This is a genomic window from Pseudoalteromonas rhizosphaerae, assembly GCF_902498845.1.
Taxonomy (GTDB): Bacteria; Pseudomonadota; Gammaproteobacteria; order Enterobacterales; family Alteromonadaceae; genus Pseudoalteromonas; species Pseudoalteromonas rhizosphaerae.
On record NZ_CABVLM010000007.1, the window covers coordinates 1 to 230686 of the forward strand.

Genomic DNA, 230686 nt, shown 5'->3' on the forward strand with positions numbered 1-230686 from the left:
TGCGGGGCTGAGACACATCGCATTTAATCAGCTAAAAGCAGAAACAAGCTTTAATAAAGGCATGCCCGCAAAACAGAAAAAAGCTATGCGCAGTACAGATTACCTTGAAAAGGTATTGAAATCATAGGCTTTTTTCATGCTCTTGCCCTGATTCAACATCGGAATATGATATTTAATTACAATCTCTACTTTGTAAGATTTTAACCTTAGGTTGCTTAAGCTATAACTTCAATTTTGTATCAATCCCTTCGTTAGTTTTAGCTATTAAAAAGCGACAACAGAGTTGTTAACGAACAACCTCGATGTTACCCTATTCGAAACGGACTTGAATTTATTGATAAACGGAACTTAACCTATGGCTATTCAATTAGCAAATTACGAAATTAATATACGCTCATTTCATCCCGAAAAAGACTTTGGCTGGTCTGGTTTATGGTTTGAAGGTGATAATCGAGGGTTTTCGCTTAAACCTAGTGGTGTTGCACCTATAACCTCAAGAATTTGGCATAAATTAACGTTATCCACTAAAAAAACGATTATCACTACTCGGACTAAATCAGACCCATCAAAAGCGCCTTGGGGAGATACAAAAAAACATATGATGATTATTTAGCGCCAAAAGACAGTGCCCACCTTAAATACAAAAAACTTCTCAATGGTAATCAACAATATAAAATTACAGGGCAATATGGTGGCGTGAACCATGCCATGCCAGGGTCTTCTGAGATGCAAGAAAAATTAGGTTTATCTTACGTACCCACTTTAAATGTTAGATATAAAATTATTATAGATATAGATACTATTAACGCCCACATGGATATTGTAACTTATATCACGGGCGATGCGTTTCCAAACTGTGAAGCATTTATTGTCGGTCCTGGCGGGCAAGCTATTTCACTAGGTATACATGTTCGAAAAGGTGCGCCACCTGTTAGCCTCTCTCTGAATGCAGACTTCCCCATGATCGCAAGTGCACTGCGTTTACCGCTTAACAACAATGGCAGCTTTAAAGGTACCGTTGGTGATGAGTTATTTCGCCAAGCAAATAAATACCCTAAATTAAGTTATCATAAAATAGTCGATTGGAATTACCGCTTTACTTCTATTCCTGCAAATAGCGGCCATTGCATGTTGCTCGAAAAAGCAAGTTTAGAAAATTGCTTCAATGGCTTATTTAAATAAAGGCGACTCAATGAAATCTTCCTTTAATGTCCATTTTTTAAAAGTGTTGTTTATTAGTTTAACAATAGCGCTACTTTCTGCTTGTACTGAGATAAGAAAAAGTGAACCTGCAATTTACCTCATACCTGAAGGGTATGTTGGTTCTTTGTACATTATATTCAACGCGCCAAACGGGCAGCCGCCGAAGTACGAAGGCAACTCTCGGGTATATGATATACCGCCATCAGGTGTACTCGTGACGCAAATGGATGTGAACGAGGGCAGAATTGAAAGTAATAAATTGCGTTTTTATTATGTCGATAAGATAGGCGATAGAACACCTATAACTGAACGTATAACATCAACTATTCATGACACTCCTGAAAATAGAAAAGATAAGAAAATCATCATTTTTGGTGGTGGGTTAGGCGAAGTAGAGCCAATAAATAATTGTCAAATCAATGATCAGAGTTTTGTTATAGGTAGAAAATCAGATCTCCTCGATAGCAAGAATATGTTTGATATATTTGATGCTATCAAGCTTAAAAATAGCGATGGAAAATTTTTTGATAACATGTGCCCGGATAGAAAAAGAGCCTCTCCTGCGGTTTATCTTATACCTGAAAACTATAAAGGCACTTTTTACATTGTTTATAACGCACCAAAAGGCACGCCAGTTAAATATGAGAACGGCGTTCCCGTTTTTGCAATACCGCCATCAGGTATGCTAGTAACGCAGGCAAAAAGCAGTGCGGTTTGGGAAGAGAACCCGCCCAATTGGCATTTCTATTATGTAAATAACGAAGGTGACAGAACCCCTATTAAAGGTCGTTGGTCATCCGATAATGTAACAGAAGGATTAGTGACATTTCATACCTCAGTAGGTGCATTTGAACCAACTAAGGGGTGTAATGCTCGTTTCCAAGAGTTTGCTATCGGTACCTCTGAAGAGATAACTAAAAACACACTTTATTTTGATATATATGGTGAAAAAGGAATAAAAAATATGGATAAATCTATTTTTAAAGGCGCTTGCTTCTTATATTAAATTACATTAAATAAACGCTTCAGTTTGAAGTTTATCCAATGCATATTGAAAGTAGTGGCTTAAGTAAAGGCGACTCAATGAAATCTTCCTTTAATGTCCATTTTTTAAAAGTGTTGTTTATTAGTTTAACAATAGCGCTACTTTCTGCTTGTACTGAGATAAAAAAAAGTGAACCTGCAATTTACCTCATACCTGACGGGTATGTTGGTTCTTTGTACATTATATTCAACGCGCCAAACGGGCAGCCGCCGAAGTACGAAGGCAACTCTCGGGTATATGATATACCGCCATCTGGTGTGCTCGTGACGCAAATGGATGTGAACGAGGGCTGGATTGAAACTAGCAAAATACAGTACTTTTACGTAAGTAATACAAATGAAAGAACACCTATAAGTGAAGACTCTGCACTAAAAGAGCAAGATGCGACAAACAACGATATAGGAAAAACAAGAACGGTGTATGTGGGTGGCTTAGGTCAATCGGGTCCAATATATGGCTGCACTGTAATTAATCAAAACTTTACGGTTGGCACAAATGCTGAGCAGACCGACAGCAGGAACTTGCTCAATATATACGATGCTGTAAAGCTCAACAATATAGATGAAAAACTTTTTGATGGTATGTGTTCAAATTGAAAAAGAGCCTCTCCTGCTGTTTATCTTATACCTGAAAACTATAAAGGCACTTTTTACATTGTTTATAACGCACCTAAAGGAACACCCGCTAAATATGAGAACGGCGTTCCCGTTTTTGCAATACCGCCATCAGGTATGCTAGTAACGCAGGCAAAAAGCAGTGCGGTTTGGGAAGAGAACCCGCCCAATTGGCATTTCTATTATGTAAATAACAAAGGTGACAGAACGCCTATTAAAGGCCGTTGGCATGATGACATAGAAAATACTTCTGAATATAGGAGCAGTAAGCAGTTAACTACGTTTCATGCAAACGTGGGTGAAGTTGTGCTTGCAAAAAAATGCAGTGCCCACGCACAGCTATTTGCAGTAGGACAAGTCAGCGATATTTTTGACAGCCAATTCCAGTTTGATTTAAGAAAGCATCTTGCCGCAGTACTCTATGAAAAAGTATGCATAAAATAATAACTGATGAAATTCACTAAATTATAATGCTCTATCAAATACTGTACCTATTCCCAAGAGGTTCGCAGCGAGCAAAATGCGCTACAACAGATGGGCATTACCTCAGTGCCAACTTTTATCATTAACGAGCAATACGCCCTCACTGGCGGCCAACCAAGTGACGCATTTGTGCAAGCCTTTAAACAAATCGCCGAGCAAGAAGCACAGCAGTAAAATAAAAAGCCATGTAACAACTATTGGGGGTCACTTCAACTAAGTTACGTGGCTTTTTACCTTATGTGCCAATCTTAGGGTGCTGTTGAATCAGTGAGTTCTAAATCAAATACTGCACTGACTGATGCCGAAAAAACAATATTTTCCTTCAAGTACTTACCAGGGCTTGTAAATTGCTGAGTCCGATTACCGCTCACTACAATTCGATCAATAGCTTGATTTTCGCCATACCGATTAAAACTATTATTGGCAGCCGAGTTGATACTATAAATACTCCCAAGCTTAGTACCAAATGCCTTGGCTAATGAGCTGGCTTTCTCTTTTGCATCATTCACAGCCATCGCATTGACTTGTGCTTTTAAAGCCTTCGCTGCTGATGATTTTAGCTCTATACTTTTAATTGCATCAATTTTTACGCTCAGTGCAAAATCCAGGAGTGCATTCAAACGCTTAATATCCGTTAATGTTACTTTAATACTGCGGTTAGCTGTATAGCCTTCCAATTGCTGTTTATCGCTCTCGGTATACGAATAGCTCGGCTGCGTGTTAATGCTTGAAGCAGAAACATTTTTCTCATCAATATTAAACTTAGAGAGGCCAGCTAAAAAACTATTGATCCGATTATCAACATCCTTTTTCGCATCTAAACTAGAGACTTGTAAACTTTCCACCTCGAGGTTAATCACAGCAATATCAGGCTTTGCTTTTAACTGCGCCTCCCCGGTGACTACAATATGTCGGTTATCTGGCAAAGCCGTATTTGCATTGACAAATGAGGCAAAAGCTAAGAACGCAAAAAGACTAACGTAATTCATAATATCCCTTTCAAAAAAACCAGTAAATACGTAAGAGCATGGCAACCTTACATCGTTTCTTTATCAATTACTTTAATATTGTAAAACTCACTATCGCTTGGCTCTTCGAAATATTGAGTAACGTGATTAAACACAGCTTCAGTGTCAAATGCAGCTCTATTTGGTTGTTCAATGCATCGCCGGGCAATTTGCTGAAGGCATAACTCATTCGATACTTTTAAGTAAGTAAACTCAATATTAGCTTGTATTTCAGTAGCTAAACTTTTTAACCATGCTCGCTGTTTTTTTGTATTAGCAGGGAAGTCCATAACCACAGTCGCGCCAGCTTGCAGAATATTTTGAACATGAACTTTGAGTAAAGACCTCAATAAACCAGAGTAGTTAATATAATCTTCAAACGACTTGATTTGGTCAGGGTAAAGTGTAGCCAACCAGTCATCTTCACTGATAAGCACGGCATTACGTTCAAGAGCTATTTTTTTAGCTTCGGTTGATTTACCTGCCCCCATTTTGCCACAGAATAACAGTAAAGATCCCGCTACCACCATGAACCGTTCTCCTTGTTGTATTTTGGTTTCTATGCAAATAACTTAACACAAGCTGTAAAGATATAGCACTGTATTAAGTATCACATGAGTCTTAAAAATTAAGCTAATTTTAAGATGGGTGTCTGCGAAAATATTGTGTTATTGCACAACCCAATTTAAAGACACCCACTTTAAACTAATGACTGTTTTTTCTTGAACCTAGCTAATTATAAGCATGGCTCTTCCCTGTTACATTCCTTTACAGACTTGCGTGCCTATTTTTATTGTGATTTTACAAGTCGTGGTATTCTTCACAAAAAGTAGCGTCTATATTTTCGCTGCACTAATTATAAAAATGGAGAACGTATGAGTAATTCTTTTAAAGTGCCGCATACTTTAATTTTACTGCTGGGTATGATGGTCACTGCGTTAGTTGCTACGTGGCTAGTACCGCAGGGATTTTTTGATACTACATTATCTGATTCTGGCCGAGAAATGGTGATCGCAGGCACCTATCAAACTGTTGCGGAACGTCATTATTTGACCCCATGGGATTTATTAACCGCTATTCCGCGTGCTTTTGCCGCTGCGCAAGATGTGATCTTTTTTGTATTGATTGTTGGCGGCGTACTTGCCATTGCCCGTGCTACCGGCACGGTTGATGCGTTGATTGGTCGTTTACTTGAACGCCATGGTAAACAACCACAACGACTTATTTTTATGGTGGTATTTTGCTTTGCCTTAGCGTCGAGCAGCATTGGTACTGCGGGAGAATACATTCCGTTTGTGCTGATTTTAGTCGCTTTATGTAAAGCCATGCGCCTTGATGCAATGACTGCGGTCGGTATGATTGTGGCAGGTTACGGGATTGGTTATGGGGTATCGGCGTTTAACCCGTTTACGGTGTTAATTGCTCAGCAAATTGCTGAAATTCCAGTTTATTCTGGCTTATGGTTACGTTTGGCGATATTCGTGCCGTTTGTATTAATTGGCTTTCACCATGTGTGGCAATACACTAAAAAAGTCGCAAACGATCCAAGTAAATCCATGATGCTTGATGTACCTTGCCCTTTAAGCGATAAAGCAACACCGCAGTATCCTGTACTTGCGCTGCGCCATAAACTAATTTTAGGCAGTTTTATCATCACTCTTGCTGTCGCTGTGTGGGGTATTGCCACTAAAGGTTGGTACTTATACGAGCTAGGCGGTGTATTTATTGCCTGGGGTGCGATTGTTGCTGTACTGGGGCGCTTATCAGCAGATGAAACTGCCAACCGTTTTATTGAAGGGGTCTCAGATCTCGTGACTACCGCTATTTTAATTGGTGTGGCCCGTGGTATTGCCTTGATACTGGAAGATGGGCAAATTTTGCATAGTTTAGTGCATGGTATGTCGCTACCGCTTTCGTATGTGAGCGCCGAGCTCTCAGCCATTGGAATGTTAGTCATTCAAACAATACTCAATACCTTTATTCCATCAGGCTCTGGCCAAGCGTATGTGACTATGCCGCTGATGGCCCCGCTGGGCGATTTAGTCGGCGTGCCACGCCAAGTGGCTGTACTTGCATATCAATTTGGCGATGGCTTTTCAAATATGATCATCCCAACTAATGCAGTCTTAATGGGGATTTTAGGGATGGCGGGCGTACCTTACGGCCATTGGTTCCGCTTTTGCTTGCCATTGTTACTTAAGTTAATGTTAGCCGCATCAATTGTATTAGTGCTTGCAGTAATGTTTGGTTACGGCTTAGATGTACAACCAAGTGCCGTTGGCAGCTAAAGTTACTGGATGCTTAAACGTAAAAACCACCTTTGTAGGTGGTTTTTACGTTTAAATCAAAGTCACTCGTTTTTCTAGCTAACTTTACTCTCGCTAACTTTATTTACTCTTACGTTCTATACAGCACTTTGATAACATGCCAGCCAAATTTGGTTTTAACTAAATGTGGCTCTAAGATCTCAGCACTAAAAGCGACTTTATCAAACTGTGGAACCATTTGGCCGCGTTTAAACTCACCTAAATCACCGCCTTTTTTACCTGACGGGCAGGTTGAATGCTTTTTAGCAAGCACTTGAAACTTAGCGCCTTTTTTTAATTGCTTGATGATATCTTCAGCAAGTTCTTTATGCTTAACCAAAATATGTAATGCGTGTGCAGTGCTGACCATTATTTGTCTCTACTAAATTTAACTGCGGCGATTTTAACACAACATTTAATGCCTTATAAGTAATGCTGATCATAGTCACTGTTTGGTATACGACAGTAATCGTACTTGCCAAATAAGCGATATCGATTAAACGCAATGCGATCGTACGCCCAGTTACGCAGGCATTTGGGAATTATTCGCAATATTTTAGCTATCTGCCAAGGCCAACCAAGCTGCGTTACAATATTAATAAATGCATCACTTTGCGTAATACATTGATTATTTTCAACATAAATCATAGTTTTATAATTATCAGTTGCATAGTTAAAGTAGCTTAGGATCGCTTGGCCTTTTAAAGACTGCACACTGCATAGTTTAAAATGCAGCTGCTTGTCGTGTTTAATAATAAAATTGCACCACGCGCTGCATAGCTTACACTGCCCGTCGAATAAAATGATTTTATTGTGTTGCATCAATTGTTGCGCATTCAATGTTGGCATAAAATTATTTACTTGACACTGCAAGACCAACGCCAAATCCCACGAATACTCCACCACTGACCTTATTAAGGATCGTCCCCCCTTTTTGCGAGGATAGCTTTGATTTTGCATAAGTAGCACAGAATGCATAAATAGAATGAATTACAATGACTAAACAGCTAAAAGTAACTGCAAGCAAAATAAACTGCGGAACATACGCTTCGTTTAAGTTTATAAATTGCGGAAATATTGACATAAAAAAGATCACGGCTTTTGGGTTTGATATTGACACTAAAAAACCTTCTATAAAGCACCTAAACAAAGAGCTTTGTTGTTCTTCAACTTGAACATCCGTTTTGACCTTACTTCGAAACATTTTGACTCCGAGGTAAATCAGATAAACAGCACCTGCAATTTTGATCAAATTAAAAGCAAAAGCTGAAGTTGCCAATACAATGCCTAAGCTGGTTGCAGAAATAATCGCCACTAATAGAATAGCTAGAGCAACACCAAGTACTCCAGCTAACGTCTTGATTAATCCTCTTTGCATTGCATTATTTAAAGTCAGCATTACGGCAGGCCCAGGTAACAAAACAGTTGCTGCAGCGACACCAATATAAATTAGGTAATTTTCCACATTTCCTCCGAGCATAATAGACGCTGTATCAATTAACAACGGTGAGGTAAGAACCATATCCGAGTTACTATTTGGCTGCAATCGCTTAATAGCCTTTTTATAGATTATGACTTTTAAAATGTATTTATTTGTTACTTTTGAACACAAATCAATCAACTACGCTATACCGTCTGTTCGCTATAAATCACTACAGCCCATAAAACACAATAAAACACTTAAGAAACAAAGATAAAATGGGCATTTAAAGGTTGATTTAGGTATATTGCTTTTAGTCATCTTTATGGATATGATAATGGCTATCATTTACAATTACCTTTCGGATCCTCTATTATGAAAGCAGTATTTAAATCAGCTACCACCTTAGGTGTGAGCCTTCTTCTAGTATCAGCATTTGTTGCGCAACCTGCATTTGCTAATGGCCCTATTGGCGAACATGTAAATCACTTACAAGCAAATATCAAAGATTACTCAGAAGAAGTTGAATGGATGATCGGCAAAGTCGATACCATGGTAAGCAACTATGAAAGCAAAGGCGCAAAAGCAATAAAAAGCGATGACTTAATCGAATATTGGGAATCAGTGAAGTTTCACAGCGCAATTGAAACAAATTTTGTGCCGGTATATGCGTCAATCTGGCAAGGTATTTATGGCGTAAAAATGGCCATTGATAATAACAAGCCGGCGACTGAAGCTCGTAAAGAACAACAAGCTATGAATGCTGCCTTGTGGCAAGGTCTTGGCGCAGTTAAACTAGCGGCGCAATTTCAACAAAAAGGTTTGCTTGCAAACGTTAAAGCAACTGCAACCACAAGCATGACGCAAAGTGCTACAATCGATGAAATTAAACATAAACTTGACCGTGTCATTGCCAAATATGCAGAGCGTTTAAGTGATGAAGCAACCAGCATTGTGCACGATACTTACCTTCACCTATTTGAAGGTGTTGAAGGCACACTTATCGAACAAGATGCCAAACTTGTTGAAATATTAGAAAAAGATTTTAACGTGACACTGCCAAAAGCAATTTCAGATAACAAAAGTGTTGATGAAGTACGCGAAGTGGTGAGTAGCATGCACACTAAATTAGACCGCGCTAAGGTATTACTCGAAAAAGCCGAAAAAGCACGTAAGGATGTATTTTAAGTGAAGCGTAGGACCTTTATACAAGGCCTAGCTGCGTTTGGGGCAATCGGTGCATTACCATTGCCTCTTTCTCGCGCACTAGCTGCCAACATAGCAAACCCAGTTTCTGTTGATGACTTACCTAAACTTGAAGGTGAGCTGACCTTATACCTAGGTCGTGGTGAAGGTGGTTTGTATGAAAATGTGCTACAAGCAATTCAAGACAGAAACCCCAACTTTAAACTAGGCATTCGTCGTGGTCCTACAGCAGCTTTAGCCAATACCATTGTTGCTGAAGCAAAAGCAGGGGTGCGTAGAGCCGATTTGTTTTGGGCTGTTGATTCTGGCGCTATTGGCTTGGTTTCAGATGCCGGCCTTGCACAACCTATTCCGAGTGATTTATCAGCGCAGTTGCAACCACAGTTTCGCTATAAAGATTGGGCCCCTGTCACCGGTCGTGTGCGCACCATACCCTATAACACTTCGCGTTTGACCAAAGAGCAAATTCCAACCAGTATTATGGACATTGCTGATAGTGACTTAAGCATTGGCTGGGCACCTGCGTATGCATCGTTTCAATCATTTGTAACGGCAATGCGTATTCTCGAAGGTGACGATAAAACAGCGAAATGGCTGAAAAAGATTAAGAAGCGTGCTAAAACCTATGCCGGTGAGTTGGGTGTAGTAATGGCCGTTGAACGTGGTGAAGTGGATATTGGTTTTGCTAATCACTATTACACCTTACGTTTAAAATCAGGCAAACCAGATGCCAAACTTGATTTAGCATTTACCCAACAAGATGCTGGTTGTTTAGTCAATGCATCAGGTATTTTGGCATTGAACGACGACCCTCTTGCCACTCACTTTATGCGCTATTTATTAAGCATCGAAGTGCAAGGTTACTTGGCTCGTGAAGCCTATGAAATTCCGCTGGTAAATGGTGTCCCTCTACCTGAAGGGTTACCATCTTTAGCCAATATTTCACCACCCAAAGTGGACTTAACACAGTTAGCTGATCTTCGGCCAACCATAGCTTTGATGCGAAATAGCGGCGTACTGTAATGCGACTACCAGCTTCTTACCCAATGGCGCTGCTTGCAGCGCTTATTGTTTTATCTCCTATCTTTATTTTAATAACGCTGGCCACTGATGCCAGCTCTTTGTTTGATAATCATAATTTAAGTATTCTCGGCAATACTTTGTCCTTGATGGTATTAACGGTCATTGGTTCTATTTTAATCGGAGTACCGTTAGCATTTATCAGCGCTTATGTGCGCTTACCGTTTAAAAAAGTATGGTTGGTGTTTTTTGCCGCGCCTCTAGCCATTCCCAGTTACATTGGTGCATTTACGCTTTATGCGGCTTTTGGCTCCGGCGGAGAGATACATAATCTACTTGGTATTGAACTGCCATCGATGGATGGACTCAGCGGCGCAGCTATTGTCATGACTCTTTACACATTTCCATTTGTAATGATGACTACCCGCTCATCTTTACTTAGTCTTGATGCAAGCATGGTTAATGCGGCTCGCACCTTAGGTATGTCGATGACCGAAAGTGTATTTAAAGTCATTTTACCCCGTGTAGTAAATGGCATTGCCGCAGGTTCGTTATTGGTCGCACTGTATACTTTGTCTGACTTTGGCACACCTGCAATGATGCGCCTTGATACCTTTACCCGGGTTATTTATGTCGAGTACAATGCTTTTGAGTTAAGTCGTGCAGCAATGTTATCGTTACAGTTGTTGGTGATTGTGGGCTTTTTACTGTTGATTGAGTCACAAATTAAAACGGCTAGCGAACGCCATGGCCGGCCATTAATTTTGTTTCCTAGTAAGTTGCAACTAGCGGCTATGTTTGCCACTTTTGCGCCTATTCTATTATTAGCCATTGGCTTACCTCTGGCGATATTTTCGCTGTGGTTAGCACGTGATGGCTTTAGCTCATTTGATTTTAGCATCGCGTGGAATTCAGCGTATGCCTCAGCCATTGCTGCAGTGGTTGCGGTGATTGTAGCTATCCCTGTTGCCCATGCTGCACTTAGCGGTAAAGCGGGTCGTATCATGGAGCGTGTTACTTACTTTGGTTTTGGTATTCCAGGTATTGTAATGGGCACCGCGCTAGTTTATGGTGGTTTGCAATTGCCGTTTTTATATCAAACATTAGGGCTGTTGATCATTGCCTATATGCTGCGTTTTTTACCCTTAGCGGTAGGCTCTGTGCGCACTAGCACTGAGCACCTTGATCCAAGTTTAGTTAAATCTGCGCGGGTCTTAGGCGCCAGTCCGCGCGAAGCATTTACCCGCATAACTTTACCACTAACAATGCGTGGGATCATAGCCGGTGCCGCTTTAGTATTTTTAGAATCCATGCGTGAATTAGAAGCAACCTTATTACTTGGCCCAACTGGCTTTGAAACACTATCGACTTATTTATGGCGTGTTTATGAGGCGGGCTATTTTGGTCGTGCTGCTATTCCTGGGTTATTGTTAGTACTGATTTCTGCGTGCGGTTTAGCTATTATGATGTCTGGCGAAAAACGTAACCAACTCGAACATTGAGGATTTAAATACAAATGCTATCTGTAAGCCAGTTGTCTATAGATTATGGCAGTAACCGTGTAGTAAGCGACCTAAATTTGTTGCTTGGTGAAAGTGAAATTCTCATGCTAGTAGGCCCTACGGGCTGTGGTAAAAGCACAATTTTACAAGCGCTCGCCGGACTAATTCCTATTAGCGAAGGTGAAATTAACTTAGGTAAATGGCAGGCTACCCCAAAATTGACTGTGCCGCCTGAAAAACGCAGCGTAGGTATGGTATTTCAAGACTTTGCGTTATTCCCTCATTTAACCGTTGAGCAAAACATTGGCTTTCGTTTAAAAGATACCGCCGTTGCTGATCATTGGATAGCCCTTCTGGGTCTTGATGATTTTCGTCATAAAAAGCCAGCCACCCTTTCAGGCGGTCAAAAACAACGAGTTGCACTAGCACGTACCCTTGCCCACCAACCTGACTTTGTGTTACTTGATGAGCCGCTTTCAAACCTTGATGCGGCACTAAAAGATATGCTGCGCTGGGATATCCGAAATGCCCTGAAAAAAGCTGGCGTGCCTGCAATTTGGGTGACTCATGATCAAGAAGAAGCTTTATCAATAGGCGATCGTGTGGGTGTGCTCAAGGCCGGAAAAATCCAGCAACTTGATACTCCTGAGCGTTGTTTTAGTGTGCCCAACAATCGCTTTGTTGCACGTTTTTTAGGTGAAGCAAGTTTCATTAGCGGTTTTTTTGAGAATAATCAAGCAACTACAGCCATCGGCAATGTGCCCGCTCTAGCCGTAGATTGCCAACAAGGTGAGGTGGATGTCCTACTTCGCCCCGACGATGTAATGCTAGTACAAGGTGAGATCGGCAACAACGGTGTGGTCGTATGGGTACGCTTTGAAGGAGGGAGTCGTTTATGTGCAGTAGAGCTTGCCTGTAAAACAGTGGTTACTAGCCGCGTAAGCCACGAAGTCGTGGTATACCCTGGCGATAGCGTGCACGTATCGTTAAGTACTTCGCATCCACTCGCGGTGTATAAACGAGCAATCTAAACTCACTTTAACGCTTAAGTTACAACACTAAAAAAGCCCATCTAGATGGGCTTTGCTGTAGGTGCTTTACTTTTTGAATATGATAATTTTAACGACACCCTTGGCTATTAAAATCAACCACTAGACTTGCACCAGTACTATTGCCCGACACCTTTAAATAACCCCAATATTGGCTTTGATCACTAATATAAATACATTCGCTATTGCCGCTATTACTAGACTGAGCCTGTTCATTACTGCCATTTGGCCAGCTGCTGTTTGAATAACTTAGGCTGATGTCGCCACTGCCATTAGCGGTGGTTATCGCCACACCACTTTGACTTTGTACGTCAGCAATACTAAACCACATAGGATCGCTGTTACCCAAACAAATCACTTCACCGTCATTTAAACGGCCATTGCTACGACTACCTTGGGTAGCACATGCATCAGGTACATTACTGCTTGCTCCTGTGTATGAAGCGGTTAATTGCACATTATCAAACATGTTATAGCCACGAACCATTACTTGATAAACACCTGCTTGCGCAGGATTTATTACACATTGTTCACTATTACCACCGACATAAGGACGACAATCATAACTATCCATTGTTGGTGTAGCAGCATAACTCACATATAAATCAGCATCGCCCGTGCCACCACTTAAGCTAAACACTAAGTCGCTGGCACCTTGCGGTACATCAAAGCTGAAATACAACAGCTCATCTTGCTCGCCAGCAATAGTCATTGGTTGAGCGTTTATCAACTCGCCGTTACCAACGCTGCTATCCTCTTCAATACTAGCCAATGTTGATGCGGTTTGGCTGGCACCTTGGTTATCAACAACCGTTAACGATACGCTATATTGTCCTGATGTTGTATAAGTATGCACCGGGTTTGCTTGATTAGAACTACTGCCATCACCAAAGCTCCACTGATAACTAACAATTGAGCCGTCACTGTCAATACTGCCATTGCTCGTAAAATTGATCTCATTGTTTTGCATACCGGCATAAGGTCCATTGATGTATGCGATTGGTGGCGTATTAGTGGTTGTACCTGCAACTAAGTCATCACACCATTGTACAAACTCGTTTTCATAATTATTTGCCCACTGCACAGTTTTCGCTTTATAAGCACTCCAATTACCAATGCGTGTATCTGCAAGCATGGCATTAATTTCACTGTAATGGCGTTCGAACATAAAGCGCACAGCTAAGTAACCCCAGCGATAAATACGGTCTTGATCAAAACCGTCATAGTTAGTGGCAAATACTTGCGCTAAGGTATAACGCGAACCATCACTGATGGTATTTTTAGCGGCGTCATTGTTATCAAGATTAGCAACATATTCTGCAACGCCTTCTGACCACCACACGATATCTTCAGTTGGTGAATTAAAGTTTCCATATAAGTCAAAACGACCATCTAAGTAATGCACATATTCGTGCTCTAGATTCCACACGTAATGCTCAGCATTGGCGTAACTCGCCTCATAGGCAATAAAATTTGCTTGATTACCCACAACTGCGGGGTCACCTTCTAAATACATGCCGCCATTATTGGTGTTAATGCCAAAAATCGCACCTGCGTATTTACTATAATCATCGCTGCTATCAAATATATTTACTTGTAAAAAACTGTTGTTATCATCGGCAACTGGGGTGTTATTGGTGGCAAGTTTAGTGTGAAATAAACCTTCTTCTGCGCCCATTGCAGCACATGCAGCTGTATGTTGTGCTGCAGTCATATTTTGTGAGCGAATTTTAATAGTGCTACTACAGCTATAATTTTGCGAAAGCGCTTGCTGAGTAAGTTCATCAACAAATCCACAAATACCATAGTCATTACAATCAGCGTAATAACTGACAGAATCTGCCGCCGCAAGCCATACTGCATCACCATAGCCAAAGCTGTTATAAGTACTAAAAACCGCTTTTAAGCCAGTATCAACAGTAGCTTGAATAGCAGTGTCGGAATACTGCTTAAGGCGCGCAAGCTCACTGGCTGCATTAACAATTAAATATTGTGCGTCAGAGTCAATCATCCACTGCTTTTGGGTAAATGCATTCAGCTTAGTAACTAAATCAGTATCGCTAGCTACAGCTGTAACAAATGCATCATTCCACTGGCCGCGATAAAGTAAAGTAAAAATACCATTCACCGCACTGCGTATATTCCATTTTGCAGCATAGCTTTCGTTAAAACGCGTTAGCCACTGTTTCACCACATACAAGTAACGATGTTGCTGTTCAGCGCTGTCCATCGTAATGATCACTTCAGAAAGCGTTTTACCATGGCCGTCATTATCGTCATAAAAATGGCTGTTGTTTACAAAAGCATCTATCGCATCAATTACAGCAGGCGTAACCCAAGAGCTAAAGCTCACGTTGTCGTTGTAAAATTCCGCATAAAAACCAGCTCGTAAATATAGGAACAATGCCTCGAGTTCAATGTCACCACCGCCAGCATAAGTCTGTGAGAGTGACTTTGCATGATTAGCAACCGCATACATATTATCAGAACTAAATACTAGGCTCTGAGTTGATGCTGATGCACTAAATAGTTCATTAACACAGCCACTACCTTGATTTTTAAGCTCAGTAATAATGCTCGTTGAACTAGCATTAGCCAGTGCATTTAAATCGCAGCTGACTGTTGCAGCTTGGCTACGCATCATTAACATACTAAATTTTTGGGGTTGTGATTGCAGCTGTGCTATTGGTGCTTTTTCATTATGGCCGTGTTCAACGCCATGATGATGCACACGTTCAACAATCGCAGCTTGTGGCTTGAATACGCGCTGATGGGTCGTATTAGCAAGCGCCATAGAGCTTGCTCCTAGTAACGGTAACGCCAAAATCAATCTATTCATTTTCATAATTTACCTTTGATAAATTTTATTATTTCAATCCAGAACGGGTTATCGAGGACGTAATTTGCAACATATAATCGCCATTACATACAATATACTTTGCCTAAAACTAAAAAACTTTTAATTCATTAGTTGTAGCAAAATAGAAAACACCAGTACTTTATCATCAAAAAGGGTACATATGTAAAGATATAAATGATAAGGCGACTTTGTGAAAAATCACCCAAACAGTAACGTGTGAGTTAGTAAGCTAGCAGATATAAAAAAGCCAGTACTTTATTATTAATAACAACCACTTTCTAGTTCATTCTTGTTCCTAATACCTAATTACGTAACTTGCTATACACGCTACAATATAATTAACACTTTGATTTAGCGTGAAATATGGTAATTTATTAGTGAATCGCGTTCACTATCATGAGAAGTCGTATGACCCAAAAAAAACATTGGACATTAAAAAGCATCGCCAAAGAATTAGGCGTTTCTAACGCCACCGTTTCAAATGCATTTAATCGACCAGATCAACTATCAAAAAGTCGTCGCGAGTCTATTTTATTGGCGTGTAAAGAGCTTGGCTATTTTGGACCCAATAAAGCAGCGCAGTCATTACGCCGTGGTAAATTTAATATTGTTGCGCTGGTATTACCTGACAGTATTGAGTATATGGTGTCGGATCCTGTGGCCAGTAGTTTTATGCGTGGTGTGGCTTCTATCCTTGAAAAAAACAATATTAACTTATTATTATTTTCGGGAAATAGTCAAAACCTTAACAGCGTATTAGATTTTGTTGATGGCTTTATTTGTTATGGTCGTCCGCGCAATCAATCACTTGTAGATCAATTAAAAATTGTACCCAAACATGTGGTTACCGTTGATTTTGATATTGATCGTAATGCCTCAGTAAACATAGATAACGAACAAGCTAGTTATGAAGTGGCCAAACACGTATTAAAAAGCAGTGCTGATCAGGTCGCTATATTGGGACTGCGGTTATTAGATGAAAATGTATTGTGTCGTGTATATGAGCACCATGAATGCGAAGCCGGTCAATCAATTGCACATCAAAGATTACGAGGTTATCAAAAAGCATTAAGCGAAGTTAACATTACCTTAGGTGACGATAGAACTTGGAATATTCCAGAAAGTAGCGAACGTTATGCAAGCATCGCAGCAAAAGAAGCGCTCAACTGCATACCTAGACCCAATGTATTACTTTGTATGAGTGATCTTATTGCCCTCGCGGCAATTCGCGAAGCAGTTAAAATAGGTATAAAAATACCCCAAGAATTGCGAATTGTTGGATTTGATGGCATTGATGAAGCGCAGCGCTCTATGCCAACATTAACAACTATTCATCAAAATAGTGAAGAAAAAGGAGCATTAGCAGCTAATTTATTTATTAGCAAAAAAGAGCAAAAAGCACTTATCAACTACCAATTACAGTTAGGTCATAGTGGCTGATAAGTGACTGATTGTAAGGTTAACTTAGTTTAACAAATCATTTAGTGAGGTGAGTATTTGCTCATTCCCAGTGCGTTCAATTATTAACGCTTCGCGACGTGCAAAATTAACTTTTAGGACAATTTCACTGTCGTTTAATAGCCACTTTAAAGCACAACTATTGTCATCACCTTCAACACTAAACTCACCTGCAAAGGCACTGTGAGTATTACGTATCTCAATTAATTTTAGTAATCCCTGTACAACAGGCTTTGCAAGAGACTGCGCAATGATATCAGCATCTAAATATGGACGATTAATATCACGACCTACATTGGATTTTGCTAGTAACGCCATATCATTTTCAGCTGCGAATAAGCCACCGTAGTAAACTTGTGGTACGCCGGGTGCAAAAAATTGAATCGCGCGCGCAACTAAATAGTCAAAATCATTTGCGCCTAACGCATTGTAATAAGTGCAATTTACTTGGTACAAGTCGACATTACTGGCAGCAGCCCCAGTTGCTTGGCGGCTTTGGTTATTGCTATTTGCATGAATAGTTTCAACTAGATTATCAATTTGCGCTGCATTTAATAATCCTGGCTTATCACCCATTGGACCCGCATCTATAATGCCAATGCCATCGTGGGTATCGAGTACCGTTAGGCAGTTACGTGGTGAAATATTTAACCACTTTACAAGTGCATCACTATTATTGGTAAATAAGCTGTGCAAAATCAATGGTGGTAATGCGAAGTCATAAACCATATTGACCCGCTTTGCGACGTCAACTTGAGTTTGATAATGGCTGTGAATTTCAGCAATTGTTTCCATACCCAATGCATTAGCTTGCGCCGATAACTTATCTAAATAATCAAACGTTTCATCTAGCATAAAGCAGTTTGTGCCAGCTTGCTTAATCGCGTAACCCGCCGCATCTAAACGAATAATATTAACGTTATTAGCAGAGAACTTCGTTAATACATTATTTAAATACGCAACGCCCGCAGCAACTTTAACATTAATGTCAATTTGATTATCGGTAAACGTGGTCCAAAAATCATACGTTTGACCATCGCCACATGGCATTGGAGTAAAACAACTGCCAGGGCGCGGGCGATAAATCGCTTTTTGCTCGGCGTCACTCATACCATTTGGAAAGACATCTTCTTTAGTTAAAAATAAATCCCAAAACGATGATGCTTTACCTTTTGCTAGTACATCCTGAAACTGAAAAGATTGCGCCGATACGTGGTTCACAATCAAATCGGCCATCAGATCATAGTCTGTCCCTAACACTTGAATGTCTTGCCAAGTACCGATCCGTTCATCCACGGCACTATGATCAATAGGGTCAAAGCCTGCATCACTACCATCAATTGGATTATAGAATGGCAATAAGTGCACACCTCCAAACACGCCGTGTAATGGGCCATTTAAAAGTGTGGTCAATGCGTTAATATCTTGGCCAGTGATTCGATCAGCGTATGTGATCAATTGAACTTTATTCTTCATCATTGTGTGATTACCATGTTGAAACTTAATCGATTAAGATATATCTTTAACTAGCGAGTGAGAATTTACAAGTAATTTTTAATAATTTTACATACAAAAATCGTGGCTCACGTAATACTACAATAAGTAACTAACTGACTTACTGAGTGTTAACTGAGCATTTAACGAGGAAAAAAGTACATGACAAAATCACACACACACGTAAGCAGCGACCCGTTGCAACAAATACGCTGGCTTACATATATGATGTTTTTTATGTTTGCCATGACCTCTGATGCGGTAGGCATGATCATACCTGAACTTATTAAAGAGTTTGGTTTGAGCATGACTCAAGCAAGCGCGTTCCATTATGCACCTATGGCGCTAATTGCTTTTAGTGGATTGTTTTTAGGTTTTTTAGCAGACAGTTTAGGGCGTAAAACAACCATCATGCTAGGCCTTTTAATATTTTCGGCGAGCTGTTTTTTGTTTGCGTTTAGTACCAGCTTTACCTTCTTTTTATTGCTACTTTGCTGTATAGGCTTAGCCATTGGTTTATTTAAAACGGGTGCGCTTGCGTTACTTGGTGATATTTCACATAGTAACGAAGATCACACTAAAACGATGAATAAGGTAGAAGGCTTTTTTGGCATAGGCGCCATTGTAGGGCCAGCTCTAGTAGGCGTCTTACTAGTGCAAAATGTAAGCTGGACTTATCTGTACATTATTGCAGGTGTAATGTGTTTAATACTCGCTTTACTGGCGTGGCGTGCAGACTACCCGGCCGTTGTAAAAACCACAGCGAAGCCCACCTCGCTTGCCACCACCATGAAAATGATCAAAAATCCGTATGCGCTAGGTTTTTCTCTGGCAATTGCCCTTTACGTGGCCACGGAGGTTGCTATTTATGTATGGATGCCTACGCTGTTAAAAGATTACACTGGCTCTTGGCCACTACTTGCAACCTATGCATTGACAATATTTTTTGTACTGCGTGCCGCAGGGCGATTTATTGCCGTATGGTTACTAAACCGCTATAGCTGGCAAGGTGTTATGGCCTATTTAAGCTTAGGCATTGCGCTGTGTTATGTCGGTACATTATTCGGTGGCGTTGATTGGGCTGTGGGTTTATTGCCGCTTTCGGGGTTATTTATGTCGATGGTTTATCCGACTTTAAACTCTAAAGGTATATCCTGCTTTGCAGTGCAACAGCACGGTGCTGTGGCGGGCGTGATATTATTTTTTACCGCACTTTCGGCGGCTTTAGCACCCTTGTTCATGGGTATGATCAGCGATTACTTTGGCCATGTGCGTTACGGTTTTTATTTAGCTACGGGCTTTGCTGTCATTTTATTTTTAGCTATGCTGTTTAATTATTTTAAAGATCCATCAGCAACGGCTTTACAGCAAGATAACCCTGTAACTGAGTAAACCTATATTCTAAGACAATAAAAAATACTTTATAAATCAATGAATGAATAAAAAAAGAGCAAATTAAGCACAAAATAATTTGCTTCTTGTAAAATATTTGTTATTTTTACTTAATCGATTAAGTAAAAATACAAATCCAATTGGGTTCAACACAACGAGGCGTAACCATGACAACACACAACACACCTTTATATTTAATCAGTGCATTAGCACTTGCCGTAAGCCAAGGCGTACATGCGCAACAACAAGATCAAAATTCTCAAGTACAAGCTAACAAAGGTCTTGAAACAATCGTTGTAACTGGTGTACCACGTCGTACAACGATTATGGCATCAAGCGTATCAGTCAGTAGCTTGTCGCTTGAACAGGTTGAAGTGTCTACACCTCGCTCAACCGCTGAGGCGTTTAGAATCATTCCGGGTATTCGCGCAGAATCGACCGGTGGTGAAGGTAACGCAAACATTGCTGTGCGTGGTTTACCTGTGGCATCTGGCGGTGCGAAATTTTTACAATTACAAGAAGACGGTTTACCTGTACTGCAATACGGTGATATCGCTTTTGGTAACGCTGATATTTTTATGCGCTTAGATAATACCGTACAAACAATCGAATCAATTCGTGGCGGCTCAGCATCGACGGCTGCAAGTAATGCACCTGGTGGCATTATTAACTTTATTTCTAAAAATGGTGAAAACGAATCAGGCAGCGTATCAACTACTCTGGGCCTCGATTACGATAGCGTTCGTACAGACTTTGAATACGGTACTTACTTAAGCGATAGCGTACGTTTTCATGTCGGTGGCTTTGTTCGCCAAGGTGAAGGTCCACGCGAAACAGGTTACACATCAAATAAAGGCGGACAAATTAAAGCCAACCTAACCAAAGATTTTGAAAACGGCTATGTTCGAATTTATTACAAGCATTTAGATGATAAAAGCGTAGGTTACTTACCGATGCCAATGTATGCAAATGGTGATTCTATCCCAGGGTTTGACGCACAATCGGATACACCACACTCGGCATTATTTACAAAAACAGTGCGTCTAAACGGCGAAAACCAAATTAGCAGTGGCGATATTCGCGACGGTATGAACCCTAACGTTGACTCAATTGGCTTTGAAGCAGTATTTGACTTAGATAATGATTGGCGTATCGAGAACCGTTTTCGTAAATCAGCTGTAAGCGGTAACTTTAATTCATTAATTCCTGCACAAGTAGGCAGTGCAACGTCGATTGCAGAAAGTATTGGCGGCGCAGGTGCAACACTCAGCAATGCAAATACTGGGGCTGCATTTAATGACGATTTAGCAATGCGTATTCATACGTTTGACGTGACACTAAACGACTTTGACTCTATTGTTAACGACTTTAAACTGACTAAATCGCTCGATGACGACACCAGCATTACTTTTGGTTACTACGCATCAACGCAAAACATTGCCATGTCGTGGTTATGGAACTCTTATCTAATGGAGCTTAAGGGTGATAATGCTGCCTTACTAAATGTTACCGCTGCCGATGGCACTGCATTTTCTGATAACGGTTTGTACGCTTACGGCACTCCTTTTTGGGGAAGTGACTGTTGTCAGCGTGATTACGACACAGAATACGATACTCGCGCCCCGTACGTTGCATTTTCTACAAAACTTGGCGATGTAAGTATTGATGCAAGTGCCCGTTACGATAGTGGCGAAGCTCGCGGTAATTACGCAGGAGCAGTAACCTCTACAGTTGATATGAATCGTGATGGTGAAATATCCGTTCCTGAACAAAATGTTGCAGGCATTGATATTACTAATGCCAGCCCAGTTAACTACGACTGGAACTACACATCTTATTCAATAGGTGCTAACTATCAAATTGACCCAAGTCTGGCGACATTTGCTCGTATCAGTAAAGGCGGACGAGCGAATGCTGACCGACTTTTATTTGGTAAAGTACGTGCAGATGGCTCTGTTGCGAAAGAAGATGCTGTAGATGAAGTTAATCAATATGAGTTTGGGGTTAAAAAACGTTTTGATTCCTTCTCTGTATTTGCAACTGCTTTTTATGCAGAAACTGAAGAGCAAAATTTTGAAGCTACATCACAAACCTTTTTCGACCGTGAATACGAAGCCAAAGGGATTGAGATTGAATCAACGTACTTTATCGATGCGTGGGATTTTCGCGGTAACTTAACTTGGACCGATGCTGAAATCGTTAAAGATGCACTAACACCGGAAGTGGAAGGTAATACGCCTCGACGCCAAGCAGATTTAATTTACTCACTAATGGCGCGTTATAGCTACGAGAAAGGTGCAGCTGGTGTAAGCTTTATTGGTACTACCGATGCATACGCTCAAGACAACAACGACCTTAAATTTGATGGTTACACCCAAGTAAATGGCTTTGTAAGCTACGATTTATCTGAAAACCTTAGTATCGCGCTTAATGTAAATAACCTATTTGATACAGTCGGTATTACAGAAGCCGAAGAAGGTTCTATTCCAGATAATAATATTATTCGTGCCCGCACTATTAACGGCCGTACAACGTCACTAACACTTAAATACCTATTTAATTAACCGAGCTTTAGTATTTTTAAGCGCTGAATAATGTATTTTCAGCGCTTGATCTCCTAACATCTATTTATCTTGAAAGACTCTCCCACTACTTTTGACCTAGCCTCGGCTAGGTTTTTTAGGATTTACAACATGACCAAACTACTTAGCCTTGGCGAGCTGCTTATTGATATGCTGCCGCAAGATTCTCAAAACAGTGCTTATTTACCCATTGCTGGCGGCGCTCCTGCCAATGTAGCGGTAGGTTATGCCAAACTGGGCGGCAAAGCGGCGTTTTGTGGCGGTATGGGCGATGACTATTTTGCTAAACAATTAAGTAATGCGCTTGCACAATACAATGTCAGCACTGAGTACTTATTTACAATCAAAGATTCCCAAACGGCAATGGTTATTGTCAGCTTAGATGAAACCGGTGAGCGCAGTTTTAACTTTTATCGCCACAATACCGCTGACTTACTGTTAACTTGTGAGCACTTAGCACACATTAATTGGGAAGATTTAAGCACACTGCACTTTTGCTCAAATACGCTGACAGCTAAAGCCATTGCAAGCACCACGATCAATGCTTTAAAGCTGGCTAAAAATAACCATAAGCTAGTCAGCTTTGATGTGAACTTACGCTATAGCTTATGGCAAAATAGCAATGACATTGAGCAAAATGTACACGCGTGTTACGCCTATTGCGATATAGTTAAGCTATCGCGGGATGAGCTAAACTTTTTAGCTGAGCAAACACAGCAAACACCTGATGATTACTTGCAATCGATTCTAGATACGGATGTTAGTTTGGTGTTTTTAACTGATGGTCCCGCGCCTGCAACCGTTTACCATAACGCATTTGCATTTACTGAAGCTGCACCAACTATTACTGCGGTTGATACTACCAGTGCGGGTGATGCGTTTATTGCCGGGGTTTTGCATTACTTAAATCATAATGATGAAAATATATTGCTCACTGATAAACTCAACAATCAGCAAATAGTAAAACGCGCTTTAAATTTCGGCCTTCGCTGTGGTTCAAAAGCCTGTTTAGCCAAGGGGGCATTTCCCGCATTACCAATGTTAGTTGATGTAATTTAAAAGATTAAAGCCCATGTTAATGCCAGTTAATGAGACTGGCATTAAACGATAACAGCGCTTGGTATTTACAGTATTTTATAAATACCCTACTCTTCTAGCCACTCAATTGCAGCAGTCGCATTTTCAAAATAGGCCATTTCACCTGATACAACGCGGTTTCCTATTTTAGCAATATTGGACTGCCATTTTTTATTGCCATAAATAGCAACTTTTTTCAGCTCTTTATTGTGTTTTATACCTAACTTTAAATCATCCCATGCGGCTCTAAAGCTACCGCCCTGAAACTCGATACTATCAATGAGTACATTTATTATTGGCTGTTTTACTTGCGATAAGGCTGAATCAATCATCGGGGGGATGGTTTTATAATCTTCGTGAGTAAGCTTGCCAACCGCTTTTAAGGTTAAGAAAAACTCACGGCCTGCGCCTTCAATATCAATAGATAAACCATGGTTTAAATGTGTCATAACTTAGTCTCATTTATACGTTAAGGTTTGAGAATACGTTAAGTTAGATTAATAAATTATGAAGCAAATCAAAATACAGCAGGAAAAGTAAAAAATGAGCATTTGCTCACTTTTTTATATAAGCTTTAAGGGTTTTCCAAGCGATGAATTTGCTTACCTACATCCGTTAAATGAGCTGTTTTAAGCCAAACTTTTGCGCCTTCACTGCCTGCTTTTGCTTTGATTTCGCTGTTAGTCGGCACTCTTAACCAGCTGTGTTTTACAAGTGTATCGCCCTGCTCTTCAAGTGAACCTTCAAGTACTAAAAGCTCAGCCCCACCGGGTGCATTTATCGCTATCTCGGCGTTCGCTTTAAAATGCATTAAACTCACCTCTTCAAAGGCGTCTTTATAAAGAGGAGCTACATTTACATCACTAAACTCAGCGTGAGGAACACCTTGCATGGTATTAGTTTGTAAACGTACATGCTCTCTGTCCTCTGGCTGAAACTGCCATAATTTTACAAATATAACGCAGCCGCTTTCGGAGCCTGGAGTATGCTTTGATTCGGGCGGATTACGAATATAAGAACCCTTGGGGAAATCACCATGTTCATCTTGAAAAACACCTTCAAGCACAATAAATTCTTCACCGCCGGTATGTGTATGGGCAGAAAAATGGCTATTTGGCGCATAACGTACAATGCTGGTTGCACGTGCAACCTCATCGCCTACTCTATCAAGTGGACGCCTATCAACACCCGCCATCGGTGACGCTATCCACTCGAGTGATTCACTGTGCACGACAACACGTTTGCTAAAGTCTGCTGCAATTTTCATATTTGCCTCCAAATTATAAATCTATTTAGCAATACTTGGACGCTGCGCGACCTTTTGTTGCCATGCAATTAAATGTGATAGCTCACTTGGAATAACAATTTGTGCAAAGCCTGCAAACACCAGGCCGGCGTACAAAGTAATATCTGCTACAGTAAATTGCTCACCAGCAACATAAGCAGAGTTTGCTAATACCGTATTAAAATAAACAAAACCTTGGTGCGCTTTTTCACCTTGCTTTGCTCCCCAAGCAACATTTTGATAGGTTTCAAGCGCTGGGCCTAAACCATCCGTTGCGTGATGAAAGTAACTGGCTACCGCATCGAGTACCATTGACTCCGCACGTTTTTGCATCATATTAATAACCGCACGCTCTTTCGCCTCAATACCCGTTAATGACAGGCCAGCAAAAGCACTATCAATGTATTCAGTAATCGCGGTGCATTCTGCTATATATGTCCCGTCATCTAGCTCTAAAACAGGCACGCCTGCTAAGGGGTTTTTAGCTAAAAAGGCTTCAGTACGATGCTCACCGTTTAATAAATCAACAGCAACAAATTCTACTTTGTCAGTCGCATTTTTTTCAGCAAGTGCAATACGTACACGTAATGGATTAGGAAAGTTTTCTACGTCATAAATTTTCATAATTATCTCTTTATATTTTTAACCACAGTTTGAACTATTATTGGCAAGATCAAATAACCTACCTACTGATAGGTAATTTATATTAAGATCTCGATCTTTGCAAACTAAAAATATAAGAGCTTGAAAATAACTACCTACTGGTTGATAATTTTTTGCAACGATATGAAGGAAATTTTAAAATGACAAAAAAAGCAGCCCTGTTAAAAGCAGCAGAAAATAAGGTTAGACTTGGTGGCTATAGCAATTTTAGCTTTAGAGAGTTGGCGAATGAAATTGGTATTAAAAGTGCGAGTGTGCATTATCATTTTCCAACCAAAGCTGATTTAGGTGCTGAACTCGCGCATCAATATACGGATGCCTTTATCGCTGTGCTTGGCGAACCGGAGGCACACAAAGCAAACGGTAAAAACCCTATTGATATTTACACGCAATTATTTACAAACGCGTTAGTTATAGATAAAAAGATGTGTTTATGTGGCTTACTTGGCGCACAAAGTGACAGTCTTCCTAATAAAGTGCGCGATGAAGTAAAACGCTTTTTCATTAAAAACTTAGCCTGGTTAACTCAAGCACATAAAATAAATGGAGAGCTTAATCCTGAACGTGCCGCGATTAAAACAGTGAGTTTATTAGAGGGCGCGATGATGATCAGTAACACCCTTGACGATATTAGTTACTTTGAACAAGCCATTTTCTAACAGGCATTACGTCACTTTAGAACTATAAAAAAAGCGAGCTTTACAGCTCGCTTGTTACGTCATTAATACACTGCAGTGTATTAATTTACACGCACTTTATGTTTTGAATGTACTATAGCTAGTGCAATAAATCCTACCACAGCAACCACAACACCAATTGGTTTGCCCATATCACTTGATAAGTTAAGGCCAATTGCAGCGGTCATGATGTACGATAACGTAACGGCTGTAGCTATTACTGCAGGAATACTCGCAATCCAATGGAATGTTCCACGGTCAAATAAGTACTTAGTCGCAAGCCATAACACACTCGTAGAAAGCAGCATGTTTGAAAATGCGAAGTAGCGCCAAATAACAGAGAAATCGAGTTTTGTCATAAAGTATGCGATTGCTAAAATTGGCACCGCAAGCAATAAACGATTACGCAAACTTTGCGGAATATTAAACGCATCAACCACGGTTAAGCGCAGTGAACGAAACGCCGTATCACCTGAGGTAATTGGGAATACTGCTACTGCAATAATCGCCATAATTCCACCAAACACACCTAAATAACTGTTTGCTATATGATTAACCACTAAACCTGGGCCGCCTAAATCAAGCATTGCTTTTAAACCTGCATAGCCTTCTGGGAACGCAGCAATACCAGCCAGTGCCCATACACAGCCGACAATGCCTTCACACATCATTGCGCCGTAATAAACTGGACGAACGTATTTTTCGTTAGTTAAGCAACGTGCAATAATTGGTGCTTGCGTAGAGTGAAAACCACTAATCGCACCACAGGTTATGGTAATAAACAATAATGGCCAAGTAGGTAATCCATCTGGATTTGGAGTTAAAAAGTCGTGGGCATGATCAGCTTCAAAATACGCTAAAAAATCACCTGCTACTGGTAAATGCGGCGCATTAATTAACAGTGATACAGCAATTGCAACTGTCATCACAATCATTAATAAACCAAAAACAGGGTAAAATTTAGTAATGATTTTATCAATTGGCAGTAAAGTAGCTAAAAAATAATAGGCCAAAATTGCCAAAACCCAAAAGGTATTATTGGCAAATATAGTATCTTTAAATACGTCTAAGTTACTTAATAATCCAGCGGGGCTCATTATGAATACCACGCCGACAAAAAACAGTAACATCGCCGTAAATATTAACATAAAGCCTTTAAATACAACGTTATAATATTTACCTGCAATTTCTGGTAAGCTTTTGCCATCCTCTTTGATACTCATAACACCTGAGTAAAAGTCGTGTACAGCTCCACCTAATACATTACCGAGTACGATCCAGACCAAAGCAATTGGTCCATATAGAGCACCTAGAATAGGGCCAAATATTGGGCCTACCCCTGCAATATTTAAAAACTGAATTAAAAACGCACGAACAGGATGAATTGCAACATAGTCAACACCTTCGCTAAAGCGTTTTTGTGGTGTATCAATGGTGGCGTCCATACCAGCTTGTTTTTCTACAAAGGGACTGTAGAACTTGTAACCTAATATTAAAATAGTCAGGCAGATAAAAAAGATGATCATAAGCACGTTTCTCTTTTTGTATTTGTATTATAGAGCGCGTTGTCAGTCGCCCCGAATTTCAAAATATGGGTAATCGTTGAACGTTAGCAGAGCCTGTTAAAATCCACAATACGACTATCTGATAATATTATTAGATGTTTGAAGTGCCGAGTTTAACTATCAGGAACAATATAGTAGGCAATAAAAAAGCGGTTAATAAAACCGCTTTCTAAATAGCAGCTGGATCACACAGGATCCATAAACTCATTAATTTGTTGATGGCTTAAAATTGGCGTAGCCCCTTGGCTTTCTGCAACCATAGCCCCTACAGCACATGCAAAGTCAACGCTATGTTGAGGATCATTACTACTACACAGTTGATATATAAGCGCACCTAAAAATGAATCCCCAGCACCTACAGTATCAACCACATTGATTAAATAGCCAGAGTTGTAGTAATTGACCCCTTTAATCGTAAGTAAAGCACCGTGGCTGCCTTTTGTGACACACAAATAATCAGTGTTGGTGTGCTCAGCAATATACGCGAGATTTTGTTCAAGTGAGTGATACTTACAGCCCATAGCTTTTGCAATTTCATAAAGCTCATCATCATTGAGTTTTATGAAGTCAGCTTTATTCATCAATTCAATTAACGTATCGAGTTTATAGTACGGTGCCCGTAAATTAACATCAAAGACTTTGAAATTTGCCACTTCAAGCAATTGCTGCAAAGTAGCCAAAGAAGGTGCACTGCGACCAATTAAACTACCGAATACAAATACATCATCGGTAGACACTTTATTGACTAATGTATTAGTCAAAGCGATGTTATCCCATGCAGTATCAGCAATAATGGTATAACTTGCACTACCGCTATTATCGAGTGCCACTTCAACAGTACTTGTCGGTTTGCTGTTTGTTGCGATGTAGTTACAACTAACGCCCCTAGCGGCTATTTCACCGAGTAATTCACGGCCAAGCTCATCATTACCTACCGCGCTTATCATATCCGCTTTAATACCCAGTGCGTTTATGCGAACACACATGTTTAAAGGCGCACCACCTAATCGCTTACCTGAGTCAAAGCAATCCCATAAAACTTCACCAAAACAGCTAATAGTTAAATCGCTGGCTACTTTTTTATTTATTAATACACTCATTTTTATTTACCCTTTTTAGCTAAGGTTGCAGCCATTACATCTTTTATTTGGCTCTGGGGTGCATAAATTGCAGCTATTGCATGAGTATACTGGCTGATAAACTCTTCATTATCGGCTAAGTCACCAAAAAGACTTTCAAGTTCAATAAATGACGTCGGCTTTATTGTCGTTAACTTAGCCGCGGTGCTTAACTCTTGAGCCATATCATCATGAATTTCAAGTGTTTCACCTTGTTGATTTACACCCTTATCACTGTATAGGCACCAACTTGCAATTACCAATGTGGCCAATGCAATATCTCGTTCTTGAATAAGATTGTCACTGATAGTTGCGATTAAAAATTTAGGTAATTTTGCTGAACTTTGTGAGCAAATACGCGCAAGACTATCTTTAATATTTGGGTTAGCAAAACGCTCGATTAAAGTATCTTTGTAGCTATCAAGATCAATACCAGGAAGTTCATCCAACAGAGGTGTTACTTCTAAGTCCATAAATGAACGAAGATATTTAGCGAATAATGGATCGGATACCGTTTCATCAATAGTACTGTAGCCATGAAGTTCACCTAACAAGCCTAGCACTGAATGACCTGCATTTAATAAGCGAATTTTCATTTTTTCATAAGGTGTTACATCGCTAACAAACTGCGCACCAACTTTATCCCAATTAGGGCGACCATTACTAAACGAATCTTCAATAACCCATTGAGTAAAAGACTCACATGTAATTGGCCAGCCGTCAGTTACACCGTAAGCTTGGCTCACATAATCAATATCAGACTGTTTTGAAATAGGCGTAATACGGTCAACCATTCCATTAGGAAATGCAACATGTTGCTCAATCCAATGCGCTAATTCCGCATCTTGTTTAAAAGCAAAAGCTAATAACATTTTTCGCGTAACGTGTCCGTTATGTTGAATGTTATCGCACGATTGCACTGTAAATGCCGCAAGGCCTTGCTCTTTGCGTAGTTTAAGCGCCGCAGTTATATAACCAAAAGCAGTAATTGGTTCTGATGGATTAGCAATATCATGCATAATATCGGGGTTAGTATAATCAAACTCCCCAGTAGCGGGGTGAAAATTATAACCCCCTTCCGTAATGGTCAACGAGACAATTTTTGTATCTGGGTGAGCCATTTTATCAATAACCGCTTGTTTGCTTTCAGGTGCAAACAAGAACTCCACCATTGAACCTATAACCGTGTTTTCAACACGCCCATTTGGATGCCTAATAGTGAGTGTATAAAGGTTGTCCTGTTTGGCCAGAACATCTCGCAAACCACGGTTTGCTTCTAATAAGCCAATGCCACAAATTCCCCACTGTTCGTTCCCTGGAGTTTTAAGTAACTCATTTATATAAGCTGCTTGGTGCGCGCGGTGAAAGCCGCCCACACCTATGTGTACAATACCTGCTTTAACTTTGCTACGATCGTAAGTAGGAACATCAACAATACTCGATACTGAAGCAATATTGTGCTGATTTAGCTCAGTAGTATGAGCTTGTGTGTGTTTTAATTTGGTCATATCGTTGCCTTACTAAACAGATTTACGATGAGGTATTCAATGCTTTATGGCGCTTGAGCGACCAGTAAGCAGTTGCAAAATAAAGAAGCGTACAAATGAAGCACACTATTTCAAACAGTGATTTGTTATTTTTATAAATGCTCATAGTGTCGCTAAAAAACATCACTTGACTGGCAAAAATAAAAATAGTGATTAATGATAGTGTTGATATCGCATTTAATACTTTCGTAAACACTGATGAGTCAATAACAACAGGTGAAAGGTTTTTAGCCGCTTCTTGCTGATACGCCTTAATTGCTTTTAATTCTTGTTCATCTGCAATAATTGCATCGCTGTAATCTTCATCAGCACCATATTTTTTAGCTAAAGCGGTGTATATAACGATGGTAAAAAACCAAGTAGGAATAAATAAATAATAAAACGACATCACATCAAGTGCATTTAAACCAAAACCAAATACCAATGCCGCAGCCCAAGAAGCGATGGCAGGTACACTGCGGGTAATATTTTTATATTTAGCCCAGTAACGTGTTAAGCCAATTTTAGGAAATAACACATGCTCGGCAAATACAATGCCGCCCACTGGCACAACTAATAAACCAGCGTAGGTAAGTAGCGGTAGCATTTGTGAAAATACAAAAGGAAAACACGCGATGATCACGGTGACCACGCCTACAATCGCGGTTGTGCGTTCACGTGATTGATTAACAAATATAGATTGAGCAGCTAAACCAGCACGGTAAAGGTTTGCGTTAGCGGTTGTCCAACCAGCAATAATGACGATAACAAAACCAGTCCAACCTAATGCATGGTATGCAACATCGCCCGGATCCAGTGATGAAATCGTTGTTTTTAGTAATACCGCAACACCTGCGCCCATAATACCCGCAGAGATCCACGCTAAGTAATGACCAAAAAACATGCCCACGCCAGAGAACAAACCATAGCTTTTGCGTTTCGCAAATCTAAAAATAGCCATGTCGATTAAACCAAAGTGGGTAATTGAATTAGCAGCCCATGCAAAGCCAATAACTTCTAACAGACCAATACCTTTTTCACCAGCAGCATTTGTTCCTGTCCAAATTGAAGCGTCGCCTATCGCAATGAAGTCACTAAACCCTGATAATGTGGACGAGCCCAACACGTGGTTTGATAACTCGGGAAAAAGTACAAACGAGCCACCAACAAAAATAACAAATAACCACGGCGCACATAGTTTTGAAAAGTCAGCAACCGTAGAAAAACCATACATAGCAACAAATACAACAATCGAACCAACAGCTAAAACAATGGCTACAAACGACAAGCTATTTGGATACCAGTCAAGCTGTGCGGGTATATCAAACAAAAAACGCACCGCGGTGGAAGATACCGTGATCATCGCCGCTGATATCACACTAAAAATAACCACGTTAGCCCAGTTATAGAGCTTGGTCATTGAGTTACCAGCAATTTTGTTTAAGTAGTTATATAAACTCAAGCGAGTTTCTACTGCAATCGGTGCAGTGATCAACCACCAAGAACACATGGCAAGTAAATTACCAATTAGTAAACCGAGTAATATATCAATTGTTGAGGCACCCAGAGCCACAAAGGTTGCACCTATTACAAACTCAGTTGCTGCAACATGCTCACCGGCATATAGCCCGGCAAAATGCTTCCAGCCATGAAGCTTATGTTGAGCAACCGGTAGCTGCTCCTCATTTACCTCACTAAAATTAGGTGTGTTTTGATGTGTTGTCATTATCACTTCCTATACCCATACCATTGTTCGTACCCTTGTACGAATGACGATTTAAGGCGTGTTATTAATTTTTATGAAATACGTTTAAGAATTTGTTCAGCTGTATATTCATTAGTAATTAACGAATTAATCAGCTTACCTTTCAAAGCGCTTAGTAAAGCAGTCACTTTCTCCGGGCCAGCAGCAATACCAAAAACAGGTTTATCTGTATTAATTTGTAGTGGCGCACTCAATAAGCACTGAGTGAGCTCGTTACTAATAAGTTTACCGTTTTCGTCATAAAGCCAACTTACAACCTCACCTGCCACGCCAGTATCTTGAAATGATTGCAGTTGTTCAGGTTCAATAAAACCATCCATCAATAACGGTGAGTTTTTTGTCATATGACCTATTCCCACGAAAGTCGCATCGGCATTCGCAGCTAGCTGGAAGATATTTTTCACGGGAGCTAAATCGTGTAATAAGTGTTTTTGCGCTTGTGTTTGTGCAAATAAAGGCAGAGGTAACGGGAAATGCTTAGCATTAACACGGTTAGCCATACTCACTACAATATCAAATTTTGAAGCTGAGCCATCTTGCATCATATTGCCCACAATCGAGACTAATTTATGCTGTTCGCAATCCATGTTAGGCAGCTCTTCAATACACGCTTTTAATGAACGCCCTGTTCCAAAGGCAAGTGTTTTAGGCTGTTTTGACTTTAAGTAACGCTCTAATATTTTTGCACCACTTTGTGCAAGGCCGTAAGTAGAGTTAATATCAGTAGGATCACTTGGTGCAATCTCACATTCTAATAAATTAAATGCTGATTTGAGCTGCTCGGCAAGTTCCATACAATGAGTAATTGGGTGATCTAATCTAACTTTTATTAAGCCTTCGCTTACAGCGAGTGCAATCAGTCTTTGCGCAGATTGACGTGATACATCTAATTTTTGCGCTATCTCATCTTGCGTATTTTTTGCCACATAATAAAGCCACGCCGCACGTGCAGCATCTTCTAGTTTTTTTAGTTCGCTGTTTGATTTTTGTTTCATAATAACGACTTACTTTTAAGCTCTGGATGGGAAATAAAAAACGACTGCCAATGATCAAGCAATGCAACTTCAGGGAAGTTTATATGTACATGGTTAACGCCCTGCTCTAAATGCTGACCACCAAAATAGTACATGACTGGCATATTTGCGCTGATTGCAGCTTGAATACCTGCGCTACTATCCTCAATGACTAAACAGTTTTGCGGTAAAACCCCCATCTGATTTGCGGCATGTAGAAATAAATCTGGCGCTGGTTTACCTAAAGTAACTTCTTCACTGGTAAATATATTTGCAAATAATGAGTCAAATTTAACTGCATGTAATGCTTTTTGCGTTCTTTGTAAACTGCTACTAGTTGCAATACAAAATGGCACATTTAAGTTTAACAATATGTTCTTAATACCTGCCGTTGGCTGTAAGTGCTCTGCAAACATAGTAATCAGCGTGTGCCTGTAATCGCTCTCAAACTGATGTGGTAAATTAACCTCAAAAGCGGTTGCTATTTTCTCGCTAACTGATTTAAAGCTACAACCTAAAAAATGATGCTGAACATAGTGCATGTCTATATTGATATTAAAATCTCTCAACATGTCTATTAACACTCTGGCACTTAGTACCTCGCTATCAATCACAACACCGTCACAATCAAATATAACTAGCTCTATCTTGTTGGCCATTTGCCACCTTTTTGTGCAATTAAACCCATCACTCACCAATTTTGGGCATTAGCCCACAGATCGAGCATATTCTCTTCTATATAGATAAATGTCAATAAAAAGTGAATATGTAATGCACCAGAATGAATATCATCGGTGAAAAAAAGGAAGAAAACCTGTAGTTTCGAATGAGTTAGCGTCAAGCATAAGACTTAAGTCTAAGAGTGATTAAAAGGGCATTACAAGCACCCACTCCATACACTGGGTTCAGCTAAAAGGCTGAATGGCGCAAGTTTATAAATAGATAAAACCAAAGCAATAAAAGCCCTGCAGGGGATAGCAGAGCTTTGTAGATAATTAAGATTTATCTAGCTTATTCGAATGTAACCGTCACAATGTTCGAACATACATTTTCAGTAACACATAGTTGGTAGTCATATACAGGTAATGTGGCATTACGAGCAAAGTCACGATAGCGACCTGTGTCTGCGGTTGTACCAAGCAACTCGCCATTTCTATATACATTGAGTGCTTGCTCGCCAACTTGTGGCCAACTTAACTCTACACGCATAGTATTAAGGCGTGTTTTATTGGCACGTACCAAACTCAACTCTATCTCAACATCACTCACAACCACTGTTTGCATTGATGTACCAGTATTGCCTTCACTATCAGTAACCGTAAGGGTTACTTCATAATTGCCTGCTTGCGCATAAGCATGAACTGGATTTGCATCTGTTGAAGTTGCACCATCACCAAAGTCCCAGCTCCATTGTGTAATATCGTTATTTGCATCGCTGCTTGAATCCGTAAACGAGACTGTTAAAGCTTGTGCATCATAGTCAAAACCAGCTTGTGGTGGCTGCGGGGTTACCTCACCAATTGCACTAAATGTAAGTGACCAATTATTCAGTGTGCCAGTATCTGCCGCATAGGTATCTTCAACATGTAATACCCAATCACCCGTTGCCACTTCGCCATTAAAATCAGCTAAAGAGTAGCTTTGTACTATATCCTCTGCGCTACCGCCTGACTGACTATGCAATGTAGAACTTGTTCCTCTAGGCGAGGTTAACGTAACGATTAAATCACCAATGTAAGTATGTGAAATATCAATACTCGCTTGAGTTGCAAAAACAGTCAGTGGATCATTTACGGTGATCACAGAATCAACACCGTCAACATTGTTATCGGGGATTGCAACTGCGGTATCATTCGTATAGGTAAAATCATTTAAGCCAACAGGATCAACTAATAAGCTTACTGACTTCTGCTTAGCCAACTCGCCAGAAGATGCATTTACGCTAAAGTCATAGCGCCCCCATTGTGTTGACTCTTGAGTTGGCACACTAAGTATCACCACATCACCAGGCGTTGCAGTGTTTGCTGATAAACTAGCACCAGCTAGATCGCCAATTAATTCAAGATCTACAACCCCTTGCCACTGGGCAATTGAGCCAATTTCAAATGTATATGTTGCCGTTTCACCGGCAGTGATCTGCTGAGCTGTTGGTGTAACAGATAGCTTAAAGCTTGGTGTAGGGTCTGCCTGCTCAAGAGCTTGATTAGCGTTTAAGCGTTTGCCCGATACGGTCTTCCCTGCCAGTTGTGCATTATCATCGCCACTATCCATAAGCAGCTGTTTAAGCTCACTTGTTGATAAGTCAGGATTGAGTGATAGTACCAAAGCAGCGACACCCGCAACATGCGGTGTGGCCATTGATGTACCAGAGTAAGTTGCATAACCATTACCCGGTACGGTTGATAAAATAGCACTCCCTGGAGCACCTAAATCAACACTGGTTAAACCCCATTGTGAAAAGTCTGACATATTATCGTTACGATCAGTGCTGGCCACTGACAACACGCTTTCATGCTCATAATTGGATGGATAATGTGGATTTTGGTCATTATCAACGGCGTCATTACCTGCAGCGGCAACAAATAAAATGTCAGCTTGTTCGCTGGCGGTTATCGCATCAGCAAGCGCTTGGCTAAAGCCACCACCGCCCCAACTATTATTTAGTACGCGAACATTTACACCCGCATTTTTCAGACTCACCATATAGTCAATACACTTAATAGCGTCGGATGTAGAGCCACTGCCTGATGCATCTAAAAACTTACAACCAACAATCGCCGCTTCATGATTAACACCCACAACACCGTTATTGTTATTACCGGCTGCGCCGATTGTCCCTGATACATGCGTACCGTGACCTTGGTCATCCATTGGGTCGCCAACATTTGTAATGGCATTAATACCATGCACGTCATCAATGTAGCCATTACCATCATTATCGATGCCATCGCCTGCGATTTCATTCGGGTTTATCCACATATTTGCCGTTAAATCACTATGACTGTGATCTACACCAGTATCGATAACGCCCACAACGACATCTTTGCCACCTGTTGTAATTGACCATGCTTCGAGTGCATCTATATCCGCATCGGCCGTCCCACCAGATTGGCCTTCATTGTGTAACCCCCACAACTTTGAAAAATCAGGGTCATTGGGAGCCGTAGCAATACTCACGCGATAATCTGGCTCAACATATTCAACCGCTGCATGTGTTTGCAGTAATTTAATTGCTTGCTTGGTGCTCATGCCAGTTACTTCAAACTTAGCTAGACGACCAGATAAAATCGACGAATAGTTGTCATCAACACCATCTTTATTTAAATCACTTACTTTAGCTTTTACTAAACTGCGAGCTTGACTACGCATTGCCACAGAAGTGCCTTTTTTATACATAACGAGCAATGAGTCTTGAGAAGCTCGTGCTGAAGGCTCTGCAGCAATGGTTGTTACTTGTGCTGCAGCTAAACATGGCAAAATAGCCAAGCTTAAAATAGATAATTTAGTTTTCATATTTTGTATCCATAGTTAGAAATATTAACTTAGCTTTGTTACTAAGTTTCGCTAACTTCACTACTTTTGAAATATCACTGGCAAGCACCATAAATGACAGAGAAAACCTAAACCAGACAAGAAAAATTCAATAAATTACTAAAAAACCAGTCTTTAACACTGTTTTTAACGGTCAATTTATTAACAACACAATCGTTTTTATGAGTAATTAGCGCTCAGTAGATGCCTTACTCGCCTCATCTTTTATTACCAGATTATTCAACACTCCAAGCTGATTACGGCGCTAAAACAAGTAAGCAATTGAAAATAAAGCAGATTAAAAATCATAAAAAGAGATGATTTCGAATATTACGTTTACACAATAAAGTTAACCGTCAATTGGTAGCAGTGCGTAAGTAAAAAAGCATTAATTGCATAAAACACAACACTGCATATCAATATAATTCTTCACTCACTTTTGTATGAGTGAGCTTTTTGCTCTTGATATCACAAAACTTAAATCGGCAAGGCATGCCGAACAAACTATGCAGAACATTAAGGTATCCACAACCCATTAATGACTGCTCTAATAATTATAAGTTAAGGAAAAATCATGAAGTTAAATAAATCTTTATTGACATGTGCAATCGCAGTTGCATTAAGTTCAAGCTTTGTTGCACACGCAAATATCGACGATAAAAACCAATCAACCTCTGTATTAGCAAGTCAAGTGTCAACTACTGCGGTAGGCAATGTCCTCACTATTGAACAAACATCATTGCAAGGTATGGGTAACGATGTAATGGTCACGCAACAAGGTGATGGCCTTGAAGCAAACGTAACAAGTTTAGGCGATAACAACAGCATTAATGTTGATCAAAAACAAATTCAAAACTTGTCTTTAACGTACGCAACAGGCGATAACAACACCCTAAGTCACAGCCAAGATGGTGAAGTTAATGGCGCTCTATCAGACATAACAGGCGATGATAACTCAGTCAATGTTGCGCAGTTTGGCACGGGCTTTTTTGGTATTAATAACGAAGCGATTAACGTAGTTCAAGGTGATGCTAACGACATTGCAGTTACTCAGCAAGATGGCGGCCATTGGTTTTATAATTTGGATTTGCAAGGTAATAGCAACAAAATTAGCGCATCTCAAGCAGGCCTTTTAAATGAAGCAACGCTCGCAACTATTAGTGGTGACGAAAACACCATTGAAGTTACTCAAAACGGCTTGTTTAACGCTTTTACACTTACTGAACTCGTTGGTAATACGAATGAAGTAGTAATAGCACAAGAAGGTAATTTCAACGGCGTTACGGTTACTTCTGTTCGCGGCGATGAAAACAGCTTAGAAATCGAACAAGCGGGTGATTCAAATACTGCGACTTTTGCAAGTGTTGAAGGAAACGAAAACACCCTATCAATCGACCAAGAAGGTAATACCAATACCTTCACATCTGAGTTATTTGCCGGTAATGACAATCAAGTTTCGGTTGATCAACAACAAGATAATAATCAAGTTGGGGCTGATGTATTAGGTGATAACAATGAACTCACTGTTATGCAAAATGGCTCAATGAACGAGACCTACTTGGGCACAATTGGCGCTGACAATGAATTCTCAAGCGTTCAAATTGGTAACGAAAACAGCGCTCACATCGCTAATTTTAATGGTCAAGGCAACGACGTTGATTTAGCTCAAGCCGGTGACATGAATACCGCTTTAATTCAATCTTCGTACCCTGACACATCGCTTACTTCAAACGATAATGACATTAACATCAGTCAATTAGGCAGCACAAATGAAGCAACATTAACCTTTGCAAGTGTGCTAAATAGTAATAACAATAGCGTTGATTTTAGCCAAAGTGGCGACCTGAATGCGATTGATTTAGTTATGGAAGGCAGCAACCATTCTATTGATATTTCGCAGCAAGGCGATATGAATATGGTAGCAGGTATCGATACGGGTGCATTTATCGTTGGTGGTGACAACATCAACTTCACAGTCACACAAGTAGGCAATGGCAACTTAGTTGAAGGTGCTATTACCGCTTCTAACACTTCAGTCGTGATCACCCAAGTGGGCGATTACAACACAGCAACTGTGAGCCAAGAATAAGGATATTGGGGGGCACGTCCCCCCATATTAAACATGACATTAGTTAGAACGCTTATTACCGCGCTAAGCCTGCTTTTTTTAACTACCTTTAGCCACTTATCTCAAGGCGCTGACGAATTAGAAATAGATGGCCTAGTGCTCGATCGCAGCATTAGTCGCTTTGGTCACCAGTTTTATTTTGAATTTTCAAACCTTTGGCGCGACCTACCCTCAACCGCTGGTTTTAATATAGAAATAAAAGAGACCGTACTTCCTCGGGCTGGCACAAAACTGACCTTAGTAATGAATAATCAAATTGTATATGTAACCTATTTAGGGCGTCGCTTGGAGCCTATTGATGAGCGTGTAGAACACGCTTTATACAGTGTTATGGATGCGATGGCGCGCTCTAATTTACATAAAGCTTCGCCCGATATGGCAAAAAATGGATGGTAAAATGGCCCCCTACTCAAGAAAATATATAACAACAATTATAATGATATTACTCCCCTTATCTGTATCTGCAACAGAGCTTGTGTATACCCCCATTAATCCAAGTTTCGGAGGTAGTCCACTCAATGCCAGTATGCTATTAAATAAAGCGCAAGCGCAAAATAAACATAAAGCACCAATAATTGAACAAAGCTACGCTGAGAAATTTCAAGATTCTCTAGAACGTACCTACTTAAACCGCATGGTAAGAGAGATCACTGATATTGCCTTTGGTGAAGATATAGATGAAAGTATTTTTAACCAAGATTCAATTTTTTTAAGTGGTGATTACGAAATTCAAGTGATCACCAGTACCGTAGATTCAATTACAGTGCGAATAACCAACACCACTGACAACAGTGTCGTGGTCATTGAAGTACCGAGGTTTAGCTAAATGAAAGCGCTATTTATTGCAGTACTTACCCTGGCATTATCCGCATGCAGTAGCATGGGCAATTTGATCCCACCTTCGCAACAGTTGGCCGCAAGTTTAACCCCCACTGAAACCTTTAAAGCACTTCAACAGTTACCAACACCTGCTGGCAGTATCGCCGTATCGGTATATTCTTTTCGTGATCAAACGGGGCAATATAAACCGCAAGGCAATGTTAGTTCATTTTCAACCGCCGTCACTCAAGGGGCTAATTCCATCTTAATACAAGCGCTGCACGAATCTGATTGGTTTATTCCGGTTGAACGTGAAGGTTTGCAAAATATTCTGACTGAAAGAAAAATTATTCGTGCCGCCCAAGCCGAACAGCCAAATGCTGTTGAATTACCACCACTGACCACCGCTAAAATCATTTTAGAAGGCGGTATAATTAGCTACGACACCAATGTAAAAACCGGTGGTTTTGGCATGGAATATTTTGGCATCGGCGCGTCAGAACTCTACCGCGAAGATGCAATCTCGATTTATTTACGTGCCGTAGACGTGCGTACTGGGCAAGTATTATTGTCCGTAGCCACCAGCAAAAAAGTGCTCAGCCAAGAGATGCGCGCAGGGTTCTTCCGTTATGTTAGTTATAAACGTTTAGCCGAAGCCGAAGCGGGTTTTAGTGATAACGAACCGATGAGCATTTGCGTAACCCAAGCAATTGAAAAAGCCCTCAGTGATCTAGTCATCAAAGGCATAGATAAAGGCATATGGGCAACAAAGCGTAGTTAATTAAACACTTAACATGATTGCTTTGGTAAATAGTTAATTCATTTACTAAGGCCACATGCTAATCTCTAAAATTAATCTTGCTTGAAAAGGAAGCTGTATGTCATCAGTCCAAATTGCCCGATATATCATTAGTTTTTGCTGGTTATACCACGGCATATTTCCAAAACTTGTGCATATTGCCCCGCTTGAAAAACTAATAACTGCAAGCCTTGGCTTTTCAGAATCGATGTCTTATTTAGTCACTAAATCGGCGGGGGTCGGCGAGGTCGCCTTCGCTATACTGCTATTTATATATTATCAATCTAAAATAATCATTGTTTTAAATATCATTGCATTAGTTGGGTTACTATTCTTTGTTGCTGCGCTACAACCACAACTTTTAGTTGAAGCATTTAACCCCGTGACTACAAACTTGCCAATTATTGGCCTAAGCTTAGTGCTATTAAATAGCCTAAAAGCTCAGCCCAATAACTAAGTTGGGAAAATAATCCCAATGGTAATTACCGATTGAGTGCTATATAAAACAAAGGTTATACGTGCTCTGAGAGCTGTTTGGCTAAAGCTGCAAACTCACTGTCGTCGGCTCTTTCACAATCGTGAGATGATAAATTTCAAAAACATACCTGTTCGCCCCACTCCCTTAGCGCAGAGTCAAAAATGCCAAGGCACCTTGTCTTCCCAAACAGAATGATAAAGGTGCCTTACCTGAAACAATATTACAAAATATGCAGTTACTAATGGTCCAACCTACTGATTATAATTGGGCGTATATTATGTTTGATTTGTCAGTCATGCAACGGTAACCGTACCGCCATATAGCGCTGTGCCCAATTAGATAGCTCAATACGATTTCGTGAATTGGTTTTTTTAAATGCGCTATAAAGGTGTGTTTTTACGGTGTGATCACTGATATTTAACCGCTCTGCGATACTATGATTATTCGCCCCTTGTGCGAGTAAATGGATCACTGACTTTTCACGTTTGGTTAGATTTGATAGTGCTTCATGTTCACTATCAACATCGTAGTTAGAATGTGGCTCAAAACGACTTACCATGGCGAGCATTTCATTAAATGTAGAAGAAATAACCTTGCGACTGAACCAAAGTTCATCATTAATGATCCGCATTAATCCGGTAAATACGTCTTCAGGAAGATCATTGTTATAAAAAACTCCCTTAAAGTTATTAAGTAATAAGTTTTTTTCACAAATAGCGTCAGAATGCGCATTAAACACAATTACAGGTTTCACTTTGGCTAAGGCTAATAAGTCTGCTGGTATTAAATTTTGCCAATTGCAGCCGCTGCTATCAATTAAGAAAAGATCAAACTCATTACGGTTGTCATTATGGGGGAGACTGTCGTCCATTTTTACTTTACTAAAAAATGCATCTAGCGTTTTAATTAAGTATGGATAACACTGTGAACGAACTGGCATTTTAAATACGGTTTTGATAAATACAGAGGTTGGTTGAATCATTGCATCTCGTCCTTGAAACATTTCGTTCACAATACCTAAAACAACTCCAATGTTCAACCTATTTCACTCAAATCTATTGATTTATAAAGAGAATAAAAATTTTAGACGTCTAGATACTTGACTACCAAGTAGTTTAAAAGTCAACCCTTTTAACTATAAAATCTATTTAAATCAACCCTTTGTTACTAACTTGTTGCTTTATTAAATGATAAAATCGAGAAGTAACTCCATTGGTCCAACCAAAGCCTTGCTGCACTTTGTACTCGCCACCTCCAGCTCTATTTTCAGGCTCATAAACATTGTATTTTTCGAGTAGACAGTGGTCGGTTTTAAAACTGTTTTCTATCATCTGTAACCAATTGCTCATTATGATGTTTGCATCTGCAACAAAGCCATACTGGTGAAATCCGTGTACAGCAAACCACTGCAGTGGTGCCCAACCATTAGGGCTATCCCATTGCTGGGAAGTCTCATTGAGGGTTGTTACTAATCCGGCTGGTTTTAAAAAGTCACTCATAAGCTTATTTTTACTAAGCCAGCGACTACTAAAATCCCAACCAGACTCACACGCGGATCTAATATTTCTATAGTAACTAGCTCGTTAGTGCTCAGGGAGTGATGAGGCATACTGTAAATTTCACGCAGTGATTCTGCTGGCCACAGTGATCCTTTGCTTAGCTGGAAGCTTCGTTGATATGAATGTAAAAATGCTACATTACTAATTCTGTTAATTGCGCTCTTGTGAGTAATTTAACGCGAAAGTAAGAGCCACATGCCAACGGCCCTACAACAAGCCGTTTCAGTATCTGTTTATTAAATGTCGGTAGCCAAGGAGTAGATATTTACTTTATTTGCTTCAAATTGGGTGGTAATGTAAATGAAATGTGACCATCTGCAGTGCACCATCGTTTTCACGGTGTTGATAATGATGAAAATGTTCAACAAAAAGATTTAGACTTTAACGCATTGTTTTAAACTATTTCTAAAGGCGCTGCAGGTAATTGGAACACCGTATCAAATGATTTTAACAGCGATATAATTTTATCTTTGCTGTTGATTTGATGAGTACAAGTTTATGCATTGTTTATAATGAAGCGAAAAAACACCACATTGAGTTGCAAAATGACAACCATAACTGACGAGTTTTATAATAAATTAAATAAAGTGGCAAAAAAATAGAATACATCAAGCCAAATTTCACACTAAAAAAATAACTATTAACTATCGAGGGAATGATGAGAAAACACCTAATTGTTTATTCTGTAATATTGATGCTGTGCGCGTGTGGTGGTAGTTCAACTCCTGCATCAGAAGCCGCCATCCCTATTGAAAATGACGCTACTAGTGAGCCAATAAAATCAACAGATAATTTAGCAATTCCCAATAACAGAGAATCGGGTAATTATAATATTCTAATTCTAGGTAATAGTCATGTAGCCGGTATTGAATCTTTACTAACAGAAATATTTTCTCATGATGACGCCAATAAAACGGTAAGTATTGACACTCGCACTGGGATATTTCTCGACACGATCGTTAATAGCGAAAGCATTATTGAAACTATGCAAAATAAACAATGGACCCATGTTATTTTACAAGGACAAAAGTACTCTCAAAGCCAGTCTGTACTGTATCCTGTCGATGCCACTATAACTTGGATACAGCGAGCAAAGGAGATAGGTGCCACACCAATTCTTTTCCCTGAACACCCATTGGCAGGAGAGCCTCAAGACGCAGTTTACGTACACGGTATTCATGCAAATATTGCCAAAAAGCAACATAGTTGTGTGGCCCCTGTAGGGTTAGCATGGAATCAAGCATTAGAAATATCGCCTGAGTTAACCATTCATCAGGCTGACGGGAATCATGCAACAATATTAGGTAAGTTACTTTCCTCATTGGTGTTGTATGAAACCATAACCGGCAAGTCAGCCGATTTATTAACGTTTTCTGATACCTTACCAGGGGATGCAACAACGCAGGCATTATTTGGCCAAGTTGCATCACAAGCGATTATTAACAATACCCCCTGTAATTTTTAAAATCATAGGATTATTCATACTTTTATACTACATCAAAGTATAAATATAGCTGACCGTAACCTTGTATATACTCATGAAAGCTTATATTGCACGCTAAACAGATAGCAGAAACATCGCCAAATATATCTTTGCCTAATTGGCTGGTAACAATCACTCTTAGTTCTTTTGTAAAGGTCTATTAGCAAGGGAATTGACAGATAATGACACCATCTTCAATGCTAATAACAAAGATGGGGGTTATATTGCCTATGATTTATCAAAAAAATGAAGTTTTAGATGTCTAAATGCATAACGACTAACAATTTTAAAGCCAATCCTTGGCTATTACGTTATTTTATTAAATGATAAAATCGAGAAGTAACTCCATTGGTCCAACCAAAGCCTTGCTGCACTTTGTACTCGCCACCTCCAGCTCTATTTTCAGGCTCATAAACATTGTATTTTTCGAGTAGACAGTGGTCGGTTTTAAAACTGTTTTCTATCATCTGTAACCAATTGCTCATTATGATGTTTGCATCTACAACAAAGCCATACTGGTGAAATCCGTGTACAGCAAACCACTGCAGTGGTGCCCAGCCATTAGGGCTATCCCATTGCTGGGAAGTCTCATTGAGGGTTGTTACTAATCCGCCTGGTTTTAAAAAGTCACTCATAAGCTTATTTTTAACCAACACCGCCTGCTCCTCGCTGGCACAATTGACAAATAATGGGACGGTGGCGGCAAGCGAAAGCACTGTAGATTGTTGCTGGCTTTGATAATTAAAATCAACAAAAAACCCCATATCAGTACTGAATAAATACTGATTAATTGCCGCACGTCTTTGAGCTGCTTGTTGCTCAAAATACTGTTGCTTATTTGTATTGTTTAATACCGCAAAATAATGACCCAGCTGTTTTTCAAGGTAATAAAGTAAACTATTGAGGTCCACAGGAATGATATCCGTGGTTTGAATACTGGTAAGCTTATTATTACCCAGCCAGCGACTACTAAAATCCCAACCAGACTCGCACGCAGCTCTAATATTTCTATAGTAATTAGCTCTTTGCTGTTCAGGAAGTAATGAGGCATCATGTAAATCTTCACGCAGTGATTCTGGCCGTGGTGTTGCTTGATCATCCCAATAACGGTTAAGTAATGCACCATTTGCCATTTTTACTACACGCTTATGGCTTGATATTTGCTGATTCAGTAGCTCTGCCCCTTGCATCCAAAATGTATATTCTTGCTCAAGGGCAACAACGCAATCAGTTAACCATGCAAAGTCACTATTTTTACAGTATTTTGCTTGCCAAATTAAATCAACCATCAGCGCTAGAATAGGAGGCTGCGAGCGAGAACTATAATAACTGCGGTTGCCATTGGGAATACAACCATTACGATTTTGCAGATCAATAAAATTAGCAAGCATGGCTTCGATACTGTCTATATCGCCAATATCTTGCAAACCTAACGCAGTAAAATAACTATCCCAATAATATATTTCTTGAAAGCGCCCACCCGGTACTATGTAGCTGTGTTTAAGTGGTAATAAAGAGCTGGCTTTAGCTGTGTCTGCATTGCGATGCAAATACGGCCATAAATTGGCAATATAGCTTTGCACACTATCGCTGTTGCTTTGCTGAGTTGGGAGCTGTGTTGATTCAAACGTAAAATGCTGTGCTACAAATTCTGTTAACTGTGGTGTAGTAAGTGGTTTAACGCGTAAGTAAAGGTCGCATGCTAACTGCCAACTATCATTAGCAATCGCATCAGCAAAAGTTTTACTGTCACTAAATATAGCCGCCAGTTGCACATCTAAAAATAATTGGCTATTTACAAAGTTCATATCGTTCCTTTTTCTGGCACTGCGCCTAAGTTTACTGTCATTTTTTTAAATAAAGTTACACTGATCAACAACAAGCTAATTGGGATCAAGGTAAGATAAAAGGCATGTTGGCCACTAAATTTATCAAAGATGAAGCCGGTAATTACTGAACCAGTGGTGCCACCTAATGCTGAAAAAACCACGATAAGTCCGGTCATAGCTGCCTGCTGGTGAGCGGCTAACGCACTGAGCATCACAGAGTTAAGTAATGGGTAAAGAGGAGCCATAAAAAAGCCAATGAGCGGCAGCATGTATGCTGCAAAAGGCACATCAAATACACTCGTTACTTGGCTGCCATCAATTTCATGAGTCAGCGGCAAAACCAGTAGCACCAGCACGCCCATAGCAACCAAGCAACTTAACAACAAACTATACCAGCCAATAACGCGTAATATCTGCCCCGCCACTAGTCTACCTAGCGCCAGTGCTGCGGCAAACACACTGGCCAGTTGAATACTAATATCAACTGGCAGCTTAAGTACTTGATTATTAAAAGTAGGTAACCAAGTCCCTACCCCTTGCTCAATCAACACATATAAAAATGCACTGATAATAAATATAACCACTAGAGGTTTATAAGTGAGTGTTAGCATGTCAATAAAAGCAGCTAATTGACTGGTACGTAATGTTGCTTTTTGAGGTGCTTTTATTGGCGCTATAAGCACTGTAATAAAAGCCATACCCGCTAACAAAGCCAGCAAATAATACACGTTCAACCATGCTGTATTTTGCGCATTACTACTATCAATAAACCATGAGAACACCCAATAGCCAGATAACACCCCAAGCATAAAAATACCTTCAATGGTGTTAAGCAATGCTGAGTGCTGATTGGCGTTATCAGTGACTTGGCCAATAACCGAGTAAACGGATACTTTCATAATCGCAAAACTGCAACCGATCACAGCAAACAATACTTTGAACGCATAAAACTGTGCAATTGAGGGCATTAACAAGCACATTAAGGCAACCAACCCCAACGCTACAAGCATGGCCAGTTTATAGCCAAGTCGTGGAATAAATGATGCAACAATAAAAGAAACTATTGCTATGGTAAGGTCTTTATAGCCTTCTAAAACAGAAGCTTGCGTTTTTGTTATGTCAAAACTATTGATGGCTTGTAAAATTACGGTGCCAACACTATTGAGTAAAATAGCGAACACGAAATAGCTACACGCCAACGCTATGGTTATTCTTATTGGGTTCATGCACGTTAACCTGATGTTGATTTCTTTTAGCATAGTGTAGCGCAAAATAAAATGCAAACGTTTGCATTTTAAATTTCAAAATTGAGTTAACTCACCCTACAGATTATCCTTTGCTAGATTGACGATTAATTAATTCTATTTCAACAACTTGCGATTCAGCTGACTGGCCTTGTAACTGCGCTAATAATTTTTCAACCAGTAATACTGAGGCTCGCTGAGTGTTTTGTTTAATGCTCGAAAGTGATGGGTGACTCACATCTGCCATGGCAATATCATCAAAACCAACTAACGCAACATCGTTAGGAATACTGATATAGCGCTCTTTTAACGCTTTCATAGCGCCTAGTGCCACCATATCGCTGCACGCCATAATGCCGTCGAAACATAAACCTTTCGCGACTAGTAATTGGTTGATCCCGTGGTATGCTGCGCTACTAGTAATATCGATAGACACTACGTGTGCTATAGCGTTAGCCGTATTTAGAGCCGCTAAATAGCCACGGTAACGTTCGCCAATTTCAGCATGTCCTGGGTCTCCCAAAAATACAATATTTTTAGCGCCACCTGCTAATAAGTGTTCAGTAGCAAGACGACCCCCAACAAAGTTATCACTGCCTACAATGGGATAATTACTGGGAGTTTTTGGGTCACCCCAAACAACTAAGGGCACGCCTGCATTAGCGGCGGCTTCAATGTTTGCCGGATCTTTGCCTTGCCCAACCACAATAATGCCATCAGCCCGACGGCTATTGATAAAGTAATTAGCCCAGTCATCACCGGCCATAAATGAGTTTGAGAGTAGAAGTTCTAGCCCTTGTTTATTCAACGCGAGGTTTATCTCTCCGACTACCTTAAGCAAAAAAGGGTCGTTAATTGATTGCTCAGTGCCACTGTCGAAATTTATGATCACTGCTACAACATTGGTTTTTTGTGAGCGAAGGCGGCTCGCAGCCGTATTTAAACTGAAGTTATGTTGCTTTGCTAACTGCTTTAATTTATCTCTAGTTTCTTTTTTTATCAATGGGTTATCATTTAACGCACGAGAAACAGTCGAGGTTGATACTCCAGCAAGCTTGGCTAGATCCGCTAACTTTAGTTGTTTGTTATTCATTGCTAAGTACGAAGCCTTCCTTAAATCGTGAAGTTGCAATATACCATCATTATTAAAATTAGGCTGCGCCAAGGCCTAAATTTAGTCATAAACATAACCGTGTATAAAAATAATACAGAAAGTTAAAAAAATAATTGCAAACGTTTGCATAAAGTTCTAAGGTTTAAAAGAACACAGCATTAACATTTCATTAAATTAGTTAGTGCTTTGTTATTTATAGTTTTTTAAATAACGAACAAAAAATGGGAATACCAACATGACAACAACACACACACCAAGCAAACTTGCTTGCGCTATTATTTTAGCGCTATCCAGTCAAACCGTGCTTGCAGATCAACCAGCAACAAGCGCGCAAACAACCACAGATAAAAAAGTTGAACGCATTGTGGTTTCTGGCACACCTGCAGGTATGGGCGTTCGTAAAATTGATGCCAGCTATGCTGTGACAAATATTGATGCTGAGCAAATAATTAAACTATCACCAAAAAGTACTGCGGACTTATTTAAAGCAGTTCCCGGTGTGTGGGTAGAAAGCTCGGGTGGTGAATCTGGCGCTAATGTATTTGTTCGCGGTTTTCCTGGTGGTGGTGATGCACCATTTTTAACCCTAAGCCTTGAAGGTTCTCCTATTTACCCAGCACCAACATTATCGTTTTTAGAAAACTCATCATTATTTAGAATCGACGAAACCATTGAAACCATGGAAGCATTACGTGGTGGTCCAAACCCAGTGGTTTCTAACGGCCAACCGGGCTTAACAACCAACTTTAGATTAAAGCGTGGCAGCGAAGATACTCAAGGCTTATTTAAATACACCACCTCTGATTACGATTTGCAACGTGTTGATGCTGTTTTAAGTGGCGAAATCAGCGACGACCTATATTTTATGGTAGGCGGCTATGTAAAAAGCTCACCAGGTATTCGTGATGCAGGCTTTACCTCTGAGAAAGGCAGCCAGTTTACGGTTAATATCACCAAAGAACTCGATAACGGTGAAATGAATTTCTACACTCGCCAAACAGACGATCATGGCGCATGGTACTTACCAACACCACTCAATGTTAATGGCATTGATGCTGAATATACCCAGCTTGGCACACTAAACCGCCAAGCGACCATTTATACCGGGCCAAATAATGACGCGCACCAAGTTGATATTGGCGATGGCCGCGGTTGGAATGGCCATGTATCTGGCGGTAGTATTAAACTTGAATTTGACAATGGCTGGAGTTTTTCAGACCGCTTTAATATCACCAAAGGCGATGCTAATACACTTGGTTTAGTGCCCGCAGGCTCCGCAACAACACTAGGTGAAGTGGCTGATAATGGTCAGTCTGCAACAGGCGCCGCGACAGGCACAACTTATGACAGTGATACACCCGTACAACAAGTGGGTCGTTGGGTGGTACTCAAAGAAATTAGTTCATTTACTAATGATTTAGCATTTTCAAAGCAATTTGAAGACCTCTCTGTTGCTGTCGGCTATTACACTGCAAGCACCTCTGCCAACGACTGGTGGAGCTTAGGCAATACGGCCTATCATGTTCTTGAAGCGGGTGGTGAAATGCTCAATGATATTACTTGTAATGAAAGCGCCGAAGGCTGTGACTTTAACTACGACATTAATTCATCAGGTGATGCACGCACTAATGCTTTTTATACCACGGCACAGTACAAGCTAAGCCAAGATCTCACTCTTGACGGTGGACTACGTTATGAAAGCCATGATGTACAGTACAGTGTTGATGAAGGCCTTGACGGTATTATCAATAAAACCGTTGATTACGATGAGAGTAAAACCTCATGGACAACCGGTTTAAACTATTCAATTAATGATGACATGGGCGTATTTGCTCGCGTTAACCGTGGTTATAAAATGCCATACTTCGATGATTTTAGAGATAACTACGTCGCATACCACCAAGACGGCGAGAAACTCATTAAAGAAGTCACTCAAGCTGAACTTGGCTATAAACTGATCACTCAAAGCACTGACTTTTTTGCCACTTTATTTACCAACGAAGTCAAAGGCGATACCTTTGTAAGTCGCCCAGACGTGCCCGCTGAAATCTTAACCAACGAAGCGTATGGTGTTGAACTTGATTACAACTTTAATCATGAATCTGGCTTTTCTGTTAATTTAAATACTACATTACAACAAACAGAAATCACGAAAAGTCCAAAAAATAAAGGCAAAGAAGCACAGCGCCAACCTAAATGGCAAGTACGTGTAACACCAAGCTATGACTTTGAAGTAGACGGCATGTACGCCACACTCTATGGTACTTTGTCAGCAGTGGATGACCGCTTTGGTAATAATGAAAACACCGTGACACTTGATGGCTACGAAAAAGTTGACTTAGGTTTTATCCTTGAGCCAATGGAAGGGATCAAACTGCAATTAGCAATTGATAACTTAACCAACGAGCAAGGTATTACCGAAGGCGACCCACGTAATGCTGACGCCCCCAATGGCCGTTACATTATGCCTCGTACAACACGCTTAAGCGTAAGCTACGAATTCTAACCCTCATCTCTCTGGATCAATACCCAAAGCCGTGGTGGTTAATACACTGCGGCTTTTTTAAATCACGTTTTGAACAAAAAGCTGCTCTTGCGACTCGCTCTCTTGGCGCTTTAAATAACTAAATATTATTAAAAAAGTCATAGCAATGCTTGCCGCAATAAGCGAGCCTAGCGTGGCAAAACGAAAACTAAACCACTGTGCAATTAAACCGGTACTGGCAGTGCCAAGCATGACCCCTACTTTAATGGCATTGCCATAAAAAGCAGAGGTAAAACCAATTCGTGATGGTAGCTGCTCTTGTAAAATAGTCAGGCCGATACCCGCAAAGATCCCATAAAAAATAGCATTTACACCTTGCAGTACAAAGAATTGCCATACTTGATCGGCAAAAAATACGCCAATATAGAACAAAATAGCGCAACTAAAAGCAAAACCTAACAAGCCTGTTTTAGTGATGCGTTTACTGAGCTTTGCGCTATACAACATCACAGGGATCTCGATTAATGCCACCATGCCCATAAATATTCCAGGTATATTATTAGCAAAGCCCAGTTCATTTATTGTATAAAGCGGTAAGGCACTGGCGTACATAATATTGCCAATTGAACCAAAGGTTATAGCAGCCCCTAAGGCCCAAAATGATTGATTGATCGGCTGATTTGGCTCAGCTTTCTTAGCTCTGTCGTTAGCATTAACACTGGGCAAAAACTTCATTGCAAAAATTAATGCCAACAACGCAAACGTAGCTGCGGTATAAAATGAGCGACTAAAGGCAACTCCTGATGCAAGTAAATAGCCAAGCGGCGGGCCTGCGACCCATGCAAATGAAATTGCCGCTCTAAGGCGAGTATTAAACTGGGTGATATCAATATGATCTTGCTCATCAGCCCACTGGCGAGCAATAGTCATAGCTTGCGGTATCGCGGCATTGCCCATTGAAAGCAAGAGTACTCCGGCAGCAAATACCTGCCAAAAAGACGTTGCGTTAGCGAATATGATTAACGCCATCCCCATGCCAGAGACCGCAATCATAAACATCTTTTTAGCGCTCACGCCCTTATCGGCCAATCCACCTAAACATTGGCTAAAGAGAATGCCCATCAAAGTGACACCTGTAGTGTACACACCCAAATATATAGGTGGACTTTGTAAGCCTTCAACAATAAACAAACTCATTAGTGGATTAACAAATGCGCCTATTAAGCCCGTTAATAAGCTTAACAAGATAAATACCACACCATATTGTTTGAATATCGACTTCAAAAAACACCATACAGACACTAAAAATAAGCCGAGTATTATACGTGGCTTTAAGTAATATTAAAATACAAAGCGGGTTGTTTAATAATCACGACTATTTAAACTACGCACATTTTACCAGCTACTAAACAAAGCATAAAAATCAAGCCACGGTTTGCAAATTGTGGCGTTTAGTTCACTTAAACGTCTAAAAACAGCGAATTGATAAATGCAATATGCTGCTCCTCAACCTGTTGTTTCAATGCCCTAATAAAATCCATTGCTGTCGCAGGCCGGTTTGGATAAGCATACTCTTGCCATACTGACTTAAGTGCATTAGTTATCGCTTTATCGCCTACTTTAGACCTTAGTTTTGCAAACACAATGGTGGCTTTTGAGTATTGATCATAATTTTTTGTTGAATCAATCAACGCCATTTTAGCGGTAATATCCATGCGCGATGCCTGCTCATAACGCTTTGTTTCATAATCAACTAATGCGTTCATAGCGGTTTTACCGTAGCGTTTTTCTAACACGACTAATTCGATATATTTAGCCATCGACTCCATTAAAAAGGCACTATCTGCAGGCACACTATTACCTATATCATGGCCAAACCACTGATGCGCGGTTTCATGCACTGCACGGCGATAACGCTGATCAAAGCCAGCACCAACGCTTGGACGAGCCCTAAACCCAACTTTATCCTCAATTAATATAATTTGTGGTAAAGCATACCCAGTGCCACCAAATGGGGGAGCTGCAATTAAGCTTAATTGCTTGGCTTTATACGCAACAATATTATTTTTAAACCAATCAAGTGTGTCGCTCATCGCTTGTAAATTAACGGCGGTTGCATCTGCACGTTCAAGCACATCTTGGTTTTTTACGAATACTTGTAAAGTAACACCATCATGCTTTTTAGTTTCAGCAGTAAAAGGCACTGACAGCCAAGCTGGTAAGTTATTAATTGCAGACACTGTTTTAAACTTAAATATTTCACGACCCTGTTCACGTTGATGCGTAATTTGCTTGCCCTGTGTCACAACTTGATACCCCGCTGCCGTTGATACTGTGCTCGACATCGTTATACGCTCATAGTGCGCTGGTCTATTTTGCCCTTTAGTAACTAACGCTGAAGCTAAAGGCCGACCCTTTTGATGCAAATCATATTGAGCTCGTAAGCTTGTATCTGTTAACTCATAGTTGATTTGATAGCCAATAGTTGGCAACGCAGGAACCGAACGAATATAACTAAATTCAGGCGTAATTATTTGATGTCCACCAGCAGGCCACAATTTCGCTTGATGCACTTCAAATTGTGTTGTTAATTGTCGTGTTTCATGTGGTTTTATTGCAACGTCAAACTCATACACAGCCTGATTTAAGTCAGGATAAAAAGCAATTTGTGTCGCACCTGCAATCTTCACCTTCGCCCACTTATAAAACCCAGCTCTGCCGACTAAAATTTGCTTAATGGCCATTGGATGAGAGTTTTTTAAGGTGTAAGCCAGATCAAACTTTGCTAACTGTTGATGCGGGTAAAAATCAATTTTTGCATCAATATGACTAACCTGAGGTTGCAACTTATGCTGCCAGCCTGCAAAGGTTTTTTCATAATCCGCTTTAAAGGCCTCACGTTTATGTGAATTGGTAAGGGGCTTTTCATCAACTAAACGTAGGTGTAATTGCACAAATAAACCAACACAGAGCAACACAGGCATTATTAGCCATGCATCTTTTCGTACAACCGCACGCCTATCAAGTCCCGTACCACGGTGACTAAATACACACGTTAGCAATATAAAACTTACACAGGCAAACAACCACACCTGTATATAAGGCCAATAACTGCTAATACTGGCCCGATAATCCCAAAATTCACTCGGTGGCTGCAATGGCGTCCAAGCTAGGCTCCAAAATGTGTGTGTGAATCCTAAATAAGTCATAACTGGTGTAAATTTTAGCAACAGCATCACAAAAATAACGCCTCCTGCAACCAGTGTTGAGCGACAAATATTAAATACACACACCGTTACCCAGCCAATTAGCATCAGGGGCAGTGCCGTTAAACACAGAACATATACATGATCGTACGTGTCATATTGGCTATGAATAAACCATTGTGACAAAGAAGCACCAACAAAGCTCATCGTTGAAAAAATAATAACCAGGGTAGCCAATACCAATAATTGACTATATAAAATAGTGGCCGTTTTGATCGGCGTAGCAGCAATTAGCTCAGCCATGTTAAAGCGCCGTGCATAGCAACTGATTTGCCAGCTCCAAAGCACCATCAATAAACATCCACACAATATTTGCATATCAAAAGCATAGTGACTAATTGCATCGATACTGGTTGCATTTATTACACTTAGCGGCTCAGCATAAGCAGAAGAAGAGGCTACATTATTAAACACCATGGCTGGCCAAGCTAATAAAATTAACAGTGTTATTGGATGCTTTAAAACATTGAAAAGCGCTACTTTATAGCATGCGATAAATATCGGCAGTTCATGGTTTTTTGCAGCCACAGGTTGGTACGAAGCACTTGCTACTATAACGGGTTGTAGCTTGCTCACTGCATTTTTTACCCGCTTATTGAACGAGTTAAACACATTACTCGCAGCCGCCGTACTAAAGTAGATAGCGGTTGTGAGTAACAGTATCAGCACCCGATTAATGGCTATAACCCAGCCCTGAGGCTCAACAAAGCTACCTATAATTGCAGTGTATGCGAAAGGATCTAACCATATAAATAGTTGATAGCTAGTTTCACTGATAATACTACTTCCCGCCAATATGGGATTACCCGTGACACTTGCAAGCAGTAAGTAGCCAATCCATAAAACTGCAAATACAACATAGTTCACCAGAGGGCTGCTGAATTTTTGACAAAACCAGAATGCAATTACACCAAGCAAACAACTATTAGGAAGCAGCACAAAAAGACTATTAACAGCCAGTTGATTAATGATTTGCCAGTCAAACCCTTTGCTGTGTACTTGCATAACCATCATTACTAGCATACTGATAAGCACAATCACAAACACACACAACACCAACGTTCCCACACGTAGCAATGCGCTTTGTTTAAACGTGATAGGTGTCACTGCCACCAGCTCTTGCATATTGTGTATTTGATCACGTAAAAAAAATGTCGGTGCAAGCGCACCTGTAAGTAAAGCTAGTTGTATCATTTGCAGTGCAACTAGATGTAATTTAAATTGATTTATAGCGTCGCTGCCTTCGACGGCTAAACCTGATGACAATGTAAACGCAAATAAAGGGGCAGTTACAAAGCAAAGCCAAAGCAAAGGCTGGCGAAGTACATAACGTAGTTCGTTGATCAGTAGCATGTGTTACTACCTCGCAATTTCAACTCATAAAAATAGCTATCTTGCAGTGTCACTTCGCCAGGTATTGCACGCTCAGCGGGAGCCGTTGTGGCATAAACTCGAAATGAAGGCTTGCCGTATCGATAACTTTGGCTTAATACAAAGCTCTCTTGCGGTAACACACTAGGAAGGCTCTCCAGTAGCCATACACAACCATGCAATGGCTTAATGAGTGCTGCCACTTCACCACTTTGAATTAACCGACCTTGGTTGATCATCGCGACAAAATGACACTGATTTTCTATGTCTTCTACTATGTGGGTAGATAACAACACCAAGCGCTGTTTACTAATCGTCATCAATAAATTATTGAGACTTTCGCGCTCAGCAGGGTCAAGCCCTGCGGTTGGTTCATCTAGAATAATCAGCTTAGGGGAGCCTAGCAACGCTTGAGCAATACCAAAGCGTTGTTTCATCCCACCAGAAAAGTGGCTCACCTTTTTGCTTGCAAACGAAGATAAATTTAATAGCGCCAAAAGCTCGCTTATTTGCTGCTGTCGGTCTTTTCTATCAAGGCCCTTTAAAATTGCGATATGCTCTAGCAAAGCAATACAACTCATATTTGGATAAACACCAAACTGTTGCGGTAAATAGCCAAGCTGCTTGCGCATCTCATCAGGGTGTTGCAACACATCTAAACCATCAAAGTTCACCTGACCAGTATCAACGCTTTGCAAACACGCAAGCGTGCGCATTAAGCTTGATTTACCCGCCCCATTTGGCCCAAGTAATCCCACCATACCGGTTGGTAAAGTAATAGATATATCACTTAATGCTTGGGTACCATCTGCATATTTTTTATTAATATTTGTAAGTGTTAGCATCGTTATGTTCCTTAATTGATTAATAATCACATTAAGAAACCACCGCACAATAAGCTACATAGCAATGATCAACGCATTGAATTAAAGGATGAAAGCAAGTATTTTGCAGTTGTCATTAAAAAACGACCTTTGATCATTATTTTGCTGAACTAAGTGAAGTAATTCATTTAAACTTAATAAAACATATTATTAAGCACGATGAACATGGAGTGTAGTATGCAGGCAGCTATTTCAGCGCGGTGGCAACGATTAAACTTACATTATGTGGTTGTTTTACTAACCGTTATTGCTGCAATAATGCTAGAAGCACACATTCGCTATCTATCATTAAAGCAAGACTCAGCCGAGCTCTACACGCTAATTAATGGGCAACTATTTTTAGAGTGCTTGCCTTTTTTAGCTGCTCACGCTTTAGCATTTAAATTGCCACTTAAACGCTCAGTTGTAGTGTGGCTATTAGGCTTTGTTGCGTATCCTTCTCTTGTCTACCTGGTAAATATAATGTCTTCTGCGTTTGCTAATTGGCAATACCTCGACGCACAATGCTGGATACTCTCTGCATTCGCGAGTCTTATTTGGCTAATGTTAAAGCGAGTTAGTAGCGCACAAAACTCATTAACTTCAAAGTGGTTTAACTCATTAACATCTCTCGATAATATGGTTATTTTAGTATTAGTATCGTGGTCTTTAATTATGGCTGGCGTACTTAATACGCATACAAACCCGATGCTAAATCAACCTTTAGACCTGATCCTTGATATAAGCAAAGTATTTACCCAATTTAATCAATTCCTAACTTACTTTTGGCAGCTAAGCGTATACACAGCTATCATTTTTTGTTTGTACTTATTTAACCGATACATATTGATCCGCCAAATATTAACAAACCATGGTGTGTTTACTTTTCTCGCTGCATGTTTAATTTTTATTGCTTTGCTTACACCCACCCTCACTGCGGGTGTGCTTTTACTGCCCATCAATGATCTGCCTACAGAAGTGACAAATTTAACACCAAGTGGAACTCGAAGCCTTTTTAGTAAGTATAACTACCAGTTTATGTTTTTCTTTCTTAGCGTTAGCACGCCAATTATTTTAGCCTTTGAACGCCAACAGCAGCACAATAAATTAAATGTGATTGCCAAGCAGCAAACTGAAACAGAGCTGACGTTACTACAACAACAAATTAACCCGCACTTTTTATTCAACACACTAAATAACTTATATGCATTAACACTCACTAAATCAGATAATGCACCGCAGTTGGTGATGCAACTTGCCAATTTACTTCGATACACGGTCTACGAAGGTCAAAAACAACAGGTTTTCTTAACCCAAGAAATTAATTATCTTAAAGACTTTATCGAATTACAGCAGATCAGAAGTGGTGACAAGTGCCAATTTAACCTTGTTTGGCCAAGCAACCTTGGTAAACTAAAAATAGCCCCTCTGCTACTCATTATCATATTAGAAAATGCCATTAAACATGGTGTAGAGCCAACATCACAGCAAACAGAAATAACCTTTCAACTCTCAGTCAGTAGCAATACACTAACGCTGTATTGCGCAAACACCATCCACCAACAAAAACAACAAAATGATTCTGGCATGGGACTGAACAATTTAAAGCGAAGACTGGAACTTCTGTACCCAAATAGCTATTCTCTGGTTACAAATAGTCAACATAATATTTGGCACACTACACTCACTTTGGAGCTTTCATCATGTTAAACGCATTGATAATCGATGATGAGCCACTTGCACACCTCGTAATTCAGCACCACTTAGCTGCTCACCCTACAATTAATATTGTTGGCCAATACTATAGCGCAAAAGATGCTTTATATGACTTGGCAAAGTTAGACGTCGATTTAGTCTTTTTAGACATCAATATGCCAGAGTTATCGGGGTTAGAGTTACTCAAAGCGCTCGCTAAACCACCGCAAGTAATTATAGTCAGTGCTTATCAAGAGTATGCCTTTGAAGGCTTTGAACTCAATGTAACTGATTATTTGCTAAAGCCCGTATCGGCACAAAGGCTTGAGCAAGCACTCAACAAAGTTATAATTCGTGAGAGTCAGTTTTCAACACAGCCGCAATCAAGCATCACTCTTAAAGTTGACCGTGAAAAACGTAAGGTCAACTTAGATAGTATTGAATACATTGAGGCATATGGAAACTATGTAAGAGTTCACCTAGCTGACCAAGTGATACTTGCAACAAGCACACTTAAGCGGCTCTCAGTACAACTTGATGGCCCATTTTTGCAAACTCATAAATCATTTTTAATCAATAAAAATAAGGTTGTTGCGGTTAGTAATGACTATATTGAGCTAATTTCAGGTACGATTGTAAAAGTTGGCAAGTCATATAAAGAAGTATCACGTTCTTTGCTCTAAAATATGCTGATATAAATTATCTGCGAGCTTTTTATGTTCACAAGATGGCCAGTGCACCCCCTCATACTGACAAGGCTTAATAAACAAGAAGGCATCAATAAATTCACACGTGTGACGTTCAGCGGCGGCTTTGAACTCAATGGATAATTGTTCAGCTTTTTTACCTGCACCTGCGTAAATGCTTTTATAACTTCCCACTTCATGAACCTTGGGCGGGCTTATAATGATTATCTTTGGTATTGTTTTACAGTGATAAAAGGCTTTAATGGCTAAAATTAACTCCTCAAGCGCTTTGCCAATATCGATAGCAGACAGTGCAAAACGTGCTTTTAAATCATTGGTGCCAAGCTGAATAATAACAATGTCAACGGTGTGCACTTCAAGGTAAGGTTTTAAATATTTAATCCCTGACTTATCACCATCAAAAGGCGGATTGTTCACTAAGGTTCTATTCGGCTGCCCTGCCTCGATAACCTCATGACCATCACCTAATTGTTGTAGTATACCTGGCCAGCGCTCACATGCAGCCAACCGCTTACCATCAACAGGAGAAATACCAAAGGTATTCGAATCACCAAAACACAAAATATTCATTTTAAAATGGATTCAGCGTGTAGCCTTGTTGCTGTAACTGCGCATGAGCGGTCATTGCAGAAAGCGCCATTTTCACCCCTGGGATAAGCTGCTCTGCTGCTACCTTCATATGCATTGCCGACTGCCCGCACACATACACAACCGTATTATTAGCAAGTAGCTGGGTGATCAAAGACTGATTTTTATTATCAACATCAAAGCGGCTTTTATAAACGCTGTTTTCCAGCATATCAACGCTCGCGCTACCGTGCACGACTAAGGCCAGTTGGATGTTTTCCGGCTTTACCCCATGGGCAACATGCATATTAATAAAGCGCGCTAACGAATTAATAGGGTTATTTTGCTCGCCATGTTTTGCACCATCCCCCACATCAAAGGCAATTTTAAACTGCGCTTGGCTTAAGTCTGATACATGAGCTGGTACATTGTAAAAATAACCAAAGTCATTGATAACAGGAGTTGGCTCAGCAGCGATCGTTGTTAAGCTAGTTGCAAGAAGGCCAAAGCCTAAAAGTGAAGTTTTCATAAATCATCCTTTTTTGTTTAGCCTACCCGTATTTAACCAGCCTGTACATGTGAATGAGCTTTAAAAGTCATTCCTAAATAATTAAAGGTTTGTTTAAACATGTCTATAAAGGCGTCTGGCGCAGAGGCAGATGAGGCATTAGACAATAGTGAAAACTGTTTTTGACGTAAAGTTCTAAGCTTCGGTTTTAACGCCTCGTCATCCATGTAATCTGTGATCCTATCCATAAATGCTTTCATTTGTGGCGTGGTGTTATACCAGTACACAGGCGATGCGAACACCCAATGTTCGTAGCGAAGTAACACTTCAAACAAATTATAAAAATCATCATTGTGATACTGCTTATCGTAGCGATAAGGTGAAATAACATAATCATCTAAGCAAAAAACAATGCCGCTTTGTTGCTTACTATAGGCATTAACTTGCGCCGTAGTATTACCGTTTTTACGGCCACTTGAATAAATAATAGCGGTGTTATGCATTGGTTTTTCTTGCATTTTATTTCTCCTTTTTTATGGTTGCAAAGAGCGTAAAACCTCAAGTAAGATTGAGGTCAACCTTAAAAATTGATTTTTAATAAAAAATAAGAAAACCATGACCGATCAACAAAAAAAGCTTGTTGAAGCTAATTTAACTGTGGGCTTTGTAGCTAAACGCAGCGGCGTAAAAGTCTCCGCGCTACACTTTTACGAAACCAAAGGCTTGATCCGCAGCTGGCGGAACAACGGCAACCAACGCCGTTATAAGCCTGATGTACTGCGCCGTGTGGCGGTCATCAAAGCAGCGCAAGCAATGGGCATTACTCTTGAGGAAATCAAACAAACCCTCGCCACTTTACCTGATAAACGTACCCCCACTAAAGAAGATTGGTCAGCATTATCAAAAAACTGGCAAGCACAACTTGATGAACGTATTGCTTTTATGCAGCGCCTACGCGACAGAGTCGACGGCTGCATCGGCTGCGGTTGCCTGTCAATGACAAAGTGCCCGATTTACAATAAAGACGATTACTTAGGCGATACCCAAAGTGGCGCAGTACTTTTGAATAAATAGCCAAATTTCCAACTATTTATTGTTTAAATTACTAAATTACAGTAGTCTACTGCGCTCAAAAAGGAAGCAACAATTACAGGGAGATAACACGTGGAGCCGATCCATCCATCCAACTCGACTACAGCCTCAACGACTAAGCCAAAACTCACTCAGGCATTACAAACAGTTGATAATAAAGAATTAAAAAGTACTGGCTTTTGGTTAAACCAAGTTTTTTTAGTACTTTCAACAATTTTTGGCGTTTACTTAGCAGCACAAAGCGGTTTAGAGCAAGCACTTAAATTTGATTCTTACAGTAAAATGGAAGACAACTTCTATTTACGCACCTCTTTATATGATGAGGTGAAAGATAACGCCAGCAATGTACGAGCGTATGCTGAGCGACTTGCTAAAAGTCCCCCGAGTTCAGAAATGGAATACCACAAGGCCACGCTTGAAAAGTATATTTGGCAAACCATGCAGTACTCACCCACAACACTTGAAACGCCGAGTATATTTTTAACACAAATTCGTCGTTTTTATAGTCGTGCTGAGTTTGTAATTGAAGCGGCATTAAAGCGAAAAATGTCTGCGCGCCAAGCGTCTATTGAACTAAACCAAATTGCCGATAGTATTGAGCAACAAACATTACCTCAACTAAAAACTAGTGCATTAAATTTACAACAAGAATTACAACAAAACGATATTATTATCGGCTCATTAAAGGACGCTGATAATGCCAACTAAACGCTGCCCTCACTGCAAAGATCACCCTTTGGATGTTACTCATTATCAAGGTGAAGAGATAGATATCTGTCGCGAATGCGGTGGCTTATGGTTTGAAAAAAACGAAGTTAACCGGATGATTGCCGAAATCAACGAAGGTCCTATTGGTGAAAAATACGAGACTCATTTTGGTGAATCATTAGGTATTTCAAAGCTAGACTGTCCTGATTGCAATAAGAACCTTGAGCGCTTTCATTTACTCGAAGATTTTCATACCGAAATTGATGTTTGCCGTCATTGTGATGGTAGTTGGATTGAAAAAAATCAATTAGAAAGCGTTGAAAACAGCCCAGAGCTCAAAGCAAGCCTAGACAAGCTAAACCAAAAAGTTAGTTGGAAAACTTATCTGTTTCAATTTTTAACGCAAATGCCCGTTGAATATAACCTAAAACCAAAGCAAACGCCGTGGGTTACTCGCGGTTTAATTGCCCTAAATGCCATTGTTTTTGCCTTGTATTTTTTCAATGCCGACGCATTCAGTGCCACCCTCGAATTGTTTGCAATGAATCCAAGTAAGATATCTCAAGGCGAACATTTATGGAGCGTGATTACCTGTGTTTTTTTACACGGCTCAGTAATGCACCTTATCGGTAATATGTACTTTTTATACATTATTGGTGATAACCTCGAGGACGTATTAGGTCATAAAAAGTTTTTAATATGGTATATGGTATGCGGTTTGGCAGCGTCTTTTGCTAGCTTTATCGTTGATCCAAGCTCGGTTATTCCAAGTGTCGGGGCTAGCGGCGCAATTGCAGGGCTATTTGGTATGTACTTAATGTGGTTTAGGCACGCAAGCCTAACTTTTATGTTTATCATTTATCAAAAGAAATTATCTGCAGTGTGGTTTTTTGTAATTTGGTTAGGGATCAATATTTATGGCATGATTGCAGCACCTGACGGTATCGATTATGGCGCTCATTTAGGTGGCTTTATCGCAGGGTTATTGATCGGCTTTGCTCTTAAAGCAAAAATCACTGCACAAAATCCTATAATTGAATTATTAAATCAACCTGAAGCACAGTTAAAACGCTAATTTAACGCTTAAACCTTCCCTATCGGTACTGATGGGAAGGTTTTCATTTATTACGTATCACTCACTACTTTATGAATAATGGCTTGGCATTGAGCTACGTTCATAAATTTTGGTACTGGATAGTCCCAGTTAGCCTCTACAATTGCAGCATCAGCAAGCTTAGGTATATCAGCTACTTTTAGCTCTTTTAGATGATGAGGGATCGCTAGATCAATAAGTAACTGCTCTAAGGTGTCTAATAGTATTGCTGCTTTTTCTGCTGGTTTTTGGTGTGATTGTGTTAATTGACAATGATCAGCAATAGCCGCCAGCTTTTTATCTATACTGGAACCATAAAATTTCAGCACATGCATCAATACCACACTATTTGCTAAACCGTGAGCTGTGCCGTATTGCGCGCCAAATTGATGTGCTATAGCATGCACATAACCTACAGATGTTCGGGTAAACGCTTGTCCTGCATAAAATGAAGCGAGTAACATATTTTCCCGCGCAACTAAGTCATTACCATTTTTATACGCTGTTAATAAATTTTGTAAAATAAGTTCGATTGCCCGCAATGACTTGTCATCACTAAAAGCAAGGCCATTAGTGCCTATGTATGCCTCAAGTGCATGCGTGAGTGCATCGATACCTGTAGCTGCGGTAATAAAATCAGGCACCGTTTGTGTTAGCTCAGCAATTAAAACTGCATCACTTGGTACAAGAGCAAAGTCAGTGGCGGCATATTTTGTTTGCATTTGCGGATCGTTTACCACCGCAGCAACGGTCGTTTCTGAGCCAGTACCTGCGGTTGTTGGAATAGCACATAATGGGGGAAGTTTTTTCAGTACTTTAAACAAGCCTTTTAACTGCTTAACTGATTTATTAGGTCTTACTGCACGTGCGCCAATTAATTTGGCACAGTCAATTACTGAGCCGCCACCAACGGCGATAATACTATGACATGTGTATTGCTGATAAAGTGCTAAACCGCTTTCAACATTGCTAATCGTTGGATTAGCATCAACGTCACTAAACAGCTGCCAAGAGATTGCCTGCTCATCCAGCAAAGCTAAAATGGGAGCAACAACGCCTAAATTTTTTAACGTATTGTCAGTTACAACTAACACAGGTTTATTAGGATTAAGTAATGCAAGCCATTGCTTAAACCCGCTATAACCTTGATACAAACGCGGATCAGGAATACCAATAAAAATAACAATACATTTTAAAATAAAATGATAGCAGCGATATAAAAAATACATAAAATCAGACTTTTGTTATTTTTAGGTTACCTGATAGTGCATCAATTTAAAGCAATTGCCAATAATAGGCAGCCCCTAATACAGAAGTATTTATAATGATAGTGAGCCAAAGTACCGCAATAAATGCACGTTTTTGTGATTTATGTCTTAACCATTGCTGAGCGATCAGTGCTCCCGGCCAACCACAAATTAATGCTAAAATATGTAAACTACGTTCCGGCACTCTAATAGGCCGATCTGTTGACTCTATCGCCAAACGCTTATCCCATTTATAAACTAAAAACGTAATACTGCTCATAGTACAGTAAACACTGGCAACCAAATATGGCCAATAATCAAGCAGCCCACCAATCACTAATACAACTAGAAAACTAACAGAAAAAAGCAATAATGTTTTTTTAATCAACGGACTCTCGCCTATACTACAATTTGAAAAACTAATAATGATAGGCACAATTATGTCATACCTAAAAACACTTTTACTATCTTTTTGCTTTATCTACGCTGGTGCTATTAGTGCACAAACGATTGACTTAGCACCAGAGCTTGAAGTATTTAAACCTTACCTCGGCACATGGCAAGCTGATTTCAATGTTGCCGATAATAAGCCAAAGATTCAGGATGTAGGTCGCTGGGAGCGAGCCCTCAATGGGAAAGCAATTCGTACCCTTCACTCAATTAATGAAGGTGAATATGGCGGCGAATCAATGATATTTTGGGATAGTAAAAAGCAGTCATTAGTTTTTTATTATTTCACTACAGCAGGCTTTTATACTCAAGGGACATTGAAAGTATTGAGCCCTACGCAGTTTGTAGCATACGAAACCGTAACAGGTTCAAAAGAAGGCATCACAAAAGTAAAATCAACCAGTGATTTTAAAGATGAACAGTTTGTTGTCTCTACCTCTTATTTAAAAAAGGGCGAATGGACAAAACCTGAAAAACGTATTTACACTCGCAGTAACAAACAGGTTATTTTTAAATGAAAAAATAAGATACGCAAAATTTATATTGATTGGGTCAACTACCTAGACGTATTTACAAGGGCTGTTTTTAACTAAACAGCCCAGTTAAAGAATCAATCTAACCCATTTAAACCTGCTTTTGCCGCATTATATAAAGCACCCAATGTTGAATCGAATACCCATTTTATAAAGCTAAAAGTTAACTCTACGGCCTTGCTAATAACCTTACCAGCAAACACTAACATATGCCCAAGAAGTCCTAACGTTTGAGTTGCAAATGATGCTGAGGCTTTAGCAATTTTATCTAGTGTTCGTGCTAACATGTCATAAAAAGTTAAACCTGTACCAATAGCTGCTTGTGCTGCTACAGCGCTATAATAACCGGCATCTTTTAATAAGGTTACTAACGCTGCGCCTAACTTATCGGCCCAGTGCGAATTGAACGAAGCTTGGTTTCTGTCTTCAAAATTTAAGCGCACTGGGGTACTTAAAAAATGATTAGCTCGAACTGTTAAATTCCCCCAGTCATTACTGTTGGCTGTATTCACATAGCCTGGCGTACCACTAAGCTTATGCGCAGCTCCTTTAAGCCCCTGACCATTATCAAGACGAATTTCCTGGCCATTGTAAGGCGCGTGAGAAAAAGGCCACAGAGGTACTTTAGCGACGGGATCTGCACCGTGTGTGCATCGATAAATTTTATCAATTCTTGACGTAGCAGCTCTGGAGAAATTTTCAAGACCCACTCTTGGGGAGCCAAAGGTGTAAAGCTTTACAGGTAAAGAGTATTCCGCTTTGATCCAATCAGCTGAAAGGGTCGCTAACGCACCACCTAAACTGTGGCCAACAATGTGTACACAACCGGTAATTTTATCTCTTATATTTGCAGCAACGAACTCTTGTAGTGCAGGTTTCATACTATAAAAAGTTTTATTAAATCCTGCATGAACCATACTGCCATTACTGCCACCGCTTAAACCAAAGTTGCCATCAGTTAAACCGTCACGCAACGAAGCAGTGCCACGTATAGTGATCACTGAATCTCCTTGATACGCTCCTTGACCATGACCCAGCAAACCAAAACCTGTACTCAAGCCAAACAGGTGAGAGAAAAATCCACCAGTGATGCCCTGCACTGCTTCAGAGTTAACCCCAAAATTAAAATTTCCACGTAAAGCAGGATGCAGAGAATTATTTAATAACGTTGTACTTTTAATGCTTTTTGCTTTGTAGGCAAGTAATGCCATTTGTACTGCTTGGGTGGGTGTTAATGTATTCATAAAATTCCCTTTAAATAAGTTGGTCAAAAGTTAAATTTTACATGCACCATATATGGTGAAAAAGTGCTCTTGCGCTTCTTCTATAGGTATATCGTATGTTTGCGGCTCTTCAGCAATATCACATTCTAAATCAGCGAGTAAATCTTTTAGTGTGTCACTGTCTTCATGCATAGATACGGTTAAGTACCATAATACGATACCCTCTGGCGTACCATTTTCTATATATATATGCTGAATCAATGATTCGTTATCAAACATGTTAGAAGGCTTACCCGTTTTGATGGCTTTTTCTGTAAAAGTAAAATAGCCATTGTCATCGGTTATAGCTTCATCTTTGTACTCATCGCCATAAGTTAGCGAACGTACAACTTTAGTATTCGCAACAGGCTGCCCTTTATCTAATAACTGCCCCTTTACTGGAGCCGATAAAACAAAATCCTGTTTATTAAAAAAACCAAACATATCTGCACAAGCCTGTGTTGTAGTGAAAATAATGATAATAGCGGCAATTACCAAAAAGTAAGCTTTAAAACGTGATAACAAAATAAATAATCTCCTTAATACTCACCTAAAAACACACTTCCTATATTGCTCTTTACTGGCGTTTTAGGCTCTAAATCGATAATAATCAAACTTAATGGCATTGTCGTTCTGACTAAAATACATTCTAATTAGGGACAACGTTAACTGCAAGCAATTAGAACAAAAAACAAGCATTAAAATACGAGTATTTATTAATGCCATTCATCTTAAAGGTTTATTTTTGAAAGTAGGTTTTAAGTTTTAATAAACCAGACTCAAGTTCAAATTTTTGTACTTTAGGGTTTTTAAATTTAAAGCCGTTTGAAATATGCGTATTAATCATTGTCGCCATGCCCTCAAAGCCAGCAGGCGCACTTGCGACTAAATCGCTCAATAGTGGTTGAATAAGCGGTTGATGCTCTTCAATTAAGGTAGGATCCTCGTAAATATCGTATACAAAGTTAGTGAGGGTTTGTTGATGTTGTTGTTCCATATTTATTTCTATAGCGCTTTAAATTAAAGCGTTGATAGCTCCTTTAATATTGAGTTAGATATATTTATAACTTAATTTTTGGCTAGCGATTCTTTGGCTAACTCTTGTAAGTCTTTAGCAAGCCCTTTACGCCCTTCTCTGTGAGCATTATCTATTACATATTGAGTATGAATTATCACTTTTTCCCACATACCAAGTTCTTGATAAATAGTAGCCAATTCATAGAGGGTAGAAGCCTTAAGCACTATTGCTTGATTGCTCTCTTGAGCCAAATAAAGTTCATATAAGCGTGCAGCTTCACTTATGTCTTTTTTAACAAAACGACCACTTTGGTATAACCAAGCTAATGTATTAATAGCATCAGGCTCTCCATTATCAATTCGAGTATTTAACTCATTTAGATAACGAGAACCATCTCCTTTGTACATACCAATATAATACAAGGACTTCCAATGGCCCAGTGTGTAAGCTTTTTCACACCAAAGCTCTAATTTATCAGGCGCATGTATATAACTTTTTGCACATTGCTTAGCTGCAATTTCAACTGTTAAGTTCGGATCATTAATATCGTGATTTGGAAATAAGGAAGCTTGAGCATCCGTAGAAGTAAAAAAACTAATTGCTAACACAAGTATCACTAATACTTTTACCATTGAAATGATCCATCATTATTAATACGTTTTTCAGGTAGATGAACTTGAAAAGATTTAACCGTACTTTCATATGGAAAGCCTTCTTTGTAGAAGTATTGCTCTTTCAAGGCCTCTTTTTGACTAGACATACCCTTACATTTCCTGTCGCTGTAACTAGATAAACCACCAATAAAATCAATAAAACGAACATTTTGAATACCATGCTCTTTAATTAAAGAATCAATGCCTATTCGATACTTTAAATTCTTAACAGCATGCCATCGACTCATAAAAGCAACAATTTTATTCTGCTTAGATCTCTTAAGGATTTAGCTAAATTGTAAGCCCAAAGATCATTTATAAACGTACGCGCATCAAAACATTCCCCAGTCACGGCTTTAGTCGCTGGGCATACACTATCCATTACCTCCATAGTTCTAATATAAACATCTTGTGCTACAATTTTTAACCCAAAATCGCGAGAAGCCTTCACAAGCTCACCACAAGCATGCGGCGTTAAATAACCATGGGACCCGTATTTATCAAAAAACTGCTGTATAGTATTAAAAACCTTTGCCTGTTCTTTGATAAAACTCTATGTTTTCCTGCATCGAGCACGGTAGTATTTCCATAGCAAAATGTGTAAAACCCGCTGCTTTTAACTGCTTAATAGCCTTTATAGTCTCATACTTAACCCAGCAGCACTATGGCTTGACTCACCAAGCATAACTAAGCGCGCATTGCCAGGCATTGTTCTGTAATTTACATCCGTGTTTATTTTATTCATTGTATTTCCATATAAGTTTGTTTAAATTTTATAATTACTGCACAGTGCTATTCGCACCAACCTGCGTTTGTACTTACTTTTTCCACATTACTTTTATTTTCAATTAGCCACGTATCAATAACTGATGAAGGTTTGAATTCAGAGCCAGTGCCTGGCCAATAATATGTTCCTTTTTGATCTAAACAAAGCGCTACATAGACAGCTGCAGAATTAAAAACAATATCTTCACTTTGCTCCACAATCATCTCATAACTTATCTTGCTATGAGTTTTACCTTTATAAGTTGCTCATAGGTTGGATCTTAAGAAAACTTGAAGTTGAACTCTGTTAATGATCAAATAGTTACGCCAATAAAAACATGACCAAAAACAGAGTTCACATGCAGATTAACCAAGTTTCAAATCAATTAAAAGCCCTTATCTCAGAAAAACACCTCATTGAGCTTGCAAAAACCTCCGGATTTCAAGTTCGACACCGTTGCCTGTCGATCGTTTCTCTGCTCAAAGCTGTGTTCAAAAGCTTATCTTGCCTGCAAGACGCTAACTTGTCAGATATCCATCAGAACCTGCGAACGCAGGCCAATTGCACGATAAGTTATAAACCTTTTCATAATCAAATTCGAAAACCTGCATTGACTGAGCTAGTCCGTGAACTCGTTATTCAAGCGATGTCTAAATTGACTGTAAACACGCTGGATAAAACCTTTTTTACCCAGCGAGGAATATTGCGAGTGTTATTGCAAGATGGCTCTTCATTTGCTCTACATGATGAATTAGCGCAGGTTTTTGCTGGTCGCTTTACTGCGATAAATCCTGCCGCAATTGAGTTACATCTTACTTATGACCTATTTAACGAACAGCCTTGTGAAATAGATATCCGTCCTGATGTTGAAACCGAGCGAGCCTTTTTACCGGGTAGTCACACACTTGAAGATACGTTATTACTTGCTGATGCAGGGTATTTTGATTTAGATTACTTTGAGCAAGTATCTCAAGATGGCGGCTACTTTTTGGTTAGAGCGAATAAAAACATCAACCCAACTGTCACATCTGCTTATTGCGCGGGCGTAGAGCTTAAAGAAAAGCATATTAAACTCAAAACCTTGCTCAAAAAGCGTGCTAGTCAGCCACTTGAGTTAACAGTACGCTGGAAGAGAAATGGACCCGAGTACAGGCTTATTTATCTACCCGATGAAAAGCGCCCTGTTTTCCTTGTTACTAATTTAAAAGAAACACAGTTTAACTTTGATGAGTTACTCGATATATACGCGACTCGTTGGCAAATCGAGTTACTTTTCAAAGAGCTAAAGTCATGGAATAACCTTAAGGGATTCATCACAAGAGACCCACACATCGCAGAATCGCTGGTTTGGCTGAGCATACTGCAAACACTTATCAAGCGTTTTATCTGCCATAGTGCAGCGACGATATTTAAGTGTGCGATCTCGACATTTAGAGCGAGTAAGTGCAGTTATCTTTGGCTGGATGATATTCTGGATTGCATAGAGCAAACACAGTGTAATCATAAGATACACCGTGTGCTAGAGCTACTAGCGGTAAATTGTAAGCGTCAATCCATTGAAAAAAATAATGACATGTGCCGTTTTAAAATAGGAAGTCACACGATCTGTGCTCCTTAAGAACTAAGCTATGATAAGTTGCTAACACTTCAGCTGAGTATACGTGTTTTTCATACTCATCCTCGTCACGTAAAATTTCAACATTTGTGATTTTCACTTTAGCTAAATAGTGCACATTTTTAACTGCTTCTTTAAAACCTTTCAATTCCAAAAGCTCAGCACTTTTGGCATAAACAACGTGAGTTAAAGCAAGAAAAACAACACAAATGACAAGTACTTTTTTCATCATGCCTCACTCCAAGCAACAGATGCTTTTTGAGTATAAATAGGTAAACTTGCTGATGAAGGGTCAAAATTAGCAGGCACTACAAAATCATCCCACAATTGCTTTTTATACTTTGCAACATTAACACTGTTACTTTGATTATCCCCGCGCATATATAAATAATTGCCACCTGGACTTTGGCCCACGACAAAAGCAACATGGCCTCCCCCCTTTTCGAGATTTAATCCCCATAGCACCGTAAACAGGTTTATCAATAGGCTTAACAAAGCTCGACCATTCTTTTGCCCTAAAAGCATTTTTAACAGGCTCCAGATTATTCCCTTCATAACCCAAGCAACAAAAGAGCCGCACCATGCATTTTGACCAACGCTCTCATCACTTCCCAAAAATTTTGATGCCTTAACGTATTCTAAAATCTGTGGATTTTCTTTTTGCACCCGGAACTTCAGCCACGCCAACCTCTGCGATAGCCGTTTTCATCCAAAATGCATTTGTAGCAGGTATTTTAGTGCAGTAGTTATACTACTAATTGCAGCCTGACTTACTACTTTTTCATTTTTTTTCGATGTTTACGACCATTCGGATTTATTTTCCCATCGGGACGAACCATGTTTAATACTTTACTTTGAAATAATTAAATAGCGGTAACAGTTTGAGAGTTCTCAGGGCGAGAGCATAAACGACCATCCACAACTAAAGTTTTCGTTGGGGAGATAAGTTTAAGTAATTTATTCAAAGCCGTTTGCACGGCTTTCACATCGTTTAAACTATTTACACCACCAAGCCCTTCGGCTTGAGTTATTCTGATTGCTGACATTGAAGAGTCCTTTTCTTTAGTTGTCATGTTGTTTAAGTACAACGTATCCGTAGTGAATTAACACCCACTATTTAGAGTGGGTGTCTTAGTTACTTTTGAATAAATTTCGTACTGAGTAGGTTGGTTGCTTTAACTAATTCCGCGTAACCCGTGCTCGTTGCATTATTCCAATTCCACTCTTTTTAAGATGCAGACTAATGGCATCAAACCCTTTACTAGCTCATTGATAATTTAATATAAATTAAAAAGAGCATTTATTAAATAAATCACGCATGATATTAAAAAGGCGCCAGCAAACGCAAAAGCTATCGATTGATCGTTTTCAATTTTAGCTCTAAAGAAGTACTTTTCGCAGGCCCCGAGTATCTGTATCACAACTAAAAAGGTAACTGCCTGACTTATCCAAAAATAATTACTAAATAGAGGAAGCAAAGGACTGATTGCTGCATAAACAACAAGTACCTTAAAAGCAATCGATTTGTTTTTGTCCGAAAGCAGAATGGTTGTACTCACAATCAAAGCAGCAAGGCTTGCCGCAAAAAATGCAATGACTGGCCACACAACAGGATCTGGAAACGATAACAAAGCATCAAATGAATCACTTACACTATGCATAGTAGGTAAACTGATAAACGAAGTAATAAAACTTATTACTCCAAAAATTATAAACCAGCAAATCACCCCTGAAAGAAAATAACCAGTAGAAAACTTAGTATGCCCTTTGTTCTCCGCCAACTTTACAAGTAGAACTCCTACTAAGTTAATTCCACCAAGAACCAATAAAGCGTACATAAAATCATTAGTATAAAAAACACTCATCGCAACCGTTGCTGCTATAAAAATACTAGGCCTTACAACACTCTTTATATATAAATAAACAAACACAGGCTGAATTACCAGCATAATAATTGCTAAAACACTTAATTCCATTAACGTTTCCTTGATCCTAATAGCTTTATAAAAAAATGAAAAAACAAAATGTTTCGATTAAATTTTAGTCCGAGTTAAAAACATAAATATCATGTTAGAAACAATACGCTCTCAAGCTACCAATAAAGCTATAACATATTGTATTATAGTGTAAATTATGTATCTTGATTAACCGTTACACTGATGAATATATTTAATGATACTTTAAATAGCGTGCAAAAATTAGCATGCTCTACAGTTTTCATTTAACGTTCTACTTAAAGGTTTATTTTTTGAAAGTAGGTTTTAAGCTTTAATAACCCAGACTCAAGCTCAAACTTTTGTATTTTAGGATTTTTAAACTTAAACCCATTTGAAATGTGAGTATTAATCATCGTCGCCATGCCCTCCAAGCCAGCAGGCGCACTTGCGACTAAATCGCTCAATAATGGTTGAATAAGCGGTTGATGCTCTTCAATTTTGGTTGGATCCTCGTAAATATCGTATACAAGGTTGGTTAGTGTTTGTTGATGTTGTTGTTCCATAATTATTTCTATAGCGCCTATATTTTGGCGTTTATAGCTCCTTTGTTTATCAATGAAATCTGTCGTGTTAATATCAAACTTTAAATTTTACTAAAATCGCATTTTATTGTTCTGAGTCGATAGATGTTCCCGCTTCTTTTATTTGTTGTTCTAATATAGCTTCTTTACTTTCAATATAATTACTTTCATCTAAAAAGCGTTTCTGTTCAGCTGCCTTTTCAAAATCACCTAACTCTGTATATATCAAATAGAGAGTTTCATGAGTTCTGGTTACTCTCATTTTTTCCTCTTCAATACCTTGGTTTTCATTTAAATATTGATTATATAAAACAATCGATTTATACAGATTCTGGGTAACAAAACGCCCGGACTCATACGCAAAAGCTAATGCTAAAATCCCATCAGGATCGCCATTTTCAGCATGTCTTTGAGCTTCAGCGATATAACGGCTTCCATCACTTGTATGTAAACCTATAACTTCAAGAGCCTGCCAGTACCCCATTTCATAAGCCCTTTCACACCACATTTCGAGCTGGCTAGGCGCATACATCAAACTTTTTTTGCATTGCAGCATCACCGTATTATTAGATAAATTAGGATCATTAATATCATGCTTTGGGAAAAAAGTTCCGGCAAAAGATAGGGGGCATAGCACCACTGAAAAGCATAAGATAATCACAATTATTTGGTTCATAACTATATCCTTTTGATTAAATGCCATTATCTGGTAAATGAACTTGATAACTTTTCACTGCACTTTTAAATGGAAAGCCTTCTCTATAAAAGTATTGGCGTTTAAGCTCTATTTTTTCATCTGAGTAACCTCGGCAACTCCTTTTCGAGTAACATGCGGTTCCACCAATGAAATCTATAAACCTGATAGTTGATACACCACCAACCTTAACAAAAGTATCTAGCCCCTCCTGATAACCAGCAGCTCTTACTGCATGCCAACGATGCATATAAGCAACTACACGATTTTGATTTGACTGATTTAAGATAGTATTTATATTTTGAGCCCAAACCAGATTCCTTACTGTGTGACTATCAAAGCACCTTTTTGCTTCAGCATTATCAAAACCACAGGATGAATCAATTACATCCATCTCTTCTAAGGTCAAATCCAGAGCTATAATTTTTAAACCGACTTCTCTCGCTGCTTTGCCTAATTCACCGTAAGCTTGAGGTACTAAATAACCCCTAGCCCAGTATTCATCAAAGTATTGCTGAATTTGATTAAAACCTTTACCTGTGCGTTGATAAAACTCAACTTTATCTTACATAGAGCGAGGTAGCATTTCTATAGCAAAGTGAGTAAAGCCTACTTTTTTAAGTTCTTTGAGTGCTTTAATCGCCTCAAATTTATAAATGGCGGGATTGTGGCTTGATTCGCCTAACATAGCCAAACGAGCATTACCGGCCATTTTTCTATAATTTACATCCGTGTTTATTTTATTCATTTTATTTCCATATGAGTTTATTTAACTTTTATAATTACTGCACAGCGCTATTCGCACCAACCTACGTTAGTACTTACTTTTTCCACATTACTTTTATTTTCAGTCAACCACTTATCTTTTCATAAAGTTGATATTTTCAACTTGGGCATTATTTTATAAAATAATGCCCAAGTACTTTATTACATCGTCAACCTAAAATGGATTCATTCATTTTCCGCAGACTATTCTTAAAGAGCAGGATAATTCTTCGCATAATAATAAAGAGTAATTACCCGCTGCTTATCTATACTTGTAGTGTAATTTAAACGAGATAATAAATAAGAAGTACCGAAGCTCTCTTTAGTCCAATTAGCCATTACAAACTCTTTCTCTTTTTGAGAAAATACCTCCCAAGCAGCTTGAGAGGAAAGAAACTTTTCCTTTGCTTCTCCCTTAACAAAGTGTCCGACTAAACGTTTTGCATGTGATAGCTTTTCTTCTAAAAATATATTGAAATCATCATATCGATCCCTTAGTTCAACATAATCACAATCACATTGAGATATTTTTTCTTCATACACTTTAGCTTCTGCTAAGAAGCTATTTACATAGTCAGGTGTATCTGGGTTATCTATAGCTAAACATGACGAAACAGTTACTAGCATAGACAAGAAAAAAATTGCTTTAATTTTATTTACCATCCTTTATAGAGCCCTTTTATATAAATATTCCACTCACTATTTCTACGATTACTGGCTCCAAAAATTAAAAGAAAGATTACACAGCTGTAAGTCGGCACTTGCTTTTGCGAACAAGCTCGCAAGAACTACTTGGGCTGTATTTAGTAGTAAAACAATGTTTTATGTGAGTAAATCATGTTCAGATCAAAAGACGGCTTAGGTAATTATTAGTAACACATTAATTTTATTAAAACTTATAGGCCAGCGGGTTCATATTATCAATATGCAAGACCTACCCCCATTAATTCTAAGTAAATGGGGGGATTCGATTCAAGTAATTAGAACTGCTTAATTAGCGTATATGGCGCATCGGCGGTTAACCGTGTCACGATATAGCTATACGAAGATGAATAACTTCCGCGTTCAACTGCATTTGCCATATGTAGAACCATATCCTCAATACCATCTTGGTTATAATCACCCTTGGCCATTATCGTTAACCTTTGAATACCACCACTGTTGTCGTAATAAATAGCTTGGTCATCATTTACAAGTTCCACTTTTTGGATATGGCTCATTTCTTCCCAGCTACTCGCTTTTACTAAGCGGCGCTCGTCATCATTTGAAATAATTAAAGACAACTCAGGCGGCATTTTGTTTGCCAATGCTGCATCGTGTTTAAATGAGTCTAAAAAGCTTTCTTTTGAAGGCATTAACTTCCCCATAGCAACCCACGTAGTACATATTTTATTAGTAGCTAGTAACGCGACCTGCTCTTTATAATCTGATGATTTATAGCCCTCTTGCAATGCTTTAGATAAAACTTTACAACTATCAACGTTAATAGCTGGCTTACTGTCTATAACAACTTCATAGGAATAAAACCAGCTTTTACTATATAAAGCATTAACTTGCTCCGGCGTTTCTAAGACCTCCGGTTCCATAAAATATCCGTTAGTTTTATTCTCTAAACTATATGTTGGAGCTATTTTATTCTTTTCTATTTCTGCACATGCAGTGCTAGAGATACTAATACATATAAGTAAAATAGTTTTTTTTATCATTTTGCACTCTTGAATAGGTTACGCACATAAGTATTACGTTCAGTTGGTACATCTTTTCTATTTGATTCAATGGCTGCTTGTTTGAAATCACGAACTTTCATATGTTTATTAAAATTTGGAAACTCGTCTTTAAGTTCAGGCATACCTAAATTAAAAATCATATCAAATAGCGCTAATTTTACATCGTTAGGGTAACTTGCAAATTCTGAAACACCATATATACGTTTAAGTTCACTTTCAAATATTCTGATATGCTGTTCAACTTGTGCTTCCCTTACAGCCTCTGTAGTTACCAATTTAGTGAAAGGCTTATAAAAAACAGCGGCTTGACTCCCAAAAGGTTTTGATTTAATTAGTTTAAATTCATCTTCAATTTGTTTTATCGATGCAATGGCTCCCGTATCACGAATGATAAAAGGAACTTTTTTTGCAGCTTCAACATCTTTTAATAAATGACCAACACCAACGGTTACATACCCTTTTGTATCTAAATACATATGAGGAACATTACCTTCATATTTCATCATATTTTGTTTTAGTTTCGTTTTTAAATTGCCAGATAGTGGTACAACGGCAACCACTGCGGCACCAGCTAACTTTTCATTGATTTTTTTATGCGTACGGCCATTTGGAGCTATTTTCCCCTCTGGGCGCACCATAGTTAATACTTTGCTTTGAAATAACTTTATAGCGGCTACGGTTTTAGAGTTTTCAGGGCGAGGGTTTAACCGACCATCCACAATTAAAGCTTGTGTAGGCGGGATAAGTTTTAGTAATTTATTCAACGCCGTTTGTACGGTTTTTACATCGTCTAAACTGTTAGCGCCGCCCAATCCAACAGATTGAGTTATTCTGATTGCTGACATTGAAGAATCCTTTTCTTTAAAGTTATATTTTTAATTACAACGCACTATCAATAAATTAACTCTCACTATTTAAAGTGGGTGTCTTGATTATTTTAGGTGATACAGTTCAATTTTTTCCTGCATCGAGCTAGGCAGCATTTCTATAGCAAAATGTGTAAAACCCGCAGCCTTTAACTGCCTAATCGCTTTTATAGCCTCATATTTATAGCCAGCAGCACTATGCCTCGATTCGCCTAACATAACTAAACGCGCATTACCGGCCATTGTTCTGTAATTTACATCCGTGTTTATTTTATTCATTATCTATCCTTGTTTTTTATTTAAATTTTCAAAACACCATCTATAAAATTCAATAGCGTCATTATTCTCAGAGCTGTAAGGAGCAATTGCATATTCATAGCTCATTGCAAATAAAAGCTCTTGTGCAGTGAAGTTACATTCTTCACTTTTTGAATAACATTCCTGAACTCCACGCCACAATGACATTGCGCGGCTAACATACCCGTCGCCCCACCTTTCTTTAAATTGCTTGCTGGGGTTGTTTTTTAGCGTAAATGAAGCAACCTCTTGAAGTGTTAAGTGTGTCGTATTTATATACATCATGATAAAAATTAGCTATTAGGCGACTTGTTCAAAGTTCAATAACTTGCATACCATCAAAATAACCATCAGGTGCTTCCTCAAGTTTCAAAATTGGCATTACTGTACGGTATTCAAAACTCCCACCATAAGGTAGTAACAAACTACAGTTAGTTGATTCAAGTAAAATTGCCTTCTCATTGCTATCTACAAAACTTTTTATACCTTCGGGAGTTTTACGCGTAAACACTTTGATACTGTGAATATGCTCGTTAATCAGTCCAGTCCAACGCTCACGATTTCCATATTTAGAATGATCATAGGGTATTTTTTCCATGTCTTCATTTGAGCCTTGCTGAATACCATCCTTATAAGCAAACCAGACAAGTATTGAATCTTTAACATTGTTAGTTTCAAACCCAATAATGTCGCCATTCTCTAAATGAATATATAAACAACTCCCAACATATGTGAATATATCTTTATCCTGAATATTGTTCTTTTCTTTATACTTTCGGATCCCAAACTCCAAATAAGGTCTTGTTAAATTTATCACCTTATTATTTTTTAGGGAATTTACTATGTCTTTTTCAAGGGTTAACCCATTTAAAAAATCACTCATTATAAACCTAATTTTAAGTATGTTATTTAATCAACCAAGACGGAATATAATTATTTCCAATAGTGAGCTGATAACCATATAGCTTTTTTGCTAGTACAGCCATTGCTGTGAGTGGAATTGAAATAGCGCCTCTTCTATCCCCCTCTCTTGCATATGAACTGTAGTATTCTTTATGGAGTAATAATGCTTTTTGCATTTCCTCATTGTACTCTTGCTCGCCATCTTCACTAAATATAGCCATCAGTATCGAAGGAATTGGCCACTCTATACGGCTTGCATATAAATAATCCTCATTATTAGGGTAATCATTAGGGTTACTAGCTACTAATGCTTTTTCTAATGCCCCCGCTAAATCCGAACCTGACGTAAATACTGTTTTTAATAACTCCATTAGGGCAAAATTAAAGGGAGTTAAAGATGCTCCCGACTCTGCATTTTCTAAAATAGAGATATCGATAGATTTTAAATATTCGATTCCTTCCCACTCAAAGCTACGTGCCAAAATACTCAAATAAAAAGTTGTAAGCCAAGTTTGATAATTCGTATTAACATAGTCGCGCCGACCCACAACCATTACGTGGTCATCTATAATTCGAAATGGAAAGGCATTGCCAGAGCGTTCATTACTTTCAAATATACCCATGCCTAAAGATTGCGCCCGTAATAAACAGCCCCACGTCCTGTTTTCATTCGGCTCAATTAGCGCTGCTATAGGCAGTAAGTCTTCACAATTTCGTTTGAATAACTTTGGTACTTCTGTAAATGGGTTTCGTTGAATATCTGGCCAATGGTCTTCGTGGCTGTCGTTTTCTGCAAGCATGTCTATATGGTCTGGGTGTTCATAAGTAAAGTGACTCTCAATCATTTTTATGCCTTCGTAATGCTATAAAATGTAAATTTAGCGTTTTTTAAAATAATAAAAATACTGTATAAGTAATCAATATTAGTAGTTAATTACTTATAAAAGTCATAACTGCACTTCATATAATCTAACGGCTTTATTTATATTCAGCAGGTTTACCATCAATAATCCACTGTGGGATATAGCCATTTTCTACGGTTAAATCATACCCTTTTACATCTTTAGCAAGTACCGCCATAGCTGTAAGAGGAATTGAAATAGCGCCCCGTCGATCGGCACGTCTACTGTCTTTCCCTGTATCAAAGTATTCTTTATGAAGTTGTAATGATTTTTTCATTTTTTCATTATAAACATGCTCACCCTCATCACTAAAAATAGCCATAATAATATCTACTAGGGGCCAATCTAAACGGCTAGCGTATAAATAAGCAAAGTCTTCGTAATCATCGGGGTTACTGGCAACTAATGCTTTTTCGATTGCTGAAGTTAAATTTGCACCTGGCGTAAATACCGCTTTAAGTAAATCTACAAATGCATAGTCAAATGGCCGATTTTGCTCACCTAAACTAGCCTCTGCAAAAACGCTATTATCAATCGTTATTAAAAAATCAATTGCTTTTTTATTACGTAATATAATAGCGCTGTATAAAGCAGGCAGCCAGACTTCAACTTTAGTTGAATAATCATCAGCCTCACCTATAACCTCTATAAAGTCATTATCGTAAGCGACTATAAATGGTTTACCTACACTTGCGTTACTCTGAAATGCTGCTAAAGCCATTTGTTGTCCGCGTGTTAAATAAAGCCATGCGTTTTTGCTATTTGGATTCTCTACCGCCTCTAAAGGAAAAGCCCTAATGAGGTTTCGCTTAAACTCTTCATAAAAAGACATACCGCCGCCTGCTTTTATAAGAAAGAGGCTATCCTCTTCATCTTCAATATACTCCTCAACCATATCATCATAAGAAACTTGGCCATAACTATAGTGACTTTTTATCATTTTTTGTCCTTTAAACTTTTACTTTAAACTTTGTAACTTCAATACTTTTCTTCATTCCACTGTCATTGGCTTTTTGCTTAATCCCAAAATACTTAATTACAGGAGCTTTAGGCGGACTTAACTTAGCATGTACTCTAGAATATTTTTGCGCTCTTTGAATCGCTGTCAAGTTCTTTTTACAATCTTTTATTTGCTTAGTTAACTTCTCTTTCCCGACTTGACCATAGGCAGGGTTCTTTTCAGGGTTTTGGAGGTCTTCTAGTTTTTTTGTGTAATTTTCAATAACAGATTCCATATACTCTGAACTTCCCTGTTGAGCTCTTTTTTTATCTGCCATACGGCTGCCCCAATCAGATGCGCCCCCCTTAGCCTCTACAATAATAACCTCTGGAGGTTTTCCATCAATTAAATAAACTTGGTCAAACTGCCCTTGTTTACCATCACCTGGGAGGTTTGATTCTAAGGGAATTGCATTAGGATATTCATGCATTATATACGCTTTGGCCGCTGCTTCCCCTAGTTTCTCACTTGCATCACGCATGTCGCTTCGTGCATTTTTAAGTGCTTGCTCTCGCTCTGATCCTTCTTCCATATCCAGCGCCTCGTCTCGAGCTTTTACAGCCTCATCACGCTTATCAGCACACTCTTTTAATTTCTCTTTATCTGCAGGAGTTAATTTCTCATGGTCTAAAGTAAGCTTTTCATCTACATCATGAAAAATATCAATTTTATCACTGGCTTCTACTAATGCGCCGTTTTCATAGCGTAACTTCGCTGATTGTTTTTTATCTTTTCGCGAAACAATTACATTACCTTTGTGATTAGTGTAAACATTGTAATTATCTTTATCGGGAGACTTGAGCTGGCTTACTAGTAATAATGCATCTTGCTCACTATTTGGTTTAGCTTTTTGAATTGGTTTTGGCTCAGATGCTTTACTAATTAATTGATACTCTTTGGCTATATCATTCAAAGATTCATCTACAATGTCATGAGCAGCTCCGACTATGACCTCTTGCGGGTCAGCAATTTTTGGTAAGCCATCTGCACCATACATAAATTGTAGATCTTTGATGAATATACTTTTCTCTTCGAAAATTTCATATATTCTGGCTAATTCATCTAAAGATTTTTGAGATAAAACAGTCTTAATACTCTCTGTCGTTAGCCCTTGCGAATTAGTTCCATTCTTAATATTTTTTTCAATGTCTCGGCCATTGAATAACATTCGCTCTTGAATACCACCTTGTATTATCTCCCCATCGCTAGAAATAGTTGTACCCAACTCTGGAATGGTAATTACTGGCAGACCAAGTGCTTTTATAGTCTCTAAATCTTTAGCTTCTTGTTTGATATCCTCTATCGTCGCCGGATTCATACTTGTCGAATTACGCTTTGGAATGAGTAAAACTTCATCATCATCTATAGCTAAGGCCTCTTTATAACCACCCGCCCCTAACTTATTATCTAAAACACTAGGAGGTATCCATCTAATTGGTGTTGAAGGGGTTGTTAATGACCCTAGATGTTCTTTAATATCTTTTGGCGTTAAATTTCCATCGTAAGCGGATTGCAATAATTTATCAGATAATTCACTACTAATAGTTCCTGAAGCAACACTTATTTCAAGCGCTTCTTTTAAGCTCTTTTCACCCTCTTCACACATTAACCCAAATGGATCCACCCAGTTAACCGGATTGGGCGCATATTGATAGTGATTTATACCACCCACTAAACCAATCGGATCTTGGTTTATAAAACGCTGTTGTTTGGGGCTGTAGTAGCGGTAGCGGTTGTAGTGTAAGCCACTCTCTTCATCAAGGTATTGCCCTTGAAAACGGATTGGCTGAGTCAAACTATTTGTAGTGCTTACCTTTGGCTCTTCATAACCATAAACATCGGCTTGGTTTTCCCATACCACTTCTGCTTTATTATTAGTTACAAAGCGTGGAGTATTCAGTTGGTCTAGGTGGTAGTAATACACCTCACCTTGTTTAATAAGTGACACTGGGTGGAATTGATTTAGCAGGTTGATATACCAGGTATATTCTCCGTGTTGGTATTCGCCGATTAACTGGTCGTTATCCCAAATGTAGTCAATTTTACCCTGCTCGGTGTGCTTGGCGATACGACGCCCGAGTGGGTCGTAGTCGTATTGAGTAAGCGTACCGTTGTTATTAAAGCAACTTAGCTGATTAAATGCGTTGTATTCGCGGCGGGTTTTTATGCCTTTACCGGTTTCGCGTATTTGGTTACCAAATTCATCATAATGAAAGTCACTGTCGCCAAAATGAGTTAAACGGTCGGCGTCTGTGGTGCCTCGAATAATTCCATCGTCTTCGCTTAAATCACTGGCTGCGGTTGCTGCATTTGAATCGTTATATTCACTATGAATTGCATTAGGTGTGTTAGCTGACTGGGTGCTTTCAACCTTATTGCTGGCGTCACTAGCATCGCTATCATCATTTAGCTGAGTCGTTTGTTGCTCTGTTAATTCATCATTTATAACTGTTGACTGTCTAACTGGATTACCAAAGCTATCCCACTGGTATTGAGTAGTTTTTGTGTTCTCATCACTGGCTAGATTTTGTTGAATTAACTGACCAAGGCTGTTGTACTCAAAATTAATGTTATGACTACTAACACCTTGCTCTTTACGCGCAATCAACTGGTTTACGCTGTCGTAATTGTACGTACAGGTATCAAATAGTGCTTGCGAAGGATGGGTTAACTGCTGCTGTGTTAAGCGGTTAAATACATCAGACTGTTGAGTAAGAGTTACATCATTACCAAATTGTTGAGTTTGGATATTACCTTGGCTGTCGTAGGTTAATGTTACGAGCGGCTTTGCAAGCTCAACCTCTTTGCTATTGGCTTGTTGTAAATGAATGCTACTTAGCTGGCCAAATTTATTGTAGCTGTATTTAAGCGTACTTGAATCTGGTAAGGTCAGTGATTGCCTTCTGCCGTAGTCGTCGTAACTGTATTTTAAGGTATGCGCTTGTTGCTGATTATGTACTTGCTCAGCACGCAGTAACCGCCCGCCTTTATCATACTGCTGCTTTAAGGTTGATTGTGCATTATGCGCACGGGTAATTTTACCTTGCAGATTATAGCTGTAGTAATTGGCGTTATTAACGATGTGCGTATCGGTTGCCAAACTTGCATGCTGCGCAATCACGCGGCCTAATTTATCGCGCTCTATTTTTACATGACGTTTATCACTTTGTGTAACCGAGGTTAACCGATTACAGGCATCGTATTTATACTGCTGTAGCGTACCGTCAAATCCAGTTACTTGCGTTGGGTTTTCATTAGCGTCATAACTTATGCGGTATACATGGCCGTCGCTGCGCTCAATGGCGGTTAGGTTGCGCTCTTTATCGTAGGTTAAGTGCAGTGCGCTGCCGTCGGGCTGAATAACACAATGTGGTTGGCTTAGCCCTTCAAAGTGTTGCTCGGTGGTATCACCCTTACTGTTTTGCGAGCTAATTAACCGCCCTGCATCATCGTAACTAAAATGTTGATGCTGTTTGTTCTCAGGGTCTTTTTCGTCAAAGGCAATGGTTTGCGCAAGCTGGCCATGCTCGTTGTATTTATATTGAGTCAATAGCCCTGCGTTGTTTATCGTCGCATTTACACGGCCCAAGTTATCATAGCTGTAGCGAACAAGTTCATCATTGTGGTGTTTAGCAAGTAGCTCTCCTTGCTCATTCCAAACAAATTTAGTGACTTGACCATTTCTATTAATGTGCTGGGTTAGATGGCCAAATTTGTCATAGCTGTAAAGTGCTGTGCGACCGTCGCCAAAGGTTTCACTTTGCAGTAAACCCGCAACACTGTATTTACGTGTTATTGTTTGACCATCAGGCAAGGTGGTTAATACACGTTGCCCTAATTGGTTGTAAGCAAATTTGGTGACACTGCCATCTGGCTGAGTGATTGACTCTAATTGGCCATAAGCCGTATAGCTGTATTTTATTTCACTGCTATCTGGTTTTATTTCAGTAACTTTTTGACCTTGTGCGTTATAGCCGTATTGCCACACATTACCATTAGGATCGATGTGCTTAACTAACTTACCTTGTGCGTTATGGACAAAGTGCTCTTTATGGCCACGCGAATCTATACAGGTTGTTTCACCTATCTCAGGGTTATATTCAAACTGATACGTATAGGTGTTGTTATCGCCCCATTGTTTTATACATTTAGCACTTGGTGAATAACTGTCCCATTCAAAATGATGGCTAAAACCACTGGCGCGGGTACGCTTAGTTAATAAGTTAGCGGCGTTATAGGCGTAGCGTTCAGTCTCGTTTTGTTGATTAGTGGCTTGTACAAGGTTGTTGTTTTCATCATATTCATAGCTTGCTAATAGTGGTGATAGCAATTGCTGTTTGTTGTCTTTATTTGTGAAGTAAGGCGCTATTTTACTTAATAAGCCTTGCTGGTTATAACTAAGTATACAACCACGCGCTTTGTTTACTTCAATACGGTTAAGGCGCTCTTTTGCATCATAGTAAAACTGAATGCTTTGACCTTTTTCGTTAATTATTTTTTCAAGCAACCAAGCGTTTTCACCTGCTTTAAAGGTTAAATGCTGATCATCAGGTGTGACCAACACGTGCTTACCGTTGGTTTGGTAATGCAACGCAAGATTGCTGCTTAATTGATAACTTGATTGCCCAGGCTTTACCTTTTCAAAGCGGTGCTTAGCCCCGTGTTCATCTTGGTATTCTAACCAGTAAGTACCTTTTTGTTTTGGACCTACTTTTGGCGGTGGTAAATAGTGCTCAGTTAACTGCACCATAAAGTCATGTCGCCAACCATTACCCATTACACTACATACATCCGCATGCGATGAACGGTATAGGCGTCGCCAAATCAATTGTTTACTGCCTGCTAAGGTGAAATCAATCAGTGGGAGTATTTCTTCACCCGAAAGCATAGAAACCGGATCAGAACGGCATTCTTGCTTGGTGATAGGTTCTTCACTTGGGGTATTATTACTTGCACCGCCACTATTTTTAGCCGGCGCTTGAGAGGCACTTTTACCTGAGGCTTTAGTGGTTCCTTTTTTGGCAGGCTTTTTAGCAGCACTACTATTGGTATTATCACTGACCTGAATTGCGGTTTTGGCTTTTTGGTGAAAACAACTCACACTACCTGCAATCAACGCATTACTTAGCATGCTTGCTGTTTCACGTGCGGATGCGCTACGTGGGCAGTTTACACCCGCACTATTTAATAGGTTTATAAGATCAAGACGCTTTGCTACATCAGTAGTTAATGTACCGCCAATTTGTGCAATTTGCGCTTTTGCACTATCTTGGGTGTTAGCAGCAACACTAAAGTAACCAGGCAAAGCAGAGCCTTTACCTGCAACAAAACAAATAGGGTAACTTGCTCCTTGTAAAACAACTGTATTACTTTGCATTGTTGTGTACTTCCTCACTTATCCATAAGTATGATGCCGTAGCTTGATATTTTGCTTGTTCTTGTGAAATCACTAACGCATGCGTGTAGTGCTCAACAATAGCGGGGCTTGAGGTCAACTGATATAAATTGACAATTCCTTCTAAGGCACCCATTTTACCTAATTTATAATTAGGTAATTCATAATGTGTATGTTCATTTATTACTTGATTAAGTAATTGTAAATTGTTTAACCACACATCACTTTCAGGTTCGATGCCATTTCCTGGGGCAAAAATAACCTCGATTGCTTGCTGTGCAGTTTGTGCTGTTTTAACAAACATGCCAGATAATTGATCGTGTTTAATAAAATCAATTGAAGGCGCTAGATAATGGCTTGTTTGCACCCATCCTGCTTTTTTAGCTGTAACCACAGCCAGTATTCCAGCCACGCCTTGATAGCTGAACTCTCCTTGCTTGTTTGCTTTAAACGTTGCATCTAATGCTATTACGTTTACTTTATGCCAAGCATTTTTTTGCGCTAATGCTATTAATGTACTTGCACCAGCTGCACCATAAAATAATGTATGGCTTACATGTGCAGGATAGAGCTGCTTTAAACTATTTGTTAAAAGTTGCTTAAGCTCATCTTGATAAGCAAGCGCTGGTAATAACCAAACTAATGGCGCTTGTGAGTCTTCAACCTTTGCAAATAATTCTTTAGATTTTATTATGCAATCATACAAACACGCATCCCAAGATTGCCAACCGGGATGCTCAGTAACCGGCGTAGCTTCACCGTAGATCAACTCATCAATATCGTGTGTAGACAAACTCGATAACGACTCAATCGCTATGCTAAAAGCTTTCATACCGGTACACCTGCAGTTAACTTTTTAGCAGCTAAATGCTGATAGTAACGATGTAAATTAAACACAGCTTGGCTATAACAATCCATTGCTGATATTTCGATTGCATTGAGCTTGGCAGTCATGGCATTACCCGCAATTAAACGCAAAGACGCAAACTGTTCCTCATATTTTGGCCAGTTGAGCTGCAACTGCTGTTTAAAATCAGCACATGCTTGTTGATCCCCCTGACACGCTCTTATTTGCGTTTCAAAATCAACGAGCAGATCAAGCTTGTCACCTAACATTCTTCTCATTAGGGTAATTAAACTACTCGGGTTTTCTATTTTATTGAGTGATGCATTAACAAGTGGCAGCAATTTAACAAAGCCACTTTGTAACAATACTTGCAGTACACCTTCTGTAGCCAAATTACGACTCGCATGGTTGCCAATCGCATTCACCTGCTCCCAAGATAAAGACAATAAAAAAAGTGACATTAACGGGGAGTTAACAAGCTCACTTTGGCACAAAAAATTAAAACCAGTGACTATGTCTTTTAAATCCGCTTGACTATCTACAAAGACCGTCAACTCACTTTCAACAAGAGCTTGAACTACTGGATTTTTACTTATCGAAAAAGCAAAATATAAGGTTTGTAAATCAATTAATGCGATTAAATTAGAGCTATGCTGCTGTAATAACACCTTACGTACAACTAGCTTTGCAACACTGAGTAAGCTAGGCTCTTTAAGCAAATTATTAATAAAAGCTAGGTTAATATTTTGCGGTAAATTAGCCATGACCTCGATACATGCTTGTGAGATCACATCTGGGCTTATATTGTCATTCAATAACGAAACTAATTGCTCTAAATTTGGCTGAGTAAATCGTTGCACAACTTGCTTTTTTTTAGCTGTTAGCCAACATGACTCTAATAGCCGCTTTTGTTGTGTTTTAACATAACCTACAGAAGTAAACGGGCAGCGCTGTGCATTGCTAATTTTCATAAGCTGCGCTTGATGATCACTTAAATAGATAGATAACAAAATCAGCCACCGATCAATACAGTAGGATTACCAATAACAATTTTTCCACCATGTGAACTATCATCGCCCATCCGAGCTGCTGGCTTGCCATTGATTTTAACGCTTCCTGATCCTGATTTAATACTATCCGGAGGGCCAATACATACCAACATATCGCCTTTACGCGCAGCTGGCATACCACCAATTAAGACGTTACCAGAGCCAGCAACCACAGGGCCTCCAACATGAGGAACGGTACCCGTGGTTTTAGGACAAATGTGCATGTGACCAATTGTAGCGGCGGGCTTACCCATTATGACTCCTTGTCTTATTAATACTTATGCAACAGCATTATTGCATTTACAGTACTGTATTATTCAAATAAAGGAATAATTAACAGTTTACTTTGTGAAGTTAAAATAGATAATAGCTCTATTAATTCAGCTTGATTATAATCAGCAAGTGCAACCGAACTTTGCATTACATACTGATATAAAACAGATACTATATCTGCACCATTTAAAGCTGGATGTAAATTAACAAAAAACTGCTTTGCGTAATAACCATTTAATGCTTTTAAATGACTTAACGCAGGGTTAAGCAATGGATCATCTGGTCTATTTATTGGTAAACAAATTAAATGAGGCAGACCATAGCGGCAATATACAACATGTCCATTATTGCTTATCCCGCTTCTAACCCCTGATTTAAAGCCGTTGATTATTTCCATATTTGCACTAATTTAACTTGATCATGCCAGCAGACAATGTAATAGCACTGCCATCAACTTTGATATTACTGCCTTTAATATCGATATTGGTACCTTCAATTGTAATATTACCGCTGCTGCTCATTTTTATTTGCGCAGAACCCGTTTTTATAACAATTTCATCACCCGCTTCAATATTTAATGTTTTGCCAACTTTAACTGTATCGTTATCACCAATTTCACTTACACGATTAGTTTTTACATTTAAGGTGTCGTTATTGCCAACGTCTACTTTACGGTCATTGCCAATAAGCACCTTATTGTCATTACCAATTTCAACATTATGATCATTATCCGTTTTGTCATTTTGGTCGTTTTTAACATACAGTTGTTTATCTTTTTCCGCCTGTATATAAACAAGCTCACTGCCCTTTTTATCTTCAAAACGCAGTTCGTTAAAGTTATCGGCTCCGCCTTCTTTGGTTGAACGTGTTTTAATACCGCTTTGTGTTTTTTCAGCGGGTAGCGCATAAGGAGGCATTAAATCAGCATTATAAATAGCGCCACTTATTATTGGCTGATCAGGATCGCCATTTATAAAATCAACTAAAACTTCTTGCCCTACACGGGGGAAGAAAAATGCGCCCCACTTCTTGCCAGCCCAGTTTTGGGCAACACGGATCCAACATGAACTTTTGGAATCTTTTTTACCTTCACGGTCCCAATCAAATTGCACTTTCACACGACCATATTGGTCAATCATGATTTCATCAGCGCTATCGCCAGTAACAATTGCAGTTTGAACCCCATTAATTACAGGCTTTTTCTTATTAACTTGTGCTCTGTATGGAATCTCTTTTGGTACACATTCAAAATGGTTTGAATACACTTCTTCTACACTAACCTGCTGTGCACCGGACTGGTTTGGCACTGTGATTGATGTCATCATCGAGGTAATAACAAATGTTTTACCTTCTAATCTCGGATCTTCGTGCTTTTTAAAACTAAATAATTTACCAACAGTAAAAGAGCGGCAATCACTTCGGCCACTTGAGAGTTTCATATCGCGTTGTAGCGATTCTAATTGGACTGAGGCTAAGTTTGCGGCCCGAGGGTGACACTCAGCTTCACCTGTATATTCGAACACTTCAGAGACTGATTGTGTTGGTAGCTCTGGATTAGCTTGCTCACCATCAGGGTATCTTGATGGTTGTTTAAAATCATAACCAACACGCTTAAAGCTACCAGGAGCTAAGCTTAAGCCTCCTTGCCAACGTGAAATATGCGATGCGCTTAAGTGACCTGTTGAATATACAACTTTACTTTCATCACAGACTTCATAAGCAGTAATATCATCAGCTAAAACAAGTGTGTGCGCGCTGTTACTATGCTCGAAAAAATAAAAAATGCCTTCTTGCTGCAGTAAGCGCTGAATAAAATCAAAATCAGATTCTTGATACTGAACACAGTATTCGTATTTTGGGTAGGTTTTGCTGGTTTTATCTGAAAAAGCGACGCTATGCTGGCCAAATAAATCAGCAAAAATATCTTTAATTGTTTTTTTCTGATAGATGCGACTGTTCTTACGGTTACGCATCGAAGCGGCAAATGGAACAATCGTTGCTTGATAATCAATATAATTTTTTTGTTCGTCAATATCGGCTGTACGGCTGCCATTTGACACAAGGTGACTAACAATACCGTGATAATAACGCTCACCACCGCCATCAACATTTTTTACTTTAATGGATACGGGTTTACCGACTAAGTCTTCGTGAGCTATTTGCTGGCCAATTGTATACATGTTAGCTGACATAACAAATAAATCAGACATTGCCTCTTGGGCAACAAAGCGAGTTAAATAAAGGGCATCTTTACCAGCAGGGGTGCTAATTTGAATTACGTTTTTATCTTGTGTAGCTTTTTGCATTCCTTGCTTTTCCCATCCTAAAGATCAAAAAAAGCTCTGAGCAAAGCCCAGAGCCATTACGAGACAACAAATATTACATTTGTTGACCTTTAACACCACTGTAACCATATACAAGCGGAGCAGTAATGTTATTTTTGTCGTCAGTTGGAGTAACAGTCATCATCATTTCTGTGTAGCTGATAGTGATTGTTTCAATTGGACGATCGTTTTGTACCGATACTGAATAGCTAGAAATCATCGCATCTGTAAGTTCGATTTTCATGATTTCTTCAACTTTATCACCTTGCTTAGTGATATGGAAAATAGCTGGAAGACCTTTACCAATTGTTGCTTCTTTGAAAAGATCCGGAGATGCTTTATCTTGAAGTTTAGTAATTGTTACGTCACCAAGACGAGTAGAGCTTGACTCACGGTCCATCGCTGTACCAGTCGCAGCACTAATTTCACGGCTTACGTTCCAATCTAAAGATAATACTGTAATTAAATCTTTAAAAGACTCCGCAGTTGTTTCGCCTTTGATTGAACCGTACTTTAAATATGTATTTGCTTGCATTTGATAATGCTCCTTTTTATTAAACAATGTTATCCATTTAGCCTGGATTCTTTTCTTTGGTTTCCCAAAACTTCCTTTGAAATCATTATCTCTAATACTGCAATGAAAAGGCCCTAAAAATCCTTTCCTTAGACGAAGACAATGTCTCAAAATTCCATGTAGTGATTTAAGGCACCAAAATTATAATGCCATAAAATTTAATAAACAACCTTATTAGCGATTATTTATTGAATTATTTTTAATTAATATTAAGCTCAAATTCATTATCTTTAACTTTCAGCAATATATTATTTATTTCGTTATTTTCTATCATACTGAAAAGTAGGGCTTCTGAAAGCATTGGTAACACTTTATTTTGCAATATTGTATGAATATTTCTAGCACCCGACCCTGCATTTTGGCAGTTAGCAACAATATAATCTATGACGTCATCATTATAAGTCAACTCAGCATTATAATTTTTATCAACTCGTTTGATTATTTTTGCCAATTGAATCGCTGCAATTTCAGTAAGGATATCATCGCTTAATGGAATATAAGGAATTACATTGATACGGCCTAAAAATGCAGGTTTGAAAGCAGTAAGTAAATCATCTTGTAGAGCCTTTGCTAATCCTTTGATACTTGGCTTACTTTCTTCGTCTTCAAATAGGCTCATGGTGGTATCTGTGCCTACATTTGAGGTCATAATGATAATGGTGTTCTTAAAATCAATATCACGGCCTTCGCCATCTTTGATGGTGCCTTTATCAAACACTTGATAGAAGATATCTTGCACACCTGGATGCGCTTTTTCCATTTCGTCTAACAGCACGACACTGTATGGTTTTCTTCTCACGGCTTCAGTTAAAATTCCACCCTCACCATAGCCAACATATCCAGGAGGCGAGCCTAATAATAATGAAACTTTATGCTCTTCTTTAAATTCAGACATATTGATAACAGTGACATTTTCTTCACTGCCATATACTTCCTGCGCCAGTGATAAAGCGGTCTCAGTTTTACCTACCCCACTTGGACCGGCGAGCATAAATATACCATTAGGACGACTTTCATCGGCAAGCTGTGCCCGAGAGGTTTGAACAACTTTAGCAATTAAGTCAAGAGCATGATCTTGTCCAACCACACGCTGTTTCATGTGTGATGCTAAGTTTAAAATACCGTGAATTTCGTCTTCATGCATTTTACCAACAGGAATACCTGTCCAGTCTGAAATCACTTGTGCAATAAGCTCTTCACTGACCTGCCAGTGCACCATATTTTGCTCAAACGCGGCGAGCTTTTCTTTACTGAGCTTTAATGACTCAAGCATTTCTTGAGAGGCTTCTTGCTCTTGTGTATTAACAAGTTCAAGCGTTTGATTTAATTCTGAGACAATTTCTTTCTCGAGTTTAAATTGCTCATTGAGTGGCTGTAATTGCTGATCAATACTAATTAGCTCTGCTTTTAAATCATCTAACTGCTGCGAATGATCTAAGCCCGTTTTTTGCTCACGATTTAACATTTTAATTTGCGTTTCAATCACACTCAGGCGATTCACTAATTGCTCTATAGTGTTAGGTGTAGACGCTTGGCTCATCGCAACGCGGGCACAAGCAGTGTCCAAAAGTGCAACGGCTTTATCTGGTAATTGTCTGGCAGTGATATATCGATGCGAAAGGTGAACAGCACTTTCCAGCGCCTGCTCGGAAATAAATACTTTATGATGGCGCTCCATCACAGGGACTAAACCTCGTAACATCGCAACCGCTTTTTCTGGAGTTGGCTCTTCGACCTTAACAACTTGGAAACGACGAGTCAGCGCGGCGTCTTTTTCAAAAAACTTTTTATACTCTGCCCATGTGGTTGCAGCAATAGTACGTAATTCACCACGTGCTAGTGCTGGTTTTAATAAATTAGCAGCATCATTTTGACCTGCTTGACCACCACTACCGATCATTGTGTGTGCTTCATCGATAAATAAGATAACAGGATCAGCGGAGTTCTTAACTTCATTAATTAATGATTTTAAGCGATTCTCAAACTCGCCCTTCATACCGGCACCGGCTTGTAATAGTGCTAAGTCTAAGCTATGAATTTTTACATTTTGTAGGACCGCTGGTACATCTTTTTGCGCAATCCTAAGTGCCAGCCCTTCTACAACAGCAGTTTTACCAACCCCAGCTTCGCCGGTTAAAATGGGATTATTTTGACGGCGACGGGTCAAAATATCGATCATTTGTCTAATTTCAAAATCACGGCCCAAAATCGGGTCTATTTTACCTGCACGTGCTTGTGCTGTGAGATCAACGGTAAATTGCTCAAGATTTGGCGTTTTAGAATTAGTACTTGCTTGTGTTGCTGTAGCATTTTGTGCTGCCTGATTTCGCTCTTGTGATTGCGCCACAATTTCAGGCCAGGCGTGTAGTAGCTGCCCAGGATCAATCTTATTAAATAACTTACTACAGCGGGTAACCAAACTGGATAGCGTATCGTCTTTCGTTAATGTATAAATAACATATGCACTGCGAATTTGCTGATCTGTAAATTCTATGCTTGTACTTAACCAAGATTGCCTTAATAGACTCGTAACATGCACAGATAAGCTAGGCGAAGACTGACTCCCTGTTTTGAAAGACTCAAGCGACTGATTTAAATCCTGTTTCACTTGATCAACATCGATATCAAATGAACCAAAAATAAGCCTAACATCATCAAGCTGTTGCTCTACCATGGCTAGTAACCAATGCTCAAGTTCAACCGTAAAATGGCTACGGCTATTACAAATTGCAACAGCCGCTTCAAGGCTTTTTCTGCAATCGGGACTCAGTTTTTCAACTAATTTATTCAGTGTCATCGAAGACATACTCTGTTCCTTTTCATTTTAATTATCCCTTAAACGATAACTTAGTAGGGTTTGATTTTAATTTTTCATGCGCTACCGCTAAGAAACTATTCGCTCCTAGCTGACAATTACTCTGTGCTAGCGTTGCGGAACCTAAGCTTTCAAAGTGCGACTCAATGACTAAACGAAAATTAATGGCATTACCCACATAATCTTTAATAATTTTGTTAGCTAATTTGAATAAGGTTCCATTTGGTAGTAATAATTTGGCCTTCTGTGGATCATCTGTGGCAATATTTACTTCAATGTTCGACGATGTATCCCATACTTTTTTACCTAGCATTGTATCTATGCCTAAGCGAGCATGTTGGCCCTCATATAATGTTTGGCTCGCTAAACACGTTTGCTCTTGCGCATCTAAATTGTGCCACTGACCAACCATTTGCTTAATGGTGACTTGGCAATCTAAATATGATGCTAAAATATTCTTTAAATCAAATACGTTTCTAATTTTTCGGCTATATAAACCGGCAAAATAAAGTTGATGCTCATTATAACCACCACTCAACAAGCCTAGAATTTGTGTATAGGGATCTTTATTTCGAGCACTGTTGGTATGATTAAGCGACGGCTTATATTTTTTCCATGCACGGTAATACAAAGAGACTAAGCGGTGATTAAACATGTCATAAAAATCACGCATCGTAGTATCTTTATACCGTAAACGCTGCATTACCAATTCACTATAAAACTGAGGTAACGCGCCAGAACAACCTGTTAAACCCATAAACGAGACTTGCATATGCACTTTATGTAAGCCATCTTCAAAGCCAATTTCTTCAAGCTTGGTAATTGCATTACCTGGATAGCCAAATTTTTGCGTTGCCGTAAATTTGATCAACTCCAATTTAGGGCTACTATCATAACCCACATGACGGTACTCTAAACCGCGCTTTTTAAGCTGCTTTTCAACGATAAAAACAGCTTTATAAAAATCAATTTGTGAGGCTTGAGAAATTAAATGCTTGATCATAAAAGTGGATTATCTCCAACTCGTGCAGGCCATTGATAATAAATCTGTTCCTGCTCTTTTAATCTAAGACTAAGGCGCGTAAAGCTATTAATTGCAGCAAATTGTGCAAAGAAATGGTCTAAAATCGCAGCAAAGAAAAACATACCGCTACCAGAGAAATCGTCATTGGCAAATGTGATTTCAATTTCACTGCCAGTGGCAAAACTAACGCGTCCTTGTTGCACAACTCTTGCTGTTGAAGGCGCTATTTTTAACCGATAGATATTATCAATCATGCCTTTACTTTGCGGCGTCGCCCTAAAGTCATAAAGCCGCAAAATTTCTTTTAATCGATTACAGGCATCTTCACCACTGAATGTATCCAAAGTTAAATGGTTTACTAATTGCCATCTTGTTGCATCAGCTAAAATAGGTCGAACCGCATGAGTAAAAGGAGTGAGGCAACGAATTTTTTTTATCACATCGCCGCGCTCTGGCATTAATAAACCCAATTCGTCATCACCAAATGGCATGCTAGCGGGCAAGTTTCTGTTACTACATTTCGCTCTTACCGTTAAAACAGAATTACCTTCACCATATTCCAATGCACTGTTTTCAAATGTAGCATCAACAAGTGACATAAAAGTTTCAGTACCTGACTCTACGTAGCCTCCAGCCCAAGAAGCAGTTTCTCTGCGAATATGCCAAAATAAATCATTATGACCTTGATACTTTGGATGGGTTTGCCCATAGAAAGGTGATACCACTTGTTTATTACCTTTGTGATCAAACGCAATGACTTCAGAAATGGCAATCACCTCGGAGATTTCTGAATCCATATAGCGAGGTGTTAATTGGTATTCATATTCGCTTATTTGTGGCCGAATCGGTTCAAGCTCTTGCTCAAACAAATTAATTATTGGTGTGCAGCCTAGTAAAAACATGTTGTTATCGACTTGTTTTTCAAGCTCACTTGACTCGGTATCGAGGTAAATATAAATTTCACATCGATTTGATTGCTTTGGTAACGCAGCTCCTATGCCATCAATTTCAAAGAAGCGAAATTTTTCAGGAAACGTAAAATTTTCAACAAGTAAACGATAACCACCAGATGAGCGCTGTGAGTAAGGAACAACCGCTTCATGCGACTCAAAACCAACAGCTTTTAATTGGTTTTTTGATAAATACTTAATCCCTTCTTCACCATTATCTATGGCTATGCCTATAGCATGTTTAAAAAGTAATTCATATACTTTTAGCGTGTGATGCCATTGCCCATTGATAAACACTCTCAGTTTTTCAAGCCCTGTTTCAGCGAGTGATACACCTTTATATTCACCTGTTAATTCAAGCTTGAAAATTGATTTAGCACGCTCGTGCCAACGAGGTTTAGGTGCAACAAATGGACTGTTATCAAATTGAGCATGGGTAATTTCAACGGGCCATAAGTAAGTTTCATAACATGTTTGAAACTTACACTGCTTCATAGATTCGACGTTGGTTTCAACTTCACTCGCTCTTGGAATAACAACCCCCGCTGTAGATAAGTTTTCAGCTTCTAACTTAACAACGGACATTGACGGAATTGGTGCTTGGTAATCAGGCAACATTTGCCCTAATAAAGCGTCCGTTAATTCAGGGAAACTATCGTCTAACTTTTGTCTAATGTTAGCGGTTAGAAAAGCAAAAGACTCTATTAATCGCGATACGTGAGGATCTTCAATATGATCCTCACTCAACTTTAAGCGACCTGCAACTTTAGGGTATTTTTCAGAGAAATCTTTACCTAAGTGACGCACAAATGCTAATTCACGATTGTAATATTTTAATAACTCATCGTTCATAATGACGCCTCAATAATCTTCATGCCAAGGTTTATAGGCTCTACTTCTGAATCAAAGCTAATAAATTCAGGCTCAGGATCAGCGTACAAAAGTGCATTGATCCTTAAATGAAGCACCCTATTTATTGGCACATCTTCATCTGTAAATACTTCGACTTCTAAAAATCGTGGTTCAAACTTTAAAATTGTATTTCTGACTGTTTCGCATAACAGTGCCCGTCCTTCATGAGAACTCACAGACATACTTGAAAAGTCAGGCAAACCATAAGATAAACAGGACGTCGATAACTCGTTATATTGAGCAGGCCAGGTGTGCCATTGAATACGGGCATTTAGCAAAGCTTCAATATCTCTGCGCACATTTTTACGAAGCTCACTAATCGTGATCCCTTCTGTACGAGAGGGCGCATCTTGAAAGTTTGGCTCATCATCAATCAATCGATCAAGGATCGATGCTTGCAACTGTTGCTTATGCTCTATCATTATGATTTAACTTTAAATTACACTGTTTCTAGCGAGTTTATTCGTAAGTTCGGTATGGTGATTGCCTCATCATTAACAAAAACCATTTTCATCCCTTTGCCTATCATAAACTCAGCTTTAAGCTCTATCCAGTCAGAAACCTGACCAAGCTTCTCAAGATCTGACTCCGAATTAGTATAGATAAGTGGGATGTGGGCTGTTCCAGATGGGCCACCATTAATGGTTACTTCAACTCTTAACCAAATGCTTTCAAGTAAAGATTCTACAGGCTCTATTTTTAATGAATCGATTTCATTAAAGTTTGCAAGATAAAATTCACCATTAGTTCCTAATAACTCTAAATATGGACTTAAGGTGTCATCTAAATCACGCGCTGCAGAGCCGTCATCTTGTGAGCTTCTTAATTCTTCCATTTCTTTTGCAAACCCAGCAGCTTGCTCAATCTCACCTTCTTGCAAAGCCACATGCATTTTTAAGAACAATGTATCGAGTTCATCTGCATCATGAAACAGTTTAGGGATTCCATTTCCTTGGTAGAAATCGATTCTAGATTGTTGTGCACGAATTAAGTGCCTTAAATTTACGGCTCCCACGGCAAACTCAGGATTCTTTTGCACCATAAAGTCAATCTGCTTATCGGCTTTTTCAAGTTCACCATTGATACAAAGTAACTCCGCATAAATACTTCTTATATCAAAGTTTAACGGTTCATCTTGCAGCTCAGTTGCGCAAAAAGCTAAAGCTTCAGCAAGTTTCCCCTCGCGTATGAGGCTATGTATTTTTTTCATGACTATTCCTTTATTTTATGGTGAGGACTGAGCTCTGTTATTAATTTAATACTGGAGACCATCTGATCTAATTGAAAATGGGGCTGTAACTGCAAAACTGAAAAATAGTGACCAGGATTTGCCTTATTCTCGCTTACTTTTATTTTTGCATTACTAAGTGGATACTTACTTCTCACATATTCAGACGCGGAGTCTGACGCCGTTGTATAATTATTGATCCACGCCTGTAAATCGCGCTCACATGCTTGTGCTGTGTTATATGAACCAACTCGGTCCCTTGCTAATAACTTCAAATAATGAGCAAATCGAGACACGCACAAAATATATTGCAACATAGATGACAAACGCGCATTTATATTCGCTGCACTAGATTCATAATTTTTTGTTTTTTGAACTGATGCATTACTATAAAAAACAATATGTTCTGTGTTAGTAACGGACGACGTTGGAATAAACCCAAGTTCCGAAAATTGCTTTTCAAACTTACTTGTTACTAGTAAATCAAGTGGCGGCTTTGATTCTTTTTGATAAATATCATTGGCAAAATTATCTTGAGCTAACCCTGTCACTAATCCCTTTGATACTTTACCAGGTTCCATGCCCCGAATATGTCCAAACCAGCCACTTTCACAGTAAGCTCGAATAATTGTTGAAACAAATTGGTAGGCAGCATTTCCCCACAGCATATCCGTTTCAGGGTCATTAATTTGCTCTTTAAAATAAAAATCTTGATGACGCTTACCATCATTCTTGTAAGGAGGCCTCACTAAAACATGGGGCAAGGTAAGCCCTACAAATCGCGCTTCTTCCATGGCTCTAAAGCTTTGCCATTTAATATACTCAGGTTGGTCAAATTGATTAAACAAATCTGAGTGATAACCTAAATCAGAAAAATTATCTGCACCAAATAAATTTGCAGAAGCTGAGCAAATAAAAGGCGCAAAAGCTGCTGCCGCGGTACGTGATATTTCTTTAATTGTATCAATATCGTTGTAAATAGACCCTTGTGAAAACATATTACTGATTTCGTAATCACCTATTACAACTCCAAATGGTTCACCACCGGCACTATCAAATTCACTCTGATACAACAACTGAAAAAATAAGCTTTGGTCAAAATCGATTGCTTTATTGACGTCTTTTGAAAGCGTTGCCCAATCACAGTTCAATACTTTTATTTTTACTTTATTTTCTTTGTCGTACTGCTCTGTCTGTAACAGCAACCACCATAGGTTACGCCAACTAGCTTCTAATTTTTGAAAACGTGGTTGATGAATAATTAAATTTAACTGGTGTGAGATGAGCTGATCGAGTTCAACGATAACTTTTTGTAAATAAGGACTAAGGGATTCTTTACTCCATGTAATTGGTGAATCAGAAGAGCCTTCAAGCCATAACAACAAGGCCTTATCTAAGTTTTTTTCATTCAAAAAACGGTCAAGTAAGGCATCATTATCACTTATACGAGAATGCGACTTTTGAAAAAAAGTAACATCTTGATTTATAAATGAAAACTCTTCATGATTCATTTTACAGCATTATCCTTAACGCTAGAGATCGGATAATTAACCGATCTCAGGAATTTTAGCTACTAAACGTAAAGAAGAGGTTAGTTCTTCCATTTGTAGCCAAGGTCGTAACCACGCAACTGCATTATAAACACCTGGTTGACCTGATATTTCTTTTACAGATACTTTAGCATCCGCTAACGGATAACGTGCTCTGATGTCTTGACCACCACCCTCGGTTGCATTCACATATGATAAAATCCAGCGATTTAACCAAGATTCAACATCCTCAGCTTCCATAAAACTACCGATTTTGTCCCGCGCCATTACTTTTAGGTAATGAGCAAAACGCGAGGTTGCCATAAGGTAAGGTAAACGTGCCGATATAGCAGCATTGGCTGTAGCATCTGGGGTCGAATAAAGCTGTGGTTTTTGACAACTTTGGCCACCAAAGAAAACCGCATAATCAGTATTTTTGTAATGACAAAGCGGTAAGAAACCTAGTTTACTAAGCTCAGCTTCACGTCGATCGGTAATACCAATTTCGGTAGGACACTTAAGATCCGGATCACCATCATCACTGGTGAAAATATGCGTAGGTAAGCCTTCAACTTTACCACCGCCCTCAGCACCGCGAATTGCTGTACAAAAACCATATTGAGAGAATGCTTTAGCCATATTTGTAGCCATCGCATACGCAGCATTACTCCAACAATAGTCATTATTATCAGCGCTTAAAGAGCGGCCGTCTTTATGTTCAACGTCAAACTCTTCATAGTTAAATTCTTCAACTGGTTTAGAAGCTGCACCATATGGCAAGCGAGATAAGAAGCGAGGCATAGTGAGAGATACAAAGCGTGAATCATCACTATCTCTAAATGAACGCCACTTGGTGTACTCTAGTGATTCGAATACTTTTTCTAGGTCACGAGGTTTAGTAAGCTCTTCCCAGTTGTCAAACCCGAATAACGAAGGAGACGACGCTGAAATGAATGGGCAAAAACCAGCAGCAGCAACATTAGACATTAAACTTAAAGTTTCAACATCTTCAGGATGATTTGTAAACTCAAAATCGCCTACAATCGTGCCATATGGTTCGCCACCAGGCGTGCCGAATTCAGCTTCATAAATCTTCTTAAACGTTTGGCTTTGATCAAATTCAACCGCTTTACTTAAGTCTTTATGAAGTTCTTTTTTCTTCATATTAAGCACGCGAATTTTCAAGGTTGAACTCGTATCAGAGTTCATTACCAAGTGGTGTAGACCACGCCATGAACCTTCAAGTTTCTGAAACTCCTCGCTGTGCATTACCAAACTCAGTTGCTTTGATATTTTTTGATCAATTAGCTGAATTGCTTCATTGAATGTCACAGTCATGTTTTTATTCCATTGGACTGTTCCTTTCATTGCTTCTTCAGTTAAAGTTCTCAGTAACTCTTGTGCACGGCTCGCATCCGTTTGCTTGGTAGCACCAATAGCTTGTTCTAATAACGAAGAAGTTACTTCTGAAGTTGACTCTAACTCAGTACTTAATTGTTCTGTACTCATTTTTCAGTCTCCTCTAATTTTAGTTCCTTAGCAATTGAATCTAAACTTGCTGTGTTACTTAAAACTTCTTCAAGAACATTTTCAAGTTCTTCTGAGCGATCAATTTTAGTCATGAGATCGCGTAATTTATTACGCGTTTCCATTAATTTACGCAGCGGTTCCACTTGATTTACAACGGCTGCTGGCTCAAAGTCATCAATCGATTTAAAGTTCAAGTTAACTTCAAATTGAGTACCATCATCATTAAGCGTATTATCTACGTTTAATTTTAAAGACGGGCTCATACGCTTTAAAACATCATTAAAGTTTTCGCGATCTATTTGAATAAATCGTCTATCTTTTAGTGGTTTTATTGCATCAGTATTATCACCTGAAAAGTCACCCATAACACCGACTACAAACGGTAATTCTTTCTTTACCGCAAGACCTTCGGTTTCCACATCATAAGTGATGTGCACTCGAGGCTTACGTACTCGCTTTAATTTATCGTGGATACTCATTGAGAACTCCTTTTACTTATGTTTCAGTTTCGCTGATCTTAATGCCAGACAACTTAAAGTATCCAGTCCTAGCATCACTATCTGTAATTAATTCATTTAATAATTCAGGTAGCGACAATTCGCTCCATCGAATTACCTGCTCTATGGTGTAAGACATAGGTGAGTGTGGCTCTGTTTTTCGAAAATAAGAGGCTATTTCTTTCAGTTTCTCAATGGCATTTTCTCTAGAGTTAATTTCTAGATTGTGTACCTTGTTCACTTGTTTGTAAGTAACCTCACCATCTTCTAACACCACTTCTTGTACTTGTTGTGTTAAGTCTTGCGCTTTTTGGGCGGCAGCGAGTTTATCAGCGGCAATGTGATTCACAGCGGCTAAACTCTCTTCCAATGCTTGTTTAATATTAGAAGTCGGTTGTGGCTGAGCTGTAACGCGATCTAGTACGTCACTTAATATTGCAAATTGCTCAATTGCAGTTGTTATATCGTCTCTAAGATTTACGAAAAATTCAGTGCTCGTCTCTGCTGCACTTTTTTCGATTAGCTCAAAATCGACAGCACCTTGCGTTAGCTTTTTGTCTCTTTTCTCTTCACTCAACCTAGATATGTCATAGCCTTGTTGATATTCCCAAAAAGAAAATGAATCGAGACTCACACTTTCTGTCAACGCTATACTTTTAATCGGTATAATTAAGGTGCCTTCACCAGCGACACCATTTAAACCAACTAGTGCAGATACTTTGTCTGAAATTTCATCATCGGCATCAAGGGCTGGATATAAATATTCAAAATAATTATCGAGCAAGGTATGGGCAACTTGAAAGCCAAATGCTAAGCCTTTAAAGCCATGTATGCGGCACAATGCTTCAATAAACCATGCTAAATAGTCAATGTCTTTGCTTTCTGTTTTTAAGGCTTTGCTGGATTGCTCTAACAACGGCAACCAGTCTCTAGCTAAAGTTGCAATGCCTTCTTCATCAACAAGGGCATTTCTTTCTGCCGCACGTAATTGGTTTCGTAAATCTTTTAACGCGAAATAGGTAGACGCAGGAGTGACGTCTGAGCGCGGGTCAATACCTGCAATCTCAGTGTCTGAAATAGGGGAAACATATTCTTCAAAAACAAACATTCCATTGTCCTAATAATTGTCCATAAAAACCAAACAAAGTGAAGCGGTTTTCATATTACATTTTTTATTTGAAAATACAAGCCTAGTTACACTTTAGTTTGCACCCATTAATTAAACAGCAAACCTATTTATTATATCTAAGTCTATAAACTAATTTATTTTTTTATTATATAACCATTAAAAACAAACCTAAAAATTTACTTTGTAAATAATGGGATTGTAGCTTCATCCTGAACATTAAATGAATGAGATTTATAATTACTAAGCTCTTTATCATATTTAATCAAAATACAGGTTACATTATCTTTCGCACCTCTAACAAGAGATGAATGCATAAGTGCCATACCAGAGTCGATTATACTCGTTGGCTCTAATGAACGGCGAATATCATTATCAGATAATTCGCCTGTTAATCCATCTGAGCACAATAAAAATATATCGCCTGATTTAACTTCATTTTGTACCACATCAACGTTAACTTCTTGTGTAACACCCACGGCACGGGTTATGACATTAGATAATGGATGGTCCTTCGCTTCTTCAATAGAAATAACTCCTTCATCGATCAGATCGTTAATTTGGCTATGATCCTTTGAAACTTGCTGCAGCTGACCATTGCGCAGCAAATAAGCTCGACTGTCACCCACCCAAAGCACATAATATTGCTCATTTTTAATAAACAAAACGGTCACTGTGCTACCTGCAGTTTTGCTCCCTAAATATTGCGCACTGTATTCATTTAATTGACGGTTTGCATTTTCAATAGCGACGACAATATGCGACACATTAAGCTCTTCAAATGTCAATCCTTCAACCGTTGCTTTAATGGTATCGACGACGAGCTGACTTGCCACTTCACCCGCTTCATGGCCGCCCATACCATCAGCAACAACCCAAAGACTATGACTGTTTATTTCGACATGGGCATCTTCATTCAGCTGCCTAACAACACCGCGATGGGTAATCGCATAACTGGTACTCAAGTTACTCATCAGTATTTTTTACCTGTGTATAATTCCATTCCCAGTGCTTCCATCTACCATCCAACATTGCTGCAACTTGATTAATTGCGGGGAGTCCAGCCGTTACCAACATCATAGGTTTTATATTGCACGAGCCATGAGTCCACCAAACACTATAATCACCATATTTCTTACACAAAGCAGCATGCATTACATCTTGTAAAACCGTCTCTGTCAGTTCATCACCTGAAAACTCAAATGCCTCGCCTGTTTTGTTTTTATCTGCGGTATTAAAATAAGTTAGCGCTTTACGGGTTCCCTGAACTGCATTCAAGGTTTTCGCAACTTCTTTCCTCCAAGAGAAAAGATCAACTGAATTATCAAGTACTTTCAGCACAACATCTTCATAAGCTAATGAAAAAACGCCAGAGTTTAAAACATCAATAGGTGCATACTCTAGTGTACTAGCTACGGTAAATGGATAATGACGCCCCACCGCATCCATACTTGGAATTAAGGTACCCATAACCCCCTTATCGCCAACAATATTCGCTGACAAAGCAAAATGCCAGACAGGGCCAGTTAAATAATTATCTTGCCACAGCTCCCCAAGCTGCTCTTTGCTTACAGCAATAGCAGCTTGTAGCCATTTTTCCCAATGTTCTGAGAACTCTTTGGATACACTATCTTGAACAAAGTCACCTAAACTAGGGACTTTACCCAAATAGCCAATATTTATAATCGGGTCGGACATGAAAACTTCTCTATACTCTTATTCCAAAATGGATGCCTAATTGACTTCGGTAATAGCTCTACTTTTGCGTTATTACCCATAAGCGCAAAGTGTAGTTTCAGATCTTCCCGTGTTTTACTTCGTTTGGCGCTTAGTTCATCAAGCATACGATATAACGACCATTCACCTTGGTAAGTGGTATTTATTGAGCGTCCGCCATTCGGTGGAGTAAATACAACGCGCGTTTTACTTTGTCCTGTGGCTCCAGGCCAAACAAAATTACTCACTTTTAATGGCCCGTGTCTATAGGTCATTGATTGACCATCAATCTCAAGCATAAAACTCGAGATTGTTTGATCTAATTCTAAAGGTTTCAAGCCGAACTCAATCCTTGGTGTGCTGCTACCACCATCAAAAAATGCGAGCTGTATTTGATTCGCAAGTTCAAACATTGCCAAAGTATCTCGGCTGATACCAATGTCTTTTTCAAACTTCCATGGTCGTGAGTTCATGTCAACACTAGGTGCAACATAGCTATTAAAGAAACTATCAATCGTACCGCTAGGTCCAAAAAATCGAGTGAAGTCTTTTAAATTCACTTCTTTATCTGCATTAGGTGAAAACGGGTAGCGTCCAACAATTGCTGCATTGTATTCTCGTAATACTTTGCTTTTCCAAATCTCATTTAAGTGTCTATTGGCACTATTTTTAGTAATGTTACTGGTATCTCGGCTAATATCTAACAGCCAGCTATTAAATGGATAAGGTAAATCACGGCTTTGAAACTCTAATTGGCGAATAAAGCTAGGCTTACTTTTACCGCTGATTTGATCTTTAATAGAGGACTTCAACTGATCGCCTCGATCAAGTTTGGTCAAATAAACATTTAGCTCCCTGAGATTCTTTTGCATATTATCTAACTGCTGAGCGTCTATTTTAAGTACATCCTCAAATGCCTCTTCAACTTGATACCCTGGTAGCTTGATATCAAATTTTGGCGCTTCGTCAGGCAAGAACCGTTTGATTCTATTCGCCTTAGTTTGCATCGCAATTTCAGCAGCATTAGCCGCAACTTTCCCAGCAGCTTTTTGATTTTCAGAGACTGGTAATTGAGTTAATTGAACATTTTTCTGCACCGCTAAAATGATGTTTTTGATCGGGGCTTCTGATCCGGCTAACACACCTGTAATATTGACCCCTTCAGCAGGAGAGCTATATTGATTTAAATTTAGGTCATCGAGGAATGACTGCCAATAATAGATATAATCCTGAAAATAACGCTGTTCTAATTTCTTTTCTATTTCATCTTTAGAGATATCATACGTTCCAGTTGCTTCTTCCCCGTAAACCCAGCTACTCGCCATTAAATTTCCTAGCATCTTACTCTTTTCGATATTAAAAATGCCATGGAAGCCATTGAACGTGTACAAACCAGGAATACTACGAGTTAGCTCACTGTTATTGCGAAATGAAAACTTTTGAGCACTTTCAAAGCTAATAATATCTGTCAACCTAAATGGCGGAATACTACTATCGAGAAAGTCAGCTTGAAGTCTTTGATATGCCCGCTCAGCAATAGGTAATTTAGTTAGTTCAGCACGTGCAATTTTAACTGCTTGGTTATCAACTTCTTCATAGGCAACACCTTTTTCAAGTAATGCCGCTATATGGTCCATTAAATCAAGTCGAGTTTGTGTATTTTTCTCACCGGGGAAACCACGTTCTAAGTATGCATCAAACCATACGATTAAATCTTCACGCTCAAAATATTCGGGTTGAAACAACATTAAATAACACTTCAATGTTTCGTACAAATAACTCAAGTGCTCTGGATGAGTTTCCATTTCTTTCGTTAAGGTATTAAGCATAAAAGGCGCCAAGAACGTTTGTAATGCTCTGTCGTAGGCATCGTTCGACGACTGCTTAATTTCATTTAATTTATTAAAGCCAACTGATGATGAGTCTTGCTCATTATTGAAAATATCACTACGCGCAGGGAGCGCTCGTAATGAATTAAGCCTGTCATTGAGTACCAGTACATTGCTGCGATCAAAGGATGCCGCATCTATTTCTTGATACGACTCAATTGCATCTTCAGTGACCGCGATAAGGTTATTATTCCATGCATAACTAAAATACCATGATGCTGAAAAACCAACCACACAAGCACAAGCCAAAGAGATACTTGCTATGCGTAACCATTTGTTTTGCTTATCATGGTGTTTGTTGGTACTTGCTAAATTCTGTTCAGGGAAGATGACTCTTTCTAATACATTTTTAATGAAAAAACTCTTCGATTGATTTATGTAGCTGCCACTGGCGTTGTTTACATCACTTAAAAGGCTGGCCGGTGTTCCTTCTTGAGTAGCACTGGTTAAGTATACCCCCCTAAACATAGGTAGTTCTTCATACGCATTAGGGGTAAAAATTTCTTTCAAAAATGCATCACCAACACCTTGCAATACACGAAGCTGTCTTGGGAATTCAAAAATTTTCGCTCTTATTTCTTCATTCCGTTCATTTATCAAACGACGATTTAGCAGCTCTGTTAACTTAGCTATAAGTGTATGAAACTCTTTATTAAATGCATCAACTTGAGTGTTCTTATCTAAATCAAGTTCAAAAGTAACCCCCCAAACTTGCTCACACTCTTCTTCACTTAATTCGGCAAAAAACTCTCTAAAACCTTCGATTAAATCAACTTTTGAGAAAATAACATAGACAGGAAAAGTCATTCCTAGCTGATTTTGTAACTCTTGTAGACGTTGCTTGATTGCGCGCGCATGTAGGTTTCGCTCTGTTTTAGTTTGGCTCATTAACTCAGAGATACCCATACTGATCATTACGCCATTGATTGGTCGTAATGGACGATATTTTCGCAGTAAACCTAAAAAACCTTCCCAAGCACGTGAGTCATGTTTTGCATGACTGCTCTGAGTTGTGTAACGCCCTGCCGTATCAATGAGTACAGCTTTGTTAGTAAACCACCAATCACAATTTCGAGTACCACCGACACCATGAATCAAATCAACCCCAAGCTTATCTTTTAATGGATAGTCCAAGCCTGAATTGTTGATCACCGTTGTTTTTCCTGCTCCCGGTGGTCCTATCATGATGTACCAAGGTAATTGATAGATATTTTTCCCCTTAAAGAGTTTTACATCTTTAAGTAAATCAATTGCTTCACCCATTCTTGTTTTTAAGGTCGTAATTTCTTCATTTACTTCATTACTGTTTGAGTCATCGCTGTCGATTAACTCATTAGCCATTTTTTCATCTCGTTTACTTTGTCGAGTCAAACGGTATATTTTCGTGATCGCAAAAATAAGAATAACCACTAAAATGGTAAATAATCTTGAGGCAACACTCGCCAGTGGCACATAACCAGCAATGGCAATCAAGGGACCGCCAAACCAAATTAGTAACGACAGTGCGCTAAAACCAATAATTAGGATTGCTGTACGCGATGTAAGTAAATATTTGAGTTTCTGTAAAAAGTTCATTCCAACCCCATTAAAATAATAAATCAATTTCAATTCGTCGGTTTAATGACCGAGAAGCTGAATCTGAATTGCTAGCGATTGGTTCGGCAGCACCTTTACCTTCAGGCCACAAGCGGCCGCTAAGGTTAGTGCTTTTAGCCATAGAATTAGCAACTTGGGTTGCTCTAGCTAAAGAAAGATGCCAATTAGAGGGATATTTATCGGTGCGAATAGGCGTGTCATCTGTATGGCCTGTAATTAAAATTCGCCCCTTTGTGCCTTCTAAACTCAGTGCTAGTTTTTCAAGTATTGGCTGAAATGATGGTAATAATTTTGAATCACCTTGGTTAAACAAACTTTCACTATTGATAGTGATCCGAATGCGATCATTGCTCTTCTCGACAGAAACAATCCCCATCTGAATCTCAGTCTGTAAAAGTTGTTCTAACACTTGTAGTTGCTGATCTTTTTTATCAACACTCTGCGTTTGCGCTAATGGATGGATCACCGCCAACTTCTCATTCACCAATACAACTTGGTCATTAAGTTTCATATTGATAAACAAATACACAATTAATAATGCTAAACCTAAAACTGAAAAAATAACCCAAAGAGGTACTTGACTTCTAAGTTCAACGCCTGCTGCAACTCTTTCTTTCCAATTAGGTGATAACTTGTTGCTAATAGGTCCATCTAACTGATTTAATAAGTGATAAATACGAGAGCGGTATTCTTCAACTTTATTGTCGCCAACACTATCAACCCGGTATTTACCCTTGAAACCTAAATTTAAGCAGTGATACTGTAATTCTAAAAACGCTTTATGTTGCTCAGGTTGCCCAAGTGCATTATCCAATAGAGTATAAAAATACTCACCACCAAAGGTTTCTTTATGGAAGGTTGATAACAAGCTCTCATCAGCCCATTCCATCGAACTCCACTTAGAGTTTAAAACTGATTCATCCAGAATTGCACATAAACAATAGCGTGAATTTTCAATTACTTCTTTGGGAAGCACCTGGTTTCTAACTTCAACCTCAAAACGCTTAATCGCTTCAACACAGCGATGCTTCAAAGCGGCTAAATTTGTCATTTCTTTAGCTTGGTTGATCGATATAACCAGTGAAAAGCAATCGGTAGCAGCTTCTAGTAATGGGTTTTTGAAAATAGAAACTTTCGCATTACTAGAAACAGCATTTGATATCGGCTCAATAGACATGACTGTCTTTTCAGGATCAGTTGCTGTTTTTGAGTTATTTGATGTGTCACGCCCAAGTCTGCCAGGGCGTGGTTTGATAATGGTTTCATCCATTGAAACTCTTCCTTTTAACAGTTAAGTTCGTATAGCCCAAAGGCTTAATTGTAACTCTGGGTAGCTACCAGATAAGTGAATGGCGATTCCACCACTTGTGCGAAGCTTATCCCAATGCTGACCATGCTTGTTCAACTCAAAGTAATGGAAACCTGCATGATACGGAATTTGCCTTGGTGCTGTAGGTAAACTGCTGATTGTTATACCTGGTATCTGGTTATTAACTAGATCACGAATAGTTTCAACGCTACCGATTTTAACCTGAGAAGGTAAAACTTTACGTAACTCTTCATGGGGTACACTCGCTTTAATAGCGAGAATGAATTGCCCAGAATCAAGAATCGTTTTATCTTTTAATGCACCAAAGGAAATACCAAATTTACTTTGCTCAAGCTTAATTTCTGTTGCTGTTTGCTCAATCACATGACTTAAAGATTGATATAAGAAGTTAACGATTTCACCAAATACGGCCCCTAAATTATCATGTTCATATTTAGGGAGTTTTGGAACTCGTTTATTAGCTGTACTGAATGTTGCCAGTTCACCCGACAGCTCAATTAAGCGCGTATAAAGAATATTTGGATGTAAATTATTAACCATTAACAGACTATCAAATACCGCGTCATATTTATTGAGTGTTTGCAGCATTATAAAATCAGCAACCGAAGTACTGCCCGCATAACCTTGACATAAACGCACAGCAATACTCTCTGAACGCTGTTTGATCATTGAGCCGATCTCTCTTACTAATCCTAACAAAGGCTTGCATTGCGCAACTTTCAACGAGGCAGGGATAAACTTACTATCAAGTTTGACCCTACCTTCAGTACTTACTTCAGTGATCTTAGCCAAAGGTAAAAGTATAAATCCAGCGTGATCATCTGACCCTAATACCAGTTTGCTATAAATCTTTGCAACCTGAATGGTCTCCTGTGATTGCGGGCCTAATGAATCATCATTTACCGCCAAATCGGTTAGCTTATAACGAGTAACTAAGTTTTCGTCGGCAGCTGAGATATTAATACCACTGGCTTTAAGTGCTGGAATTGCCAAATAAACAATTTCATTATAGGTGTCCTTGTTAACAACCAGCGGCTCAGGTAATGACGTTGACCTTGGCATATCAATTGGCAGTAAGTCAGGAGTAATTGCCGACAAAAAGTCAATTGCAAACTGCCCTGTATTTAACAGCTCAGTGTCAATATCTAATTCTAGAATTCCCCAAGGATCAGCTAAATTACCATTACACACTTGTTTGATTAAATGTGAAAAATGCTTATCTGATTGTTGAAAGTGTTGTGGCCTTAAGAACATCCCTTCAGTCCAAGCAACACGAGTGGTATCACTCATTTTATATCCTTATTAATGCTCTCTCATGTATGTTGCAATTGATTCAACATTTACATCGATATCGTCATAACCGGTAGGATCGACTTCTATTACCGCTCTCCATCTGGCTTGATCTATGTTCCTATATGCTACCACTACTCCTACAAAGCGAGTATTACGATTAAGACTCATCTCATAATTTTGTACTGAACCTGGCTGTAATTCTAACTCATCTTTTTTAAGTAAATCAGGGCCTAATAACTTCTCAGGCGACTCATACAAACTAAAAAAGTCTTGTGTATCAAATATAGTTCTTGAACTCAGCTCAAAAATTTTCATAACAACCGGAGACGGCCGCTCAGAAGTATCAGGATTTACGTTTTCTGATACATTAATGATTAATTCTGTTGATGGTGGGACAAACTGATTCATTGTTGAACAACCCATTATCAAAAATAGTAAACTAAAACTCAGTAAGTAGAGCTTAATGTTACGCATTATTTACTTTCCTTTTTTAAAAAGTTTCTTGAATTTTATCATTGTATGCTTTGAGGAAGTCATCTGATAATGCCATCGCACCTTTAGCATTAACGTCACGTGATAACTCTTCATGCAGGTTTTGATATAACTTCCAGCTTTTCGATTCAGATTGACCAGGAATTATTTTCAAGATATTAGAGTGATTATTCACTTGTTGATTTATGTGAGAAGGTGAAACTTGCTCTAATATTCCTTTCAATACACCATCAGCTCCTGCTAATAAAGCATGTTCATGTCTACGAGTATCGATGAAGCTTTCTTTGATCGATTCCCGAGAAGATAGAAAGCTTGCACTATTGATTATGAATAAGTTCTGAATAACATCATCTATATTTGCCGAAAACTTAATTGGGTTATTCTGCTGGGTTTGAAACATAGTTTGATTCACACGTAATTGATTTTTCACCAATGCTCTTTGGCGTAACGATTCCATCAACTCTGTCAAAAGAAGGTTTAGCCCTTGGCCCATTTCAAACCATAACTTTTCAGTCGTTAAAGCATTTTGCAATTCTGGTTTGACACCGAGCCCTTTTAAAAAAGCGCCTGTTAGTCCTGCGCTATTCGCTATTGGTTTTGTTTCTAACTTAGGTTGTACTGTAGGAGCCAAAACATGAGCTTCCTTTGCGACTTCTGGCTGTATATCTACAGCTGCAGGAACTTCGATTTTAGGCTCAGTTGTACTAGCTATTGCATGTTGATTGCTAGTATTAACCATTTCAGAGTTCAATAAATGTGCGATCTCATCCCAATTTTCTGGGATATGGCTCTGCGATTGTGAATCTACAGTTTGAGTCATGGCAACATCTGGTATTGGTTCATTCATAATCGAGTCATTATAAAAATGCTCAGAATTTGAATTACTACCATTAGAATCAAAATGTTGCGATTGAATAGCGGCGTTGTTTATTTTTGCAGTGGTTACTGAACTAAACTCATCGGCAGCAGGAACAACTGACTTCGCTGCTGAGATTTTCACTTCAATTTGAAAATCGCCTACCGTTAAAATATCACTATCAGATAATGTTTGTTTATTACCTTGACCAATGGCTGAAACACTATAGTTTGAATATATACCATTTGTAGAAGTATCAATCACAACAAATGAATCACCGTCCCGCTCGATACGACCATGCTTGCTGGAAATGATTTTTTCAGGATCTGGCAGATGCCAATCACATGCTTCTGAGCGACCAAATATAAGTGAATCTTTTACTGTTTTAGATGCTTCAATTTCAGGCGAGAGTCGATGATAACTAGTAATGTTTAGTATCAGTTCCATTTGACGTGTTAATCCCATATTCTACATTTTCATTAGGATAAATTAGAAGAGAAACTATTGTCAACATTGAAATTAATATATAGGACTATTTGAGGGTCAATCAAAACAGCAACAAAACATTAATGATATAGTCTTGTTTTTTGTTTATTTTAATTATTAAAGCCAGCAAAATTAAGTGTGTATGTTCCTATTTAAAAGCAACAAAACCTCTCTACCACTCTGTTTTTAATACAAATAACATCTAAAATAATATCTAACAAATAAAATAAACATATAATTACCAAAAGTACTGCTATAGAGGCATTGCTTATAGCGCTAATTTTTGTAAAAATAGTGGGCTAATCAAAGGGAATATTGATAAAGATTACAAAAAGCTACCTTTGCAATTATTTAACTATATACAATAAAAGGATTTATAATGAGCGGCATCAATAACTCAAATGATAAAACTCAAATTGCTTCGCTGGACTCTAGCGTTAGATCTTCCCAACCAAAAAGTAAACTCAATTTAATTGGTAAAAAAATATCTGGACGATATTTAGTTGAGGAACTCATTGGTCAAGGAGGCATGTGCTACATTTACAGAGCAAGGGATCTATTTTTAGAAAGTCCTACCAGTCCAGAAGTACACGTTGCGCTCAAAGTATTACTAGAAGAGTTTAGTCAATCTGAAGAAGCTATAACATTGCTTAAAGATGAAACGACTAAAACTCAACAACTTTCGCATCCTAATATTGTCAAAGTATTTTCAGCCAGTTCTGATAATGATTTGCACTATGTGACGATGGAACTCGTTGATGGCGAAACATTAGAACAAATAATAAAACGTAATAAACCGTCAGGAATGCATTTTAAAAAAGCGAATATCATCCTGCAACAACTTGCTGATGCACTGATTTATGCCCACTCACGAAACGTTATTCATAATGATTTAAAACCTTCTAATATTATTTTTGATTCAAATGGGCGTTTGAAAGTTCTCGACTTTGGTATTGCTAAACATAAAACAATCGAAGACGCATATGCTTTTAACAATAGTAAGAATGTCGCAGCAGTAGGCGGTTACACACCAACCTATGCAAGCCCAGAACAACTTCAAGGAGCTGACGCATCTGTAAAAGATGATATATTTTCATATGCATGTATTGCATATGAGCTCCTGAGCAGTAAACACCCATATGATCGTGTTGCAGCAGATAAACTACCTAAAGGGACGACAGCAAAACGCCCTAGTAATTGCCCTATATGGCTTTGGGGTAATTTACAAAACGCGATGTCGCTTGATGCAACGAAACGGTTAGGATCATTACAGGCTATATCAACCAAACTGACAAGCAATTTCAAACCTGCTATTGCCGCGAGTGTATGTGTAATCGCCGTTGCCGTTTTTATTAGCCAATTTTATGCCTCAAATTCTACCCAACTAAAACAGTTAGAAGCAAAGCTTGAAAATGCCAATGCAATTAACCAACAAGTTGAAACTTGGATGTCGTGGCATGGCTCTGAGGTGTTGACTAAACTTGCTGAAATACCTCCTCAATATGATGTGCTTAAACAGGGTCTATTAAGAGTCAATCAAGAGAGCATTTTACAAGACTTTAATATCAAAGCTAACCAACTAAATAATGAATCTGGCAAATTTAAGGATTTTGATGGCACAATTAACCTTTACTCTAACGCTTTAGAATACTATCCAGATTCTGAAAAGCTAACCGCTCAATTAGAAAGTATTTTAAGAGAGCGTCAATCAATAATCTTTGACATAACATCGAGAATCAATTTGTTATTAGAGCAATCGCGCTATGATGAACTTGATAATAACAACATTATTAAATTGATTGATGATTTAAAAGATGTTGATAGTAGCTATGTGTACCAACCAAATGAAGTGCACATCAACAACTTTAAAACAGCCTTAGACCAATCAATTGAAAATGATAATGTTGTTGCTCAAAAAGTATTATTAGATGTAGGAACGTCTATCTTCACAGCTAAACAAAAATCAGAGTTGCAATTTGATGAGTTACTAAAAAGAAAATCAGCTATAGACGTGCTTAGTCTTTATCAAAACAAATTAAATTTAGGTGAGCAAGCCACTTTCCCTACAAAAGATGCAATAACTTTTTATCAACCGAGATTTGATCATTATTTTGAAAAACTAGCCACGATTGATAATTATCAAGATCTGTTGGCCTTTGAAGAACTTGTTAATGCTGAGTCAACGATGCTACCTGAAGACTTTGCTCCTTTAGTCGCTATTAAAGAAGAATTATCCAAACGGTATATCACAATGGCCAATAGCCTATTAAAACAAAAAATGTACAAGACAGCTGAAAAGCTAGTTGAAAGAAGTGAGGAGATAACTCGTTTGCTTGACAGTTTGCTATAAAATAGTCAGGACTGTTATGGTTTCTACTATCATTAATAGCAATTTTATTAAAAATATGATTATTCTAGCGAGTTAAATAACTCTCTAATAGACCACTAATTCGATGTAATTAGTATAACAAGAGTCAAGGATGACTTGGAGGCTATCTCACTTCCACTTAATCCTTAAGGGCTTTCAGCATTTTAAATTTATACGGAGTTTTTATGAAAAAGATAAGCACCTTAGCTGCAATATTATTACTAAGTGGTTGCTCAACGACTACTACGGTAGATGAAAAAAAACAAGCATCTGAAGATACCATAACGCAAGCGCAAACACCTGTTGAGGAAGTTGTTGAAGTAATTTCCTTAACTGTGGCAACTCAGCCCTCTGATGCGCGTGTACGTATTATGAATATCAAACCAAAATATGAAAACGGTATTGAGTTAAAAGAAGGCAAATACGATGTAGAAGTAAGCAAGCCTGGTTACAGCACATATCGCGAATGGGTAGTAGTTGATAAGCGAACTATTTTAACTGTTGAATTAGATAAATCTGCAGAAATCTAATTAATTAAGTTTATGCCTTTAAATATGTCAATTTACATTTTAAAGGCATAAAATTGTTCAATAAAAGTCTTATTATCGAGCTCCTCTAAAAGCGCTCAGGGTGTTTGCCGATTCATTAACACGATGATTGATTATCCTCGTTATTTTCAAATACAACCTATGAAGGTACGCAGGTATTTAGATCGACTTGATACCCCCTTTAGCACCAACACTTATCAAGTAAATGTTTAACCAATTAAAAGCGGCTAAACATTTACTTTTTATATTTAAAAAAATCAATAACTTATCGTAGCATCACGTTTTTAGCTTGTTTAATTCATCGTCTTGTTGTGCAACAAGCTGATTGAGCATTTGACTACCATCGCCGGCTTGAGTTGATAAATCAGCAAGTTGTGATGCGGCATCAGATATCCGCGTTAAATTACGATTAATTTCTTCGGTTACAGAGCTTTGCTCCTCAGCAGCCGTCGCTATTTGGGTGATCTGATTAGTGATCTCTTCCACTTTAATTACCACACTGTGCAAAGCATCAAAGGCAACGGTGGTTTCATCAACTGCAGTTTGTGCTCGCACAACTCCTTTTTCAATCACTGTTGAGGCATTACCCACTTCAAGCTGTAGGTTATCAATTAAGCCACTAATGTCATCTGTTGACGCACGAGTTTTAGATGCCAGAGCACGTACTTCATCGGCTACAACAGCAAAGCCTCGCCCCTGTTCACCAGCGCGAGCTGCCTCAATCGCAGCATTAAGTGCGAGTAAATTAGTTTGCTCTGAAATAGTGCGGATCACATCTAAAATTTGCGTAATATCATTACTACGTGCTGCCACCTTGGCTACGGCTTGATTGGCTTGTTTTATTTCTTCAGACATAGTTTTCACTTGTGATACCGCAGACGATAAACTCGCTTCACTGCTGACCACTAATGAATTGATTTCATCTGCCTGTTGCGCTGATTGCTCTGAAGCACGGGCAACTTCAAGTGCGGTGGCACTCATTTCATTCATTGCCGTTACGACACTTTCAATTTCTTGAAACTGAGCTTGCACATTTTGCTTAGTATCAACGGCTACATGCGCGGCAATTTGCGCCTGCTCTTTCGTCTGCCCTGATACATCTTTAAGCTGTGCAATTAAATCACGTAATTTTTCCAAAAATGCATTAAATCCAACAGCGAGCGCAATTAACTCTGCATGAGTGTCAACCGTTAACGTTTGTGTTAAATCCCCATCCGCGCTGGCTAAATTATCAACCCGTAACTGAATTTGTTGCAGCGGCGCCACGATGCTTTTAACAACTAAAGTCATAATAATAAAGGCAGCGCCAGCAATCACTAAGCCAGATATTAAAATTAACCCACCAAGAGTGTTGGCGTTATCTTGCATACTTGCACTTAGCTGCTGTGGCCCTTGCAGTGCAAGCTCTGCTGGTACTTCAACTAATAAAGTCCACTGGCGACCAGCAAGTTTAATATCTATTGGGTAATTGACTAAGTATTCATTTTCACCCTTTTGTACTCCAGAGCGTTCTTTCAAACTAGTATAATTTTTTAACACCGAGGCTGAGACGGCTTCTTTTAGCGGACGGCCAAGTTTGTCTTTGTTATGACTACTACCCACAATTAAATCCATCGAACTTAATAGGGTAACTCGCGCCTGACCATTATATAATTCTTTTGATAACTGCTCGGTCATGGTTTGAAAAACTGGCAGTGTAATATCAACACCACTGAGGCCAATAAACTTACCGTCGCGAAGTATTGGCACAGTCAAAGAAGTCATCATTTCAGAATTGCCGGGAGATATTTCGTACAGATAGGGTTCCATTATGCACGGCTTTTTAGTGTCTTTAGCACATAAGTACCACTCAGCTTCACGTTGGCCAAATTCGTTTAAGGTCGTAACGTATTTTTCTGCTGCATCTTCAACAACTTGCTGTTCAATCACACCTTCACGGCTGCGAGTGAAGTAAATTTCTAAGGTGCCTTGGCCTGCGACTGAATGATCATAGCCATTTTTATACTGTTGATCGTCCCCATCAAAACCATTAGCTTCAAATTGCGAGTAGATTGAAGAAAGTATTGAATTACCTTCTATAATAGAGCGATTAAGCTGTACCACTGAATCACGCGTTAAAGCATCTTTAGCTGATTCATTACCAAGTATTGCTGCGAGTGAAAAAGGCACTCGATACGCTTCGTTGATAAACCCTGCGATTTTTTCACCGTACACAGCAGCATTGCTGGTGAGCTTTTCTTCTACCTCAGTAACTATCAATTTTTCAGCTTGTGCTGATAACACTTTATTGCTGCTTGATAATTGCCACCAAAGCACACTCGATAGCACTACAACGGTGATAAAAATACTACCTAAAGTAAGCCATAGTAACTTTTTCGCCAACGCTAATTGCCGCATTCCACTTATCCTTTAATTAAAACTACGTTTACATTCTAGTTCAATTATTCATAAGTTAATCTATTTTGTTGAAAAAACATATTAATGCTGCGCTAATACTATTTAATTTTACCAAGTAGCTAAAAAGTTTTCGCGATAACAAAACCAATTTAGATATCGAGTTGATCATTACTTAACTATTGGTGTAAACGCTTGGCAATGACTTTGCACTCTATAAATAGTCTTAATATGGCAAAGTAAAAATGGGGGATGTTGGTTGTCGGGTAGCACAAACTGAGGATTGAATATTAAGTACGAATTATCACAATAACGTGTCTTGGTTATAAATGGTGTTCTAAAAAGCTCATAGTTATAAACTATGAGCCACAAAAAAGGCGCATTTAAAATAAAAATGCGCCTTTAAAAATATAAATTATTCAAATTTACAATAAGTTAGATAACCGACAATTCAATTGCGATATTACCACGAGTAGCATTTGAATATGGGCAAACTTCGTGTGCTTTAGCCACTAACGCTTCTGCGGTGTCTTTATCTACATCACCGACAAAAACAGCTAATTTTACAGCGATACCGAAACCACCTTCGATTGGACCAATCGATACTTCTGAATCAATGCGGGTATCAGCAGGTAACTTAACTTTAGCTTGGCCTGCGACTAATTTTAATGCACCAATAAAACACGCTGCATAACCCGCTGCAAACAACTGCTCAGGGTTAGTACCTTGACCATCATCGCCACCTAACCCTTTTGGAGTTGAAAGTGCCACATCTAAACGGCCATCGTCTGATTTTGCAGTGCCCTCGCGGCCACCCGTTGCAGTTGCTTTAGCTGTGTACGCGACTTGTAGTAATTCTTTCATAATGTTTTCCTTATTTAAGGTTGGGACTGAATTTACTTTGCGTGCAAAATAATAGAACAGTTTATTGATCATTGCAAATACTTTGCGTACAAATTAAAATGCAATGTCATCATTCGAGAGCTACTATGAAATATCCACAATTGAAATTAGATAATCAAATTTGTCATCGTCTGTATATGGCCTCCAATTCAGTGGTACGTGCCTATCGAGATGCACTAAACGAACTTGAACTGACCTATCCACAATATGTGGTGATGATGGCGCTCTGGGAAGAAGATGAGATCAGTATTGCACAGCTGCTGGAAAAAACCGCAATTGATGGCGGCGCCATGACGCAAATTTTGAAAAAAATGACCGATAAAAGCTTATTAGCCGTGGTTAAAAATGAAACAGATAAACGTAAGCGAGTCGTAAAGTTACACAAACATGGCATACAGCTGCAACAACAAGCAGCGAACATCCCTGAGCAAATTCGTTGCCGTTTTCCATCTATTACACAGCAAGAAGCCACACAACTAATTACTTTACTTGATAAACTCAATACTGACTTAAGTTAATTATCAAAAATTTTGAGAGAGATTCGTGTATACATACCCCACTCTTTTTCTATTATAAAACTGCGTTATAGTGGGTGCAGCAAAACAATTTAACGGAGCAACTCATGAAAGCCATTGGATACCAAACAGCAACCAAAACACTTAGTAATCATTCTTTCGAAGCCATCGAGTTACCTATTCCAACAGCATCCGGTCACGATTTATTGGTCGAAGTAAAAGCAATTTCAGTTAATCCTGTCGATGCGAAGATCCGCGCAAATGTTAGCCCTGAACAAGGTCATAAAGTCATTGGTTGGGACGCTGTTGGGATCGTAAAAGCTGTTGGTGATAAAGTAAGTTTATTTAATCTGGGCGATCGGGTTTATTACGCCGGTGATTTAACGCGCTCAGGCAGTAATGCTGAATTTCAACTAGTTGATGAACGTATTGTTGGCCGTGCGCCTATTACCTTGAACGATGCCCAAGCTGCTGCGTTACCGCTAACCAGTATTACAGCCTGGGAATTACTGTTTGATCGTTTGCAAATATCACGTTCCAACAATGCAAAACCAGCTTCATTATTAGTTATTGGTGCCGCAGGCGGTGTTGGCTCAATTTTAGTGCAGTTGGCTAAACAGCTAACCAACTTAACGGTGATAGGCACAGCATCACGCGTAGATAGCGTTAGCTGGTTAAATGCGCTAGGTGTTGATCAAGTGCTTGATCACTCACAAAGCTTAGATGCACAACGAACAGAGCATAATCTTGCTGAATTTGATTATGTAATTAGCCTCACTCATACCGATCAACATCTTGATGAAATTATTAAAGTAATCAAACCACAAGGTAAATTAGCTTTAATAGACGACCCAGCAAGTTTTGATATTTTAGCGCTCAAGCGCAAGAGTATCTCACTGCATTGGGAGTTTATGTATACTCGTTCAATGTTCCAAACTGACGATATGATAGCGCAACATCAGTTACTTACTGAATTAGCAGAGCTAGTTGATAACGGCACCATTAAAACTACCTTAGGCCAACATTTAGGGAAAATTAATATAGAAAACCTGCTCAAAGCGCACGCTATATTAGAATCTCATCAATCACGCGGTAAGCTGGTACTTGAAGGGTTTTAAACTTACTTAATATTATTGCGCGCTCATCTGAACGCGCAAATAATTCCCCTTCTGCTCCAGCAAAGTGCAAAGCCATCATTATTTTTCACTACATTAGTGCTTATACTCAATCATACAACAACGAAAAAACCTTAAGCTATTGATTTATTTTAACTAAAAATAATTATTAAGACTGGCACAGATCTTCCTTACAAAAGAGTAACTCACTAATCTGAGTTTTACCTTCATTTACCTCGTCTACAGGGAGCGAGCTATGACTAATATTTATCATATGTTGTATTTACTATGGCGCTTAGATATAAGCATTTGGCATATTCACCATGCTAATGATCCACATACCACCGCAGAAAAGGAGCGTGAATATGTTAAGTAACTACCCGCGCTTAGATGAAGCGCTTAAAAAGTTGTCGGTGCATCAATTAACAATTAGCCAAGCCTCTGAGCACTATGATTTACCCAAACGAGTGATCTATAAAGCACTGCGTCAACAACAAGCAAAAATAGCACAGCAAAAAAGCTACCTACTCGCAGCACAAAAACGTTTGCAACAAAACTTGCAGAGCGTAGAGCTAGAATTAGCTAATTTTAATTAACCTACTACTGATTATTTTCTGTATAGTTTAAATACACTAAAATTAGTAAAATTGCAGGATAACTATGACAGCTGTAGAAGTTAATTTTGATGGCCTTGTAGGCCCGACTCATAACTACGCGGGATTATCATACGGTAACGTAGCATCATTAAATAATGCTGCAAGTTACTCCAATCCAAAAGAGGCGGTACTGCAAGGTTTAGCGAAAATGAAAGCTATGCATGACTTGGGACTAACTCAAGGGGTATTTGCCCCACATGCCCGCCCTGATATAAATGTATTGCGTCGTTTAGGATTTACAGGCACTGCTGAACAAGTGATCAGTAAAGCGTTTAAAGCTGATCCTGTTTTAGTTCGCGCATGTTATTCAGCATCATCAATGTGGACTGCCAATGCCGGCACTGTATCACCATCAGCCGACACACTTGATGGCAAAGTTCACTTTACTGCTGCTAATTTGAATAACAAATTTCATCGCTCCCTTGAGCCTCAAACAACAACACGATTACTTAAAGCCATGTTTAATAACGAAGGCTACTTTAGTCATCATACCCATTTGCCAGATCAAGGTTTTTTTGGTGATGAGGGCGCGGCTAACCATACTCGCTTAGGCGACGAGCATGGTGTTCAAGGTTTGGAGCTGTTTGTATATGGTGCCAGCGCATTTAACAGCGCACTGCCTAAGCCAGTTAAATTTCCTGCAAGGCAGACACTTGAAGCATCACAAGCAATATGCCGACTACATCAGCTAAAACCATCTAGCCAATTAATGATTCAACAAAACCCTGAGGTGATTGATCAAGGGGTGTTCCATAATGACGTAATCGCGGTGGGTAACGCCAATGTATTACTCTGTCACGAGCAAGCTTTCTTAAATCAGCCTCTCGCCCTACAACAAATAAAAGATGCATATATTGGCGACAAAACACTGCATATTATTGAGGTGCCAACAGCCAAAGTAAGCGTGCAAGATGCTGTAACTAGCTATTTATTTAATAGCCAACTGGTTAGTTTAAACAATGGCAAAATGTTACTAGTTGCTCCACAAGAATGTAAAAACAATCAGGCAGTTAACAGTTATATTGAAGAAATGATCCTTGCAGACAATCCAATTGATCAAGTGCAATTTTTTGATTTAAAACAAAGCATGCAAAATGGTGGTGGCCCTGCTTGCTTACGATTACGTGTAGCGCTAAATCAACAAGAACTCGCGGCAGTCAATCCTGCGGTTATTTTAAACGATAGTAAGTACCAACAACTATGTGATTGGGCGAATAAGCACTATCGTGACAAACTTAGTAATGATGATTTTGCAGATCCAAACTTGTTACGTGAAAGCTGGCAAGCGCTGGATGAATTAACTCAACATCTGCACCTAGGCTCTGTGTATCCATTTCAATTAGAAGGATAAACCATGCAAGATACAAGCGTTGTAGATACGCAAATACATAAAATCAGTTCACTAGCGGGATATCAGCAATCGCTAAATCATTTACTGGTTGATAGCGTTAACAATGGTGCATCGATTGGTTTTATCGCGCCATTGACGCGCGCACAAGCAGATCACTACTGGCACAGTATTGAATGCGATTTATTAAATGATAGCCGCGAATTATTTGTTATCACCGAAGGATCTGAGGTAATTGGTGCAGTGCAATTAGCGCTGTGTCAAAAAGCTAATGGCGCTCACCGCGGTGAGGTTGAAAAGCTAATGGTACATAGCCAATACCAAGGCCAAGGATTTGCAAAACAACTTATGCATACCCTTGAAAAAAGTGCGCTGCAGCAACAATTAAAGCTACTGGTACTGGATACCCGCTTAGGCGATATTGCCTCACTTTTATATGAAAAATTAGGCTATATAGAAGCCGGTGAAATACCACAGTTTGCCCTTAGTTCATCGGGCGAATTACAAAGTACTGTGCTGTTTTATAAATTACTTTACGCACCTCTTAGCCACTAAAATAACATTTAAATAACAAGTTCAAGTTCGGTTAAGCTGGCTACCCTATACTCACGGTTGTTTTGAAAATAATTAATGGGGTAGTTATGAATATTAGGTTAACCGCTTTAACAACTGCAATTTTATTAGCTCTTACCGCATGTGGCTCATCTAATGATGATTCACCAACGACACCAGAGCCGCAAAAATCAACCTTTAGCTTGGGTGTTTCAGATGCACCAATCACTGGCTTAAAACAAGTAAACGTGGTTTTTGATCGAATCACCTTAAAATCACAAGGCGGTGAAGAATATAGCTTTGCCACCGTTGACAGTAATGATTCAACAAAACCGCAAATGGTTAACTTACTTGACTACACTGGCGATGACATTTTCTCGTTATTAGACGACGAAGATGTACCTGCTGGCGAATATTCATGGATCCGTGCTGATGTGGTCAATGGCGACACAAACGACCTTACAACCACTTCGCACGTTGTCTATGAAGATGGCAGCATTGCACCACTGGTTGTCAAACGTAAAGGCAATGACGGTGTTGGCGAAATCCAACTAGACGGTTTTACTTTAAATCAAACAGACAATGAGTTTGTACTTGAATTTGATTTGAAAAAGTCTCTTGTTGATCCACAAAATAGTGAAGAAATATTTTTAAAACCACGCGGTGTGCGTTTAGAAAATCTATCTGAATCACAAGACATTGAAGGCACAGTAAGTGATGCGCTTATCGCCAACTGTGAAACAGATAACATCGCCCTTGCCGCTGAAGATGGCTCATTTGGTCATGCGGTCTATCTTTATAGCAGTGATGTAGCTGCACCACTTGATAATTATGAAGTGAACGAGGATGAAACACCAGCTGATGCGCCATTGGCAACAGCCAATGTGGTATTTGATAGCGACGACAACCAATATGAGTTTGAGCTTGCTTTCATCACCCCTGGTGACTATCAATTAGCTTACACCTGCGCGGCACACATTGATGACGCTGAACTACAAGACGAAGCATTTACGCTTTATCAAGTTAAACCCGTTACGGTAACCGCTAGCGATGACCTTGATGTGACTTTCACTATCAGTCAATAATAGTTAGCCACTATAAAATTTGGCCGTGTAAATCATGCCGTTCAGTGAAAATTAATTACTCAGCTGAAAAGCCTTAATACCAGCAAAAAAAACCAGTCAGTGTTAACTGACTGGCTTTTTTACATTCCTTGGTAGCAAGCATCTACTCTCAAGGAATAAAATAGGTGGTAATTTCAGAGCTTGCTCACTCCTCGTTATTTATACATCCTTGTTAACGGTTATTGCCGATGCCATCGACTCCGATATATGTAACGTACGCTGCGGAAATGGAATTGTCAGTCCTGCTTGCTCAATAGACTCTTTTACGCGTTTATTAAGATCCCAGACTGTTTGCCAATAATCACCGTTAACTGTCCACGCACGTAATTGAATATTCACTGAGCTTTCAGCTATCGATGTCACCATCACCTTAGGTGCTGGATCCGCTAATAATCGGCTTTCTGATGCGGCTATTTCTTTAAGTACATTTAAGCCATCATCTATTGAGTCAGCAAACGAAATACCGACCACAATATCCATACGTCTTTTACCATTGCGAGTAAAATTTTTAATATTGCCACCCCACACTTTGCCATTTGGCGAAGCGATATACAGGCCATCATTGGTTTTAAAAATAGTTGTAAAGAGGTTAATTTCACTCACAGTACCCGTTGTGCCACTGGCATCAACAAAGTCACCAACTTTAAATGGCCTAAGTATTAATAACATAATACCTGCGGCAATATTACTGAGGGTATTCTTTAACGCAAGGCCAATCGCAAGGCCAGCCGCCCCCATAAGTGCTATTAAACTGGCTGTATTAACACCAAAAATATCTAAAATAAACAACCCTGCAATGATATACACCAAGTAGCCCAGCACACTCGATAAAATTGGTAGTAAGGTTTTATCCATTTTCTTAAGAGGCGACTTAGAGTTTTGGATCGCTCTTTTAACAGAGCGCGCAATTAGAGCACCAGCTATAACAATAGCCAACGCTAGAATCAGTTTATAACCTAGAGTCATTATGGTTTCTGAATGATTTTGCCAAAACACTAATAACTTATCTTTCACTGTTTATTTCCACTAAGTAATTGCTGCAATTGAGCAAGGTTTAACATAGCTTACACAAGGTTAAAACCATATTGTTATAAGCCAATAAGTGTGAGCTGCTATAACCATTTGCGATTTGTAGCCTGCTAAAAAATAAGCTGGCCTCAAAGCGAAACCGCGCGATTATATAGCATAATAAATATAAACCTAACTTTTTATTTTAATCTTTAAAAACAATTAAAAATCATATAGTTAAATCAATCCAGCAAGTTGGTGTAATAAGCATTCAATGGAGGTTAATCCTTCACTGTTACCATCACCACTAAGAGTATCAAACCTAGTCTCAGATTTAATCGAGGAGCAAGTCATGAGTAAAGAAAAAGTTGTACTTATTACAGGCGCTTCCAGTGGTATTGGTGAAGCAACAGCAAAAACCTTAGTCGCAAACGGTCATAAAGTAATTTTGACCGCTCGCAGTGAAGACAAACTTAATGCGCTGGTTGAAGAGTTAGGGGCTGATAACGCATTAGCAGTTTGCGCAGATGCCACTGATTTTTCATCGCTTGAAAACGTAGTTAATGCAGGTATAAAACACTTTGGCCGCCTTGATGTTGCATTTGCCAATGCCGGTATGGGTGTTCAAACGCCAGGTGTTGAAGAGGGCGATCCTGAGCAATGGCAAACAATGATTGATATTAATATCAATGCACTGCTTTACACCGCAAAACTCACTCTGCCACACCTAAGAAAAACCACAGGACACTTTATTTTAACCAGTTCCGCCGCAGGACGTATTGCCCTTAAAGGCTCTGTTTATGGCGCAACAAAATGGTTTGCTTACGGTTTTGGGCAAAACTTAGCTGAAGAAATGAAGCCATGGCAAGGACGCTGCACCACTATTGCCCCAGGCATGGTCAATACGCCTTTTTTTGATGAAGCAAAACCCGACAAACTCGACCCAAATGATGTAGCCGAGGCGGTACTATTTGCTATAGAGGCAAACCCACGTTGCAATATACGAGAGTTATTTTTGATGCCGAGTAATTAACGGACTCGACAGTAATAAATGCCCTTAACAGGGCATTTAATTTGATCCAAGCAGTAAATTAATTACTGCAACTTAAACGCGCCTGTTTTAATCGGTTAATTGATGCGATAACTTGCGCAATCGTACCATGATTGATCTCGATAACTTGCGACTCACTTAACGCATCTTTATTTTGCAGAGCATCAATAATTAAGCTGTACTGGTTTTTATACCTAAGTGGATTCATCTAGGCTGATTGCCGATAGTGATCAACAGCAAAACTAAATAAAACTTTGATCATAAAAAATAGACTCACCATCAAAAACCACGTTGGCAGCGATAAGTAAATCAACAAAAAGATGCCATAACACATTAAGTTTGCAGCAATAAAACCCTGTATTGATTTACCATGTAACGCATTAACAACAGATGCTGCCACTATCGTATATGCCCATATAAGCAGTGCAGTACCTAGTGGCTGTGAAAGTAACCACGCAATCACTATTATATGAACGTGAATGGCAATAAAAATCAGCCTATTTTTAGGACGCTTTGTGTAAAACTCATTGGTACCAAGAGTGAAATTAGCAATACATCCTGCTAATACGTCAGCAATTAATATAAAAGCTAAGATTGCTCGCCAATTATCGAGTTTAATCTCCGCAACCGAATAAATAACCCAACTGCCGACTAAAGCAAACAAAATAGTACCGGTGATCTCTAAAATCGATTGTTTTTCGCCAAACGCTTCATGCAAAAATTCAGGGGTTTTAAAATACTTCATTGTTAAACATTTCCTTATTTAAATTAAATTTTTGAACAACGACTTTCCATGTTTTTAACTATGCAAGTAGGTGACAAGATAAGCACCACTAGCAGCCAACGAAATAACATTATCTATATAGACACGCCATTAATTAAAAAAACACCGTAAAGGTAGCAAGATATGCTCAGGGATCTGATCAGAGATCACATACTTTTTTGCATCAACTGTGACTTCAAATAAAAGATACTCTGAATTTCTACCAATATAACGCTCACCTATATTTGGCGTTATCTTATATATATTTCCTGTAAGAGTAAGCTGACTAGAGGCTGATATCTTTTCAAACCCGCCGTAAGGGCTGAGATGACCCTCTACGTTGTGATCTTTTAAGTAGTCGTTTCGAGGATGGCCACCCCATATAGGTTCGACACGAATTTCACTACTTTGAAATAATTTATTTGCTTGATAATGAATGGGCTCAAAGCACTGCTTCTCTATTTTAATATCACTGCAACCACTGATAGATATCACAGCAAGTATTGTAATATACTCAATGTATTGCATATCAACGTATTCCTTTACATACACTTGGATCTAGCTATTGGCAGCACTGCAATGCTAGCATTTTTATAACCCACATTTGGGTAAGTTATTTGCTTGAGTAACGAAAGTATTTTTATGTAGCAATAAGTCTAGCATTGATGAATTAATAATCTAATAAATACAACGAGTCTCTCTGTATAGCATTTGATTATTTTCTGTATAGTCACTTTTTATTATACGAGTCTAGATGCTACTATCTGATAACTATAGACATTAAAACAACCTTTACAGGGCTTAAAAATGGTATTGCGTTCTCTTAAATCTCTGCTTTTTATTCCATCACTGATCGCTACTATTTTTATTGTACAAGCTTGCTCCGAGCCCTCCCAAAATACCATTGCTGATGTAACTGGCGGCAAAATTCAAGGTACTGATTCGGGCAAAGTGATTTCTTTTAAAGGGATCCCTTTTGCTGCTCCGCCGGTAAATGATAAGCGCTGGCGCGCACCGCAACCAGTAACTCACTGGCAAGGTATAAAAAGTACTACCGAATTCGCAGCCGATTGCATGCAAAAACCATTTGCTGGCGATGCTGCACCACTGGGAACCCCACCAGCTGAAGATTGTTTATATTTGAATGTGTTTAAGCCTGCAAAACAGAGTAAACAGCCTTACCCAGTAGTGGTGTGGATTTATGGGGGTGGCTTTGTCAATGGCGGTTCATCTCCTGGTGTGTATTCCGGTGAAAGTTTTGCAAAGCAAGGTGTGGTGTTTGTCAGCTTTAATTATCGACTTGGCCGGTTTGGTTTTTTTGCTCATCCAGCACTGAGTAGCTTTGAAAATGATGCTCTTGGCAATTATGCCTTCATGGATCAAATTGCAGCATTAAACTGGGTCAAAAGTAACATCAGCCAATTTGGTGGTGATCCTCAGCAAGTCACACTGATGGGCGAATCTGCGGGCGGTAAGTCGGTGCATGCAATGATGCAAACCTCTGCTGCACAAGGATTATTCAATAAAGCTATTATTATGTCTGGTGGTGGCAGAGAGCTTTTTAATCAACTGCCACTAACCAGTGATAATAAAAATATCCTATCAGCTGAGCAAGTGGGAGTTAACTTTGCAGCTCAGCACGGTATAACAGGCGATAATAAAGCAGCATTAAACGCACTGCGTGCGCTAAGCGCCGAGCAGCTTGTTGATGGCCTTAACTTAGCAAATATGACCCCTTCCCCAGAAGCGCCCACCTATGTAGGCGGGCCCATTTTAGACGGTATATTAGTTAGTTCATCGACCGAAGAAGCATTCAACGAAGGTAACTTTAGCCATGTTCCCACTATGGTTGGCACCACAGATAAAGATATTGGCTTTGCAATTTACAGCACAAAGGAAGCATTATTTAAAAGTTTTGGCTCACGCGCTGAGCAAGCCCAACAAGCTTATGACAGTAAAGGCAACACAGATCTCGCAATACTTAATTATGAAACTGGTCAAGACCTCTTAATGCAAGAACCTACTCGTTTTGTTGCTCAACAAGTGAGTAAATTTTCACAGCCCGCGTTTATTTACCGATTTGGCTATGTAGCACAAACAGTTACTGCACAAGGCGCAGCGCACGCGACTGAAATACCTTACTTTTTCAATACAGTAACAACTAAGTATGGCCATATTACCACCGAGCAAGACAAACAAACGGCTAAAACAATGCATCGTTACGTTACTAATTTTATTAAATACGGCACACCCAATGGGCCGGGGTTATCTGCTTGGCGCGCATTTAAAGAAGATGAGCGCTATATCCTACAACTGAATAAACAAGGTACCGCGACTTTTTCACCAGATCCTCTTGAAGCTCGTCTTGATGTAACACAAGCTAAAGCCTCAATAAAATAGTGTTGAAGTAACTCAGCTTGCTATTAAGTCATTTAGGTGAATATCTAAGACATTATTTTAAATAGTAGCTCTCTTACTGTGGCTGGTTCAAATGGCTTGTCACATATGGCATCTACACCAGCTTGAGCAATATTAGCTAAATGAGTGTCGTTTGCCTCAGAACTCACCATCAAAATAGGAATATGCGAGTAAGCATTCGAGCTTCTTACGGTCTCCGTTAGCTCTTTGCCATCCATTTCTGGCATATTGTAATCAGTAACAATTAGATCAAATGATTGGGTGTTAAGGTGTTCAATCGCTTGTTTACCATTTTCGGCTTCTACAGGCGTCGGTATTCCCATTCCAGCCAAGACCCTAATAATATGCTTACGAGCAAAACGACTGTCATCAACCACAAGTACACGCAATAGCGTTACATCAAAATGCTCTAACTCAACTTCTTCTTCAGTGATGATATCTAATGTTGCCCTTAACGCTCGCGTAATTGCCTCAGCACTAAATGGCTTTGGTAAAATAGCTAATACTCCTGACTGCCTTAACTGTTCAAGATAGGTTTTATTGCGCTCCGTCGATACCAGCATAAAAGCTTGATGCTCAATACCAGAGGTCACTCTGATTTTTTGCAATAAAGAGTCAGCGCTACCGTCAGAAAAATACATGCTGCTAATAATCAAATCCGGCTGATAATTCTCCAGCATTGTTAACGTTTGCGCTTGAGAAGTAGCAGTTTCAATTTGTGACACACCGCATTGAGTAAGTGACTTTATAATAAGCTTTTGCTGAACATCTGAAGGCTCTACTAATAATATTGATAAATTGGCTATTGCTGTTAAATCTTTCATTTAAATCTCTTCAGTGTTGCTATGTTTAGTTACGTTGAATATAGTCTAATGCAGTCATTTTATGATAACTCACATTACTATACATAACATGCGCAGGTTCTGGATCAACGATTTCGATTGGGATATCGTAATTGCGTGCCACTTCTAACGCCATTTGGGTAATATTGACGCTAAACGAAGTGCCAATAAAAACGATTTTATCGGCATCAAGCATCCGCTGTTGTGCTTCGCTAATACGATAAAGTTCAGTGTAATATTCATCAAATAGCAACACAAAAGGCTTTAAAGATTGATCCACCACTGGCTGCTGGTTTTCGATGTTAAACAGCTCAAGCAGTGACTCATGTAAGCGGCTTTCGTCTACATTATCCCACGGTGTCGTATGCGCTTTCACATCATCGCCTTGATGATGAAACAAAGTCATTTGATCAAGCCGGCCATGAATGGCGATATAGTTTTTATTGCCTGCTTTACCATCTAGCCCGTCAATATTTTGTGTGATCAGGTTTTTATCGCTCAACCACTGATGAACTTCGTTAGGACCATGGTTGCGATAAGTAGCAAAGCGATGATAATACCAAGCTAAAAACTCCCGTGGGTTGTTTTCATACATAGCACGCGTAGCCATTTCCATTGGCGTATAGTTTTTACTACCAATAGTCCAAAACCCATCTTCACCTCGAAAGGTAGGAATGCCGCTGGCGGCACTCACACCAGCTCCGGTTATATATAATGTATTCATAGCGTTCCCAATAAGCGCTAAACACACGTTTGATTTTTGCCTTGCTTCTTTGCTTGATAAAGCAATTCATCCGCTTTGTGCATCGCTTTATCAATTGGCACATCCGCAGTTAGTTTACTGATCCCCATGCTCACTGTAACAGCCAGCTGGTTTACACCAATAATATCTAAACGATTTTGTGATAAAGCATGATGAATATCGTTGGCAAATTGTGTCGCTTGTTGTTTATTTTTATGACGTAGAAAAAATAAAAACTCTTCACCGCCCCAGCGCGCCACCATATCATTTTCACTTAACTGAGCAACAAATAAATCAGCAAGGTGTTTTAGCACTTCATCGCCAACTGAGTGACCATATTGATCATTAATATCCTTAAAATTATCTACATCCGCAATGATAATACTCCCAGTTTGCAGCTGCGCTTCGAATTGCTCGAGCTCTTCCATAGCATAACGTCGATTGGGCAGGTTTGTTAAAGGGTCGCGAGTCGCTAAATATTCATTTTTTTGAACAAGTTCAATCAAACGGTGGCTATACATTTGCCGAAAATATTCATAAAAGCCACTCAACAGAGCAACAATAATAAAAGAAGCAATAATACGAATTGGAAAATAAGCCGAGTAACCGCTGTAAAATTTAAAGTAGCTCGATAAATAAAAGGCGCCAGTTACGCAAATTACAAAAATAATTAAATCAATGATTCCCCGTTTAAAACCACGCACAAAAAAGGTTACCGGAGATACAATAAAAATCCAAATCGGCCCAGTACCATGGCTCCCTCCTGTAAGTACTAAATAAATCATTAAAGCATATAAAGTATACAAAACAATTAAAGAGGAAATCTCGACTCTATCACCAAGGCAAAAAGGGGAAGCAAATAAAATAGATGAGCCTAATAGAGGGTAAACCAAAGTAGATTGATTATTAAACAAAGCGATTATTGCCATACAAAGCGTTGTCAACGTACCTATTACGGAAAAGAACCTAATAATAAGTTTTCGTTCGGCCATATCGGAATAGCTAATCATCAATACAATGCATCACTTATCAATAGTAAAGGCAATCTTTGCATGCAAAAACTGATTGTAAGATTGCACTAAAATTAAAATAATTAATCAGTTACCAGTTCAAATATAGTCTAGACATGAGATCATTGTAAAAGTGAAAGTAATAAATAGTTGCTAAAAGTAAGCTTACACGCGAATAACATCCTGGTATTACTAAGCTGAGCAAATAGGTTTTGCCATATCATTGCTGCAAAAAATCGGCTGCTCATTAGCAATAACCTTTAGATTTAGCTTTACCTAAGTTGCAAAAGGCTCAGGTAAAGCTGGTTAATGCAAAGGATAAAAGTGGGTTCAAAAGTATCATTAAATAATCATACTTTATTTGTAAGCCCTGCGAAAAACCCTTAATAAGCGACGCTCATACGTTGATTAATATGCGCGGCATTTTGCACTTCATCCAGCATAGCAATCGCGTAATCAGTCACTGATATTTTGCTTTCACCTTGTTCATTAGTAAAAAATGCATCGCCACCAATACGATACGGACCTTCACTTGCGCCGGGGTAAATAACCGCGGCAGGGCTTACAAACGTCCATTGTGTGGTTGTGTTTGTTGCTTTAAATACACTGAGAGCCTCACCTTGCGCCAACGCTTCATCTTTATATTCAGCAGGAAAGTCCGGCGATGACACTAACGTAACACCAGGCGCAACTTCTAAACTACCTGCACCACCAACCCACAGTAAACGAGTACTGCTACCTGACAGTGCAGTTAATAAACGCTTGGCCGTTTGCGCAACTAATTCATGGTTACCCGCTGCACGTCCACCGATTGAGGCAATCACCACATCAGCGTTCGTTAATACTTCTGCAATGTCATTTTGAGATTGTAAGTCAAACTCTTCTACCGCTGTACCGTCAGTCACCTTATCCGCATCACGAACAACCGCCGTCACATTGTGACCATTAGCTTTTGCCTGCGCCATGATGTGGCTACCAATCCAACCTGTTGCGCCTAAAATAGTAATATTCATGTCTGTATCCTTAAAGAAGTATTAATCATCTGAGTTGATGTAATCAGTTTACTTGCTCATTAATTGATGATAAATAAACCTTATAGATACACATTAGTTCACCTTAGGATGATAATGGATAAGATAACTGCAATCCAAAGCTTTGTTGAAGTCGCCCGCAGTGGCAGCTTTACAAAAGCAGCTGCTCACTTAGAGCTCAGCCGCTTACAAGTCACTCGCCACGTACAAGACATTGAGCAGTGGCTGAGCTTGCGATTATTTCACCGCACCACCCGTAAAGTCAGCTTAACCAATCAGGGCGAAGAAGCGCTTGCCTACTGTAAGCAAATACTCAGCACCGTATTGGATTTACAAAGTAGAGCACATAACCATAATAACGAGCTGGTTGGTACCATTAGAGTCGCAGCCCCTATTGGACTTGGCCAAAATCTGTTGTTTGATGCAATTGAAGAATTTGTTGCTATACACCCAAATACTCATTTTCAGCTAGTACTCTCAGATCGGTTATCACAACTGGTTGATGAGCGAGTAGATATAGCACTGCGCTATACTCATGAGCCTGATGAGCAATTAATTGCGCGTAAGCTTATGTATATCAATACGGCTATTTGCGCCTCCCCAACTTATTTGGCGAACAACAGTCCAATCACTAAACCGCAAGATTTATTGCAACACAATTGTTTAGTGCATAGCGGTAGTTCAACATGGCATATTATTAGTGATAACGAGGATGAAAAAGTCACCGTAAAAGGCAGTATTAATGCTAATGATATGTCTGTGCTACTAAAAGCAGCAATCAAAGGAATGGGGATCGCAAATTTGCCGTGTGACTTGGCAAATCGCTATTTAGAGCAAGGTAAACTGGTTAAAGTGAATCCATCTTTTTCATCACCTGGCCAGCATTTATGGGCTGTGTATTTATCTCGTCATTATCAACAAAATGTGGTCAGAGCGTTTATTGATTTTTTAGCGCTGCGATGGCAACAGGATATCCTATAAAATGACAGTGTAGTATTAGAATATTACCCGTTACTGGTTAGTGTATGTTTTACTAGGAGCTCATTGCATTAGAGTGCGCTTAATCTCCACTCTGATACGTTTACGCACAATTAATATCTGGAGCAGAACATGGCTAAAGTACTTATGATCACCGGTGACTTTGTAGAAGACTATGAAAACATGGTGCCTTTTCAAGCATTATTGGCGATGGGTCACCAAGTTGATGCTGTATGCCCTGATAAAAAAGCAGGTGATACTATCGCCACCTCAATTCATGATTTTGAAGGCGACCAAACCTATACTGAAAAGCGCGGTCATAACTTTGCGCTAAACGCGACATTTGCCAATATTAATGCCGCTGATTACGATGCCCTGTATTTACCCGGTGGCCGTGCCCCTGAGTATTTACGCTTAAACGCGAAAGTAATCGAAATAATTCAGCATTTTGCTACAGCGGATAAACCCATTGCCTCTATTTGTCACGGCCCGCAATTGCTCACAGCAGCAGGAGTTATTGAAGGTAAAAAAGTATCCGCTTACCCTGCTTGCCAACCTGAAGTGAAAATGGCGGGTGCCGAGTACGTTGAATTACCAATGGATGGCGCCATTACCGATGGCAAACTAGTAACAGCACCAGCATGGCCTGCACACCCTGCCATGTTAAAACAGTTTGTAGCCTTGCTATAATCGCAGTTCAGCAGCATCAAGAGGTTAATCATGTGCCAACTTTTTATTAATGCCGACAGTCGGTTATGGACCTGTCGTACCAAATCACTGCGGATTGACGGCGTTGTTACGTCGATTCGTTTAGAAGAGTTTTTTTGGGATATTTTAGAAGAAGTGGCATTTCGTGATCAAATGACCGTTAATCAAATGATCACTAAGCTGTACCTTGAATCTCTTGATGCTGATCACGACATTGGTAATTTCACTTCATTTTTACGTGTCTGTTGTTCGCGTTATTTATCGCTGGTGGCCGATGGCAACTTAACCCGCGAAGATGCGATACCTTTAAATGATATCGACGCGACACAAGTTTTAGAACAAGAAAAATTGCGTACCAGTGTGCGCAAAAGCCAGTATATAGATACATCGTTAAAGTCTTCACTTAACTAGAGTTTTCATGTCACAATCCTCCTTAGTTCGATCTTTTAAAAAGATTGTTGGCGCACGTTATGTATTAACGAGCGATCGTGCAACTGCTCCTTACCGTAAAGGCTTTAGAGAAGGTCACGGTCCGGCACTAGCAGTAGTAAAACCGGCAACACTATTACAACAATGGCATATTTTACAAGCCTGTGTAAGTGCAAAGGTCATCGTTATTATGCAAGCCGCAAATACCGGTTTAACGGGCGGCTCAACACCGACACAAGGTTGCGATCGCAATACGGTGATCATCAACACCTCGCGCCTTAACGACATTCAAGTATTAGCTGAGCAACAACAAATTGTCGCGTTCCCTGGGGCGAGTTTGTTCTCATTAGAAAAAGCCCTCGCCCCATACGGCCGAGTACCACATTCAGTTATTGGCTCATCATGTATTGGCGCATCGATTGTCGGTGGGGTATGTAATAACTCAGGTGGCGCTTTAGTTGAGCGAGGCCCAGCATATACTGAACTTGCCTTATACGCCCAAGTAAATAGCAATGGTAGCCTCAGTTTAATTAATAATTTAGATATTGAACTTGGCAATACACCAGAGCAAATACTCACTAATTTACAAAATAAAAAATACCGCACCCAAGATGTTAAAACGACAGCTAAGAAAGCATCTGATCGCGAATATGCCGATTGGGTTCGTAAAACAGATGATGATACCCCGGCACGATTTAATGCCGATCCTCGGCGTTTACATCAAGCCAGCGGCTGTGCGGGAAAACTAGCTGTATTTGCCGTACGAGTAGATACCTTCGCAAAAAATCAACAAGAACTGACGTTTTACCTCGGTACTAATTCCTCCACTGCGTTGCAAGCGGTACGAAAAACGTTATTAGAGCAAGCCACCAGCTTGCCTGTTTACGCCGAATATTTACACCGTGATATTTTTGAGCTTGCTGATAATTATGGTCGAGATACAGTATTATTAATTAAACATCTTGGCACCAATTGGTTGCCTACTTTTTTTAATATTAAGCGCCAGCTCGATTCCGTCTGTCAAAAACTGCCTTTTATACCCAAAAATGCTATTGATAAACTAGTTTATCGTTTCGCAAAACTGTTCCCAAGCCAAACACCCAATAAGCTCAAGCAATGGAATAGTCAATATCAACATCAGCTCATTTTGACAGTTAAAGGCGAGGCGCATCAACAAACTCTTGCATTGCTTGAACACGTTCAAAAAGACTACCAAATTGATTTTTTTCAGTGTAGTGAGCAAGAAGCTAAATCGGCATACTTACTGCGTTTTGCTGCCGCAGGTGCTGCTGTGCAATATGCCAAAGTAAATCATCAAGAAGTCGAAGATATTCTCGCGCTGGATATCGCTTTAAAACGTAACGACAACGAATGGTTCGAAAAATTACCGCCAAGCATCTGCAATAAATTAGTAGGGAAACTGTATTACGGGCACTTTTTATGTCACGTATTTCACCAAGATTACTTAGTGCGTAAAGGTGAAGACGGCAAAGCAATAAAAGCAGCCTTACTTGAGTTATTAGAGCAACGCGGCGCGCAATACCCCGCAGAGCATAATGTAGGACATCATTATGATGCAAAACCAGCCCTTGCTGATAACTATCGCAATTTAGATCCAACCAATAGCTTTAATGCGGGCATTGGCGGCATGTCTAAAAAGCGCGATTATGCTAAGTAAGCTAGTGAGCTAGTGAGCGCGATTATACATCGCGCTGTTAGCACACTTAAAAGCTGTAATTAATCCCAGCATAATAACGGCGGCCTGAATAACTAGTATTAAGTAGCCGCGCATCGGTATCTTTACCCAAACGTGTTACCGACTCCGATTGCGTTAAGTTAATTACCGCTGCGGTAAAGCTTAAGTTATCGGTAACGTTATATGCTGCATTTACATCTACTTGCTGGTATGGGTCTTGGTAGACATTTAAACCACTGTTAATACCGAGCACCGTTTCACCTCGTTTATTGTACGAAGCGCGAATGTTAAAACTATCCCCTTCATAATAAACGGAGGTGTTATATTGATAGTCAGCACTGCCTATTAATGGCGACTCTGCTAACTTTTCACCTGCAACTGTTACATCGGCCTGATTGGTGTTGTTATACGTGTAGTTTGCGTAAATACCAAAGCCACTATCAAAGGCGTGTTGAATAAACACTTCCACCCCTTTTGATACCGCATCAGTACCATTACCTACGGTGCTATACGGGGAAATGCTAATAGTACCAGCATCAACAAGACCTGCTTGCCCTGCAAATTCACGCTGTGAATCAATCACCAGTGGCACGATAAAGTTATCGACCTGTTTATGAAATAACGCAACACCTAATGCAGAACCTGGCGCGTAGTAATACTCAAGAGATAAATCGGCTTGTACTGACTCAAACGCTTTTAAATTTTTATTACCACCACTGCCACTAAATCCGGGTTGTTCATTAAAAGCGGCGCGATCATCTGCCCATTCGTCCGACACATAAGTAATACGCTGTTGACTACCCAAATCGCCGTAATCGGGGCGCGACATCACTTTAGCAAGCGCACCACGGATCACCACATCATCACTGGCATCCCACGCAATATTTAAACTCGGCAATACGTGGGTGTCTGTTGTTTGCTGGATGATCAACTGGTATTGCTCAACTAAACGATCATCACCGGTGATTTGCTCGCCCGTTTCGTCATCGGTTTCATCCAATAAAAAGGTATAGAGATCGGTTGAAGCACTGCTAGTCTTGGTTTGTACAACGCGCACACCAAAATTACCGCGTATATCTCTGTACTCAAAATCACCTTGTAAATAAAACGCACTGATCTGCTCGGCAATATCATAGACAAAGTTATCTTCAATTCGAGTATACGGCACATAGTTACTGTAAATATAATCGCGATATTTATGCCAATTAATAGTTGGCATTAAATTGATATTAAAGCCACCAGCAATATTGCTTTCACTTTCCACATTAAACACATCTTGTGCCTGTGGCATACCATTATTCCATTGATAGCTATCAAATTGCGTGATACCCCCTGCGCTTGCCTCGCCTGCGGCAATATCAAAACTCGGATCAAGGAAAAAGTTGTTGCCCGTTTCGCGATGCAGTGATGCATCGCGGTATTTTGCACCAGTGCGAATAGTGGTCAATATGCCCCAATCAACATAAAAATCAACGTCAGCTTGGTAGTACTTTTCTGCTAAGGTGCTACGTACAAAACTTGAGTTCGATGAGCCTGCATCACGACCTCCGCCAACACCTGCGAGCAAGTTATTGAGTGTATTTGGGTCTATCAGCATCGAAATACGGTCATCACTGATTGACCAAGCGGCACTTTGCGAGGCGTTCTCAATATTACTTTGCCCCTCACCCGCGTTTGAGCTTTTATACGCTGCTTGCCAACTTTCTTTTGGCCCGCCTTTAGCTTTAGTTTTACCAACGACAAAGCGTGCTGTAAAGTTGTCGCCTTCGTAGCTTAAGTTAAAATCAAAAGTATCAGAGGTTGACTCTTCATCCACATAACTGCCGCGCAACCACGGCAATTGCATATCTTTTTCAACGCCACTGGCCATGGCACTGTAGTCCATGCCATTGACAATTGTGCCACTTTCATCAAGTGTAATACCGGTTAAAAAGTCAGGATTTAACGCCCATTCCGGCATATCAACGACCGAGTCGCTGCGTTGTTGCTTTAAGCTAAAACCAAAGTAATTAAAACCTAGTTCAATGCGACTAGTTGGTCGCCACTGAGTCGAAAACTGCACGCCTTCACGTTCACGTTTTTCATTCACAACAGAGCTGCGCACCACCTGCGGAAACCACATATTCTCATAACGTTGCCCGTTGGCATCAGTCACCGCGCCCCAGTCATTACTGTTATTAACCTCGTTACCATTTATATCAACAGCTTGCTGACCTGTGTAACGCCAAACATTGGCATCTGTGCCACCAGAGAGCGTACGGTTGGTGCGCTCTTGACGGGTATAGCCAAGTAAAAAACCAAAGCTATCACTATCGTTTTTCCATGAATACAAACCAGTAAACTGAGGTTCATAATCTTCTGTTACATCTGCATAAGTACTTTCAACATTAAAAACGCCCGAATTAGCATCCATATCCAATGGTTTGCGGCTATGCATTAACACTGTACCACCGACGCCACCTTCATCTAGTCGCGCTTCAGGTGATTTGAATACTTCAACGCTTGCGATCATCGCTGATGGGAGTAAAGCATAATCAAATGAACGAGATGGCTCCCCTGGTGAGGAGGCAATAAAATTACCATTTAACTGCGTGTAAGTAAGATCAGACGATAAACCACGAATACTTACCGTTGATCCTTCACCGCCGTCACGTTCAATCACTACACCCGGCACACGGGCTAATGAATCAGCCACGTTTTTATCAGGGAATTTACCAATGTCTTCAGCGGTAATGGCATCAACCACAGAACTCGATAAACGCTTCACCGCTAAGTTTTCAGCCATGCTAGAGCGAATACCTCGCACTTCAATCACTTCCATATCTTTTTCTGTTTGAGTGCCTGTTAATTGCTCGGCAGCCGCCGCATTCATAGCACTAAAAACCGATAAACTAATAACTGAAAAACGCAGCGATGCTGCTAAAGGCGAGTAACACGTTGAGGTTGACATTGAATGTACGAGTCCATTACTGGTTAACAATTGTAAAGGCGGCAATTGTACACAGCCAGACTTAATGGATTGTTAACCATAACTTGCAAGTAACTGAATAAGCGAACAAATAACCACCTCATAAGTAGCCTTGCTCGCACCTAAATAACAGAGCTCGATAGGTTAATTACTCAAGCCTTGCATCCATAACGTTACTAACTGCTGAGCACAAATACCTAGCGCTGGGGTCTCATTAGTGTCAGCTGCTGTAGTAAAAATTTTCTGCGCAACTTGCCGACCAACAAGTTGAGAGGCTGAGGTTTTATCTATACGTTGTTGATAAAAAGCCGTTAAGGCGTGCTCTAAATCATCATACTTTTCTAACACCCGTACAAGATGCCAAGCATCTTCTAGCGCCTGACATGCCCCCTGCCCTGAAGTAGGTAAAGGAGCATGAGCCGCATCTCCCATAATCAGTACGTTACCTTGATGCCAATATGGCAAACGGTCAATATCGTGCACAAATATTCGCTTCAGTGAGTTTTCATCATAAGACTTAAGCACCTGCTGTACTGCATCTGGCCAAGTTAAAAAACGTTGGTGCATTTCTTCATACCAAGTAGATAGCGGCCGCGCTTTATCAATATTTGCACTCCACCCGGCAGCCCAATAACAAAGGTCAGCTTTAACAGGCACAATACCAAAGCGCTCGCCACGGCCGCGAAAATCATGGATCACGTTATCTAAAGTGCCCGGTTTTAACTGGCTAATAGCAATAATATTAATAAACCCCTGATACTGAGGAGTGATTTTTTCAGCATATAAGAATTGCCTTACCACCGAGTTCATCCGCCCATCAGCACCCACAACTAAATCAAAATCTTGTTTTAGTTGAGCAATCTCTGATACGGTTATTGCGCTGTTAAAATGTATGTTTACCCCTAAATCAGCTAATGTGCGGCCCAACACACTCATAAGATCACGGCGCAATATACTGATACTAGAAAAACCACTGAGTGTATTTACTTTTGCAATATCAAATTCACTTTGCACCGTGCCATGCTGATCACACAGACGCATAAACAAAGGCATACCGCCCAGCGCTTGGATCTGTTTATCCAAGCCCATTTGCTGTAACACAAACATTGCATTCGGCCATAACGTTACCCCGGCACCAATAGAGGAAATCTCACTATCGCGCTCAAATATGTTCACCTGATAACCTTTTCGTGCTGCAAGAATGGCCAGCGCTATTCCCCCGATGCCCGCACCCACAATGGCAATTCGCTTGCTGTTCATATTCTTTACCTCAATAATTAACTGAATAACCATTATCACAAAGTCATTTTTTAAGATAAATTAGTAATAATCGCGTTATTAATCCCATATTTTGAGTTAATTAATGATTGATAAAATCGAACTTCAGTGGTTACTCAGCTTTCAGTGCGTATATGAACAACTGAGCTTTAAACTCGCAGCCGAACAACTGCAATTGCCTACATCTAATGTTAGCCGCCATGTCGCGTTATTAGAGAAGCAACTTAATTTAAGGTTATTACAACGTACCACCCGAAAAATGATTGCAACGGCTGCAGGTAAACAACTTTATCAATCTATCACCCCACTGATACAAGCAATGAATGACTCGCTAGAAGAGGTGTCTGTGTATGGTGATTCTCTTGCCGGGCATCTTAAAATCATCATGCCTGATCTGCCTTTTTTAGCCGAAATAAGCGCAGAGTTTTGCTCTGTGCACCCACAAATACAGCTAAGTTGCGATACGCAACTAAATCCAACCGAAGGCTTGTTAGAGGGATTTGATTTGGTGCTACGCTTTGGCCGTGGTCCATTGGACGATTCAGGTTGGGTTGCTAAAGAACTGCTGCGCTGGCCCAGTTGCATTGTTGGCGCGCCACAACTGATCAACAATGCGCCACCGCCTCGCTCGCTAGATGAGTTAAGTAAAGTTCCTTGTATTACTAGCTTATCAGTACTGCAAGGTATGCCTTGGCGTTTTAAACAGCAACAAGCAGTGCAAGTAAAATCTAATTTTAAAGTAAACAGTGGCAACATGGCCAAAGCCGCTGCACTAAAAGGACTCGGCTATGCCATTTTACCCACTCATGCATGCCAAGAAGATATAGACAACGGCTCATTGATCAATATTAAACTCGACCATGAACCAGAAGATCTGGTGTTATACGCATTTTATGCAGGCAGGAAATACCCGCTAGAAAAGGTAAAAGTATTTTTAGAATTCTTAAAGTCTAAATGCATTGAGCTTAACTAAGATATCAATGCAGTTAAACATGAGTAAGCTAGATAAGGGAAATGTAAACACACTCATTTTTTTCTTGCTGAAAACAAACTGTTTTTTGGACTGCCATAAGCTGGGGTTCGCTTCTAGTGCGTCAGTAAAGTCTGAGTTAGAGTATTTATTCAAAGGTTCAGGCCTTCACGAATTAGGTCCGAATCTAACCATATCGTTTCTATATAACCGTCGAGCATTCATACAAGGTTACAGCATCACCATCTGGCAAGTAATGTGCAAACCGTTGTGCATCACCAGTATTAAATGCCAAGGTAAACAATGTATTATGACTCTCCCTTAGCAATACACATTCAAAATCATCACTTAACAAACACAAAGCCTTTGGGCAAATTGCTAAATATGAATCATCGCCACTAAAAATATCCTCACTATACAAATACACTTCATGTAATTGTAGTGGTTTATCAAGTCGTAATACTGTGAAGTGCTCAGTTTCACTTAGCGTTTTGTGTTCGGCTAGTAATTCAATGTAAAAACCATTGCCATCTATTAGTTGCTCTTCAGCTGTAATATCAAACGAATGCTCGTTAAATTGAACCTCAAGCACTTTGCCGTTGCTAAACGTAAATAACATACTGCGCACGTTTTTAAATACGCCTTCATTAATTGCGTAATAGCCGCCTTTGAGCAAAAGCGAGGTTATATCGCTTTTACTCAATTCATTTAACTCAGAGCGCTTATTTGCAAAAATATGCTGATCCACATAATTAAAATGCATTAGTCTTGTGTCCAGCTATTACTTAGCGCTTCAGCTTGCTTTAAACACAGCTCAATTGCCTCATCTGCCTTATCTGGCGGGTACTTAAACTTACGTAATGCTCTGCGCACTAAGTTGCGCAGCTTTGCGCGCACGCTATCGCGTACCTGCCAATCAACCGTGGTCGACTTACGCAGCTTTTCGGTCACTTCTTTTGCTAAACTGCGCAGCGAGTCATCACCAAGTTCGCGTACTGCGGATTCGTTTTGAATCAGCGCACGATAAAAAGCAATTTCATCGGTATTTAATCCTGAATTTTCAGCCATTTCAGCATCGGCGGCCATGTCTTTGGCCATTTTGATTAACTCTTCAATCACCTGAGCTGTTTCAATAGCGCGGTTATGGTATTTACGCAGCGTTTCGAGAATACGGTCTGAGTATTTTTTCTCAGAGACTACATCGGTTTTCATTCGCGCTTTTATTTCGTCACGTAATAGTCGCTCGAGTAAATCAACAGCGAGGTTTTTTTCTTTCATGTTCGCCACGTCTTCCATAAACTCAGGCGATAACAAACCAATATTAGGTTTATCTAAGCCCACCAGCTTAAAAATATCGTCAACACCTTCAGCAATAATCGCATTGTCGATGATGTGTTTAAGGGCGGTGTTTTTATCCTCATCGGTGCGGCGTTTATCTACGGTGGTAAATTTACCCAGAGCGCTTTTTACTGCGGCAAAAAAGGCAATTTCAGTTTTAAGGGGAGCCACTTCATCTAGCGTACCGCATAGAGTGTACGCTTTACTAAGCGCCGCCATCACATCTAAAAAGCGTTTTTTACCGTCAAGCTTACCATCGCCTGAATTAGGTAAGCTTAAAATATGATTCATCACTTTAGGCAATAATTGCAGTGCTTGGGTTTCATAGTCACTGTAATCACAGCCATATAGCATGCCGCGCACAATATCCATTTTTTCAAGTAATACTGCAAATGCTTCGTGAGCATCATGGGTAGGCTGACCGCGACCGTTTGAATTAGTGTAAGTGTGTAGCGCGGCTTTTAGTTCATTGGCAATACCAATGTAATCGACCACTAAACCACCGGGCTTGTCTTTAAATACCCGATTAACGCGGGCAATGGCCTGCATTAAATTATGGCCTTTCATCGGTTTGTCGATGTACATAGTGTGGCAATTTGGCGCATCAAAACCCGTTAGCCACATATCGCGCACTATTACCAATTGCAGCGGGTCGTTTACATCTTTAAAGCGTTTTTCAAATAGCTTTTTAGTTTCTTTATTGTAAATATGTGGTTGTAGCTTCGCTTTATCTGACGCTGAGCCCGTCATAACAATTTTAATTGCGCCTTTAGCTGGGTCATCATCGTGCCAGTCGGGTTTAATGGCAACTATAGCATTGTATAAATCAGCACAAATGTCGCGGCTCATTGCCACTATCATGCCTTTGCCCTGCATAGTATTGGTACGCTCACTAAAGTGAGTCACTAAATCTTGCGCAACTAAATTGACTCTAGGTTCACTGCCTACTAGTTTTTCAAGCGCTGCCCATTTTGACTTAGTGTTTTCTCGGCTCGAAATATCCTCTTCGTCCTCAATCACTTCATCTACGTCATCATTTAAGCTTTCTATATCTGCTTGGTTAATATCAAGCTTGGCAAGGCGTGACTCATAATAAATAGGCACCGTAGCACCATCGTCTACCGCGTCTTGAATATCATAAACCGATACATAATCACCAAATACGGCGCGCGTATCTTTATCGGCAGCGTCAATAGGTGTGCCAGTAAAGCCAATAAACGTCGCTTGTGGCAGCGCATCACGTAAGTGTTTAGAATAACCAAAGGTATATTCGCCTGTTTTGCTGTTTAACTTGGCTTTATCGCCATATTGGCTGCGATGAGCTTCATCTGAAATCACCACAATATTATGGCGTTCACTCAACTTAGGGTGAATTTTTTCATCGGCTAACAGGGCAAACTTTTGAATAGTGGTAAATATAATGCCACCCGCTTGGCGAGCAGTTAAAATATCACGCAGCTCGTCACGATCCCCCGCTTGCACTGGCGTTTGTTTTAACGTATCCGCTGCCATACAAAAGGTATTATAAAGCTGGCCGTCTAAATCATTGCGATCAGTTACCACCACTATGGTTGGGTTATTCATTTGCGGTTGTGCCATCAGCTTACCCGCATAGCACAACATTGAAATCGATTTACCCGAACCTTGGGTGTGCCACACAACCCCCGCTTTACCAGAGCCCGCCTGCACTTTATCAACATAATTAGCGCGAGGCTCTGCAAGCTGCGCCTTCGCTGCAGCAATTAATGTTGCCTTTACTGCGGCGCGCACTGCATGAAATTGATGATAGCCCGCGATTTTTTTAATGGTTTTACCATCATCCTCTTCAAACAGAATAAAGTGGCGCAAATAATCTAAAAACAGCGCAGGCTGAAAAAAACCTTTTACTAAGGTTTCTAACTGATACTCAAATAGCGGCTTGTCATCTTCACTATTTACAGTGCGCCACGGTACAAAGCGCTCTTTATTAGCCGTTAGCGAGCCCACTCTGGCAGTTAAGCCATCACTAACAACAAGCGCCTCGTTAAAAATAAATAAATCGGGCAGCTCATCTTTGTAGGTTTGAATTTGTTGAAACGCCTGCCAAATGTCGGCGTTATTATCAATGGGGTTTTTCAGCTCCAATAGCGCCAACGGTAAGCCGTTAATAAACACCATCACATCTGGGCGGCGATTGCCTTTAGTGCCCGTTAAAGTGAACTGATTCACCACCAAAAACTGGTTTTTATTTACATCGTTAAAATCCACCAGCTGCACGTAGTCTGTTCTGGTATTGTCAGTTTCACTTTCATCATTAACTTTGTATTCTACTTTAACGCCTTGCAATAACGCTTGGTGAAAGCCTTTATTATTTTTAATCAGTATCGGGGTTTCGGCTTTACCTAAGCTCAACGCTACTTCTTCAAGGGTTGCCAATGGGATGTGCGGGTTAATTACTTTAAGCTGCGCCAGTAAGTGCCCATGCAATATCACTTGGCGATAATCACTACGTTCTGCTGCTGGCTCATTAGGGGCAATATCGTAGCCACAAATATATTGATAGCCGATGCCTTGAAACCAGTTAAGGCAAAGTTGTTCTAGTTGGTCTTCCGTGATCATTTTATCCCCTTAACATTAAGCGACCATCGGCCACATCGACCATCAGCTCAATCAGTTGAATTAACATTTTGTGGTTATCTGTTGCTGGATACCAAATAGGTCGAATACCTAATTCAAACAATCTATCTTCCATTTCTTGGCGCTTATCATCATCCGCTTCAAAAGCGGGAACAACCTGTTCACTATTTTCAGTTGCTGTTGGTGGCTGTTCAATAGGTTTAACGGGTAATGCCAATAGAGCAAAATGCTCAGGAATGACAAACTCACCATCATTGCGCACCTGTTCAAACAGCTCCATGGTTTTATCTTGCTGTAATGAACAACCTAAAAACAGTAATGAATGACTGATATATATTTGGCGCAGTGCCTTAGGGAGTTGCTTACGATAGTCAATACCACCACTTCCGTAACCTTGCTCATATTGTGTTTGAGTGAAAATATAAGATTCCGGCTGCGTTGCGTCACCATGCAACTTTAATAAACAACGCTCACCCTTGAGTAGTTTAGTAACAAAATTATGATTCTCTTGTAAACCACATAAAATTCCATCAAATTCAGAGGCCGTTTTATGCGCTTTAAACCAACTCTCAATTAAGGTATCAAAATTAGTGGTTACCATAGCGCCTGCGCACAAGCGTGGCAGTAATTTAATCACGTCTGGCACAAGAGTTTTATCTTGTTCAATGGTCGATTTAATTCTAAACGTGGTACGAATATGATTATTGAGTTGCGAAGATGATGCATCTGCTAATAGCTGTGCTAACTCTAAATAGCGCTCGTTAGCTAAGAGTTCTTCAACGTGTGCATTATCAACATTAGTCAGCTTTTTACCCAGCTCTTTAAGTACCGTATCCCAACTTGGGTAGCCTGCAGCCGCTGAAACCCCAGCACCAACAAAAGGCGCCACTTTCTTTTTTTTAATTAGGGCGATCAGGTCTGACACAACTGAGTCTTGTTGAGTCGCATCAACATACTCAATTGCTTCACGGTGCTTATCTCGCAATTGCTCGCCATTCCAGTTATCAAACTCATCTAAATAGGCGTTGCGATCAACCCAATACAACACCTCACTGGCTTTGTATTGGTGAGTATGCTCAGTATCTTTTATGCTACGAATGCTTAGTAAATCCCCTTCATCTAATGCGTCATTAAACAAGGAATTTGAGTTCAAACCATTTTGTAAATACTGCTCGACTTTTTCAATTAAGTCAGCACTTTGCTTTATTTTTTCAATCGCCATTTAAAATTCCGTTTCGCTGGTGTCTATGCTAAGTTCGCCTGAAAGCAATCTGGGGAGTAAAGTGTCTCTTATTGCTGTTAATGATTTAGTCTCAATTAATGTCTCAGTAACTTTTTCATAAAGACTTGAAACAACACTTGTAAATTCAGCCAACACTTTATCTTCAGGCACAATTACAGCAATTATTTTAAAGTTCTTTTTGCTAATTTCCGCAAAAGTTGTACCGCTAGCTCTTTGCTTGACTTCATCCATAACTGATTCAGCCCATTGAACAACATATTCAGGTGTTAATGTAGCCTCACATTTCATCGCAATATAACCCTGATTTATCGCTAAAGGTACTTTAGTTATGGCCAGATAACCAACCGGAGCTCGCGATGACATTAATACAGTATTTACAGGCAATAGACCTGAGCTTATTTTTTTTAAGCCTGCTGAAGTGATTTTTCGATCTGTTTCTAAAAGAATTTTATCTGTTAGATTCGACATATCCTTAGGTGTAGTCCAGAAAATGTCACCACCATCCCAAAAATCTGCATTTTTAGTGCTAGGTGTTCCACCGCCAACAACGTCAACTTCATTACCGATTTCGCTCCAAACCCACCCATCTGGTATTTCGCCTAGTTCTGAGTCGATTAGGTTATCGGGGAATAAGTCGGCGGTGGCTTGTAGTTGTTGGTATTGCTCTGGGTGTTGTTGCTGTAGCTGATCAATATCTGCGATAGCGCCTGCGGCGAGCCCCTGTGCTTGCTCGGGCGTAATAGAGAGTCCGCTAATGGCTGCCATGGCAGCACGCTGCGCATTTTCACCGGCGGCATTGGCCGCTATTTTTGCGCGTACGGGATCAAAATCGACAAACCAGCTTTTAAACATCGCCTGTGCGATTTGCTCTAAGGTTTGGTTAGTTTGGCGGTTGAGTAAAATCTTTTCATCTAATAAACGTAACCTTTGGGCTATTTTTCTTTGGGTAACCAAGGGCGGTAATTTAATTTTTGCTTTACGAAAGTCTTTTAAGACAACCCTTGGTATTGCAGCTCCTGATATAAAGTTTCCTTTCAAATAATCAATAACTTCTTTAGAGCAAAAATAATATTTGAGAAAATCGAAGTCCAATTTTAATTTATCAGGTCTTAATATTGCTACTGATGACAGCATAACTGCATCAAGAGGCGTATCTACAGTACATACAGTGTCTAGTGCACTATTACCATCCTTTGCAATCAATACATCCCCAACCTCAGGTCTGCAGCCCTGTTTCACTAATTTATCAAACTCTTCGATTGCGATTAATCGTGCTTGAGATAAATCGACACCAAAGTGCGTAAGATCTTTTACTGAAGCCATGTGCTTTCCACAAGTAACTGACTTAGGACTATTATGTGCTCCGTCTGTTATTTTTTCACAAACATCACCAAGTGTTTGAATTGGCCAATCAATACTCATAAACCGATATCTCTCTGTTCTTCATCATCAAACTCCTTTTGCTGGTTACTCAGCTGCTGTTGTACGCGGGCACGCTCTTTTTCAAGCTCGCGTTGTAGCTCTTCTTCGCTCGGTAGTTGAGTCAGGTATTTAGAGGCAAATAACTGTTTGCTTTCGTTCAGCACTGAGTACTTAGCCACGGTGTGATTATGCTCGCTACACAGAATTAAACCAATGGTTGGGTTATCGTCAGGGCGGCGTTGTTGCTCTTCGTACATACGCACGTACATGTCCATTTGCCCCACATCTTGATGCGTGAGTTTGTTGAGTTTTAAATCAATCAACATAAAGCATTTAAGATGAAAGTTATAAAACACCAAATCTATAAAGTAGTCGCCATCGTCAGTGCAAATACGTTGTTGGCGCGCCACAAAGGCAAAGCCTTTACCTAGCTCTAATAAAAACTTTTGTAAGTTATTAATTATGCCTTGCTCTAGGTCTGCTTCTTGGTAATGGCCGCTATCTAAATTTAAAAAGTCGAGAATGTAGGGGTCGCGTAAATAGTCTTGTGCATGTTCTGCCAGTGGCAAGGTATTTTGCTGGGCTTCTTGCTCTACGGGTTGTTTATTTTTACTGGCTAATAAGCGCTCGTAATACAAGGTGCCCACTTGACGTTCAAGCGCGCGTACGCTCCAGTTTTGCTCGGCAGATTCTTGCATATACCAAAGCCGCGCGGCTTGGTTTTCAATACGAATTAATTGACAGTAATGCGACCAGCTCAATTTTGCAGACAGTGTCTGCAAAATTGGAAACGCCACGTAAAAACTGCGCATATTAGCAAGGTTACGACTAGAAAATCCTTTGCCGTATTCTTTGGTTAACTGCATTGAGAGCTGTTTAAGCTGGGCTTTTCCGTACTCGGCACGGTTTTGCCCTTGTTGTTCTTGCTCAACAATTAACTGGCCAATATGCCAGTAAGCTTGCACCATGGCGCTATTAACTGTGTGTTTAACTTGACTTTGCGCTTGGTTAATTACTTGGCGAATATTGGCTAATAGCACGGGCGTAGCCTCGGTTGCTATACTAGGTTGTTTAGATGTCATACCCTAAGCCTTTGAGGTTTTGTTTTATTTGCGCCTCTAAACGTTCTGACTCTGCAAATTGGCTTTTAAGTTGTGTAGTTAAACGCGCCATTTTATCAGCAAAGAGTTCGCCATCGTCTTTGGCGGCTTCTGCGCCCACATAACGCCCCGGGGTTAATACAAAGTCGTGTTTGGTAATACCTGCTAAATCAACACTGGCACAAAAGCCTGCGGTGTCTTGATAGTCGCTTGCTTGCTGCCAATTGTGAAAGGTGGCGGTTACTTGGTCTAAATCGGTTTGAGTAAAGTCGCGCAATACGCGGTCTTTCATATAGCCTAAGTTACGCGCATCAATAAATAGTACTTTTCCACGGCGGTCGGTTAATTGACGGCCAGAAGCACTCACTCGCGCATTTTTATTTTTAGTTAAAAACCAAATACAAGCTGGAATTTGGGTATTAGTAAATAACTGGCCGGGCAAGGCTACCATGCATTCTACTAGGTCTTGCTCTATGAGAGCTTTGCGGATTGCACCTTCGTTATTGGTGTTTGACGACATTGAACCATTAGCCAGTAACAAGCCAACACTGCCATTGGGCGCAGTGTGATATAGCATGTGTTGTAACCAAGCAAAATTGGCATTACCCGATGGCGGTGTGCCGTAAGCCCAGCGCGGGTCATCATCACTCACGCCAACATCCCACTCTTTCATGTTAAATGGCGGGTTAGCCATTACAAAATCGGCACGCAAATCAGAGTGTTGATCGTTGGTATAGGTATTGGCAGGCTCTTTACCAAAGTTAAAATCAATACCACGAATCGCCATATTCATCGAGGCTAACTGCCATGTAGTATGGTTGTATTCTTGGCCGTAAATAGACACATCGCCAATTTTACCTTTGTGCGCATTAATAAAATGCTCACTTTGAACAAAGAACCCACCCGAACCCATAGCTGGGTCGTAAACACGGCCTTTAAAGGGTTCCATCATTTGTACCATGAGGCTTACAATTGATTTAGGCGTGTAGAACTGCCCGCCTTTTTTACCCTCTGCTAATGCAAACTGACCAAGCATATATTCATAAATATGACCCAGAATATCTTTTGAATTTAATGACGCATGCACAAAAGGAATAGTCGCGATTAGGTCGATAAGTTCGGCCAGTTTAACTTGGTCTATTTGCAGGCGCGTGTATTGCTTATTAAGTACGCCCTTAAGTTTTGGATTGGCCACTTCAATGGCATCAAGCGCATTATCAATTAAGTGACCGACCGAAGTGATTTTAATGGCTTTATCGTTACCGATTGACAGCTCAGCGCCACCGATCACCGTTTTATTGTTATCTTGTAAAAACGACCAGCGGGCTTGAGTTGGCACCCAAAAAGTATTGGTTTCAAGATAATAATCACGCTGTTCTAACTCAACTGCAAGTTCTTCTTGGAACTCGGCGGAGTCTTCCCCGCCAAAGTCTTCTGGGTCTAAAAAATAGTCGCTATCAGGATTATTAAACGCGGCGATTAATTCGTCTTGGCGAATTTTAAAAGCATCAGACACGTATTTAATAAACACTAAACCCAGTACGGCGTGTTTATACTGCGCAGCATCAAGGGTTGAACGTAGTTTGTCGGCAGCGTTCCAGAGCTTTTTTTCAAGATCGGTTAGAAATTGTTGTTCTTCAGTATTGGTCATTAGTTTTGCCTAATTAATCTTCTATAAAATAATCGCTATCGAGCGTTTTTACTTCAAATACCTGTTTGGTGCTAACGCCTAAATTATGACTAAGCATTAGCTCTGTAAGTTGTGCACCATCTATAAGCACTATCCGTTTGTCTATTCTACCAATGTAGTCAAAAGCGTCTTTACTAAAACTGCTGGTGGTGATGAAAACGCCCTTTTTAGCACGGTGCATATCAAGCGCACCTGCAAAGGCTTGTATATCTGGGCGACCCACTGTTTTATTGGTGTAGCGTTTGGCTTGCAAGTATATCATTTCAAGGCCGAGTTTATCTTCTTTGATCACCCCATCAATCCCACCATCTTGAGTGTATTGAGTCGCTTGGCCTGCATCTTTGCGTGACCCTCCGTAACCCATGGCAAGCATTAAATCGACTACAAGGTTTTCAAAAAATACCGGGGATGCTGCTAGAATCGCTTTTAGTATTTCATCACTTAGATTGGTATTCAGGGTATCAACTGCAGCTTCTATAAGCTCTTCAGGAGTTTTATCTGAGTTATTACTTACTATGCTGGTGGAATTTGCTTGCACAGGTTCACTTTCGTCTTTAGAACGTGTTTTAAAATCAATAAAAGCTGCAAACTTGCTTAAGTATTGATTATTGATTGGCTCGCCAGACTCAATTGCCTTTAGCCCTTTTTGCGTGATTTTACAAAAAGCTCTTTTAGGCTGCTCAATTAAACCCGCTTGCACCAAATAAGTTTTAGCCCAGCCTAAACGGTGATAAGCATAGGTTTGCTTTCCACTGGGAATACGCAGTTTAAGCTGCTCAGCCGATAAGCTTAGGCTTTGATAAACGTTTGCTTCAATATCTTTGAGCTTTACAGTTTTACCATTGGCTAAACACTCTAAAAGAGGAGTCATAAAAGATTGGTAATCGGGTAACGACATAGTATTCCCTTGCCAGCCTTATTAGTTAAGTAACTAAATGGCTAATCCATTGTTCTTGTTAATCAAGATAATATACAAATTAGGATTATGGGGCAAAGGTTATGTCGGTGGGATTGCTGGTATAGACAAGTAATTTAGATTACACGGTCAACCTTACATACTTCTCGGCCAGTTCATCTATACTTTCACGATGAGCGGGATCGGGCTTTATACAATCTATCGGGCATACACTGACGCAGGTGGGTTTGTCGTAATGGCCTACGCATTCAGTGCACTTTGCAGGGTCTATTTGGTAAATTTTAGCGCCCATATAAATGGCTTCGTTAGGGCATTCTGGATCGCACATGTCGCAGTTAATGCATTTGCTGTTAATTAGTAAAGCCACTCTCTAACCTCATTTATTAGAGCTAGTACTTCTAGCATAAATTTGCAGCCGTAAATTATGCATTTTATTCCGCGTTTTCTTGTTGATCTCAATCAATAAAAATCATATTAGGTAGTCCGCATTCAACCATTCACTTTACAACTAAAAAATGGACACTATAATATCCATTAAGCTCATAAAAAAGCAATTTTGGCTATAGTAATGTCCAATCAAGTTCGTGAGGTGCTATTATTAATTATCTATTATTAAGCGAAGGTGATGTGCAGCAAGCCTTTGCTGAGCATCTAAAAGAATGTCGCAAAAAAGCAAAAATGTCACGCGAGGCGTTAGCTAAAAAAAGCACAGTACCTGCTTCTACAATAAAAAAGTTTGAGGTTACAGGGCTTATTTCATTCAGACAGCTATTGCTTTTGTGGCAAACACTCGACGACTTAACTCGTTTATATGACTTAACAAAAGTGCCAGCTCAAAATAAAAATGCGCCAACGTCTATTGATCAGGTGTTAAACAATGGCCTTTAAACCCATAGATAAGCTAGAAGTAAAACGTACACTTTCAGATTCATCAGAATTAATGGTGGGTGTACTTGCTCAAAATAGGCAAGGTGTTTACTTTCAATTCGAGGAAAGTTATTTAGACACATACGGTAATCTTTCGCCATTCTCACTCGCCTTTAATAGAGAGGTTCAGTTAGCACCTAAAACCCCACACAACGGGTTGCATGGGGTCTTTTCTGATTGTTTACCTGATGGGTGGGGGTTACTACTACAGGACCGCGTATTCAGACAAAATAATATAATGCCTAACTTTGTTACCGCTATGGACCGCTTATCTTTTGTTGGCCATTCGGCTATGGGCGCATTATCGTTTACACCTGAAACTCATTATGATGGCACAAATGACAATGAGGCTGGCCTTGCTACATTAGGTCAACAAGCTCAAGCAATATTTGACGGGCAAACAGAAGAAGTACTTTCTGCGTTAGTAGCTGCTGGCAGTTCCGGCGGTGCACGACCTAAGGCTCAAATTTATTTTCCTGACAATAAGATACAAGAATGTAGAACTAAGCCTAAAACGGGCGATGATGCTTGGTTAATAAAGTTCACATCCAAAAACCTCGCTTTAGGACATGAGGAAGGGTTATGTGAAGCTGTGTATTTGGATTTGGCTGAACAAACGGGATTAAACCCACCTCAGAGATTACTGGTACCCGCCCCAGAAGGAACCGGTGCAAAGCAATGGCTCGCCTTAAAGCGATTCGATAGGTTTAAATTAATGGGTGATAAAATGGGCTGCAAACATATGCATAGTGCATGTGGCTTGCTGGATGCTGATTTTCGCACACCTTCATTAGATTATGAGGATTTAATTAAAGCGAGCCGTGTTTTATGCAAATCACCTGCTGCAGGGCAATTACAATTTCGTCGAGCTATGTTTAATTTATTTAGCTGTAATCAAGATGACCACAGTAAAAACTGGGCTTTTTTACAAGAAGATTCAGGTGAGTGGGATTTAGCGCCTTTTTATGATGTAACTTTTAGTCCTCATCCTTTTAACGAGCATGCGACTTCATTTGCCGGATTTGGAAAAAACCCACCACTAAAAGCGATTCAAAAGCTGGCCTCTGCAGCTGGTTATGCAAATTGGAAGCAGGTACAAGTGATCATATCTGAAATAGCAGAGATTATTTTCAACTTTAAAGACACAGCTAAAGCACTCGGCGTAAATAAGCAAACGATTAACTTAATAGAGCAACAGCTTGATAATACGTACGCCATGAATAAGCATTTAACTGGTCGCTAATTGTATTAAGCTAATAGCACTTACAAATCAATTAGATTTTCTCTACAAATTTGGGGTTGCAATTTTTACTCTAATTGTTCAAAAACCATATAATTTAGTCGGTAAAGATCTTGAGTCAATTATCTGCTTTTGTAATTTCATGGTTTTATCTTCTTAATATCTGTAGCAGTTGTAGGTGGGAATTGAATCGCAGGCAATGCAATTTTAATAATCAAAAACAAATATCGTAATAGCTATCAAAAATCTGGTCATAGAGAGTTAGCCCGTGTAATGCTAGTTTTAACAACCTCTTAAAAAAGTGATTATAACTATTATGATAAATTTTACTTTACGACCCTTTGTATTACCCAGTTCTTTGCTGTTTTCGACAGTAAGCTTGCCCTGCATTTAACGCCCCAATTTATTGGGTTAACTAATCTCGATTATCAACAACGAATTACATCTTCTTCAGTAATTCCAGAATTTGCCATGCAGTTATAGAGTTCCTATCGACTCAAGTTTCCTGCACGGCTTAACTAAAAAACAGTTAAATAATTAATATAAATATTTTTTACAGAAAAGGTCTAATTAGTGATAATCACCTACTGAAGTGCTGGTTTTGGGGTTAAGAATAAACCTAAGGAACTAAATTAAGTAACGACGTGTATTTTAAGGGCGACTTTTTCTGATTACTATTTTTACGCAACTATTTTATAATACTAATGGAGTCAATAACTTAAAAAATACATATGATGATTGGAGATAAATGAGTAAAGAAAAGTTAATAGAAGTTAAAGATGACTTAAATATGCTATCGCCTATTTGCTACATTACAAAGTCAATCAACTGGCTTATTGGCAAAGTCTTTAACAACTTTAAAATAAGTTTAATGGTTTATTTAATTGCTTACGTTATTGCTGTAACGGTTGTAAATATACCGATGCTGGACTTTACCCGCATGCAGAAAATATATGTTAGCGTTTCAATACTGGGCTTACCGCTTTGTTTGTTCCTTGCTTATATTTTTATAGGAATGGTGTTATTAGCATTATTTGCAAGCAACCCTAAAACCCGCCTTAGTTATGCCATTATCTTAATCGTTATCGCTTTATTTCCATTTATGGTGATCGCAATGGCTGATACTCGTTTACTCCTCATTTTTGGCGTTTATTTATCTGCGGCATTAATTGTTATTAATATGATTATGCTACCAAATTTGGCCTATAAATATAGGGAAAGGCTTATAAAGCACGCTTACTTGTGTATGCCCGTAATTCTTTCAATTGTTGCATTTACTTGGTTTGAATCATCACAGGGGTTTTCGTATGGGCGTATTGATCGCGAAAATTTCACAACCAGCGATCATCAACGTGTGGTTCCTGTCAGTAAATCTGGCGCACAGGGTACGCCTTTTTATACCTGTGATGTCTTTGTTAATTTCAACGGATACCAGTATGAATTTCAAGATATGATCATACCTAGTAATGGCCACATTGAGTATATTGAAGTTAGACAAGCTGTTTTCCAGCACTTTCAATTACGCTAATGTCTATTGAAAGTGATACCGCGGCTTTGTTTTTCGGCATCACTTTTTATAGGTAATAATCAACCCAAAATTTGGATGATAGATAATTAAAGGTGTTGAAAGCATTAACACCTGTTGTTAACTACAAGCTAACCCGCGATTTGTTTAAACGGATTGCGGGTGTCTTGGTTTTCGTCCAGATTACGCATTAATATGGCGTGTTCTAAATCGATATTGTCGGGCAGTGGAATTTTTACTATATGCCCTGAGCCTTTGGCATCGGTAATTGCCTCGCCCTTTTTGTTTTCCATACATTCAAGCACAAAACTAATATTACCTTTAGGGGTCATCAGCTCTAATGAATGACCTACGCAGAATTTGTTTTTAACATCAATCTCTACCAAACCGGTGGCATTACGCCCTAATACTTCGCCGACAAATTGCTGCTTAGTCGATACCGAATGGCCGTATTCGTAGTTTTGATAATCTTGATGGGCGTGGCGCTTTAAAAAGCCTTCGGTGTAACCGCGATGGGCTAGGTTTTCTAATGTTTTAAATAGATCAGCATCGAATGGTTTTCCTGCTGCGGCATCGTCAATTGCTTTACGATAAACCTGTGCTGTGCGCGCAACATAATAAAAGGATTTAGTGCGGCCTTCTATTTTTAAGCTGTGTACGCCCATTTTTGTAAGCTGCTCTACGTATTGCACGGCGCGTAAATCTTTTGAGTTCATGATATAAGTGCCGTGTTCGTCTTCAAACGCTGGCATGTATTCACCCGGGCGGCCTTGCTCTTCAAGCATAACAATATCATTACTTGGTGCGCCGTCGCCAAGAGTAGGAATAACCTGCTGAGGATCAAATTTATGCACCATTTCACCGGTTTCGTTTTCAACGCCCGGTTTTACATCGTATTCCCAGCGGCATGCATTGGTACAGGTGCCTTGGTTTGGATCGCGTTTGTTTATGTAGCCTGATAACAAACAACGGCCAGAATACGCCATACACAATGCGCCGTGTACAAATACTTCTAGCTCAGTTGCTGGGCATAAAGAACGAATTTCACTTATTTCTTCCAGAGATAGCTCGCGGGATAAAATCACTCGCTCTATGCCTTGTTTTGCCCAAAACTGTACGCTGGCATAATTTACAGCGTTTGCTTGTACTGATAAATGAATAGCCATATCAGGCCACTTTTCACGCACTAACATGATTAAACCCGGATCTGACATGATCAGCGCATCTGGCCCCATCGCAATGACTGGTTCAATGTCGCGTAAATACGATTTCACTTTGGCATTGTGCGGGGCAATGTTTGATACTACATAAAACTTTTTATTCAGCGCATGCGCTTCATCAATGCCTATTTTTAACGTTTCCAGATCAAATTCATTATTACGTACTCGCAAGCTATAACGAGGTTGTCCGGCATACACCGCATCAGCCCCATAAGCAAAGGCATAACGCATGTTTTTTAAACTGCCAGCTGGTGAAAGTAACTCTGGGGTAAACGAGGTAATAATTGACGACATGCGCGCTCCATACATAAAACTGGGATCAAGCCAGTGGCATGAAAATAACCTGAAAATCAGATCAAGTAATAAAGCGCGGCAGTATATGGTACGTTAAATTAAGATGTTTTGATCGAAATCATAAAACTCACTTTAATTGATTGGCAAACTGGCTCACTGCATCAACGACTTGCTGGGCACCTTTTTTAATATTGCTCATCACAATGCCAGACTCGTTTGACAGCTCTAACCCTTCTTGTGCTTTATCTTCACCTTGCTTAATTGCTTTTACACTTGACTGCGTTAAGCTTTGATTTTTTTGTACCACTTCAACAATTTCTTCTGTGGCTTTACTGGTTCGAGATGCTAATTGACGCACTTCATCGGCGACTACCGCAAAACCTCGCCCTTGCTCACCAGCTCTTGCTGCTTCAATCGCCGCATTTAAGGCTAGCAAATTAGTTTGATCAGCAATGCTGCTAATACTTTGCACTATGCTGGCAATTAACTGTGATTGTTTATCCAATGCTGATATTTCATCCCCTGCTTGCGACATTTGCACCGCCAGCTCATTCATTACTTTAACCGCTTGCTCAATGACAGCAGCACCTTGATCTGCAAGGTGGTCAGTTTCAGTTGAAGTGCTATAGGCAATATCTGCCGCCTCTGCGATTGCGAGCTCCCGCTCAACTTGCTCAGTAATAACAGTAGCGAATTTAACCACTTTATACAGTTCGTTTTGCTCATTGAAAATTGGGTTATAAGAAGCTTCAAGCCAAACCACTCGCCCATAACTGTCTATGCGTTTAAAACGGCTTGAAACGTATTCGCCTCTTTTAAGCTGTTTCCAAAAGGCTTCATATTCTGGTGAATTAGCCTCTTCTGGTTCACAAAAAATACGATGATGTTGGCCAACAATCTCTTTAAGTGAATAGCCCATTCCCGCCAAAAAGTTTTCGTTTGCTGTCAATACAATGCCATTAGTATCAAATTCAATAACGGCCATGGCACGATGTAATGCTTTAATTAAATCTTGATGCTCACGGGAGGTTTCAATCGTACGCGTTAACACATTAGAATGCAGAGTAAACTCAACTAGCTTACCTTGCTCATCAATGATCGGCTGTAAAATACTTCTTAGCCAGTCTTGTTCACCATTAACATGAACAAACTGCAATGCACCAGCCCAGTGTTCATGCTTCTCTAATGCTTTTTTTAAGCTTTTAAAATGCCCTGTCTGTCTGACGTTACTTGGCACAAAATCTAGTAACTTTTTCCCAATCAGTTGCTGATCAGGGTAACCAAGCTCGTTTGCAAAGTTTTTATTTTGCGATGAAATAAGCCCAGTCTTATCAATGATTAAAACTAGCATTTCTTCGTCTAAGCTTTTTCTTACTTGATTCTGCACAAAAAGCTGACTTTTTAATTTAGCATTCTCACTTTTTATAGTGTTATTAAAAAACATAGCAACCTACTATCAATGAAATGGATGAAATGAAGCACGAAGATATTAAAACCTTTAATTTATTCCATGATTATTACTTGAGTGTAAACCAAGTCCCCAAATTTAGTAGAATTTAACTAAAATAATCATTTTAAGCTAAAAGTGGATTTTCTATTGTGCATCTTATAGCAGTTTAAATAGCAAAAGCTCGAATGAGACAAAAGCGCCTATCAATAATTTTAAAATAAATAATTAAAACATAAGGTTAATAAAATTTAAGGTAATTTTTAATAGTGCAGTTACAGATAAGGGCCTAAACGTTATAGTCACTGAGCACTATTTTGTACTAAAAACAACCTTCTTTGTACTAAAAATAACTTTCGAAAAATATTTCAACTTATTATTAGCTAAATTAAGTAATACGTAGTCCCATGCAATGTTAGATCATTAATTAATTCACAGCATCATGCTTTTCTATGCGTGGTGATTGCCTAACATTTAAAAATCGCACAATTGTCATCAAGCTAGTTTTTAATAAAACTAGGCATTGCCTACTAAAACGCGTATAATTCGCGCCCGTTAATATTCACACTTTTACTTAAAAATTATTGGAGCATAAAGATGGCTTTAGAGCGTACTTTCTCAATCGTAAAACCTGATGCAGTTGCTAAAAACCACATCGGCGCTATCTACAACCGTTTCGAAACTGCTGGCCTTAAAATCGTTGCAGCTAAAATGGTTCACCTTTCACAAGAGAAAGCGGAAGGTTTCTACGCAGAACACAGCGAGCGTCCTTTCTTTGGTGCTTTAGTATCTTTCATGACATCTGGTCCAGTAATGGTTACAGTTCTTGAAGGCGAAAACGCTGTTCTTAAAAACCGCGAAATCATGGGTGCTACTAACCCTGCTGAAGCACTAGCTGGTACTTTACGTGCTGACTACGCTGATAGCATCGACGAAAATGCTGTTCACGGTTCAGACGCTGTTGAATCTGCTGCTCGCGAAATCGCGTACTTCTTCGCAGACGAAGAGCTTTGCCCACGTACTCGTTAATTCGAACGCGCTAAGCAAAAGTAAAAAGGGCTTTCGAGCCCTTTTTTAGTCATTAGTTAAAGTATTAATTATCTAATTTATGATGTTTTACTTAATGATTAAAGTGAGTGAATTGTGTACAATTCGCCTTTGTAAATTTTTATCACCACCGTCACTGATTAAGGTTGTTTCATGACCACTGAGCAAAAAAAGATTAACTTATTAGATTTAAACCGAGATGCAATGCGCGAGTTATTTGTATCGTTCGGTGAAAAGCCATTCCGTGGCGATCAGGTGATGAAATGGATTTATCATTTTGGCGTTGATAACTTTGACGAAATGAGCAACGTTAACAAAAAGCTGAAAGAAAAACTAAAAGCAGAATGTGAAATTGTCGCGCCTGAAATCACCGTACGCCAACAAGCCAGTGACGGTACAATCAAGTACGCGCTGATACTTGAAGGCGGCCAAGAAGTTGAAGCCGTGTGGATCCCAGAAAAAGAACGTGCCACCTTGTGTGTATCATCGCAAGTTGGTTGTGCGCTTGAATGTACATTTTGCTCAACAGCGCAGCAAGGGTTTAACCGTAACTTAAAAGTATCTGAAATTATCGGCCAAGTTTGGCGTGTGGCCAAAGACATAGGTCTTGATGGCAACAGTGAAAAGCGTCCGGTCACCAACGTCGTTATGATGGGCATGGGCGAGCCATTGCTTAATCTTAAAAACGTAGTTCCGGCAATGGAATTAATGATGGACGATTGGGGTTTTGGTTTATCTAAACGCCGCGTTACTTTAAGTACCTCTGGTGTGGTGCCTGCACTTGATTTATTGAAAGAAAAAATCGACGTTGCATTGGCTATTTCTCTACACGCACCTGATAACGCATTACGTGATATTTTAGTGCCAATCAATAAAAAATACCCAATTGAAGAGTTTTTAGCGGCGTGTCGTCGTTACATTGATGGCTCTAAAGCCAATAAAGATGTGACCATTGAGTATGTGATGCTAAATGGTATTAATGACAGCACAGATCAAGCCCATGAATTAGTTAAAACACTCAAAGGCACACCATCTAAAGTGAACCTTATCCCGTTTAACCCATTCCCGGGTAACGAATATACACGCTCTAGTAACAGCCGTATTGACCGCTTTTCAAAAGTGCTACAAGCAGCAGGTATTACCTGTATTGTGCGTCGTACTCGCGGTGATGATATTGATGCAGCCTGCGGCCAGTTAGTTGGTGATGTAGTTGACCGTACAAAACGTTTAGCGAAAAAGAAAATGCGCGACGATAATGCGATTGCGGTTAATATCCACCAAGCATAATCTGTTGTCGTGAATCAAAAGCCCTTAGCGCTGCTTTATTTTTAAATAAATGATGCAAGATAAGGGCTTTTCGGTAATATAGGTGCATGGACAATAATAAAGAGATGAAGTAATGCGATCTTTACTTGCTTTAACTATCAGTGCACTCGCTTTAACAGGGTGTGTAACTGAAAATAGTTATGATGGCAATGACAAACCAGTCGTTGAAAATAAAATCAATAATACCGGCGCAGCACGTACCCGAATAGCCTTAGCATTAGAATATTTAAGCACTGGTAATAGCTCGCAAGCAAAGTATAACCTCGAACGCGCCGCGTCTTTCTCTCCTGATCTTCCTGAAGTCCATTATTCATTTGCTTATTATTACCAACAAGTCGGCGAAAACGTACAAGCCGATAAAGCCTATCAAAAAGCAATAAAAATTGATCCCAATGATCCTAATACCCGAAATAACTACGGGGTATTTTTATGCGGTATTGACGAGTACGACCGCGCCACAGAACAACTACTCAAAGCCATTGCCATCCCAAGTTATATACGAGTAGCAGAAAGTTATGAAAATTTAGCTCTGTGCGCCATTGAGTTTGATGATTTTGATAACGCTGAAAAATATTTCAAATCGGCCATTAATCACAGTTCAATGCGTGCCTCATCACTGATCAGTTTAGCCGCTTTGTATTACGCTAAAAGTGATTTACATAGAGCAAAAGAAATACTCGAGCGTTATGAGAATAGTGGTCAAGTATCGTCTCGCTCATTGCTATTAAGCTATTTAGTTGAGCAGCGCATGGGACACATTGAAAAAGCCGAAACCACTGCGGCAATGATATTGCAAACCTACCCAACCTCAAGTGAAGCGGGGATCATTCGCGAGCAAAAAATCAAACGTAGTGAGTTTGAAATACTACGCTCGCAATACCGCCAAGCAAAATTAGATGAGCTACAAGCAAATAGCCCTGCGGGAGAGGTGATCTCGGCACCCAAAATACGCATTGTAAAAAAGAAAAAAGCGCCAGCAACTAGTACGTCGGTGCAAAGTATCACAACGCCAACAATGGCCGTTAAAAATAACAATGCAAGCAGCAATGAATTAACTGCCGCGTTGCTAACTTCACCGGTTGCGCCAACGCAAAGCACCGCATCACAAAGTAGCCAGCAAAGCCAAGCAACAGTATCAACACCAGTCGATACGAGTGGTATTTTGGCGGCTTTAAGTACCACAGCAATAACAACGCCAGTGCAAACAAACATTGATACTACCGCTGTACAGATCAGTGCCCCAGCAAACAATAATGATCCTGTGGCAGTAATGTCTGCTCTGGTGGTTGCACAAACACCAAACAATCCTGCTGTAACTTCAACTCAAGCGACGGACATTGCATCATTAACCTCTGAGGAGGAGGTTGCTAAAGCATTAGCAATACCAACTGTGCATTTAGCAACAGCGCCCACAGCGACTGCCGCAACTCCTACCCAAACGCTTGCTCGTAGCAGCAAAGCACAAGATGGTGTAACAATTGTTTCTTTTGGTGCGCCCACGGATAGCCAAGCCGTTGCAAATAACAGCCAGGCTTCAAGCCAAGCACAATTTAGTGATGAATTAACGGATGAAGAAAAGGTGGTTTTTTACCAGCCAAAACGTAACGCCGCCGTCTTCGCAGAGTCAGGATATAGCTCTACACCTGAGATCCGTTTTCAAGATCCGCAACAAAACACTCACGCACCGTTGCTAAATTCGCGGATCCCACAATTAACGACGCCTTACCATGTTTTGCAAGATGGTGAAAACCTATTTAGCATTTCAGTACGATACAATGTTAAACTACAGAAATTACTCCAATGGAATGGTCTGAAAGAATCTGATCGGGTGGTCAATGGGACGAAAATTTATCTCAACGATCCCAACATTTATTACGAAATTAACGTCGGTGATACTTTGTATAGTATTGCCACCAAGCGTCGCTTGTTAATTGATCAGTTAATGCGATGGAATAAATTAAGCCCGGATGTTGCACTTAAACCTGGGCATAGACTGTTACTAGTGGACCCTGAATCATACTCATTATGAATGATGAAAATACGGAATCAACAACGCTCACTCTTGGCCAAACTTTAAAAAGTAGCCGCGAGCAAGCGAATGTCAGCTTAGAAGAGTTGGCAAAAAATTTAAAATTATCGGTGTTGCAATTACAACGTCTTGAGAATGACGAACACCAATTAATCGGCCCTGCTACCTTTGTTAAAGGTTATGCAAAAAGTTATTGTCGCGCCTTTAATTTAGATACTGCGGCCGTTTTAGCGCTGTTCCCTGAACCGCAGGAAACCGTTAAAAAAACCAACATGCAAAGCTTTTCTAGACGAACAGAAAAAGAAGCTCATGATAGTCGGTTGATGCTGGTAAGTTACGTTATTCTGGCAATTGTTATTGGTTCATCCGCATTATGGTGGTGGCAAAACTCAACCCCTCTTGACGAACAAGTTGTAACGCAATCTTTAAATAGCTTTGCCAAAGAGACAGTTGCAGTCGCGCAAGCAGACCCTGATGTAGCGTCGAACAGTCTGTTAGAACAAGCTGGTCCTGATGAATCGATTGATGACCCCACTGCGGCGCAAATTATGGAGCAACAAGCCGATACCGAACTAGACGTTGCCCCGAGCGAAACGTCAAGCGAGCCACAAAATGATGGCCTTGGCACCATAGTTATGCATTTCAATGAAGAAAGTTGGGTTGAAGTTCATGACGGCAAAGGTGATAAAGTGGCGTTTGGTGTTAAAAAAGCGGGTTATGATATGACTTTATCAGGTCATCTGCCTTTTTCTATCGTGCTTGGTAAGCATCAAGCTGTTGATATCACTCTTGACGGTGAAAAGATTGATATTTCCAGTTTCCCAAAAAATCGTTTAGCCAAATTTAATTTACCGTTAACAGAGTAGTCACTATGTTTTCAGAATCTCCCATTAAACGCAGAAAATCTACCCGCATCAATGTGGGTAACGTACCGATCGGTGATGGCGCCCCTATTGCCGTGCAATCAATGACCAACACCGATACCATGGATGTTGATGCAACTGTTGCACAAATTCAAGCTATTCAAGATGCCGGCGCCGATATAGTGCGTGTTTCCGTGCCGACTATGGACGCCGCCGAAGCATTTAGAAGCATAAAAGAACAAGTCACCATTCCACTGGTTGCAGATATTCACTTTGATTATCGTATTGCTTTGCAAGTAGCAAAGTATGGTGTTGATTGTTTACGTATTAATCCTGGCAACATTGGCAGTGAAGAGCGTATTCGCGCGGTAGTCGATGCTGCCCGTGAGCACAACATTCCAATTCGTATTGGTGTTAATGGCGGCTCATTAGAGCGTGATTTACAAGAAAAGTACGGCGAACCAACGCCTGAAGCGTTACTTGAATCAGCCATGCGCCATGTAAATATTTTGCGCCGTTTAGATTTTGATCAATTTAAAATATCAGTAAAAGCTTCTGATGTGTTTTTAGCTGTGGGAGCATATCGCTTACTTGCTAAAGAAATTGACCAACCTCTGCACTTAGGGATCACAGAAGCAGGCGGTATGCGTTCAGGCTCAGTGAAATCAGCTGTAGGCTTAGGTATGTTACTTGCCGAAGGTATCGGCGATACGCTGCGAGTATCGTTGGCGGCTGATCCAGTGCAAGAGATCAAAGTCGGTTTTGATATTTTAAAATCACTGCGCATTCGCTCTCGCGGGATTAACTTTATTGCCTGTCCGAGCTGTTCACGTCAAGAGTTTGATGTGGTTAGTACCATGAACCAACTTGAAGAGCGTTTGGAAGATATCATCGAACCGGTATCAGTATCGGTTATTGGTTGTGTGGTCAATGGCCCTGGCGAAGCGTTAGTGAGTGATATTGGCTTAGCTGGTGCAAATCGCCGCTCTGGCCTTTATATTAATGGCGAACGTCAAAAAGCCCGAATTGATAACAACAATATTGTTGATCAACTCGAAGGCTATGTACGCGACTTTATCGCACAAAAAGAAAAACAGACCCCTATCGACATCAAAATCGTCGAATAAATACAATATAGTCGGCAAACAAAGCCGTTTGCCGTTTACCTTTATAGCTAGAACGCTATAATGACGGGTCAATTTTTAGCATTCTTGTTGTGTAGTCATCTTTTATTACGCAAAAAACAGTTTTTAGGATTTAGCAGTGGCAAAACAAATTCAGGCAATACGTGGAATGAACGATTGTCTGCCGGGCGATACCCAAGTTTGGCAGAAAGTAGAAAACATCTTACGCGAGACAGTAGCATCGTTCGGTTATCAAGAAATTCGTTTTCCAATTGTAGAATCAACCGATCTTTTTAAACGCTCAATTGGTGAAGTCACCGATATCGTTGAAAAAGAAATGTACACCTTTGCCGATAATAATGGCGACAGCTTAACACTTCGTCCTGAAGGTACTGCTGTGTGTGTACGTGCTGGTAATCAAAACGGCTTACTGTATAACCAAGAGCAACGCCTTTGGTATATGGGCCCAATGTTTCGTCATGAACGTCCGCAAAAAGGTCGCTATCGTCAGTTTCACCAATTTGGTTTAGAAACCTTTGGTATTGCCAGCGCTGATATTGACGCTGAAGTGATTTTACTGACGGCGCAATTATGGCAACAATTTGGCATCAGCGAACATGTTCGTTTAGAGCTTAATTCTTTAGGTTCAAACGAAGCTCGCGCGCAATACCGTGATGCACTTGTGGCTTATCTTGAGCAACATATTGATGCACTAGACGAAGACTCAAAACGTCGTATGTACAGCAACCCACTGCGCGTGCTAGATAGCAAAAACCCTGATGTACAAGCGGTTTTAGTTGATGCACCAAAACTGTCTGAACACTTAGATGCTGAATCAAAAGAACATTTTGAAAATTTATGTGAACGTTTAGACGCCGCAGGCGTCATATACACGGTTAATGAAAAGTTAGTTCGTGGCCTTGATTACTATAACCGTACTGTTTTTGAGTGGGTTACAGATAGCCTCGGCTCACAAGGTACTGTATGTGCAGGTGGCCGCTATGATGGCTTAGTTGAGCAATTAGGTGGCAAAGCAACGCCAGCTGTGGGCTTTGCTATGGGTCTGGAACGTTTAGTGTTAATGTTACAAGCATTGGAATGTGTTGGTGACATTCGTCGCAACGCTGATGTATATTTGGCAGCGATGGGTGACAAAGCCAGCATTCAAGCCCCTATTATCGCAGCTAAATTACGTGCTGAAGTACCTGGCTTACGTATCATGGTCCATGCCGGTGGCGGTAACTTTAAGAAACAACTTAAACGCGCAGATAAAAGCGATGCACTCGTTGCACTGATTATCGGCGAAGATGAATTAGAACAAGGCGTAGTGACAGTTAAGTATTTACGTGAGCGTAAAGAACAGGTCACCTTAGAATTAGAACAAATTAAAACGCTTTTAGCTGAGCTAATAAACAGCTAAAAAAGACGAGGTAGTAATGGATATTTATTCAACAGAAGAACAACAAGCTGAAGCGATCAAACGTTTTTTTCGTGAAAATGGTGTATCACTGGCGCTAGGTGTAGTGCTTGGTTTAGGTGGCCTGTATGGCTGGAAAGCATATAACCAAAATCAAATTACAACTGCTGAAAGTGCCTCTGATGCATATACTCAGCTGGTTGAAGGTGGTGAAGTATTAGGTTCGGCAGATACATTTATCGCAGAGCACAAAGATACTAACTACAGCGCACTTGCAGCCTTTGTTGCTGCTAAAGAAGCCGTAGAAAAAGGTCAACTTGATGTAGCCAGTGAAAAACTCAGCTGGATAATGACTAATGTTACCAATGCAGATTTAAAAGCAACGGCGACCACCCGTTTAGCTCGCGTGCAAATAGCACAGCAGCAATACGACCAAGCTTTAACAACGCTTAACGCTAAACTTGCAGATTCATTCACTGCAACAGTCGCTGAGCTTAAAGGTGATATATACACAGCTCAAGGCGATGCAAATCAAGCTCGCAGTGCTTATCAGACTGCTGCAGATGCGGGCGGTCTGGAGAATAACCCATTATTGCAAATCAAACTTGATGACTTAGCAGTAACTAGCCCAACGGCGTAAGGGGTTACCATGAAAAAATTAACAGCGGCAACCATAGCGCTATGCATGGCAACCTTAGTCGGTTGTTCATCAAGCGATGACGAAGACGAACTGGTGTTGCCTGAAATCGTTAATCAGTTTGAAACCAAAGTAATTTGGCAAGAAAGCATTGGTGACGGTGTTGAACATTACTTTTCTCGGCTAACACCGGCGGTATATAAAGACCGTGTTTTTGTAGCTAACCGTGCTGGTAAAGTCGAAGCGCTATCGCTTGAAAACGGTAATACTCTTTGGGAGACTGATGTTCGCGAAAATTTGACCTTTTGGCCATGGCAAAGCGACATTAGTGCAAAATTATCCGGTGGTATTTTACAAGCTTATGGTAAAATTTTTATCGGCTCCGAGCATGGTTATTTAGTTGCCCTTGACCGTGAAACGGGTGATGTTGTTTGGCGCAAAAAAGTACCCGGTGAAGTGTTAGCAAAACCAGCTGCCGGTGATGGCCTTATATATGTTAACCTAGGCTCAGGTAAATTATTAGCCCTTCACCCAGATACCGGTGAAGAGCGTTGGAGCCATGAGCAAGAAGTCCCCGCATTAACACTACGTGGGCAAAGCTCTCCGACCGTTGCTAACGGCGGTGTATTAGTTGGCCTTGAAACAGGCAAGTTAAGCGTACTTATCTCTGACAGTGGTTACTCTGCGTGGAGTGCTGAAATTGCTACACCAAAAGGCGCATCAGAATTCGAACGTTTAGTTGATGTTGATACACAACCTCTGATCAGTGGTCCTTATGCGTATGCTATTGCCTATAATGGTAACTTAGCAGCTGTAGATATTCGCTCTGGTAATGTTGTCTGGAAACGCGAATACAGCAGTTACCGTGACATTGCCATGGACACCCAAACTATTTACGTAGTAGACAGTAATGGTGTTGTTTATGGATTAGATAAAACCTCTGGCATTGAACGCTGGAGTCAGCCAGCCCTTCGTGGTTGGTACTTAACAGGGCCTGCGGTAGCAGGAAATTACTTAGCCATAGGTGACCAAGAAGGTAATCTACATTGGCTAAATAAAGAATCAGGCGAGCTTGTATCGCGTGAAGACTTCGACAGTTCAGGCTTTTTTATTGAGCCAATTGTTGCTGACGACAAACTGATTTTATACACCCGAGATGGTGAAGTTAGTGCGGTAAAAATACCGGACTAATTTGCTAAATAACTATAAGTTATTAATAGTTAATTTATTTTTTTAAGGCTTCGCTATGCGAAGCCTTTTGTTGTTTTTTTAAGAGGTAGTTTATGCTTCCCGTGATCGCTCTAGTTGGGCGACCCAATGTGGGCAAATCCACATTATTTAACCGTTTAACACGTACGCGTGATGCACTCGTTGCCGATTTTCCAGGCTTAACGCGAGATCGAAAATATGGCCAAGCTAATTACGATGGCTATGAATTTATCGTGGTAGACACGGGCGGTATTGATGGCTCTGAAGAAGGCATCGAAATCGAAATGGCTGATCAATCGCTACTGGCGATTGAAGAAGCCGACATCGTATTATTCTTAGTTGATGCACGTGTAGGTATGACAGTAGCTGATCAAGCTATTGCCAACCATTTACGTAAACAAGAAAAGAAAAGCTTTGTTGTTGCCAATAAAACTGATGGTATTGATGCTGACTCAAACTGTGCTGAGTTCTACCAATTGTCGCTGGGCGAAGTACACCATATTGCAGCCGCTCATGGCCGTGGTATTACCTTGTTACTTGAACACACCTTACAGCCTTTGCTTGCAGAGCTGAGTGCGCAAAATGATGATGGTAAAGGCGATGACGACGAGTTAATAGATTTATATTCTGAAGATGATGAAGATTCTACAGCGCATGAAGCATTTGCAGATAAGCCAGTAAAACTGGCTATTATCGGTCGTCCTAACGTAGGTAAGTCAACACTGACTAACCGTATATTAGGTGAAGAACGCGTTATTGTTTATGATATGCCGGGCACAACCCGCGATTCTATTTATATTCCAATGACTCGTAACGAAAAAGAATACGTGTTGATCGACACCGCTGGTGTACGTAAACGCAAAAAAGTCAGTGATGTGGTTGAGAAGTTCTCAGTGATCAAAACCCTCCAAGCAATCGAAGATTGTAACGTGGTGCTATTGGTTGTAGATGCCCGCGCTGGCATTTCGGATCAAGATTTAAGCTTACTTGGTTTTGCCTTAAATTCTGGCCGCTCACTGGTTATTGCTGTGAATAAATGGGATGGCCTTGATGATTACGTGAAAGATCGTATTAAATCGGAGCTTGACCGTCGCTTAGGCTTTATTGACTTTGCACGCTTACACTTTATCTCAGCTTTACATGGTACAGGTGTTGGTCATTTGTTTGAGTCAATTGACGAAGCTTATGAATCAGCAACTAAGCGTATTAGCACTGCTATGCTGCGCCGTATTATGGATATGGCACAAGCTGATCACCAGCCGCCACTGGTTCGTGGCCGTCGTGTTAAGCTAAAATACGCGCATGCGGGGGGTTATAACCCACCACGTATCGTAATTCACGGTAACCAAGTACATGATTTACCAGATAGCTATAAACGCTACTTAATGAATTACTATCGTAAAGCATTAAAAATTATGGGCACGCCTATCAAAATCGAATTTAGAGAAGGTGATAACCCATTTGCAGGACGTACTAATAAAGTGACTCTTTCGCAAAAACGTAAGATCCGCGCATTTAGTAAAGAAAACCGCAATAAATGATAGAGCTGAAAGCTGAAAGCTGAAAGCTGAAAGCTGAAAGCTGAAAGCTGAAAGCTGAAAAATTGAACCTTGTTGGGCACCCCCTTACAAGGTTTTTTTATGTGTAAATTAAATAACAACTTTTATCACAAAGTATAATCATAAAAAGCAGTGCAGTTTTACGCTTATAATCCTTCATATTCAGCTTCCCTTGGCTTTAAAATTTGCTTTCTACATTTAACCATACTCCAACAATCCGTTTCGGGTACACCGTAATACCACGCTCTAAAAATCGGTTGATACTTTTCAATTACCCGTTGTTGCATACGTTTTGAAAAATGGGGTAAGTACATAGTTTTGATCACCGTAATGTGCCTTTTAATCATCGCCCCCAAATTAAAGCGCGCTTGGCGATACCGAATGTCTGCTTTTTTATATTCTCTGCTATCAGGTGTAAAGTTTTGCATGTTTTGTTTAGGGCCAGTCGCCCACCCAGCTACTTTTTTCATTTGTTCAGCAAACGGCTTAACGGTAAACGTGATATGAATAGGGTCATCAGCATCGGTGGGCCCAAAGCCTCGCGGAAATCCGCGGTGGTGATAATTAGGATGGGTAACCGTAAACTCAATCGATGCATAGGCATTGGGTTGTAATAAATCCAAACGCTCGCGTGGGAAGGTAATTGGCTCATTAGCATAGGCAGTTTTAAAATATTTATAACCAAAATCAATACCACAACGACTATGACCACACGACTCTGAATAGGCCGACTTTATCAAAAAAGGAAATTCTGGCACTGAGCCATCCTCTGTTTCAATCGTCACAACAATGGGCCCACGATAACCATGCGCTTTATCAAATACCGTAGTGCAACTTGTTGTCAAAAAACACGCCAGTAGCACACAGTAAAATTGCAGTGCAGTTTTACGCTTATAGTCCTTCATATTCAGCTTCCCTTGGCTTTAAAATATGTTCTTGGCAAGTCATTTTGTTCCAACAATCCGTTTCAGGTACTCCGTAATACCAGGCTCTAAATATCGGTTGATACTTTTCAATAACCCGTAGTTGCATACTTGGTGAAAAATGAGGTAAGTAAAAAGTTTTGATCGTCGTAATGTGCCTTGTGATCGTATTTCCTAAATTAAAGCGCTCTTGCCAAAACTGCATTTTTCCATTGAAATGCTCATTACTATCTGGTGCCGCGTTCTGCATCATCACTTTGCCTTGCTCGGCCCAGCCAGCTACTTTTTCCATTTGTTCAGTAAACGGCTTAACGGTAAACGTGACATGAATAGGGTCATCAGCATCGGTGGGCGCAAAGCCTCGCGGAAATCCGCGGTGGTGATAATTAGGATGAGTAACAGTAAACTCAATCGATGCATAGGCGTTGGGCTGTAATAAATCCAAACGCTCCCGTGGGAAGGTAATTGGCTCATTAGCATAGGCCGTTTTAAAATATTTATAACCAAAGTCAATACCACAACTACTATGACCACACGACTCTGAATAGGCCGACTTTATCAAAAAAGGGAATTCTGGCACTGAGCCATCCTCTGTTTCAATCGTCACAACAATGGGCCCACGATAACCATGCGCTTTATCAAATACCGTAGTGCAACTTGTTGTCAAAAAACACGCCAGTAGCACACAGTAAAATTGCAGTGCAGTTTTACGCTTATAATCCTTCATACTCAGCCTTCCTTGGTTTTAAAATTTGCTTTCTACAGTCAACCATATCCCAACAATCCGTTTCAGGTACGCCGTAATACCAGGCTCTAAAAATCGGTTGATACTTTTCAATTACGCGTTGTTGCATACTTGGTGAAAAATGGGGTAAGTAAAAAGTTTTGATCGTCGTAATGTGCCTTGTGATCATATCTCCTAAATTAAAGCGCGCTTGGCGATACCGAATGTCTGCTTTTTTATATTCTCTGCTCTCAGGTGTAAAGTTTTGCATGTCTTGTTTAGGGCCAGTCGCCCACCCAGCTACTTTATTCATTTGTTCAGCAAACGGCTTAACGGTAAACGTGATATGAATGGGGTCATCAGCATCGGTGGGCGCAAAGCCTCGCGTAAATACATTGTAGTGATAATTAGGATGAGTAACCTTAAAAAGAATTGTTGCATAGGCATTGGGTTGTAATAAATCCAAACGCTCCCGAGGGAAGGTAATTGGCTCGTTAGCATGCGTGGTTTTTAAGTATCTATAACCAGAGTCAATACCACAACTACTGTGACCACACGACTCTGTGTACACAGACTCTATCAAAAAAGGGAATTCTGGCACTGAGCCATCCTCTGTTTCAATCGTCACAACAATGGGCCCACGATAGCCATGAGCCTTATCGAATACCGTAGTGCAACTTGTTGTCAAAAAACACGCCAGTAGCACACTCATGTACATTACTAAATTTTTCACACTATTAACCTTCTATTTTAATAATTATTTAGCGCTAATAATGGGGTTGTCGGCACTGCCATTAATTTGGTAGCCATAAATAGTGGCAAGTTGCGCCAGCTCAGGCGATAACACAAGTCCGTTGTCTGTATCAAACAATAGCCCTAACTCTGTTAATAAATCAGCTTTATTGTTCTTTAAAATATAACCAAGCGCTTCATCTCTTTCATAGCGAGTCATGCTTTTATTAAAGGTATTGCTAATTAGCTGGCTTTTATTTGTACCGCTTGCGCGCTTAAAATTGATGTAGCGTTCGCCTAGTTCGAGTAGGCTCTTATCAAGGCCAACATTAGAAAAGTTGGCCTTTAAATAACTAATATTTGCAACCTCAGCAAGCCCCAGCAGCGTAAGTAACTGCGTATCAAAACCATAATCGTCAATAATGGACTGATTAAGTGCAGCAGTTAGCTGCTCAATAGCTGCGGTATCATCAATGTTACTTAATTTGCCAAACACCCAGCTTGCAGGCCCTCTAAAAATAGGGTGCCCTTTTTCACTGGCAAAAAAGCTGGCTCTGTCTTTAACAGCATTGTTAGGATGTAAAGTAAAATACATCAGCGCTTCACGTAATCTAAGCCCACCTATTTCATCACTATTTAAATAGGTAACAAAAAACGATTCAGCGCCTGCATTCGGGCCTGCTGACAAAATATTTAAACTAATACTTTTATGGACAATGGCTGTTTTATCTGTGCCCGCCGCGAGTAACTGCATTTCATTTTGCAGATAATCATACAATTTATATTCGTAAATATGGTTTGTTAGACCCATTTTGCTATTTAATATTGCACCCAATACTTCATCTAATTCTGTTGTATTAGGATTCGGTTTTTCACGCTCGGTATTATTACTAGTCTCGGCTGTGTTTAACTGCTCAACTAAACTTGGGATTTGACTAAGCCCGTCATCGGACTGGCTAGAGAGTTGCTTGATTTGAGAGTCAATAGCACCAATATCTGACACTGTGACAGCTGCCAAATTGATACTTGTAATTAAAAGAATAAGTGAAGTTAATTTTAAAATAAAACTAACACGAAATTGATTATTTAAACCAATCATCCTGAATGTACCTTATTGTTATTTCCTTATAATTAAAGAATAAAAAATATACTCGGTTAAAATTCAGAGTAATAGATCAATGTTACAATGAAAAACCACCCATTCACATAAAAACAAAAAAAACAAAACAAAAACCAACCTAAAATACTAGGTACATTCTAAAAGCATGTGCTTAATTACCGAGAATATTAACCTAAAAGATGCAGCCAATTATTATTCTAAACTTGTTGGTAAAAATATGTGATTGTGAATAAATAGTAGCAGCACTAAATAGTACAACTGTGGTACAAATTAAACCTAAATGATGGCTATTTTATTGACAACCCAATTTAAGTGTTTAGTTTTACCTGATGTCGCAAATCTTAGGAAACTGTGCTTTATTTAGAAGATGTAAACTTAAATAGAGTCATCAATGGAATTAATCAGTCAAGTTATCTACGTTGATAACGTTGAAGAAACCTTAGACTTTTATTTTCAAGCATTTGGCTTGAGTACCTCATCAATCAGTGATAATGCCGAATATGGTGAGCTTGCAACAGGTGCCGTCAAAATAGCGTTTGCAAATCACCCTTATGCACAAGCTCATTTTAAACAAGGCTATATTCGTGCTCACCCAAAACAGCCAGCGCTTGGTTTTGAACTGCGCTTTAGCTGTAGTGAGCTCAGCGAAAGCTATGATAGAGCGGTATTGGCGGGTGCAGAGCCACTTTGCCCACCAAGCTATAGAGAAACTCAATATTATGCCTACGTACGAGCCATTGAAGGCACCTTAATATGCTTAATACAAGCCTAGCCCTTCATCAAAACAGCATTAAAGTTTAACTTTGTAGCAATATAAGCCACACGCAACTGTCATCAATTTTCCTTATCTTAGCGGTAATTTAAATAAGGAGATTAATATGAATACATTACTACTAACATTGATGCTACTAAGCCCAACTGAAGCGCTAGTGACTGAACAAATCAAACTGCAAACCACTGAAACACTAAAAGTTATGCAAATTGAACAGCAGACACAGTTGAAAACACAAGTCATCGCCTCATTAGAAAATATAGAATTGGTATTGCCTGTGGTTGTTGATAAGCAAACTTTAGCGAAAGTACAAAACGTAAAACAGCAACTTAATCAAGACTAAGTTGCTCTGCAGAGTTAGTCCAAAAACGAAGCTAAAGCGATTTCAACTAAACTCTCGGTATTTTTGTTGTGGTTTTTCTTAATACCTCGCTGGCTAAATCGATTAGTCGGTATTTCAAAATGTATAATACCAATCGACTTAAATATTTAACCATTCTAGCGAGCTAAATAAAGCGCTAACTGCGTTATAATTTTTTCAAGTAGAACAACTACATGTCAAAATTTACGCCTTGTTATCACTCCATTTATCTGTCGCTATAAATGGTCAGTAACTTAACACGATTGGTATAAAACCATGATTATTGGCTTGCTGGTTCACTAGTAATTGTTTTTCTTTCGCTGTTAAGTGATTGTCGTGAATTTTATTAAGTTCTTTTGGATCTAGCCAAATACCCGCACAACTTGGGCACTCATCAATTTCGACCACATGAAGAGGTGTAAAGAAGCGCCGCATCATCACGATACTCGGGCACTTAGGACAATTAATTCGTGCCGTTAAATCAACGTCTGTGTCAGGTAAAGCAGCCAAGTGCTCAGCAAGCACCAGCGCTCTTTTTAAAGATGGATCACTAAAATTAAAAATCTGGCGATTATCAAAAAATACCCCACCATTGGCGGATGAGAAAACCTCGATCCCCCCGACCATTAGTTTAGTGAGTTCTATATTTGTCCTTGGGCAGCGCATATCCAGTTCCTTTGCATTTTATTACTCATCGCAGTGAGATATTAACTCGGTGCAAGCGCCTTTTCAATTAGCGGTATTAACGGCGCTGGTAAAGTAATATTACCCGCCAACACAAAGTCATGTGCCTCAGTAGACATTTTTTGCCACGTACGTTGCAAAATCCCAATCCACTTTTGCTCATCGTAGGCTGGTTTTGTTTGTACAAATGCCAACATGTAATACTCAATAAACACTAAACTTGCGATATCTTCCACCAATTGACTATCAGGATTACGCTTGATTTGTTTTTTCGCAACCGCTGCATATACTCGTTGCTGATCAACGTCAGAACAACCAGCTTGCTGCATTAATTCAACCACAGTACTGGCATGAAAAACATACAACGCACTGCGCCACTGATGATAGCCTTGTTTATCCATTGGAAAGTGACTTCGCGGCGAACACCAACGCTTTATGTGCTGTGCTCTCACAGCAATATGCATTAGCTCATCAGCATCAGATTTAAAACGGTTTAACATCTGCGTCATACGATCTGAATATAAACGCTCTTTAGGCCACACTTTACCTGCATAGTATTCTTGATTAGGATCCTGGCTATTTGCTTCATCAATTAACGCGATTACTTGCTCAAACATTAGTTTAGTCATCATTCTTAGATTTATAGGCTATTTTAATCAGCTCATTTGTAATTAGCTAGTTGAAAGTATTACGAGTTATTTATTGTTACTTTATTACTGAGCATCAATGAATTGGGAACTAAATGACGACAGCCATCGGTCTGTAAAGTAATATATCTGAGGTTTAAATCGACCACGACACCTTTACAGCTGGCGACCTCGATGTTGTCGCCTAATTTAATTGGACGGTAAAGCACAATCATTATCCCTGCAACGAGATTTGAAATTGCATCTTTAAGCGCAAACCCTAACGCAAACCCTGTTAAACCCAAGCCAGCGACTAAACCAGTTACATCAAAATCAAGCTTAGAGAGTGCTAATATAGTGCCAATAAAAATCAAAATCGCTTTTTGTGAGTTTGAAATTAAACGAAACGATTCCGCGGCATGGCCATCAAAACGACGTTCAACCTTCTTCAGTGCAAAGTGAAAAACTAAACTTAAAACAATACAGCCAACAAATACCAAAATAGCAGCAATAATTTGATCACTCATACTTTTACTCTGTTACTGGATTAAATTGACTTAAATCGGTAGCAATAGACGCCTTTGGTTTTTCAACTAACCGCCCAAGCTCTTCGCCTGCTGTTAATACTATAATCGTTGGTGAATACTTTAATTGGTAGCGTGCTGCAATCCCTTCAGGATCGCGTTTATCATAACCGACAGCGACCAACTTTAAGCTGGCCAATGCCACCTTGGAGCTATCAAGTAATTTAAGTAACCGTGGTACTTCACGCTGACTATCGTGACACCAAGTGCCAAATAACACCAAAATATCTTTACCTTTGAGTGTTTGCATGGCTTGTGTATCGGCAACAGTTGGCACAAAGTTATTATATTCATTGGAAAATTGCTGATGATCGTTAAGTAAATCAGCCGCACTTATCTGCCCTACAAACGGCTTATTATCTACAGCAAAAGACAGTAGCGGCACTAAACATACTGATAAAAAGAGCGCTATACGTTTAAACATGATGATTCTCGGCTATTTATATTAAGTTGACTATACCCAAATAACAGTTTATTGCGAGTGCCATTACCCGTTTGTAAATCAGCCAATCTTGCTGCTATTAAGTAAACATTTAAAAATGGATTTTAAATTTATTATTATAAAATTTATAAGCTTGATATTACCTATAAACAACTGCTGCTGCATTGTTTTAGCACGCCAAGTTAAAAATGATGAAAATACGTTCAATTAGTCATAAATCTGCAATTAAACTATAGGATAATTTCCATTCGATTTAATTAACCTAGAAAAGACGACTGACCTCAATGACCACTCCTTTAGTGCGCTTGAACTTTGCACTGCAATCTTTTGAAGATCCGCTATCAGCTGCCATGGCACATACTATGGAGTACGATACGCTGCATCTAAATGCAAACGCGCAGCATGAAATTACACTGCTTTGTGTATTACCAGAAGATGCGCATGAAGGCGACACTATTTCGTTAAGTGCAACACATATAGCAGCGCGTGATGCACGTTACTTTATGCAATACACACTGCGTCTGAGCGATATCGAAGCCGGTACGGTAACGCTGACACTTGAAAAAATAACTCTCAGTGATGAAAGCGACGAATATGTGCTGCAATTAATGTTGCATGGTTTACATGCCACCCTCAAAGACAGTGCTGAATTTGATGTCGCAATCAAGGAATATGGCGCAGGTTATATACCACAATACGAGCCGGCTCTAGTTTCTAAAAGTCATTCACTGCGCCAATATATGACAAGTTTTAGTAGTTCATTTTTATCATTATTTTAATCCGCAAAGCTGACTTTACCCATAGTAATGGTGGGTATGCCCTGCGCTTGATTACCAAAACGTTGCTGGCCACCCGCTAAACATTCGTTCGCTAAAATCGCAAACAAAACTGCTTCTTTCGCATCTGGGTCGATACCTAGAGCATGGGTATTTTTAATCTCATGTAACTGTGGGCACAAAGATAAAATATGCTTCATCAACAGTGGATTATGTATTCCCCCGCCACTGGCATAAACTGTAACATCGGCTAATTTTTCACTGCATTGATTAATAGCCTGTGCAATCATCATCGCCGAAAATAGATTTAGTGTTGCCATCACATCTTCGTGGCTTAGCTGTAGGGTGTTGGTTGTCGTTTGTGCTTGGTGTAAATAAGCCAAATTGAAAACTTCAGGGCCTGTCGTCTTAGGAAAGTCTAAATTAAAAAATTCATCTTGGCATAACTCATCCAACAGCGGCTGATTTATCTGGCCTTGGTTGGCAATTAAACTATCTTTGTCATAATGAAGCGGCGCAAAATAACGCTGTATATAAGCGTCCATAATGGTATTACCTGGGCCAATATCAGAGCTAAATACAGCGCTCGCATCAGCAGATTGTGGTAAAAAAGTCAGGTTAGCAATGCCACCCATATTCAGTAATATACGATTTTCAGTTAAGCTGCTAAAAAATAAATAGTCGCCATATACCGCAAGTGGTGCGCCTTCTCCGCCCGCTGCAATGTGCTTTTGTCTAAAATCGCCAATCGTGGTAATACCAGTCGTAACCGCTAAATGGTCGCTATCACCTATTTGCAAAGTACCATGATTAAAATCGCTCTGGTTATGCTGACTTTTTGGGCAGTGATAAATAGTTTGCCCGTGACTTGCAATCACATCAATATCAGCTGCAGCAACTTTCCATTTAGCTAAACACTGCAATACCATTTTGCCATGTAATTGCCCCACCCAAGGGTGAAGTAAAGTAACTAACTCCAAATCACATTCGCGCTTGGCAAATACTGTTTTTATTTTCTGTTTATAGTCATCATCATAACCAACGGTGTCAAAGGCTAACACATCAATTTGGGTGTCCATGCCATGCCCTGAGACTTTGCACAATGCAACATCTAACCCATCTAATGAAGTCCCACTCATCAGACCAATTATTAATCTTTGTTGTTTTTTAGCACTGTTATACAGTTGTAATATATGCTGATGCATTCTTTTTACCCTTAAAAATCAAAATACTAATGAATGTACATTCACTTCAAACTAAAGAATACTTTATACCTTAACTTTAAACATTGAAAGAATAATTATTGCAAATACGTTAAAAATGCTTTAAAACTTACCAACACACTGAGTGTACCGACAACGATAAAATTCATAATAGCAAAAAATACATAACCACGGGAACAGACCATGAAACACTGCAAACCTAACTCAATGCGCCCACTCCACCTGCTATCACCAATTGCACTGGCAGTTATTGCCACTACTAGCCCTGCTTTATTGGCCGCTGAACAGCAACAAGTGCAGCAAAAAAAACCTGAAGTAATTACGGTTACTGGCTCGCGAATTCAGCGAACAGAATTAGTTTCAAGTAGCCCAGTAGTGAGTGTTGACGAAGCACAAATACACCTAGATCGCGCGGTGAATGTAGAAGATATTACCGCAAAATTACCACAAGCCGCAGCGGGCGCTAATAGTACAGGTGCAACGGTAGGTGACTCATTTGGCTCATCGACTATTGATTTACGTGGTCTTGGTCAAAACCGAACTTTGGTATTAATTGACGGTACGCGCGCTGTGCCATTTAGTTTTCGTAACTCAGTTGACGTCAATACAATTCCTGCCGGTTTGATCAAACGTGTTGATGTTTTAACTGGCGGTGCGGCTGCTGTTTATGGTGCCGATGCAGTAGCTGGCGTGGTTAACTTTGTGCTTGATGATGACTTTACTGGCGCTGAGTTTTCAAGTAGTTATGAAACAGCTGATGGTGGCAATGAAAAACTTAATTTTGAAGCCATTTTTGGTGGCGATATAGCTGATGGTAGTGGCCATATTACTGGCTACCTTGGTTATTCTGAACGTAAAGAATTACTTGCTGGTGAACGTGATTATGCCTTAGATAATGGCGCAACTATGATTAATAGCGGCGGGTTTTACACCGATGTTGCCAGCGGCAACAGTTTAGCGATAAATGATGCAGGGCAAGTCGTGAGCGACCGTCAAACCAGTGACTTTACCGGCGACCGTTATTTAACTCAGCCAATGGATAGATTTTCTGCTGGGTTATTATTTGATGTGGATGCCAGTGACAGCGCAATCATTTACGGCCGCGCTATGTATTCAAAAGTAACCGTTAATGGCGCCGGCGCTAGCGGCCAAACACCTATTCTTGTTAATGAACAAGTAACCCTCACACAAGATAACCAATATATTCCTGATGAACTACGCCAACAACTCACCTTTGATGCTGATGGAAATGCGCTAGTCAATGTTGAGCGTAATTTAGGCCTTGGCGTTCAACATACTGAAGCCGTGCGAGATTCATTGCAATTTCAACTGGGTTTAAAAGGCGATATTAACGATTATTTACGTTACGATATTTATGGTCAGTATGGTCAAACCGATGAAGTAGCAACGATCTATAAAAATGCTTACAAAACCGATAAAAGTGGCAATAGTCGCTTTGGCAATATTGCCAATAGCAGCGATATTTTTGATCCTAATTTAGATCTAAATGAATTTAGCGATCCACTGTTATATACCACCCGTGAACGTACTCAAAGTGTATTTGCTGCAACTCTCTCTGGCGATTCAAGTGCCTTATTTGAATTACCTGCCGGTTATGTCGATTTTGCAATTGGTTATGAGTACCGCAAAGAAACGGGCAAGCAAACTCCAGGGGATGCATTTAGAAATGGCACTAGCTTTGCCTCAGTTAGCGCATTTGATATGGACGCCAGCTTCGACAGTAGTGAGTTTTATGCAGAAATTTTAGTGCCGATCTTAATTGATATGCCATTTGCAAAAGAACTTAGTTTTGAAGGTGCTTACCGTATTTCTGATTATTCAAACACCGAAGCCGAAGACACTTATAAGCTTGGCATAAACTGGGCAATTAACGATGACATTCGTATTCGTGCTAATAAGCTCACTGCATTTAGAGCACCAAACTTAGGCGAATTCGCAAGTCCGATCACGGGGTTATCATTAGCTTTATTTGACCAAAATAGTGACCAATTTGTACCACGCTTTGCTGGTCGCTTTAATGGCGATCCATGTTTGATAGGTACGGGGGACGCAGCGCAATGTGCCGCTTTTGGCGCACCGCCAGTGGGCACTGAGTATGACTCAACAACAGCCGAGTATACTTACGGCGGTAATCCGAACATCAAGCCAGAGCAAGCAGAATCAGATACTTTAGGTGTAGTTTATACTCCAAGTTACATTGAGGGCTTTGACCTATCACTTGATTACTATAGCATTCGTGTAACCGATGCCGTAAGTCAAATTCAACCTGCTGCAGCATTACAGAGCTGTTATATTGACGATCCAAATCCTAATAACCCATTGTGTGGCGCAGTACTTCGCGATCCTAATACAGGCTTTATTAGCACCGCGATCGTAAATGACTTTAACCTTGCAGCGATTGAACAAGCTGGTATCGATTTAGCAGCCAACTATGTATTTGATGCACCAATGGATTTAGGCGGTCGCTTTAGGCTCTCATACCAAGGTAACTTTGTAACAAAACAAACTCGCCAAAATAATAGCACCGTAGCCGAAGTTGATTGTAAAGGCACTTACGGTAGCGCGTGTTCAGGCGATTTTGCGAGTATCTTACAAGCCGATTATAAACATCGCGCCACGTTTGATTGGCAGCTAGATACCATGAACTTCCAATTAGGCTGGCGCAGAATCGGTGAAGTAGACTATGCTGTAGATAGAACAGAAACAATTTCAGCACAAGACTACATGGACTTTGCTGCATCGTGGCAAGCAACCGACACTATCGCCGTTAACTTTGGTATCGATAACCTGTTTGACAAAGCACCACCAACACCTGACATTGGCGCTAACCACTTTAATACTGTGAGTGATTACAGTGTGATTGGCCGTACAGTGGGCGTTGCAGTACGTTACTCACCGAGTTTTTAGTTAATCCCCAATTGCCTATAGCAACACAGGATTAAACCCTTAAAGCGCACCCTGCCCGGTGCGCTTTTTCTTGGTTCAATGTTAATCAAACCTATGCAGCGATAGAAACCGTAATTTTAACGGTTAAGTAAAGATGCTGTATAGTTGCTCAGTGCTCGCGTGAGATTTGCTAATAGTGATTGTTGCATTACACTTTGCTTGCTAAACAAGGCATTACTCAAACTGTATCTCTATCGGCTCGCTAAGCATTTCATCACGGCTTACAGCAACAACTCGGATATGTGAAAGCGCAAGTCCATTGTTGTTATTCTCAACTGTGATTGAGCGCATTATTGATGGGTAAATTTTATATTGCCAATCATCGCCATATTTAAGATAAACAAGCGTTTTAAATACATGCTCAGGTTGCGCATGATGCCAACTCAGTTTTGTCACCTGTGCATATTGGTTATAGCTCATTGCAGGTTTACTCACCTCCTGAACTGGTAACCAATTTGATAGCGGCAGTAATGCTTGATGTTGAAAAACGCCCTTTTCTATCACCTGAGAAAAGTCAGCGTTTTCTAATGATTTTACATTCCAAAATACAACGCCTGGCGAGTTATTAAGCATCGCCCGATTGATCATAATTTGGTTAACGACTTCGTCGATTCCTGCATCCGTATTTGCTATCAGTGTGTTGATACCTGGCCATAAATGACGATTTTGAGTATTTTGCGATTGCCACCACGCAATTAACAATGGATAGCTTTGCGAGTATTGGTTGATAGGCCAATATAATTGCGGAGTAAAATAATCAAGCCAACCTTCATTTAGCCATAGTTTGGCATCGGCATAAAGCTTTTCATACTGATCTAAACCACGGATCGTGGCCGGTTGCTTTGGACGATATATCCCAAATGGACTAATACCTACTTGTACATGTGGCTTCAGCTGCTTTATTTGCTCATAGAGCGTTTTTGTAAATTGATTCACGGCAGCTCGACGCCAATCACCTTTACTTAATTTACCTCCTTGTTTTTGATAATCTAAATATTGGCTTTGATCAGGAAAATCTTCACCTTCATTATAGGAAGGATAAGGGTAAAAATAATCATCATAGTGAAGGCCGTCAATATCATAGTTTTCTACCAACTCTAGTAACGTCGCAATACTATAATCGATCACTGACTGATTAGTTGGAATGAACCAATGCATACCATTTTTAAGCTGCACGACATCTTCAGCCATTTGCATACTAATTGATTGTTCGCTGACAATTCCACCTGATGGGTGATGAACGCGATAAGGATTGAACCACGCATGTAGCTTTAAACCTCGCTGATGCGCTTGTTCAATCCAAAATTGCAACGGATCATAAAAAGGTTCCGGCGCTTGCCCTTGCTTACCCGTTAAATAGTAAGACCATGGCTCAGTTGAGCTTTGGTAAAGTGCATCAGCTTGTGGCCGAACTTGAAAGATAACTGTATTAAAATTATTCGTTTGCAGCGTATCTAATATTTTTATTGCTTGACGTTTTTGCTCATCAACAGGCAAGCCTGGTTGCTGCGGCCAGTTAATATTCGCAACAGTCGCAACCCATGCGGCGCGAAATTCACGAACAACATCTTCGGTATGAATAGTTGCAAGCAGTGGGTTAAGTTGTTGTTTAGTATTAGGTGTTAAAGGAGCGGACTGACAAGCGATTAAAGTAACAGATATGAGCACAGAGAAAATTACTCGGATCATCATTGATTTCCTAACAAGTGAAAAAATATAGCCGATAGTGAGGACTATCGGCTATTTATATCGTATATGGGGGGAATTAAAATTTATACTGGGCGCCGAGTAAGAATCTACGACCATAATTATGAATAGCAAGTGGACGATTGCTATCTGACATACCAGTGCTGTTACTTGACATTGAACGCTGGTCTTCATCGGTTAAATTAATGGCTTGAAATACCACATTCAGATTATCAGTCACATTGTAGCTAAGGTTCAAATCATATTGACCAAAGTCATCAATGTACTGGTTGAGTCCTAAATAAGTTGTATAAAAGTATTCAGAACGATAAGTATATGAAACCCTTGCACTAAAACCCATATTCTCGTAATACACTGTGGCATTGAAGGTATCTTCTGAATTATTAGGCAGAACGGCTTCTTCTCCTGCAGCGACCTGCTCAGCTGTTTGCTCAAGCTCTGCATCTGAGTAAGTATAGTTAGTTTGAATACCAAAACCATAACCTAGCTTTTGCGTATAATTAACTTCAAAGCCTGAGTTTTCGCCGCCTAAACCATTTAATGGTTGAGTGATCAAGAAAGTACGCAGTTCTTCAGCACCGGTATCTGGATCAGTCCACATCCACTCTTTATCAACAGTGCTATTTGTAATGTATGAATCGATATCTTTATAAAAGTAAGCTAATGATAAGATAGATGACTCATTAAAATACCATTCAGCTGATAAGTCATATTGCGAAGCACGATATGGTTTTAAATCAGGATTACCTTCATTACCCTTACAGCCTGTTGCTGCAGTGCAATAACCACTTTTACGAGCGGATAAAAAATCATAATCAGGACGAGACATAACTTTTGCTGCAGCAAAACGCAGGATGATCTCATCACTGTAATCATAAGCGATATTTAAACTCGGTAAAAAGTCGTCATAACTAGTAGAAAAACCAACTTCTTCGATATTTTGCGGATCAAAACTACGGCCCGTATATTGTAGTGACTGCGAGTCAACATCGGTTTTGACAGCTCGAACACCTAAGTTACCTCGAAAATCACTAAATGAAAACAATGCTTTTACGTAACCGGCAGTAATGCTTTCTTGCAAGTCATATGTATAATCTAGATGTTCATAAGGCGCTGTTGATGGTTCGGTGGAAGCAATCCAATGACTATAAGCGGCATTATCAAATTGCCATAAAATGGCATTCTCACTCCCCATAAAATCATTAACTGTGGTAGTTGCAAACTGGCCTAAATTATTCGTACTGCCATCAGCCCCCTTTTTAGGATAATTTGCTTTAATTAAGTTTGCGGCTTTACTGTGTTCTCGGTATTTAACCCCGGTTTTTATCGCCGTAAAGTAATCATTATCGAGTTGGTACTCAAAATCAAATTGCACATATTTCTCATCGGAATCATTCGCTATATCATTTTTATGATTGTAGTCTAAGCGATAATCGGCAGGCGTAAGAGAATCTGATAATACAACTTCGGGCATACCATTTTCGATGCTGTACGAAGCGTCAGTGTTTGCGTAGTACTCCGAATATACGTCACTTACTGCGCCTTCAGCTTTACTATAGCCAAACTGTGTTGTCAGAGTGTAGTTATCTTTTGCATAGGTAACTTTAATATCGTGAGCTTGAGTTTTAAATTCACCTTGGTATCCGGCATTTCCGTAATAGCCTAAATTATTATGGGCAGGTAAAGTCCCAGCAACTACAGTACCATCAACAATATCAGCTTGCTCAATATTGCCAATGTTTTGTAATATAAAACCACTCGAATAAGTACCGTAAGACTCATGCTCAGATTTTGAATACAAGTTATTAAATACGATATCTAAGTTTGCTGAAGGCGCGTATTGCAAGGTAGCCGTCACTGTATTTAAATCAGAGTCACTGGCATAGCGATTATAACCTACCGCCCCAGGGTAATACTCATTATTGCCATCACCATTGGCATCTGTACTTCGGTAACCAAATCTTACTTCTTTACTGTCTCTTTGGGTTGCGAGTTCTTTGCGCACAAAGCCCACATTAAAACCAAAGTCTTCATCTTCATTTTTCCAAGAGTATAAACCTGAAATATAAGGCTTAGTTTCATCGGCATTTTCAAAATGAAATGCTTTCACTGACAATGCGGCATAGTTAGATTCACTGTCTAAAGGCTTGCGTGTTCTAACCACCACAGTGCCGCCAATTGAACCTTCATCAACATCAGCCTCAGCTGACTTAAACACTTCTAAAGTATCGACTAACTCTGCAGGCAAAAGTGAATAGTTAAAACCACGTGATGGACGAGTGATAGACGCTGATGCCGTCGCTGAAGCAACACTCTGACCATTTAATAAGGTAATGTTTAGATGGGGTGCTGTACCACGAATACTTACTCGGTCACTTTCTCCGCCTAAGTCTTTTTCAACTTGCACACCCGGAATACGTTGCAGGGCATCGGCTACCGTTTGGTCAGGGAATTTACCGATATCTTCTGCAGATACCGCATCAACAACACTGTTAGCAAACCGTTTCATATTGAGGCTCTTCTCGACAGACGCAGCGTAGCCTTTTACCTCTATACGTTCGATATCTTCTTTTGTTAAGTTTTCTTTGTCTAATTGCTCTGCATCATTAGCAAAAGCCGTACTAGAAGCTGAAATAACCAAAGTGGCGAGTAATGATTTTTTGAATTGAGCTGTAATTGTGTGGAATTTATTATTCATAGTATAAGCATTTAACCTTTTTATATTGCAAAGTACTTGTACGGCTTCAGCTAATTTAAAATAGCTAAATCAAGACATATTTTATAGTTTTGTTACCTGCTGTTAACTTAGTCAAAAAAACACACAAGGTCAATATAATTTATTCCAAAATTAATAAACATTTACAATTTATAATTCCAAAAATACACAAAATGTCCTTTAGTCGCTATCTAAATAAAGCACTTAAATTTATGAAAAATGAGAGCCTTATAAATAAGTGCAATTAAAACAAAAGATTAACGATATAGTGAACTTCGAGGTTAATTTAAATTACGCAGTAGTAAGATACCGTAATTTAAATTAGGTTGGCGCAGAATTGGCAAATTGGACTACTTTGTCGATAACTTAGGGGGCCTTGTAAGCAAGTAGTACTGATCTGTTATTGTAGCTACTGAGGTTTTTGCTGGGTTTCGAGCTTCAGTAAATATTTAGCAGCTCGACGGCTCCCGCGTTGCTGGTTTTTTGGCTAATTTCAGCGCATGATAAATAATATGTTTAGTTGATTTACTCAACGCCACAAAACATTTTAGCTTGGGGTTTTGCATCTAACGCTAATAAAAAATCATCAGGGAACTGCATTTCGTTTGATATCGAATATGCTGTATTCCAGCGTCCATAAGCTTTTACCAAACACACTGGGATCATTTGGGCTTATTACATTAAGCCCGATTCAATTAACTGTGCCACATAGTTTTAGTTTTGACCAAACACTGTTAGCTCTGCGAAGAGTAAAACATGGTAAGTACGAATCACCATCTAAGGATTTTTTAATGCCATCAATCCATAGCTCTGCGCAATCAAAATGATTTTCTTCAAGCCAAGCATAAAACTCTCTGTTGATGCAAAAGACTTGATATTAAATGGTTCAAATTTTCCAATTTACTTAAAACTCAATCACTTCAATCGCACCGCGTTTTTGCATAGTGACAAACAGCTTGGTTTGCTGGTCATTAAATGCCACATTGGTTGGATGCTGCCCTGTTAAAGTATAGGTTTGCAATATCTTACCTGCGGGACTAATTTTTAAAATAACACCTGCGCCATAACGGGCTACATACAGGTTACCTTGGTTATCAACACGCATGCCGTCCATACCATGATCGTCAAATGTGAGCAGCGGCTGCTTATTGCTGATGTTTAGCTCACTATCAAGATCATATTGCCAAATAATGCGCTGCACGCTTTCGTTTACGTAGAGTTTACTATTGCTGTTATTAACCGCCACACCATTGGTGGTGCCCATATTCTCTTCTAATAATTGAGTACTGCCATCTGTATTTATACGCCATAATTTGCCGGTAGCATCAGCCCAATTAGGGTCGCTGGCAAACAACACACCGCGTTTAGTTATGGCAATATCATTTGGTTGATTCATGGTTTTATTATGAGCAAAAACCTCAACGCTTTTACTATTAGCAGGCACTTTTAAAATATTATGATTTACATAATCCGCAATATAGAGATTACCTTGGCCATCAAATTGCAAACCATTACCAACGCTGTCATTTGGCAGCTTTAAAAATAAGCTGGCTTTACCATTGTTATCAACCTTACCAATGGTGCCCTGATCAGCAAAATTAACTGCGTATAAATGCTGCTTATAAAAAACAGGTCCTTCAACGCCTTGAGTAAACACATTATCAGGCACAAACTCCTTACTGTGCTGCGCAATACTGGTGGCACTAAAAAGTGCTGCACAGCTCAATCCACAGATCATCGCTTTCATTTTATTATTATTCCTAATTTAAATTATTACTGGTGAAGATGCTCAAAATCGGGAAATTGTCTTCGCCAAACGACAGCGTTAATGTGCGCTGCTCACCATCGTCTAGTTTAATATTGTCAGCCAGAGCCATAGGCGATATTCGTCTGCCATCGGCAAATAACGCCATAATATGTTCAGCCTGTAAAATGCGTGAACCTGACGCGTCATTACGAATTGTCACCACTGCGACTCGCCGGCCTTGCTCACTGCTCATCAGCACAGAGTTAACCACACTGAAATCACTGTTTTTAGGCCTTACTTTCGCATCATTTTCAAAACTAAACTGCATTCCCTGTAACGCAACTTGATCGACCGACAATACTTCATCATTTGCCTTTACCAAACCGCTCACAAAAGCACTGACTAGCAGTGGCAGTAAAACCAACAGTTGTATTTTCATTTCATTCCCTCGCTAACAACATCTATCTAAAGGTTATTTTTAACACAACTTGTGTGCTTTCTCATTTAATTTTTCAATTTCTTTAATAACTAAAAAGATTTTATTAACAGTGCTGTGACGCTAATAGAAAGCTCTATAACTTTGTGCTCAATCGGCTTCTACCTTTATTTTTTGTACCAAAAAATCTACGGCGGCTTTCACTTTTGGTACTAAATATCGCTGTTTTTGATATAACAAATAAATAGCCATATTAGAGTTTTGCGTTACCGCAAGCTGATGTTCAAACTTAAGTTCTTGCAACTCGCCCGACTCAAGGTATGGAGCAAGTGCCCAGCGAGTTGACATTAAAATGCCCTCCCCATTACAGGCTTTTTTACTAAGCCATGCTCCGTTATTCGAAATAACCACAGCAGGCCCTGACACGTCATGCCATTGCTCATCTACTTTGCATAGCCAAGGGGTTGGCCCTAGTGGCGTTTTAAAATAAAGGCCATTGTGATGCTTTAACGCCATAGCATGACTAGGCACACCGTGCTGCTGTAAATAACCTGGTGACGCTACAGGAATAAACTCATTGTCCATCAATTTTATGGCTAACACGCGCTCATTGGGTGCATAACCACCGCGAATAGCAATATCAACATCGTCACGGCCCAATGTCGATAGTTCATCACTGAAGCTAACATCGAGTATAATTTCAGGGTATAACGCATTAAATTCATCTAACAACGGTAGTAATATTTTATCACCAAAACTTACCATCGAACTTATTGATAAGCGCCCCATTGGTGTTGTTTGATAACTGCGCACAGTTTCGTGGCTTTGCTCTAACTGGTTTACTATTTGCTGAACGTCGTTATAGTAAATTTGCCCCACTTCTGTGAGCTTCACAAGCCGGGTTGTGCGTTTTAAAAGCGTTGCCCCTAAGCTTTTTTCTAAATCAACCACTCGTCTTGATAAAGAAGAAGGCGGCACATTAAAGGTGCTCGCCGCTTTGGTAAAGCTACCCGTTTCGACAACTTTAATGAAGTATCGTATTGCACGTAGTTGATCCATCTAACTTCTCCTTCTAATGAGCAGTATTATTGTCTTAAAGACAAAAGTTATTGGCATTTTCTCCTATATATAATCAGATTAAAACAAGTAATAATGTATTCAGCTTAAACGTATGTGTTTTTATTTCATTTACTAGCGTTGTTAGCCATCGTCGGCTTTGCAAAAAGTAAAAGCTCACATTCAGGTAGTAAATGCTAAGTAATACTTAGCGTTTGCACAAATTCATACAAATTTTTCAGGAGCGGACATAATGACAGATAAAAATATCCAACTTACTTCAACTATCAGTGAAGATAATAAACTAACGCTTGCCCTAAGAAATATCGATATGCCACAACCTGGTGCCGATGAAGTAGTGATTCGTATTGAGGCTACGCCATTAAATCCATCTGACTTAGGCGTTTTATTCAGCGCCGCTGATATGTCCAGTGCAAAGCAAACTGGTACTGAGCAAAACCCAGTTATTACCGCTGATGTTCCGGCTCAATTTATGCCATCACTTAAAACACGTGTTGGTAAAGCCACACCCGTTGGCAATGAAGGCGCAGGTACGGTTGTGGCCGCAGGCTCATCGCCAGCTGCACAAGCATTAATGGGTAAAACTGTTGCTGTAATTGGTGGTGGTACGTATCGCAAATTTATATGCGCAAATGTGCAAAGCTGCTTAGAATTAAAAGAAGGAACGACGGCTAAAGAAGGTGCGTCGGCTTTTGTTAACCCACTTACTGCATTAGCAATGGTTGAAACAATGCGTGCTGAAGGCCATAAAGCGATTATTCATGCCGCAGCGGCCTCTAATCTTGGTCAAATCCTAAATCGAATTTGTATTGCCGATGGTGTTGATTTAATCAATATTGTACGTAAGCCGGAGCAAGAAAAGTTACTACGTGATATGGGGGCAAAGTATGTTGTTAACTCAAGTAATGATACTTTCCTTGCTGATTTAACAGCCGCAATTATCGAAACCGGTGCAACGATTGCGTTTGATCCAATTGGTGGTGGCCAACTAACGAGTGACATTCTTAACTGTATGGAAGTCGCTGCAACTCGTGACATTACAGAATACAGCGTTTATGGCTCTGACACTTTCAAGCAAGTTTATATTTATGGTGCCTTAAACCGCGGCCCAATTACGCTAAATCGCAACTTTGGCTTTGCGTGGGGTGTTAATGGGTTCTTACTATTCAATGCGTTAGGCAAACTTGGTACTAATACGGTAATTGCAATGCGTAAACGTATTGCAGATGAAATTACCACAACCTTTGCAAGTAATTACACCCATGAAGTGTCATTGCCAGAGGCCTTACAATTACAATCAATTGAGGCTTACTCGAAACATGCCACAGGTGAAAAATACTTAATTAAACCGCAAGCGTAATTAAGCATAAAACCCCCCTTCTTAATTGTGGGGGGTTAAAATGTAAGAGCAGACACTGATTGCGGTGCCTGCTTTTTATATTCTCGTAATTAAAAAGAGTTAGGCAGCTCTCTTTGTTTTAGATGTGCTGACTGTGTGGCGCTCATAACTACCTTCAAATGATTTAAAGCTTAAATAATGTTTATCGTAATGTTAAACACCCAAGTTAACCACTCAACATGCGCTCTCAAAGTTGTAAGAAAAAACAAAAATTTTGCCAAATAGCAGTAAGCAGAATAGCTGTTGCACAGCTGCAAAAGTGATTCTCCGTATAGCGATAAACTTATCTATGCTAGCTGTTGAATTTATCAAGCATAGCCCTAAGTTCATTGGTTAAGCATTTAATCCGCTGCAGAGACTTTAACGACTGAGCATTTAGATTTACAGCCGTTATGCAGCCTTCTTTTAATCAGACAAGGAAAAAATTATGCAAGCTATTTCAAATAAACAATTTACTCTAAAGTCTCGTCCTCATGGTGCGCCAACGCTTGATAACTTTACACTTAAAAGCGTACAAATGCCTGAACTACAACAAGGTGAAGTATTACTACGCACTATTTATTTATCATTAGACCCATACATGCGTGGCCGCATGAGTGATGCAAAATCATATGCAGACCCTGTTGATATTGGCGATGTCATGGTTGGCGCAACCGTATGTCAAATTGAGCAATCAAATAACGACAAGTTTGCAAAAGGCGATTGGGTACTAGCCTATACAGGCTGGCAGGAATATGCGATTTCAAATGGCGAAGGATTAATGCCATTAGGCAAAGAGCCAAGTAATCCATCGTATGCATTAGGTATTATGGGTATGCCTGGCTTTACCGCTTATATGGGGCTACTTGATATTGGTGCACCGAAAGAAGGTGAAACAGTGGTGGTTGCAGCAGCAACAGGCCCAGTAGGTGCAACTGTTGGGCAAATTGCTAAACTCAAAGGTTGTAAAGTAGTCGGTGTGGCAGGCGGCAATGAAAAATGCCAATACGCAGTCGAAAAGCTTGGTTTTGATGCTTGTATTGACCACCGCAGCGATGACTTTGCCAAACAGTTAGCTGACGCATGTGATGCAGGTATTGATGTTTATTATGAAAATGTGGGCGGAAAAGTCTTCGATGCCGTATTACCATTATTAAACACCGCTGCGCGCGTACCATTATGTGGCTTAGTGTCGCAATATAATGCGACTGAGTTACCACAAGGGCCCGATCGCATGGGGGCTCTGATGGGTCAAATTCTCTCTAAGCGCATTCGTATGCAAGGCTTTATTATCTTTGATGATTATGGCCATCGTTATGATGAGTTCGCCACTGATATGCAAAAATGGCTCAGCGAAGGAAAAATTCATTACCGTGAACATTTAGTAACAGGTTTTGAAAATACCGTATCAGCGTTTAACGATATGATTGACGGCAAGAACTTTGGCAAAACGGTAGTACAAGTAAATAAACCGCTTTAAATTTACCCTGCGCAGCACCGGCTGCGCTTTTAAGGATAACTATGATCAAGTTACATCATTTAAATAAATCCCGCTCTAAACGTATTATTTGGTTACTCGAAGAGCTAGACGTTGACTACGAAATTGTGGCTTATCAACGCAACCGTGAAACCTTTTTAGCTCCTGATGAGCTTAAAGCGATTCATCCACTGGGCAAATCACCAGTCATTGAGGACAATGGCCAAATCATTGCTGAATCAGGTGCGATCACCGACTATTTGATCAGTAAATACGGTAACGGTAAGTTTGCGCCAAGCCGTGACAGTAAAGACTATATTGACTACCAGCAATGGCTGCACTTCGCTGAAAGCTCAGCAATTTTACCGCTATTATTAAAAATGTTTGTGAAAAAAGATGGCGCTAAAACGCAATTTTTAGAAGGTTATGCCGATGCAGAAACCGCCAAAGTTATTAGCTACTTTAATGACCGCTTAGAAGGTAAACGTTACTTAGTAGGTAACTCTCTAACCGGTGCTGATTTTATGATGTCGTTTATTGTTGAGATTGTTAAAGATGCAGGTCAACTTACGCATTTTAAAAATCTCGTTAAATACGATGAGCAATTACAAACTCACGAGAAATTTCATTCCGCTAACGAGTTAGAGGCAAAGTACGACTAAGTTAGTTTTCGTTTTGGCTGTTTAAGGTGGTTTTACAGCCAAGCGATGCACTCATTGCGGTTCGGTCTATCAAAATAAAGCATGCTGCTAATAATCAAGTAACTTTACCAAATTCTGCGGTAAGTAATTTAAAACATGAGCCATAGCAGCCAATCAGTGCATTAAATTGCAGCTGAGATACGTGGCATATCGGTGTAGAGGAAATCGCTAACATGTCCAAGCAAACCAGTTTATCCTTAAAAAACAATGCACAAGAAACAGTCGCATTGGCTGAGTTATCAAAAACACTGAAGCAGTACATTAGCTATTTCAAAGTGAACTAAAGAGCGCTTTAATACTTTAATCTACTAATCTATATCCTACCGCAGGCTCAGTAAGTAAATACTTTGGGCTTGCGGGATTTGCCTCTAATTTTTGCCTTAGCTGCGCTACATGCACACGCACATATTCAGGACGATTTATATATTGCTCTCCCCATATATGGCTTAATATTGCATTATGAGTCAGTACCTTATCTTTATTTTGAAATAATAACAGTAAGATTGCATATTCCTTTTTAGTCAGCTTAACCTCATTGTCACCAACACGCACAATATGCTTATTTGGGTCAATACAAATGTCGCCACATTGCAACGCAAAACTGACTTGATTATTAGTACGCAGTAACACCCGAATACGCGCTAATAGTTCATTGGCGCTAAAAGGTTTAGTCAGGAAGTCATTGGCCCCATTATCAAGCGCCGTGACTTTTTCCACTTCACCATCACGGGCTGAAAGCACTAATACCGGTAACTGGCTCCATTGCCTAAACTCCACTAGCCAGTCTTGACCATCCATATCCAAAAGCCCTAAATCTAATAATACAAGGTCATAACTTTGCTCACTTAAAAGTGCAAAACCATCCAGCCCTTTATCACAAATACTCAGCTCATAGCCACTGGCTTGCAGTAAGGTTTTTAAAAAGCTTTGCAACGGCGGAGAATCTTCAAGTATTAAGATTTTAGTCATTATTTTTTATCCAGATTAATTTTGCCAAGGCCATTTCTGTATCGTTATTTATCGTCAGTGAAAATGTGCCTTGATGAAACTTAGCAACCACATCACAAATTACACTGCCAAGCCCTACACCTTCATCAGCACTTGCCTGTGGCTTGCTAATTAATTTATTGCTCAAGAGTAATTGATAACTCACCGCTGACTCGTAACGGCTTTGGGTAAATTCAACAACCACCTCACCATCACCATAACGCCATGCATTTTCGAGCATATTTGCCAGTGCTATTTCTAACAGTGTCACATCGCCTTGGCAGCTCGAATTGGCATCAATATTTGTTGTTACCACAAAATGCGCTAATTGCTGCTGCCTACGTGCTTTTGCTTCGCTTAGCAAAGCTTGCAAGTTAATTGTTTGCCAGCACAGGTTTTCGCCCATTTTATTTACTCGGCTAAGCTCCATCACCTTGTCAAAATGCTGATTAAGAATTTTACTTTGCTCATAAATATTACCGGCCTGCTCTTTTATTATCGCTTCACTGAGTGTGATCTCATCATCGGCCAACATGCTTGAGGCGCCCATAATAGTTGCCAGTGGCGTGCGCAAGTCATGAGATAAACTGCGTAATAATGCATTTTTAGCACGCTCGAGTTCAGCTTGAACTGAAATTGCCGCCGACTGCTGCCTCAGTAAGGTTTTCTCATGTACCTGATACAACAATGAAATTGCGGTATTTACGAAGCTCCTTTGTCCTTCAGACAGTAACGTTGCAAAAGCAAACCCCCCCATACTTTGCTCTTTATCACTTAATAGCATAAATTCACCTGCCACTTGCTGACGCATTTGTTGAAATTGGCAAGTAATGGCCAAATGCTCGCTAATAAGCTGCTGAAAGTACTGCTTTTGCTCATCCAGTGCGTCTAAACTATTTAATCCTTTAGCCAGCTCATACAGTGTTCGACTATTACTCGCGTGTAATTGTACATCTCGCACCTTAGTGTTTAATTCGCCCGCTAACTGGCTGATCATCAGTCCCACAATGAGCATCACGATAAAAGTAACTAGATACTCAATATTTTCAATATGAAAAGTAAAATACGGGGTAACATAAAACCAATCGGTACACGCTACACTGACCAAGGTGGTAATGGCTGCAACGCGTCGGTTACTGCGAACTGCAACCCAGGCGACCCATAACAGCTGTAACATCACAATGTCGGTGGTCGAAAACCAATCTCGTAACGGATAAATCGCCATAACTACAATGATCGGCATTATCACCGCCAAAAAAAATGCTTTATATTTGCTTGGTTTGCCCTGCACTTGATTCATTAACGATTCCTCTGACAATTAACTACATAGGTTACTGCCTTTTCAATATTGCCTCTATAAAGTTTTTATAAAGTTTTTTATCTCATTTATAAAATCTTTATAAAGCTTTGCAGTGCAGCGCTGACTTTACTATTTGATCCCGTATATTCAACTCAACTTTAGTGATTGCGTGTTACCTGCTGTAGGTATTTGATAAGGCGTATTGATGATAAATTGGAAAATCACCTTAAGACTACTCGCCTTTCCTATTATTTGGATGGGAGTGGTACAACTGGTCTTTGCAGCGCTGTCATTATTCATTTTTAAAGATCGAGTTATTAGCGCATTTCTTATTCCTGGCGCAACGATGATCTCTGTCGCTTTAGTGCTACTTATCAATTTACGTAAAACGGATCTAACCGCCGCAACATTCAGAGATGCACTTATTTACGCCACAGTAACGTGGATTATAGCTGGTGTGTTAGGCGCCATCCCCATTCTAGTCGTCACTGGCGTTAACTTTAGCGATGCGGTATTTGAGTCAATCAGCGCCTTAACTACCACTGGTGCAACCGTTTTATCCGGGCTCGATAACATGCCTGCTAGCTTTTTATTGTATCGACAGTTCTTACAATGGATGGGCGGTTTAGGCATTGTAATTTTTGTAGTGGCTATTTTACCTATGTTGAATATTGGTGGCATGAAATTATTAAAAGCAGAAACACCAGGCCCCATTAAAGACGAAAAATTAACTCCGCGCGTTGCCAGTACCGCTCATTATTTATGGGGTGTTTATTTAGCAATCACCGTACTTTGTACTTTAGCCTATTATGCTGGCGGAATGAGTTTTTACGATGCGATTGCACATGCCTTTACCACGGTTTCAACTGGGGGCTTTTCAACCCATGATGCCAGTATGTGGTATTACCACAGCCACTTACTGCTGTGGATAGCTAATGTATTTATGCTTGCAGGAGCGATTAACTTTGCCTTGCACTTCAAAGTAGCGCACAAAAGAGCCATTACTAGTTATTATCATGATGAAGAGACGCGTTATTTTATTTATATAGTGGTGCTTTTATCGGTTCTTTTAACCACCATGCTACTGCTTAAAGACAACTACTCAAATGTACTTGAAGCATTTAGTTTCTCTACATTTCATATTATTTCTTTTATTACCAGCACCGGTTATGGCGCAGCAGGCTTTACTGACTGGCCAGCTGAGGCTGGGTTTTTACTGGTTATTGCCGGCTATCTTGGTGGTTGTGCAGGTTCAACGGCTGGCGGAAATAAAATAATTCGTAACATTATTGTTGGCAAAATGATTAATAACAATATTAAACAGCTGCTTCACCCAAGAGCGATATTTACACTTAAGTATCAAGGCTCGCCCGTTAAAGAAGATGTACGCCATGCAATTATGGCATTTATGAGCTTTGCTGTTGGTTCAAGCTTACTGTTTACAATGTTGCTTATGGCAACGGGTCTGGATTTTTGGAGCGCATTTACTGCGGTAGCTGCATGCGTCAATGTACTTGGCCCTGGATTTGGTGAAGTTGGCGCTAACTTTCAACCCGTTTCAGACACCGGTATTTGGATACTCTCGGTAGCTATGATCGTGGGTCGGTTAGAATATTTTACTGTTTTTGCACTTTTTACTCATAGCTTTTGGAAAAAATAACGAAGGAATAATATGGCACATTTTACAGTTATTGGTTTAGGCCGCTTTGGCATTGCAGCAAGTCTTGAGTTGATCCATTTAGGGCACACAGTGACTGGCGTTGATAGCAACCCAAAACTCGCCGAAAAGTATGTTGAGCACTTATCAGAGACAGTGGTATGCGATTCAACGGATGAAGCGGCGCTAAAGGAGCTCGATTTAGCAAATAGTGAAGCAGTATTAGTCGCGATTGGTGAAGATATGCAGTCCAGCATATTGTGTACCTTAGCACTAAAAAATTTAGCGGTTAAACAAATATGGGTTAAAGCCAGCACCAAAGCGCATCATACAATTATATCAAAGTTGGGTGTCACGCGTATTATTCACCCAGAAGAAGAAATGGGAGTGCGCGTTGCACAAGCGCTAAACTACCCAATAGTGAATGATTATATTTCCTTAGGTAATGGTTTATACGTTGTTGAAGTAAGTGTAAAAGCTCACCTACATAAAACAAAACTAGGGCATCTACTCAGAGAAATAAAAGGCACTGTAGACCCTCTATTGGTAAAGCGCGCCAAGCAAACGTTTGTCAAGCTTGATGACGACTTTGAGTTACATACCCACGACACCTTACTGCTATCAGGTAGCCGAGTCGAATTAAACTATCTAGCGCCAAGGCTGTTATAACCATGGTTTTATGGCACCCTCTCAAAACGCCTATTGAGCGCAAAGTCAGTGGGCATAAAAAAATCAATGCGGCACCGCCGCTTATTTTATGCTGCAGCTTTTTGATATTAATCGCACTAGGGGCTTTAGCATTAAAGCTGCCTTTTGCCACCAATGAACCTATTTCGTGGATACAAAGTGCCTTTACTGCAACATCGGCGGTAACCGTCACCGGATTAGTTGTGGTAGACACAGGCTCCGCATTTACCCCTTTTGGCCAAGGGGTGATCGCGCTATTAATTCAACTTGGTGGCTTGGGTTTGATGACATTTGCAGTGGTAACCTTGCTGGCATTGGGTAACAAAGTTGGCTTTATTCAAAAAACAGTAACTAAAGCAGCTTTTAATCAAACAGATACATCAACACTTTTGAGTACGGCAAAATCAGTGTTGCTTTTTGCCATCATTGTTGAGTCACTCGGTGTTGTTATTTTAACGCTGTACTGGCTCCCTGAGCTGGGCTTACAAACCAGCTTTTTCCATGCGTTGTTTTATACCATTAGTGCATTTAATAATGCGGGATTTGCGCTTAGCCCCAACAGCCTAATGCAGTATGTTGACGATCCTGTGATCAATCTTACCATTACTGGTTTGTTTATTATCGGTGGCCTAGGTTTTACCGTACTCATGGATGTTTATAAATCAAAACGTTGGGCAGCCCTTAGCACCTATAGTAAGTTAATGCTGATCAGCACGGTTATCATCAATATTGTAGCGCTGGTACTGATTTACGTTATTGAATATGACAATCCAAAAACACTGCAACCCTTGTCAGAAGTCGGTAAATGGCTAGCTGCTTGGTTTCAAGCCGTAACACCGCGTACGGCTGGATTTAATACCATTGCTATAGAAGAGCTGAGAAATGCCAGTACCGCATTAACAATGATGTTAATGTTTATTGGTGGCGGCTCACTCAGTACCGCAAGTGGTATAAAAGTAGTGACTTTTGTGGTGTTGATTTTAGCAACTTACAGCTACTTACGCCGCGATAAAGGCGTTACTGTGTTACGCCGAGAAATCGACAAAGAATCTGTTTATAAAGCACTGGCTTTAACCCTTGTTTCAGCGGGTATAACATGGCTGGCTATTTTTACTTTACTGATTGTTGAAGATGCGCCTTTTTTAGATGTCGCCTTTGAGGCTGTGTCTGCACTTGGCACTGTAGGGTTGTCGCGGGGTTTAACTGCTTCTCTTTCTCCGCTGGGCGAATTTATCATTATGTTTTTAATGTTTATGGGAAGGATTGGCCCCTTAACCATTGCCTACTTTTTAGCGAGTCCTCGCAGTAGGAAACTAAGGTATCCAAGCGCACAATTATCGATTGGCTAAATAGCAGAGCTGGGAGAATCTCAAACTAAATCCCAGCTAATGCTCGCTCAGTGACGTACTCGCTTGATGCCATTTAAAATTCGCCACATACTAACAGACGATTTTCATAGGTTAAAAACACAGATAATAACGCAGACACCCATTGTTAATTTATGGAATACAGCCAAAAATTAACCATGATGGTTTAAGAGCTTGCATAAAGATAATAACGCAGACACCCATCTTAATTTCGTAATGTGTAAACTAAAAATTGATTGGAAAATAACAAAGACACCCATTGTTAATTTATGGAATACAGCCAAAAATTAACCATGATGGTTTAAGAGCTTGCATAACGAATATGAGGTTGGTTAATGGTTCTGAATTGAATTGAATAAAATTTAACTATCGATACATTAATAAACTAACGACAAAAAAACCTTCAAACCAGCGCTTGCTATGCAGGAGAAAAAGCTGTTCATTTGCAGTAATCAACTAATGTAAGCTAACAAAACTCGTCATCGCGAACCTTTATTTATCAGCTTGGTTATCAAACTAAAAGTGAGGATACCAAAAGCATCAGCAAGTAGATCAGCGATGTCTAAGGTTCTACTAGGTATGAAGTATTGGCTTAGCTCTTCCAATAAAACGAATAGAAACACGACGCTCGAACCAATATACAAATTGCATGACAATACTGAATATGATTTTAGCTTAAACGCAAAATTAGCACCTAGAGTAAGCAAACCAAATAAACAAAAGTGCCCTACTTTATCGCCATAAGGGATACTTCTAACAAGCTCAAAGAAAATACTATGTTGCCCCGTATTAGCTTGGTATATGACCCATATAATAAAGCTAAGAAAAGTAACTGACACAATAGTGATTAATTTATGCATGATTGTTTAATGCTATTGTTGAGTTACCAACCATAGCCGAATAGCGATTATGATTCAATCACTTAGTAATCTACTGCTAAAGCAACCATCAGATCCCTGCAAGGTCACGCTCGGTGATGCACTCGTCCGATGCCATTTCAAATTCGCGGCATACTAACGGGCGGTTTTCGTAGATTGAACACAATAAGGTATTGCGGTCGAGTGCTTGGCACCAACCATCATCGGCGCGTTTCATCACTTCGCTGCCCCATTTATCATATTCAATATAATGAAACGGCACGCCAGTGTCGGTCACTATACGCACTTCTAACTGACAACAACATGCTTGGCAATTAGCACAAGTAACCGGCTCAGGGGCTGATGTAATATTTTTTACTGCAATGACGGTTTCATCGGGGTGAACAATCTGGGGCATAAAGGCTTACTTTTAAGAATAAGCCCCTAGCATACCTGAGTGAATTTAACGCGCCAGTAATTTCGTTTTTATTTCACTGTAACGCTGCTGCTCACACAAACCAAAACCACTGAGTTGACGCACTTTGTTACGCGCAAATAACGGTACGCTCATTCCCGCTAAAAAGCGGCATTGGGTTTCAATACCTATATTATGTATACCTTTACTGGCGAGGTGACTAAGTAACTCATCAACCTTTTGATAAATTACAGCATCGTTAGCAAAGCTATGAGCGAGTGAATATTCAAGTGTTACAGCTTGGCCTCTACATACTGAGCAATGGCCGCATTGCTGAGGCGCTTGATGGTCGTCAAAATAACGAGCAAGGTTATAGCTCAAACATGTTTTAAGCTCGAAAAAGCGAATAAGTGCCGCAATACGCTTAATTTCAGCTTGCTCTTTATCAACAAAATAGCTGTGTAATTGCTTAGCCAGCTCAGGGTTATTAATTACCTCATTATGTACTTGATAGACTTGGGTGATTCGCTTTGTTTCAAGTGCTATTAAATTCTTCTCTGCTAAATAATCAAGCGCTGCAACAACGCGTTTGCGATCCACCTGAGCAGCTTGGGTAAGCGTGTCAAAATTTAGTGTGCCCCAGATTTTTTTAAACTGGGTATGGCTAAATATTAACTGTAAAAATGCTTGTCTATCAGCATCAAAGTGACCAAGTAAAGCGGCTTTATCAACCAAAAACTTATATTTAAAGTCGGCGTAATAAGCATAAAGTGGTGTTATTGCACCTTGCATTTCCAATTGTACTAACAAGGTTTTAAGCGCTAATTGGCGAATATTACTATCACTTGAAAGGCTGTATTCTTGCATTTCCCACTGTTGACTTTCTTTTGAGTGATCGCTTTGGTGTTGGCGAATATCGTTGATCACATGCTCAATACCGCTAAGTTCTGGGGTATCGCCATAAACAAAGTTTTCAACCGTGTTTAAGCCATCTAAATTAGCCAATGTAAAACACTGCGATGGTTGCCCGTCTCTCCCTGCACGACCAATTTCTTGGCTGTAGTTTTCAATCGACTTTGGTAAATCATAATGAATTACAAAACGGATATCTGATTTATCAACCCCCATACCAAACGCAATCGTGGCCACTACGACATTAATTTTACCCGCCATAAAATCATCTTGTATACCATAACGCAGGGTATCTTCAAGCCCAGCATGATAAGCCACAGCGTGTAAGCCTTGGCGGCTAAGCGCTTCAGCGACTTGCTCTGCACTATGTTGTAAGGTCACATATACAATCCCTGGGCCCGTTTGCTCGCGCACAATATTAGCCAATGTAATTGCTTTATCAGCGCTTTTCACGCTGAGTATCGATAAGTCTAAATTAGCCCGATAAAACCCAGTTTGTACAATGCATTCTGGCGCTATTGCAAAACGTTCACTCATATCACGCTTTACTTTTTTAGTAGCGGTGGCCGTTAATAATAATACCAAGGGAATATTGAGCTCATCACGATAGCGCGGCAGTTTTAAATAATCAGGCCTAAAATTATGGCCCCATTCGGAAATACAGTGAGCTTCGTCAACCACCAGCATTGAAATAGCCACTTGATTAATAAATTCGCGAAATCGCTCGTTTTTAAAACGTTCTACTGACACCATTAAGATTTTCACTTTACCGGCACGCACATCGCTCATTACTGTGTGACTTTGCTCTGTAGTTTGGCTTGAATCAAGGCTTGCGGCATAAATTCCCTTGTTATTTAAAAAACCAATTTGGTCTTTCATCAGCGCAAGTAATGGCGAAACAACCAGCGTTAGATTAGGTAAATGCAGTGCAGTTAACTGATAACACAATGACTTACCAGATCCAGTGGGAAAAATTGCCAATGATGATTGGTTATTTAGCAGTTGCTCTATGGTTTGCTGCTGACCTTGGCGAAATTGACTAAACCCAAAGTGTTGCTCAAGTGAAGAAAGTATCGATCCGCTCATAATATTTCCCTTTATTCATATTCCCTAATAAAGGAAATCATAGTTTGAAAATGCAATGTTTGCCATGGTAACTTTTTTTTGCTTTATTTTCTTGGCTTATCTATTTGTTCCTATTAAATTTTACTGACAAATCGTGGGAAAAGGCGCATTATAAATGCGTTGCTTGAAAAGGTATTTTGAACATTTTTGTTCTGCTCAATACCTAAGTGTTCTATTCGTTTCATCATAAGAGCATTTAGGTATAATTCTTTTGAGGGCAATGAAATGATAACCACACATCCTAAAATCGTGATCATCGGTGGCGGTGCCGGCGGCCTTGAGCTCGCAACGCAATTAGGGCATAAACTAGGGAAGAAAAAACACGCCGACATTCTATTAATTGATAAAAATCGCACCCATATTTGGAAACCTTTGCTGCACGAAGTGGCAACGGGTTCTATAGATGCCGATTTAGATGGGGTAGTTTACTCAGCACACGCAGCAAAACACCATTATAACTTTCAACTTGGCACTTTTTGCAACCTTGATAACGCTAATAAAACCATCACACTCAGTGCCTTTAATGACGAACTTGGCCATCAAATTTTACCACAACGCACCGTTCATTATGACTACTTGGTGATTGCCATCGGCAGCGTCAGTAACGACTTCAATACACCCGGTATTAAAGAACATTGTTTTTATCTTGATTCAAACCAACAAGCTGAACGCTTTCAGCACGCGCTACTCGATAACTTTACTCGGCTACATCAAGACGACGACCCACAGCATGCATTAAATATTGCCATTGTTGGCGGTGGCGCAACAGGCGTTGAACTCTCAGCTGAGCTGTATCATGTTTCTGACTTATTAAAACTTTATGGTTTGACAAATATGTCGGCAAAGCGCTTACACATTCACTTAATCGAAGCAGGCCCGCGTATTTTACCCGCCCTACCAGAGCGTATAGCAAACTCAGCGAAAAGAGAGCTACTAAAACTTGGTGTTAACGTTCGAGAAAACACCCAAGTAAAGCAGGCAACAAATCAAGGATTCATCACTAAAGATGATGAACAGATCGATGCCGACATTATGGTATGGGCAGCGGGTGTAAAAGCCCCCGATTTTATAAAAGATCTCGGGGTTTTTGAACTAACTCGTAATAACCAAATCATGGTGAACGACTATTTGCAAAGTAATAGCGATGACACCATTTTTGTATTAGGTGACTGTTGCGCGTTTACACAAAAAGATGGCAAATTAGTACCGCCTCGTGCGCAATCAGCCCATCAAATGGCACAATGTGTTGAAAAAAACCTAATTGCGACACTACGCCAACAGCCGTTAACTAGCTTTGAATACAGCGATCATGGTTCGCTCGTCAATTTGTCACGCTACAGTACCGTGGGGAGCTTAATGGGCAACCTCACTAGTAATAGCTTTTTTATTGAAGGCAAGATAGCCCGCTTTATGTATATTTCGCTCTATCGCATGCATCAACGCGCTATCCACGGCAGCGCCAAAACCTTTGCATTATGGATCAGCGAAAAAGTGCTCCGGGTCGTTAGACCAAAGATGAAATTACATTAAGCAACTAACAAGAGTAAGTGGAGCAGCCGCTTCACTTACACACCTAGAAATAAAATAAAAAATGACACCGATCTAGAAATTATAATGACACCCATCTATATATATCTAAAAACAATGAAATTAAAATTGACACCCATCCATATATATCTAAAAAAAATGCAAACTTACATTTTAAAACAATGGATTGAAGGTAAATAAAAAAGACACCCATCAAAAAATTGCAATGATAAAAATTGCAATGACACCCATTCTAAATAAAAATGAAATTACAAACATCCAGGTTAGGGCAATAAACGAAACAATTAAAAACCGTAGTTATTTTCAAAAAGGACTTTTATACAAATGGCAGATAAATATCAGGCGTTTGCATTTTTAGGCGTCAAAAAAACCTGAATTAACAAGTTATGTATTATTGGCTACGTTATCACGCTAGTAATTTTTCGCAATTCGTTAGATTCGTTCGTCGCTTAAAGTGTTGATGTTCACAAAACATATTTAACGACTCAGGTCTTCCAACAGCACCGTGAAAAAAGGTGGTAAATTTGCTGGTAACTTTCAACCAGTTTTCGGGGGTTATTTGCAACCTTTCAAGCAAAGGGGTTAGATCGGCGGCTATATAACCTATTTTATCAGGACGAATACAGCGCCCAGTCGCATCAACAAGAGAAAGGTAGGAAGTTAGCTCAAAAGGTAAACCTTTCACCATATGCTGTGTTGCCATTCCTGAAAAACGTTGTAATGATTTGGGCTGTTTACCTGCTGCGATCGAAATAATACGCTTTTTGACACTCGTAAAATCTGAATTTTCTGGTTTGTCAGCAATACCTGCACGAACTGGGTTTAAATCAACATACGCCATACATGCTAATAATGCGGCTTCATCAAGTAAGGCTTGGGATTTGAACCGTCCCTCCCAAAATCGCCCCTTACAGTCATCTTCTTTATTTGCTTTTCGCGCTATATATTCATTTAAAGAGCGCATGAACCAGCTAATATCCATTAACCTTGAACGATATTGCGCAATATTATCTGTAACTATTTTCATCTCAAAAGACGCTAGCTTTTCACCTTTAGCAAAACGTCGTGTTAATTCAGAACCTTTAAAGGCTTTATGCCAGCGAATTGCAACTGCTCTATCATTTACTCTTTCCGCCTTTTTACTATCTACGTACACTACAATATGAGTATGATTACTCATTACTGCATAAGCGCACACATCTATAAAAAAGAGAGATGCCAAACTCATTAGCTTATCTTCAACCCATTTTCTGCGGTGTTCATAACATTGACCCGTATATTCATCCACACCACACAAATAGGCACGTCTTACACATCGTGATATACAATGATAGTAACGAGTGTCCGTTAAACTGATTTGTCGATTTCTTGCAGTAGCCATAAATACCTCAGATATCACGTTCCTTATAAAATACTAGTTCCTCATGGTAATACTGCAAATATAGTCATTATTATGGGTGTCATTTAAGTTTGAATTACTACAATCGCCATTTATTAGGTGGGTGTCTTTATTTATTTAAGTGGGTGTCTTTATTTTTTTTATTAGTTACTCTGGCTGTGCTGAGGCTAGATGTTCGTAACGGGCTAATATTTCATCATATTCACCTGAGCGCTTTATTTGCTCTAGCCCTTTGTTGAAGGAGGTTATTATATATTCAGCATCGGGATGCTCTTTACTGATCCCTATATGAAGAGGGTGCTTAATTAAAGCTGGTTGCCAAATTGTTAGCTCTGTTGAGTAACCATTATTTTTCATTTCGAACCATGCTGCATATTTATCAACCAGAGCAATATCAGCGCGATGCTTTTTTACATGCTCAAGACAACTATGGACATTAAGTAAAGGAACGATTGTAAGCCTATCAATAGACTGTAAATACTCATGATATCCGTAACCTCTAATTGTACTGATTGTTAAGCTTTCTAGGCTGTGAGGGCCTTGATAATCAAGCTGCGACTTAGTATTACTAATTATGCTAAGTTCATTAGTAAAGTAGGGCTGGCTAAATAAAATTGTTTTAGCACGATTTTCTGTCCACCATAATGCAGGGATCAAATCTATTTCATTATTTTCTAACATTCGCATTGCACGACTAAATGGCGCTATTTTAATATCGAATGCAATCTTCTGGCTAAAAAATGCAGCACGTACAAGCTCAGTAGTCATACCCGTTCCATCAGCAAATATGTAGGGAGGCCATTCATTATGAGATCCTACTAAAGGCTGTGTTATTGAATTAGAAAGCGCAGCAGTACTTTGTATGCATAACAGCAAAATAATAAAAAATTTAGTCATAGCAACACGATACCTTTTATCATGCCTACCTAAAGATACACAATAATACATTTGCTCTAGGCAAATCTGCGTAACTTAACTATTTAACCTAAGGTTTAATGGCAACTTGAACTTTGTTACTAAACCAGAGCTTCAACTGTTTAAGCTTAGACTACATTTGACTATATTATTTTCAATCTATAAAAAAGTATTGCCTAAAATAAATAACAAAAATCCTTATTGCATATTTGAGTGGATTGTCTTCAAATTTAAATAATTTACCTGTAAGTTATAAAAAACCACATAAAGGAATGATGCTATGACCGCGAAAACGCTGATTTTCAACTTTGATGGCACAGGTAGTGAGCCACGTGATGCTGAGCAGTTCAGCTCTGCGCATTTTAAGGAAGATGCAAGCATTTCGAATATTCTCAAACTTCATTTATTAATGGGTGGCCAGTTAAATAACGAACCCGTTACTCCTTTTACTAATCAACTTAGCTTCTATTACCAAGGTATTGGAACTCAAGGAAGTCGTTTAAAGCGATTCCTCAATCAATCTTTCGCACCACGCGATGACGATGTTGCCAGTATTTTAAATCATGCTATAAATGATTTTAAACGCTACTACAAAACTGGCGATACATTGTTACTCACCGGCTTTAGTCGCGGCGCTGCGTTAGCACGACGTTTTGCAAAGTGCTTAGAGCCGCTCATAGATAATAACGTTTATTTATGCGTATTTGATACTGTGGCATCCATTGGTTTATCCAAAGTCACCAAGGCCACCCGAGGCGCTGAGCATGTTATTTTTGAAAACCATACTTTAGCGACCAACATAAATCAGGCTCTGCATTGTGTGGCACTGGATGAAAAGCGTCGAGCTTTTGAACCTACCCTTATAAATCATCAAAACAATGTACATGAAATATGGTTTGCAGGCGCGCATTCCGATATCGGTGGTGGCTATTATCGAGATGGGCTGGCGGATATTTGCTTACGCTTTGCAATGGAGTGGTTACTTGAACTGCCTGTGGCTTTATCCTTTTTAACTAGTCAAGCAATCGAGTATTCATCGTTATTTCCTGCGGATCAAAACAGTTTTATCGCCCAAGATGATATGACCATCACCCCAGATCCTCTCGCGTTAAGCCATCAACAGAATTATTTTTGGTTTAATCCTTTATTTAAACTGATTGATCGTGAATGTACCGTGCTGGTTGATGACGAACAAAGTAAGCTGTTACCCATTATCCACCACAGTGTTGCTACACGTATCAATCAATTAACCAGTTATCGTCCCGAGTCTTTAAAAAACCTTAGTTATCAACTGCTGTATGCAGATCAAACTACGCTTAGTTTTAACGGTTTGTCTGCCCATATAGCTTTAAAAAATCAAAACATGTCAGTGTTACAAATTGGCCAAAGCCAAGATGTGTTGGTTTATGCCGCAGAGCAATACAATGCAACAGGACTAATGCTTGAACAAGGAGCTACTTATCGCTTTAGCCCTTACCCAGAACAACTTTGGTATGACGATGGCGTAAAATGTGGGCCACAAGGTTGGCACCGAGATAACCTACAGTTGGGTGTAAAAGAGATCCCCATGGCATTGCTCGAACCCTTTCGTCGTTTACCACATGCAAACTGGTTTGCCTTAATTGGTGCTATTGCCCATAGCGATAATGATGCTTTTGAGATTGCCGATGGGGGTGAATTTAAAATGACTCACTCAGGAGAATTTACGCCTTTTGCAAATGATTTGGTGCGTTTTTATGGCGCTAATGCTGGGCGTATAAAAATAAACGTGACCCGCCTTGGTTAATTGCATTATTAATAGGCCGTGCAAACGGCCTATTAATAACATTAAACTATCGCTATTTTGCACTTAAAGCAGCTTCAGCTTCAGCCAACATAGCAAACTCTTCATCGGCACTGTGTGCGACTAAGTGCTTACTACTGTATGCAAAGTAATAAATCGCTCCGATCACAAATAACACCACAGTAAACAAGAATGCACGAGGATCAAACGCGTATACCCCAGTTAAAGCCACCAAAGATAAGACCAGCGCAATTGCTGAGGTTATCATGCCACCTGGCGTTTTATAAGGTCGTGCGAGTTCAGGCTGTTTAATACGCAGTAAAATATGGCTCAATGCCATCAATGCATACGAAACCGTAGCGCCTACCACGGCCATCGCCAGCATTAAATCACCTTCACCACTTAATGATGCTAAGAAGCCAAAAATACCCGGCACAATTAAGGCACGTGCCGGCACTTTTCGTGAAGTTGTAACCGACAAACTTTTTGGAAAGTAGCCCGCTCTAGAGAGCGCAAACACTAACCGACTATACCCATAGATAATCGAGAAAAACGACGCCACTAAACCCGCTAAACCTAATATGTTAACGAGTGTTGCTAAGCTTGCATTCCCTGTTACGTTTAGCGCATCAACTAACGGCACGGCACTAGACCCCATTGCGCTGGCACCACCGGCACCAGGGATCAATACTACGACTAACAGAGCAGTAAACAATAAAAACAACATTGCACCTATAATTCCTTTTGGCACGTCTTTAGCTGGATCTTTGGCTTCTTCTGCCGCTAATGGTACGCCTTCAACGGCTAAAAATAACCACATTGCAAACGGCAATGCAGCCCACACGCCATACCAACCAAAGGGCAAAAACTCGGAGGCTCCAGCAGCATCGGTGATGGCAATATCAAACAATCGCGACACATCAAAATGTGTAAATAATGCGATCGCAGTGGCTATAATGGCAAAAACCGCTAAGCCACTTATCACCATCATCACTTTTAACGCTTCACCCACTCCCGCTAAATGAATACTGATAAACACAATATAGAACAGCGCATACACCCATGGACCATTAAAACCCAGTAGCGCTTCGACCGCCGAGCCAATAAAAATAACAATCGCAGCGGGTGCTAATGCATACTCGATTAACACGGCCAAGCCAGTCAAATAACCACCAGCAGGGCCCATTGCCTGACGCGCAAAACTATAGCCACCACCCGATGCCGGAATGGCCGCCGACATTTCTGCTAATGACAAAACCAAAGTTAAATACATCACCGCCATTAATACTGTGGCGACAGCAAAGCCTCCCCAACCAGCTTCTGCAATACCAAAATTCCAACCAGCAAAATCCCCAGAAATAACATACGACACTCCTAATCCCGCCAATAAAATCCATCCCGCAGAGCCTCGTTTTAACTGTCTTTTTGCAAGGTACTCTTTATTATCTGACATTATCTTCTCCTGCTATTTATTGTTGTAATTACATTATGTTTTCGTTGTTGATTATTCTGATAGTAAAAAGTTTGTTGTTTGCGTTTGATGCTCTATCACATCGTCTTGACTGCGATCTTTTAACCCCACCCCTGACAGGTTTAAACGTTTCGCTTCTTGTAAAAGATATAAAGTTCGTTGTGCTGCATCCTGATATGACAGCCCCGCAGGACGAATATTAGAGATACAATTACGACAAGCATCATTCAGCCCTGTTTTTGGCTGCCAAGTTAAATACAGCCCTAAACTATCTGGAGAACTTAGCCCTGGCCGTTCACCAATTAATACCAGCACCACCTTGGCATTAAGGAGCTCACCTATGTCGTCGCCTATCGCCACTCTACCTTGCTCCACTAAGCTGATCGGTGCCAAACGCCATGGCTCTGGTTGTTCACGCAGTATCGTCAGTAACTGAACAAGAAAAGGATGGGCATTTTTTTGTACTGCTAAAGACGATAAACCATCAACAATAACGATTGCGATATCGTGGTGTAACTCAGTGGCTGTAGCCGCTTTACTCATATAATTGCTTAGCTGATCGCGCGATGCTTGATCTAGTTTTCGACCTAAATCAGGGCGTTGTAAATAATGATTGCGCTCCACGGCTTGGCTATGTAAATGCAGTGGTGACGCGCAAAAATCCTCAAGCTGTTCACTTAACGCGGCTAAATCCAATGGAAAATTAACCGCATCTCGTGCTTGCGCATGGGAGAGTTGAAACGCCAACATTTCAGCCGTCGGAAGACTGATCCCAGCGCGCCCTAAACCAATGCGTGCATCGGTAAAGCTGCGTAGTTGCCGCCATGGGTTATGCACCACTTTGCCATTATCTTGATGTTGTTGCTGTATTTGCTGTGCCGTTTTGGGAGATGAGTTTTTCATGGCTGTCCACCACCTAAAGCTTTCAAAGAACGCGCAAATTGTGACGGTAACGTGTCAGACAAAATATGCTGCTGGGTATCTGTCATAATGTTCATTTTTGCCAGCCAAAGTTCGAATTCAGGTGCTGGACGCAAACCTAATACCCGCCTTGCATACAGAGCATCATGAAATGAGGTGGTTTGATAGTTAAGCATAATATCGTCAGATCCGGGGATCCCCATTACAAACGAACACCCCGCTACACCGAGTAAGGTCAGTAAGTTGTCCATATCATTTTGATCTGCCTCAGCATGGTTGGTGTAGCACACATCACAGCCCATAGGCACACCCAGTAATTTGGCACAAAAATGGTCTTCAAGCCCTGCTCGAGTAATTTCTTTGCCATCAAATAGATATTCCGGGCCAATAAAACCCACTACGGTATTGACCAGTAACGGTTTGAATTTTCGCGCTACGGCATAAGCACGGGTTTCACACGTTTGTTGATCAAGCCCATGGTGGGCATTTGCTGATAGCGAGCTGCCCTGCCCCGTTTCAAAATACATCACATTATTGCCTACTGTTCCGCGTTTTAAACTTTGTGCTGCATCTTGCGCCTCAGCAAGTGTATTTAAATTAAAACCAAAACTTGAGTTAGTCGCCTCAGTCCCCCCTATAGACTGAAACACTAAGTCAACCGGCGCACCGGCCTCAATACATTCAATAGTGTTAGTTACATGCGTGAGAACACAGCTTTGAGTCGGGATCTGGTATTTTTCAATCACATCATCCATTAAGCGCATTAATTTAATCGCTTGTGCAACATTATCAGTCGCAGGGTTAATACCAATTACGGCATCGCCACTGCCATACAGCAGCCCATCTAAAATACTCGCGGCAATGCCATTTACATTATCTGTTGGATGATTAGGCTGTAAGCGTGTTGATAAGTGGCCAGGTAAGCCAATGGTATTTCTAAATGCAGTCGTGACATGGCACTTTTTGGCAACTAAGATCAGATCTTGATTACGCATTATTTTACTAACAGCAGCAGCCATTTCGGGGGTAATACCCGCTCTGATTGTCGCTAAAACATGGCTTGTTGCGTGATCACTCAGCAGCCAATTACGAAAATCACCTACCGTTAAATGTGCGATTGCTGCAAATGCGTTAGAGTCATGTTCATCTATTATTAGCCGAGTAATTTCATCGTCTTCATAAGGGATTAAAGCATCGTTCAAGAATGTTTTTAAAGGGACTTCTGCCAGCGTCATTTGTGCCACGGCTCGCTCTTCTGCAGAACTGGCAATAACACCTGCCAAGCTATCACCAGAGCGCTGCGGGGTCGCTTTAGCCATTAACTGTGCGAGATTGTTAAACTGGTAGGTTTTACTTCCTAACGTGTATCGATACGATTTACTCATAAACTTACCTTGCTGACAAAATGTGTGTTAAAAAGGATAGGCACAGCTATTGCTTTTACTACAATAAAAAACAATAAATAAAGCAATAAACAGTACAACGATTCTTTTAAGGTAGCTTATAGCGTACCAAGCAACTATCAAGTTTTGGCAAATTTTACTTAAACAATAAAAATCATATAGTTAAAATTAAAAATCGGACAACTACTGTTTACTTGTAATAATTAGCCTGAGGTGTAATACGCAACTATGCAACATAATTTACCGACAAATGCACCAAGTAAGTGCACTTTAGCTACAACCGATGTGGACCAGCAGGCGGGAAACCTAACAAACTGGCAACAAAAATATGATCAAGTCAGTGATGGCCGCTTTTATGGCTGTATTGATGAAGTGGCTTATGATGGTTTGCAAGTGTTTAAAGAGTATACCCAGTGCGCATTACGACAACAGTGTAAAGTATGGCCAAATGCGTTATGGCTTGGCATTCCGGTAAACGCACAAAACAGTAAAATTAACGGTCTCACCATCGCTGATAATCAATTAATGTGCCGCCCAAGTGATTGCAACTTTGAGCTGATCACCCCTGCGCAATTTAATATTTATGGCATGGTGATCAATCAAGATACCCTTCATCAAATTGCTCAGCGACAAGGGTTGTCGCTTCAGGGCATTTGTGAACATGGATCACCGCGTATTACAACATCACCACAAACACTGCAACGTGCTCGTGAATGCATTGAACAAATCATTTATGCTAATGGCGGTGGAGCAAGTGCGGCTTTACAACACGATATTTTATTAAATTTAGTGCTGCACTTACTGCAATCACAACTCCCCCAGCAAAAAGTAACCCCAAGTTATAAACACCGTAAAAACGTTGTTGATAAAGCGAAAGAATTTATTCACGATCACCCAGACAACATAGTGACTATCACCCAATTATGTGAGTTTACCTACGTTTGTCGACGGACTTTACAATACAGCTTTGAAAGTATTTTAGGCATCAATCCGCTGCGTTTTTTACGCATGACCAGGCTTAACCAAATACGCCGTGAACTCAGTGATCCGCAACAAAATAAACCCATTTCAATGATTGCCGCCAATTGGGGCTTTTGGCATCCGGGCCAGTTTGCTAAAGACTATAAGCAATTATTTGGCGAAAATCCTTCAGACACAGTAAAACGTGCGCAGCTTTAGTGGTATCAATTATAGCTAGTTAATTAATAGGTATAGCTGGCAATTATTTGCTTGATATTCGATTGCATATCAATGATCGCTGCATTAATGGAGCGCACATTGTCCATCGTGACCGTTTTTTTACTGAGCATAAAATGGATTGGATTATCATGAATAACATAAGGATGCAGTGTAATACCGGGGATTTTTTCTTGGCTTATGAGGTATAATCCAGATATTTCATCATCAATCATAAAATCGACGCGTTTAGCTTTTAGCATATATAGCCGATGCTTGAGCAAAGGTACTCGTACAAGTAAATCTTTATTGTTTGTGACTTTGCTTAGCTGCTCAAATTCTTTACCATAATAACCACCATTATTTACGGCTATGGTTTTTTGTTGCGCCAACAGGCTGGCTAAATCGTGTGTTAGGTACTTAGTATCTTCATACCAGAACAGCCGCATTTTCTCACGTCTATATGGGGTTGAAAAGTGACTATATTGGGCACGTTGTTGATTGAAACTCGCAGCAGTTAATATATCCACGCGACCTTTTTCAAGTTCAACTAAACCGCGCTTTGATGACGGTAAAGACACAAACTGACTACAGAATCCAGCATGCGTTAACACCAAACGGCTGATCTCTACATCTATTCCTGTAAGAGCCTGCTCACCATCAAAGACAAATGGTGGCCAAGGTAATATCACCCCTACTTGCAGAGTTTTTTCGCAGCTGTTACTAATTGGACTCAACAATATCAAAAATAAGTAAATGTATTTAATAACTACAGCCTAGTAAAATTATAGACGCTTTGTACAGTATGGTGCATCTGACTCGAAAAACCAAAAAAAGCAGCCCGAAAGCTGCTTTATGTGAGTAAATTACACTTTAATTTATTACCTAAAAGTAGGCTTGATTATTAGGCTAATTAAAGTAATTTCCATACGTCTGCTACGCCGGGCTCATTTCCTTGAGTCCACCACTTCGCTTGGTATTTGTTACCACCATAAGAAACTTGGTCACCGCTATTGTAAGTTGCTGATGACTGCCAAACCAGAGCACCTGTATCATCTGTTGGTTGCGTAATTGCTTCCCAAACGCCACCTAAGTCGGGACGATCACCTTGAGTCCACCATTTAGCTTTGTATGTTACGCCGTTATAAACAACAGTATCGCCACCAACATATACCTTACTGGCATCCCACGTATCACCTGTAGGAGGCGTTGTATCGGTGTTAGTTACCGTTACAGTAAAGCTTTGAGTGGTAGCAACTTGGCCGTCACTTACTGCCACAGATACTGTTAAGTTTGTATCTGCAGCTACTGCGCCGGCCGTAAGATTAACACTGGCACCACTGCCCACTAATGTAAGACCTGCAGGGACATTCCATGTATAAGTAAGTGCGTCGTTTTGCGCATCAGAGGCAACAACCGTTACTGCTGCAGAAGCGCCTTCTTCAATAGTGATATCAGCAATCGCATCAACTGTCGGTGCAGTGTTGTCACCAGTTGTTGGCGCGATGACATTAACCAAAACACTTTGGCTTACCGTTGCTTTGCCATCAGTTACACTGACGGTTGCGGTAAACTGGCTGTCTTGGGTTACGTTAGGTGCAGTAATTGCCAATGTGCTTGTTGCACTGCCAGATACTGTTAACTCAGGTGATGCAGTCCAACTAAACGTTAGTGGATCATTATCGGCATCTGTTGCTGAAGCACTGACAGAAACACTTTCGCCAGCGTTCACGGTTACAGTGCTTGATACTGATAACACTGGTTTTTTATTACTTGGCGGTGTAACAACTCCGCCTAAGCCATCGTGCATAGCATTGAGAATATCGCCATTATCGGCATCAATTTCCCATGCAAATAGCCCACCTAAGTTATATTGATTAACATAAGCACCTTTAGCTAGCACTGACTCACGGCTATCATAAGTAATTAGTTTACCTGTGGCGCGATTCCACACATACGCCGCTTGCGCTTGGTCATCGTAGCCTACTTCAAAGCCATTAACACCAGTACCTGCAGCACCAATCATATGAGTTTTGATGCCTTTATAATCAATAACGCCATCTTCCCACACGCCTTGTGCTGTTGAGCCTTTTAATGGACCGGAGCCTGTTGCTGTCATAGGGTTACCATCAATAGTGGTGCCTGTTGGATAAACACCTTCCCAACCACGGCCATACATAGCAGTACCAACAACAATTTTTTTCGAGTTTACATTTTGTGCTAATAATAACTGTACTGCGTTATCTGTTGTATAAGCAGGGCCTTTACGTGGCTCACCGTTTTCATCTACGCCCGTACCATTACATTGCCCTACGCTCATATGCTCACCACAATAAAGCGCAGTTTGATGGCCAGTTACGCCACTCCATGCCCCATAAAAGTCATAAGTCATAGCGAAGATATAATCCATGTATTGGCTAGCGGCTTGGTAGTCAACGTCTTCAATTTTATCGTAACCAGCGCCAATTGCTGACGTAAGCTCATAAGTACGGCCTGTTTCAGCTTCAAGCTTATCAAGCATAGCGCGCAGCTCTTGCATTAACGCAACATATGCAGGACCATCATTTATCGGATCGCCAATATCTGGGTTAGGGCCGTCACCACCAGGAAATTCCCAGTCAATATCAACACCATCGTAAAACTTCCAGGTTCTTAAAAACTCTTCCATTGATGCTACAAATGTGTCTCGGTTAGCTTTATTAGTAAAACCACCAAATGGGTCAGATAGCGTCCAGCCACCTACTGATGGTAAAATTTTAAGATCCGGGTAACGCTGCTTAAGTGCCATTAACTGTGAATAAGTACCACGGATTGGATCCGCTGCATCCACACCTGGTAATGCTTTTTGCACAGCGGCCCATGGATCGTGAATAACCACTTCATAATCAGCAGAGCCTGCACAGGCTGTTTCAAGTGCTTGTTTAGGGCTGCCAGTTAATGATGCATTTTCACCACAAATTGGAATGAAGCCATATAAAATGTGGCTTAAGTTTTGTGCTGGAATGTTTGTTACATCATAATCACGACCGTAAATACCCCACTCAACAAAATACGCACCGGTCACTAACCCTGCTTTGGTACCAATATCACGATTATTAGGATCAACATCCATCGGCAGTGGCGCTAAGTGCCCGCCGTCGGTATCGGCAATTACGATTGGCTTACCAGCACTGCGTGCGCAAGTAGTACCGCCTTCGCATAGTTCTACATACAATGTATAGCGACCAGCTTTGTCATAAGGGAAAGAAATAGTTCCGCTTTTAGAACCTGCAGCAAGTGTACCTTCATTTACCAACATATCATCAAAGTAAACTTTGTAGCTGTCACCACCGTCACCGCTCCATGCACTCCATTGAATATTGATGCTCACCAGATCCACACGGGTAACAAGTTGCTTATAAGAACCGTTACCTTCTAAGTTCACTTCAACAAACGAATATTGTTGCGGTTCCCAATTAATACTTGGTGTAGACGGTGCTGCAACGGCTGTACTTGCAAATAGAGCAACGCCAATGGCTGCTGTTAACTGTTTAATATTCATATTTCTCTCTTATCCATTATTAATTTAATTATTTAATAAGTTTGAACTACAAAACTTAGGCTTCTTATTAAAGTTTGGTCCATACATTGGCTTGTCCAGGTGTATCACCTTGAGTCCACCACTTAGCGCTATAGCGCTGTCCTTGATAGGTTACTTCAGCGCCACTTTGATAGGCTTTACTTGCATTCCAATCGTTATTCACATCCGATTGTGAATCGCTTTGCCATGCATTAGAGCTATCAGGTTGCTGACCCTGACTCCACCATTTCGCGGTATAAACAACTCCTTGAAAACTGGCTTTGTCACCGGCTTGATATACAGCGCTACTACTCCAAGCTACAACATCAGGATCAGTGATAACGCTGTCATTTACAGTGACTTTAAAACTAGTTTGAGTACTTAATTGACCATCTGAAACCGACACTGACACGGTATAATCTGTGCTTGTTGATACCTCTGGCGCACTAATCACCACGTTTGCGTCACCACCGGTAAAGCTCAGTGGTGCTGGCACTAACCAGCTGTAGCTCAATTGCGTTTGTTCATCATCAAAAGCATGAAGGTGTAAGGCTGTGCTGGTGTTTTCATCGACAACTAAATCATCTGGCGTATGTACAATTGGCGCAGTATTAGTGGGAGCGCTTTGCACGCTTAAGCTATAAGTGTAATTTTCATTACTGCTATACACTTGATTAGTCAGTACATCAGTACTGTTATAAACCACCTCACCGGCTTGATTTTGCACGCCAATTTGTACTAAATGGGCATAATCTAAGTTCAGTTGTTGTGCCAGTGCTTGCTGCCAACTCGCTTGATTCGCAGTGGTCACTTTTAATTGCTGATTGATAACCTCTTGGCCATTTTCATCAAATAAACGTGCCCAAACAGTGTCACCCGCAATGGCATTTTGTCCTTGACGAACAAAGTAACCAACACTTGACCAAACACTCGGATCCGTCGGCCCTGCGTCTGTCACAATATTGATATCGCTACAGTTATAGAAACCTTCCCCCACCACATCAATACGTTGCCAACGGCTATATAAAATAGCATCGCCGCTGCGCCCTTGTGGAATAGCAACATTCATTTCGTAATAACGCTTGCCATCGGTATCTTTGATAACGTCAATATTTTCATGTTGTTGAACTAGCTCTAAGTCAGCCCACGTCAATACATCTGTTGCTGCATTAAAGCTTGGTTTAGTTAAATAAAACTGCCAAAAACTGGGATTATGCGGCGTTGCTGCTAAGTAACGAATTTGAATTTCACCATTGGCATTAGGCACCACATCACTGCGTTGCCAATGCGGCGAAGGTAAATCCATACCACGCTTTGCGTTGTCACCACCGGCACATAACGACCCATTTGGTACCTTAGCCTCTACCGCAGCTTGATTTAAGTAGTCCGGTGTATTAACTGAAAACTCAATATCTTGTACAAATTGCACAGTACCCGACTCTAAAAATGCGGCACGACAAGCAAGGTTTGGAATATTAGTGCCATCTTCTGGCCACCAATACCCACCATCGGCTTGGCAAAAAGCTTGCCGCGCTTTTGGGCTATCCATATAACCATGGGCGTTCACTTGCGCTGGCATAATTGTTAGTAATACGCTGCTTGCCACTGCCGAGAGTGATAAAGTTTTAAATTTAATAGCTTTCATTGTTTTGTCCTTGAAAAGCTGAAATTTTGGGACAAGCAAACTTGCCCCTATTATTTACTTACAGACTACAACTTTTAGTCCAGTCAGCTGTTGCTCCTGGTTCAGAACTTGTCCACCACTTCGCTTTATAAACGGCACTGTTATGAACCATTAAGTCACCGCCTGCGGCATGGCTTGGATTGCCTGCCCAGTCTTTTTGAGGGAAGTTTGGATATACAGGGATTGAGCTCACAGCCACACCTTCACACATACCAGATGTATCGCCACCACCATTACCAGGATCCGTGGTGTCGCCGCCACCGGTAGTCCCATCAGGCAATTGTGGGTATTCAAATTTGAACGCGTAAACTTTGCCATCTTTTTCTATAGTAAAGTTACTAGGACCGGTAATTGGCATGTAATACATAACTTGCGCATTGACTGTTTTGCCACCACTGAAGTCTTTCGGTTGACCGCCCCATTCATTGTTCAGAGTGATTGAAAAACGGTGGAATTCATTTTCATACCCACCAATGTTGTTACCTGCGGCATTTGAGCCATTTACTTCAACTGCCATGCCCAATTTTTCTTGTGCGTTCCAGTTAGATTTAAAAATAGCCGATGTTGATACAGGTACATCAAACGAAATTTTCGCACCGCTTAGATCAATATTGGAGTTATTAGTGAACGCAAATGTTGGGCTAATTGGGTAGTTATCATCACCAATTGGGAAGTCTTTTGCTGCAAACGTTACATCGACCGCTTCAGTTGGTACAACAAAGTTTGGATTACCTGGATGAGTGTCGTACGCCACACCACTTTGGTTAAACTTGTCATAAGCCAAAGTTGTTAAGGTAGAACCCATGAAGTATTCACCTTTTGCTGAGTCAAAATCATAATCACCAGCAAGTTCCCAGAACATGATACCGCCAAGGCCATTGTTAATTACGTAATCAACTTTAGCTGCCATAGACTGCTCATCTTCAATAGATAGGAATACTTTTTTCTCTGAGTTCCATAACCAAGGTGCAACAGCAACGCTGTCATAGTGACGTGTATAAGTACCCGTTAATTGATCATCAACATCAGTCTCTGGTGTTAAGCCATACACACCTAAGTACGAACCAACAATGCCGTTCTCAAGATTTTTAACATGCCACAACGGGTTAGAACCTGCTGGCATTTCTTGGCCTGCATCGTTCTTATCATGCCAAAGATTATCAATGCCTAATGCGCCATTACCACACTTGTTCTTTTCACCAACGCCGGTACCTGTTGCGCAATCAGCTTGATTAGGTAGTGCAGATTGCCCCCACAGCCCATTAGTACCCCCGCTGACATCTTTAAAACCTCGGGTGTAGTAAGGAATACCAATATTGATACGCCCTGCCGATACTGCGCCACGAAAATAACGTACCGCCCAATCAGTATTTAAATAACCAATCCCTTCAAACTCAGCTGTTGTGTAAACCCCCCATTGCGCTAGTTCAGAATCAACACCGGTATCAAACAAGGCCGCATTGTGGCCAACATGCGAGTTCCATGCACCGTGAAGGTCATAAGACATGATGTTAACGTAATCGAGGTATTTAACCGCTTGGAATGTTTCCATACCACGTAGTAAATAACCTGAAGAAGGCGATGCAATTGTTAGTAAATAATGTTTACCCGCTTTTTCACCAGCACGGTCTAGCTCTTCGCGCAGCTTTTTCATTAGTACTTGGTAAGATGCATTTAAACCTGCACGACGTGCATTTGAAATTGGGAAATCATCAGGATGACCTGAATCTTTCATTGATGATGGGTATTCATAATCAATATCAACACCATCAAAACCATATTTTTCAATGAACTCGACTGAGCTTTTTGCAAAGGCATCAATGCCCGCTTGATTAACTGAACCATCTGCATTGGTCGTCATGGTATAAAAACCACCACTTTCAACGCGGCCCGTTTCATCAAAGAAACCACCCGTTTCAGCCCAACCACCTACAGATACTAATGTTTTAACGTGTGGGTGTTGTTTTTTGAATTTGTTTAAAAGATTGAAGTGACCTTTATACGAGAAGCTTGGGTCCATTTCGGCACCTACCACTCCTGGCCATTCCATATTTGTAGCTGGATTACCTGCAGCATTTGGATCGCCAATCGATACTTTATTATTGGCATCAACATGGGCAAACGCATAGTTGATATGAGTTATTTTATCCCATGGAATATCATTTACTAAATAGCTCGGTTGGCCATTTGCGCCATTGCGCCAACTGGTAAAGTAACCAATTACACGACGCGGATGATCAACACCCATTATCTCACGACCATCTGCATCATACACAGTACAATACGGCGTATTTACACCTGGTGTTTGATATAACCCCTGCGGATGACAATCAGTTCCAGTCACTGGTCCGGTATTTTCTTCAACAACAGTAAGCAGCTTTGTTACTTGGGCTGTTGCGCCTTCGTTATCAGTTACCGTTAACGTAAAGGTTGCCTGACCAAGCGCTGTTGCTTGCCAAGCATAACTGCTTGATGCCGTACTTGCTTGGTGCACATCAGCACCATTAACCGCAAAGTTAAGTGCCGTTACTTGACCATCACTGTCAGTACCAGCAAGCGCAAACACCACTTGTGAGCCAACCGTTAATTCTGTTGGTAAACTGCTGAAACTAATTGTTGCCACCGGTGCTTGATTAACCGGCTCCACGATCTCAGTAACACTGATCGTATTGATCACCTGCGTAGATTGCGCGCCATCGTCATCGGTTGCCACAGCACTCACTTGATGTGTCCCGACAACTGCAGGCCAATTAGTACTAAACGGTGCGCTACTATCAGTTGCGATTAATGCACCATCAACAAAAAACTCAACTTTTGTCACAGAGCCATCGTCATCGGTTGCTTGCGCAGTAATGACAACGCTATCTTTATCAGCAAATTGAGAATTGTTTGCGGGGGTTAATACTGTAATATTTGGCGCCTGATTTTCTGTGACAGCGCTGTCACACAAACCCAAAAGTTTCCAATCTTGCCAGTCACCAGCATTTTCAACTGGATTTGACTGTGTCCACCATTTTGCCTCATACGCATTATCTTGTGCGTGTACTTGGCTGCCACCGCTGTGAGTTTGACCCGTTTGCCATTGTGTTAATACACTACAGTCAACTGCTGCATGCGCACTTAAGCCTACAAAACTAAGCGATATCGCACTTAGCTTAAAAGCATTTTTTATTGTCATTTGTGAGCTCATAGCTCCTCCGCCCAGGGTTAAATATAACATTAAATTTACAACTCAGTTTAAAAACTACCACAGTTAACTCATACGTCAACTTAATTTGGATATATGATGTATATAAAACAGCCACTTTATTAATAAAAAAAGACCACAAAATATATTTTTATCGTTATTTAGAACTAAATTAGAGCCATCCCGTTTAAAGAAAAGGTAATTTCGCATACAGAATATGAATGCAAGGTTAATTTATGGTTAAGTTTTATTTGCGAGTATCTTCGCGGGCTCTAGCAAGTTTTACGAAAACGTAAATGAGAGTGGGAATAGATATAAACAATAAGGTGGTAGACTATATAACCAAAAAACCTCGCTTAGAAAAAAATTATCTAAGCGAGGTTTTTAAAAAAATGTCGGAGCTTGCTATTTTTTGTAAAAAATAGCATTTAAATAAAAGCCCTATTTGATCACAACGTCATTAAGCGGCGATTAAATAGGACTCTTGTCCTGCGTGTTTTTTGTTGCGTTTGTAAGCGCCTTTGCCTTTTTTAGCAGCTACAATTTGTGGTTTAAAAATTTTCGATGTCACTAATGCCGCTAATGCATTATCGCGAATAACACCCCGACCTGTATCTACTGATGTTGTAGATTTAGTCACTTTAGAACGACGTTTACTCATTTATTTTTCCTCTTTAAAAGTTTTGCGATTGTATGCTTGATATAAAAAAATACAAGTATTTTAAATCAAAAAGCCCGCTTATTTGCGGGCTTAATAAACAACTATAAATTTAGAAACTAAAACTTACTTTTGCGTAATAACTTCTGCCATCAAAGCCATAAGGCAATGCACGTACAGGGTATTTAAATGCGCCATTGGTGATAAAGTTTAGTACTTCGTCATCGCCTAGTTCATCTGGCGTTTCATCAAATACGTTATCGGCACCAACCGAAAGCACAAACATATCGTTAATTTGGTAACTCACGTTTAAATCAACTAACACTGCAGATTCAACCGTACTTGTTGGTTTAAACGAACCTGTTGGCGAAAGCTCACCCGGTAATGGTATATGATCGTTACCAAAATATTTTACATCGGTTTCGCCAAAGTAATTAAAACGAATTGTTGAAGTGTATGCATCACGTTCGTAGTCAAAGGTAAGTGTTGCTCGTTCACTAGGCTGTCCGTCGGTAAAAAAGCTGCGTTGTAAATCATCAAATGCAACCGATTCTGGAATGCCGTCCGCTGCGTTTACACCATCAATTTTAGTATCGTTTAAGTTACCCGCAAAAGTAACACCAAAGTTACCGCCTTCTACATCTGTACGATATGATGCAATTATATCAACGCCTTGAGTGGTTGAATCAACTGAGTTTGAAAAGTAGTTAGCTTGTACAGCGCCGGTTGCTTGTAAAGCAGCAACAGCCTCAGAGCTAAACGATACATCGTCAGCCGTTAATAAACTGCCAAGTGTAATACGGTCTTCAATTTCTACGCGGTAAAAATCAACCGTTAACGAAAGTTCGCTTGTTACATCGTAAACAAAACCAGCACTGTAGTTTGTCGATGTCTCAAGCTTTAAGCTATCTACACCTAGTGCACTTGGGAAAGCAGTGCCCGTATTTGCAGTAAATGATTGCGTTAACGTGCCGTCGGATCCTAAGTTAGTAGTAAATGCTGTATAGCCACTTTGCTGCAGCGAAGGGGCCCTAAAGCCAGTAGATACCGCACCACGTACTGCAAAGTCATCGTTAAATTCATAACGCGTTGCTAACTTACCAATTAAGTCATCTCCAGCATCAGAGAAATCTTCATAGCGAAGTGCACCACTGACGTTCCATGCATCAGTAAGCATAGTTTCAACATCTACGTAAAATGCGTAGCTGTTACGGTCGCTCTGATTTGCAGCTTCTGGACGCAAACCGTTATAAGCTTGAAAGCCACATTGTGCAAATTGCTCAGGGTCGTTCACTGATGGATACGATGTATCCATGTTTGCTAAACCACATGCGTACGATGCTTCATCACCAGGCACTATCTGGTAATTTTCTTTACGATACTCTGCACCAATTGTTACATAGAGCGGTTCGCCGCGACCAATGTCCACAATGCCATTTACGTCAAGGTTAACTGTTGTTTGATCGAACCTAAAACCACCTGAGTAACCACCACTTGGGCCTGCATTTGCTGCTATCTCAGCATCACTTGCCGTTGGATTATTAAATAAATACTCCGCCGCGTAAGAAGCGTTTAATGTATTGCGTGATGTAAAGTCATATTGGTTTTCACCATAAACTGCCGATACATCGTAATTCCAATCTGGATTAATATCACCTTTAAAACCTAGCGCAATAGAAATATCCTGTGCTTCGTTATAAATGCGCGGTAAAAAACCATCACTGTATACTTGAGTAACATTTTTAGATGCTTCGTTAAAGTTACGGTAAAAGCCGTTACCCAGTGCAGTGCGCTCAGAGTAACCACCAAACGAGTAAAGCTCACCGTCGCCCATTGGCAATGCCATATTATAAAATAACGAGGTAAATTCACTTTCCGAATTACCTTGGCCCCAACGAACGTTGTCAGATAACGTACCTGGCTCTACATCAAGCGAACCACCGGTATCGCGCTCTGCACGGTTAGTACCATCGGCATCACGATACTCAAGAGATAAATTAATAAAACCGCCTTCAGTGCCCAAATCAAAACCGCGATTTAAACCCGCTGAAATAGTCTCGCCATCACCTTCAGCTGTTTCACTATATTGTACATAACCAGTTGTTATACCTGTTGAGTTATTCAGTGATAAGTTAATGACCCCAGCAATAGCATCAGAGCCATACTGCGCTGCTGCACCATCACGTAATACTTCAACCCCTTTAAGTGCCGTAAGTGGAATAGCATTCATATCGGTACCCGCAGCACCTGCACCAACTGTTCCATTAAGGCCAAAAATAGATTGATTATGACGGCGCTTACCGTTTACTAAAACCAGCGTTTGGTCTGGCTGTAAGCCGCGTAATGTTGCTGGGCGGAATAAATCAGAGCCGTCTGATACTTGAGTACGCGAAAAATTAAACGATGGCGCTGTAGCTTGTAAGCTTTGGCCAAGCTCGGTAAAGCCACCTTTGTTTAAATCATCAGCGTCAATTAAATCAATGGGTGACGAAGATTCAGTTGCTGTGCGGTTAGAAACCCGTGAACCTAAAACGGAAATTTGTTCTATATTTTTTTCTGCTTGAACTGTTGCTTCTTCAGCAATAACTGAAGAGGTGCTAAATGCAAGTCCTACGGCGATAGCCAATGTATTTAAACGAAGTGTTGTCATGTGTGTTGTTCGACCCTGTTGACTCTTCACCTGTTTACTCGATTGCAGTAGTAAACAGGTAAATTAATAAAAGTTATAATTAGTGTGATCAAGCGTCATTTACAAAATTACGCCTTGGCAAACATCCTAGCAACATACACATATAAAAAGAAACATATTTAACTGCGACAATGGTCGATATATGCAAAAATTAGCTAAACTTTCTCCTATTTCATGTTTTTGATTGAATTTCAAACAAAAAAAAGCATGATTATTCAAATCATGCTGGTTGTTAAAACTATGTTTTCTAGCCTTCTTCTTCCCACAAAGCCAGTTTCTCGTCTTCTAGCATCAATGCCATGGATGCAATGCCAGTAAGACTTTCATCTAATCCGGTATACAGTAGCGCAAAGCCTTCACTAAGTACCGCAGGTTCTGGATGCTCTTTGAGCGAATCTGGCCACATCGCAAAAGTGGCTAGTAAATTAAGCGTCGCTTCAAAGTTATCAATAAATAACTGTCCATCCGCCTGATTCTCAACGACCTGTTTATCGGCACTGAGTAAAAAGTTAAAGTCATGCTGCCATACTTCTTGATTCACCATATAAGCAGCTAAATAGCCTACACACCATTGTTGTAGTTGCTCACTCGGCGCTTTAGCATCTTTACCATGAGGATAAATACTTGCCAGTATATGCTGCTGCGCCACCTGAGCTTCGGTTACATTATCCAGCAGCGTGATCATTGCGTCATGCTCCGCTGAGCTTGTCATTAATCGGGTATAAATAGGGTCATTTTTATCAGCAATATAATTGGCAATTTCTGACTCGCCATAAAATTCCGAGCACGCCAATAACCCACTGATGAAACCAATCACGCTGTCAGAACTCACCACTTTTAGTTCAGGGTGCTGACTTAGATAATCCCTAAGAACCAATTCACTTTTTTCATTAAGCATTATTCACCCTCAAGTTGTTATAAAATTCATATCTACACTAACCAACAATTGGCTAATTTAAAAGCAAATTATTTCTTAACCTAACTCTGGTTAAATGGTTTTTGCCTGAGTTAAGGTCGCTCACTCAACACTGGAAATATACATCGCACACATGTACCTATATTTACAGTGCTCTCAATTTCAATTTTTCCCTGATGATCATTAACCATAGTGTACACTAATGGCATGCCCATACCGGTCCCCCTGCCAACTGGTTTAGTAGTAAAAAATGGATCAAAAACTTTTGCAAGCACTTGCTCACTCATGCCACAACCATTGTCATTAACACTAATAATTATTTGCTGGTCGTCGCTATCAACTTGCACGTGAATATGTGCTTGTCTATCAATTAATGCTTCGCAACTATGTGAAGCATTAATAAGTATGTTAACCATTATTTGATTGATGGTTGCCAAATCACAATAACTCAGCGGCAATGTCGTTATTGATGTGGTTAACTGACAACCTTTTAATTGGTTTTTAAGCAATTTAAGCGCATTTTTCACAGCATCTGTCATATCAGCCAATTGTTTCTTGTTAGTTGTTGGTCGCGCAAAATTAAGCAAATTACTCACGATTTGATTAATGCGCCTTAAGCCTTCTGCACTATCGGCCACTAGTTGATGAATATCTTGCTGCAGTTCAGCAAATGATTGCTGCTCACTAAGTGATGCTAACTGTTGTTGAAAATTTGTTTCACTAATCCTCTTGGCTAAATATTGCTGGTTTAAATCAAGTAACTCACAAAAGCCATGCATGCTCTGTTGCAAACTTTCTACATTACTCATTGCATAAGCTAAGGGATTATTAATTTCATGGGCAACCCCGGCACATAAGGTACCTAAAGTAGCCATTTTTTCTGCTTGAATAAATAACTGCTGTTGATACTCAAGATCAGCTACTTTTTTTATTAACTCTTCATTTAGTGCATATAAAACGCGACTTTTATCTTCAATCAGCTGCTCAGCCTTTAAACGCGCGATACGTTCACGAAAATAAGCTTGCTTGTAGTCTTCATCTATCGCATCCATCTTAATTAACCAGCAATTAAAAACGATTATCTTGTCATTAAAATTAGCACAATTGATGCCAATGACACGGTTTAATTAGAAAAACCATAGCAGACAGGCTATGGTTAATAATATTGTTTATCCATAGGTACAATCGTGAGTCAATCAGCAGACCTACCAACCATGCAAGTATTATGCGTTGACGATGATGAGATTGTACTACGTTCTTTATCGCGGCTGTTCAAAACGCAGCAACTTACGGTACTTACCAGTGATTCACCTATAGATGCACTAAAATTAATCAAACAGTATGAATTTGATGTAATTATTAGCGATATGCGGATGCCAAAAATGAATGGCGCTGAATTTTTTCAACAAGCGCAAAAATTAGCACCTGATACTCAGCGTATTTTACTTACTGGTTATGCAGATATCGAAATCACCTTAGCAGCTGTTAATCAAGGCAAGATCCATGGCTATATCCAAAAACCATGGCAAAATGACTTATTACTACGTTCCATCACCGACAGTATTGAAAAATATCAACTTAAAAAACAAAACCTGAAACTCCAACAACAAATTAATCGCCATAATGAAGTCCTCAAAGAACTTAATAGCTCTCTTGAACAGCGCGTTGAAAAAAGAACCAAACAAATAAAACAAGTACTTAAAAAACTCGAAATTGCCAACGCCCATGAAAAACACGAACATAGTTCAACAGTTGAGTTGCTCTATAACTTCATTAATGCCAATCCATATTTAGATGGCACCAAAGCGCAGAACATTGCCAATACCTGTACGCAAATAGCAAAACAGTTGCAGCTACCACCAAAAAATATAGAAATGGCGGCAATGGCTGGTTACTTAGCTCAGATAGGGCTGTTAGCAATGGATCCCGCACTTTATGAAAAACCCGTGCATGCGCTTAATGAACAGCAACGCAAAAGTTATTATACGCATCCAAGTACAGCACAATTGATGTTAATGCCTGCGACTCATCTGCATGAAGTATCTGACGCCATTTATCACCAGTACGAACGCTATAACGGAAATGGCCTACCTAAAGGATTAAAAGGTAATGATATTCCTCTTAGTGCAATGATACTCGCGCTTGCACGTGACTATTGGGATGCATTTGAACAAAGTAATTTAAAAGATGAAGAAAAGCACCAACATGCACTCGAAACAGTAAAAATGTACAGCGGTAACTTTTACCATCCTAAATTAGTGCAAGCTTTGGAGGCTTGCCGAGTTAAATGCATTAAGCAGCAAGCAAAAGTAGGCTCGATGAAAATAATAACGGCCAAAGAGCTAGCTATCAATATGGTACTTAGCCATGCACTGCATAGTCACACGGGTATTATGTTGCTACCAAAGGGGCATATATTTAGTGCTAAATCCATTGAAAAGTTACAGCAACTAGAAGCTAAAAAACCGACTCCATTTAGGATCATGATCAAATCATTGTAAATCAGTGATCCTATTAACCCTTTCATTCGTTACAATAGGCTATTAATATTAATAGCCTATATTCCATAACCGTCTATTTTGCTTTAGGAGCATTGCGTGTCGCGATTTTCAGCCGTTACCGATAACCCTCATGATCAGCGTTTTAATCAAAAAACAGGGATTTTACTGACCAACTTAGGCAGCCCCGATGCCCCAACAGCAAGTGCATTGCGCATTTACTTACGTGAGTTTTTGTCAGATCCTCGTATCGTAGAAATACCGCGTATTGTGTGGATGATCATCCTGCATGGCATCATTTTGCGTATTCGCCCAAAACGCTCAGCTAAACTATATAAAAGTATTTGGACTGAAAATGGCTCGCCACTGACCCATATTACACGCCAGCAAAGCCTTAAATTAAATGCCTTATTAAAACAGCATGGCTATACCAATACCGAAGTGGTTATGGCGATGCGCTACGGTAATCCATCAATCGAAGCCGGCCTTGAAGAGCTTAGAGATAAAGGCTTAACCCGCATTATTGTGTTGCCACTTTACCCACAATATTCAAGCCCAACCACAGGCTCAACATTTGATGCCGTGGCGAATGTATTAAAAAAATGGCGCTGGGTGCCAGAGCTTCACTTTATAAATGGGTATCACAAAAACCCAACCTACCTAGAGTCACTCGCTAACAGCATTAGCGAAGATTTAGAAAAACACGGTATGCCACAAAAATTAGTGTTTTCGTACCACGGTATGCCTAAACAGTTTTTAGATAATGGCGACCCATATCATTGCTTATGTTTACAAACCACTCGCTTAGTGGTCGAAAAGCTCGGACTCGATAAAGATTTAGTTATCAGCACCTTTCAGAGCCGTTTTGGTAAAGCCGAGTGGTTAAAACCTTACACAGATGCAACCCTTGAGAGCTTACCAAACGAAGGGATTAAAGACGTGGCTATTATCAGCCCTGCATTTAGCGCTGATTGCCTTGAAACACTTGAAGAATTAGAAGGTGAAAACCGAGAGATTTTTGAACAAGCTGGCGGTGAAAAATACCGTTATATAGCTGCGCTTAATGATAGAGACGATCATATTAACGCGTTATTTGAGGTGCTTAAACCAAACTTATAAATTAAACTTTAACACTGCCGCGCAGCGCTTTGGTATTACCATGTTTGGTTTTCTTATCCATGCGTCTGCGCTGTGAATTACGTGTTGGCTTTGTAGCACGACGAGCACGTTCGACCTTAGTGGCTGATAAAATAAGCTGTTTTAGTCGCTTTAACGCATCTTCCCTGTTTAGCTCTTGAGTTCGATGACTTTGCGCTTTGAGAACAATCACACCTTCTTTAGTGATACGACTATCATTGAACGCCAACAACCGCTCTTTATAAAACTCTGGTAACTTTGAGCGATTAATATCAAAGCGAAGGTGGATCGCACTGGCCACTTTATTAACATTTTGACCACCCGCTCCTTGTGAACGAATAGCTGACAGCTCGACTTCCCATTCATCGATTGTTACGGTATTTGAAATAATTAACATGTGGTTCAGCTACATCAGGCAAAAATGTAGTATATCATCTGATGTTAACAGACTAAAACCCTCTTTAATTTATAGCGGTTATCTAATTAATAGTCTTTAATGCAACTAACAATTGAATAAAAAGGTGCTCAACATGAAAAAAATAATTTTATCTCTTAGTTTGTTAGCAATGAGTTTTTCAAGCCTTGCGGCAGATATCACAGAAAAAGATTTACAAGGTTATATGAAAGCATTACCCGCGGTTGTTGATTGGTCACAAAATCAAGATTCATTAAAAAGCATGGATTTGGGTAGTATGTTAGGTGGCTCTGAAGGGGGCTCGACGGCAATGGCATTAGGCGCCCTTGGTACAATCAAAGATAATGATTTATACAAAGAGTTTGCAGCCCTTACCAATAAATATGGTTTCACGCCTGAACAACTAATTACTGTGGGTTCTGAAGTCTCGATGGCTTATCTTGAAAACATCAAAGGTAATTTATCGCCAGAAAACAAAGATAGAGTAAATCAGTTAATGGGCGGTTTGCAAAGTATGGGCGGCTCGAAAAATAACAGCGCTAGTTCAATGATGGGCACACTTGGTAACTCAGCTAATGCTGCTAATACAGATGCGCCGGTTGTTAGCGAAAGTAATTTAAAACTAATTAAAGAATATATGCCGCAACTACAAAAACTGTTTGCCAGAGTGCAATAGGTTTTTATAAAAAAGCGACCTTTGGGTCGCTTTTTTATTGGTTGTAACTCCTCCAGCTGAAACTTATACTGGCTGCAATCATTAGCGACTTTAATTATTGATTTTATGCCATTAAGTACTTTGCCGCCCGCCACAACTGATAACGACCAAAAACAACTGTGTGTATTACTTGCACTGATAATAAGTGGCTCATCGCATGGCTATGAGAACTCTGTCCAGCAGCTCACTAAACGTCTTTATAGTCACATTAAAAATGGCTATTCATTTTCTCAAGCTGAAGTCGCTAAATATACTAAACAACTCGAATCTAAAGATTTAATTTGGAAGCTCCCCTACGGACCAAACTTTCGTATATCAGTTAGCGCAGTTGCTTATGGAGCTATTAATGCGATAAAACATCAGCCAGTTCTATGGCATGCTTTTTTAACCGAAGCTACAAAAAGCTATTATTACCACGATCAAGCCGTGCACTTTCTGCACCTGCTATTTAATGATCTTGACCGCGCAAAAAGCGGAAAAAAACCGCTCCCTAGTGATTTATCACTTGAGCTTGATAGCGCTTTTGTTAATTTGCTCGCGCAATCACCATACAGCGAGCAACTGTGGCAATGCCTACCTGAGCAATGGCAACAGCTTTGCTTAGATAACTTTATCCGCGGTCAATTTTTCAACCTCACCAGTGAGCATGCATGGCCGACTCTGATTGCCAAAGCGCTCCCAACAACAGAGCTGAGAAAACGCATTTATCTGAATGAGAATTTAGCCATATTATTACAAGAAGATAATTTTGCTGAATTGCTAGATGATAAAAGAGACCGTGTTTTAGCCACTTTTTATGAAGCAAATACCAATGCCATCAAGGGTGAGTTTATTGATATTGCTTTGATACAGTATAAAAGCGCTTTAACTGCGTTTAGAAAAAACTTTGGCAAAGGCATCTATCCGACCGAG

At 39.9% G+C, this 230686-nt stretch carries 200 protein-coding genes and 4 pseudogenes (1 of these 204 cut by a window edge); 74 read left to right on the forward strand and 130 right to left on the reverse strand.

Annotated elements, in window-relative coordinates; genetic code table 11:
* Window positions 1-355 precede the first annotated feature (355 nt).
* The 6 genes and pseudogenes from PSR9079_RS23975 to PSR9079_RS11925 form a co-directional block, all read left to right on the forward strand.
* Window positions 356-613, forward strand: a complete 258-nt coding sequence (locus PSR9079_RS23975; protein ID WP_246175546.1) for a hypothetical protein — start codon at window positions 356-358, stop codon at window positions 611-613.
* Window positions 577-1182, forward strand: coding sequence for a hypothetical protein (locus PSR9079_RS11905; RefSeq protein ID WP_246175547.1), 606 nt, complete (start codon window positions 577-579; stop codon window positions 1180-1182). Before PSR9079_RS23975 ends, PSR9079_RS11905 begins: the two co-directional genes overlap by 37 nt.
* Window positions 1183-1192: 10 nt before the next feature.
* Window positions 1193-2209 carry a DUF6843 domain-containing protein gene (locus PSR9079_RS11910; protein WP_149981792.1) on the forward strand — a complete coding sequence of 339 codons (1017 nt, stop codon included), beginning with the start codon at window positions 1193-1195 and terminating at the stop codon, window positions 2207-2209.
* A gap of 77 nt (window positions 2210-2286) precedes the next feature.
* On the forward strand, window positions 2287-2844 hold the full coding sequence (locus tag PSR9079_RS11915) for a DUF6843 domain-containing protein (RefSeq protein ID WP_149981793.1): 558 nt from the start codon (window positions 2287-2289) through the stop codon (window positions 2842-2844).
* 21 nt (window positions 2845-2865) lie between these two features.
* Window positions 2866-3306: pseudogene (locus PSR9079_RS11920) on the forward strand (DUF6843 domain-containing protein); the annotation flags it as partial.
* Between the two features lie 48 nt (window positions 3307-3354).
* Window positions 3355-3519, forward strand: a pseudogene (locus PSR9079_RS11925) (DsbA family oxidoreductase); the annotation flags it as partial.
* A gap of 74 nt (window positions 3520-3593) precedes the next feature.
* Here PSR9079_RS11925 and PSR9079_RS11930 read toward each other — a convergent pair.
* Window positions 3594-4334, reverse strand: a complete 741-nt coding sequence (locus PSR9079_RS11930; protein ID WP_149981795.1) for an SIMPL domain-containing protein — start codon at window positions 4332-4334, stop codon at window positions 3594-3596.
* 47 nt (window positions 4335-4381) lie between these two features.
* A complete protein-coding gene (locus PSR9079_RS11935) occupies window positions 4382-4882 on the reverse strand; it encodes a P-loop nucleotide/nucleoside kinase family protein (protein ID WP_149981796.1) in 501 nt (166 codons plus the stop codon).
* A gap of 345 nt (window positions 4883-5227) precedes the next feature.
* On the opposite strand from PSR9079_RS11935, the gene PSR9079_RS11940 reads away from it, so the two are divergent.
* Window positions 5228-6640: a YfcC family protein gene (locus PSR9079_RS11940; RefSeq protein ID WP_149981797.1), complete on the forward strand. Its 1413-nt coding sequence runs from the start codon at window positions 5228-5230 to the stop codon at window positions 6638-6640.
* A gap of 109 nt (window positions 6641-6749) precedes the next feature.
* Here PSR9079_RS11940 and ppiC read toward each other — a convergent pair whose 3' ends face one another.
* Genes ppiC through PSR9079_RS11955 form a run of 3 tightly spaced genes read right to left on the reverse strand, consistent with a single transcriptional unit; the run spans window position 6750 to window position 8279 of the window.
* Window positions 6750-7028 carry a peptidylprolyl isomerase PpiC gene (ppiC, locus tag PSR9079_RS11945; protein WP_149981798.1) on the reverse strand — a complete coding sequence of 93 codons (279 nt, stop codon included), beginning with the start codon at window positions 7026-7028 and terminating at the stop codon, window positions 6750-6752.
* Between the two features lie 53 nt (window positions 7029-7081).
* Window positions 7082-7507 carry a thiol-disulfide oxidoreductase DCC family protein gene (locus tag PSR9079_RS11950; protein WP_149981799.1) on the reverse strand — a complete coding sequence of 142 codons (426 nt, stop codon included), beginning with the start codon at window positions 7505-7507 and terminating at the stop codon, window positions 7082-7084.
* 4 nt (window positions 7508-7511) lie between these two features.
* Window positions 7512-8279, reverse strand: a complete 768-nt coding sequence (locus tag PSR9079_RS11955) for a LysE family translocator (protein ID WP_246175548.1) — start codon at window positions 8277-8279, stop codon at window positions 7512-7514.
* A 174-nt stretch (window positions 8280-8453) separates the two neighbouring features.
* Between PSR9079_RS11955 and PSR9079_RS11960 the strand changes: the two genes are divergently transcribed.
* The 4 genes from PSR9079_RS11960 to PSR9079_RS11975 are packed head-to-tail and all read left to right on the forward strand — an operon-like array spanning window position 8454 to window position 12837.
* Window positions 8454-9266: a hypothetical protein gene (locus tag PSR9079_RS11960; protein WP_149981800.1), complete on the forward strand. Its 813-nt coding sequence runs from the start codon at window positions 8454-8456 to the stop codon at window positions 9264-9266.
* Window positions 9267-10307 carry an extracellular solute-binding protein gene (locus PSR9079_RS11965; protein ID WP_145234493.1) on the forward strand — a complete coding sequence of 347 codons (1041 nt, stop codon included), beginning with the start codon at window positions 9267-9269 and terminating at the stop codon, window positions 10305-10307.
* Complete coding sequence (locus PSR9079_RS11970; RefSeq protein ID WP_149981801.1) at window positions 10307-11806, forward strand: ABC transporter permease; 1500 nt, start codon at window positions 10307-10309, stop codon at window positions 11804-11806. Before PSR9079_RS11965 ends, PSR9079_RS11970 begins: the two co-directional genes overlap by 1 nt.
* 14 nt (window positions 11807-11820) lie before the next feature.
* Window positions 11821-12837, forward strand: a complete 1017-nt coding sequence (locus PSR9079_RS11975) for an ABC transporter ATP-binding protein (protein ID WP_149981802.1) — start codon at window positions 11821-11823, stop codon at window positions 12835-12837.
* A gap of 88 nt (window positions 12838-12925) precedes the next feature.
* Here the strand turns inward: PSR9079_RS11975 and PSR9079_RS11980 are convergent, their stop codons facing one another.
* A complete protein-coding gene (locus tag PSR9079_RS11980; RefSeq protein ID WP_179959179.1) occupies window positions 12926-15700 on the reverse strand; it encodes a collagenase in 2775 nt (924 codons plus the stop codon).
* 423 nt (window positions 15701-16123) lie between these two features.
* Here PSR9079_RS11980 and PSR9079_RS11985 point away from each other — a divergent pair, with 423 nt between their 5' ends.
* Entirely contained in the window at window positions 16124-17155 is a 1032-nt protein-coding gene (locus PSR9079_RS11985; RefSeq protein WP_149981804.1) for a LacI family DNA-binding transcriptional regulator, read from the forward strand.
* 24 nt (window positions 17156-17179) lie between these two features.
* Here the strand turns inward: PSR9079_RS11985 and gtfA are convergent, their stop codons facing one another.
* Window positions 17180-18652 (reverse strand): sucrose phosphorylase, encoded by a 1473-nt coding sequence (gene gtfA / locus PSR9079_RS11990; protein ID WP_149981805.1) that lies wholly within the window; start codon window positions 18650-18652, stop codon window positions 17180-17182.
* A gap of 177 nt (window positions 18653-18829) precedes the next feature.
* Between gtfA and PSR9079_RS11995 the strand changes: the two genes are divergently transcribed.
* From PSR9079_RS11995 to PSR9079_RS12005, 3 genes are all read left to right on the forward strand, one after another.
* Window positions 18830-20059, forward strand: a complete 1230-nt coding sequence (locus PSR9079_RS11995; protein ID WP_149981806.1) for an MFS transporter — start codon at window positions 18830-18832, stop codon at window positions 20057-20059.
* A gap of 167 nt (window positions 20060-20226) precedes the next feature.
* The gene (locus PSR9079_RS12000; RefSeq protein ID WP_149981807.1) at window positions 20227-22623 is read left to right on the forward strand and encodes a TonB-dependent receptor domain-containing protein; all 2397 of its coding nucleotides are present in this window, start codon (window positions 20227-20229) and stop codon (window positions 22621-22623) included.
* A gap of 129 nt (window positions 22624-22752) precedes the next feature.
* Entirely contained in the window at window positions 22753-23700 is a 948-nt protein-coding gene (locus tag PSR9079_RS12005; protein ID WP_149981808.1) for a carbohydrate kinase family protein, read from the forward strand.
* 86 nt (window positions 23701-23786) lie between these two features.
* On the opposite strand, the gene PSR9079_RS12010 is transcribed toward PSR9079_RS12005, so the two are convergent.
* The 3 genes from PSR9079_RS12010 to PSR9079_RS12020 form a co-directional block, all read right to left on the reverse strand.
* A complete protein-coding gene (locus tag PSR9079_RS12010) occupies window positions 23787-24167 on the reverse strand; it encodes a SpoIIAA family protein (protein ID WP_149981809.1) in 381 nt (126 codons plus the stop codon).
* A 125-nt stretch (window positions 24168-24292) separates the two neighbouring features.
* A complete protein-coding gene (locus tag PSR9079_RS12015) occupies window positions 24293-24985 on the reverse strand; it encodes a cupin domain-containing protein (RefSeq protein WP_149981810.1) in 693 nt (230 codons plus the stop codon).
* Between the two features lie 21 nt (window positions 24986-25006).
* On the reverse strand, window positions 25007-25627 hold the full coding sequence (locus tag PSR9079_RS12020) for a glutathione S-transferase family protein (RefSeq protein WP_149981811.1): 621 nt from the start codon (window positions 25625-25627) through the stop codon (window positions 25007-25009).
* 179 nt (window positions 25628-25806) lie between these two features.
* On the opposite strand from PSR9079_RS12020, the gene PSR9079_RS12025 reads away from it, so the two are divergent.
* On the forward strand, window positions 25807-26325 hold the full coding sequence (locus tag PSR9079_RS12025; RefSeq protein ID WP_149981812.1) for a TetR/AcrR family transcriptional regulator: 519 nt from the start codon (window positions 25807-25809) through the stop codon (window positions 26323-26325).
* A gap of 80 nt (window positions 26326-26405) precedes the next feature.
* Here the strand turns inward: PSR9079_RS12025 and PSR9079_RS12030 are convergent, their stop codons facing one another.
* The 7 genes from PSR9079_RS12030 to PSR9079_RS12060 form a co-directional block, all read right to left on the reverse strand.
* On the reverse strand, window positions 26406-27869 hold the full coding sequence (locus PSR9079_RS12030) for a carbon starvation CstA family protein (protein ID WP_149981813.1): 1464 nt from the start codon (window positions 27867-27869) through the stop codon (window positions 26406-26408).
* A gap of 224 nt (window positions 27870-28093) precedes the next feature.
* Window positions 28094-29008, reverse strand: coding sequence for a carbohydrate kinase family protein (locus tag PSR9079_RS12035; RefSeq protein ID WP_149981814.1), 915 nt, complete (start codon window positions 29006-29008; stop codon window positions 28094-28096).
* 2 nt (window positions 29009-29010) lie between these two features.
* Entirely contained in the window at window positions 29011-30534 is a 1524-nt protein-coding gene (locus tag PSR9079_RS12040) for a mannitol dehydrogenase family protein (protein WP_149981815.1), read from the reverse strand.
* A 22-nt stretch (window positions 30535-30556) separates the two neighbouring features.
* The gene (locus PSR9079_RS12045; protein ID WP_149981816.1) at window positions 30557-32278 is read right to left on the reverse strand and encodes a purine-cytosine permease family protein; all 1722 of its coding nucleotides are present in this window, start codon (window positions 32276-32278) and stop codon (window positions 30557-30559) included.
* Between the two features lie 71 nt (window positions 32279-32349).
* Window positions 32350-33312: a sugar-binding transcriptional regulator gene (locus tag PSR9079_RS12050; protein ID WP_149981817.1), complete on the reverse strand. Its 963-nt coding sequence runs from the start codon at window positions 33310-33312 to the stop codon at window positions 32350-32352.
* On the reverse strand, window positions 33309-33989 hold the full coding sequence (locus PSR9079_RS12055) for an HAD family hydrolase (protein ID WP_149981818.1): 681 nt from the start codon (window positions 33987-33989) through the stop codon (window positions 33309-33311). The genes PSR9079_RS12050 and PSR9079_RS12055 overlap by 4 nt, the downstream gene beginning before the upstream one ends.
* Window positions 33990-34341: 352 nt before the next feature.
* A complete protein-coding gene (locus tag PSR9079_RS12060) occupies window positions 34342-36843 on the reverse strand; it encodes a S8 family serine peptidase (protein WP_149981819.1) in 2502 nt (833 codons plus the stop codon).
* 592 nt (window positions 36844-37435) lie between these two features.
* On the opposite strand from PSR9079_RS12060, the gene PSR9079_RS12065 reads away from it, so the two are divergent.
* From PSR9079_RS12065 to PSR9079_RS12085, 5 genes are all read left to right on the forward strand, one after another.
* Window positions 37436-38950 (forward strand): curlin, encoded by a 1515-nt coding sequence (locus PSR9079_RS12065; RefSeq protein WP_149981820.1) that lies wholly within the window; start codon window positions 37436-37438, stop codon window positions 38948-38950.
* 33 nt (window positions 38951-38983) lie between these two features.
* Entirely contained in the window at window positions 38984-39385 is a 402-nt protein-coding gene (locus tag PSR9079_RS12070; protein ID WP_145234525.1) for a curli production assembly/transport protein CsgE, read from the forward strand.
* Complete coding sequence (locus PSR9079_RS12075; RefSeq protein WP_149981821.1) at window positions 39375-39815, forward strand: curli assembly protein CsgF; 441 nt, start codon at window positions 39375-39377, stop codon at window positions 39813-39815. The genes PSR9079_RS12070 and PSR9079_RS12075 overlap by 11 nt, the downstream gene beginning before the upstream one ends.
* Window positions 39816-40589 (forward strand): CsgG/HfaB family protein, encoded by a 774-nt coding sequence (locus PSR9079_RS12080; RefSeq protein ID WP_145234530.1) that lies wholly within the window; start codon window positions 39816-39818, stop codon window positions 40587-40589.
* A gap of 97 nt (window positions 40590-40686) precedes the next feature.
* On the forward strand, window positions 40687-41064 hold the full coding sequence (locus PSR9079_RS12085) for a DoxX-like family protein (RefSeq protein ID WP_149981822.1): 378 nt from the start codon (window positions 40687-40689) through the stop codon (window positions 41062-41064).
* 310 nt (window positions 41065-41374) lie between these two features.
* Here PSR9079_RS12085 and PSR9079_RS12090 read toward each other — a convergent pair whose 3' ends face one another.
* Together PSR9079_RS12090 and PSR9079_RS12095 are read right to left on the reverse strand one after the other, a co-directional pair.
* Window positions 41375-42067: a response regulator transcription factor gene (locus PSR9079_RS12090; RefSeq protein WP_149981823.1), complete on the reverse strand. Its 693-nt coding sequence runs from the start codon at window positions 42065-42067 to the stop codon at window positions 41375-41377.
* A 166-nt stretch (window positions 42068-42233) separates the two neighbouring features.
* Window positions 42234-42668, reverse strand: a pseudogene (locus PSR9079_RS12095) (trehalase family glycosidase); the annotation flags it as partial.
* A gap of 631 nt (window positions 42669-43299) precedes the next feature.
* On the opposite strand from PSR9079_RS12095, the gene PSR9079_RS12100 reads away from it, so the two are divergent.
* A complete protein-coding gene (locus tag PSR9079_RS12100; protein ID WP_149981825.1) occupies window positions 43300-44109 on the forward strand; it encodes a hypothetical protein in 810 nt (269 codons plus the stop codon).
* Window positions 44110-44438: 329 nt separating this feature from the next.
* On the opposite strand, the gene PSR9079_RS12105 is transcribed toward PSR9079_RS12100, so the two are convergent.
* From PSR9079_RS12105 to PSR9079_RS12115, 3 genes are all read right to left on the reverse strand, one after another.
* On the reverse strand, window positions 44439-45935 hold the full coding sequence (locus PSR9079_RS12105; protein ID WP_149981826.1) for a trehalase family glycosidase: 1497 nt from the start codon (window positions 45933-45935) through the stop codon (window positions 44439-44441).
* Window positions 45932-47182, reverse strand: coding sequence for an MFS transporter (locus PSR9079_RS12110; protein WP_149981827.1), 1251 nt, complete (start codon window positions 47180-47182; stop codon window positions 45932-45934). Before PSR9079_RS12110 ends, PSR9079_RS12105 begins: the two co-directional genes overlap by 4 nt.
* Before the next feature lie 103 nt (window positions 47183-47285).
* Entirely contained in the window at window positions 47286-48293 is a 1008-nt protein-coding gene (locus PSR9079_RS12115; protein WP_149981828.1) for a LacI family DNA-binding transcriptional regulator, read from the reverse strand.
* 256 nt (window positions 48294-48549) lie between these two features.
* Between PSR9079_RS12115 and PSR9079_RS12120 the strand changes: the two genes are divergently transcribed.
* Window positions 48550-50820, forward strand: a complete 2271-nt coding sequence (locus PSR9079_RS12120; protein WP_149981829.1) for a TonB-dependent receptor — start codon at window positions 48550-48552, stop codon at window positions 50818-50820.
* A gap of 57 nt (window positions 50821-50877) precedes the next feature.
* Here the strand turns inward: PSR9079_RS12120 and PSR9079_RS12125 are convergent, their stop codons facing one another.
* From PSR9079_RS12125 to PSR9079_RS12135, 3 genes are all read right to left on the reverse strand, one after another.
* Entirely contained in the window at window positions 50878-52083 is a 1206-nt protein-coding gene (locus tag PSR9079_RS12125) for a sugar efflux transporter (RefSeq protein ID WP_246175549.1), read from the reverse strand.
* Between the two features lie 176 nt (window positions 52084-52259).
* Complete coding sequence (locus PSR9079_RS12130; protein WP_149981830.1) at window positions 52260-55418, reverse strand: M1 family aminopeptidase; 3159 nt, start codon at window positions 55416-55418, stop codon at window positions 52260-52262.
* Entirely contained in the window at window positions 55409-56281 is an 873-nt protein-coding gene (locus PSR9079_RS12135; RefSeq protein WP_149981831.1) for an ABC transporter ATP-binding protein, read from the reverse strand. Before PSR9079_RS12135 ends, PSR9079_RS12130 begins: the two co-directional genes overlap by 10 nt.
* A 216-nt stretch (window positions 56282-56497) precedes the next feature.
* Here PSR9079_RS12135 and PSR9079_RS12140 point away from each other — a divergent pair, with 216 nt between their 5' ends.
* A complete protein-coding gene (locus tag PSR9079_RS12140; RefSeq protein WP_149981832.1) occupies window positions 56498-58009 on the forward strand; it encodes a sensor histidine kinase in 1512 nt (503 codons plus the stop codon).
* Entirely contained in the window at window positions 58003-58677 is a 675-nt protein-coding gene (locus PSR9079_RS12145; RefSeq protein ID WP_149981833.1) for a LytR/AlgR family response regulator transcription factor, read from the forward strand. The genes PSR9079_RS12140 and PSR9079_RS12145 overlap by 7 nt, the downstream gene beginning before the upstream one ends.
* On the opposite strand, the gene PSR9079_RS12150 is transcribed toward PSR9079_RS12145, so the two are convergent.
* From PSR9079_RS12150 to PSR9079_RS12160, 3 genes are read right to left on the reverse strand one after another with little or no spacing between them, the layout of a single operon-like run.
* A complete protein-coding gene (locus PSR9079_RS12150) occupies window positions 58660-59271 on the reverse strand; it encodes a GDSL-type esterase/lipase family protein (protein ID WP_149981834.1) in 612 nt (203 codons plus the stop codon). The genes PSR9079_RS12145 and PSR9079_RS12150 overlap by 18 nt on opposite strands.
* 1 nt (window position 59272) lies before the next feature.
* On the reverse strand, window positions 59273-59797 hold the full coding sequence (locus PSR9079_RS12155) for a DsrE family protein (RefSeq protein WP_149981835.1): 525 nt from the start codon (window positions 59795-59797) through the stop codon (window positions 59273-59275).
* 32 nt (window positions 59798-59829) lie between these two features.
* Complete coding sequence (locus PSR9079_RS12160; RefSeq protein WP_149981836.1) at window positions 59830-60294, reverse strand: flavodoxin family protein; 465 nt, start codon at window positions 60292-60294, stop codon at window positions 59830-59832.
* A 97-nt stretch (window positions 60295-60391) separates the two neighbouring features.
* On the opposite strand from PSR9079_RS12160, the gene soxR reads away from it, so the two are divergent.
* The 3 genes from soxR to PSR9079_RS12175 all read left to right on the forward strand — a co-directional run bounded on the left by soxR (window position 60392) and on the right by PSR9079_RS12175 (window position 62651).
* Window positions 60392-60850, forward strand: a complete 459-nt coding sequence (gene soxR, locus PSR9079_RS12165) for a redox-sensitive transcriptional activator SoxR (protein ID WP_149981837.1) — start codon at window positions 60392-60394, stop codon at window positions 60848-60850.
* Between the two features lie 90 nt (window positions 60851-60940).
* Window positions 60941-61576: a hypothetical protein gene (locus PSR9079_RS12170; RefSeq protein WP_246175550.1), complete on the forward strand. Its 636-nt coding sequence runs from the start codon at window positions 60941-60943 to the stop codon at window positions 61574-61576.
* Window positions 61566-62651, forward strand: a complete 1086-nt coding sequence (locus PSR9079_RS12175; protein ID WP_149981838.1) for a rhomboid family intramembrane serine protease — start codon at window positions 61566-61568, stop codon at window positions 62649-62651. Before PSR9079_RS12170 ends, PSR9079_RS12175 begins: the two co-directional genes overlap by 11 nt.
* A gap of 50 nt (window positions 62652-62701) precedes the next feature.
* Here PSR9079_RS12175 and PSR9079_RS12180 read toward each other — a convergent pair whose 3' ends face one another.
* On the reverse strand, window positions 62702-63898 hold the full coding sequence (locus PSR9079_RS12180; protein ID WP_149981839.1) for an iron-containing alcohol dehydrogenase: 1197 nt from the start codon (window positions 63896-63898) through the stop codon (window positions 62702-62704).
* Between the two features lie 46 nt (window positions 63899-63944).
* Complete coding sequence (locus PSR9079_RS12185; RefSeq protein ID WP_149981840.1) at window positions 63945-64304, reverse strand: DUF1294 domain-containing protein; 360 nt, start codon at window positions 64302-64304, stop codon at window positions 63945-63947.
* Window positions 64305-64356: 52 nt separating this feature from the next.
* Between PSR9079_RS12185 and PSR9079_RS12190 the strand changes: the two genes are divergently transcribed.
* The gene (locus PSR9079_RS12190; RefSeq protein WP_149981841.1) at window positions 64357-64884 is read left to right on the forward strand and encodes a hypothetical protein; all 528 of its coding nucleotides are present in this window, start codon (window positions 64357-64359) and stop codon (window positions 64882-64884) included.
* 92 nt (window positions 64885-64976) lie between these two features.
* Here PSR9079_RS12190 and PSR9079_RS12195 read toward each other — a convergent pair whose 3' ends face one another.
* The 6 genes from PSR9079_RS12195 to PSR9079_RS12220 all read right to left on the reverse strand — a co-directional run bounded on the left by PSR9079_RS12195 (window position 64977) and on the right by PSR9079_RS12220 (window position 68816).
* Window positions 64977-66143, reverse strand: coding sequence for a lipase family protein (locus PSR9079_RS12195; protein WP_149981842.1), 1167 nt, complete (start codon window positions 66141-66143; stop codon window positions 64977-64979).
* A 30-nt stretch (window positions 66144-66173) separates the two neighbouring features.
* The gene (locus tag PSR9079_RS12200) at window positions 66174-66686 is read right to left on the reverse strand and encodes a DUF6795 domain-containing protein (protein ID WP_149981843.1); all 513 of its coding nucleotides are present in this window, start codon (window positions 66684-66686) and stop codon (window positions 66174-66176) included.
* 214 nt (window positions 66687-66900) lie between these two features.
* Window positions 66901-67158, reverse strand: a complete 258-nt coding sequence (locus tag PSR9079_RS12205; RefSeq protein WP_149981844.1) for a hypothetical protein — start codon at window positions 67156-67158, stop codon at window positions 66901-66903.
* Between the two features lie 71 nt (window positions 67159-67229).
* The gene (locus PSR9079_RS12210; RefSeq protein WP_149981845.1) at window positions 67230-67811 is read right to left on the reverse strand and encodes an SEL1-like repeat protein; all 582 of its coding nucleotides are present in this window, start codon (window positions 67809-67811) and stop codon (window positions 67230-67232) included.
* Window positions 67805-68080, reverse strand: coding sequence for a hypothetical protein (locus tag PSR9079_RS23980; protein ID WP_246175551.1), 276 nt, complete (start codon window positions 68078-68080; stop codon window positions 67805-67807). The genes PSR9079_RS12210 and PSR9079_RS23980 overlap by 7 nt, the downstream gene beginning before the upstream one ends.
* A 544-nt stretch (window positions 68081-68624) precedes the next feature.
* Window positions 68625-68816: a hypothetical protein gene (locus tag PSR9079_RS12220; protein WP_149981846.1), complete on the reverse strand. Its 192-nt coding sequence runs from the start codon at window positions 68814-68816 to the stop codon at window positions 68625-68627.
* A gap of 140 nt (window positions 68817-68956) precedes the next feature.
* Between PSR9079_RS12220 and PSR9079_RS12225 the strand changes: the two genes are divergently transcribed.
* On the forward strand, window positions 68957-70216 hold the full coding sequence (locus PSR9079_RS12225) for an IS4 family transposase (protein WP_179959180.1): 1260 nt from the start codon (window positions 68957-68959) through the stop codon (window positions 70214-70216).
* Here the strand turns inward: PSR9079_RS12225 and PSR9079_RS12230 are convergent.
* The 39 genes from PSR9079_RS12230 to tagH form a co-directional block, all read right to left on the reverse strand.
* Complete coding sequence (locus PSR9079_RS12230; RefSeq protein WP_149981848.1) at window positions 70182-70445, reverse strand: hypothetical protein; 264 nt, start codon at window positions 70443-70445, stop codon at window positions 70182-70184. The two genes, PSR9079_RS12225 and PSR9079_RS12230, sit on opposite strands and share 35 nt — an antisense overlap.
* Window positions 70442-70879, reverse strand: coding sequence for a C40 family peptidase (locus tag PSR9079_RS23785; RefSeq protein WP_218939779.1), 438 nt, complete (start codon window positions 70877-70879; stop codon window positions 70442-70444). The genes PSR9079_RS12230 and PSR9079_RS23785 overlap by 4 nt, the downstream gene beginning before the upstream one ends.
* A 197-nt stretch (window positions 70880-71076) precedes the next feature.
* Window positions 71077-71259, reverse strand: coding sequence for a hypothetical protein (locus PSR9079_RS23790; protein ID WP_218939780.1), 183 nt, complete (start codon window positions 71257-71259; stop codon window positions 71077-71079).
* A gap of 231 nt (window positions 71260-71490) precedes the next feature.
* Window positions 71491-72189: a hypothetical protein gene (locus PSR9079_RS12240; protein WP_149981849.1), complete on the reverse strand. Its 699-nt coding sequence runs from the start codon at window positions 72187-72189 to the stop codon at window positions 71491-71493.
* 257 nt (window positions 72190-72446) lie between these two features.
* Window positions 72447-72713, reverse strand: a complete 267-nt coding sequence (locus PSR9079_RS12245) for a hypothetical protein (protein ID WP_149981850.1) — start codon at window positions 72711-72713, stop codon at window positions 72447-72449.
* Window positions 72714-72816: 103 nt separating this feature from the next.
* Window positions 72817-73407, reverse strand: coding sequence for an SEL1-like repeat protein (locus PSR9079_RS12250; RefSeq protein ID WP_149981851.1), 591 nt, complete (start codon window positions 73405-73407; stop codon window positions 72817-72819).
* Between the two features lie 16 nt (window positions 73408-73423).
* Entirely contained in the window at window positions 73424-73834 is a 411-nt protein-coding gene (locus PSR9079_RS23985; protein WP_246175552.1) for a hypothetical protein, read from the reverse strand.
* Window positions 73835-73990: 156 nt separating this feature from the next.
* Complete coding sequence (locus PSR9079_RS23990; RefSeq protein WP_246175553.1) at window positions 73991-74173, reverse strand: hypothetical protein; 183 nt, start codon at window positions 74171-74173, stop codon at window positions 73991-73993.
* 227 nt (window positions 74174-74400) lie between these two features.
* Entirely contained in the window at window positions 74401-74853 is a 453-nt protein-coding gene (locus tag PSR9079_RS12260) for a hypothetical protein (protein WP_149981852.1), read from the reverse strand.
* 317 nt (window positions 74854-75170) lie between these two features.
* Entirely contained in the window at window positions 75171-75776 is a 606-nt protein-coding gene (locus tag PSR9079_RS12265) for a hypothetical protein (protein ID WP_149981853.1), read from the reverse strand.
* Window positions 75777-75892: 116 nt separating this feature from the next.
* The gene (locus PSR9079_RS12270; RefSeq protein ID WP_149981854.1) at window positions 75893-76762 is read right to left on the reverse strand and encodes a hypothetical protein; all 870 of its coding nucleotides are present in this window, start codon (window positions 76760-76762) and stop codon (window positions 75893-75895) included.
* Between the two features lie 87 nt (window positions 76763-76849).
* Window positions 76850-77062 (reverse strand): hypothetical protein, encoded by a 213-nt coding sequence (locus PSR9079_RS12275; RefSeq protein WP_246175555.1) that lies wholly within the window; start codon window positions 77060-77062, stop codon window positions 76850-76852.
* Window positions 77063-77065: 3 nt separating this feature from the next.
* Entirely contained in the window at window positions 77066-77365 is a 300-nt protein-coding gene (locus tag PSR9079_RS12280; protein ID WP_149981855.1) for a hypothetical protein, read from the reverse strand.
* A gap of 28 nt (window positions 77366-77393) precedes the next feature.
* Window positions 77394-77963 carry a hypothetical protein gene (locus PSR9079_RS12285; protein WP_149981856.1) on the reverse strand — a complete coding sequence of 190 codons (570 nt, stop codon included), beginning with the start codon at window positions 77961-77963 and terminating at the stop codon, window positions 77394-77396.
* 22 nt (window positions 77964-77985) lie between these two features.
* Window positions 77986-78828 (reverse strand): immunity 49 family protein, encoded by an 843-nt coding sequence (locus PSR9079_RS12290; RefSeq protein ID WP_149981857.1) that lies wholly within the window; start codon window positions 78826-78828, stop codon window positions 77986-77988.
* A gap of 133 nt (window positions 78829-78961) precedes the next feature.
* A complete protein-coding gene (locus tag PSR9079_RS12295) occupies window positions 78962-79825 on the reverse strand; it encodes an immunity 49 family protein (RefSeq protein ID WP_149981858.1) in 864 nt (287 codons plus the stop codon).
* 10 nt (window positions 79826-79835) lie between these two features.
* Window positions 79836-85262: an RHS repeat-associated core domain-containing protein gene (locus tag PSR9079_RS12300; RefSeq protein ID WP_281290916.1), complete on the reverse strand. Its 5427-nt coding sequence runs from the start codon at window positions 85260-85262 to the stop codon at window positions 79836-79838.
* On the reverse strand, window positions 85252-86112 hold the full coding sequence (locus tag PSR9079_RS12305) for a hypothetical protein (protein ID WP_149981859.1): 861 nt from the start codon (window positions 86110-86112) through the stop codon (window positions 85252-85254). Before PSR9079_RS12305 ends, PSR9079_RS12300 begins: the two co-directional genes overlap by 11 nt.
* Window positions 86109-87098 carry a hypothetical protein gene (locus PSR9079_RS12310; protein WP_246175556.1) on the reverse strand — a complete coding sequence of 330 codons (990 nt, stop codon included), beginning with the start codon at window positions 87096-87098 and terminating at the stop codon, window positions 86109-86111. The genes PSR9079_RS12305 and PSR9079_RS12310 overlap by 4 nt, the downstream gene beginning before the upstream one ends.
* Window positions 87099-87139: 41 nt before the next feature.
* Window positions 87140-87430 (reverse strand): PAAR domain-containing protein, encoded by a 291-nt coding sequence (locus PSR9079_RS12315; RefSeq protein ID WP_149981861.1) that lies wholly within the window; start codon window positions 87428-87430, stop codon window positions 87140-87142.
* Window positions 87431-87489: 59 nt separating this feature from the next.
* Complete coding sequence (locus tag PSR9079_RS12320) at window positions 87490-87846, reverse strand: hypothetical protein (protein WP_149981862.1); 357 nt, start codon at window positions 87844-87846, stop codon at window positions 87490-87492.
* Between the two features lie 7 nt (window positions 87847-87853).
* Entirely contained in the window at window positions 87854-89755 is a 1902-nt protein-coding gene (locus tag PSR9079_RS12325; RefSeq protein WP_149981863.1) for a type VI secretion system Vgr family protein, read from the reverse strand.
* A 73-nt stretch (window positions 89756-89828) separates the two neighbouring features.
* Window positions 89829-90308 carry an Hcp family type VI secretion system effector gene (locus tag PSR9079_RS12330; RefSeq protein WP_024032870.1) on the reverse strand — a complete coding sequence of 160 codons (480 nt, stop codon included), beginning with the start codon at window positions 90306-90308 and terminating at the stop codon, window positions 89829-89831.
* A gap of 238 nt (window positions 90309-90546) precedes the next feature.
* A complete protein-coding gene (tssH, locus tag PSR9079_RS12335; protein WP_149981864.1) occupies window positions 90547-93153 on the reverse strand; it encodes a type VI secretion system ATPase TssH in 2607 nt (868 codons plus the stop codon).
* Between the two features lie 22 nt (window positions 93154-93175).
* Window positions 93176-94165 (reverse strand): type VI secretion system baseplate subunit TssG, encoded by a 990-nt coding sequence (tssG, locus tag PSR9079_RS12340; protein WP_149981865.1) that lies wholly within the window; start codon window positions 94163-94165, stop codon window positions 93176-93178.
* A complete protein-coding gene (gene tssF / locus PSR9079_RS12345) occupies window positions 94162-95988 on the reverse strand; it encodes a type VI secretion system baseplate subunit TssF (protein ID WP_149981866.1) in 1827 nt (608 codons plus the stop codon). Before tssF ends, tssG begins: the two co-directional genes overlap by 4 nt.
* Entirely contained in the window at window positions 95985-96470 is a 486-nt protein-coding gene (gene tssE, locus PSR9079_RS12350; protein ID WP_149981867.1) for a type VI secretion system baseplate subunit TssE, read from the reverse strand. Before tssE ends, tssF begins: the two co-directional genes overlap by 4 nt.
* 17 nt (window positions 96471-96487) lie before the next feature.
* The gene (locus tag PSR9079_RS12355; protein WP_149981868.1) at window positions 96488-97258 is read right to left on the reverse strand and encodes a type VI secretion system accessory protein TagJ; all 771 of its coding nucleotides are present in this window, start codon (window positions 97256-97258) and stop codon (window positions 96488-96490) included.
* 2 nt (window positions 97259-97260) lie between these two features.
* Window positions 97261-98787 carry a type VI secretion system contractile sheath large subunit gene (gene tssC, locus PSR9079_RS12360; protein WP_149981869.1) on the reverse strand — a complete coding sequence of 509 codons (1527 nt, stop codon included), beginning with the start codon at window positions 98785-98787 and terminating at the stop codon, window positions 97261-97263.
* 36 nt (window positions 98788-98823) lie between these two features.
* Window positions 98824-100314, reverse strand: coding sequence for a type VI secretion system contractile sheath large subunit (gene tssC, locus PSR9079_RS12365; protein WP_149981870.1), 1491 nt, complete (start codon window positions 100312-100314; stop codon window positions 98824-98826).
* A complete protein-coding gene (gene tssB / locus PSR9079_RS12370; protein WP_149981871.1) occupies window positions 100311-100814 on the reverse strand; it encodes a type VI secretion system contractile sheath small subunit in 504 nt (167 codons plus the stop codon). Before tssB ends, tssC (PSR9079_RS12365) begins: the two co-directional genes overlap by 4 nt.
* 16 nt (window positions 100815-100830) lie before the next feature.
* Window positions 100831-101940 (reverse strand): type VI secretion system protein TssA, encoded by a 1110-nt coding sequence (tssA, locus tag PSR9079_RS12375; RefSeq protein ID WP_149981872.1) that lies wholly within the window; start codon window positions 101938-101940, stop codon window positions 100831-100833.
* 197 nt (window positions 101941-102137) lie between these two features.
* On the reverse strand, window positions 102138-102932 hold the full coding sequence (locus tag PSR9079_RS12380) for a PP2C family protein-serine/threonine phosphatase (RefSeq protein ID WP_246175557.1): 795 nt from the start codon (window positions 102930-102932) through the stop codon (window positions 102138-102140).
* Window positions 102925-103656 (reverse strand): type VI secretion system-associated protein TagF, encoded by a 732-nt coding sequence (gene tagF, locus PSR9079_RS12385; RefSeq protein ID WP_149981874.1) that lies wholly within the window; start codon window positions 103654-103656, stop codon window positions 102925-102927. The genes PSR9079_RS12380 and tagF overlap by 8 nt, the downstream gene beginning before the upstream one ends.
* On the reverse strand, window positions 103638-107138 hold the full coding sequence (gene tssM, locus PSR9079_RS12390; RefSeq protein ID WP_149981875.1) for a type VI secretion system membrane subunit TssM: 3501 nt from the start codon (window positions 107136-107138) through the stop codon (window positions 103638-103640). Before tssM ends, tagF begins: the two co-directional genes overlap by 19 nt.
* A 10-nt stretch (window positions 107139-107148) precedes the next feature.
* The gene (tssL, locus tag PSR9079_RS12395) at window positions 107149-108429 is read right to left on the reverse strand and encodes a type VI secretion system protein TssL, long form (protein ID WP_149981876.1); all 1281 of its coding nucleotides are present in this window, start codon (window positions 108427-108429) and stop codon (window positions 107149-107151) included.
* 21 nt (window positions 108430-108450) lie between these two features.
* Complete coding sequence (tssK, locus tag PSR9079_RS12400) at window positions 108451-109779, reverse strand: type VI secretion system baseplate subunit TssK (RefSeq protein WP_149981877.1); 1329 nt, start codon at window positions 109777-109779, stop codon at window positions 108451-108453.
* Between the two features lie 12 nt (window positions 109780-109791).
* Complete coding sequence (gene tssJ, locus PSR9079_RS12405) at window positions 109792-110256, reverse strand: type VI secretion system lipoprotein TssJ (RefSeq protein WP_149981878.1); 465 nt, start codon at window positions 110254-110256, stop codon at window positions 109792-109794.
* 16 nt (window positions 110257-110272) lie between these two features.
* Window positions 110273-111595, reverse strand: coding sequence for a type VI secretion system-associated FHA domain protein TagH (gene tagH, locus PSR9079_RS12410; protein ID WP_246175558.1), 1323 nt, complete (start codon window positions 111593-111595; stop codon window positions 110273-110275).
* Window positions 111596-111995: 400 nt separating this feature from the next.
* Between tagH and PSR9079_RS12415 the strand changes: the two genes are divergently transcribed.
* Window positions 111996-113966: a serine/threonine-protein kinase gene (locus PSR9079_RS12415; protein WP_149981879.1), complete on the forward strand. Its 1971-nt coding sequence runs from the start codon at window positions 111996-111998 to the stop codon at window positions 113964-113966.
* Between the two features lie 203 nt (window positions 113967-114169).
* Entirely contained in the window at window positions 114170-114514 is a 345-nt protein-coding gene (locus PSR9079_RS12420; protein ID WP_149981880.1) for a PEGA domain-containing protein, read from the forward strand.
* A gap of 294 nt (window positions 114515-114808) precedes the next feature.
* Here PSR9079_RS12420 and PSR9079_RS12425 read toward each other — a convergent pair whose 3' ends face one another.
* Window positions 114809-116929, reverse strand: a complete 2121-nt coding sequence (locus PSR9079_RS12425) for a methyl-accepting chemotaxis protein (protein ID WP_149981881.1) — start codon at window positions 116927-116929, stop codon at window positions 114809-114811.
* Window positions 116930-117361: 432 nt separating this feature from the next.
* On the reverse strand, window positions 117362-117790 hold the full coding sequence (locus PSR9079_RS12430; RefSeq protein ID WP_145242020.1) for an organic hydroperoxide resistance protein: 429 nt from the start codon (window positions 117788-117790) through the stop codon (window positions 117362-117364).
* Between the two features lie 125 nt (window positions 117791-117915).
* On the opposite strand from PSR9079_RS12430, the gene PSR9079_RS12435 reads away from it, so the two are divergent.
* From PSR9079_RS12435 to PSR9079_RS12460, 6 genes are all read left to right on the forward strand, one after another.
* Window positions 117916-118347 (forward strand): MarR family winged helix-turn-helix transcriptional regulator, encoded by a 432-nt coding sequence (locus tag PSR9079_RS12435; protein WP_149981882.1) that lies wholly within the window; start codon window positions 117916-117918, stop codon window positions 118345-118347.
* 104 nt (window positions 118348-118451) lie between these two features.
* Window positions 118452-119462: a zinc-binding alcohol dehydrogenase family protein gene (locus tag PSR9079_RS12440; protein WP_149981883.1), complete on the forward strand. Its 1011-nt coding sequence runs from the start codon at window positions 118452-118454 to the stop codon at window positions 119460-119462.
* A gap of 362 nt (window positions 119463-119824) precedes the next feature.
* Complete coding sequence (locus PSR9079_RS12445; protein WP_179959181.1) at window positions 119825-120055, forward strand: helix-turn-helix domain-containing protein; 231 nt, start codon at window positions 119825-119827, stop codon at window positions 120053-120055.
* 64 nt (window positions 120056-120119) lie between these two features.
* The gene (astB, locus tag PSR9079_RS12450) at window positions 120120-121466 is read left to right on the forward strand and encodes an N-succinylarginine dihydrolase (protein ID WP_149981885.1); all 1347 of its coding nucleotides are present in this window, start codon (window positions 120120-120122) and stop codon (window positions 121464-121466) included.
* Between the two features lie 3 nt (window positions 121467-121469).
* On the forward strand, window positions 121470-122018 hold the full coding sequence (locus PSR9079_RS12455) for a GNAT family N-acetyltransferase (protein WP_149981886.1): 549 nt from the start codon (window positions 121470-121472) through the stop codon (window positions 122016-122018).
* Between the two features lie 86 nt (window positions 122019-122104).
* Window positions 122105-123100 (forward strand): DUF4382 domain-containing protein, encoded by a 996-nt coding sequence (locus PSR9079_RS12460; RefSeq protein WP_149981887.1) that lies wholly within the window; start codon window positions 122105-122107, stop codon window positions 123098-123100.
* A gap of 198 nt (window positions 123101-123298) precedes the next feature.
* Here the strand turns inward: PSR9079_RS12460 and PSR9079_RS12465 are convergent, their stop codons facing one another.
* Complete coding sequence (locus tag PSR9079_RS12465) at window positions 123299-124153, reverse strand: mechanosensitive ion channel family protein (RefSeq protein ID WP_145242032.1); 855 nt, start codon at window positions 124151-124153, stop codon at window positions 123299-123301.
* Window positions 124154-124499: 346 nt separating this feature from the next.
* On the opposite strand from PSR9079_RS12465, the gene PSR9079_RS12470 reads away from it, so the two are divergent.
* Entirely contained in the window at window positions 124500-125180 is a 681-nt protein-coding gene (locus PSR9079_RS12470; protein ID WP_149981888.1) for an SDR family oxidoreductase, read from the forward strand.
* Window positions 125181-125238: 58 nt separating this feature from the next.
* On the opposite strand, the gene PSR9079_RS23665 is transcribed toward PSR9079_RS12470, so the two are convergent.
* The 3 genes from PSR9079_RS23665 to PSR9079_RS12480 all read right to left on the reverse strand — a co-directional run bounded on the left by PSR9079_RS23665 (window position 125239) and on the right by PSR9079_RS12480 (window position 126489).
* A complete protein-coding gene (locus tag PSR9079_RS23665) occupies window positions 125239-125406 on the reverse strand; it encodes a hypothetical protein (protein WP_179959182.1) in 168 nt (55 codons plus the stop codon).
* Window positions 125407-125943 carry a hypothetical protein gene (locus PSR9079_RS12475; protein ID WP_149981889.1) on the reverse strand — a complete coding sequence of 179 codons (537 nt, stop codon included), beginning with the start codon at window positions 125941-125943 and terminating at the stop codon, window positions 125407-125409. It abuts the gene before it with no gap.
* A 129-nt stretch (window positions 125944-126072) separates the two neighbouring features.
* A complete protein-coding gene (locus PSR9079_RS12480; RefSeq protein ID WP_149981890.1) occupies window positions 126073-126489 on the reverse strand; it encodes a hypothetical protein in 417 nt (138 codons plus the stop codon).
* Between the two features lie 279 nt (window positions 126490-126768).
* Between PSR9079_RS12480 and PSR9079_RS12485 the strand changes: the two genes are divergently transcribed.
* Entirely contained in the window at window positions 126769-128361 is a 1593-nt protein-coding gene (locus PSR9079_RS12485; protein WP_149981891.1) for a carboxylesterase/lipase family protein, read from the forward strand.
* Between the two features lie 44 nt (window positions 128362-128405).
* Here the strand turns inward: PSR9079_RS12485 and PSR9079_RS12490 are convergent, their stop codons facing one another.
* The 4 genes from PSR9079_RS12490 to PSR9079_RS12505 all read right to left on the reverse strand — a co-directional run bounded on the left by PSR9079_RS12490 (window position 128406) and on the right by PSR9079_RS12505 (window position 131986).
* On the reverse strand, window positions 128406-129203 hold the full coding sequence (locus tag PSR9079_RS12490; protein ID WP_149981892.1) for a response regulator: 798 nt from the start codon (window positions 129201-129203) through the stop codon (window positions 128406-128408).
* Between the two features lie 25 nt (window positions 129204-129228).
* Complete coding sequence (locus PSR9079_RS12495; RefSeq protein WP_149981893.1) at window positions 129229-129945, reverse strand: SIR2 family NAD-dependent protein deacylase; 717 nt, start codon at window positions 129943-129945, stop codon at window positions 129229-129231.
* A gap of 17 nt (window positions 129946-129962) precedes the next feature.
* Complete coding sequence (locus PSR9079_RS12500; protein WP_179959183.1) at window positions 129963-130892, reverse strand: GGDEF domain-containing protein; 930 nt, start codon at window positions 130890-130892, stop codon at window positions 129963-129965.
* A 464-nt stretch (window positions 130893-131356) separates the two neighbouring features.
* Window positions 131357-131986 (reverse strand): NAD(P)-dependent oxidoreductase, encoded by a 630-nt coding sequence (locus PSR9079_RS12505; protein ID WP_149981895.1) that lies wholly within the window; start codon window positions 131984-131986, stop codon window positions 131357-131359.
* A 114-nt stretch (window positions 131987-132100) separates the two neighbouring features.
* Here PSR9079_RS12505 and PSR9079_RS12510 point away from each other — a divergent pair, with 114 nt between their 5' ends.
* The 4 genes from PSR9079_RS12510 to dld all read left to right on the forward strand — a co-directional run bounded on the left by PSR9079_RS12510 (window position 132101) and on the right by dld (window position 135797).
* Window positions 132101-132985: a LysR family transcriptional regulator gene (locus PSR9079_RS12510; RefSeq protein ID WP_149981896.1), complete on the forward strand. Its 885-nt coding sequence runs from the start codon at window positions 132101-132103 to the stop codon at window positions 132983-132985.
* A gap of 129 nt (window positions 132986-133114) precedes the next feature.
* Complete coding sequence (locus tag PSR9079_RS12515; protein ID WP_149981897.1) at window positions 133115-133672, forward strand: DJ-1/PfpI family protein; 558 nt, start codon at window positions 133115-133117, stop codon at window positions 133670-133672.
* Between the two features lie 30 nt (window positions 133673-133702).
* Window positions 133703-134101: a ribbon-helix-helix domain-containing protein gene (locus PSR9079_RS12520; protein WP_149981898.1), complete on the forward strand. Its 399-nt coding sequence runs from the start codon at window positions 133703-133705 to the stop codon at window positions 134099-134101.
* A 7-nt stretch (window positions 134102-134108) separates the two neighbouring features.
* A complete protein-coding gene (dld, locus tag PSR9079_RS12525; protein ID WP_149981899.1) occupies window positions 134109-135797 on the forward strand; it encodes a D-lactate dehydrogenase in 1689 nt (562 codons plus the stop codon).
* Window positions 135798-135843: 46 nt separating this feature from the next.
* Here dld and PSR9079_RS12530 read toward each other — a convergent pair whose 3' ends face one another.
* Together PSR9079_RS12530 and PSR9079_RS12535 are read right to left on the reverse strand one after the other, a co-directional pair.
* Window positions 135844-138765, reverse strand: coding sequence for a TonB-dependent receptor (locus tag PSR9079_RS12530; protein WP_149981900.1), 2922 nt, complete (start codon window positions 138763-138765; stop codon window positions 135844-135846).
* Between the two features lie 162 nt (window positions 138766-138927).
* Window positions 138928-140043, reverse strand: a complete 1116-nt coding sequence (locus PSR9079_RS12535; protein WP_149981901.1) for an FAD-dependent monooxygenase — start codon at window positions 140041-140043, stop codon at window positions 138928-138930.
* 103 nt (window positions 140044-140146) lie between these two features.
* Between PSR9079_RS12535 and PSR9079_RS12540 the strand changes: the two genes are divergently transcribed.
* Entirely contained in the window at window positions 140147-141034 is an 888-nt protein-coding gene (locus tag PSR9079_RS12540) for a LysR family transcriptional regulator (RefSeq protein WP_149981902.1), read from the forward strand.
* Window positions 141035-141233: 199 nt separating this feature from the next.
* Here the strand turns inward: PSR9079_RS12540 and PSR9079_RS12545 are convergent, their stop codons facing one another.
* The 8 genes from PSR9079_RS12545 to PSR9079_RS12580 form a co-directional block, all read right to left on the reverse strand.
* Window positions 141234-141794, reverse strand: coding sequence for a hypothetical protein (locus tag PSR9079_RS12545; protein ID WP_149981903.1), 561 nt, complete (start codon window positions 141792-141794; stop codon window positions 141234-141236).
* Window positions 141794-144967: a type I restriction endonuclease subunit R gene (locus PSR9079_RS12550; RefSeq protein ID WP_149981904.1), complete on the reverse strand. Its 3174-nt coding sequence runs from the start codon at window positions 144965-144967 to the stop codon at window positions 141794-141796. The genes PSR9079_RS12545 and PSR9079_RS12550 overlap by 1 nt, the downstream gene beginning before the upstream one ends.
* Window position 144968: 1 nt before the next feature.
* Window positions 144969-146207: an SIR2 family protein gene (locus PSR9079_RS12555; protein ID WP_149981905.1), complete on the reverse strand. Its 1239-nt coding sequence runs from the start codon at window positions 146205-146207 to the stop codon at window positions 144969-144971.
* On the reverse strand, window positions 146208-147650 hold the full coding sequence (locus PSR9079_RS12560; protein ID WP_149981906.1) for a restriction endonuclease subunit S: 1443 nt from the start codon (window positions 147648-147650) through the stop codon (window positions 146208-146210).
* Window positions 147647-148732: a PDDEXK nuclease domain-containing protein gene (locus PSR9079_RS12565; protein ID WP_149981907.1), complete on the reverse strand. Its 1086-nt coding sequence runs from the start codon at window positions 148730-148732 to the stop codon at window positions 147647-147649. Before PSR9079_RS12565 ends, PSR9079_RS12560 begins: the two co-directional genes overlap by 4 nt.
* Window positions 148722-150401 carry a class I SAM-dependent DNA methyltransferase gene (locus PSR9079_RS12570; protein ID WP_149981908.1) on the reverse strand — a complete coding sequence of 560 codons (1680 nt, stop codon included), beginning with the start codon at window positions 150399-150401 and terminating at the stop codon, window positions 148722-148724. Before PSR9079_RS12570 ends, PSR9079_RS12565 begins: the two co-directional genes overlap by 11 nt.
* A gap of 13 nt (window positions 150402-150414) precedes the next feature.
* Window positions 150415-151338, reverse strand: a complete 924-nt coding sequence (locus tag PSR9079_RS12575; protein ID WP_149981909.1) for a restriction endonuclease — start codon at window positions 151336-151338, stop codon at window positions 150415-150417.
* 139 nt (window positions 151339-151477) lie between these two features.
* Window positions 151478-151723: a YfhL family 4Fe-4S dicluster ferredoxin gene (locus PSR9079_RS12580; protein ID WP_149981910.1), complete on the reverse strand. Its 246-nt coding sequence runs from the start codon at window positions 151721-151723 to the stop codon at window positions 151478-151480.
* Between the two features lie 230 nt (window positions 151724-151953).
* Here PSR9079_RS12580 and PSR9079_RS12585 point away from each other — a divergent pair, with 230 nt between their 5' ends.
* The 3 genes from PSR9079_RS12585 to PSR9079_RS12595 all read left to right on the forward strand — a co-directional run bounded on the left by PSR9079_RS12585 (window position 151954) and on the right by PSR9079_RS12595 (window position 155051).
* Window positions 151954-152244: a helix-turn-helix domain-containing protein gene (locus tag PSR9079_RS12585; protein ID WP_149981911.1), complete on the forward strand. Its 291-nt coding sequence runs from the start codon at window positions 151954-151956 to the stop codon at window positions 152242-152244.
* Window positions 152234-153526 (forward strand): type II toxin-antitoxin system HipA family toxin, encoded by a 1293-nt coding sequence (locus PSR9079_RS12590; RefSeq protein WP_149981912.1) that lies wholly within the window; start codon window positions 152234-152236, stop codon window positions 153524-153526. The genes PSR9079_RS12585 and PSR9079_RS12590 overlap by 11 nt, the downstream gene beginning before the upstream one ends.
* A 745-nt stretch (window positions 153527-154271) precedes the next feature.
* Window positions 154272-155051, forward strand: a complete 780-nt coding sequence (locus tag PSR9079_RS12595) for a hypothetical protein (protein WP_149981913.1) — start codon at window positions 154272-154274, stop codon at window positions 155049-155051.
* A 128-nt stretch (window positions 155052-155179) separates the two neighbouring features.
* Here PSR9079_RS12595 and trhP read toward each other — a convergent pair whose 3' ends face one another.
* Both trhP and PSR9079_RS24160 read right to left on the reverse strand, forming a co-directional pair.
* Window positions 155180-156562, reverse strand: coding sequence for a prephenate-dependent tRNA uridine(34) hydroxylase TrhP (gene trhP / locus PSR9079_RS12600; protein ID WP_149981914.1), 1383 nt, complete (start codon window positions 156560-156562; stop codon window positions 155180-155182).
* Between the two features lie 127 nt (window positions 156563-156689).
* Entirely contained in the window at window positions 156690-158006 is a 1317-nt protein-coding gene (locus PSR9079_RS24160) for a methyl-accepting chemotaxis protein (RefSeq protein ID WP_149981915.1), read from the reverse strand.
* 600 nt (window positions 158007-158606) lie between these two features.
* Here PSR9079_RS24160 and ndk point away from each other — a divergent pair.
* The 9 genes from ndk (at window position 158607) to der (ending at window position 169202) form a co-directional block, all read left to right on the forward strand.
* A complete protein-coding gene (gene ndk, locus PSR9079_RS12610) occupies window positions 158607-159038 on the forward strand; it encodes a nucleoside-diphosphate kinase (RefSeq protein WP_008111339.1) in 432 nt (143 codons plus the stop codon).
* Window positions 159039-159209: 171 nt separating this feature from the next.
* On the forward strand, window positions 159210-160343 hold the full coding sequence (gene rlmN, locus PSR9079_RS12615) for a dual-specificity RNA methyltransferase RlmN (protein ID WP_145239689.1): 1134 nt from the start codon (window positions 159210-159212) through the stop codon (window positions 160341-160343).
* Window positions 160344-160455: 112 nt separating this feature from the next.
* On the forward strand, window positions 160456-162411 hold the full coding sequence (gene pilW, locus PSR9079_RS12620; RefSeq protein WP_149981916.1) for a type IV pilus biogenesis/stability protein PilW: 1956 nt from the start codon (window positions 160456-160458) through the stop codon (window positions 162409-162411).
* Window positions 162408-163277, forward strand: a complete 870-nt coding sequence (locus PSR9079_RS12625) for a RodZ domain-containing protein (protein WP_149981917.1) — start codon at window positions 162408-162410, stop codon at window positions 163275-163277. The genes pilW and PSR9079_RS12625 overlap by 4 nt, the downstream gene beginning before the upstream one ends.
* 5 nt (window positions 163278-163282) lie before the next feature.
* Entirely contained in the window at window positions 163283-164401 is a 1119-nt protein-coding gene (gene ispG, locus PSR9079_RS12630) for a flavodoxin-dependent (E)-4-hydroxy-3-methylbut-2-enyl-diphosphate synthase (RefSeq protein ID WP_145239699.1), read from the forward strand.
* 136 nt (window positions 164402-164537) lie between these two features.
* Entirely contained in the window at window positions 164538-165818 is a 1281-nt protein-coding gene (gene hisS / locus PSR9079_RS12635) for a histidine--tRNA ligase (protein ID WP_145239702.1), read from the forward strand.
* A 16-nt stretch (window positions 165819-165834) separates the two neighbouring features.
* The gene (locus PSR9079_RS12640; RefSeq protein WP_149981918.1) at window positions 165835-166455 is read left to right on the forward strand and encodes a YfgM family protein; all 621 of its coding nucleotides are present in this window, start codon (window positions 165835-165837) and stop codon (window positions 166453-166455) included.
* Window positions 166456-166464: 9 nt separating this feature from the next.
* Entirely contained in the window at window positions 166465-167643 is a 1179-nt protein-coding gene (bamB, locus tag PSR9079_RS12645; RefSeq protein ID WP_149981919.1) for an outer membrane protein assembly factor BamB, read from the forward strand.
* Between the two features lie 92 nt (window positions 167644-167735).
* Entirely contained in the window at window positions 167736-169202 is a 1467-nt protein-coding gene (gene der, locus PSR9079_RS12650) for a ribosome biogenesis GTPase Der (protein WP_145239710.1), read from the forward strand.
* 164 nt (window positions 169203-169366) lie between these two features.
* Here der and PSR9079_RS12655 read toward each other — a convergent pair whose 3' ends face one another.
* Genes PSR9079_RS12655 through PSR9079_RS12670 form a run of 4 tightly spaced genes read right to left on the reverse strand, consistent with a single transcriptional unit; the run spans window position 169367 to window position 172698 of the window.
* A complete protein-coding gene (locus PSR9079_RS12655; RefSeq protein WP_149981920.1) occupies window positions 169367-170125 on the reverse strand; it encodes a hypothetical protein in 759 nt (252 codons plus the stop codon).
* Window positions 170112-170870 (reverse strand): hypothetical protein, encoded by a 759-nt coding sequence (locus tag PSR9079_RS12660; RefSeq protein WP_149981921.1) that lies wholly within the window; start codon window positions 170868-170870, stop codon window positions 170112-170114. Before PSR9079_RS12660 ends, PSR9079_RS12655 begins: the two co-directional genes overlap by 14 nt.
* On the reverse strand, window positions 170857-171600 hold the full coding sequence (locus PSR9079_RS12665) for a hypothetical protein (RefSeq protein ID WP_246175559.1): 744 nt from the start codon (window positions 171598-171600) through the stop codon (window positions 170857-170859). Before PSR9079_RS12665 ends, PSR9079_RS12660 begins: the two co-directional genes overlap by 14 nt.
* Window positions 171601-171624: 24 nt before the next feature.
* Window positions 171625-172698: a hypothetical protein gene (locus tag PSR9079_RS12670; protein WP_149981922.1), complete on the reverse strand. Its 1074-nt coding sequence runs from the start codon at window positions 172696-172698 to the stop codon at window positions 171625-171627.
* A gap of 412 nt (window positions 172699-173110) precedes the next feature.
* Here PSR9079_RS12670 and PSR9079_RS12675 point away from each other — a divergent pair, with 412 nt between their 5' ends.
* Window positions 173111-173491 (forward strand): VOC family protein, encoded by a 381-nt coding sequence (locus PSR9079_RS12675; protein ID WP_149981923.1) that lies wholly within the window; start codon window positions 173111-173113, stop codon window positions 173489-173491.
* A 106-nt stretch (window positions 173492-173597) separates the two neighbouring features.
* Window positions 173598-173834, forward strand: coding sequence for a hypothetical protein (locus PSR9079_RS12680; RefSeq protein WP_149981924.1), 237 nt, complete (start codon window positions 173598-173600; stop codon window positions 173832-173834).
* Between the two features lie 279 nt (window positions 173835-174113).
* Here PSR9079_RS12680 and PSR9079_RS12690 read toward each other — a convergent pair.
* The 4 genes and pseudogenes from PSR9079_RS12690 to PSR9079_RS12705 form a co-directional block, all read right to left on the reverse strand.
* Window positions 174114-174518 (reverse strand): annotated as a pseudogene (locus PSR9079_RS12690) (TFIIB-type zinc ribbon-containing protein); the annotation flags it as partial.
* Between the two features lie 41 nt (window positions 174519-174559).
* On the reverse strand, window positions 174560-175153 hold the full coding sequence (locus PSR9079_RS12695; protein WP_149981926.1) for a DUF4202 domain-containing protein: 594 nt from the start codon (window positions 175151-175153) through the stop codon (window positions 174560-174562).
* A 71-nt stretch (window positions 175154-175224) separates the two neighbouring features.
* Complete coding sequence (locus PSR9079_RS12700) at window positions 175225-175689, reverse strand: mechanosensitive ion channel family protein (protein ID WP_145239737.1); 465 nt, start codon at window positions 175687-175689, stop codon at window positions 175225-175227.
* 4 nt (window positions 175690-175693) lie between these two features.
* The gene (locus tag PSR9079_RS12705) at window positions 175694-176170 is read right to left on the reverse strand and encodes a TlpA family protein disulfide reductase (protein ID WP_149981927.1); all 477 of its coding nucleotides are present in this window, start codon (window positions 176168-176170) and stop codon (window positions 175694-175696) included.
* A gap of 302 nt (window positions 176171-176472) precedes the next feature.
* Between PSR9079_RS12705 and PSR9079_RS12710 the strand changes: the two genes are divergently transcribed.
* Window positions 176473-176967: a hypothetical protein gene (locus tag PSR9079_RS12710; protein ID WP_149981928.1), complete on the forward strand. Its 495-nt coding sequence runs from the start codon at window positions 176473-176475 to the stop codon at window positions 176965-176967.
* On the opposite strand, the gene PSR9079_RS12715 is transcribed toward PSR9079_RS12710, so the two are convergent.
* Window positions 176964-178169 carry an anhydro-N-acetylmuramic acid kinase gene (locus PSR9079_RS12715; protein ID WP_149981929.1) on the reverse strand — a complete coding sequence of 402 codons (1206 nt, stop codon included), beginning with the start codon at window positions 178167-178169 and terminating at the stop codon, window positions 176964-176966. The genes PSR9079_RS12710 and PSR9079_RS12715 overlap by 4 nt on opposite strands.
* A gap of 201 nt (window positions 178170-178370) precedes the next feature.
* Between PSR9079_RS12715 and PSR9079_RS12720 the strand changes: the two genes are divergently transcribed.
* Window positions 178371-181115, forward strand: a complete 2745-nt coding sequence (locus tag PSR9079_RS12720) for a TonB-dependent receptor domain-containing protein (protein WP_149981930.1) — start codon at window positions 178371-178373, stop codon at window positions 181113-181115.
* Window positions 181116-181328: 213 nt separating this feature from the next.
* On the opposite strand, the gene PSR9079_RS12725 is transcribed toward PSR9079_RS12720, so the two are convergent.
* From PSR9079_RS12725 to PSR9079_RS12745, 5 genes are all read right to left on the reverse strand, one after another.
* Window positions 181329-182846, reverse strand: a complete 1518-nt coding sequence (locus tag PSR9079_RS12725) for a glycoside hydrolase family 10-like protein (protein ID WP_246175560.1) — start codon at window positions 182844-182846, stop codon at window positions 181329-181331.
* A 73-nt stretch (window positions 182847-182919) separates the two neighbouring features.
* Complete coding sequence (locus tag PSR9079_RS12730) at window positions 182920-185559, reverse strand: TonB-dependent receptor (protein ID WP_149981931.1); 2640 nt, start codon at window positions 185557-185559, stop codon at window positions 182920-182922.
* A 922-nt stretch (window positions 185560-186481) separates the two neighbouring features.
* Entirely contained in the window at window positions 186482-187324 is an 843-nt protein-coding gene (locus PSR9079_RS12735; RefSeq protein ID WP_149981932.1) for an SMP-30/gluconolactonase/LRE family protein, read from the reverse strand.
* 13 nt (window positions 187325-187337) lie between these two features.
* On the reverse strand, window positions 187338-187763 hold the full coding sequence (locus PSR9079_RS12740; RefSeq protein ID WP_149981933.1) for a hypothetical protein: 426 nt from the start codon (window positions 187761-187763) through the stop codon (window positions 187338-187340).
* A 147-nt stretch (window positions 187764-187910) separates the two neighbouring features.
* Window positions 187911-188819 carry a LysR family transcriptional regulator gene (locus PSR9079_RS12745; RefSeq protein WP_149981934.1) on the reverse strand — a complete coding sequence of 303 codons (909 nt, stop codon included), beginning with the start codon at window positions 188817-188819 and terminating at the stop codon, window positions 187911-187913.
* A gap of 250 nt (window positions 188820-189069) precedes the next feature.
* Here PSR9079_RS12745 and PSR9079_RS12750 point away from each other — a divergent pair, with 250 nt between their 5' ends.
* From PSR9079_RS12750 to PSR9079_RS12760, 3 genes are all read left to right on the forward strand, one after another.
* A complete protein-coding gene (locus PSR9079_RS12750; protein WP_149981935.1) occupies window positions 189070-190197 on the forward strand; it encodes a zinc-binding dehydrogenase in 1128 nt (375 codons plus the stop codon).
* Window positions 190198-190663: 466 nt separating this feature from the next.
* On the forward strand, window positions 190664-191695 hold the full coding sequence (locus PSR9079_RS12755; protein WP_149981936.1) for an NADP-dependent oxidoreductase: 1032 nt from the start codon (window positions 190664-190666) through the stop codon (window positions 191693-191695).
* A gap of 41 nt (window positions 191696-191736) precedes the next feature.
* Window positions 191737-192354: a glutathione S-transferase family protein gene (locus tag PSR9079_RS12760; RefSeq protein WP_149981937.1), complete on the forward strand. Its 618-nt coding sequence runs from the start codon at window positions 191737-191739 to the stop codon at window positions 192352-192354.
* 339 nt (window positions 192355-192693) lie between these two features.
* Here PSR9079_RS12760 and PSR9079_RS12765 read toward each other — a convergent pair whose 3' ends face one another.
* Both PSR9079_RS12765 and PSR9079_RS12770 read right to left on the reverse strand, forming a co-directional pair.
* Window positions 192694-193362, reverse strand: coding sequence for a response regulator (locus tag PSR9079_RS12765; protein ID WP_149981938.1), 669 nt, complete (start codon window positions 193360-193362; stop codon window positions 192694-192696).
* Complete coding sequence (locus PSR9079_RS12770) at window positions 193355-194680, reverse strand: DUF4118 domain-containing protein (protein ID WP_149981939.1); 1326 nt, start codon at window positions 194678-194680, stop codon at window positions 193355-193357. The genes PSR9079_RS12765 and PSR9079_RS12770 overlap by 8 nt, the downstream gene beginning before the upstream one ends.
* A gap of 205 nt (window positions 194681-194885) precedes the next feature.
* Here PSR9079_RS12770 and PSR9079_RS12775 point away from each other — a divergent pair, with 205 nt between their 5' ends.
* The 3 genes from PSR9079_RS12775 to PSR9079_RS12785 are packed head-to-tail and all read left to right on the forward strand — an operon-like array spanning window position 194886 to window position 198373.
* Window positions 194886-196340 (forward strand): TrkH family potassium uptake protein, encoded by a 1455-nt coding sequence (locus tag PSR9079_RS12775; RefSeq protein WP_149981940.1) that lies wholly within the window; start codon window positions 194886-194888, stop codon window positions 196338-196340.
* Between the two features lie 12 nt (window positions 196341-196352).
* The gene (locus PSR9079_RS12780) at window positions 196353-197006 is read left to right on the forward strand and encodes a potassium channel family protein (RefSeq protein WP_149981941.1); all 654 of its coding nucleotides are present in this window, start codon (window positions 196353-196355) and stop codon (window positions 197004-197006) included.
* 2 nt (window positions 197007-197008) lie between these two features.
* Window positions 197009-198373, forward strand: coding sequence for a TrkH family potassium uptake protein (locus PSR9079_RS12785; RefSeq protein ID WP_149981942.1), 1365 nt, complete (start codon window positions 197009-197011; stop codon window positions 198371-198373).
* A 497-nt stretch (window positions 198374-198870) separates the two neighbouring features.
* Here PSR9079_RS12785 and PSR9079_RS12790 read toward each other — a convergent pair whose 3' ends face one another.
* From PSR9079_RS12790 to PSR9079_RS12800, 3 genes are all read right to left on the reverse strand, one after another.
* A complete protein-coding gene (locus tag PSR9079_RS12790) occupies window positions 198871-199251 on the reverse strand; it encodes a VanZ family protein (protein ID WP_149981943.1) in 381 nt (126 codons plus the stop codon).
* Window positions 199252-199339: 88 nt separating this feature from the next.
* The gene (locus PSR9079_RS12795) at window positions 199340-199666 is read right to left on the reverse strand and encodes a YkgJ family cysteine cluster protein (protein WP_149981944.1); all 327 of its coding nucleotides are present in this window, start codon (window positions 199664-199666) and stop codon (window positions 199340-199342) included.
* Window positions 199667-199711: 45 nt separating this feature from the next.
* The gene (locus PSR9079_RS12800) at window positions 199712-201661 is read right to left on the reverse strand and encodes a RecQ family ATP-dependent DNA helicase (protein ID WP_149981945.1); all 1950 of its coding nucleotides are present in this window, start codon (window positions 201659-201661) and stop codon (window positions 199712-199714) included.
* Between the two features lie 264 nt (window positions 201662-201925).
* Between PSR9079_RS12800 and PSR9079_RS12805 the strand changes: the two genes are divergently transcribed.
* Window positions 201926-203230, forward strand: a complete 1305-nt coding sequence (locus PSR9079_RS12805) for an NAD(P)/FAD-dependent oxidoreductase (protein WP_149981946.1) — start codon at window positions 201926-201928, stop codon at window positions 203228-203230.
* Window positions 203231-203654: 424 nt separating this feature from the next.
* Here PSR9079_RS12805 and PSR9079_RS12810 read toward each other — a convergent pair whose 3' ends face one another.
* Window positions 203655-204629, reverse strand: coding sequence for a transposase (locus PSR9079_RS12810; RefSeq protein WP_149981947.1), 975 nt, complete (start codon window positions 204627-204629; stop codon window positions 203655-203657).
* 165 nt (window positions 204630-204794) lie between these two features.
* Window positions 204795-205544 (reverse strand): substrate-binding periplasmic protein, encoded by a 750-nt coding sequence (locus PSR9079_RS12815; RefSeq protein WP_179959184.1) that lies wholly within the window; start codon window positions 205542-205544, stop codon window positions 204795-204797.
* Window positions 205545-205842: 298 nt separating this feature from the next.
* Between PSR9079_RS12815 and PSR9079_RS12820 the strand changes: the two genes are divergently transcribed.
* Complete coding sequence (locus tag PSR9079_RS12820; RefSeq protein ID WP_149981949.1) at window positions 205843-207348, forward strand: phospholipase effector Tle1 domain-containing protein; 1506 nt, start codon at window positions 205843-205845, stop codon at window positions 207346-207348.
* Window positions 207349-207400: 52 nt separating this feature from the next.
* Here the strand turns inward: PSR9079_RS12820 and eat are convergent, their stop codons facing one another.
* Genes eat through PSR9079_RS12835 form a run of 3 tightly spaced genes read right to left on the reverse strand, consistent with a single transcriptional unit; the run spans window position 207401 to window position 211122 of the window.
* Window positions 207401-208798, reverse strand: a complete 1398-nt coding sequence (gene eat, locus PSR9079_RS12825; RefSeq protein ID WP_218939782.1) for an ethanolamine permease — start codon at window positions 208796-208798, stop codon at window positions 207401-207403.
* A gap of 51 nt (window positions 208799-208849) precedes the next feature.
* The gene (gene eutC, locus PSR9079_RS12830; RefSeq protein ID WP_149981951.1) at window positions 208850-209719 is read right to left on the reverse strand and encodes an ethanolamine ammonia-lyase subunit EutC; all 870 of its coding nucleotides are present in this window, start codon (window positions 209717-209719) and stop codon (window positions 208850-208852) included.
* Entirely contained in the window at window positions 209716-211122 is a 1407-nt protein-coding gene (locus tag PSR9079_RS12835; RefSeq protein WP_149981952.1) for an ethanolamine ammonia-lyase subunit EutB, read from the reverse strand. The genes eutC and PSR9079_RS12835 overlap by 4 nt, the downstream gene beginning before the upstream one ends.
* 246 nt (window positions 211123-211368) lie before the next feature.
* Between PSR9079_RS12835 and PSR9079_RS12840 the strand changes: the two genes are divergently transcribed.
* Window positions 211369-212319 (forward strand): helix-turn-helix domain-containing protein, encoded by a 951-nt coding sequence (locus PSR9079_RS12840; RefSeq protein ID WP_149981953.1) that lies wholly within the window; start codon window positions 211369-211371, stop codon window positions 212317-212319.
* 23 nt (window positions 212320-212342) lie between these two features.
* On the opposite strand, the gene PSR9079_RS12845 is transcribed toward PSR9079_RS12840, so the two are convergent.
* From PSR9079_RS12845 to PSR9079_RS12880, 8 genes are all read right to left on the reverse strand, one after another.
* Window positions 212343-213053, reverse strand: coding sequence for a substrate-binding periplasmic protein (locus tag PSR9079_RS12845; RefSeq protein WP_179959185.1), 711 nt, complete (start codon window positions 213051-213053; stop codon window positions 212343-212345).
* A 176-nt stretch (window positions 213054-213229) separates the two neighbouring features.
* Window positions 213230-215857: a glycosyl hydrolase family 18 protein gene (locus PSR9079_RS12850; protein ID WP_149981955.1), complete on the reverse strand. Its 2628-nt coding sequence runs from the start codon at window positions 215855-215857 to the stop codon at window positions 213230-213232.
* Between the two features lie 67 nt (window positions 215858-215924).
* Window positions 215925-217520 carry a lytic polysaccharide monooxygenase gene (locus PSR9079_RS12855; RefSeq protein WP_149981956.1) on the reverse strand — a complete coding sequence of 532 codons (1596 nt, stop codon included), beginning with the start codon at window positions 217518-217520 and terminating at the stop codon, window positions 215925-215927.
* A gap of 58 nt (window positions 217521-217578) precedes the next feature.
* Window positions 217579-220749 carry a glycosyl hydrolase family 18 protein gene (locus tag PSR9079_RS12860; protein ID WP_149981957.1) on the reverse strand — a complete coding sequence of 1057 codons (3171 nt, stop codon included), beginning with the start codon at window positions 220747-220749 and terminating at the stop codon, window positions 217579-217581.
* A gap of 457 nt (window positions 220750-221206) precedes the next feature.
* Window positions 221207-221407: an alternative ribosome rescue factor ArfA gene (arfA, locus tag PSR9079_RS12865; RefSeq protein WP_149981958.1), complete on the reverse strand. Its 201-nt coding sequence runs from the start codon at window positions 221405-221407 to the stop codon at window positions 221207-221209.
* 109 nt (window positions 221408-221516) lie between these two features.
* Window positions 221517-224054: a TonB-dependent receptor plug domain-containing protein gene (locus tag PSR9079_RS12870; protein WP_149981959.1), complete on the reverse strand. Its 2538-nt coding sequence runs from the start codon at window positions 224052-224054 to the stop codon at window positions 221517-221519.
* A gap of 286 nt (window positions 224055-224340) precedes the next feature.
* A complete protein-coding gene (locus tag PSR9079_RS12875) occupies window positions 224341-224991 on the reverse strand; it encodes a hypothetical protein (protein WP_149981960.1) in 651 nt (216 codons plus the stop codon).
* A gap of 110 nt (window positions 224992-225101) precedes the next feature.
* Window positions 225102-226061, reverse strand: a complete 960-nt coding sequence (locus tag PSR9079_RS12880) for a sensor histidine kinase (RefSeq protein WP_149981961.1) — start codon at window positions 226059-226061, stop codon at window positions 225102-225104.
* Window positions 226062-226223: 162 nt separating this feature from the next.
* Between PSR9079_RS12880 and nosR the strand changes: the two genes are divergently transcribed.
* Both nosR and hemH read left to right on the forward strand, forming a co-directional pair.
* Window positions 226224-227510 carry a response regulator c-di-GMP phosphodiesterase, NosR family gene (gene nosR / locus PSR9079_RS12885; protein ID WP_149982010.1) on the forward strand — a complete coding sequence of 429 codons (1287 nt, stop codon included), beginning with the start codon at window positions 226224-226226 and terminating at the stop codon, window positions 227508-227510.
* Between the two features lie 96 nt (window positions 227511-227606).
* Window positions 227607-228626, forward strand: a complete 1020-nt coding sequence (hemH, locus tag PSR9079_RS12890) for a ferrochelatase (protein WP_149981962.1) — start codon at window positions 227607-227609, stop codon at window positions 228624-228626.
* 1 nt (window position 228627) lies between these two features.
* Here hemH and arfB read toward each other — a convergent pair whose 3' ends face one another.
* Window positions 228628-229041, reverse strand: coding sequence for an alternative ribosome rescue aminoacyl-tRNA hydrolase ArfB (gene arfB, locus PSR9079_RS12895; RefSeq protein ID WP_145239847.1), 414 nt, complete (start codon window positions 229039-229041; stop codon window positions 228628-228630).
* 133 nt (window positions 229042-229174) lie between these two features.
* On the opposite strand from arfB, the gene PSR9079_RS12900 reads away from it, so the two are divergent.
* A complete protein-coding gene (locus PSR9079_RS12900) occupies window positions 229175-229735 on the forward strand; it encodes a short-chain dehydrogenase (protein WP_149981963.1) in 561 nt (186 codons plus the stop codon).
* A gap of 105 nt (window positions 229736-229840) precedes the next feature.
* Window positions 229841-230686 carry the 5' end (the start) of a DEAD/DEAH box helicase gene (locus PSR9079_RS12905; protein ID WP_149981964.1) on the forward strand. It continues 3216 nt past the right edge of the window, so the window shows 846 of its 4062 coding nt (coding positions 1-846); the start codon lies at window positions 229841-229843; the stop codon falls past the right edge of the window.

What these genes read in the sequence shown, in the direction of transcription:
- PSR9079_RS23975 (WP_246175546.1), top strand. Translation starts at nt 356, where the DNA reads ATGGCTATTCAATTAGCAAATTACGAAATTAATATACGCTCATTTCAT.
- PSR9079_RS11910 (WP_149981792.1), top strand. Translation starts at nt 1,193, where the DNA reads ATGAAATCTTCCTTTAATGTCCATTTTTTAAAAGTGTTGTTTATTAGT.
- PSR9079_RS11915 (WP_149981793.1), top strand. Translation starts at nt 2,287, where the DNA reads ATGAAATCTTCCTTTAATGTCCATTTTTTAAAAGTGTTGTTTATTAGT.
- PSR9079_RS11930 (WP_149981795.1), bottom strand. Translation starts at nt 4,334, where the DNA reads ATGAATTACGTTAGTCTTTTTGCGTTCTTAGCTTTTGCCTCATTTGTC.
- PSR9079_RS11935 (WP_149981796.1), bottom strand. Translation starts at nt 4,882, where the DNA reads ATGGTGGTAGCGGGATCTTTACTGTTATTCTGTGGCAAAATGGGGGCA.
- PSR9079_RS11940 (WP_149981797.1), top strand. Translation starts at nt 5,228, where the DNA reads ATGAGTAATTCTTTTAAAGTGCCGCATACTTTAATTTTACTGCTGGGT.
- ppiC (WP_149981798.1), bottom strand. Translation starts at nt 7,028, where the DNA reads ATGGTCAGCACTGCACACGCATTACATATTTTGGTTAAGCATAAAGAA.
- PSR9079_RS11950 (WP_149981799.1), bottom strand. Translation starts at nt 7,507, where the DNA reads ATGCCAACATTGAATGCGCAACAATTGATGCAACACAATAAAATCATT.
- PSR9079_RS11960 (WP_149981800.1), top strand. Translation starts at nt 8,454, where the DNA reads ATGAAAGCAGTATTTAAATCAGCTACCACCTTAGGTGTGAGCCTTCTT.
- PSR9079_RS11970 (WP_149981801.1), top strand. Translation starts at nt 10,307, where the DNA reads ATGCGACTACCAGCTTCTTACCCAATGGCGCTGCTTGCAGCGCTTATT.
- PSR9079_RS11975 (WP_149981802.1), top strand. Translation starts at nt 11,821, where the DNA reads ATGCTATCTGTAAGCCAGTTGTCTATAGATTATGGCAGTAACCGTGTA.
- PSR9079_RS11980 (WP_179959179.1), bottom strand. Translation starts at nt 15,700, where the DNA reads ATGAAAATGAATAGATTGATTTTGGCGTTACCGTTACTAGGAGCAAGC.
- PSR9079_RS11985 (WP_149981804.1), top strand. Translation starts at nt 16,124, where the DNA reads ATGACCCAAAAAAAACATTGGACATTAAAAAGCATCGCCAAAGAATTA.
- gtfA (WP_149981805.1), bottom strand. Translation starts at nt 18,652, where the DNA reads ATGATGAAGAATAAAGTTCAATTGATCACATACGCTGATCGAATCACT.
- PSR9079_RS11995 (WP_149981806.1), top strand. Translation starts at nt 18,830, where the DNA reads ATGACAAAATCACACACACACGTAAGCAGCGACCCGTTGCAACAAATA.
- PSR9079_RS12000 (WP_149981807.1), top strand. Translation starts at nt 20,227, where the DNA reads ATGACAACACACAACACACCTTTATATTTAATCAGTGCATTAGCACTT.
- PSR9079_RS12005 (WP_149981808.1), top strand. Translation starts at nt 22,753, where the DNA reads ATGACCAAACTACTTAGCCTTGGCGAGCTGCTTATTGATATGCTGCCG.
- PSR9079_RS12010 (WP_149981809.1), bottom strand. Translation starts at nt 24,167, where the DNA reads ATGACACATTTAAACCATGGTTTATCTATTGATATTGAAGGCGCAGGC.
- PSR9079_RS12015 (WP_149981810.1), bottom strand. Translation starts at nt 24,985, where the DNA reads ATGAAAATTGCAGCAGACTTTAGCAAACGTGTTGTCGTGCACAGTGAA.
- PSR9079_RS12020 (WP_149981811.1), bottom strand. Translation starts at nt 25,627, where the DNA reads ATGAAAATTTATGACGTAGAAAACTTTCCTAATCCATTACGTGTACGT.
- PSR9079_RS12025 (WP_149981812.1), top strand. Translation starts at nt 25,807, where the DNA reads ATGACAAAAAAAGCAGCCCTGTTAAAAGCAGCAGAAAATAAGGTTAGA.
- PSR9079_RS12030 (WP_149981813.1), bottom strand. Translation starts at nt 27,869, where the DNA reads ATGATCATCTTTTTTATCTGCCTGACTATTTTAATATTAGGTTACAAG.
- PSR9079_RS12035 (WP_149981814.1), bottom strand. Translation starts at nt 29,008, where the DNA reads ATGAGTGTATTAATAAATAAAAAAGTAGCCAGCGATTTAACTATTAGC.
- PSR9079_RS12040 (WP_149981815.1), bottom strand. Translation starts at nt 30,534, where the DNA reads ATGACCAAATTAAAACACACACAAGCTCATACTACTGAGCTAAATCAG.
- PSR9079_RS12045 (WP_149981816.1), bottom strand. Translation starts at nt 32,278, where the DNA reads ATGACAACACATCAAAACACACCTAATTTTAGTGAGGTAAATGAGGAG.
- PSR9079_RS12050 (WP_149981817.1), bottom strand. Translation starts at nt 33,312, where the DNA reads ATGAAACAAAAATCAAACAGCGAACTAAAAAAACTAGAAGATGCTGCA.
- PSR9079_RS12055 (WP_149981818.1), bottom strand. Translation starts at nt 33,989, where the DNA reads ATGGCCAACAAGATAGAGCTAGTTATATTTGATTGTGACGGTGTTGTG.
- PSR9079_RS12060 (WP_149981819.1), bottom strand. Translation starts at nt 36,843, where the DNA reads ATGAAAACTAAATTATCTATTTTAAGCTTGGCTATTTTGCCATGTTTA.
- PSR9079_RS12065 (WP_149981820.1), top strand. Translation starts at nt 37,436, where the DNA reads ATGAAGTTAAATAAATCTTTATTGACATGTGCAATCGCAGTTGCATTA.
- PSR9079_RS12070 (WP_145234525.1), top strand. Translation starts at nt 38,984, where the DNA reads ATGACATTAGTTAGAACGCTTATTACCGCGCTAAGCCTGCTTTTTTTA.
- PSR9079_RS12075 (WP_149981821.1), top strand. Translation starts at nt 39,375, where the DNA reads ATGGATGGTAAAATGGCCCCCTACTCAAGAAAATATATAACAACAATT.
- PSR9079_RS12080 (WP_145234530.1), top strand. Translation starts at nt 39,816, where the DNA reads ATGAAAGCGCTATTTATTGCAGTACTTACCCTGGCATTATCCGCATGC.
- PSR9079_RS12085 (WP_149981822.1), top strand. Translation starts at nt 40,687, where the DNA reads ATGTCATCAGTCCAAATTGCCCGATATATCATTAGTTTTTGCTGGTTA.
- PSR9079_RS12090 (WP_149981823.1), bottom strand. Translation starts at nt 42,067, where the DNA reads ATGATTCAACCAACCTCTGTATTTATCAAAACCGTATTTAAAATGCCA.
- PSR9079_RS12100 (WP_149981825.1), top strand. Translation starts at nt 43,300, where the DNA reads ATGATGAGAAAACACCTAATTGTTTATTCTGTAATATTGATGCTGTGC.
- PSR9079_RS12105 (WP_149981826.1), bottom strand. Translation starts at nt 45,935, where the DNA reads ATGAACTTTGTAAATAGCCAATTATTTTTAGATGTGCAACTGGCGGCT.
- PSR9079_RS12110 (WP_149981827.1), bottom strand. Translation starts at nt 47,182, where the DNA reads ATGAACCCAATAAGAATAACCATAGCGTTGGCGTGTAGCTATTTCGTG.
- PSR9079_RS12115 (WP_149981828.1), bottom strand. Translation starts at nt 48,293, where the DNA reads ATGAATAACAAACAACTAAAGTTAGCGGATCTAGCCAAGCTTGCTGGA.
- PSR9079_RS12120 (WP_149981829.1), top strand. Translation starts at nt 48,550, where the DNA reads ATGACAACAACACACACACCAAGCAAACTTGCTTGCGCTATTATTTTA.
- PSR9079_RS12130 (WP_149981830.1), bottom strand. Translation starts at nt 55,418, where the DNA reads ATGCTACTGATCAACGAACTACGTTATGTACTTCGCCAGCCTTTGCTT.
- PSR9079_RS12135 (WP_149981831.1), bottom strand. Translation starts at nt 56,281, where the DNA reads ATGCTAACACTTACAAATATTAATAAAAAATATGCAGATGGTACCCAA.
- PSR9079_RS12140 (WP_149981832.1), top strand. Translation starts at nt 56,498, where the DNA reads ATGCAGGCAGCTATTTCAGCGCGGTGGCAACGATTAAACTTACATTAT.
- PSR9079_RS12145 (WP_149981833.1), top strand. Translation starts at nt 58,003, where the DNA reads ATGTTAAACGCATTGATAATCGATGATGAGCCACTTGCACACCTCGTA.
- PSR9079_RS12150 (WP_149981834.1), bottom strand. Translation starts at nt 59,271, where the DNA reads ATGAATATTTTGTGTTTTGGTGATTCGAATACCTTTGGTATTTCTCCT.
- PSR9079_RS12155 (WP_149981835.1), bottom strand. Translation starts at nt 59,797, where the DNA reads ATGAAAACTTCACTTTTAGGCTTTGGCCTTCTTGCAACTAGCTTAACA.
- PSR9079_RS12160 (WP_149981836.1), bottom strand. Translation starts at nt 60,294, where the DNA reads ATGCAAGAAAAACCAATGCATAACACCGCTATTATTTATTCAAGTGGC.
- soxR (WP_149981837.1), top strand. Translation starts at nt 60,392, where the DNA reads ATGACCGATCAACAAAAAAAGCTTGTTGAAGCTAATTTAACTGTGGGC.
- PSR9079_RS12175 (WP_149981838.1), top strand. Translation starts at nt 61,566, where the DNA reads ATGCCAACTAAACGCTGCCCTCACTGCAAAGATCACCCTTTGGATGTT.
- PSR9079_RS12180 (WP_149981839.1), bottom strand. Translation starts at nt 63,898, where the DNA reads ATGTATTTTTTATATCGCTGCTATCATTTTATTTTAAAATGTATTGTT.
- PSR9079_RS12190 (WP_149981841.1), top strand. Translation starts at nt 64,357, where the DNA reads ATGTCATACCTAAAAACACTTTTACTATCTTTTTGCTTTATCTACGCT.
- PSR9079_RS12195 (WP_149981842.1), bottom strand. Translation starts at nt 66,143, where the DNA reads ATGAATACATTAACACCCACCCAAGCAGTACAAATGGCATTACTTGCC.
- PSR9079_RS12205 (WP_149981844.1), bottom strand. Translation starts at nt 67,158, where the DNA reads ATGGAACAACAACATCAACAAACCCTCACTAACTTTGTATACGATATT.
- PSR9079_RS12210 (WP_149981845.1), bottom strand. Translation starts at nt 67,811, where the DNA reads ATGGTAAAAGTATTAGTGATACTTGTGTTAGCAATTAGTTTTTTTACT.
- PSR9079_RS23980 (WP_246175551.1), bottom strand. Translation starts at nt 68,080, where the DNA reads ATGAGTCGATGGCATGCTGTTAAGAATTTAAAGTATCGAATAGGCATT.
- PSR9079_RS12225 (WP_179959180.1), top strand. Translation starts at nt 68,957, where the DNA reads ATGCAGATTAACCAAGTTTCAAATCAATTAAAAGCCCTTATCTCAGAA.
- PSR9079_RS12230 (WP_149981848.1), bottom strand. Translation starts at nt 70,445, where the DNA reads ATGATGAAAAAAGTACTTGTCATTTGTGTTGTTTTTCTTGCTTTAACT.
- PSR9079_RS23790 (WP_218939780.1), bottom strand. Translation starts at nt 71,259, where the DNA reads ATGTCAGCAATCAGAATAACTCAAGCCGAAGGGCTTGGTGGTGTAAAT.
- PSR9079_RS12240 (WP_149981849.1), bottom strand. Translation starts at nt 72,189, where the DNA reads ATGGAATTAAGTGTTTTAGCAATTATTATGCTGGTAATTCAGCCTGTG.
- PSR9079_RS12245 (WP_149981850.1), bottom strand. Translation starts at nt 72,713, where the DNA reads ATGGAACAACAACATCAACAAACACTAACCAACCTTGTATACGATATT.
- PSR9079_RS12250 (WP_149981851.1), bottom strand. Translation starts at nt 73,407, where the DNA reads ATGAACCAAATAATTGTGATTATCTTATGCTTTTCAGTGGTGCTATGC.
- PSR9079_RS23990 (WP_246175553.1), bottom strand. Translation starts at nt 74,173, where the DNA reads ATGAATAAAATAAACACGGATGTAAATTATAGAAAAATGGCCGGTAAT.
- PSR9079_RS12260 (WP_149981852.1), bottom strand. Translation starts at nt 74,853, where the DNA reads ATGGTAAATAAAATTAAAGCAATTTTTTTCTTGTCTATGCTAGTAACT.
- PSR9079_RS12265 (WP_149981853.1), bottom strand. Translation starts at nt 75,776, where the DNA reads ATGGAACCGGAGGTCTTAGAAACGCCGGAGCAAGTTAATGCTTTATAT.
- PSR9079_RS12270 (WP_149981854.1), bottom strand. Translation starts at nt 76,762, where the DNA reads ATGTCAGCAATCAGAATAACTCAATCTGTTGGATTGGGCGGCGCTAAC.
- PSR9079_RS12275 (WP_246175555.1), bottom strand. Translation starts at nt 77,062, where the DNA reads ATGAATAAAATAAACACGGATGTAAATTACAGAACAATGGCCGGTAAT.
- PSR9079_RS12280 (WP_149981855.1), bottom strand. Translation starts at nt 77,365, where the DNA reads ATGATGTATATAAATACGACACACTTAACACTTCAAGAGGTTGCTTCA.
- PSR9079_RS12285 (WP_149981856.1), bottom strand. Translation starts at nt 77,963, where the DNA reads ATGAGTGATTTTTTAAATGGGTTAACCCTTGAAAAAGACATAGTAAAT.
- PSR9079_RS12290 (WP_149981857.1), bottom strand. Translation starts at nt 78,828, where the DNA reads ATGATTGAGAGTCACTTTACTTATGAACACCCAGACCATATAGACATG.
- PSR9079_RS12295 (WP_149981858.1), bottom strand. Translation starts at nt 79,825, where the DNA reads ATGATAAAAAGTCACTATAGTTATGGCCAAGTTTCTTATGATGATATG.
- PSR9079_RS12300 (WP_281290916.1), bottom strand. Translation starts at nt 85,262, where the DNA reads ATGCAAAGTAATACAGTTGTTTTACAAGGAGCAAGTTACCCTATTTGT.
- PSR9079_RS12305 (WP_149981859.1), bottom strand. Translation starts at nt 86,112, where the DNA reads ATGAAAGCTTTTAGCATAGCGATTGAGTCGTTATCGAGTTTGTCTACA.
- PSR9079_RS12310 (WP_246175556.1), bottom strand. Translation starts at nt 87,098, where the DNA reads ATGAAAATTAGCAATGCACAGCGCTGCCCGTTTACTTCTGTAGGTTAT.
- PSR9079_RS12315 (WP_149981861.1), bottom strand. Translation starts at nt 87,430, where the DNA reads ATGGGTAAGCCCGCCGCTACAATTGGTCACATGCACATTTGTCCTAAA.
- PSR9079_RS12320 (WP_149981862.1), bottom strand. Translation starts at nt 87,846, where the DNA reads ATGGAAATAATCAACGGCTTTAAATCAGGGGTTAGAAGCGGGATAAGC.
- PSR9079_RS12325 (WP_149981863.1), bottom strand. Translation starts at nt 89,755, where the DNA reads ATGCAAAAAGCTACACAAGATAAAAACGTAATTCAAATTAGCACCCCT.
- PSR9079_RS12330 (WP_024032870.1), bottom strand. Translation starts at nt 90,308, where the DNA reads ATGCAAGCAAATACATATTTAAAGTACGGTTCAATCAAAGGCGAAACA.
- tssH (WP_149981864.1), bottom strand. Translation starts at nt 93,153, where the DNA reads ATGTCTTCGATGACACTGAATAAATTAGTTGAAAAACTGAGTCCCGAT.
- tssG (WP_149981865.1), bottom strand. Translation starts at nt 94,165, where the DNA reads ATGATCAAGCATTTAATTTCTCAAGCCTCACAAATTGATTTTTATAAA.
- tssF (WP_149981866.1), bottom strand. Translation starts at nt 95,988, where the DNA reads ATGAACGATGAGTTATTAAAATATTACAATCGTGAATTAGCATTTGTG.
- tssE (WP_149981867.1), bottom strand. Translation starts at nt 96,470, where the DNA reads ATGATAGAGCATAAGCAACAGTTGCAAGCATCGATCCTTGATCGATTG.
- PSR9079_RS12355 (WP_149981868.1), bottom strand. Translation starts at nt 97,258, where the DNA reads ATGAAAAAAATACATAGCCTCATACGCGAGGGGAAACTTGCTGAAGCT.
- tssC (WP_149981869.1), bottom strand. Translation starts at nt 98,787, where the DNA reads ATGAATCATGAAGAGTTTTCATTTATAAATCAAGATGTTACTTTTTTT.
- tssC (WP_149981870.1), bottom strand. Translation starts at nt 100,314, where the DNA reads ATGAGTACAGAACAATTAAGTACTGAGTTAGAGTCAACTTCAGAAGTA.
- tssB (WP_149981871.1), bottom strand. Translation starts at nt 100,814, where the DNA reads ATGAGTATCCACGATAAATTAAAGCGAGTACGTAAGCCTCGAGTGCAC.
- tssA (WP_149981872.1), bottom strand. Translation starts at nt 101,940, where the DNA reads ATGTTTGTTTTTGAAGAATATGTTTCCCCTATTTCAGACACTGAGATT.
- PSR9079_RS12380 (WP_246175557.1), bottom strand. Translation starts at nt 102,932, where the DNA reads ATGAGTAACTTGAGTACCAGTTATGCGATTACCCATCGCGGTGTTGTT.
- tagF (WP_149981874.1), bottom strand. Translation starts at nt 103,656, where the DNA reads ATGTCCGACCCGATTATAAATATTGGCTATTTGGGTAAAGTCCCTAGT.
- tssM (WP_149981875.1), bottom strand. Translation starts at nt 107,138, where the DNA reads ATGAACTTTTTACAGAAACTCAAATATTTACTTACATCGCGTACAGCA.
- tssL (WP_149981876.1), bottom strand. Translation starts at nt 108,429, where the DNA reads ATGGATGAAACCATTATCAAACCACGCCCTGGCAGACTTGGGCGTGAC.
- tssK (WP_149981877.1), bottom strand. Translation starts at nt 109,779, where the DNA reads ATGAGTGATACCACTCGTGTTGCTTGGACTGAAGGGATGTTCTTAAGG.
- tssJ (WP_149981878.1), bottom strand. Translation starts at nt 110,256, where the DNA reads ATGCGTAACATTAAGCTCTACTTACTGAGTTTTAGTTTACTATTTTTG.
- tagH (WP_246175558.1), bottom strand. Translation starts at nt 111,595, where the DNA reads ATGGGATTAACACGTCAAATGGAACTGATACTAAACATTACTAGTTAT.
- PSR9079_RS12415 (WP_149981879.1), top strand. Translation starts at nt 111,996, where the DNA reads ATGAGCGGCATCAATAACTCAAATGATAAAACTCAAATTGCTTCGCTG.
- PSR9079_RS12420 (WP_149981880.1), top strand. Translation starts at nt 114,170, where the DNA reads ATGAAAAAGATAAGCACCTTAGCTGCAATATTATTACTAAGTGGTTGC.
- PSR9079_RS12425 (WP_149981881.1), bottom strand. Translation starts at nt 116,929, where the DNA reads ATGCGGCAATTAGCGTTGGCGAAAAAGTTACTATGGCTTACTTTAGGT.
- PSR9079_RS12430 (WP_145242020.1), bottom strand. Translation starts at nt 117,790, where the DNA reads ATGAAAGAATTACTACAAGTCGCGTACACAGCTAAAGCAACTGCAACG.
- PSR9079_RS12435 (WP_149981882.1), top strand. Translation starts at nt 117,916, where the DNA reads ATGAAATATCCACAATTGAAATTAGATAATCAAATTTGTCATCGTCTG.
- PSR9079_RS12440 (WP_149981883.1), top strand. Translation starts at nt 118,452, where the DNA reads ATGAAAGCCATTGGATACCAAACAGCAACCAAAACACTTAGTAATCAT.
- PSR9079_RS12445 (WP_179959181.1), top strand. Translation starts at nt 119,825, where the DNA reads ATGTTAAGTAACTACCCGCGCTTAGATGAAGCGCTTAAAAAGTTGTCG.
- astB (WP_149981885.1), top strand. Translation starts at nt 120,120, where the DNA reads ATGACAGCTGTAGAAGTTAATTTTGATGGCCTTGTAGGCCCGACTCAT.
- PSR9079_RS12455 (WP_149981886.1), top strand. Translation starts at nt 121,470, where the DNA reads ATGCAAGATACAAGCGTTGTAGATACGCAAATACATAAAATCAGTTCA.
- PSR9079_RS12460 (WP_149981887.1), top strand. Translation starts at nt 122,105, where the DNA reads ATGAATATTAGGTTAACCGCTTTAACAACTGCAATTTTATTAGCTCTT.
- PSR9079_RS12470 (WP_149981888.1), top strand. Translation starts at nt 124,500, where the DNA reads ATGAGTAAAGAAAAAGTTGTACTTATTACAGGCGCTTCCAGTGGTATT.
- PSR9079_RS23665 (WP_179959182.1), bottom strand. Translation starts at nt 125,406, where the DNA reads ATGAATCCACTTAGGTATAAAAACCAGTACAGCTTAATTATTGATGCT.
- PSR9079_RS12475 (WP_149981889.1), bottom strand. Translation starts at nt 125,943, where the DNA reads ATGAAGTATTTTAAAACCCCTGAATTTTTGCATGAAGCGTTTGGCGAA.
- PSR9079_RS12480 (WP_149981890.1), bottom strand. Translation starts at nt 126,489, where the DNA reads ATGCAATACATTGAGTATATTACAATACTTGCTGTGATATCTATCAGT.
- PSR9079_RS12485 (WP_149981891.1), top strand. Translation starts at nt 126,769, where the DNA reads ATGGTATTGCGTTCTCTTAAATCTCTGCTTTTTATTCCATCACTGATC.
- PSR9079_RS12490 (WP_149981892.1), bottom strand. Translation starts at nt 129,203, where the DNA reads ATGAAAGATTTAACAGCAATAGCCAATTTATCAATATTATTAGTAGAG.
- PSR9079_RS12495 (WP_149981893.1), bottom strand. Translation starts at nt 129,945, where the DNA reads ATGAATACATTATATATAACCGGAGCTGGTGTGAGTGCCGCCAGCGGC.
- PSR9079_RS12500 (WP_179959183.1), bottom strand. Translation starts at nt 130,892, where the DNA reads ATGGCAATAATCGCTTTGTTTAATAATCAATCTACTTTGGTTTACCCT.
- PSR9079_RS12505 (WP_149981895.1), bottom strand. Translation starts at nt 131,986, where the DNA reads ATGAATATTACTATTTTAGGCGCAACAGGTTGGATTGGTAGCCACATC.
- PSR9079_RS12510 (WP_149981896.1), top strand. Translation starts at nt 132,101, where the DNA reads ATGGATAAGATAACTGCAATCCAAAGCTTTGTTGAAGTCGCCCGCAGT.
- PSR9079_RS12515 (WP_149981897.1), top strand. Translation starts at nt 133,115, where the DNA reads ATGGCTAAAGTACTTATGATCACCGGTGACTTTGTAGAAGACTATGAA.
- PSR9079_RS12520 (WP_149981898.1), top strand. Translation starts at nt 133,703, where the DNA reads ATGTGCCAACTTTTTATTAATGCCGACAGTCGGTTATGGACCTGTCGT.
- dld (WP_149981899.1), top strand. Translation starts at nt 134,109, where the DNA reads ATGTCACAATCCTCCTTAGTTCGATCTTTTAAAAAGATTGTTGGCGCA.
- PSR9079_RS12530 (WP_149981900.1), bottom strand. Translation starts at nt 138,765, where the DNA reads ATGTCAACCTCAACGTGTTACTCGCCTTTAGCAGCATCGCTGCGTTTT.
- PSR9079_RS12535 (WP_149981901.1), bottom strand. Translation starts at nt 140,043, where the DNA reads ATGAACAGCAAGCGAATTGCCATTGTGGGTGCGGGCATCGGGGGAATA.
- PSR9079_RS12540 (WP_149981902.1), top strand. Translation starts at nt 140,147, where the DNA reads ATGATTGATAAAATCGAACTTCAGTGGTTACTCAGCTTTCAGTGCGTA.
- PSR9079_RS12545 (WP_149981903.1), bottom strand. Translation starts at nt 141,794, where the DNA reads ATGCATTTTAATTATGTGGATCAGCATATTTTTGCAAATAAGCGCTCT.
- PSR9079_RS12550 (WP_149981904.1), bottom strand. Translation starts at nt 144,967, where the DNA reads ATGATCACGGAAGACCAACTAGAACAACTTTGCCTTAACTGGTTTCAA.
- PSR9079_RS12555 (WP_149981905.1), bottom strand. Translation starts at nt 146,207, where the DNA reads ATGGCGATTGAAAAAATAAAGCAAAGTGCTGACTTAATTGAAAAAGTC.
- PSR9079_RS12560 (WP_149981906.1), bottom strand. Translation starts at nt 147,650, where the DNA reads ATGAGTATTGATTGGCCAATTCAAACACTTGGTGATGTTTGTGAAAAA.
- PSR9079_RS12565 (WP_149981907.1), bottom strand. Translation starts at nt 148,732, where the DNA reads ATGACATCTAAACAACCTAGTATAGCAACCGAGGCTACGCCCGTGCTA.
- PSR9079_RS12570 (WP_149981908.1), bottom strand. Translation starts at nt 150,401, where the DNA reads ATGACCAATACTGAAGAACAACAATTTCTAACCGATCTTGAAAAAAAG.
- PSR9079_RS12575 (WP_149981909.1), bottom strand. Translation starts at nt 151,338, where the DNA reads ATGTCGTTACCCGATTACCAATCTTTTATGACTCCTCTTTTAGAGTGT.
- PSR9079_RS12590 (WP_149981912.1), top strand. Translation starts at nt 152,234, where the DNA reads ATGGCCTTTAAACCCATAGATAAGCTAGAAGTAAAACGTACACTTTCA.
- PSR9079_RS12595 (WP_149981913.1), top strand. Translation starts at nt 154,272, where the DNA reads ATGAGTAAAGAAAAGTTAATAGAAGTTAAAGATGACTTAAATATGCTA.
- trhP (WP_149981914.1), bottom strand. Translation starts at nt 156,562, where the DNA reads ATGTCGTCAATTATTACCTCGTTTACCCCAGAGTTACTTTCACCAGCT.
- PSR9079_RS24160 (WP_149981915.1), bottom strand. Translation starts at nt 158,006, where the DNA reads ATGTTTTTTAATAACACTATAAAAAGTGAGAATGCTAAATTAAAAAGT.
- ndk (WP_008111339.1), top strand. Translation starts at nt 158,607, where the DNA reads ATGGCTTTAGAGCGTACTTTCTCAATCGTAAAACCTGATGCAGTTGCT.
- rlmN (WP_145239689.1), top strand. Translation starts at nt 159,210, where the DNA reads ATGACCACTGAGCAAAAAAAGATTAACTTATTAGATTTAAACCGAGAT.
- pilW (WP_149981916.1), top strand. Translation starts at nt 160,456, where the DNA reads ATGCGATCTTTACTTGCTTTAACTATCAGTGCACTCGCTTTAACAGGG.
- PSR9079_RS12625 (WP_149981917.1), top strand. Translation starts at nt 162,408, where the DNA reads ATGAATGATGAAAATACGGAATCAACAACGCTCACTCTTGGCCAAACT.
- ispG (WP_145239699.1), top strand. Translation starts at nt 163,283, where the DNA reads ATGTTTTCAGAATCTCCCATTAAACGCAGAAAATCTACCCGCATCAAT.
- PSR9079_RS12640 (WP_149981918.1), top strand. Translation starts at nt 165,835, where the DNA reads ATGGATATTTATTCAACAGAAGAACAACAAGCTGAAGCGATCAAACGT.
- bamB (WP_149981919.1), top strand. Translation starts at nt 166,465, where the DNA reads ATGAAAAAATTAACAGCGGCAACCATAGCGCTATGCATGGCAACCTTA.
- der (WP_145239710.1), top strand. Translation starts at nt 167,736, where the DNA reads ATGCTTCCCGTGATCGCTCTAGTTGGGCGACCCAATGTGGGCAAATCC.
- PSR9079_RS12655 (WP_149981920.1), bottom strand. Translation starts at nt 170,125, where the DNA reads ATGAAGGACTATAAGCGTAAAACTGCACTGCAATTTTACTGTGTGCTA.
- PSR9079_RS12660 (WP_149981921.1), bottom strand. Translation starts at nt 170,870, where the DNA reads ATGAAGGATTATAAGCGTAAAACTGCACTGCAATTTTACTGTGTGCTA.
- PSR9079_RS12670 (WP_149981922.1), bottom strand. Translation starts at nt 172,698, where the DNA reads ATGATTGGTTTAAATAATCAATTTCGTGTTAGTTTTATTTTAAAATTA.
- PSR9079_RS12675 (WP_149981923.1), top strand. Translation starts at nt 173,111, where the DNA reads ATGGAATTAATCAGTCAAGTTATCTACGTTGATAACGTTGAAGAAACC.
- PSR9079_RS12680 (WP_149981924.1), top strand. Translation starts at nt 173,598, where the DNA reads ATGAATACATTACTACTAACATTGATGCTACTAAGCCCAACTGAAGCG.
- PSR9079_RS12695 (WP_149981926.1), bottom strand. Translation starts at nt 175,153, where the DNA reads ATGTTTGAGCAAGTAATCGCGTTAATTGATGAAGCAAATAGCCAGGAT.
- PSR9079_RS12700 (WP_145239737.1), bottom strand. Translation starts at nt 175,689, where the DNA reads ATGAGTGATCAAATTATTGCTGCTATTTTGGTATTTGTTGGCTGTATT.
- PSR9079_RS12705 (WP_149981927.1), bottom strand. Translation starts at nt 176,170, where the DNA reads ATGTTTAAACGTATAGCGCTCTTTTTATCAGTATGTTTAGTGCCGCTA.
- PSR9079_RS12710 (WP_149981928.1), top strand. Translation starts at nt 176,473, where the DNA reads ATGACCACTCCTTTAGTGCGCTTGAACTTTGCACTGCAATCTTTTGAA.
- PSR9079_RS12715 (WP_149981929.1), bottom strand. Translation starts at nt 178,169, where the DNA reads ATGCATCAGCATATATTACAACTGTATAACAGTGCTAAAAAACAACAA.
- PSR9079_RS12720 (WP_149981930.1), top strand. Translation starts at nt 178,371, where the DNA reads ATGAAACACTGCAAACCTAACTCAATGCGCCCACTCCACCTGCTATCA.
- PSR9079_RS12725 (WP_246175560.1), bottom strand. Translation starts at nt 182,846, where the DNA reads ATGATGATCCGAGTAATTTTCTCTGTGCTCATATCTGTTACTTTAATC.
- PSR9079_RS12730 (WP_149981931.1), bottom strand. Translation starts at nt 185,559, where the DNA reads ATGAATAATAAATTCCACACAATTACAGCTCAATTCAAAAAATCATTA.
- PSR9079_RS12735 (WP_149981932.1), bottom strand. Translation starts at nt 187,324, where the DNA reads ATGAAAGCGATGATCTGTGGATTGAGCTGTGCAGCACTTTTTAGTGCC.
- PSR9079_RS12740 (WP_149981933.1), bottom strand. Translation starts at nt 187,763, where the DNA reads ATGAAAATACAACTGTTGGTTTTACTGCCACTGCTAGTCAGTGCTTTT.
- PSR9079_RS12745 (WP_149981934.1), bottom strand. Translation starts at nt 188,819, where the DNA reads ATGGATCAACTACGTGCAATACGATACTTCATTAAAGTTGTCGAAACG.
- PSR9079_RS12750 (WP_149981935.1), top strand. Translation starts at nt 189,070, where the DNA reads ATGACAGATAAAAATATCCAACTTACTTCAACTATCAGTGAAGATAAT.
- PSR9079_RS12755 (WP_149981936.1), top strand. Translation starts at nt 190,664, where the DNA reads ATGCAAGCTATTTCAAATAAACAATTTACTCTAAAGTCTCGTCCTCAT.
- PSR9079_RS12760 (WP_149981937.1), top strand. Translation starts at nt 191,737, where the DNA reads ATGATCAAGTTACATCATTTAAATAAATCCCGCTCTAAACGTATTATT.
- PSR9079_RS12765 (WP_149981938.1), bottom strand. Translation starts at nt 193,362, where the DNA reads ATGACTAAAATCTTAATACTTGAAGATTCTCCGCCGTTGCAAAGCTTT.
- PSR9079_RS12770 (WP_149981939.1), bottom strand. Translation starts at nt 194,680, where the DNA reads ATGAATCAAGTGCAGGGCAAACCAAGCAAATATAAAGCATTTTTTTTG.
- PSR9079_RS12775 (WP_149981940.1), top strand. Translation starts at nt 194,886, where the DNA reads ATGATAAATTGGAAAATCACCTTAAGACTACTCGCCTTTCCTATTATT.
- PSR9079_RS12780 (WP_149981941.1), top strand. Translation starts at nt 196,353, where the DNA reads ATGGCACATTTTACAGTTATTGGTTTAGGCCGCTTTGGCATTGCAGCA.
- PSR9079_RS12785 (WP_149981942.1), top strand. Translation starts at nt 197,009, where the DNA reads ATGGTTTTATGGCACCCTCTCAAAACGCCTATTGAGCGCAAAGTCAGT.
- PSR9079_RS12790 (WP_149981943.1), bottom strand. Translation starts at nt 199,251, where the DNA reads ATGCATAAATTAATCACTATTGTGTCAGTTACTTTTCTTAGCTTTATT.
- PSR9079_RS12795 (WP_149981944.1), bottom strand. Translation starts at nt 199,666, where the DNA reads ATGCCCCAGATTGTTCACCCCGATGAAACCGTCATTGCAGTAAAAAAT.
- PSR9079_RS12800 (WP_149981945.1), bottom strand. Translation starts at nt 201,661, where the DNA reads ATGAGCGGATCGATACTTTCTTCACTTGAGCAACACTTTGGGTTTAGT.
- PSR9079_RS12805 (WP_149981946.1), top strand. Translation starts at nt 201,926, where the DNA reads ATGATAACCACACATCCTAAAATCGTGATCATCGGTGGCGGTGCCGGC.
- PSR9079_RS12810 (WP_149981947.1), bottom strand. Translation starts at nt 204,629, where the DNA reads ATGGCTACTGCAAGAAATCGACAAATCAGTTTAACGGACACTCGTTAC.
- PSR9079_RS12815 (WP_179959184.1), bottom strand. Translation starts at nt 205,544, where the DNA reads ATGACTAAATTTTTTATTATTTTGCTGTTATGCATACAAAGTACTGCT.
- PSR9079_RS12820 (WP_149981949.1), top strand. Translation starts at nt 205,843, where the DNA reads ATGACCGCGAAAACGCTGATTTTCAACTTTGATGGCACAGGTAGTGAG.
- eat (WP_218939782.1), bottom strand. Translation starts at nt 208,798, where the DNA reads ATGTCAGATAATAAAGAGTACCTTGCAAAAAGACAGTTAAAACGAGGC.
- eutC (WP_149981951.1), bottom strand. Translation starts at nt 209,719, where the DNA reads ATGAAAAACTCATCTCCCAAAACGGCACAGCAAATACAGCAACAACAT.
- PSR9079_RS12835 (WP_149981952.1), bottom strand. Translation starts at nt 211,122, where the DNA reads ATGAGTAAATCGTATCGATACACGTTAGGAAGTAAAACCTACCAGTTT.
- PSR9079_RS12840 (WP_149981953.1), top strand. Translation starts at nt 211,369, where the DNA reads ATGCAACATAATTTACCGACAAATGCACCAAGTAAGTGCACTTTAGCT.
- PSR9079_RS12850 (WP_149981955.1), bottom strand. Translation starts at nt 215,857, where the DNA reads ATGAATATTAAACAGTTAACAGCAGCCATTGGCGTTGCTCTATTTGCA.
- PSR9079_RS12855 (WP_149981956.1), bottom strand. Translation starts at nt 217,520, where the DNA reads ATGAAAGCTATTAAATTTAAAACTTTATCACTCTCGGCAGTGGCAAGC.
- PSR9079_RS12860 (WP_149981957.1), bottom strand. Translation starts at nt 220,749, where the DNA reads ATGAGCTCACAAATGACAATAAAAAATGCTTTTAAGCTAAGTGCGATA.
- arfA (WP_149981958.1), bottom strand. Translation starts at nt 221,407, where the DNA reads ATGAGTAAACGTCGTTCTAAAGTGACTAAATCTACAACATCAGTAGAT.
- PSR9079_RS12870 (WP_149981959.1), bottom strand. Translation starts at nt 224,054, where the DNA reads ATGACAACACTTCGTTTAAATACATTGGCTATCGCCGTAGGACTTGCA.
- PSR9079_RS12875 (WP_149981960.1), bottom strand. Translation starts at nt 224,991, where the DNA reads ATGCTTAATGAAAAAAGTGAATTGGTTCTTAGGGATTATCTAAGTCAG.
- PSR9079_RS12880 (WP_149981961.1), bottom strand. Translation starts at nt 226,061, where the DNA reads ATGGATGCGATAGATGAAGACTACAAGCAAGCTTATTTTCGTGAACGT.
- nosR (WP_149982010.1), top strand. Translation starts at nt 226,224, where the DNA reads ATGCAAGTATTATGCGTTGACGATGATGAGATTGTACTACGTTCTTTA.
- arfB (WP_145239847.1), bottom strand. Translation starts at nt 229,041, where the DNA reads ATGTTAATTATTTCAAATACCGTAACAATCGATGAATGGGAAGTCGAG.
- PSR9079_RS12900 (WP_149981963.1), top strand. Translation starts at nt 229,175, where the DNA reads ATGAAAAAAATAATTTTATCTCTTAGTTTGTTAGCAATGAGTTTTTCA.